This window comes from Microbacterium meiriae (assembly GCF_040702565.1).
Taxonomy (GTDB): domain Bacteria; phylum Actinomycetota; class Actinomycetes; order Actinomycetales; family Microbacteriaceae; genus Microbacterium; species Microbacterium meiriae.
In genome coordinates this window covers 505240-734924 of record NZ_JBFBLJ010000002.1, presented here as the reverse complement: position 1 = coordinate 734924, position 229685 = coordinate 505240, and the positions used below count along the sequence as shown (strand labels likewise).

The window sequence follows — 229685 nt, the reverse complement described above, 5'->3', positions numbered from 1 at the left end:
GCGGATGCGGTCTCCGAGGTGCGTCGCCGCTGCCGTGTCGTTCACGCGTGGTCCTCCCTGATGTCCATGATGCCGTCCGTCACGCGCTCGTCAGCACGTCGGCGATGACGACGCGCGGTCCGGCCTCCGGCAGTGCGGTCTCGACGCCGCGCTCGACGGTGTCGCTGTAGAGCAGCGTCGACGGCTCGGCGAAACCGTTCGCCAGCCGCAGTCGTCCGCCGACGAACTGGCTGCCGGTGACGCGGGCGTGATTGACGCCCGCGCCGATGTCGAGGTGGGCAACGCCCTTCGGCACCGTCGAGGTCACCCCGCTCACTCGCCAGGTGACGACGCCGGCGCCTGCGGCCCTGCTGAGCAGAGCCCCGTCCGCGCGCTCCGTGGACAGCTCGACCCCGTCCAGAGCGATGAGCTGATCCCGCACCGCTGTCGCGGTCAGGCGCACGTCGCGCACGGATCCGCCGCGGATCGTCACCTTCGATGCGCCGACCTCGAACGGGGCGCCGGCCGCCGGGCCGCTGAGACGACAGTCCACGAACTCGACCGGCCCAGACCCGCGCGCCTTGACCCCGTCGATCCCGGTGATCGTGCAGTCCACGAAGCGGACGGGAGCCGTGACCGGGGTCTGCACGAGCACCTGATCCTTGGGCAGCGCAAAGGTGGAGTCCTGGATGACGGTCGGCCGCGATGAGCGCTGCGACCGCTGTCCGATCGCCAGAAGTCCCGCGGTGCACCCTCGCACCTGCGCACCGTCGGCGTTGATGGTCATGGTCGCCTGCGGATCGAAGGTCGAGCGGCCGATCACGCGTACGTTCTCCAGCGTCAGATCGCTGATCTTCGTCCCGGCGACGAACCAGGAGCAGACGTGATCGCGCACCGTGATGCGCTTGGCGGCCGTGCCCCACTGCGCGCCGGAGTTGGCGATGTCCATCAGCCCCGAGTTGCCGATGAAGGTGAGGTCGTGCTCGTACTGGCCGTGCGTGGTGAAGGGATTGCCGCCCTGGTCGTCGCCGTCGCCATGACAGTTCTCGACGAGGCAGTAGGCGCTGGCGGTGAGGTCGTTCAGGTGCCGGGCGTTCGACGACGTGCAGTCGCTCACCCGGCCGTAGAGGCTGTAGATCTGCTGCGTCAGGTACCCCGCACCGCCGTAGAACACGGTCGGCGGGTTCTCGACCGAGCAGCGCTCCGTCGTGAAGTGCGTGTTCCAGCGCCGCATGATCACGGGCCACCAGGTGCGGCTCGCGTGCACGTCGGCGACGTCGCAGTGGATCGCGTAGTCGAACGCGATGGGGTGGGAGCCGGTGAGCTCGCGAGAGTCGGGGAAGGAGCCATCGGTGGGACCGTCGAAGGGACCGGCCCCGAGGAACCGCATGTTCGCGATCCGCACGCCCGCGACCGGTGCCATCTGCCGCCAGATGAGCTTCCGCCCCGTGTCGAGCGGCCAGCCGTTGAGGTAATCGATGCGGATGTGGGTGCCGTCGATCTGCTGCGTCACCTGCACGAACCGTTGCAGCTCGCGCTCATCCGCCCCTCCTCCGGCGACGGGGTCGCACTGCACCGCCCACCACGAGTCCACGGGGAACCGGGACGCGTCCGGCACGGCGACCGCGTCGGTCAACTCCGGCCAGGCCTCGGCCAGCGCGTGCTCGACCGTGACGTCCTTCGGCACTCCGGTGAAGAACATCACGGCGCCGAACGGGTTGTCGTGGGTGTTCTTCTCGATGCCGTCCGTCGTGATGACGTGTCCGCCGAAGTCGATCTCGACGTACGACCGGGTGAAGCGATGCCGGCGCCGGAACAGGAGGTCGGTGCTCGCCTCGATCCGGCGGATGCGGGGATCGTTCACCATCGCCGCGAGCGCATCGTCGGCCGGCTTCTCCGGTCCCGTGATGCCGAAGACCCGGAAGTCGACGGTGCCGTCGTGCTGCAGGACCCAGCGGGTGTCGTGCTTCCCCGCGATCACGGTGCCGCCGTTGACCTTGGTCTTCGCGTTCTCGCTGCCCACGTACACGAGCAGTCCGGCGTCGCCGGGCTTCCGGTACCCGGCGACGACCGCCACCTCGCCGTCGCGGGCGCGGAGACGGGCCAGGTCGGCGACGGACTCCGCTCGCGTGACGTCCTTGGCGCCGGCGGCGACCGGCGCGGCCTGCGCCGGTGCGGTGCTCGCGAGAACGCCCGCCGTGCCGAGCGCGACCGCGCCGAGCCCGGCCATGAGCGCGCGGCGGCCGGTCGACCGCACCGCCGCGCCGGCGCCCGCGGCGTCCGTCGAGGGCCCCGTCTCCTGATCCATGGTGGTCATCGTCGTCCTCCTCGTCCTGCGAGCGCGGCAGGGACCGCGCCCGTCTGCCCGCCCTGGGCCTGCCAGAGCGCCGCGGCCTCCGCGCGCCGTCGGCGCTCGAGGACCGGGTCGGCGATGGGGATCGCCGCCATGAGCCCGCGCGTGTACTCGTGCTGCGGGTTCGCGAAGAGCGCGTCGCGCGCCCCGATCTCGACGATGCGGCCCTGCTGCATCACGGCGACCGTCGAGGACATGTACCGGATCACCGCCAGGTCGTGGCTGATGAAGAGGTAGGTGAGGCCGAGCTCCGCCTGCAGCTCCCGCAGCAGATTGAGAACCTGCGCCTGGATCGACACGTCGAGCGCCGACACCGATTCGTCGAGCACGAGGAACTCCGGCTCGAGCACGAGCGACCGGGCGATGGACACGCGCTGGCACTGCCCGCCGGACATCGAGCGCGGCAGCCGGTGCGCGAACTCCTCGTCCAGACGCACGCGGTGCATGGTCTCGCGCACCTTCTCGGCGCGGGAGGCCCGGGTGCCGATGCCGTGGGCGCGCAGCGGCGCCTCGATGATCTGCGCGACGGTCTGCCGCCGGTTCAGGGCCGAGAACGGGTCCTGGAACACCATCTGCATGCGCTTGCGCAGCCGCCGCAGCTCCTCGCCGCGGAGGTCGTGCGGGCGCTGCCCGTCGAAGACGACCGTGCCTCCGTCGATGCCGCCGAGCGCGAGCACGGCCTTCGACACGGTCGACTTGCCGGAGCCCGACTCGCCGACGAGCCCGACCGTCTCGCCGCGCCGGATCTGGAACGACACGTCGTCGACCGCGGTCACCCGGCGCCCGGAGCCGAGCGTGAACACCTTCGAGACGCCCTGCACGTCCACCAGCACGTCGCCGGACTCCCGCGCCCGATCCACGGCGCTGATCGACCCGGCCTCGGCGAGCGGCTCCGTCCCGCGTTCGAGCACCTCCGCGGCGGTGCGGATGGGCTGCTGCACGTCCACCGTGAGGTCGACGACCGCGCCGAGCAGCGCCTGCGTGTACGGATGCTCCGGGGCCGTGTAGATGCGGTCGACCGGCCCCTCCTCGACCACGCGCCCGTGCCGCATCACGTGGATGCGCTCGCAGAACCCGGCGGCGACGCCGAGGTCGTGCGTGATGAGCACGACCGCGGTCCCGTGGTCCTCCGCGAGCCGGTCGAGGAGGTCGATGATCCGGGACTGGGTCGTCACGTCGAGGGCCGTGGTCGGCTCGTCCGCGATGAGCACGGCGGGCCGGGAGGACATGGCCATCGCGATCATGACGCGCTGCCGCATCCCGCCGGAGAACTCGTGCGGGTACTGGCCCAGACGCTCCTCGGGCAGCGACACCCCGACCTCGGTCAGCAGCTCGACGGCCCGCGCGCGGGCGGCCGCTGCCGAGACCCGGTCGTGCAGCCGGATCGCCTCCACGAGCTGGTGCCCGATCGTGCGGACCGGGTTCAGCGATGACATCGGGTCCTGGTAGACCATCGCGATCTCGCCTCCGCGCACGCGGGTCATCTCCCGCGGGCTCAGCGTGAGCAGTTCGCGGTCGCGCAGCCGGATGCTGCCGCCGAGGGTCGCCCCGTCGTTCAGCCGCATGATCGACAGCGCCGTGAGCGACTTGCCGGAGCCGGATTCGCCGACGAGGCCGATGCGCTCACCGGGCCGCACCGCGAACGTGATGCCCTGGACGGGCATGACGTCGCCGTAGGAGACGGTGAGATCCTGCACCTGCAGGACGGGCGTGAGGTCGGTCATCGGCCCCTCCCCTTCCGATCGCCGCCGAACTGGTCGGCGAGCACGTTGAGCAGCCAGATGGTGACGAAGATGAACAGGGCGGGGAACAGCACGTACCCGATGGACTGGTACATCTTCTGGTAGCCCTGCTGCACGAGCGTGCCCCAGGTGGCCTCGGGCGGCGCGATGCCGAGCCCGACGAAGCTCATCGACGCCTCCAGGAGGATCGCGTTGGCGGCGTTGATGGCCGCCTGCACGACGATCGGCCCCTTGGCGTTCGGCAGCACCTCGGCGAAGAGCAGACGGCGCCGGGTCGAGCCGAACGCCACAGCGGCCGTGAAGTAGTCCTCCTGCAGTTCGCTGAGCACCGACGACCGCACGAGCCGCGCGGTGGTCGGCGTGAGGAGCACCCCGATGATGACGGCGAGCTTGACGGGGTCGGCGCCGAACGCGGAGATGAAGACGAGCGCGAACAGGATCTGCGGGATCGCCATGACCGTGTCGGCGAGACGCATGAGGATCTCATCGACCCAGCCGCGTCCGAACGCCGCCGCCATACCCCAGGCGATCCCGAGGACCATGGCCACGAGCGTCGCGCCCCCGGCGATGAACACGGTGAGCTGGCCGCCGTAGAGCACGCGGCTGAAGAGGTCGCGGCCCAGCTCGTCGGTCCCGAAGAGGTGCGCGGCCGAGGGACCGGCGAACCGGTCGGACGACTGGGCCGCGGGGTCGTACGGGGCCAGGAGCGGGGCGAGCACGCAGGCGAGGACGATGATCGCCAGCAGCCCCAGCGGGATCCAGGAGGCGACGGCGAACCGCCGACGGGGGCGCGCGGAGCGCAGCGCGAGGGTGAGGGTGTCAGCCACGGCTGCTCCTTGCACGAAGACGCGGATCGAGCACCCCGTAGAGGAGGTCGACGATGAGCGTGGTGAGGATGAACATCGCGGAGATCAGCAGCACGACCGACTGCAGCACCGCGTAGTCCCGCTTGAAGACCGCGTCGATCGCGAGCGAGCCGAGTCCGGGGACGCCGAACACGTACTCCACGATCACCACGCCGCCCAGGGTGTAGCCGACGATCAGGCCGAGCATGGTGAGTCCGGGGATCAGGGCGTTGCGGAGCGCGTGGCCGAGCACGACGCCACTCGCCGACTGTCCCTTGCCCTTCGCGGTGCGGATGTAGGGGGCGTCCAGCACCTCGACCATCGAGGCCCGGAGGAAGCGCATGAGCAGCGGCGCCGCCGCGAAGGCGAGGGTGAGGCCGGGGAGGATCATGCGCACGAGGTTCTCGGCTGGGTCCTCCGCGAACGGCGTGTAGCCGCGGGCCGGCAGCACCTTGAGCTGCACGGCGAACACGACGATGAGCACGATGCCGATGAGGAACTGCGGAAGGGCCATGCCCGCGGTCGAGATCGCGGTGAGCACCCTGTCGACCAGGCCGAGCGGACGCAGTGAGGCGAACACGGCAGCCGGGGTGGCGATGAGCACGGCCAGCAGCACCCCGATGAGCGTGAGCTCCAGCGTCGCGGGCAGGCGCTGCGCGATGAGCTCCGTCACCGAGTACTGGTTGAAGTAGGACTGGCCGAAGTCGCCCGTGAAGACGCCGCCGATCCACCGCAGGTACTGCTCGATGACGGGGGCGTCGAGGCCGGCCTCCTCCCGGAGCCGGGCGATGGTCTCGGCATCCACGCCCGGCGTCGAGCCGAGGCGGGTGATGACGGGGTCGCCCGGCAGCAGCCGGAGCACGACGAAGACGAGGAGCGAGGTGGCGATCAGCATCGCGATGCTGATCGCCACCCGCCGGAGGACGGAGAGGACCACGTCAGCCCTTCAGCTGCGCGCCCTCGAGGTGCAGCTGTCCGCCGCCCTCGACCCACACACCGTCGACCGCCGTGCTGGCGGCGGTGACGACCGTCGACTGCAGCGGCACGATGAGCGGCACCTGCTCGTTGATGATGGTCTGCACCGTGCCCCACTTCTCGGCCCGCGCGGTCTCGTCCGGCTCGGCGACGGCGTCGGCGAACGCCGTCTGGAAGTCGGGGTCGACCCAGTTGCACTCGCACCGCCCCTCCAGGTAGAAGTTCAGCGAATAGGCCGGCTCGGGCGGGGTGGACTGGAAGTTCGGCACGATGTACCCGGGATAGCTCTTGCCCGCGGGGTAGAACGCGTCGACCCAGGTGCCGATGTCGTTGTTGTCGATCTTCAGCGTGATGCCGATCTCCTTCAGGCTCGCCTGCAGGATCTCGCCGCTCGTGTTCCACTCGGGGTACTGTCCGGCCACGCCCCACCAGGTGAGCGTGCTGCCCTCGGTCACCCCGGCCTCGGCGAACAGCTCCTTCGCCTTGTCCAGGTCGTAGGAGTAGTCGGTCAGCTCGCCCCCGAACCACGGGTTCACCTCGCCGAGCGCGTTGTTCGTCGGCGAGACCGTGCCCTGGCCGTAGTAGGCGGCGTCGAGGATGGCCTCGCGGTCGATCGCGTAGGCGAGGGCCTGCCGGGCGCGCACGTCGTCGAACGGCGGCGACGTCGTGTCGATCTCCCACGAGGGCCATTGGCTGGGGTTCTCGGGCTTCACCAGGGCGATGTCGCCGCCCTCCAGCCCCGCCACGTCACCCTGGGGCACCGACCACAGCACGTCGATGTCGCCGGAGCGGAGGCCGGTGACGGCGGCGGTGGACTCGGCGGCCTTCACGATCGTGATCTCGTCGAGCGCCGGCGCCTCGCCGAAGTACTCCGGGTTGGGGACGAGGGTGAGGCTGTCGTCCGGCGTGAAGGCGTCCACGACGTACGGACCGGTGCCGATGGGCTCCTTGTCGATCGTGTCGAGCGCGTCGACGTCGATCATCTTCACCCAGACGATGCCCGCGGGGAAGGTCGCGATGGGCTCGGACAGCGTCACCACGACGGTCTTCTCGTCCGGCGCGGCGACGTCGGTGACCATCGAGATCTTGTTCTTCTCCTGCGTCGCCGTCTCCGGGTCGAGGTAGTAGTCGAAGGCGGCCACGGCGTCGTCGGCGGTGAAGTCCTCACCGTTCGAGAACGTCACGCCGTCGCGGAGGGTGAACGTCCAGGTCTTCTGGTCATCGGAGGTCTCCCAGCTCTCGGCGAGATCGCCGACGACCTCGCCGGACTCGTCGGTCGTGGTGAGGCCGTTCCACAGCAGCGGGAACAGCACCTCCTCCCACGCGAACGTACGGATGGCGGGATTGAGCTGCGGGATGCCCTGCGCGGCGGCGACGGTGAGCGTGCCGCCCTCCTGCGCCTGGCCGTCGGGGGTGGATGAGGTGCTGCAACCAGCGGTGATGAGCGCGGCGGTCAGCAGCACTGCTGCTCCGCCGAGCCGAACACGACGACGCGACATGGGTGCCTCCAAGGTCGGGTGGTGCTTCGGGTAAGGGGGTTGCGCTATAGCATGTAGCAAAAGCGGAGAGGCGTCTAGAGCGAACCGGGCCGGCGGGGTCACGTTCTCGTCACGACCGCCGACCCGACCCGGTCATCGCCGGGCGGTGGACGCCTCGACGGCGAGGTCGGGCGCCGTCGTGAAGTCCGTGCGGCGGCTGAGCACGAAGGCGATCGTCGCCCCGAGCAGCGTGAGCCCCGAGATGAGGAGCAGGCCCCACACCGCCGACCCCGTGGTCTCGCTGATCCAGCCGATCGCGTAGGGTCCCGCGAAGCCGGCGAGGTTGCCGACCGAGTTGATGAAGGCGAGGCCGGCCGCGGCCGCCGTGCCGGTGAGCACCATGGGCGGCAGGCTCCAGAACAGCGGGGTGGTCGAGAAGAGCGCCGACATCCCGACGCACAGCGCCGCGAGCGCGAGCACCGGTGTGCCCTGCGCCGCGACCGCCGCGATGAGCGACAGGGCGGTGATGCTGAGCGTGATGCCGATCTGCAGCGGGATGTTGCCCTGCTTCCGGGCGGCGCGCTCCCACGGCAGCATCACGAGGGCGGCGCACAGGTTCGGCAGCGCCACGAGCCACCCGGTGGTCGAGTTCGAGAAGTCGCCCATGCTCTTCACGATGGTCGGCAGCCACATCCCCAGGCCGTAGGCACCGAACACGACACCAAAGAAGAGCACGATGAGCGTCCAGAGGCGCCCGTTGCGGAAGACCTCGCCGAGACGAAGACGTCCGTGCCGCTGCTCGGTCGCCTGGGTCTCGGCGGCGAGCATGTCGGTGATCCAGCGCTGCTCGGCGGGGTTCAACCAGCGCGCGTCCTGGGGGCGGTCGGGGAGCCAGAAGAACACGACGAACGCGAGCAGCACGGCCGGGACGCCCTGCAGCAGGAAGACGAGCTGCCAGCCCTCGAGCCCCCACAGCCCGTGCAGCTCCAGCATCCAGCCGGACAGCGGGGCGGCGACCGCGTTGGCGATCGGGTTCGAGAGCACGAAGACGGCGAGCACCTGCGTGCGGTACTGCCGCGGGAACCATAGCGTGAGGTAGAGCAGCACGCCGGGGAAGAACCCGGCCTCCGCGATGCCGAGGATGAAGCGCGCGATCGCGAACTGCGTCGCATCCTGCACGAAGGCGGTCAACGCGGCGACGATGCCCCACGAGATCATGATGCGCGCGATCCACTTGCGGGCGCCGAACTTCTCCAGCAGCAGGTTGCTCGGCACCTCGAACAGCAGGTAGCCGATGAAGAAGATGCCCGCCGCGAACCCGAAGGCAGCCTCAGTGATCTGGAGGGCGGCGGTCATCTCCAGCTTCGCGAAGCCCGCGTTGTTCCGGTCGATGTAGGCGACGAGGTAGAGCAGTCCGAGGAACGGACCCAGCCTCCAGATCGCCTTCTTCATGGCGGCGGCTCCCACCGCGTCCTCCGCGGCGCGCGCCTGCGCGAGCGTCTCTCTGCCGGACATGACAACTCCTTCGTCATCGGTTTCAGGTTTTGCTATAGCATCTAGCACCGCGCGGATCCTGTCCAGTCCCGGCCTCATGCCATAGCATCGACCGAGCGAAGGAGCCCCGCTCGACGAGCACCGGGCCGCGCGAGATCGAGAAGGGCCCCGGATGCGCAGCGTGTCGGATCAGAACATCGCCGAGCAGGTCACGGACGAGCTCCGGGCGGCGATCCACTCCGGAGAGCTCGCCCCGGGCGAGCGCCTCGTGGAGCGCAAGCTCGCCGACCGTCTCGGCGTCAGCCACATCCCCGTGCGCGAGGCCCTGACCCGGCTCGCCGAGGAGCGCCTCATCACCCGCGAACCCCGCCGCGGCGCCCGCGTCGCCCAGCTCAGCGCGCAGGACCTGGAGGAGATCTCGAGCCTGCGGATCGTGCTGGAGCAGTTCATGGCGATCCGGGTGCAGGAACGCTGGAACGACGAGTCGGCGGCCCGGCTGGAGGCCATCATCCAGGCGATGGCGGATGCGGCGCCGGGCGACGTCGCCGAGGTCCTGCGCCAGGACCGCCTCTTCCACGAGACCCTGGCCGACCTCGCCGAGCACCGGTTCCTCGACGAGCTCAGCGCCCAGCTCCGCGGCCGGATCGCCGGGTTCATCCAGGCGGCCAACTCCGCCCTCGACCCCGCCGAGCAGGAGGAGCACGTGCGCAGCCACCAGCAGATCGTCGACGCCATCGCGACCGGCGATCCGGAGCAGGCGCGCGCGGTGATCGCCGAGCACGTGACCAGGGCCGTGCGCCGCATCACTCCGTCGGCCGAGTGAGCGCCGCCGTGGCCGCGCGCACCATCGTCCTCACCGGAGCCTCGGACGGGATCGGCGCCGCCGCCGCCCGCCAGCTCGCCGGATCCCCGCACCGCCTGCTCCTCGTGGGCCGTTCACCCGACAAGATGCGGGCCGTGGCGGAGGAGGCCGGCGCGGAGTGGTTCACTGCCGACTTCGCGCGCCTCGACGACGTGCGCACCCTCGCCGCGCAGCTCGCGGACGCCGTGGGCGCGGCGGGCATCGACGTGCTGGCCAACAACGCCGGCGGCATCTTCGGCGACCGCACCCCCACCGTCGACGGGCACGAGAAGACCATGCAGGTGAACCACCTCGCCCCGTTCCTGCTGACGAACCTCCTGCTCCCGCAACTCCTCGCCGCGCGCGGCGCGGTCGTGAACACCTCCAGTGTCGCCCACCGCCTCTTCGGGCATCTCGACGTCGACGATCTCGACAACACCCGCCGATACTCCCCGAACAAGGCCTACGGCGACGCCAAGCTCGCCAACGTCCTGATGGCGAAGAGCCTGCACGAGAAGTTCCATGCGCAGGGGCTCAGCGCGGTGGCCTTCCACCCCGGCACCGTGGCGACGAACTTCGCCGCCGAGTCGTCGAGCATCCTGCGCCTCGTCTACCGCACCCCGCTGCGCCGCCTCGTCCTCATCGGCAGCGACCGCGGCGGCGCGACACTGCGCTGGTTCCTGGAGGGCACGCCCGGCGAGACCTGGATCTCCGGCCGGTACTACGACGAGCGGGTCCTCACCACCCGCGTGAACCCGCAGGTGAACGATCCCGCTCTCGCCGAGGCCCTCTGGCAGCGCAGCGCCGAGCTCGTGGGTGTGTCCGAGGCCTGAGGAGGTCAGTCCCGCTGAACCCGGACAGCCCCCGGCGCCGCCCGGGCACAACTCCGGAGAACCCCGGCGACACGCCGTAGGCGGGGCCGGGGAGGCGGCGGGTCGCGCCGCATCTCCGGAGTTATGCCCGGGGGATCAACTCACCCTGCCATGATGGTGCGCTTCCAGTCGGCCTGGACGACGGTGGGCGCCGGCGCGGCACTTGCCGCGACCACCACCCCCGTCGCGAGAACGACCGTGACCAACAGGCCCTTCATCGCGGCCCTCATCCGCCGAAGCATCCGGACAGCAGGACGCAACGCGACTGCTTGCCCCCGGAGCCATCGGCCGGAATCGGCTTCCAGACGGCCTGGACAGACTGGGGCGCCGGTCCGCCTGCTGCCGCCACCGTGGCACCCGTGGTGAGCACACCGGCGACAAGCAGCCCCACCGCTGCGCCGCCCGGGCACGACTTCGGAGACCCCCGGCGACACGCCGTAGGCGGGGCCGGGGAGGCGGCGGGTCGCGCCGCAGCTCCGAAGTCGTGCCCGGGGATCAGCCGACGACGAGGTTGGCGGTGTCGACGACCCGATCACCCTCGGCGGGGAACGCCGTGCCCGTGACACCGGCTTCGACGTTGCCGGTGTGCAGCAGTGTCGAGCCGGCCCCGAAGGCGTCGTCGCGGAGCTCCAGGGCGCCGCCCTCGAACCGGTTGCCGACCGCGCGGTACTGGGTCGCGCCGCTCGTCACGGCGACGTGCGTGGTCGCCCCCTCCGCCCGGAACGTGCTGTCGGAGAGCGTCAGATGAAGTTCGCCCGCGCCCGACCGCGACACCGTCGTCCCGCCCTTCGCCGACACCTCGGAACCCGCGATCTCGACGACCTGACGGTCCTTCGATGCTGCCGCGATGCGGGCGTTCCGGAGCGTGGAGCCCTCGACGCGCAGCTTGCCCGTCGCCGAGGCGATGGGGGCGGCATCGTTCGCCGCGGTGAGGGTCGAGCCGCGGAAGGTGACTGCACCCGGCCCGTTGATCTTCATGCCGCCGACGCGGTCGAGCACCGTGTCGACGAAGGTCACCGGCGTCTTCACCGTCGCATTGGTGAGCTCGCCGGGAGCGACGAACGTGAAGTGCGAGTCGGCGATCACGGTCGGGCGTGCGGAGTTGTCGGAGGCCTGGGTGATGACGAGCGTGTCCGACGCGGTGCAGCCCCGCAGCTGCGCGCCGTCCGCGTTGATCCACAGCATCCCGGAACCGGCGAGTGACGGCTTGCCGATCACCTGCACGTCCTCGAGCGTCAGGTCGGTGATGCGCACGCGCGCGACGAACCACGAGCACACGTGCTTGCGGACGGTGATGCGCTTGGCCGCCGATCCCCACGCGGCGCCGGAGTTCGCGAACGTCATGAGTCCGGAGTTGCCCGTGTAGGTGAGGTCGTGCTCGTACTGGCCGTGCGTGACGAAGGGTCCCTGGTCGTCGCCGTCGCCGTGGCAGTTCTCCACGAGGCAGTAGGCGCTGGCGGTGAAGTCGTTGAGGTGCCGGGCGTTGGCGGTGTGGCAGTTGGCGACGTACCCGTACAGGCAGTAGATCTGCTGCGTCAGGTAGCCGGCGCCACCCCACGTGACGGAGGTCGGGTTCTTCAGCGTGCAGCTCTCCGTGGTGAAGTAGGTGTTCCACCGGCGCTGGATCAGCGGCCAGAAGGTCGCCGTGCCGTCGATGTGGTCCACGTCGCAGCGCACCGCGTACTCGAAGGCCAGCGGGTGCGACCCGGTGTACTCGTCCGTCCCCTTGCCGAGGAACTTGAGGTTCGACACCGTCACGTCCTGCACCGGCTTCACATGCCGCCACGTCATCGTGCGGTCCTTGCCGAGCGGCCAGCCGTTCTTGTAGTTCACGCGGATGTGCCGACCGTCGACGATCTGGGTCACCTGCACCAGCCGCTGCAGCTCGCGCTCCCAGCGACCAGACAGCGCGTTGACCTCGGCGGCGTACCACTCCCCGACCGCGAAGAACGAGGAGTCGGCGACGGGGAAGATGTCGGCAAGGTCGGGCACGTCCTCCCCGAGCTTCGCCTCCTGCACTGCGTCGGTCACCTCGCCGCGGAAGAACATGACGGCCGCGAAGGGGTCGTCCTTCCCGGCGTTCTCGATACCCTCGGTCGTCATCAGGTGGTGCCCGAAGTCGAAGGCGATGTTCGACCGGGAGAACTTATGACGACGGACGAAGTTGAGGTCGGTGTGCGCCTCCACGCGCCGCACGCGGGCGTCGCCCACCATCGCGTCGAGCGCGTCGTCGGCGGGCGCGGAGGCGTCCATGATGCCGAACTTCCGGAAGTCGACCGTGCCGTCGTGCACGAGCACCCAGGCGCCGCCCTTCGGCCCCGCGAGCACCGTGCCGCCGTTGGCCGCGGGGGCGTCCTTCTTCACGAACCGGTAGAGCCCGTCGCCGCCGTCGCCAGGGGTCGCGTAGCCGCTCGTGCGCACGAGGTCGCCGTCCTTGGCCTTGCGCGTCGCGAGAGCGGTGGCGAGGCCTCCGTGGGCGACGTTCTTCGAGCCCGACGACTCCTGCGGCACGGCGGGCCCTGCGGCCTGAGCGGCGGCGGGAGCGCCGATCGCCGCGACCCCGCCGAGGGCGGCGGCGCCGAAACCGGCGAGCAGCATGCGTCGACTGCGCAGCGCCGCGGTCTCCGTGGTGGTGTCCAGCTGGGTCATGCTCATCCTCCTTGCGGCGTCCTCGCCGCGGTCAGGCGTCCGGCCCTCGGCCGGATCGCGGTCACCGATCAGTCCCCGATCCCCAGCGCTCTCCGAGCGGGTGCTCAGAAGTAGTCGCCCGCCGTGAAGTGGCGGATGCCGTCCACCCGGGCCTCGCGGCGCAGCGGCCGGATCATCCCGGTGCGGTCGTCCTGCCGCACGGCCGCCGGAGCGAACGCGCGGACGGCGCGTTCCTCCGCGGCGAGCGCGGGGACGGCCAGCTCGCAGGTGCGGACGCCCGCCGCGGCCCAGTCCTCGGCCACGGCGTCCAGCAGGGTGCGACGCACCGCGGCAGGATCGGCCACGGTGGGATCGGTCGCGCTCTCGTGCAGCAGCCCGACGCCGTCGCGCACCTCCGCCACCGCGTAGCCGACCGTCGTCTCCGCCTCGGCGAACCGGTACAGCGTCGCGCCCCGTAGCCGCACCTCCGCCATCGTCCAGTCGCGGTCGCCGCGCACCGGAGCGAGCACGACCGCACCGGTGCGGGAGCGCTCGTAGACCTCGCGCACCGGGCCGAGGACACCGAGTCCCACGGACTCGCGCCTGATCGAGATGGGCTCTGCGACCGTCGCCGACGCCGCCCACGGCCCGGCCATCGTGCGGGGCATCGAGATGGTCGCGAAGCCGCTCGACCGGTACACCTCGGGAGTGCCGGTGAACAGCAGAGCCCAGTCGGCGTCACCCGCCGCGTCCAGGGTGGCCGCCACGAGCCGGCGGGCCAGTCCCCGACCGCGAGCCCGCTCGGCGACCGCGACGCTGCCGATCGCGTGCACCTGCGCCACCCCGCCGTCCGACTCCCGCAGGCGCTTCGGCAGCCCGTAGATCGACCCGCACAGGCCGTCGTCGTCGTCGGCGACGATCGTGTGATCCAGCCGCTCGTCGTCCACCAGCCACTGGTCCGGCGCGAGGGGCGGCGTGAAGGCGGCCGCCCACAGTGCAGCGAGGGCGGACTGATCCTCCGCGCGCGCCGACCGCACGAGCACGGCGCTCATGCCATCGAGGAGAGCTGGTCGCGGTGGACGGCGTGTCCGAGGGGCTGCCCCGCGGCGAAGGCGTCGAGCTCGTCCGCCACGATCCGCCCCTGTCGCAGCCGCCCCTGCCTGGTCCCGGCCGCGCGGTGCGGGGTGAGCAGCACCCGCGGGGCCGAGCGGAAGGGACTCTCCACGGGCAACGGCTCCTCGTCGAACACGTCGATCGCGGCGCTCAACCGACCGCGCTGGAGTTCGGCGAGCAGGGCGGCCTCGTCGACCAGCCACGAGCGCGCCGTGTTCACCAGGCCCGCGCCATCCGGCATCAGGGCGAGTTCGCGCGCACCGATCAGGTGGTGCGTCTCCGGCAACGTCGGGGCGTGCACCGCGACGATCTGCGCGCGGCGAAGCGCGGCGTCGAGCCCCACGAGCTCCGCCCCGAGGGACGACGCCTCGGCCGCGTCGAGCGTGGGGTCGACGAGCAGCGGCTGCGCGCCGAGCGCCCGGATCAGCTCGAGGTACGCCCGCCCGGTCCGGGAGGCGCCGATGACCGCGATGGGCGCCCCGAGGATCTCTTGCTGCACCCCGACGGCCTCCGCGTCCCACCAGCCGTCGCCGACGCGCAGGGCGTCATGCATCTCCGGCACCCGGTGCAGCAGGGCGAGCGTGAACGTCAGCGACACCTCCGCCACCGACCGGGCCATCCCCGCCCCGGCCTGCGTCACCCGCACGCCACGGTCGAACAGCGCGTCGGTGGCGAAGGGCTTGATCGTGGCGCCGGTGTGCGCGATGAGCTCGAGCTTCGGGAGGGTGGCGAGCACGGTGTCGTCGAAAGGACCCACGCCCCAGCTCGTCACCACGACGCGCGCCTCGTCGAGCACTGCCTCCGCGAGGCGGTCCACCCGCACGAACGACCCCCCGAGCCGCGCCGCGATGGTCTCCAGGCGGGCCGCATCGTCCGTCGAGAAGAACTCCGCGAACAGCTCGGCGGAGACGACCGCGACCACGGTCGGTGCGCCCGTCCCCGCGGTCATCGCAGCCAGGCCTCGAGGTTCTCGGCGATGAACGCGTCGTCGTTGAGCTCCGGGTACGCCTGCCGGACACGGGCGATCTCCTCCGCCTGCCCCGGGGAGAGGCCCTCGGCCGGGTCGAGGCACCAGATGCCTTCGAGGAGGCCCTGCTGGCGGAGCATCTCGTGCACCCCGGCGATGACCCCGTGGAAGTCGTTGCCCGGATCGAAAACGGCCTGATTCACGTCCACCATGTCCGAGGCACGGCGTCCCACCTCCCGGTAGGCCTCCGCGTCTCCCGCGAGGGCTCGGTGCACACGCTCCAGCAGCGCGACGGCCGCATGCGTGCCGACGGCCCACTGGCCCAGCAGCCCGCCGACGAACCGGAGGGTGCGCCGCCCGGACGGGGAGTCGACATGGAACTCGGAGAGCAGGTCGGCGACGATCGCGTCGTCGTTGCCGGTGTACAGCGCGATCTCGTCGGCGCGTCCCGAGGCGGCCACGCCGCGCACGAGCTCCAGCGTGCGATAACGGTCGAAGGGCGCCGCCTTCACGGCGACGACGGACGGGATCGCGGCGAACTCCCGCCAGAACTCGCGGTCGAGCACGGGCCCGCCGATCGCGGTCTGCAGATAGAAGCCGACCAGCGGCAGCACCTCGCCGACGGCGCGGGCGCGGTCGAGCAGGGCACGCTCGTCCGCACCCGCGACGCGGGGACTCACCAGCACGGCGTCGTAGCCGAGGGAGCGGGCGAGCTCCGCCTCGGCGACCGCCTGCGCGGTGTCGCCCGCCACTCCGGCGATGCGCACGAGGGTCGCGTCGCCGCGGGCGTCCATCTCCTCCGCGGCCAGCGCGAGCACCGGCTCGAAGAGCGCGTGCTCCGGGTCGCGGATCTCGAACTGCGTCGTGTGCACGCCGACGGCGAGGCCGCCGGCCCCGGCGTCGAGGTAGTAGCGGGACAGCGCCCGCTGCCGCCGCTCGTCGAGCGTGCGCTCTGCGGTGAGGGCGAGCGGATGGGCCGGGATCACGGCGCCGCGGGCCAGGGTCGCAGCGGCCTCAGGGCGCAGCGACGGCACGGTCGCCGTGTGCGCAGCGGCGTCGGTCATCAGAACTTCCCGTCCCGGACGGCCCACTTGGTGGGCTTGGCGATCATCGGCAGCCCGTCGCGGATCCAGCCGGCCTGCATGCGGATGAGCTCCTCGGAGGAGACGGACGGGTAGCCGAACAGGGCCATGCAGCGCCGGGCGTCGCTGAGCAGCGCGGTCGGCATCGGCTCGTCGACGATCTCGACCTCCCGCTCGAACAGGGCGCCGAAACGGTGGGCGATCGAGGAGACGCTGAGCAGCTCCGGTCCCGTGAGGTTGATCACGAAGGGGTCGGTGGAGGCGTGCGCGAGGCTCCGCAGCACGACCTCGTTCGCGTAGCCCTGCCAGATCACGTTGACGTTGGCGGTGGCGACCGAGACCGGCTCCCCCGCGTGCACGGCGCTGCCGATGTCGGCGAGCACCCCGTAGCGGAGGTCGACGGCGTAGTTCAGGCGGATGATCGCGACCTTGGTGCCGCGCTCCTGCGCCCCGAACTCGAACACGCGCTCCCGTCCGAGGCAGGACTGCGCGTACTCGCCGATCGGCGCGGGCGTGGTCTCCTCGGCGGCGCCGCCGGAGGAGGCGGGGACGAACGGGTACACGTTCCCGGTGGAGAGCACCGAGATCGCGCTGTCGCGGTAGCGGCGGGCGATGCGGTCGGGCAGAGCCGCGTTGACCTCCCAGGCCCAGGAGGCGTTGGTCGCGGCGCCGAACTTCGCGCCCACCATGAACACCACGTTCGGGGCATCGGGGAGACCGGAGAGGTCGTCGTTCTCGATGAGGTCGAACGGCACGACGCGCACCCCCGCGGCCTCCAGGCGCTCGCGGATGGCGGCGTCGCCGAAGCGGGAGACCGCGTACACCGCGTCGTCGGTGCGGCCGGCGGCGTCCAGGCCGCGCCGGGCGAGCATCGCCAGGGTCGGGCCCATCTTGCCGCCGGCGCCGAGGATCACGAGGTCTCCGGAGCCCTGCGCGAGGTCGGCCACGAGCCCGTCGCTCGGGGTGGCGAGCGCCTCCTCGAGCTCGGCCTCGGAGGCGAATGCGTACTGCGTCATGGTGGTGCGGTTCCCTTCTTCTCAGCCCTTGATCCCGGTGCCGGTGACGCCCTCCTGCACGTACCGCTGAGCGATGAGGTACGCGAGGAAGATCGGCAGCAGCGCCACGACGGAGCCGGCGAGCATGGTGCTGAGCGGCACATCCTGCTGCTGCAGCGACGAGATGCCCACGGTGAGGGTGAACATCGAGTTGGACTTGGCGATGATGAGCGGCCAGAGGAAGTCGTTCCAGTGCCAGAGGAAGACGAAGATCCCGAGCGTCGCGAGGATCGGCTTGCACAGCGGCAGCACGATCCGCAGGAAGATGCGGAACTCGCCGGCGCCGTCGATGCGGGCGGCCTCGAACAGCTCGTCCGGCAGGCCCTGGATGAACTGGCGCATCAAGAACACGGCCTGCGCGTTCGCGAGCGTCGGCAGGATGAGTCCCCAGTACGTGTCGATGCCGCCGAGGTTCGCCATGAGGATGAACGTCGGGATCAGCGTCACGTGGAACGGCACCATGACCATCGCCAGGAACGACCAGAACATGACCTCCTTGCCACGGAAGCGCTTCTTGGCGAAGGCGTATCCGGCGAGCGCGGAGAGGAACAGCACCGCCACGACCGACACGAGCGAGTAGACGAGCGTGTTGAAGAGCCAGACGAGGATGTTCTGTCCGCCGAGCACCTGCTCGTACGCCTCGAAGGAGATGTCGTTCCAGGGGATCAGCGAGCCGGGCAGCTCGACGACCATGCCCGGCTTCAGGCTCAGCATGACCATCGCATAGAAGGGGAAGAAGCTGAGGATGCCGGCGAGACTCAGCCAGATCCAGCGGACGGCGATGCCCCAGCCGGTCGGCTCGAGCGCGCGGAACGAGCGGCGCTTGCGCGCGGCGGGACGCGTCGCGGGTGGCGTCGTCTGCGTCGGCGGCTGCAGGAGGGCGGTCATTTCTGCTTTCCGATCACGAGGCGCTGGATGAGGGCGACCACGAGGGTCATGATGAACAGGGCCACGCCCACCGCGGCCGCGTAGCCGTAGTCGAAGTAGCGGAAGCCCTGGTCGTAGAGCATGTAGACGAGCGAGTAGCTGGCGTTCGCCGGGCCGCCCTGGGTCATCACGTAGATGACGTCGAAGACCTGGAAGGCGGCCGTCGTCTCGATCACCGCGAGGAAGAAGAACGTCGGGCGCAGGTGCGGGAGGATGATCCACCGGAAGCGCTGCCAGGCGTTCGCGCCGTCGACCAGCGCCGCCTCCTCCAGCTCGCGCGGTACGTCCTGCAGGGCGGCGATGAGGATCATCATCCCGTAGCCGAACCGGGACCAGACGCCGACGACGACGATCGCGGGGATCACGAGCACCGTGCTGCCGAGCCAGGAGCCGCCGAGGCCGAGCGGGGTCATCAGGGCGGACCACGGACCGTTGGCGGAGAAGATCCAGACGAAGATCGAGCCGGCCAGCACGAGCGAGGTGATGACGGGGAGGAAGAAGATCGAGCGGAAGAACCGGGCCCCGCGGAAGGCCCGTCGCACGCCGAGGGCCATGATCGTCGACAGCACGAGCGCGATCGGCACCGCGAAGACCGTGTAGACGAGGGTGGTCCCCAGCGCCCGCCAGAACAGCGGGTCGGCGACGAGGCGCTGGAAGTGGTCGAGGCCGCGCCAGGCGATCTCGCCGGAGATGTCGTAGTCGAAGAAGCTCAGCGCCACACCCGCGATGCTCGGGCCGAAGCGGAAGGCGATGAACAGCAGGAAGGCGGGGAGCACGAACAGGAACGCGACGCGCGCTTCCCGTCGGGCGAGCACCCGGGCGACCCGTCCTGCGGGCTTCGGCGCCGTGGTGGCCGTCGTCATTGTCGATTCCTCACGTGGGGGGCGGAGAGAGGGGGCGTGCGGCGGGTACCCGCACGCCCCCGGGGTGTCACTTCTGCAGCAGCGGGGCTGCGGCGGCCGCGGCGTCCTTCAGGGCGTCGGCCGGGGACTTCTGGCCGAGCAGGGCGGCCTGGATCTCCGGCGAGAGCACGCCCATGAGCGCACGGGAGCTGGCGTCGAGCTCGCCCACCGTGGTGTCGGGGACGTACTTCTCGACCTCGCCGAGGAGCGGGTCGTCGGCGTACAGCGGCTCGGTCGTGCTGAGGGCCGAGAAGAACCCGGCGGCCTTGAGGTACGGCTCGACGACGTCGGCACCGGTCGCGAACTCGGCGAACGCGGCTGCAGCCTCGGGGGCCTTCGAGCCCTTGAGCACGGACAGCGAGCCGACGGTGCCGTAGGCGACGGACTCCTCATCGGTCAGCGGCGCGAGGACCTTGACGTTCTCCTCGCCCCAGAACGGCGCGACCTCGGTCACGGCGTTGTTCCAGGTGCAGGCGACCTTGCCCTGGGCGATGGCGGTCTGCTCCAGCGGGACGTTGGTCGTGAGCGCCTCCGGGTCGAGCGCGCCCTCCTCGGCCAGGTCGGTCAGGAAGGTGAGCGCCTCTTCGCCGGCCTTGCTGTCGAAGCCGACCTCGCCGTCCTCGGTGTAGACCTCCCCGCCGGCCTGCCAGAGCAGCGGGTAGTAGGTGAGGTTGAGGGTGTTCTCGGCCGACGCCGGGTAGTTGAGGGCGTACATGCCCTTGTCGACGAAGGCCGGGGCCATCTCGGCGATGTCGTCCCAGGTCTCCGGGTACTCGGTCACGCCGGCGGCCTCGAACGCGGCCGCGTTGCAGATGAGGGGCTGCGCGCTGGTGAGGATCGGGGCGCCGAGGATGTCGCCGCCGAGCGTGACCGACTCCTTGACGTTGGGGAGCAGGTCGCCCTGGCGCTCCTCGCTGAGCAGGTCGTTCAGCGGCGCGATCGACTTCTGGTACGCCGCGAGCTGGTCGGGGATGAGGTAGACGACGTCCGGTCCCTTGCCGGCGGCGATCGCGGTCTGCAGGGCCTCGTCGCGGTTCGCCCACGGGAAGATCTCGTACTTCACGTTGACGTTCTCGTTCTCCTTCTCGAACGCCTCGATGGTCGAGCCCCAGAAGTCCTTGTGCATCGCCTCGTCGGCGATGACGGGGTAGAGCCAGACCGTGATGTCCTGCTCGCCCTCTGCGGTGTTGCCTCCGCCGGCCGAACATCCGGCCAACAGGGTGGCGGCCGCGACTCCCGCGACGACGCCGGTGATCTTGCTGACGCGCATGGTGCTCCTTTGCGTAAACCGTGCTGAGTACGGTTCATTATGACATTGGCTTTGGATAATTCGTCAAGCACAAGTTCTCAGAGGCTTGTTTCGGCCGTGTTTCTCGGCCGTGAACAACAATCCCCGATCTGAGAATCGGGTGTGCTAATTTGATCGCACCAACGGCGGAGACGAAGGAGGGACCCGATGGGCGCGACCAGTCCGCTCTCGATCGTGGCGCGGTCCGCACTCCGGCTGCGGGACGCGGGGCCGGCGACCGTCAGCGACCTCTCCCGCTCGCTCGAGGTCTCTCGCACCTCGGTGGAGAACGCCGTGGCGGTGCTCTCCGACTCCGGACTCCTCGTCGACGCTCCCGCGCAGAACGGCGGCGGCGCGGGGCGCCCGGCCCGCCGCTACTCCTTCCACGCCACGGCCGGTGTGGTGGTGGGCGTGGACATCGGGGTTGCGAGCGTGCGGGTCGTCGTCGCGGATCTCGCGGGCGTGGTCATCGCCCAGCGGGCGTTCCCCGGCGTCGCGGAGCAGCCGGACGGCCCGGCCAAGCTCGCCGCGGTGATCGACGACGTCCGCGGCACTCTCGCCCCGCTCTCGCTGCCGCGGACCGGTCTGCGGGCGATCGGCGTCTCCCTGCCCGGCATCGTCGACGACGACGGACGGGTCACCACCTCGGTCGTCATCCCGGAGTGGTCCGGCATCGACATCGGCTCGCAGCTGCGTCAGGCGTTCGGCTGCCCCGTGGCCGTCGACAACGGCGTGCGACTCGCGGCCGTCGCGGAGCACCACCTCGGCGTCGCGCAGCTCGTCGACGACGTCATCTACCTGTCCGTCGGCAACCGCATCGCCATGGGCCTCATCCTCGGGGGCCGTCCCCGACGCGGCATCCACAACGCGGCGGGAGACATCGGCCGCCTGGCGTTCCGTGGCCTGAACACCGAGACCGGGCAGATCTCGTGGCGCACCGCCCCGACGGCCGCCGAGGTGTTCGCCCTGGCGCGCACCGGAGAGCAGGCCGCCCAGGAGGAGCTCGACGGCTTCATCGATGAACTCGCCCACGGGATCGCGACCCTGATCATGACGGTCGACCCCGCCATGGTCGTGATCGGCGGCGGACTCTCGGCCGCGCACGAACAGCTGCTCGACCCCCTGCGCGCCGCTCTGCCCGGCCACCTCGGACTGCCGTTCCAGGTGCCCGTCGCAGAGGCACGGCTGGGAGCGGAAGCCGCCGCCCACGGCGCCGTCGTGCACGCGTTCCAGCGGCATCCGGGCGACATCTACGGCATCGAGGACATGCCCGCCCCACCGATCACCCCCCTGCCGCACGACCCCGCGGCCGGCGACGACCCCGAGGAGAAGCAGTGAGCACGTTGAAGGTCGGACTCATCGGCGCGGGCGGGATCTCCCGCGTGCACGCCGACGCCTGGCGGGCGCTCGGCGTGCAGGGCTTCGTCACCTCGAAGGAGGGCGCCGAGGAGATCGCCGCCGAGTACGGCTTCGAGGTCGTGCCCGACGTCGACGCGCTCCTCGAGAAGGTCGACGTCGTCGACATCGTCACCCCCAGCAGCACCCACGCCGACTTCGCCCTGCGCGCGATCGCCCGCGGGCTCGACGTGATCTGCGAGAAGCCGCTCGCCGCGACCGCGGAGGCCGCCGCCGAGGTGACCGCCGCCGCAGCCGCCGCGGGAGTGCGGCTGTTCCCCGCGCACGTCGTCCGGTACATGGGGGAGTACGCCCGCATCAAGGCCGGCATCGACGCCGGGCCGATCGGCATCCCCGCCGTGCAGCGCTTCCGTCGCCTCGGCGCCGCGCCCCAGGCCCCGTGGTTCTTCTCGGAGCGCGCCGGGGGCGGCGTCATCCGCGACCTCATGATCCACGACATCGATCAGGCGCTGTGGTTCGCCGGCCCGGTCGACAGCGTCTACGCCGTGCAGAACCCGCCGACGGTCGACGACCGTGTGCCGGCCCCGGTCACGGCGCACGTCGTGCTCACTCACCGCAACGGGGTCATCAGCCACGTGCACGCGAGCTGGGTGCAGCCCGGCATGCCCTTCCGCACGAGCGTCGAGGTCGCCGGCTCCGAGGGGCGCCTGCGCTACGACAGCGCCGAGGACCACACGCTGCGCACCGACGCCGTGCTCGTCGAGGGTGCGACCGACTACCTGCCGCCGATGTCACCGGAGGAGAGCCCGTACTACGCGGAGATCGCCGACTTCGTGGCCGCCATCGCGGAGGGACGCGACGCCGCCGTCACCCCGGAGGACGGGATCCGGGCGGTCGCGGTCGCCGAGGCCGCCTACGCCTCGATCGCCTCCGGAGCCCCGGTCGCCCTCCCCGCTTCGTCCCCCGCCGTCGCCGTCGCCGAGGAGGCCACCCGATGACCGCTCCCCGCCCGCTGCGGATCGCCGTGCTGTCCTTCGCGCACACGCACGCCCTCAGCTACGTGCACGCGCTGCAGCAGATGCCCGACGTCGAGCTGATCGCCGCCGACCCCGACGGCGCCTCCGCCCCGGACGACGCTCCGCGCGGCGCCGCTCTGGCCGCGGAGCTCGGGGTCGCCTACGTCGAGACCTACGAGGACGCCTTCGCGTGGGGCCCCGACGCGGTCGTGGTGGCCGCCGAGAACTCCCGTCACCGCGCCCTCGTCGAGCAGGCCGCCGCGGCCGGCGTGCACGTGCTGTGCGAGAAGCCGCTCGCGACGACCGTCGAGGACGCGATCGCGATGCGCGACGCCTGCGACCGGGCGGGCGTGCTGCTCATGGTGGCGTACCCGGTGCGCTTCTCCCCCGCGGTGCGTGATGCGGTCGCCGAGCTGCGCAGCGGACGCCTCGGGGCGATCCTCGGCGTCACCGGCATCAACAACGGCAAGCTGCCGCAGGACCGGGCCTGGTTCACTGACCCCGAGCTCGCCGGCGGCGGTGCCCTGGTCGACCACGTCGTGCACTGCGCCGATCTCCTCGACGAGCTCCTGGGAGAGCGCGCGCAGACCGTCCGCGCGGTGTCGAACAGCATCCTGCACGGGGAGCGCGACCTCGCGGTCGAGACGGGGGGCCTCGTGACGATCCAGTATCCGAGCGGCGTGGTCGCCACGATCGACTGCTCGTGGAGCTGGCCGATGAGCTCGGCGACCTGGGGCGGCCTCACCCTCGAGGTCGTGGCAGAGCGCGGGACCGTGACCGTGAGCCCCTTCGCGAAGGGCGTGGCCGGGCACGATGCCCACGGAGAGACCTGGACCCCGGTCGGGGCCGACCTCGACGCCCTGCTGCTCGAGGAGTTCGTGCAGGCCGTCCGCGCGGGCCGTCAGCCCCAGCCCGACGCCGGTGTCGGCATCCGCACCGTCGAGATCGTGAAGGCCGCCCAGGAGTCCGCGTCCCGCGCCGGCACCCCCATCCCCCTCTAGCCCCGGGGCGTGCGCACGTGCGGGATCGAAAACGCCCCTCCCGCACGCGCCCCCGGCACGTTTCCCATCCCGCACCCACGGCGTCCCCCCGTGCGAGATCAAACCCGCGCCTTCCGCTCTGGTCCCCGGCCCGTTTCCCGTCCCGCACCTGACTCGGGACCCGCGGGTGCGCTTCTCGTCCCGCACGGAGACGGTGCGCGCATGGTCGAGTACCGCCTCTCCCGGACTGGGGTGCCGGCGGAGGGGCATGTATCCGGCACCGCGGGTGTTGCACCGGAGGCCGCAGCGACACGGAGGAGACATCATGCGCATCGACCTCGCCGGGAGAACCGCCCTCGTCACGGGTTCCACTCAGGGCATCGGACTCGCCATCGCCACGACCCTCGCCGACGCGGGAGCGCGGGTCGCGGTCAACGGCCGGAACCCCGAGACCGTGTCGTCGGTCATCGCCACGCTGCAGGAGGAGGATCCGGACCGGAACCTCGTCCCGGCCCCGGGCGACGTCACCACGGAGGACGGTGCCGCTGCGGTCCTCGCCGCCACCGGAGACGTGGACATCCTCGTCAACAACCTCGGCATCTTCGGAGCGACCCCCGCGCTCGACATCTCCGACGACGAGTGGCGGCGGTATTTCGAGGTGAACGTGCTCGCCGCCGTCCGGCTCATCCGCGCGACCCTGCCCGGTATGACCGAGCGCGGCTGGGGTCGGGTGCTCGACATCGCCAGCGACTCCGCGGTCGTGATCCCCGCCGAGATGATCCACTACGGGATGTCGAAGACCGCGCTGCTCGCGGTGTCCCGGGGTTTCGCGAAGGAGGCGGCCGGCACGGGCGTGACGGTGAACTCGGTGCTCGCGGGCCCGACCCACACCGGCGGCGTGGAGGACTTCGTGTACTCGCTCGTGGATCCGCAGCTGCCGTGGGAGGAGGCGCAGCGTGAGTTCATGCGCGTGCACCGCCCCCAGTCCCTGCTGCAGCGGCTCATCGAGCCGGAGGAGATCGCGAACATGGTCGCGTACCTCGCGTCCCCGCTCGCCTCGGCGACGACGGGCGCCGCGGTCCGCGTCGACGGCGGTTACATCGACGCCATCATCCCCTGATCCTTCGAATCGCGCACGTGGCGGCATCTCCGGTCGGAATGGGGCCATTCGGGCGATTCGAAACGGAGGGGTAAGCTGGACCCGGAGAAGCACGGAGAGGCGGTGATGGCGATGTCCGACGATAGTAACGACGCCGCCCTCGCTGCGTCGCGCTTCCCTGCATCTGCGCGTTGAGCTCCCGCTCCGCGTCCGTGCCTCTCGCCTCGCAGTCATCGGCGGCGTCTCCTGCCCCCTGACGAATCCGCACGCAGACCCTGGTCTGCGTGCACCCGCGAGAACGGAGCCGCATCATGGCGCTCATCGACAACGGCGTGTACGTCCACGGACGTCGCGTGGAGACCCCGAAGAACCTGGACGAGACCTACCGGATGCTGGATGCCGCCGGCGGGATCGCGTGGATCGGTCTGTATCGACCGAGTCCCGAGGAGGTCGCGTCCGTCGCTCGGGAGTTCGATCTGCATCCGCTCGCCGTCGAGGACGCGCTCTCGGGGCATCAGCGCTCGAAGGTGGAGCGCTACGGCGACACCCTCTTCGCCGTGCTGCGCCCCGCTCGGTACCGCGACAAGGAGGAGTCGATCGAGTTCGGGGAGCTGCACCTGTTCATCGGCCCCGACTTCGTGGTGACGATCCGCCACGCCGAGTCGCCGAACCTGGCCGCGGTCCGCCGCCGGATGGAGGCGAACCCGGAGCTGCTCGCGATGGGACCGGAGGCGGTGTTCTACGCGATCCTCGACGAGGTCGTGGACGAGTACGAGCCCGTCGTCGCCGGCCTCGAGAACGACATCGACGAGATCGAGGACCAGCTCTTCGGCGACAGCGACGACGACGCCCTCTCCCGCCGCATCTACGAGCTCTCCCGCGAGGTCATCAACTTCCAGCGCGCCGTGCACCCCCTGAGCGGCATGCTGGAGTGGCTGCGCCGCGGGTCGGAGAAGTACCGGATTGACGAGGAGCTGCAGCGCTCGCTCCGCGACGTGCTCGACCACACGATCCGCGTCAACGAGCGCGTGGACTCGTTCCGGGCGATCCTGGAGAACGCCCTCACGGTGCAGTCGGCCCTCGTCGCCCGGCGGCATTCGGAGGCGGGCTTGGCCCAGAACGACGAGATCAAGAAGATCTCCTCGTGGGCGGCCATCATCTTCGCACCCACGCTCGTCGGCACCGTCTACGGCATGAACTTCGACGTGATGCCCGAGCTGCACTGGGCGTTCGGCTATCCGATGGCGATCGGGGCGATGCTTGCCTTCGCCGTCGGCCTGTTCGGGGTGTTCAAGTACAAGAAGTGGTTGTGACGCGCAGGCTGTCACGCCGATTCAGGCCATCGCTTCCGAAAAGCGCCTGAACCGGCGTGACCGCCTGTCTCATCGAACAGCGATCACGGGGAACGCCGGGTCGTCGCCGGAGGTCGCGGGGATCTGCAGCTGGGCCTTCTGCGCCGAGTCCAGCGTGAGGGTCCACCGCAGCCCCCGAGCCGTCCGCTCGACCTCGCCCACCGGCGGCACGGGGACCTCGACATCCGCGAACGCCGTCAGATCGATGTCCACGACAGCCCGTCCTCCCACTGCCCCGGCGTTGGCGAGGTCCAGGACGATCAGCGTGTCCTGCGCGGCTCCCGGCTGCGGGGACAGCTCGACCGAGTAGCCGATCGCCGACTTCGTGTGCACCGAGAACCGGATCGGCGCGGTGGTGGCCGAGGTGTCGGTGCCCATGACCGTCCGGGCCACGACCTCGTAGGTCCCCTGCGTCAGCGGCGCGTCCACCGTCCAGGTGCCGTCGTCGCGCACGGTCACGAACCGCAGGAACGGCGTGAGCTCCCCGTCGCGCACGTGCACGCGGACGCGCGAGCCCGGGACGCCGGTACCCGAGATCGTCGTGGTGGTCGCCGCGACCGTGGTTCCGGCCTTCGGGGTGAGGATGGTCGGCGCAGCCGGAGAAGTGCGGATGACTATGGGCGCACGGGCCGCGCCGGCGGTCAGAGTGCTCACGCCCGCAGGGGCATCCGCCGGGATGGGGAACACGGTCGCGAACCGTCCCTGCCCGTCGGTCTGCACCGGCATGGTGGCCGTGCCCACGCGAAGCTCCACACGGCTCCGCGGCGGATACCCGCTGCCCGTCACCCGGAACGGCTGACCGGTGAGGGCGACACGGGAGTAGACGCCGACGGCGGGGACGGAGGCGCCGATGTCGGCGTCCATGAGGCCTGCGCCCATCCGGTCCGGCCCTTCGTCCGCGACCCCGTCGGCCGTTGCCGTGATACGGCGCGTGACCTCGTCCGGGGTGAGCGTCGGGTCGGCCGCGAGCAGCCGCGCGGCGAGCCCCGCGACGTGCGGGGAGGCCATGGAGGTGCCGGGGAACAGCGCGTAGATCGAGCCGTCGTCCTGACGGGTCACCGCAGACCAGACGACGCCGGGTGCGGTGACGGTGACCGTGCCCGCTCCGTAGTTGGAGAATCGGGCCATGACGACGGCGCCGCTGGTCTCGTCCTGGTCGGCGGCGGCGACCGAGATCACGTCGGGCAGCCCGGCCGGGGCCTTCAGGCACGACGAGTCGACCGGCCGCGGCTCGGGTGCACCGTCATTGGGGCTGACGACGTCGGTGGTCATGGTGGCGAGGTCCTGCGCCTCGTTGCCCACGGCGGCGACGCTGACGACGCCCTGCTCATGCGCGTACGCATACGTGCGCCGAAGGGCTTCGAGCGCGGCGGACTGCGTCTCGTCGCCGGCGCACCAGACGTACCAGGGGTCGACGTAGTAGCTGTGGTTCACGACCGGGATGTCGTGCCGGACCGCCCACATCGTGGCGCAGATGCTGGCCTCCGGGTAGATGTGCCCTGTCTGGTTGTCGACCTTGATGGCCGCGACGCGCGCGTCCGGGGCGATCCCCCGGATGCCGGCGCCGTCGGCAGCGCCCGCGATGCTGCCTGCCACGTGGGTTCCGTGGGCCCCGGAGAGTCCCGCTTCCGGAGCCCACGCCGCCGGTCGGGTGTCCGGGACGCCGTTGATGCCACAGCCGACCGAGAGAGCGGGGTCGATGCGGTCGGCGAGGTCGGGGTGCCCCGCATCGATGCCGTTGTCCGCGACCCCGACGACCACACCTGCGCCGCCCGGGGTCGTCGCGCCGACGGCGACCGTGTCCCACGCGGTGCCCTCGGCAGGCATCGCCTCGGGTTCCTCCGTGACGCCTGCCGCGGACTCGGCGGGGTCGGGGAGGCGGTCGGGCGTGGTCGACGTGCGGGTGGGACCGACGGACTGCACCCACGGGAGGTCGCGGAGCTGCGCGGCGAACCCGCCCTCGGGCGCCCGGACGACGGTGACCCCGATCTCCGGGTACGAGATCAGGAACGTCCCTCCCGCGTCGGCGATGGCCGCACGCAGCGTCTCCTCGCTCGGACCGCCGGGGGCGGTGTTCACGACCCAGTTCAGGGCGGGGGTGTCGGGGGCGACCTCCGCAGCCGCCGGGAGCGGGGATGACGGGATCGCGAGGGCGAGAACGGCACCGACGGCGAGCGCCACGCCGATGCCACGGGAGAGGGGACGGATCACAGCAGCCTGCCTTTCGAACGCGGCCCTGGGCCGTCGAGTCGGGATGGTCCAGTGAACAAGAGGCGCGAAGGGGTGTTCGATTACGCGCGACCCTGGGCCGAGGTCGCGGAAGAACCAGGGGCCACGGAAGGCAGGATGCGCGAGACTGGAAGCATGGCGCTCGAAATCCTCCTGTCCCGCATCGTCGAGAGCGGTCTGCTCGAAGACCCCGTCTCCGAGAACGGTCTCGTCTACGGACGGGCGAGCCTGGACGCCGCCGGCACCGTCGTGAACGTGAACGTGGATCCCGAGCTCGACGGCGACGAGAGCGCGGAGGACATGGATCCGGACGAGCTCGTGGCGGCCATCGCGCGCGTGCTCTCGATGAGCGAGAAGCGGTGGCGGGCGATCGTCGAGGAGGTCGCGCTCGACATCGAGGATGCGGTGGACGAGGAGCCGGTGGTCGAGCAGGTCGACCTGCGGGACGACCTCGAGGCCACGTCGGTCGTGGTGTTCGCGGACGCCGTGCTGCTCGCGTTCGTCGCCCCCCGGCAGTTCCCGGAGTCGCGCATCCTCGTGCAGCTCGATGAGGAGCTGGAGGTCGACGGCATCGAGGTGCGCGAGCCCGACGGCACCGAGGTCATCGACGTCGACACGCTCGACGAGCTGATGGACCTCATCAGCCGCGCCGACCGCGACTGACCCCGCCGACGCGCGGAAACAGGCGAACGCGCGAGCACAGGCCACCCCAGAGGAATGGGCCTGCACCCGCGCGTTCGCCTGAGTTCCGGCTAGCGCGCGCTGCCGTAGTAGGTGACGTTGGGGAAGGCGAAACCGTCGCCGTTCCCGTTCCAGACACCGGTGAAGGTGATCACGACCGTCTCACCCGAGGCGAGGGGTCCCTTCCAGTCGATGCTGTCGCCGCTCACGGTGACGGTGCCGCGGTTGGCCGTCACGCTCGACGGGTTCCAGCTGGAATCGTCGAGGATGCCCGCCAGCGTGTATGCGATCTCCGCGTTCGCCGAGTCGACGTTGCCGTTGTTGCCGAACTCCATCCGGTACGTCACGGCCTGGCCCGGCGTCGGGTCGGTCGGGTTCGAGTTGAACGTGTACTGGAAGAACTCGCGCTTGACGGTGTCGGTGTCGGTCGCGCAGACGTTCGCCGCGTTACCGGCGACCGCGCAGGCCTGGTTGGTCAGCGCCCCGGGAGGAGCCGACTGGTTGACCTTGGCGTTCACCTTCAGCGTGATCGACTGCCCTGCCTCGAGTGTGCCGAGGTTGGCGGTCACGGTGCGCCCGGAGGCGCTCATCGTCGCACCCGACGGGCCGCTGCCCGAGACGAAGTCGAGACCGGCCGGGAGCGGGTCGCTGACCACGACGTTCGTGGCCGCACCGTCGCCGGTGTTCCGCACGACGATGTCGTACGTCAGGTCCTGTCCGAGCTTCACATCACCCTGACCGTCGTCCTTGCTGATCGTCAGCACGGGCGTGGTCTTCTTGGTGATGGTGGTGTCGTCCCAGTCACAGGCCTGGTTCGTGGCGGTTCCCACGGCGCAGGCGTTGTTGCGCAGGTTCCCGATCGGCGTGGATGCCCCGACGGTCGCCTTCACGGTGATCGTCGAGGACGCGCCAGGAGCGAGCGATGGGATCGTGCCCTGGACGCGCTGCCCGGTGACCGACACCTGACCGGTCGTGCCAGCGGTGTACGAGGCGGTGATACCGGTGAGCCCGGCCGGCAGGTCGTCGCTGACGACGACGTTGCTCGCCGCAGCGGTGCCGGTGTTGCGCACCACGATGTCGTACGAGAGCTGGTCGCCGATCACGGCGCTGTCGCGGTGATCGTTCTTGTCCACCGTCAGCGCGGGCGCCGTCGGCTTGTCCACGTCGATGTCGATGCTGTGCAGGTCGCTCGGCACCTTCGTCCAGGTCGGCACGAGCCCGAGGAACGCGCCCTTCGAGCGCATGCTGAGCTGGAACTCCACCTTCGAGACCGTGCCGTTGACCTGCACCGTGCCGGTCTTGGCGGCGAAGGAGGTCGAGGTGATCGTGTTCGACGTCACGTCCAGGTTGCCGCTCACGGCGCTGAGGCTCACCCCGGAGGTCTTCAGCGTGTACTTCGCCGAGGACTGCACGACGCCGCCGATGGAGTACACGTCACCGCCGAGGTTGGCGAGGGTGATCTTCGGGTTCGTCACCTGCTGGCCGAAGTCGACCACGACGTTCCCGCGGACGCACTCGATGCCGTTCTTGCAGGGGTAGCCCTCGTTGAGGCCGATCACGTTGAGCCCGAGCTCCCCGCCGTCGCGCACGGTGGCGAGATTGACGACGTCACCGGAGCTCTTGATCTGCACCTTGTCGGTGGTGGTGATGCGGGCCGTCGCTCCGGCGGCCGACGCGGTGCGGGTGTCTCCCGATCCGCTCCAGCCGTTGACGTCGGCCGCCGAGGCGGCGGGGGCACCCGCGAGGGCGCCCGCCGCCAGAGCGGTGAGCACCCCCACGGTCAGCGCACCGCGAAGAAAGGATGTCTTCTTCACAGGTCTCTGTTCCTCCGTGTCTGTCCGGCGCCCGTCACCGGGTCGCCGAGGGACGACGACGCAGCGCGAACGCGCCGGCAGCTCCGACGGCGATCACACCGGCACCCGCGAGTCCGACGGCAGGATCGGCCACCGGCACCGGCGGACGCTCGGCGAAGGTGTGGCTGTAGTTGTAGGTGAAGCGGTGGTCGTCGGTGAAGACGCCACCGGTGTAGAGCACCTTGGCGCTGTTGGTGATCTGCGGACCCCAGTAGTCGGCGTCGACGGTGAACGTCGCCATCGGGGTGACGATGCTGGTGCCGCCGTCGTGCGTGACGTTGAACGTCCAGACGACGTTCCCACCGACGAGCTGACCGCCGCTGGTCGCCGACGCGAAGGTCGTGTGCGCCGGCACGGGCAGGATCACCTTGTAGACGCCGTCGATCTGCTCGTCGTTGACGAGCTGCACGATCGCGCCCTCCTTGATCTCCGACCCCGGCGTCACGCCCGTCGCGGCCGTCTGGGTGGCTCGACCCAGATAGCCGCGGGTCGAGGCCTGACCGTCGACGTCTTCCGTGCTGCGGACCGAGGAGATGCCGCCGCTCGATGCGCCGTCGGTGGAGTCGGGCTGGTCGGCGGCCATGGCCCCCTGCGCGCCGAGGAGCGAGCCCCCGACGATCAGCAGGCCGACACCGGCGCTGCACGCGGTCTTGAGGATGCTCTTCATGATGAGCCTCTTTCTTGATGTGGACACGACGAGCAGAGTGCTTCGCCGCGAATGAGACGGGGGGGACGGGGGTCGATTACGCCCGCGGACGGCGAGTATTCCGGCGCTGCGGGGCACGGACGCCGATGATCAGGAGCATGACGACGAGTCCGACGACGTACCCCAGGACGCCGACGAGGGAACCCACGAACACGTGGCTCACCTTGTAGCCCGGATCGAGACCCCAGGTCTGGGTGGCCCAGCCGATCAGGACGAGCCGCAGCATGTTGACGGCGAAGACGATGCCCCACATGGCTGCGAGCCCGCCGAACAGCCGGCTCCACCGCACGCGGGTGAAGGCGAGGATCACCGCGGCGACCACGGTGAGCGGGAGCCCGATCAGGAGTGCTGTGCACTCGACCGTGATCTGCAGAGCGATCAGGTCTCCGGTCGGGGTCCAGACGAGATAGTGCTCGCCGATCGCCGCGCGCTGGCCCTTGACGAACGGCGAGAGCAGCCACGTCGCGACGACCGCCTCGACGGCGCGGAAGGAGGTGTTGACCGCCAGGAGCGCTCCGCCCGCGGCGAGCATCAGCAGGGCCACGACCACCCGCGCGGCACGGTTCGGCGGCGACACCCGATCCAGTCGACGGGCGCGGAGGGCGGGCAGGGTTTCGGTGACGGTGGTCATCAGGCCTCCACGGCGACGGATCCGTTGACGACGACGTGGGCCTCCGCATTGCGGCGTGTCTTGGCCCATCCGTTCTTGCCCCGGACGATGCGCAGGAACGCCCGCGCGATGCAGATGTACATGTAATAGACGTAGAGCCACACCCCGAGCCCCCACCCCAGCGCCGTCAGCCAGCTCGCCTGGGGTTCGCAGCGGATCTTGTAGACGAACCCCCAGACGGCGAACGGGGCGACGGAGAAGGCGAACAGCAGCCCGAGGACGCCGAGGGTGTCGCCGAGCGCGACCTGGAAGAGCTCCGGCTGCTGCACCCAGTACCCGACCTGGGCGCCGAACAGGATGAGGAACGAGAGCCCTCCGAGCATCTGGAGGAAGGGCAGCACGAGGTAGTACACGGTCTCGATGACCCCGGCGTTGTCGACGTACGGCGACTTCACCACTTCGCGGATGTACTTGACGCACTGGATGTTCCCCTGCGCCCACCGGGTGCGCTGCGTGAGCAGACGGCGGATCGAGGGCAGCGCCTCCTGGTTCACGTGCGTGTCGTAGACGTGGCGGACCTGGTAGCCCGCCAGCACGACATGGACGCCCAGCTCGTAGTCCTCGAGCAGGGCGCCGTGCCACGGTTCGCCGAAGGTGTCGCCGATCGCATCGAGCACGGAGAGCCGGGTGAACTGGCCGTTGCCGCCCAGCCCCACGGTCCCGGTCTTCGCCCGGAGCGACTGCATCGCGGCGATGGTGGTGCGGAACTCGAGATCCTGCATCCGCAGCAGGAACCGCGCGAACGTGTTGGCGAACCGCCCGCCGTGCGGGTAGGGCTTCGGGTCGTCGCGGTTCTTCATCCAGACCGCGATCTGCGCCGCCCCCACGCTCTCGTCGCCGAAGATGTCGTCGGCGGCGCAGATCTCGAGGGCGTTGGGCTCCATCTCGCCGTCCGCGTCGATGACGACGACGACGATCCGATCGTGGTCGGCGTCTGCGGGGAGCCAAGCCAGGAGCTGATGATAGGCGGCGTTGAGTGCGTCGCCCTTGCCGGTCCGCGCCTCGGGGCGACGGCGCTGAACGAGATGCACATGCTCGTCGGCCTCGGCCCATCGGGTGACGATCGACGCCGTGGCGTCCTCGCTGTCGTCGTCGATCACCCAGACGTGGGCGCCGGGGAAGTCCCGCCGCGCCCGCGACACGGTCGTATCGATCACCGCCTCCTCGTCCCGGCACGGGATGAAGAAGTGCCATTCGAAGCTCGCCGGATCGCCCGGGGTGGTCTTCGGATAACGGAGATAGGGGATGAGGATGAACAGGACGTACGTGACGAACGCGACGCCGAGCAGGACCGTGAACGCGTTGAGCACCGGGAACATCAGGGTGTCCTCCCCGGCGCGGGGTCCTCTTCCGGCGCGACGGACCGACGGATCGGGCGGGGAGCCGGCGCCGACCGCCGCAGCAGGCGGGTGCGCAGGAGCAGCCCCGCCCCCACGGTCACCGCGATGCCCGCCGCCATGACCCAGGTGGTCATCGATTCCGGACCTGTGACGGCGAGGGCGCCGACCGTGGCGAGCGGGGTGGTCAGGGCGTTGCTGTACATCAGGACTCCTCAGTGCGGGTCGAGGCGACGGTGCTGCGGATGTGCGCCGCGATGCGCGCGGTGGCCTGCCCGTCGCCGAAGGGGGACGGCAGGGTGGCGAGTCGGGCGAGGGTCGGCTCCACCGCGCCGAGCAGGGCGGAGGCGGCCGGAGCGAGCTCCTGCGGGGTGACGAGCCGGGTGAAGGCGCCCAGCGCCTCAGGGCGCTCGGTCGAGTCCCGCACGACGAGGACGGGGCGGCCGATCACCGTCGCCTCCTCCTGGATGCCGCCGGAGTCGGAGACCAGCAGAGCGGCGTGGGCGGCGAGCGCCAGGAACCGCTCGTAGGGGAGCGGTTCCTCGGCGATCAGTGCGTCCAGGAGATGCGTGGCGTCCAGCGAGGTGAGCATCGCCCTGGTGCGTGGGTGCACGGGGAACACGACGGGCCACCCCGACGCCGCGATCGCGTTGAACGCGCGGAGGGTGGCCAGGAGGTTCTCCGGAGTGTCCACGTTCTCCTGACGGTGCAGGGTGGCGAGGACGAAGCCGGCAGGCGTCAATCCGAGCCGCGCGAGCTCGTCCGCATCGCCGGCCGCGCCCGCGCGCTGGGCGCGCACCGCCTCCACCACCGGATTGCCGGTGACGAGGATGCGCTCCTCGTCGATGCCCTCGGCAAGGAGGTTGGCACGGTTCGCCGCCGTCGCCGCGAACAGGTCGTCAGCGATGTGGTCGACCATCACCCGGTTGTGCTCCTCGGGCATCCGGCGATCGTGCGCCCGCAGTCCCGCCTCGACGTGCCCGAGGCGCACCCCTGCGGCATTCGCGGCGAGAGCGGCGGCGAACGTCGCGTTCGTGTCGCCCTGGACCACGACGTACCGCGGCTCGAAGCGGGTGATGGCCTCGGCGATCTGCTCGGCGGCGCGCCCGATCTGCGCCGCGCGCGGGAGACCGCCGACATGCAGCTGGAGATCGACGCGCTCGATCCCGCAGGACCGGAGGAACACCCGGGACATCCCCGGGTCGTAGTGCTGCCCGGTATGGACGACGAAGGCGGCATCTCCCAGTTCGCGGACGAGCGGAGCGAGCTTGATGATCTCGGGACGGGTCCCGAAGACGATCATGACGGAGCCTTTCGGCAGCGGAACGGACGAAGTGGACTGTGAGAAGTGCATTTCTGGGTACCTCGATCAGCCCCCGGAGGGAGGTCCCCCGTGGCTGACGCGATCAGTGGTTATCGGTGGGTCGCGCGACGCGCGGAGACGATGAGGAGCAGAGCTCCACCCGCCAGCAGCGCGATCGCGGGGAGGACGGAGAGCGGCGTGCCGCCCGTCTGCGCGAGCCCTGCAGCGGCAGGGGCACGGACGACGGTCGCCGCGCACGACCACTTCGCGTCGTCCGCGCAGGCGTGCGTCGCCGACAGCGGCGGCAGCGCGGGGAGGCCGGACAGGTCGTCCGGAACGGCGATCCCGGCCTGGACCGCCGCTGCCCGCAGGCCGGCGATCATCGACTCGTCATAGGCGACGGTGGCGCGGTTGACGACGGTGCCCTCGGCGTCTCGCGGCAGCTGCGCGCGGAGGGTCATCGTGGCCGACTCCGCGGGGCCGAGCTCCGGCACCACCCAGCCCACCCTGTCCTGCACGGCGACGCCCCCGGTCGAGGCGGCGATGAACCGCGCACCGTCGGGCAGGTCGTCGACGACGGGGATCTGCGTCGCGACACCGGGGCCGACGTTCGACACGGTGATCGTGTAGTCGAGGATGGACCCGGCCGGCGCGGCGGACTGCGCCACGGTCTTGTCGATCTCCAACGAGGCGAGCGGGGCCACCGCGGTCAGGGCGCATGCCTGCTGCGGGTCGTCAGGACACGGGGTGGTCACCGTCGGCGCGGGCGTCCCGTTCGGCGCAGCGGCGGAGTTCTGCACGGTGGCGCGGTTCACGAGCTGGGCCTCGTCGAGACCTCCCGGCGTCGTGCCGGTCACGTGCAGCACGACCTCGCCGCCGGCCGGGACCTCGGGGAGCGTCCAGTGGACGGCGCCGTCGGCGACCACGCCGCCCTGATCGGCCGAGACCGCGGTCAAGGCGGGCGGAAGGACATCGGTCACGGGGACATCGGTCGCCGGGGCCGTCCCGGCGTTGCCGACGACCAGGGTGTACGACAGCGCTTCGTCATGGCCGGCGACCTGCTTGTCGACGGTCTTCGCGAGGGACAACGCCGGCAGGGCGGCGACGACCGTGGAGGCGCAGGCGACACTCGCGTCGTCCGCACACGGCGTGGAGGACGTGGGCGCCGGCGTCTCGGCCGGGACACCGGCGGGGTTCTCCACCACGGCGCGGTTGACGAGGGTGGTGCCCGCGCCTGCGCGGTCGACGGTCCCGGAGACGTGCAGGGTGCTCGTGCCGCCGGCGGGAAGGGCGTCGATCGTCCAGGCGACCGCGCCGTCGGCGACCACGCCGCCTTGATCGGCCGTCGCATCGCGCAGCCCGGCGGGAAGCGTGTCGGTCACGGGCACCTGACGGGCCTCCGCCTCGCCGGTGTTCCGGACGGTGATGGTGTAGTCGAGGACGTCGCCCGGTGCGGCCGCGGCCTTGTCGACGACCTTGGCGATCGAGAGTCCGGCGACCTTCGGGTCCGGCGTGGCGGTGGCGGTCACCCCGAGGGCGTAGCCGTCCAGCGCTGCGGTCTGCGTGCCGCCGAGGGCGAAGCGGGCGACATCGAAGACGATCCGGGTGATCTTGGTGCCCGGGACGGTGAAGCTTCCGCAGCCCCCGGGGCGCGAGGCCGCGGTGCAGGAGATCCTCATGTCGCCGCGGGAGTAGCCGTCGCCTCCGTCCACGAAGGTGGCGCCGTCGGAGACGACCGCACGGGTCGCGCCGCCGTCGGCGGAGGCGAAGCGGATGCCGTCTGCGACCGAGATCCCGCCGAGTCCGGTACCGCCGGTCCCGGCGCCGAACTCGGCGATGTGGATCGCGGGATCGTCGACCGGGTGATCGAACGTGATCGTGAGCTGCCCCTCGCCGCAGCGCGCCGACGTCCCGCAGTTCGCGCTCGAGTGGACGTCGAGCGTCGCGAGGTCCTTCGCCGAGACACCGGCCGCGTACATGGCGTCCGTGCCGCTCCAGGAGCTCAGCGTCTTACCCTCGCCGCCGAAGATGCGGGAGCCGCCGGCGAGTGTGGCGGTGGCGATCGTGCCGTCCGGCAGCGTGAACCGGCCGGTGTTCGCGTCGACGATGGTCGCGGCTCCCGTCGCGGCGTCAGCGGGTGCCGCGGCAGCGACGGCGCCCAGGGCGAGCAGCAATCCGAGCACGAAGGCGCCCGATCGTTTCCTCATGGCGATGTGGTTCCAATCTCGATCTCTTCATCCGCTGGTATCCGGAGATGGCGGACTCCTACAGGACAGCGATCCGCGGGGGTGATTACGCGCGGTTCCGAAATCAATCCACGATGACCACCTCCGCGCTCGCCGCGCCGGAGATCCCGGCGATGTTGGACTGCGCGAAACTCAGGGTCACTGCGGTCCCGGCGGGCACCGGATAGGCGTCGACGCGGAAGCTCGCCTGCCATCGCTCGTTCGCCGCGCACGTCCCCGCCGCCAGGGTGGCGCCGTAGGCGGATACCGTGAGGTCGGCACCGACCTCGCACGCCACGGTCACGGACAGCAGCTCGGTGCGCGAGACCTGCCCTGGCACGTCGATGAGGACAGGAGCGCTCGGCACGCTCGCCTCGGGGACGGGTTCCGGCTCCGGCTCCGGCGGCGGCGCTGCCGGAGCGGACGGCTCCGGCGCGGCCGAGGGCGGAGGGCTCGCGACCGGCGTCGCCGCCGGGGCGGATGTCGCCTCCGGGGATGGGGCCGGGGTGGGTACGCTCCACGTCACGACCTCCGTGGCGGCGGGCGCCGCGACCACGGCGGTGCCCCCGACCACCGTGGCGGCGACGGTCGCCGCGAGGGTCGTCGCGGCGACCGCGGCCACGATACCGATGGTGGCCTTCGCCGCAGCGATACCCGCGACCGGAGCGGCGATCGCGGGCGGCAGCGGGGCGGCGCTGGCGGACAGTCCGGCAGATGTCAGCGACTGCCAGATCTGCGCACCGGCCCCCACCGTGATGCCGGCGGGGAAGAGGACGGACAGCATGCGCGAGCTGGCGTGACGCGCCTCCTCGGCCTTGGCGCGGCAGTCGGCGCACTCGTCGAGGTGGGCGTGCACACGGGCCGTGTCCCGGGGCGTGAGGCGCTGGCGGGCGTGCGCGCCCAGCTTCCCCATCGTCCACTGACACTCCCGGGAGGCCGGCGGGCGGGCCGCGACGTGCGCGGTGATCCAGGCCTGCCGGAGCCCCTCCCTGGCACGGAAGGCGAGGACCGCGGCCGCGCGCTCGCTGATGTCGAGGCGCTTGCCGATCTCGTGCATGGAGAGGTGCTCGACCTCGCCGAACCACAGCACATCCTGCCAGCGCTCCGGCAGGGCCAGGATGGCCTGCGAGACGAGCGAGGCGTCGAAATCGGCGTCGGCCGCGGCATCCGTGCTGTTCGGGTCCTCCACCGCCTCGATGTACTCGATGGGCACCTCGCGACGGGCGCGGCCCCAGCTGATGGCGAGATTGCGCATCGTGGCGAACAGGTACGGCTTGAACGCGGCCGTCGGCCCCTTCCCGGCCTGGATCGCCTGATAGATGCGGGTGAAGGACTCTGCGACGAGGTCGTCGGCATCGGCTGACCACCAGTAGCTGCGGGCCACGGCCGCCGCCGCGGGTGCGTAGCGCTCCCACAGCTCCGCATAGGCCTGCTCGTCACCCCCGCGGACCCGGTCCAGCAGGTCCGCGTCGCGTTCCCTCTCCTCGTCTCTGCGTTCGTCGCTCATGGTGTTCCCTTCCCCCGAGGGCCTGTGTCGGTGAGGTGACAGACCTCACCCGTGCGTTCTCGCGCCGACGCGGGGCACGGCCCGACGGATGTCGGCCGCACCCCGCCCGGCGCGTGCGATCAGCGGTTCCCGCGGCGTGCGCGTCGCGCGGCCGCCAGCGCACCTCCCATCCCCAGAAGCAGCACCCCGGCGAGCAGACCCGCTGTCGCGATCTCCCCGCCGGTCGTGGCCAGCGAGCCCCCGGCAGTGCCCGGCGGCGTCGCCGGCGTGCTCGGCGTGGCCGGCGTGCTCGGCGTCGCCGGCGTGCTCGGCGTGGCTGGAACGGGCGGCGGGGGCACGACGGCCACCGGGTTCTGCACGCTCACGGTGACGGTCTCGTCCCCCACCGTGAACCGCTCCGGGCTGATCACCGGCGTGCCCCAGGCGGTGCCGGCCACGGGCTCCGGCGCCCGCTCGCGGACCCTGACCTCCGCGCCGGCAGGCAGCGCCGGGCTCGTCACCGGCGATCCGGCCTCGAGATCGAGCACCCCCGAGCCCGCCGGGAAGCCCGGCCCCGCCGGGTACGTGTACTCCAGCACGTACCGGGTCCCGGCGGGGATCCGCTCGGTCGCGGCCGCCGGACCGCTGAGGGTCTTCAGCGCCGTGAAGCGCCCGACGCGCGTACCGTTCCCCGTCCCCGAGCCGCCGTGGCGGGTGACCTCCGACGTGACCGTCGACGATGTCTCGGTGCCGACCCGGATCTCGGCGGCGTTGCGGTAGGTGCCGGCCGCACCGTCGTCGGTCACCCGCGAGAGGTAGTGCACGTTGTAGAAGCCGCCCTCGACGGCGGTGAAGGTGACGGTGGTCCCGTCGGCGGAGACGGTGTAGTCGGCGGCAGCGACCTCGGTGACCGGCCCCGGGACGACGAGACCGCTGGGGAGGGTCTGCAGACCGGTGGCGACCCACAGCGACGGGTAGCGTTCCCCGGCGGCGGATTCGCGCAGGAGCTCCTGGTCGGAGCCGATGACGTCGGTGACGACGACTTCCTGACCCGCGGCCATGCCCTTCGCTCCCGCCCCGACGGCGACGTCCCACGCGATGGTGTCCGAGGTGTTCTGGTACTCCCCGCTCTTGAAGTCCGCGCGGCCTCGGAAGTCACAGTCGGTCGTGCAGATGAAGGGGTCCGGCTTCACATCGACGGAAGCGGTGACGTCACCGAAGTCGTAGGTGACCGTGGTGGTCTCGCTCACCTCGGTGGTCACCGTCGCCCAGAAGGAGAAGCCTCCGGAGAGACCGACGGGGTGCTCCTCGAGGTAAGCCCTGTCGATGTCGCAGACGAGCTGCGCGGCGGTCGTCACGCAGCGTCCCGCCTCAGCTCCCGCCGCGTCGAGCAACGGGAAGGTGTCCAGTAGCCCACGGAGGCCCTCGGGGAGCTCGACGACGAAACCGGCAGGTGCGACTGGGTTGTCCGGCAGGGACCAGGTGCCGGTCAGCTCGGCCTTCGTGCCGCTGGCGACGGCCGTCTCCGTGAAGGCCAGGGACTCGACCGTCGCGCCGGTCGTGTACGGCGGGGCCGCGGTCGCCGCGACGGGGACGAGCAGGGCTCCGACGAATCCGCCGACGATCATGGCGACGGCGGCGACGCGGCGGGCGATGCGGCTCCGTCCCGAGCGGGGTCGGACGGGTGGCGAATGGGTCAGCATGTGTTCCTCCGGTGACAGCCGCGCACACGCGACGTGGGCACGGTCGAAGATGAGACACGGCGGGGCCCGACGTACTACGCGCGTTCCGCAGGATTGCGGAACGCGACGATGCACGCCGCACGTGTCTCCACGCCGCGCGGCGTCGCACTCTCTCCGCCCGCGGCGATGCCGCGGAGCTCTCCCCCGGCCCGCAAGGTTCCCCTCCCTCGAACAGGCCGCCAACGACGGTACCCCTCATGCGGCGCATCGCAGGTGTTCGCAGCCGCGCGTATATCGGCGTTCCGGAATGGGCCGACGGAACGCCCCGAGACTCGGGGATGTGCGGCGGGCCGGGGGAGCAGCCCGCCGCACGAGGGACTCGATTTCTCCACGTCGTCGGGTTGGGGATTCGACGACGTCCTGGGCCACGGATCCCGTCCGCGCTCACATGCCCAGCCTCGCCCCTCGGCAAACAGGACGGGAACGGCCCCTGAGCATTACGCCGGATAAGCTCGGAAACGTGCCGATCGCCCCCTCCGCCTCCCCTGCCACCGCCGACGACGACCTCCGCCGCCTCGCCGACGCGCTCCGCGACCCGGCACCGCTGAACTGGGTCATCACCGGCGACTCGATCACCCACGGCCTGGTGCACACCCAGGGCGGGCGCAGCTACCAGGAGCACCTCCACGAGCTGATCAGGGGCGAGCTCGAGCGCGTCCGCGACATCGTGCTCAACACCGCGATCAGCGGCAACCGGATCGTCGACATCCTCGACGACTGGGAGCGTCGGGTCGCGGGCTGGCAGCCGGATGTCGTCACCCTCATGGTCGGCACCAACGACGCCTCGGACGGCGGGCCCCGACCGGTGATCTCGCCGGACGACTACGCCGCCTCCCTGCATGACTTCGTGAGCCGGGTGCGCGAAATCGGCGCCATCCCGGTGCTCCAGACGCCGCCCGCCATCGACGTCCGCAACGCGCCGGAGCGGGCGCGGATCGCCGACTTCGCCGAGGCCGTCCGTCGGGTCGCGTCCGCGGAGGACGTGATCCTCGTCGACCAGTACGCGCACTTCGCGGAGCTGGGCGGTGGCGGGATGCCGTGGGGCCTCATGAACGACCCCTTCCACCCCAGCGCCGCCGGACACGCCGCTCTCGCCCTGGAGCTCGCCCGCGTCCTCGGCATCGCGCCGGAGGGACCGCGCGCCCGCACAGCCGCCCTCCTGGAAGGCATGGTCGGCACGGCTCGCGTCTTCGGCTGAGAGGCGCGGATTCACCCGGCCAGGGTGACCGCTCTGGACGGCGGTGACGGCGCGACGCTAGGTTGAGCGCATTCACACTCGACAGTGAGGTGGGGGCATGTCGCACGTCGTCGCAACCGGGGCCGGCAAGGCCATGATGGAACGTCGGAACGATCCGATGTCGCCGTTGGCGCCGAACGCGCTGCTGCCCGCGGTCGGACGGAGGGTTCCGACCTGCACGTAGTTCTGCGGCGTGACGTTCTCGTCCCACGCGTAGAGGTTGATGGCGCCGTTCACCGTGCCGCTGGCGAAGTAGTAGACGCCCGTCACGGGGTGCACGGCGCCGCGCAGCACCGAGGAGTTCAGCGTGAACGTCGTCTGCGCCGTCGTGTCGGTGACGCGGTCGTGCTTGGCCAGCGTCTTGGTACCGGCGGCGTTGGTGACCGTGTAGGCGTACCGTCCGGTCGACGAGAGGCCGAGGGCGTTGTTGGAGTGGTTCGCGCCGAGGTTGATGGAGCTGAGCGTGCCGCCGTCGCCTGGCGCTCCGCCCTGCTCGTTCACGGCGAACTCGCGCACCTCGGTGGCGCTCTGCACGTACACCGCTCCCGGCGTGCAGAGGAACGGCTCTGCCGCGGCGGCAGGCGCGGCGGTCAGCGTCCCGCCGACGACGATCATCGACGACGCGACGAGCGCCGTGCTCACGGCACCGCCGATCAGCCTCTTCGTCCGGCCCCGCCAGCGGCTGCGCCGCTCCGGCGGAAGGCCATCGGACGTGCGGTCCTTGCGGGCAACACGGAATCCCATGACTGCTCTCCCCATTCATCGCGTTCCGGCACGCATCCGCGCACACGGAAGCCCCCGCCCCCTCAGGCGACCGCCGAGCACCCTTTCGGGCAGGGTGGACTCGGTCCGGGCCTCCGCCAGCCTGCCCGGCTGCCGCGGAGGCCCCCGACCGAACCGGGGGAATTCACCCCTCCTTTTCACCCCGGGACGGCACGCCGGAGGGCGCACCGGGATCCCGATGCGCCCTCCGGTGGTCGCGGGCCTACTCGCGAGAGCCGATCTCCTCGATCGGGCGGCGGCGCAGCGCGGCCCCTGTCGCGACCCGCAGCGCGACGAGGGCGAGCGCGCCCATGCCGCCGACGATCGCGAGGGAGCCGAGCACGGGCATCGCCGGGAGCGGCTGCCCGGAGATGCCGTAGCTCATCCCCATCAGCGGCGGGATCGCCACCAGCACGCCGAAGACCATCGCGAGGGCGGCGATCAGGATCGCCTCGGTGCGCATCGTGGCGCGCACCTGTCCCCGGGAGGCGCCGATGAGCTGCAGCAGGGCGAACTCCCGGGACCGCTCCCCCGTCGCCATGACGAGCGTGTTCACGACGGCGATCGCGATGTACCCGAGGATGACCAGCAGACCGATGAGGCTCACCCAGCCCTGCTGCGACACGGCCCCGGTCATGCTGGGCTTCTGACCCGAGCCGGGGGCCACCTGCAGACCGTCGGCGGCGAAGGCGTCGGCCGGCGCGTCACCGTCCACCGACACGAGGGCGAACGAGTCGAGCGCTGCGGAGGTGTGCGCGCGGACGTGGTCGACCGCCATGGTGAGATCGCCGAACCCGAGACCGCGCTCGTAGATGCCGACCACGGTCGCCTCCAGCGGCGCCCCGTCGCCGAGGACGCCCGTCACCGGGTCTCCGACGTCGAGGCCGAGCGTGTGCGCCGCATCGGCGCTCACCGCGATGGTCGCACCGCCGTCGAGGGCGGTGAGGGACCCCTCCTGCACCCGCAGGTCGAGCAGGCCGTCCGCGGTCGTCGGGTCCACGCCCTGGAGCACGTACTCCGTGCGCTCGATCTGACCTTCGATGTCGAGCGAGTCGAGCACCGCGGTGCTGACGACCACGCCGGTCGCTGCCGTCACCCCCGGCTCGTCGCGCAGCGCGCCGACGGCGTCGGGGGAGAGCCCGGCCGGAGCGGCCACACGCAGGTCGGCGGTGACCCCGGCCCGGGCCTGGGTCGCGGCCTCGTCCGCGACGATCGCCGGCCCGCCGATCTGCACGAGACCCAACCCGATGCCGAGGGCGATCGGGAGGATCGCGGCCGCCATCCGCCGACTGCCCGCGGTGGTGTGGGCGGCGGCGAGGAAGCCCGCGGCCGACGAACGACGCAGCACCGGCCCGACGAGGCGCACGCACAGGGCGACGAGCCACGGTCCCAGGAGCGCGAGCGCCACGATGAGCATGATCGCGGCACCGGCGGAGGCGCCGACCGCTGCGTCGCCGCGGAGCATCAGCGGGACGGTCGAGACCGAGACGCCGGCGGCGGCGAACACGATGCCGGTGATGATGCGGGGCAGGCCGATCGGGCCCTGGCCCGTCGAGGACTCGCGCAGCGCCTCGATCGGATCGAGGCGGGCGGGCCGCCGGGCCGCGATGCGCGCCGCTCCCCAGGCCGCTCCGAGCACCAGCACCAGTGCGCTCAGCGCCGGGAACGGGCTCAGCGCGAGGGCGAAGTCGCCGGGGATGACTCCTCCGGCCACGAACGCCGCCTGCAGTGCGGAGGACAGCAGGCACCCCGGGGCGATCCCGAGCAGCGCGGCGACGACGGCGACGGCGAGCGTCTCCCGCGCGATGAGGGCGTGCACCTGCGACGGGGTCGCCCCCACCGCGCGGAGCAGGGCATACTCGCGGCGACGCGCCTGGACCGACAGCGACAGCGTGCCGGCGACGATGAAGAGGGCGACGAGGATGCAGGTGCCGACGAACGCGCTGCCGATAGCGATGAGCAGGGTGCGCGCCGCCGCCGAGTCGAGGAACTCCACGTCTCCTCTGGCGTCTCCGGTCCGGGCGACCAGATCCGGGAACGCCTCGCGGATCGCGACCGCCGTGCGCTCGGGGTCCCCGTCGACGAACACGCCGAGCGCCTGCGGGGCCCCGTCGTGCGGGTCGAGGTCGCTGATGCGCTCGTCCGTCAGGAACACCGACACCGCGCGCTCCGGCAGGCTCTCCGCCGAGACCACACCGACGACCGTGTACGTCGCCGCGATGCCGCCGTGGGCGAGCGCAAGGGAGTCGCCCACGGCGTGCCCGGCTCCGGAGACCACCACGACCTCGTCGTCGGCGGCGGGCTCCCGCCCCTCCGCGAGCGTGAAGCCGGTGAGTGCCGTCGCGGACCAGGGGTGCGCCTCGACCACGGCAGGGGCCGTCCCGCCGGGCACCGACAGAGGCACGGTCACGTCGGCGACCACGGCCTCGACGCCCGGAAGCTCAGCGATCTCGCGCGCGGCGTCGGCGGGGACGGGAGCGCGCTCACGCAGCGGCACCGGCAGGTCCTCCGGCACGTCGACCTGCTGCACCGCCCCGACGACCACCTCGGCCGCCGTGTAGCGCTGCGGGGCGAGGCCGCCGCGGATGCCGGACTCGACGAGCACGCCGAGTCCGGTGACGAGCGCACTCGCGACGAAGATGGCGACGAAGACCCCGGCGAGACTGCGCCGATGATGACGGAGGTCGGCGCGGATGATCCGTCCGAGCCCGAGCGGCGCGGCCGACATCACCACTCCCCCAGCGTGCTCATGCGATCCGTGATCTGCTGCGGGGTGCCGCCGTCGAGATGTCCGGCGAACGCCCCGTCGGCGAGGAAGATCACCCGGTCGGCGTGGGACGCCACCACGGGATCGTGGGTGACGACGACCACGGTCTGATGCAGCTCCTTCGCGGTGTGCGCCAGGAGGTCGAGCACCTGCTTCCCGGTGCGGGAGTCCAGGGCCCCGGTGGGCTCGTCGCCGAACACGACGTGCGGGCGGGTGATGAGGGCTCTGGCGATCGCGACGCGCTGCTGCTGTCCGCCGGAGAGCTCTGCAGGGCGACGGTGGCGACGGTCGGTGAGCCCCACCGCGTCGAGCAGCGTCTCGAGCCGGCCGTGATCGAGGGGGCGGCGGCCGAGGCGCAGCGGGAGGGTGATGTTGTCCTCCACGCTCAGCGCCGGCAGCAGGTTGTAGGCCTGGAAGACGAAGCCCACATGGTCGCGGCGGAAGGCCGTGAGCTGCCGGGGCGTGAGCGCGGAGATCTCGGTGCCGCCCAGGTGCACCGTGCCACTGGTCGGGCGGTCGAGACCTGCGGCACTGTGCAGCAGTGTGCTCTTGCCGGAGCCGGACGGCCCCATGATCGCGGTGAACGAGCCCCGCGCGATGGCGAGGTCGATGCCTCGGAGTGCGGTCACCCGGGTGCTGCCGGAACCGTAGGTCTTGACGAGGCCGCTGAGGCGCAGGGCCTCGGCGGGGGCCGCTTCGACGAGCGGCGCAGAGGAGAGGGAGGTCATGCTTCGACGGTAGGAAAGCCGCGCGACGGCTCCCATCCCGCACGGTGCCGCATCGATGGTGGAGCTGGCTCTACCGCGGGCCGCGGGGCGCTCGGGCAGACTTGCAGGGTGAACGACGGATGGATGCGCCGCTGGCTGCGTGGATGGCTGCCCGATGCGCGGTTCCTCGCCGTCGAACTCGGGGCCTCCGTCGTGTCCCTCGCGCTGTTCTGCGTCATCCTCGTGCTGCTGCCGCTCATGCTCATCACGGGCGGGGTGCTGCTGCTCCCGCAGGTCGTGCAGGTGCTGCATGCCTGGAGCGACCGGGCGCGCCGCCGGATCGGACGCCGGCGCGGGGAGGACCTCCCCCCGCTCACGCGCACGCTGCCGGGCGGCGCGACGATCGACGAACGGCTCCGCTACGCCTTCTCCCGCGCCACCGCCCGAGACGCGCTGTGGCTCACGGTGCACGCCTTTCCGGTGATGTGGCTGTCGCTGCTGACGCTCGCGCTGCCCCTGTCCGCCGTCAACAGCCTCGCCGTCACCTGGTACTGGCAGTTCGCCCCCGCCGACGACCCGGTGGGCTCACCGTACCCGGTCACGTCGTGGGAGCTGGCGTGGACCATGCCGCTCGTCGCCCTCGCCTATGCGGTGGCCGCGCTGTTCCTCGTGCCGGTGGTCGCCCGGCTGGTGGCGTTCGTCTCGGCGAAGCTCCTCGCGACGCCGCAGAAGTCGCGCCTCGCCGCCCGCGTCGACGCGCTGACTCTCAGCCGCGCGGCCGCCCTCGACGCCCATGCCGCCGAGCTCCGTCGCATCGAGCGCGACCTGCACGACGGCGCCCAGAACCGCCTGGTGAACGTCGTGATGATGCTGGGGATCGCGGAGCGCGCCCAGGAGACGGGTGGCGACGTGCTCGAGCCGTTGCGGCGCGCGCAGGACGCGGCGACCGATGCCCTCGCCGGCCTCCGCCGCACGGTGCACGACATCTATCCGCCGATCCTCGACGAACTGGGTCTCGAGGGGGCGCTCGCCTCGCTCGCCGGGCGCAGCGTCGTCCCGTGCACGCTCGACGCCGCGGACGTCGGTCGGGTGCCGGCAGCGGTCGAGTCGGCCTCGTACTTCGTGGTCGCGGAGGCGCTGACCAACGTGAACAAGTACAGCGCCGCGACCCGCGCCACGGTGCGGGTCGAGCGAGAGGGCGAGCTGCTCCTCATCGCGGTGGAGGACGACGGGGTCGGCGGCGCGGTCGAGCGTCCGGGCGGGGGTCTCGCGGGGATCCGACGCCGGGTCGAGGCGTTCGAGGGCACGATGGACCTGTCGAGTCCCGCCGGGGGACCCACCATCCTGCGGACGGAGCTGCCATGCGGATCGTGATCGCGGAGGACGACACCCTGCTGCGGGAGGGCCTCGCGCTCCTGTTGCGCACTGAGGGCTTCGACGTGATCGGCGCCGTGCCGGACGCGGACGGGTTCCTCGCCCTGCTCGACGAGGCCGATGCGGCGGTGGTCGACGTGCGGATGCCGCCGACCTTCACCAGCGAGGGGCTCAAGGCCGCGGCCGAGGCGAGAGCCCGCCGCCCCGGCTTCCCGGTGCTCGTGCTCTCGGCGTACGTGGAGGACCGTTACGCGGGGGAGCTCCTCGCGGCGGGGGCGGACGGCCTCGGCTACCTGTTGAAGGAGCGCGTGGGCAAGGTCGCCGCGTTCGTCGACGCCCTGCGCCGGGTGGCCGCCGGGGGGACCGTGATGGACCCCGAGGTCATCTCGCAGCTCATGAGCCGGCGTCGCGCCGACGACCCCGTGCAGACCCTCACTCCGCGGGAGCGTGAGGTGCTCGGGCTGATGGCCGAGGGCCTCGACAACACCACCATCGCCGCACGCCTGTTCGTGACGGAGACCGCGGTGAGCAAGCACATCGGCAACATCTTCGCCAAGCTCGGGCTGGCCGCCAGTGACAGCGGCCACCGCCGCGTCCTCGCCGTCCTCGCCTATCTCCGCGGCTGACGCTTCCGCCCCCTCCCCTCTTTCGCTGAGACCCCGGGTTGTCGTCGACGCCCCGGGGTTCTCGCGTCTGCAGCCCGGGGTCTCGCCGCGTACCCGGGGTCTCGGCGAAGAGATTCAGTATTCGGTGTTGCTAAGTACCGGTACTCAGTGTTACTTTGTACCGGTACCCAGCAACACTGAGTACCGAACAGAAGACACAGGAACGAGAGGAGGGTACCGATGGGCAAGCAGATGACCGAGATGCTCAAGGGAACCCTGGAGGGCATCGTGCTGGCCCTCCTCGCCGAGCAGCCGGCCTACGGGTACGAGATCACGGCACGAATCCGAGACCACGGGTTCACCGACATCGCCGAGGGCACGATCTACGCACTCCTGGTGCGCATCGAGCAGAAGAACCTCGTCGACGTCGAGAAGGTGCCGAGCGAGAAGGGTCCACCCCGGAAGGTGTACACCCTGAACGCCCAGGGCCGACAGGAGCTCGAGGAGTTCTGGACCACCTGGAGCTTCCTCAAGACGCACATCGAACAGCTGGAAAAGCGCGACACCGAGAACAAGGAGAACTGAGCATGGCCGCGAAGTGGATCGAAGCGATCACCGGATCACTCGAAGAGAAGAAGCAGTACAAGCAGGCGCAGGCCCGCATCAACGCCCTCCCCGAACCGTACCGGGAGATGGCGAAGGCCCAGCAGCGCTACAACCTCTACTACGGGGGCCTCACCGACGGCGACACCATCGTGAAGATGTTCCTCGACATCGCCGACATGTGGGAGCGCGCCGCGATCGACGGCACCCCGGTCAGCGCGATCGTCGGCGACGACCCGGTCGAGTTCGCCGAGAACTACGCCGCGGCGTACGGCGGTCGCCAGTGGATCGACAAGGAGCGCGCACGCCTCATCAAGGCGTTCGACGACGCGAAGAAGAAGGAGGAGGAATCATGACGACGCCTGCGATCTCCGTCCGCGGCATCGAGAAGTCGTACAAGGACCTGCACGTGCTGCGCGGCGTCGACTTCGAGGCGGAGCGGGGATCGATCTTCGCCCTCCTCGGGTCGAACGGCGCGGGCAAGACCACGATGGTCCGGATCCTCTCCACGCTGCTGAAGGCGGATGCCGGCGCCGCGTCGGTGCAGGGCATCGACGTCGCGGCGGACCCGCTCGGCGTGCGGGAGAGGATCAGCCTCACCGGGCAGTTCGCCGCGGTCGACGAGATCCTCACCGGACGCGAGAACCTCGTGCTCGTCGCGAAGCTGCGGCACCTGCCCGACCCGGGTGCGGTGGCCGACCGGCTCCTCGCACGCTTCCGGCTCACCGAGGCCGGGGGCCGCAAGGTCGGCACGTACTCCGGCGGGATGCGACGCCGGCTCGACATCGCGATGAGCCTGGTCGGCGACCCCGAGGTCATCTACCTCGACGAGCCGACCACGGGCCTCGACCCCGAGTCGCGCATCGAGGTGTGGGACGTCGTGAAGGAACTCGCGAGCGGCGGCACGACCGTGCTGCTCACCACGCAGTACCTCGATGAGGCGGAGCAGCTCGCCGACCGCATCGCGATCCTGCACGAGGGCCGCATCATCGCGAACGACACCCTCGCCGGACTGAAGCGGCTCCTTCCGCCCGCGAAGGTCGAGTACGTCGAGAAGCAGCCCACCCTCGAGGAGATCTTCCTCACCCTCATCGGCCCTTCGACAGGCTCAGGGACCCACCCTTCGACGGGCTCAGGGACCCAGGTGAAGAAAGGAGATGCAGCATGACCACGCACTTCGCCGCCGACACGGCGACGCTCACCGGCCGCTCGATGCGGCACATCTTCCGCAGCCCCGACACGATCATCACCACCGCGGTCACCCCGATCGCCCTGATGCTCCTGTTCGTGTACGTCTTCGGCGGCGCGCTCCAGCAGAGCACCGGCGCCGAGAACTACGTGAACTACCTGCTGCCGGGCATCCTGCTCATCGCGATCGCGTCGGGCATCGCCTACACGGCGTTCCGGCTGTTCACCGATATGCAGAGCGGCATCTTCGAGCGGTTCCACTCCATGCCGATCGCCCGGTCGAGCGTCTTGTGGGCCCACGTGCTCACGTCCCTCACGGCGAACGCGATCACCCTCGCGATCATCTTCGGGGTCGGGTTCCTGATGGGCTTCCGCACCGGGGCGAGCGTCTGGGCCTGGCTCGGAGTGATCGGCATCCTGATGCTGTTCACCCTGGCGCTCACCTGGCTGGCGATCATCGCGGGCCTGAACGCCAAGACCGTCGACGGGGCCAGCGCCTTCTCGTATCCGCTGATCTTCCTCCCGTTCATCAGCTCGGCGTTCGTGCCGACCGACACCATGCCGGCTCCGGTGCAGTGGTTCGCGGAGAACCAGCCGGTGACCTCGATCGTCAACTCCATCCAGGCGTTGTTCGCGGGGGAGCCGGTCGGGTCCGACATCTGGGTCGCGCTCGCCTGGTGCGTCGGGATCCTCGTGGTCGCCTACGTCTTCGCGATCATCTCCTACCGGAAGAAGGTCAGCTGATCGACGTCCAGCGAGACGGAACGCTCCGACCGGGGACTCTCCCCGGCCGGGGCGTTTCGCCGCGCTCGGCGCGTGTTCTCCCGGCCGCGTTCCGTCGCGTCGGGTTGCGTAAGGTCGCAGATTCTCGCTGAGGTCGCAGCTTCGCCCGGAATCCGTGCGACCTCGTGCGGATCTGCGACCTCAGCGGAGGCCGACCGGACCGAGCACCACACGGCGACCCGTCCGGACCCAGATCGCGCCGTCGGCACGGTGCTCGGCGCGGGTCGTGAAGCGGTAGCGGTAGGACACGGCTCGCACCCACCGCGGCCGCTCGCCGTGGAAGGGGTCGACGCGCAGCATCCGCAGCGTCGGGGCATCAGCCTCCAGCAGCCGCACGAGGAACACGGAGAACCAGTCGTCCAGCGAGTGCCCGAGCGGCAGGAACCACATCAGCCAGTCCAGCCGCAGATGATACGGAGCGAACTGCCGCGGGATCCGCCGCACGTCCCCCGGCTTCCCCCGGAACTCGTACTCGCGCCAGTGCCGGCCCTCCTCGTCGTCCGACCCCTCCACGACGATCTCGATCCGCTCCCGCGTGACCGTGCCGAAGGCTCCGTAGGCGTTGGCGAGCTGCCAGCGGTTGAAGCTCGCGTTCATGAGCTGCCGTCGCGCGAAGAGGTTGCGCACCGCGGGCACGCTCAGCACGACGAAGAGCACCCCGACCGCCGAGGTCGCCACGACCCACCACAGCGGCATGCCCGACACCGTCCACGGCAGCGAGGTCTCCGGCGTCCGCTCCGGAGTCCCGATGCCGGGGAGGCCGATCGCGGAGAACCCGAGCACGATCGTCGCCCAGTTCAGCCACGCGAAGTTCCCGGTGAGCACGAGCCACAGCTGCGTCGCGATCACGATCCCCCCGGCGACGGCACCGACGATCTGCGGCACCGGACCAGGAAGCCAGAGGGACAGGATCGGCGCGAAGAGGAAGAACGGCACGACGAGCTGCGCGACGTGGTTGCCGACCACCTCGAGCTTGTGGAACCACCGCGGCAGCAGATGCGCCTGGCGGCTCAGCGGCCCGGGCATCGGCTGGGTCTCGTGGTGGAAGGTCATCGCGGTGAGGTCGCGCCACTCGCGTCCGCCGCGGATCTTGATCATCCCGGCGCCGAACTCCAGCCGGAACAGCAGCCACCAGAACAGCACGATCACCACAGTCGGCGGCGGCTGGTCGTTCGAGCCGAGGAAGGCCGCGAGGAACCCCGCCTCCAGCAGCAGCATCTCCCACCCGAACGAGTAGAACGTCTGCCCCACGCTCACCACCGACATGTAGCCGAACCACAGGGCGAGGAACGCGAGCATCGGCACCCACGGCGGTCCGAGCTGCGGCACCCCGACGACGAGCAGCGCGGCGACGACGATCCCCGCCCAGGACAGGGCCACCAGGCGCCGGTCCGTGTAGCGGACGCGGGTGAAGAGCGTGGGGTGCAGCAGCTTCCGGCGCTCGCGCTTCTGCGTCACCCAGTCGAGCAGCACGGGCGCGGGCAGGAGCCCGTGCTCGCCGAGGAGCGCGCGGAACTGGTTGAGCGTCGAGACGAACGCCACGAGGTACAGCGCCGCGATGCCCCGCTGCAGGACCTCGCGGGCGAACCCGAAGTCGACCGCCGCGAACCCGTCCACGGCCACAGGCTACGCCGCGACCCGCCGGCCGATGAGGGGGTTGCGCGTTCCGGAGATCAGTTCTGCATCGCGATCTGCTGGCCCTTCACGAGCGGATACGCCGCGAGCTCGGAGCCGTCGAGATCCTCCTTGTGCATGTCCACACCCGTGATCTGGCTGTTCTCGTAGGTCGTGTAGTAGTACACGCCGGTCGCGGTGTTGGCGCACGACGAGTAGATCGTGATCTCGTACTTGTCCTCATCGCCGACCTGCACGCACCCGCGCTGCTGGGCGACCGAGCCGAGGATCTGGAAGAACTGGCTGATCGACTCCGACTCCGACGTCCCGCACACCGAGTTCATGCGTGTGAACACCGCCTTCACGAACCGCGACGACGACGACAGGTCGCCCGGCAGGCCGATCCCGCCCATGCCCCGGCTGTAGAGGTCCATCGGGACGTCCGAGGCGAAGGTGTTCTCCGGCTGCCGCTTCGAGAGGTGCTGATAGTCGTTGAGCCGGAAGCTCTGGATGTCGAACGTGGGATTGTTCGTGAGCACGCCCCACGGGTTGTCATACACCTTGAGGCCGCCGCGCACGCTCTCGACCGTGATCGACGCGCTCTTGTCGGCGATGATCCAGTGCAGCGGCGACAGCGGGAACTCCGGGCTGAAGTTGATGTCCACGAGACTCACCGACCGCAGGGCCTCTTTCACCTCGGCCACGGTCTCGAACTGTCCGAGAACCCAGGGGATGAACTCGAACGGCGTGACCTCGGTGTCCCCCGACCCCGGTGCCGGATAGTGCGCGTTGTCCGGGAAGTTGAGCCCGGCCATGCCGAGCCCCTTCTCGTTGACGGCGTCGTAGTAGAGCGGGTAGCCGTCGGCGATCGTGGCGATCCCGATGATCGCGTGATGCGTCGGCAACGACGGCAGCCGGTGGAACGGGAACGGGAAGTTCCGCGGCGTGACGGTCACCGTCTCGTTGTAGGAGAACTCCAGATCGAGGTTCCTCCCGAAGTAGTGGTCGGCGGTCGTGAAGCTCAGTCCTGTGCACATCGGTCTCTTCCCCCCTCCGCGACCCGGGCGGGTCGGCGAGTGCGGGCCATGCTTCCACCTTCCGGGCATGAGCATAAGGGGGGCTCACCCACGACGAAGGAGGGCCTCCCGCTGCGGGAGACCCTCCTTCGAGACGTGCGACGGGTGTCAGATCTCGCTACCGGCTCCTCCCGACGACCGGACGATAGCTCCGATCCACAATGCGACGTTCACTCCCGCGACGATGCAGAGGATCAGCGGCACCCACCCCGCAGCACTCGCTCCATCGACGAAGACCAGCAGAGCGAGGAGGGCGACTTCTGAGAGCATGAGCCCCCACAGCGTTACGTGCACCACTCGTATACGGCGAAGGTCGGTCGACATCAAGGCGCCCGTGGACAAAACCATCAGCGCCGCTAACAACATATTGGTCATGGTTTTCTCCACCGCAGGAGACCCTTTCACGCTAATTGGGCACGCAGAAGTAGCCGGACCGCATCACCGGTGGGGGCGAAGGGCAGAACTCCAGTCACCCAGGTGTGCCCTACCCAAACACCACGGCTCTTGATGTTGCAGACATTAAGGAGTGCCGCACCGAAGCCAAGGAGCGCGCCTGCCAAGGATGTGACGTTAACCGCCACCCTGATGGTGATCGACGACCTGGACGAGCTTGCTGCCGGAGACTTCGTAGTGCGTCGCGATGCGCTGGCCTCTCGCATCCGTAGCCCACGGTGTGCCAATCCTTCCGATCATTGCGGTGAGTACCTCAGTGCCGTCGTCCACGGCAGTTCTGCTCAATGAAGCCGAGCCGTCCTCGTTGATCGCGATATCCACATCGTCGGGCAGCGCATACGACAAGCGTCCGGGCGCATCCGGGCCGGTGATGACCGTGCTAATGCGCAAACCACCCTCAAGTGCCTGAATCACCCCGGTCACCTCTGACCCCTCGCCCACCGCGCTCCCGTCCTGTGCAACGGACACCTCAGCGCCTTTGAACCTGCTCAGGCAGACCGATCGTGAGGCCCGTCAGCTCCCCTCCCCACATACCGGCCGGCGAGATTTCAATCGGGTCCGAGAAGGCGCGAGGCACGGATACGGTTGCGTCCTCCCCGGCTGAGACGAGCGCTCCGTTCAGAGGCTGCAACGGCACCTGCGTCACTTCATCTGCCTGCGGATGGATCTCCGCGGCGGACGAGACGACATCCACGGCTTCCTCCGTACCGTCGATTTCAAACGCGTTCGCTGCCACACCCCCGGAGGAAGCGAGCATGGCGACTATCACGACGCTCGCGATACCGACGCGCGGGAATCGGTTCTGTCGATTCATCAGATACCTCTTCTTGTATCGAGTTCAACATCCCGCCTGTACAGGACAGTACCCGGGCTGTCGTAGGCGCGCTGTCCCCCCTTCGGGGGACAGCGCGATCAGACCGGACGATCGGAATAGCTGAGCGCGACCATGACCGTGACCGCGAGCGAAAAGGGTCGCCCACGACGAAGGAGGGCCTCCCGCTGCGGGAGACCCTCCTTCGAGAGGTGCGACGGGTGTCAGCTGGTGACGGTCCAGTCGAACTGGTCGCCGTACTCCTCGAGCCACGCGTCGACCGCGTCGGCTTCCTTGCCCTCGCCGTACTCGTTGACCACGAGGTCTTCGAGCGCGCCGTACTGCTCGTCGTCCAGCTTGATCTTCTTGATCAGCTCGGCCGCCTCGGGGAACTCGTCCGCGAAGCCCGTGGTGCCCAGGAAGTGCAGGCCCTCGGCCTCGCCCATGGCACCCTTCGGGTCCTCGAGGTCCTTCACGGGGAAGGCGTCGTTGGCCCAGAACGGACGCCACAGCGTGACGACGATGTCCTCCTTCTTGTCGGTCGCGGTCTTCAGCTCGGTGAGCATCGCCGCGGTCGACGAGGTGACGAGCTCGTACTCGCCGTCGAGGCCGTACTCGGGCATCATCTTCTGGGTCTGGGCGGTCAGGCCCGCACCCGGCTCGATGCCGTAGATCTTGCCGTCGAAGTCGGCGCCCTTGCCCGCGAGGTCCTCGATCGAGGTGAGCTCGGAGTACTCCGGCACCGCGAGGGTCAGCTTGGCGTTCTCGTAGTAGGTGCCGAGGTCTTCGATGTCGTCGCCGTAGGTGTCCATGTAGGAGGCGTGGGTGAGTTCCGGCCACGCCGACGGGTACATGTCGACGTCGCCCTGCGCGAGTCCGGTGTAGAGCGGGCCGGCCTCGGTGAGCGTCTTCATCTCGACCGTGTAGCCGATCTTCTCGAGCTGGTCCTGCAGGAGGTAGGCGGTGCTGAGGCCGTCGGTCCAGGAGGGCAGGAACCCGAGGGTGATGGTGCCCTTGTCCTCGGCACCGTCGCCGCCGCCGCTCGTGCCGCCGGCGCCGTCGCCGCTGCATCCGGCGAGGGTGAGCGCTGCGGCTGCACCGAGGGCGGTGATGGTCAGGATCTTCTTCTTCATGTGACTCTCTCTCTTGCGTTCCGTATGTGATTCAGGAGGTGCGGACGAGGCCGCGGGACAGCTGTGCCGGGATCGAAACCGTGCCGGGAGCCGCGCCCCGGCGCCCGTTTTCCATCCCGCACCGGACGAAAGGGGGTGGGGGACGGAAACGGGGGCGCGGGACAGGGGCGCTCAGGCGCGGGCGAGCTCGGACTCGGTCGGGGCGGAGTCGGCGGGCGCGGAGGCAGCGGGCTCCGACGCCACGGGGGCGGAAGGCCGGGACGAACCGCGACGCTTCAGCATGCCGAGGAGCGAGGAGCGGTTCTCGCCGGGCGCGCCCAGAGCGGCGGTCACCCGGTCGAGGAACACGGCGATGAGCACGACGCCCAGTCCCGCCTCGACACCCTTGGGGATGTTGATCGTCGAGATCGCCTCGACGACCATCTTCCCGAGCCCGTCGGCTCCGGCCATACCGGCGATGACCGCCATCGACAGCGCGAGCATGATGACCTGGTTCACGCCGGCCATGATGGTCGGCATCGCGAGCGGCAGCTGGATCCCGCGGAGGATCTGACTCGGCGTCGCTCCGAAGGCGTGTCCTGCCTCGACGGTCTCGGCGTCGACACCGCGGATGCCCAGCTCGGTCAGGCGCACGCCGGGAGGCAGCGCGAAGATCACGGTGGCGACGAGTCCGGGCACCACACCGATGCCGAAGAACACGATCGCCGGGATCAGGTACACGAAGGCCGGCATGGTCTGCATGAAGTCGAGCACCGGCTTCAACGTCGCGCGCACCGTCGCGTTGCGCGCCGACCAGATGCCCAGTGGCACCGCGATCAGCACGGCCACGACGGCGGCGACGAGGACCAGCGCGAGCGTCTGCATCGCCGGGACCCAGAGGTCCATGGCGACGATGAGCCCGAACGACAGGATCGTGCCGATCGCGAGCTGCCACGACCGCACGACCCAGGCGATCAGCGCGGCGATCACGATGATGACCGCGAAGTGCGGGGTGAGGAGCAGGCGCGTGAGGCCGTCGACGAGGAAGCTCACCACGAACGAGACCGCGTCGAGCAGGCCGTCGAGGTTGGCGGTGATCCAGTCGACGCCGGCGGCGACCCAGTCGCCCACGGGGATGCGGAAACCGTCCATCAGCGCACCTCCTCCGTGTCGACCTGGGCCTCTGAGCCGAACCCACCCTGGGTCCCTGAGCTCGTCGAAGGGCCGGGCTCGGCCGTCCATCCGTCGTCGAGCACGGCGTCGATCTCGGCCTGGGGCATGGGGGTCAGCGGCAGCAGGATCTCCTCGGTCGCTCCGGGCCCTGGACCGAGCGCCGCGAGCAGGGTGACGCGCGGGATCACGCCCGCGAGGCGGCCGTCGGCATCCGTCACCGCGAGGGGCAGCGGCGACTCGACGGCGGGGACGAACAGGTTCATGAGGACGTCGTCCTCGCGGACGCTCTGCAGCACCGGCTTGATGATCGAGTCGAGGCGCGTGGCGCCCTGACGGACGAGCTTCACGGCGTCGCGGTCGGTGACGACGCCGACCAGCTGGCGATCCTTGCCGACCACGTAGGTCGCCGACATGTAGGCGTCCCGCATCTGGCGGAGCGCGGTGCGGGGACCGGCCGACTCGGCGACGACGGGGCGCGGACGCTCCATGACGTTCGCGGCGGTGAGCACGCGCGCGCGGTCGACGTCCTGCACGAACTGCTCGACGTAGTCGTTCGCCGGGTCCATGAGGATGTCCTCCGGCGTGCCGATCTGCACGATGCGCCCGTCGCGCATGACGGCGATGCGGTCGCCGAGGAACATGGCCTCGTTGAGGTCGTGCGTGATGAAGACGATGGTCTTCTGGAGCTTCTGCTGCAGCTCCAGAAGCTGCTCCTGCATCTCGCGGCGGATCAGCGGGTCGAGCGCGCTGAAGGCCTCGTCCATGAGCAGGATGTCGCTGTCGGCGGCCAGGGCGCGGGCGATACCGACGCGCTGCTGCATACCGCCGGACAGCTCGGAGGGCAGCTTGTCGCCCTGGCCTTCGAGCCCGACGAGGGCGAGGATCTCCTCGGCCTTGGCCTGGCGCTCGGCCTTGCCGACCCCCTTGAGCTCGAGCGGGTAGGCGACGTTCGCGGCGACCGTACGGTGCGGCAGCAGCGCGAAGTGCTGGAACACCATCGAGATGCGGTCGCGGCGGATCTCGCGCAGGCGCGCAGCCGGGATCCCCGTGATCGGGTCGCCCCCCACGGTGACGGTGCCGGCGGTGATGTCGTGCAGGCCGTTGAGCATGCGGATGATGGTCGACTTGCCCGATCCGGACAGGCCCATGATGACGAAGATCTCACCGCGGTTGACGGTGAAGCTGGCGTCGATGACCGCGGCGGTCCCCGCGTCGGCGACGGCCGTGCGGCTCTCCCCGGCCTTCAGTCGGCGGACGGCGGCGCTCGGATTCCTCCCGAACACCTTGTACAGATGGCGCGCTTCGAGTGCTGTTTCGGACACGTTTCCCCTGCGGCTCGGCCTTCGGGTGGCTGAGCCTGCTTCGGTTACGCCCGGGTGATCCTCACGAGGCCGTTCGACGTCTTCGCTGTGGCGGCACAGGCGGCGGATTTCGGATCCGCCGCAGAGGGGATCGACCGTACGCCCACGCCTCTTCGCCGCACAGCTCATCGAAGGAAGGACGTGACCGCGGACTGGTCTATGGGCCGTCAGGCCCGCAGACCAACGTAACGAAATGGCCGGTCAGCGGCAAATCCTGCTCCACGGACGTACCCGGGTTTCCGCCGCTGACCGGGGGATAGTACGAGCGTCTAGCAATCTCGGTGCGGCGTACTCACGGGCGCCGGACGGTGCGCGTCACGGTGAACTTCGGGGTGCGCCGGAGCTGGTCGGTGGGGCCGATCAGACGGCTCATCTCGGCCCGGTGGCCGAGGCTCGAGTTGTACACCGTGAACAGCTCCCCGTCCGGTCGGAGCAGACGCGCGGCGGCCTCGAACAGGCGGGTCGCGGCGCCGGTGTGCACGCTGGCGCCGAGGTGGAACGGCGGATTCAAGAGCACCGTGTCGAAGCTCCCCGCGGCGAGCGCCGAACCCGCGTCGTCGTGCGTGACCTCGACCCGGCCGGCCACGCCGTTCGCCGACGCGGTGGCACGGGCGGAGGCGACGGCGGCGGCCGAGCGGTCTGTGGCGACGACGCGGTCCCGCGGGTGGGCGAGCGCCCAGGACACGGCGAGCGCTCCGGTCCCGCAGCCGAGGTCGAGCACGCGGCGTCCGCCGTTCACAACTCCGGAAGAACGGCTGCTCTCGCCGCCGTTCCGCTCGTTCTCGGCGCGTGTCACCTCTGTTCTCCTGAGTTGTGAACCGTCGAGGTCGAGCACCTCGAGCAGGACCCGGGTGCCGATATCGAGGCGGGACCCGGCGAAGGCGCCGCCGTGGGCCACGAGGACGAGGTCGCCGTGCCGCGCGGTGACCGGGAACGGCGGCGACTCGGGCACCGGGAGCGGCTCGGAGGCGACGAGCAGCCGCGACTTCCGCTCGGCGCGCTGCGCCTGTACCCGGGCGAAGCTCCGCCCCAGTACCTCGTTCTGCGCCAGAGTCATGTGCTTCACCCGACCGCCGGCGACGAGCACCGCGTCAGGCGCAGCCCACCGGGCGACCGCATCCGCGATCTCCTCCAGTTCGGCGAGGGCCTTCGGGAGCTGCAGCAGCACCAGTTGCGCACCGGCGAGCAGGCTCTCGTCGAGTTCGTGCGGGGTGAACCCACCGATCCCGAGCTCCTCCGCATTGCGGGCGAGCGCGCGGCGTCCGGTCGCGAGATCCTGGTGCACACGGATCCCGCGCCGCCCGGCCGCCGTGAGAGCGAGCGTGATCGCGCCGTACTCGTCTCCGATCACGACCGTCCCGGACCCTGGCACGTCGAGGGCGAGCGCCCGTTCCACGAGCAGCAGATCGGTCGCATCGTGGGCCTGGAGGTTGTCCGCCTCGACGTCGGGCCAGCGACGCAGACGACTGTAGGGGAACTCCGGCACCAGCCCACTGTACGCGGCCGCCTCACCCTCTCCCCGTCCACAGCTTCGGAGCTGACGGCCGGCACGCCGCCCGGACCGCCCGTCAGGCGGCGTGTCGACCGAGATCTCCGAAGCTGTGCCTGCCCGCGAAGGAGAGGGTTGACACGGAACCGGGTCCCATGGTTACTTAGTCAAGTAAGTAACCCAGCAACCACGGAGGACTCGTGATCGAAGAAGGCAAGCCGCTCTTCCTCCAGATCGCCGAGCAGATCGAGGACTCCATCCTCGACGGCTCGCTGGCCGAGGAGGCGCAGGCCCCTTCGACGAACGAGCTCGCCGCGTTCTACCGCATCAACCCCGCCACCGCTGCGAAGGGAGTCGCCATGCTCACCGACAAGGGAGTGCTCCACAAGCGCCGAGGCATCGGCATGTTCGTCTCGGAAGGCGCCAGGGAACTGCTCCTCGGCGAGCGCCGCGCGGCCTTCGCCGACCGCTACATCGACCCGCTCCTCGCGGAGGCCCGCACGCTGGGTCTCGGCGCGGAAGACCTCGCGGACCTGCTCCGGCAGCGCGCCGCATCCGCCCCCACCCCAGAAGGGAAGAACCCCGCATGACCGCCGTCATCGAGGTGCAGAACCTCACCAAGCGCTACAAGGAGAAGAGGGCGCTCGACAACGTGTCGCTCTCGCTCGAGGGAGGCTCGATCTACGGGCTCCTCGGCCGCAACGGTGCCGGGAAGACGACACTCATGTCGATCCTCACGGCGCAGAACTTCGAGTCCTCCGGCACTGTGAAGGTGTTCGGCGAGCACCCGTACGAGAACGCCCACGTGCTCGGCCGGATCTGCTTCGTCCGGGAGAGCCAGAAGTACCCGGACGACGCGACCCCGCGGCACGCGTTCGCCGCCGCGCGCCTGTTCTTCCCGCACTGGGACCAGGACCTCGCGGACGAGCTCATCGCGGAGTTCCAGCTGCCGATGAAGCAGACCATCAAGAAGCTCTCCCGCGGGCAGCTCTCCGCGGTCGGCGTCATCATCGGCCTGGCCTCCCGCGCCGAGATCACGTTCTTCGACGAGCCCTACCTGGGGCTCGACGCCGTCGCCCGGCAGATCTTCTACGACCGGCTCGTGGAGGACTACGCGGAGCACCCGCGCACGATCATCCTCTCCTCGCACCTGATCGACGAGGTCGCGAACCTCATCGAGAAGGTCATCGTGATCGACAACGGCCAGATCCTCCTGAACGAGGACACCGATGCCGTCCGCGACCGCGCCGTGACCGTCGTCGGCGACGCCGCCAAGGTCGACGCCTGGACCGCCGGCCGCGAGGTGCTGCACCGGGATGAGCTCGGCCGCGTCGCCTCGGTCACCGTGCTCGGCACCCTCACCGCCGACGACCGCGCCGATGTGCGGGCCGCGGGTCTCGACCTCGCCCCCGTCTCGCTGCAGCAGCTCATCGTCCGCCTCACCCAGAAGGCCGAGAGCCGCGGCGCCACGAGAGCCGATGCCACCACGGAAGGAGTCCGCTGATGCGACGCACACTCAACGTCATCCGGCTGCAGCTCATCAACCGGCAGACCTTCGTCTGGGTCCCGCTGATCATCCTCGGCTCCGCCGTCGTGATCTCGGTCCTCATCTACGCGATGATCCCGGGCGATGCCCCCAAGTACGGCGGAGGCGGCCAGGCGCCGCTGTGGTACTTCTTCGCGATCGGCCTGTCGGCCATGACGCTGACCTTCCCGTTCTCGCAGGCCATGAGCGTCACCCGGCGCGAGTTCTTCATCGGGACGCTGCTGACCGCGATCCTCGGGAGCGCACTGCTCGGGGTGCTGTTCCTCCTGGGCGGTGCGATCGAGCTCGCCACCAACGGCTACGGCGTGAACGGCTGGGTGTTCCACCTGCCGTGGCTGTGGGAGGCCGGCCCGCTCGGCGCCTTCGTCGTCTACTTCACCCTCGCCCTGTTCTTCTTCGTGGTCGGGTTCACCGGCGCGACCATCTACAAGAGCTGGGGTCCGATGGTCCTCACCATCGTCGGCGTCGCCCTGGCGCTCCTCCTCGTGGGGGTCGTGTACCTGGTGACACGGCTCGAGCTGTGGGGCGACGTGTGGCTCGGCATCCTCGACCTCGGCGCCGTGGGCCTCGCGCTCTGGGGGCTCGTGGTCGTGGCCGTCCTCAGCGTCATCTCGTTCCTCGCGTTCCGTCGGGCCACGCCCTGACGTGAGGATCCGAATCCGCTGATGCCGCGACTGCGCACCCCGCGCGGTCGCGGCATCCGCGTCCTACCGCCTCTACCCAGCGGCCCGAGCCGGGGCAACCCGGTGGCCGCAGGCGGCCCTCGGCCCTATCCTCGCCAGAGAGGACCACCCGACCGCCGCGAGGAGAGGATGACGTGACGCCTGACCTTTCGCGCCTGCGCGTCCGCGAGCGCCGCTCGTACCTCGCCCGCACCATTCGCGAGGCGGTCCGCCCCGCCCGCCTGCTCCTCGTCGTCAAGACGGCGCTCGCCGTCGGGCTCGCGTGGACCATCGCGCCGCACATGCCGGGAGTCACCGACGAGTATCCGTACTACGCACCCCTCGGCGCGCTCGTGAGCATGTATCCGACGCTCATGGGGTCCATGCGGTCGAGCCTGCAGACCCTGTTCGGCCTGGCCACCGGTATCGGTCTGGCCGCGGTGATCGTGCTCACCGTCGGACCGACGTGGTGGACGATCCCCCTCGTCGTCGGCCTCGGCGTCCTCGTCTCCGGCACCGGCTGGTTCGGCGTCGGGAAGGAGTACGTCCCGATGGCGGCGCTGTTCGTGCTCATCATCGGCGGTCAGAACGCGGACGACTACTCCGTCGGCTACCTGGCCCAGATGGGGGTCGGAGTCGTGATCGGCCTGGTGGTGAACCTTCTCTTCGCACCCGCACCGCTCATCGGATCGGCGGAGGCGCGGGTGGAGCAGTTCCGACGACAGCTCGCGGGACACCTGCACGACATCGGCTCCGCGGTCTCCGAATCCTGGCCGCCGGAGACCGCGCAGTGGGCGGACGACGCCGCCGCGCTCGCCGAGACCACTGCCGACCTCCGTGCGGCCCTGGCCGAAGCCGACGAGAGCGTGCGCTACAACCCCCGAGCGCGCCGTCGGCACGCGGGAACCGCCCACATCCACGAGCAGCTCTCCACCCTGGACCGGATCGCGCACCTCATCCGCGACATCGCCGACGCGACGGCCGACACGATCTGGGAGCGCCCCGCCGGCATGCCCCTCGACCCCGCGCTGCCCGAGCCGTTGTCCGCGGCCTGCCACGCCGTCGCCGACGTCATCGCCGAGGACGACCCCGCCTCGAGCGCGGCGCACCGCCGTCGCGGCGAGGCGGCGCGGGCGATCCGGCTCCTGCTGGAGCGCGTCGACGACCGCACGTTCGACGTCCGCAGTTCGATGGGACCGGGCGTGCTGACGGCGATGCACCTCCGCCGCATCCTCATCCTCAGCGGCGAGCGCCCCGACGACGACGACGAGTGACTCAGATGGTGTCGTCGGCGACGACGATGTCCATCTGCCAGTAACGGCCGGTCGGGTCGGTGTCGTCGTGCGCGGCGTCGGCGGCGGAGAGCACGTCGTTGATGTTGTGCATCACGTCGTCGAACTCGGCCTCCGTGAGGCGGATGGTGCGCTGCACGAATGACGCGTGCACCTCGGCCGTGCGGCCGGAAACGTACTCCGGCGTCCAGGCCATCACCCGCCGCACGAGGTCCTGGTGGTCTTCGGCGAGCGCCGCCACGACGGCCCCGCCGAGCGCCTCGTCGGGCACGGGGTTCTCCGGACCGCCGACGTTGAGGGCCCCTTTGCGGCCCGTCCACACGCGGTCGCGGCGGTCTCTGGCCTGCTCCGGCGCCTCCTCGATGAGCCCCGCCTCGGCGAGCACTCGCAGGTGGAAGCTGGCGCTGTTGGCGGGCACATCGAGCTCGCCCGCGATGTCCGCCGCGCGCAGGAATCCCCGCCGGGCGATCAGGCGGAGGATCTGTCGGCGCAACGGGTGCGAGTAGGCCTTGAGCATGGCCGACGTCATGAAGGCGGCGTCCTCCCGGGAGGTCGTTTCCGCGTCGTCGGCCATTCCCCGATCCTAGTCACGCAATTCCGCACGAATAGTTGCGCAATTAGTCTTGCGCAACTATCGTCGAGCCATGACGATGACGCCCACCCCCCACCGCCTGTCGCGGAACACGCGTTACCTCACCTGGCTCATCAGCGACACGAGCAAAGGCCTGGCGTCTGCCCTGTTCGGATTCGCCGTGCCGCTGCTCGCGCTGATCATCACGAACGACCCCGCGCAGGCCGGCGTCATCGCAGGTGCGGGCATGGTGGCCCGCCTGCTGCTCACGCTGGTCGGCGGCATCCTGGCGGACCGGCACCGGCGCATCGTGCTCATGCTCGTCGGCTCGATCCTGGGGATCGTGATGGCCGGGGCTTTCACGCTCCTCGCCCTCGGCGGCTCCCTCACCTTCGCGACCCTCCTCGTGATCGACGTGCTGCTCGCCGCTCGCAGCGGCCTCTTCGACGTCGCCGGCGAGAGCGCATTGAAGGAGATCGTCCCGGATGACGCGATGGGGCGGGCGCAGGCCGCGAACCAGGGGCGCGACGCCGCCCTCCAGCTCGCAGGAGGGCCGCTGGGCGGGCTGTTGCTCGGCGTGGGCGGCTGGCTGGTCGGCGTCGTCATGACCGCCTGCCACCTCGTCGCGGCCGTGACCGCCGGGTTGCTCGGCCGTCAGACCAGGCGAGCGGGCATCGCCGACACCGGTGCCGAGGAGGACGCGGACCTCGACGCGCCCACCACCCGCCCGAACGCCTGGCGGGAGTTCCGGGAGGGATTCGGCTGGCTGCTGTCCCGCCCCGACCTCGGCGGCGTCATGCTCATCATGACGATCATCAACCTCGGCTTCAACGCCGCGATCACCACCGTCGTCTACGCCCTGCAGCAGGCGGGGCACTCCGAACTGCTCATCGGCACGGTCAGCGCGGCGATCGGCGCCGTGATGCTCATCGGCGCGGTCGTCGCCCCGTTCCTCGTGCCCCGGATCCCGGCGGGGGTGCTGATGATCGGCGGCCTCACGGTCGTCGCCCTCTGCGCCGTGGTGCTGTCGTTCGTGTCCGCGCCGTGGGCCGTCGCGGTCGTCCTCGGTGCCTCCGTGCTCCTCCTCCCCGCCCTGAACGCGGGGATGATGGGCTACTTCATGGTGGCCACGCCCTCCCGACTGCTGGGGCGCGCGAACAGCGCCATCGGCGTGCTTGCGATGGGAGCCATGCCGCTCGCCCCCCTCATCGCCGGCTTCGGCCTCGCGTGGGCGGGACGCCAGGGCACCATCCTGATCTGCGCAGCCCTCTGCGTGCTGGCCGCCGCCCTCGCGATCGGGAATCGCGCCCTCCGCAGCCTCCCCGTCGAGTCTCGGTGGGCCGCGCACGCCGCCCAGTACGAGGCGGACTGAGGCGGAGACAGTGCGCTAGGGCGCGACCGCCAGCACGGTGATCCCCGCCGCCGCGGAGGCTACGGCGAGCACCAGCGCGATCGCGATGAGGATGACGTGCACGCGGAGGAACGGGGTGGCCTTGCCGTTCTCGTCCCTGGCGCGCGGATCGTTCGCGACCCGCTTGTAGAACCGCGGCCAGACGAGCACGTTGAAGCCGGCATTGAGGAACAGCACGACGACGAGAGCGATCACCCCTCCACGCTATCGAGGGTGTCGTCGCCCCACGGATTCGGGCGTCGGAATTCTTGGACCGCGACATGTATCACCGAGCCCTTGCCGTGCTCCTGGTAGGTGTGATCACAATGGGCTTCATGATCGACGGTGCCCCCGGCGCCGCCTTCGATCCGGCATCCGACGACGGGCGCGCACGCTGGGAACGTGCCGCGGACCTGTTCGATGCGTGGCGCGATGGCGACGGCCGCTCGATGGACGACCTGGTGCGGCTGATGACGCCGGTGCTGTGGCACGTCGTGCGCGCCTACGGCCTCGAACGCACCCTCGCGGAAGACGTCGTGCAGACGACCTGGCTCCAGCTCGTGCGCGGCCACGGTGCCATCGCCGACCCGCGGGCCGTCTCCGCGTGGCTCACGACCACCGCCCGCCGCGAGGCCTGGAAGGTCGGCAAGGCGAACGGTCGCGTCGACACCGCGGAATCCGACGACCTGGACGCCCTCCTTCCGGAGCAGGCGTCCGCCGAGGAGCACGCCACGCTGGACGACGAGAACCGACGGCTCTGGGCCGCGGTCCGCCGCCTCGCCGAGCGCTGCCAGCGTCTCCTCCGGGTGATCGCCTTCGAGGACCGCCCTGACTACGCGCGCCTCGCCCGCGACCTGTCCATGCCGGTCGGCAGCATCGGGCCGACCCGCAGCCGCTGCCTCGCGAAGCTCCGCGACCTCCTCGACGCCCCGGCCCGTCGGACGGAGGGACGATCATGAGCGATGAGGACGACGCCCGGCTCTTCGCCCGCCTGCGCAGCCTCTGGGGAGAGGTCGATCCGGTCCCTGCCGGGCTGATCGACCGGATGGTCGCCGCGGTCGCGGCGGATGGCCTCAACCGCGAGTACGCGCTGCTCACCCTCGTGGAGGGCCAGCTCGGCACGGTCCGCGGCGAGACCGACGCCCTCACCCTCCAGTTCAGCGACGGCAGCACGAGCATCCTCCTCCACGTCACGACGACCGCGTCCGGACGACGAAGGATCGACGGCTGGGTGGACACCGCCGCTGCGGAGATCGTGTTGCTGCAGGGCGAGCGCGGGCGCCGCACGACCCCGGCGGAGACCGGCCGATTCGTGTTCGACGAGGTGCCGTCGGGGCTCAGCCGCGTGCGCCTGACCGCGACGGTCGGCGACGAGACCCGCACCCTGGAGACCCCGCAGTTCGAGTTGTGACCCCGCATCGCCGGCGCCGTCGCCGTCGATGCCCACGGAGAGGATGACCGATGGAGCAGCCCCAGGGATGGACCTGGCAGGACCGCGCGGAGGGATCGATCCGCCGCGGGACCGCCCTCGACCCCAGCACCGAACCGGTGGACGGGATCCGAGCGTTCCCCACCGCGTACCTGCCGGAGCGCCTGCTGATCACGCGTGCCCTCGACGAGCAGGAGGCGTACGACCGCGAGCTGCGCGCCCTGAGGGATGCCGCCGACTCCTTCGGCTGGCGGCTGGAGCTGGAGTCGCCGGAGCGGGAGATCGGGAACGGCGAGCTCGTGCCGGGTGTCGCGGGGTTCCTGCGGGCGCGCTTGACCACGCCGGATGAGCCGACCAGGGGCGAGTCCCCTGTGGCACCCGATGCCTGGCGGGTGCTGCAACGCGCGCGTCGTCTGTCGCGCTCGACGATGCCGCGGACCAGCCTCGAGCACGTGCTCTCGATCGATCCGGTCGGGCTCAACCCGTTCACCCGCACGAACCCGTTCACGCGGACGAACCCGTTCACCCGGACGAACCCCGTCCGCGGTGCGGCACCCGGCGGAGGCGGTAGCGACGACTACCTGGAGCCCGGACGCGGGGCGCGGCAGCCGGTCACCTGGCTCGGTCCCGCCCCGGCCCGCGCCGCCGCTCCGAAGCGCGGACGACGGCCGGTCGTGGCGATCCTCGACACCGGGTGCGGGGAGCACGCCTGGCTGCCGTCCGACATCGTCACCCGGCACGTGGAGCTCGACGGCGTCCCCGTGGGCTTCACGGACGACGCCGACCCGGAGCGCTACCCCGACCTCTACGGGCAGCTCGACGGCGAGATCGACGCGGTGGCCGGGCACGGCACCTTCATCGCGGGCCTCGTGCGTCAGGCCGCTCCGGACGCCGACATCCTGTCGATCCGTGTCGCCGGCGCGCTCGGGGTGGTGGACGAGAGCACGCTCCTCGAGACCGTGGCGCAGGTCGTGGAGCTGCTCCGGCGGCATCGGGAGGATCCGACGACGGGCTTCCCGATCGACGTGCTGAACCTCTCCCTCAGCTACTACCACGAGACCCCGACCGACGGGCTCTTCAGCACGACGCTGTACGAGCTGCTCGCGAAGGCCAGGGAACTCGGCTGCGTGGTCGTCTGCTCGGCCGGCAACGACGCGATCGACCGCCCCTCCTTCCCCGCGTCGCTGTGGCCGTGGCCCGGCGCCGACAACGGGCTGCGGTCCGACCACGGGGCTCCGCACGTCTCCGTCGGCGCCCTGAACCCATCGGCGCACTCCGTGGCCCTGTTCTCGAACGTCGGCCCGTGGGTGCAGGTGTACGCCCCGGGCGCCGCGGTGGTCAGCACCTCGCCGGCCTTCGTCGGCGGCGCGCAGGCCGCGACCCGCGCAGACGTCGACGGGCTGCCGCGCGAGACGCTCGACCCGGACGACTACCGAGGCGGCTTCGCGGTGTGGAGCGGCACCTCCTTCGCGGCTCCGTACATCGCCGGACGGGTCGCCGCCCAGCTCGGCGCCGTCCCCGCCCAGGGCGTGAAGCCCGCCGTCGCCGCGAAGGCCGTCGCCGCCGTCCTGACCTCGCTGCCGACGCCGCACGAGAGGTCCTGACGCCTCGCGCCCTTCCGCACGACCACCCCGGCACGGCATCCTGGACGGATGCCCCTGTCCGCGAGCGCGCTGCACCGACGCGGCGTCGAGGCGGCCAACGCCCGGCAGTTCACCCGTGCCCGGCGGGAGCTGGAGAAAGCCGCCGCCCGCACGGACGACGTCGACCTCCGCGCGCGGATCGACGGCACGACGGCGTATGTGCTCGCGCAGACCGGTGAGCCCGCGGCGGCGGAGGCGCTGTGCCGGGAGGCCCTGGCCAGGGACGGACTGCAGGCCGAGACGGTCGCCCTCCTCGGCGGGCAGCTCGGCGCCCTCCTCATGCACGGCGGACGGATGGAGGAGGCCGAGGCGAGCCTGACCGCCGCGATCGACGCCCTCACCGCTGCCGGTGCCGAGACGCCGGCCCTCGCGAACTGTCTGATGAACCGGTCGGTGGTGCGGATGCAACGCCATCAGCTGGACACCTGCATGGCCGACCTCCGACGTGCGATCGGGATCTACGAGGCGCACGACGAACGGGACTCCCTCGCCGAGGCCACGCACAACCTCGGCTATGCCGCGCTGCTCGGCGGTGACCTCGTGTCGGCGCTGCGCCTGATGGCCGCGTCCCGGCCGACGTTCGCGGCCACCAGCGCCCTGGCCACCGCCATCAGCGACCTCGACCGCGCCGAGGTGCTCCGCGACGCGGGCCTGACGACCGAGGCGGAGGCGCTGCTCGGCCGCGTGGCCGTGCAGTTCGGTGCGCAGCGGATGCGGCAGGCCCGTGGTGAGGCCGAATTCCACCTCGCCCGCTCGCTCGTCCGGCACGACCCTCGGGCGGCCGAGCGCGCCGCCCGCACCGCCGCCCGACGCTTCACCGCCCTCGGCAGCAGCGGCTGGGCGGCCAGAGCCGCCGCGGTGCAGCTGGAGGCGCGGCAGCGGATCCGGCCCGACCGCCCCCTCGATGCCGACGCGTGGGAACGCGTGGCGCAGGAGCTCGACCGGAGCGGCTTCCGCACCGAAGCCACGGCCCTGCGGCTGAGCGCCCGCCGCGACGGCACCGGCCGCCTCCCCCGCGTCCCCGCTTCGGCCCCGACGCCGCTGCGGCTCCGTGCGCAGGAGGTCCGCGCGGCCCGCGCCGCCGGACGCGGCCGTGACGGGGAGGCGCTGCGCGCCGCGGCCGCCGGGCTCGACCTGCTGTCGGCGTGGCAGCGGTCGTTCGGCGCCCTCGACCTGCAGGCCTCCGTCGCCATGCACGCCAGCGACCTCGTGTTCACCGGGCTCGCCGCCGCCGTCCGCCGCCGCGACCCTGCGACGCTCTTCGAGTGGTCCGAGCGCGCCCGGCACCTCAGCCAACAGGTCGCCCCCGTCCGCCCCCCGCACGACGACGCCCTCGCCGCCGACCTCGCAGAACTGCGGATGCTGCGCGCCGACCTCGCGGGGGCGGACTGGACGACCGACCCCACCGTCCGCGCGCTCCGCGACCGGGTGCGGGAGCGGCAGTGGTCCGCCACCGGCTCGGGAGCGACGAGGGAGCGCCGGACGCTCGCCGAGACCTCCGCGCTCCTGCCGTCCGATACGGCGGTGCTGGCCTACGTCTACACCGGCACCGGCCTGCACGGGGTGGTGGTGCGGCCGGCCGGCGCGACCGTCGTCGACCTGTCGTGGTCGCGGGTACGGACCGCTCTCGACGGCCTGCGCGCCGACCTCGACATGGCCGCGCTCACGCGGGGCGGCGCGATGGGGCCGGTGACCGCGCGCGCTCTGACGGCACGCCTCGCAGTCCTGGACGACGAGCTGCTCGGGCCGATGCGCCGGGCCGCCGCGGGCGCCGAGCGGTTCGTCGTCACCGTTCCCGGAATCCTCGGCGGGGTGCCGTGGGCCATGCTCCCCGGCATGCACGGCGTGCCGTTCACCCTCGCGACCTCGGTCTCGCGCTGGTTTCACGGCACGACGGCCGCCGCCTCGACCCCGAGCGTGGGCTTCGCGGCGGGACCACGGGTACCGCGGGCGGCGGAAGAGGTCCGGCGCGCGGCGGATTCATGGACGACGCGGGGGGCGACCCGCCTGCTGCAGGGCACCGAGGCGACCGTGACCGCCGCCACGGCACTGGCCGGTTCCGTCGATGTGCTCCACATCGCCGCGCACGGACGCCATGCGGTCGACAATCCTCTGTTCTCCGGCTTCGAGCTCGCCGACGGGGTGCTCTTCGGCTACGACGTCGACCTCATCCCCCGGGTGCCGCGGACCGTGATCCTCTCGGCGTGCGAGCTGGGGCGCTCCTCCGTGCGCTGGGGAGAGGAGGCCCTGGGCATGACGCGGGTCTGGCTGCACGCGGGCGCGGATTCGGTCATCGCGGCCCCGGTCACGGTGCCGGACGACGACGCCTGCGAGCTCCTCACCGCGGTCCACGACGGCCTCTCGACCGGTGCTTCTCCCGCCGACGCCCTGGCGAGCGCCGCGCTGACGACGGGGGTTTCCGCCCCATTCCAGTGTCACGGCAACGGATTCTGACTTTTTTGCCGGACCGAGGTATCAGAATCGCACCCACCCTCTCCTGTTCTTCGGAAGGTGTCGAGCGACAGGCCTCGAAGGGAGAGGCCCGAGGGAGGCGCCGTCGGTTCTGGGGAAACGCCGCTAGGGAGCGGGAAGACGAGACGGACACCATCTGCTCGGGAGCGTCACGGTATGCAGCCGCGACGCTCCCGCAGGGCCTCGGCGATCTGGGGACGCCGAGGCCCTCGGGGTGTCCGCGGGCGGCCGGAGCACCTCAGGCGAGGAGGACGCTGTACCCCGCGGCGCGCAGCGCATCGACCGCGGCGCCGTCGGCTCCTCGATCCGTGATGACGGTGGCGAAGAGCTCCGACCCGCCTACCGTGGAGAACGCCTCGACCCCGAGCTTGCTGCCGTCGGTCACGACGACGGCCCGCCGCGCCCGCTCCGCCATCATCCGGTTCACCGCCGCCTCGCGCTCGTCCTGCGTGGTCGCCCCGGCTGCCGCGTCCATCCCGTTCACGCCGATGAACGCGAGGTCCAGCCGCACCCCGCGGAGAAGCTGCTCGACGAACGGGCCCACGAGCTCGTACGTGCGCGAGTGGATGACACCGCCCGTGACGACCACCTTGATCTCCGGCCGGGTGGCGAGCTGAGCGGCGATGTTCACGGCGTTCGTGACCACCGTGATCCCGCCCTCCGCTGCCAGGTCCTCGCGGGCGGCGAGCGCGGCCGCGATGGCCGTGGTCGTCGTGCCGCCGGAGAGGCCGACCACCATACCGGGGGTGACGAGCGCCGCCGCGGTCTGTGCGATGCTCTCCTTCTCGTGCGTGCGGAGATGGCTCTTGTAGCGGAGGGGCAGTTCGTAGGCGACGGTCTGGGCAACGGCTCCGCCGTGCGTGCGGGTGAGCAGCCGCTGCTCGGCGAGGGAGTCGAGGTCGCGGCGGGTGGTGGCCGGAGAGGCTCCGAACCGCTCCACCAGCTCCTCCACCGTCACCTCCCCGTCCGCCGCGAGGAGGTCGAGGATCGCGTGCAGTCGGGCCGCGCGCTTCACCGGTCGTCGTTCCGCGTCGAGGTCGCAGCTGTGCCGGGAACCTCTGCGACCGGAGCGGGATTCTGCGACGGCAGCAGGGCGAACAGTCGCAGCATCCGGGCGGCCTCGTCCGCGAGGGCGGCGCGGGCGGGAGCGAGGTACTTGCGGGAGTCGACGAGACGCTCGTCGGCGGCGAGCACCTCGCGGACCGCGCGCGTGAAGAAGCCGTTGAGGTGGGTGGAGACGTTGACCTTCGTCATCCCGGCGCGCACGGCGTCGGCGATCACGGCGTCGGCAACCCCGGAGGAGCCGTGCAGCACCAGAGGCACGTCGGTCCCGTCGGAGGCAGCACCGCGGAGGGCCGCCCGCAGGCGGGCGATGAGGTCGAGGTCGAGGGAGGCGGTGCGGTCGGTCATGGCGTGCGACGACCCCACGGCCACGGCGAGCGCGTCCACCCCGGTCGCGGCGACGAACGCCCGCGCCTCGTCCGGATCGGTGCGCACGCCGGGGGCATGGGCGCCGTCTTTCCCGCCCACCTCGCCGAGCTCGCCCTCCACGTAGACCCCTGCCGCGCGCGCCCTGGCGGCGACCTCGGCGGTCACCGCCACGTTCTCGTCGTAGGGCAGCGCGCCGCCGTCGAACATGACCGAGCCGAAGCCGAGGGCCACCGCCTCGTCGACGAGCTCCGGTCGCTCCGCGTGGTCGAGGTGCACTGCCACCGGGGTCTCCGCGCGTCGTGCCGCGGCGAGCGTCGCGACGGCGATCGGCTCCAGACCGCCGTGATAGTCGGCGCAGTTCTGCGAGATCTGCAGGATCACGGGGAGCTGTGCGAGTGCGGAGGCCCGCACGAGGCCCTCCGCGGTCTCCAGGTGGATGACGTTGAAGGCACCGATGCCGGTGCCGGCGGTGGCAGCCGCGGAGACGAGCTCCCGGGCGGAGACGAGGGTCACGAAGGGTCCTTCCGGAAGGAGGCGGGGTCGGGGCGGGACACGCGGAGCTGCTCCTCGAGCGCGCGCCAGCGGGGAGAGATGTCGCCGGCGAGCGGCATGAGCACGGCGGCCGCCGACCACGCGGTCGCGCGACGGAGGATGACCTCGGGATCACGCTCGCCCTCCGCGGAGAGCACGGCGCAGGCCGCGACCGCGGCGTCTCCCGCACCGGTCGGGTTGCCGGAGAGCGGCTCGTCGAGTCGGGCGTGCAGGAGATCGGTCGCGGTCACCGCGAGCATGCCGTCGGCCCCGAGCGACAGGAGCACGAGCTCGGCGCCCCGGGCCAGCAGCGACCGGGCCCCCTCGACGGGGTCGTCGATGCCGGTGGCCTCGGCGAGCTCCGCGGCATTGGGCTTGAGCACGGTGGCTCCGGCGTCGGCGGCGCGCAGGAGGGCCGGGCCCGAGGTGTCCACGATCACCGGGACCCGGGCGTCGGCGCCCACCGCGACGAGCATCGGCACGAGCGATTCCGGCGCTCCCGGGGGGAGGCTCCCGGAGACGACGAGGACCCCGGCGCCGGGAAGCCGGTCGACGATCTCCGCGAGGAGCCCGCCCCACTCGGCATCGGTGGGGTTCACCCCTCGTTCGTTGACGATCGTGGTGTCGCCCGCGGCCTCGTCGACGAGGGCGATGCTGCGACGGGTGTCGGCCGCGACGGGCACGAGCACATGGGGCACGCCGCTGGCCGTGAGCTCCGCGGCGAACTCCGCGCCGACCGGACCGCCGGCCGTGGTCAGCGCGAGGACGGACGCCCCCTCGGCGTGCGCGACCCGAGCGACGTTGAGGCCCTTGCCGCCGGCGCGGGACGCCCCGGTGTCCGTGCGGTGTGTCCCGCCTGCGACGAGGCGATCGACCCGCCAGGTGAGGTCCAGAGCCGGGTTCGGGGTGACGGTGAGGATCATGCGAGCTCCCTGGCGCGGAGGGCGGCGCCGATCAGTCCCGCGTTGCCGGACAGCTCGGCGGGGACGAGCGCGGGCAGGCGGTGGAAGCTGAGACGCGCCGCGAGGCGGGTCCGCAGCTCGTCGAAGAGCGCGCCGCCCGCCCGCGACAGTCCGCCGCCGATCACCACGGCCTCGGGGGCGACCACGGCGGTCAGCTGCGCGAGCGACAGGGTGAGCGCGTCCAGCGCCGAGTCCCAGATGTCGGCGGCGACCCGGTCCCCGGCGGCCGCGCGGGCGATGACGTCCTTGGCACCGTCCGGGGTCGTCCCCGTGGCCTCCCGGTAGCGGCGCGCGATGGCGCCCGCTGAGGCCACGGCCTCCAGACAGCCACGGGCACCGCACGGGCACACCGGTCCGTCGGCGATCGGGGAGTGCCCGATCTCGCCGGCGTAGCCTCCGGCCGTGTAGGGGTGGCCGCCGACGAGCAGGGCCCCGGCGATGCCGGTGCCGATCACGAGGATCACCGCGTCGTCGTAGGCCCGCGCGCCGCCCAGCTCGTGCTCGGCCCAACTCGCGGCGCGCACGTCGTGGTCGAACGCGACGGGGAGGCCGAGTCGCTCGGCGGCGAGCGCGCGCAGCGGTGCGTCCCGCCAGCCCATGTTGCTCGCGAACACTCCGATCCCGGCGGCCGCGTCGACGATCCCCGGCACCACGAGCCCGGCGGCGCGCGGCGTCACGTCGGGATGCTCATCGCGGAGCTGCGCGGCGAGCACCTGCAGCCGGTCGAGCAGCGCGGGGGTGCGGTCGCCGTCGGCCGTGGGGGTGGGCGTGCGGCGGAGACCGAGCGCCCGCCCGTCCGCATCGAACAGCGCCGACTTGATGTCCGTCCCTCCGACGTCGAAGGCCAGGACGGGCGACCCGGCGCCGAGCGTGCGCACCGCGGCGAGCTTCTCGCCGGCCTCGTCCCTCGCGACGTCGGGGATCGCGTCCGCGGCGTCGTTCGGGGTCATCGCTCGGCTCCGGGGATCGCTGGCGTCATGCATCCAGGATGACGGATCGCGTGAGGTTGCGCGGCTGGTCGGGGTCGAGCCCGCGGGCCACGGCACGGTCGAGGGCTGTCCGGTGCAGGCGCACGAGATCGGCGAGCGGGTCGATCGCGCGGTGCTCGAAACGGGCGCCCGTGCCGCGCACCTCCGCGGCCAGTCCTTCCGGTGCCTCTCCGAACTGCCACGTCACCCGGCCCGGGGCGGCGATGGCGATCGGACCGTGACGGTAGTCCATCGACGGATACGCCTCGGTCCACGACTGCGACGACTCGCGCAGCTTCAGCGCGGCCTCGTGGGCCAGGCCGATCGTCCAGCCCCGCCCGAGGAACGTGTACTGCTCGGCATCGCGCAGCTCGATGTCGTCCCCGTCTTCGGCGAGCACGGCCGACGCGTCGGCGATGGCTCCGGAGAGGTCCTCACCCAGCGACGCCCGGAAGAGGGCGAGCGCGGTCGTGGCGAAGCGCGTCTGCACCACCGACTGCTCGTCGGCGAACGGCAGCAGCACGGCATCGTCGACGAGGGAGACGAGCGGGGAGTCGGGGTCACCGATCACGCCGATCGTGCGGGTGCGCCCCTTGATGCGGTCGACGAGCTCCAGCACCTCGGTGGTGGTGCCGGAGCGGGTGAGGGCGACGACGGCGTCGTAGCCGCGGTCGACGAAGGCCTCGGAGGCCGCGAACGCGTCGGTCTCGCCGTGGCCGGACGACTCGCGCAGCGCGGCGTAGGACTGCGCCATGAACCACGAGGTGCCGCAGCCGACGACCGCGACCCGTGCACCCCGGGCCGGCAGCAGAGCCTGCTCGGCGGTGAGTTCGGCGGCGGTGGCCCACATCTCCGGCTGGGAGCGGAGCTCTGCGCGCATGTGTGCGCCGGGCAGCGAAGCGGTCATGAAGAGGCCTTTCGGACGAGATGTTGCGTACTTGTGATTGTTTCGGGCGTTATCCGATCATAGTATTTCGTCCCAGGAGAGCAACATCTTGATTTGTTTGTTTGCCTGACAAATAATCAGGACGAGTTCCCCCGAGCCCCCGCTCGGACGATCACGACCGCGCAGGCGGCGCGATCATCACGCACCGTCGCGTGGAGTGTTCTGCGACTGTGCACCACCCCCCTCTCCGGAGAGCGGATCCCGCCCGCTGGAGCAGCACCCACAGTGAGGAATGCAATGCCCATGAACAAGTCACGGCGATACGGGGCCGCAGCGGTCGCGGCCGTCGCCACGCTGTCGCTCGCATCCTGCGGTTTCGGTGGATCGGGAGGAGACAGCGGCGGCGGCGACGACGCCAGTACGCTCGACCTGCTCGTCCCCAGCTACTCCGACGCCACGAAGGGTCTCTGGGAAGACGTCATCGACGGGTTCACCTCAGAGAACCCCGACATCAAGGTCAACCTCGAGGTGCAGTCGTGGGACAACCTCGAGAAGGTCATCTCCACGAAGGTCCAGGCCGGCGAGGCGCCCGACATCTACAACGGCGGCCCCTTCGCGGGCTTCGTCGAGGACGAGCTGCTCTACCCCGTCGAGGAGGTCGTGTCCGACGACGTCTACTCCGACTTCCAGGACTCCTTCCTCGCCAACGCCGAGGTCGACGGCACCGCCTACGCGCTGCCGATGATCGCCTCCGCGCGCGCCCTGTTCGTCAACAACGACCTCCTCTCCCAGGCGGGCGTCGAGGCGCCGACCGACTGGGATTCCCTGCTCGACGCGGCGACCAAGGTGTCCGGGCTCGGCGGTGGTGTCGCGGGCTACGGCATGCCGCTCGGTTCGGAGGAGGCACAGGCCGAGGCCGCCGTGTGGCTCTGGGGCGGCGGGGGATCCTTCGGCGACGCGTCGGAGATCACCATCGACACCCCGGAGAACCTGGTCGGCGCCGAGCAGATCAAGAAGATGATCGACGCCGGAGCGACCCAGGCCGACCCCGGCTCCACGCAGCGCTCCCCGCTGATGGACATCTTCATCCAGGGCAAGATCGGCATGCAGGTCGGCCTGCCGCCGACGGTCGGTCAGATCGCCGAGAACAACCCGGAGCTCGACTACTCCATCGTCCCGATCCCGACGAAGGACGGCTCGCCGTTCACCCTCGGCGTCATGGACCAGCTGATGGCGTTCGAGAACGACGGCGACAAGCAGGAGGCGATCACGAAGTTCCTCGACTACTTCTACTCGCCTGAGGTCTACGTGCCGTGGGTGCAGGCGGAGGGCTTCCTCCCCGTCACGAAGTCCGGCGCCGAGGAGCTGTCCGGCGAGGAGGCCCTCAAGCCGTTCCTCGACGTGCTGCCCGACGCGCAGTTCTACCCGTCGACCAACCCGAAGTGGTCGGCCGCGGACGGCGCCTTCAAGTCGCTGTTCGGACAGATCCAGGACCAGCCGGCGGCCGATGTGCTGAAGCAGATCCAGGACCAGGTGGACGCGGGCTGACCCGCGGAACGGAGAGGTTCGGGAATCCCCCATGAGCCAGACGACAGAATCCTCGAACCTCGCGGGGGCGGCCACCGGCCGCCCCCGCACCCCGGACGCCGGGACGGCCGGGCGCGGTCGCCCCGGCGGGCGGGACCTCCTCCAGGCGCTGCCCTGGATCGCCCCCGCACTGGTGCTCATCATCGGCGTGGTGCTGTTCCCCGCCGGCGTCATGTTCTTCAACTCCACGCGGGACATCTCGCTCTCGGGTCTGGACAAGGGCTCGGCCGGCTTCGACAACTTCGTGACCGTCTTCACGTTCCCGGAGTTCTGGCCGATCTTCGTCCGCACGATCGTCTGGGTCGTGTCGGTGGTGCTGTTCACGGTCGTCATCTCGCTCGGCCTCGCGCAGATCCTCAACAAGGCGTTCCCGGGTCGCCAGCTCGTGCGGATGGCGGTCATCGTGCCGTGGGCCGCGTCGGTGGTGATGACCACGATGGTCTTCTACTACAGCCTCGAACCGTACTTCGGGGTGTTCAACAAGTTCCTCTACGACATCGGGCTCTCCGACGACGCGGTGGGCTACGGCTGGACGAAGAACCCGACGACGGCGTTCGTCTGGTCCATCGTCATCGCGGTGTTCGTGTCGCTGCCCTTCACGACCTACACGATCCTCGCGGGGCTGCAGGCGGTCCCCGCCGACGCGATCGAGGCCGCGAAGATGGACGGCGCCGGCGCCGCCAGGACCTACTGGTCGATCGTCCTGCCGCAGCTGCGCAGCGCGCTCGCCGTGGCGATCCTCATCAACATCATCAACGTCTTCAACTCGCTGCCGATCCTCAAGGTGATGACCGGGTCGATCCCGGGCTACGGCGCCGACACGATCATGACCCTGATCTTCAAGTACATCGAGCTGCAGAAGAAGGTCGACGTCGCGAGCGCGCTGTCGGTCGTCGCCTTCCTCATCGTGATCGCGATCGTCGCGGCCTACGTCAAGATCGTCAAGCCCATGAAGGAGGTCTGATCATGACCGTGACCGAGACCGCCCTCGTGACCACCGCCGACTCCCGCGGACGACGCACCCCGCCGATCCCCGGCCGTCGGCGCCGCTACACCGCCGACCAGGTGACTCTGCCCCGGGTGATCCTGCGCACCGCCGCCGGATTCCTCGTGCTCGCGATCTTCGTGCTGCCGTACCTCATCATGTTCTTCGGATCGGTGAAGACGAAGGCGCAGATCCGCTCGGTCGACCCGACCTACCTCCCGGTGGAGTGGCACTGGGAGAACTACCTCACGATGTGGTCGACGCCCGAGACGCCGCTGCCGTACAACCTCGTCTCGACCATCGTCATCTCCGTGTTCGCGACCCTCCTCGTGCTGCTCGTGTCGCTCCCCGCGGCCTACTACACGGCCCGGTTCCGGTTCCCCGGGCGCATGGTGTTCCTGTTCCTCGTGATCGTGACGCAGATGCTGCAGCCGGCGGTGCTCACGTCGGGCCTGTTCCGTCAGTTCACCGTCCTCGGCCTCGGCGACACCTGGACCGCGATGATCTTCATCAACGCGGCCTTCAACCTCTCGTTCGCGGTGTGGATCATGCACTCCTTCTTCGCCGGCATCCCGAAGGAGGTCGACGAGGCCGCGCAGATCGACGGCGCCGGGCGCCTCACGGTCCTGTTCCGGATCAACCTCCCGCTCGTCTGGCCAGGCATCGTCACCGCGATCGTGTTCACGTTCGTGGCCTGCTGGAACGAGTTCGCCGCCTCGCTGGTGATCCTGTCGACGGACAAGAACCAGCCGCTGTCGGTCGCGCTCACGAAGTTCGTCGGTCAGTACGAGACGAGCTGGCAGTACGTGTTCGGCGTCTCGATCGTCGCGATCCTGCCCGTCATCATCCTGTTCATGCTCATCGAGAAGCGTCTCGTCGGCGGCCTCACCGCCGGCAGCGTGAAGTAACCCACCCGGCTTCCGGTCCACCCCCCGGGTTCCCGTCCGGCACACCTGCACGACCGCGGCGCGCGTGCAGGGGTTCCGGACGGATCCGGTCGTGCGAACGTACCCGGGTCGTGCAGCCGGAACATCCGCCGGCAGAGGTCAGGGGCGGGTTCAGGGGCGCGGGCCGCCGGCGCGGAGCTGCTCGGGGCTCCATCGCACGCCGAGGACCGCGGTGAGGGCGGCCTGCGCGGGACCGGCGGAAGGAGCGACGCGGGGATCGGCGTAGCGGATCGGCACGTCGGCGGTGCCGCGGGCGGGATAGCCGCTCTCGGCGCGGACACGTTCCAGGAACCGGGGGCCGAGCTCCGTCGCGGGACCGCCGATGACGACCTCGATGGGATCGAGCAGCGCCCCGATGAGCTTGATGGCACGGGCCAGGGCCCGCGCGCCGTCGTCGATCAGCGTCTGATCCGCACGGGAGACGAGGGTGCGGACGGCCGGCACGTCCAGCGCGTCCGAGAACTCCTCCCCCAGCATCGGTCCCATCGCGGCCGCCGACTCCAGACAGCCGCGGCGTCCGCAGCGGCACGGACGCGCGGCCTCGCCGAACACCACCTGCACATGCCCGATCTCCCCCGCACGGTCGCGGGGCCCCGGCGCGAGCTCCCCGTCGAGGGTGACCGCGGCGCCGATGCCTCCGCCGCTGTGGATGAACAGCCGGTAACCCGAGGGTGCGGCGTCCAGACCGGCCTCCGCGATGGCCTCGGCATCGACGTCGTTGACGAGGAGGACCGGGACGCCCGCGATGCTCTCGAAGCGCTCGGCCAGCGGCACCTCGTGCCACTCCAGCTGCACGCTCTCCAGCACCGTGCGCCCGTCGGTCGTTCCCGGGACCTGCACGCCGACCGCGAGCAGCCGCGCGCCGTAGGCGGCCACCACCTCGGCGACGGTCTCGTCCAGCACCCGGTCGCGGGTCTGCGTCGTGTAGGAGACGCTGCGGCGGGCGACCTCGGAGCCGTCGAGAGCGACGAGCGCCAGGTACGCACTGGTCGGCTGCACGACGAGCACGAGGATCAGATGATGCTCCGCGTCGATGCTGAGCGTGGTCGCGCGTTTGCCCCCCGTGCTCACCGCCTGCTCGCCCTCCGCGATGAGCCGGTGCTCGATGAGTTCCGCGACGAGGGACGACGCGGTCGCCGCTGTGAGGCCGGTCGCCCGCGCGATACCGGCGCGCGTCTGCGAACCGGACGCCTGGAAGACGAGTTGGAGCGCCCGCCGCAGGTTCGCTCGCCGAACCGCCGCCTGGGTGTCCAGCGCGTCGTCGTGGGTGAACATCTGCGAGTTCCTTCTCGGGGCCGAGGTCCGTCGATTGACAGCGCGCGTACCGCTCCGTACGCTCGGTCCGTTAGTTTATTCATTGAACTTAGTCAGCCCGAGCGTCGATCGGGAGGAGCATCATGCGCTACCCCCAGATCCTAGAGCGCGCCGCCGATCGGACACGAGACGCGCAGACGTCGTCGAACGGCCACGCTCGCGGCATCCGGGAACGCAACCGCGCCCTCGTCCTGCGCACGCTCATGGAGCAGTCGGCTCTCAGCCGCGCGGATCTCTCCCGGCTCACCGGTCTCGCCCGCCCCACCGTGTCGGACGTCGTGCGCGATCTGCTCGCCGACGGCGTGATCAGGGAGAGCGGGCCCAGTCAGGAGTCCCGGCCGGGAAAGCCCGCCGTGATGCTCGAGTTCGACCAGCGCGCCGTGCAGGTCATCGCGCTCGACCTCTCCGTGCCCGGTGAGGTCATCGGGGCGCTGGCCTCGCCCGACGGCCGCCTCTCGCACCGCCTCCACCGGCCGCGCACCCCGGACGCCGCGGAAGCCGTCGCCGGTCTCGTCGCGGAGCTGCGGAGCCTCGCCGACGGTCCCGCGCTCGGCATCGGCATCGGTGTGCCCACCGGCTCCTCCGCGCTGCTCGGTCTCGGACCGCGACTCGCGGAGATCCTCGACGCCCCCGTGCACCTCTTCGACGACGCCGATCTCGTGGCCGACGCCGAGCAGCGGTTCGGCTCCGTCGGCACCGACTTCCTCCTCGTCCGCCTCGGCACCCGCATCGGCACCGCGATCCGCGTCGTCGGCGACGACGGCGCCCCGGTCGAACGATCCATCGGTGCCCGCGAGCTCGCGCACGTCGGTGCCGGCGGCGACCCCGGCGAGGCCTGTCTGTGCGGCCGCGAGGGCTGCGTCCACGCGTGGGCCGCGGCTCCCGCCATCGCCCGGCGCCTGGACGCCTCGGGAGCGGACCGCCCGCAGGTGCTCGCCGCCGCGGGTGCGCGGCTCGGCACGTCGCTCTCGGTCATCGCCGCCGCCGTCGACCTGCCGACGATCGTGCTGAGCGGTCCCGACGAGATCGTCGGAGCCGCACTGGTCGACGCGACGGCCACCGCGGTCCGAGCCGCCTCGCACCCCTCTCTCGGGCCCACCGTGGTGCCGAGCGCGGTCGACGATGCCGTCCTGCTCGGCGCGGCGACCCGCGTGGTGGCCGCCGAGTTCAGCCCGCGCTGACGGACGCGCCCGTCATCCGTCCCCTCCCGCCCGGAAGGGATGGGAGACTCGATCCCGCGAGGCGGCCGTCCGTCGTCTCGATCCGTCCTGGGAGGGAACCCGCATGAAGGTACTCGTGATCGGCGCGACCGGCAGCATCGGCGGGGTGGTCGCCGCCACCCTCGACGTGCGGGGACACGAGGTCGTGCGGGCGTCCCGCTCCGGCGAGCAGAACGTGGACGTGACCGACCCCGCCTCCATCCGCAGCCTCTTCGAGCGGGTCGGCCCGGTCGACGCCGTCGTGGTCGCCGTGGGCTCCGTGCCCTTCAAGCCGCTCACCGATCTCGACCGCGACGACTATCTCGCCGCCTTCACCGGGAAGACCCTCGCGCAGCTCGACGTCGTGCGGGTCGCCCTCGACCACGTGACCGACGGCGGCTCCCTCACCCTCACCAGCGGCGTGCTCGCGCGGGAGCCGATCGCGACGGGAGCGGCGGCGGCGATGGCCAACGGCGCCCTGGAGTCGTTCGTGATCACGGCGGCGGCCGAGGCCCCGCGGGGGATCCGCATCAATGCGGTCTCCCCCGACGTGCTGGCGAACTCCCCCGGGTACTTCTCGGCCTTCCCCGGCCACCGCCCTGTCACCGACGACGAGGTCGGCCAAGCGTACGTGCGCGCGGTCGAGGGCATCGTCTCGGGGCGGGTGCTCCCCGTCTGATGGCGCTCTCCCTCACTCCCGTCCCCACCCTGACCACCGAGCGGCTGGACCTCGTGCCGCTCGGACCGGAGCATCTCGACGGCACCTGGGCGGCCCTGCAGGAGCCCGAGGTGCTGCGGCTGACCGGCACCCACGCGCGCTTCACCCGCGAGGGCGTCGAGACCTGGCTCCGGTCGCTCGCCGACCGGGACGACCGGGCGGATTGGGCGATCCTCCGTCGCGACGACGGCGCGCACATCGGCGAGGTGGTCCTCAGCGACCTGGACGAGGACAACGGCTCGGCCGGTTTCCGCATCGCCCTCGCCGGCCCGCGGTGGTTCGGCGCCGGATACGGGACGGAGGCCACGCGCGCGGTGCTCCGTCACGCCTTCGACGCGGTGGGGCTGCATCGTGTGGAGCTCGAGGTGTACGCGTTCAACCCGCGGGCACAGCGCGCCTACGAGAAGGCCGGGTTCGTCGTCGAAGGCCGGCGCCGGGAGGCGCTGCGCTGGGACGGCGAATGGGTCGACGCGATCGTCATGGGCATGCTCGCGGACGGGTGACTGCCGCCGAACGGCGGTGAGCGCAAGGGGGAGGCGGAGCACAGGTCCGTGTCGGAGGATGAGGGTATGACCGACGCGCCGCTGTCCTCCCGTCCCTGGCTCCGCTCCTATGCCGAGGGCGTGCCGGCCGACATCGAGGAGCCGACGCAGACGCTGCCGGAGATGCTGGCCGCCGGCATCCGGCAGTACGCGCGGCGGCCCGCCCTCGAGTTCTTCGGCGCCGTCACGAGCTACCGGGACCTCGGTGAGCAGATCGACCGCGCTGCGGAAGGACTCCGCCACCTCGGGGTCACGAAGGGCGACCGGGTGGCGCTGGTGCTGCCGAACTGCCCGCAGCATGTCGTCGCCTTCTACGCGGTCCTGCGTCTCGGCGCGATCGTCGTCGAGCACAACCCGCTCTACACGGCGCGAGAGCTGCGCCACCAGTTCGAGGACCACGGGGCCCGGGTCGCGATCGTGTGGGACAAGGTCGCCGACACCGTGGCGGGATTCCCGGACGATCTCCGGGTCGACCACATCGTGAGCGTCGACCTCACGGCGGCGATGCCCCTGTCGAAGCGCCTCCTGCTGCGACTCCCGGTCCCGAAGGCCCGGGCGTCCCGGGCGAAGCTGACCGGCACGCCGCGCGCGCGGCACCTGACGCCGTGGAAGAAGCTCGTGTCCCACCGGCGGCTTCCCCGACGGACGCCCGCGCCGTCGCTCGGCGACACCGCCGTCCTGCAGTACACGAGCGGCACGACAGGGATTCCCAAGGGGGCCATCCTCACCCATGCGAACCTGCGGGCCAACGCGATGCAGGGGCGGGCCTGGGTGCCCGGGCTCCGCGACGGCGAGGAGACCTTCTACGCCGTGCTTCCGCTCTTCCACGCGTACGGCCTCACCCTGTGTCTCACGTTCGCCCTGAGCATCGGGGCCAAGGTCGTGCTGTTCCCGACGTTCGACCTGGGCCTCGTGACCGACGCCGCCCGCACGAGCCCGCCGACCTTCCTCCCCGCCGTCCCGCCGATCTACGATCAGCTGGCGCGGGCGGCGGGACGCGGCACCGTCGACCTCTCGAGCGTCCGGTTCGCGATCTCCGGGGCCATGAGCCTCCCCGTCGAGACCGTGCGGCGCTGGGAGGAGGCGACCGGAGGGCTGCTCGTCGAAGGCTATGGGATGACCGAGGCCTCCCCCGTCGCGCTCGGCAACCCGATGGGTCCGACCCGGCGGCCCGGCACGGTGGGAGTGCCGTTCCCGAGCACCGAGATCCGCGTCGTCGATCCCGACGACCCCGACGTCGACGTGCCCACGGGCGAGCCCGGCGAGCTGCTGCTGCGCGGACCGCAGGTTTTCCAGGGCTACTGGGGTCGGCCGGGGGAGACGGCCGAGGCCCTGTTGCCGGACGGCTGGCTCCGTACCGGCGACATCGCGGAGGTCTCACCGGACGGATTCGTCACCATCGTCGACCGCCGGAAGGAGCTCATCATCACCGGCGGCTTCAACGTCGCGCCCAGCGAGGTGGAGAACGCGCTCGAAGCCCACCCGGACGTCGTGGCGGCGGCCGTCGTCGGGCTGCCCCGGTCGAGCGGCGGCGAAGAGGTCGCGGCGGCCGTGGTGCTCCGTGAGGGCGCCGCCGAGGACATGGAGGGGCTCCGCGACTTCTGCCGTACGCGGCTGACCGCCTACAAGGTGCCGCGGCGCATCACCGCCGTCGACGACCTCCCGCGGTCGCTCATCGGCAAGGTGCCGCGGCGCGAGGTGCGCGATCGGCTGCTCGCGGCGCGCGGGGCCTGACGAGCGGAGTCAGCGTCCCTCGGCGGCCTCGGTGTGGTGCCGGATGACCTCGGCGACGACGAAGTTGAACCACTTCTCCGCGAACTCCGGGTCGAGGTGGGCGTCTTCGGCGAGCGCCCGGAGCCGGGCGACCTGCTGCTCCTCGCGGTTCGGGTCGGACGGCGGCATCGCGTGCTCGGCCTTCAGGTGTCCCACCTGCTGTGTGGCGCGGAACCGCTCCGCGAGCAGGAAGATCAGGGCCGCGTCGATGTTGTCGATGCTCGCACGCAGCCGGAGCAGTTCGGCCTTCGGATCCTCAGCGGCAGTCATGCCCCTACTCTAGAGCCGCAGATCACCCTGCCCCCGACGAGGGGCACCGCTATCGTGTGCTCATGAGCAACGACCAGTCGCCGGCCTCCGCTCCGCAGGATGACCAGGGCAGCCGCGCCCCGGAATCCGCCCCCTCCTCCGTCGATGCCGCGCTCGTCGGCGCCGCGGTGGAGGCGCCGGGAAACACGCCGATGGCGCCCAGCCCGCCCCGGCCCGTGGTGATCGAGCCGACCACGCCGAGCCGCTCGTTCTGGACGCGGATCGATCGGCCGTTCGTCTTCGGGTTCCTCGTGACGCTCGGCGGCCTCGGGGCGCTCGTGATCGGCAGCGCGCTCTACAACCTCTCCACCGTGCTCATCTACATCGCGCTCGCGCTGTTCGCCGCGCTCGGCCTCGACCCGGCCGTCCGCTTCCTGGAACGCCGCGGGCTGTCCCGCGCGCTCTCCGTCGTGGTGACGATCCTCGCCCTCATCGTCGTCGTCGGCCTCGTCCTCTGGATGATCGTTCCCATCGTCGTCGAGCAGATCGCGGGCTTCGTGAAGTCGGTCCCCGGCATGATCCGGGACTTCACGAAGTCCGACATCTACGCCACCCTCAACGACCAGTTCGGCGACCAGTTCCAGGACCTCGTATCGGAGGTGGAGAAGTTCCTGTCGGACTTCGGCAACCTCGCGACGATCGGCGGAGGCGCGCTGCAGGTCGGTGCGTCCATCGCGAGCGGCATCTCGGGCGCGATCGTCGTGCTCGTACTGACCCTGTACTTCGTCGCGACGCTCCCGGCCATGCGCCAGGGGCTGCTGCGCCTCGTCCCGGCCCGCGACCGCGGCCGCGCGGACGACATCTCCCAGCAGATCACCGACTCCGTGGGTGGTTACGTGATGGGGATGGTGGTCCTCGCCTTCTGCAACGCGACCCTCGCCCTCATCCTCTACACGGTCCTCGGTCTGCCGTTCCCGCCGCTCATGGCCGCCATCGCCTTCTGCGTCACGCTCATCCCGCTGGTCGGCTCGGTGCTGTTCTGGATGATCGGCACCATCCTCGCGCTGTTCACGAACCCGATCGCCGCCCTGATCTTCGCCGCGATCTACCTCGTCTACATGCAGATCGAGGCGTATGTGCTCACGCCGCGGGTCATGAACAAGGCCGTCGCGGTGCCGGGCTCGCTCGTCGTCATCGGCGCTCTCGCCGGCGGCACGCTCCTCGGCCTGCTCGGCGCCCTGGTGGCCGTGCCCGTCACCGCCTCGATCCTCATCATCGTCAAGCAGGTGGTCGTGCCGAAGCAGGACTCTCGCACCTGACCCCGCCCCGTGCACAACTCCGGAGATTCGGGACGACACACCGTCAGCCGGGAGTACTCCGCGGCGTGTCGGGCGACATCTCCGGAGTTGTGCACGCGGGCGGGCGAGAACGACGAAGCGCCCGGACCCTGAGGGCCGGGCGCTTCGCGGGAAGACGACTCAGATGAGGTCGTTGTCCGTGAGCCACTGCTTCGCGATGTCCTCCGCCGACTTCTGGTCGACCGTGCTCTGCACGTTGAGGGCGACGAGCTCCTCGGCGGTCAGCTTGGCGCTGATGCCGTTGATGACGTCGGCGATCTCGTCGGCCACGTCGCTGGACGCGATCGGCACGACGTTGGAGGCCAGGATGATGTTCTCCGGGTCCTCCAGCGCCACGATGTCCTCGGTCTGGAATGCGGGGTCGGCGGAGTAGATGTCCGCCACCTGGATCTCTCCGGCGAGCAGCGACTCCAGCGTCGTGGGACCGGTGGCCGAGAACGCCAGGTCGACGCCGTAGACCTCCTTGGCCGCAGCCGGACCGTACGGGCGCTGCTCGAACTCGGGCGCCGCACCGATCGTGACCGGGGTGGTCACGTCCGCGAGGTCGGCGATCGAGGTGAGGTCGTTCTCCTCGGCGAAGCTCTTGAGCACCGTGTAGGTGTCCTGGTCGGACGCCTCGGCGTAGTCGAGCGCGGTGAGGCCGTCCGGGAGCGCGTCCTTCAGCGCGGCGTAGACGTCGTCCGGGCTCGTGGCGGTCGCATCCTTGTCCAGGTACTCGAGCAGGTTGCCCGTGTACTCCGGGAACAGGTCGATCGCCCCGGACTCGACGTCCGGCATATAGGCGTCGCGCTGGCCGATGCTGAACTGACGGTCGACGTCGAAGTCGGCGGCCTCGAGCGCCTGCGCGTAGATCTCGGCGATGATCTCGTTCGAGTAGTAGGCCTGCGAGCCGATGACGATGGTGTCGCTGCCCCCACCGTCGCCGGAGTCGTCGGTGGGCGCGTCCAGGGGGTTGCTGTTGGCGCAGCCGGAGAGGGCGAGGGCGGCGGCGAGCGCGACGCCGCCGGCAAGGGCGAGGCGGGACTTTCGTGCGGTGAACATGGACTTCCTCTTCTCTGGGGGACGATGCTGTGGGTCAGGCGGGTGCGGCCGCGGGGGCGGTCGCCCGAGCGCGGCGGCGTTGCGGACGGGTGCGCACACCGCGGGGCACCGCGGCGTGCTGGGCGAGCGCGAGCAGGAGGTCGACGAGGAGCGCGAGCACCGCGACGAGGATCGCGCCGCCGAGCACCTGGTCGAAACGGCGGAGCGGGATGCCCTGGATGATCGGCCAGCCGAGGCCGCCGAGGTTCACGTAGGCCGCGATCGTCACCGTGGCGATGACCTGCAGCAGCGCCGAACGGAGGCCGCCGACGAGCAGCGGCATGCCGAGCGGCACCTCGACCTTCCAGAACACCTGCCAGCCGGTCATCCCCATCGCCCGCGCCGCATCGATGGTTCGGCGATCGACTGCCTCCAGGCCCGTGTAGGCGCCGGCCAGCAGGGACGGGATCGCCAGGACGACGAAGGTGATGATCGCCGCCAGCGGCGTGCGCAGCACGCCCAGCAGAAGCACCAGGAGGACCATGAGTCCGAAGGACGGGATGGCGCGGGCCGCTCCGGAGACGGCGACCGCGGTCTCCCGCCCCTTCCCGGTGTGCCCGATGAGCCAGCCGAGCGGTACGGCGATCACCGCGGCGATCAGCACGGAGACCACCGTGTAGAAGACATGCTGGCCGAACAGGACGGGGAGGGAGTACGTCCCGACCCAGCGGTCGGGGGAGAACAGCCAGGCGAAGGCCTCGGTGAACACGTTCATGCGGCCGTCCTCAACGTGATCGTCCGACGCGCGGCGGCGGGGGTGGCCGCCGCCCGCGTCCACGGCATGAGGGCACGCCCGAGGAGCACGAGCAGGAGGTCGATGACCAGAGCGATGACGACGACGGCGACGATGCCGGTGAAGACCTCGGCGAGGATGCGGCGCTGGAGGCCGTTCGTGAACAGGTAGCCGAGGTTCGTGACGCCGACGAGGATGCCGACCGTCGCGAGCGAGATGGTGCTCACCGCCGCCACGCGGAGGCCCGCGAGGATGACCGGCCCGGCGAGCGGGAAGTCGACCGTCCAGAAGCGGCGGAACCCGCCGTAGCCCATCGCGACCGCGGACTGCCGGATCGCGGGGTCGACCGAGTCCAGGCCGTCGGACACCGCGCGCACGAGGATCGCGATCGCGTAGATGGTGAGACCGATGACGAGGTTGGCCGGGCTGCGCGCCGGGTAGCCCGCCACAGACGGCAGCAAGATCAGGAGGGCGAGGGACGGGATCGTGTACAGCAGTCCGGTCAGGACGATGACCGGACCCTTCACGAGTTGATATCGCCAGGCCACCCACCCCAGTGGGAGCGCCAGCACGAACCCGAGCACGATGGCGATCGCGCTCTGCTGCAGATGAACGCCAGTGAGCTCGAGGATCAGCCCGAGGTTGTCGCCGACCCAGTTCACGGGGCCGCCTTCATCGCATCTGCTCCGTCGACCACGCCCTCCGGCGCATCGACGATCGCTCCCTGCGTGCGGCCCTCGGAGTCGACGACCACGGTCCCGCGCGGGGTCTGCTTGAGGTGCAGCGCGCGACGGCCGCGGTCGGCTCCGATGAACGAGGAGACGAAGTCGTCGGCCGGGTTCTCGATGATCTCGCTCGGGCTGCCGACCTGCACGATCCGGGCGCCCTTGTCGAGGATGACGACCTGGTCGCCGAGGAGGAACGCCTCGTCGATGTCGTGCGTGACGAACACGACCGTCTTGTCGAGCTCGTGCTGCAGCCGCAGGGTCTCCTGCTGGAGGTCGGCGCGCACGATGGGGTCGACCGCTCCGAACGGCTCGTCCATGAGGAGGATGTTCGGATCGGCGGCGAGCCCGCGGGCCACCCCGACGCGCTGCTGCTGACCGCCTGACAACTGGCTCGGGTACCTCTCGGCGAGCGCCTGGTCGAGGCCGACGGTCGTGAGCAGCTCGCGAGCACGCTCATGCGCCTGTGTGCGCTTCACCCCGTTCAGCCGCAGCACGGTGGCCACGTTGTCGATGACGGTGAAGTGCGGCATGAGCCCGGAGTTCTGCATCACATAGCCGATGCGCCGGCGCAGGGCGACCGGGTCGCCCGAGAGCACGCTCTCCCCGTCGATCTCGACCTCCCCCGACGTCGGCTCGACCATGCGGTTGATCATCCGCAGCAGGGTGGTCTTCCCGCAGCCGGAGGATCCGACGAACACGGTGGTCTTGCGGGAGGGCAGCACGAGGCTGAAGTCGTCCACGGCGAGCGTCCCGTCGGGGAAGCGCTTCGTGACGTTGCGGAACTCGATCATGAGGGTGTCTCTCCGACGGTCGTTCGGACGTGCGGTCGTGCGTCGTGCGGGACTAGGCCGAGACCTCGACGCCAGGGGCGAAGGCGACGTAGCCGGAGAAGTCCTTGCCGACCCGGTCGAACGCCGACGGGTACGGATGCGGGTATGACCACGCGAGATCCTTGTGCAGCTCTCCGCCGACCTGGACGGAGTAGTACTGGCACTCGCCCTTCCACGGACACGTGTACGGAGTGGGGCTCTCGACGAGGGCGTCCGGCGCCACGGATGCCGGCGGGAAGTACCAGTTCCCCTCGATGCGGATGAGGTCGTCCTGGTCGGCCTCGGCGATGACGTTTCCTGCGAGTACAGCCTTCATGGTCCTGCCTCCTCGGATGTGGGTTCGAGCGTATAAGACGGGTGCGACATCCGGCACCGGGTTGCGCGCGGGGTCGTCAATCTGGGACATATTGCGCGTTCTGTTCGTCACGCGTCCGGAATCGGATTGCCCGGATCAGGCCGAGTCGCGGCCGTAGCCCTCCAGCAGCCGCAGCCAGATCTCGCTGATCGTGGGGTAGGAGGGCACCGCGTGCCAGAGTCGGGCGATCGGGACCTCCCCGACGATCGCGATGGTCGCGGCGTGGACGAGCTCGGCGACCTCCGGGCCGACGAAGGTCGCCCCGATCACGACGTCGCGGTCGGTGTCGACGACCAGGCGCGCCTGCCCGGCGAAGCCGTCCTCGTACAGGCTCGCGCCCGCCACCCAGCCGAGGTCGTAGTCGACGGCCCGGACGGCGGTGCCGGCCTCGCGGGCCGCCGCCTCGGTGAGTCCGACCGATCCGACCTCCGGGATCGAGAAGGTGACCTGGGGCACCGCGGCGTGATCGGCCGTGGCGGCGTGACGCCCCCAGGGGGCGTCGTCGACGGCGTCGCCCTTCGCGCGGGCGGCGATGACGTCGCCCGCCGCGCGCGCCTGGTACTTGCCCTGGTGGGTCAGCAGCACACGGCCGTTGACGTCGCCCACGGCGTAGAGCCAGTCGTGTCCGGGGACGCGGAGGGTGTCGTCGGTCTCGATCCAGCGGCCCGGTTCGAGTCCGACAACGTCGAGGCCGATGTCGGCGCTGCGCGGAGAGCGTCCGGTCGCCACGAGCACCTCGGCGGCGGTCACGGTCTCCCCGCCGTCGAGCGTGATCGTCACCCGGTCGCCGTCGCGGTGCACTGCGGTCGTGCCGGTGTCGGTGCGGACGTCGACGCCGAGCTCACGCAGGCCGTCGCCCACCCGCTCCCCGGCGAAGGGCTCCATCCCGCCCAGCAGCCCGCTGCGCGCGAGGAGCGTCACCGACGAGCCCAGCGCGGCGTACGCGGTGGCCATCTCGACCGCGACCACGCCGCCGCCGATCACGGCGAGGCTCTCGGGCAGCTCCTCGGCACTGGTCGCCTCGCGACTCGTCCACGGCGAAGCCTCTCGCAGACCCTCGATCGGCGGGATGACCGCGTCCGAGCCGGTGCTGATGGCGACCGCGTGACGGGCGCGCAGCACGCGGGTGCCGCCGTCCTGGTCGGTCACGGTCACCTCGCGCTCCCCGGTCAGCCGGCCGTGGCCTCGGGCGAGGTCGATGTGGGCGGACTCGAGCCACTTCACCTGTCCGTCGTCGGACCAGTTGCTCGTGAAGGAGTCGCGGCGCTCGAACACCGCCCGCACGTCGAGGGTGCCGGTGACGGCCTGCGCGGCGCCGGCGACGTGCTGCGCGGCACGGAGCGCCTGGGCCGAACGGAGCAGGGCCTTCGACGGCATGCAGGCCCAGTACGAGCACTCCCCGCCGACGAGCTCGCTCTCCACGATGATCGCACTGAGACCGCCCTGCACGGCACGGTCCGCCACGTTCTCCCCGACCGGACCACCGCCCAGCACGATGAGGTCGTATTCGTCGATCTTCTCGGCAGCAGTCATGCTCGCCCCTCTCGTGGCCGCATCGGTCCGTGGCCCAGTCTCGCTCATGAGGAACGTCGAGTCACGGGTGAGTTGTTCCCGTCGGCCGATATGCCCGTCTTCCCCGGGGGGTCCCCGTCCCGGATGCACGACGTTCCTTCCGACGACGTTCCGGGTGCACGACCCGAGTGCGGCTGCGCGACTCGGACGGGACCGATCCGCCGGCAGACGCGACCTGGTCGTGCATCCGGACCAGGAACCAGGGACTCGTCCCGGCGGGCTGCGGGACCGGACCCGGGTCGGCGAGCCGGGTCCGAGGTTCCGGATGCACGACGTGGGGACGGTCGCACAGGCCGGACGGGGCGATCCGCCGGCAGACGTGCCACGGTCGTGCATCTGGAACAGGACGGACGGAGTCGACGGAACGGACGGAGTCGACGGAACCGGACGGAGTCGACGGGACGGACGGAGTCGACGGTACCGGAAAGGACGGCCCGAGAGTCAGGCGACGACGGAGGGGACGCGGCGGGTGTCGGCGAAGGCCCGGGGATAGGCGCGACGGAGGGCCACGACGATGAGGGTGGCCGCGGTCACCTTGATGAGGTCGCCGGGAAGGAAGGCCAGGGTCGAGAGGGCCGTGAGGTCGAGCGGGACGCCGGTGACGAGGGCCTGCACGGGGATGCCGAAGGCGTAGACGACGAGGACGCCGCCGACGAACGCCGCGATCGCGGCGCGCCACCAGGTCGGGCGGCCGGTGCGCATCAGGAGTCCGATGACGACGACACCGGCGACCCACCCGAGCAGATATCCCGCCGTGGGGCCGACGAAGACCCCGAGTCCGCCACGCCCGCCCGCGAGCACCGGGAGACCGATCGCCGCGAGCACGAGGACGAGTGCGACCGACCACGGCGCGACACGCGGTCCGAGGACGAGACCCGCCAGCATGACGGCGAGCGTCTGTCCGGTGATGGGCACCCCGCCGGGCAGCGGGACGACGACCGTGCCGAGCACGATGATGAGCGCGGCGAAGACGGCGACGCGGCCGAGGGTCGCCGAGGTGTCGCGGGTCGTGGGGGTCATCGATCCATCCTTCCTGAACGGTGTTCACCTGAACACCGTTCATCAGCTAGAGGGCGGGCCACGCGGGGCGCAAATCACCCCGCGGCGGCCGGGTCGACACCCCTCGTCCGCGGAGCGAGGACGGCCGCTCCCGCCCCGACCACGGCGGCGAGGGCGAACACCCCGACGAAGGGATCCGCCCCTGCCGCAGCCCCGAGGGCGACGAAGAGCGAGCCCGTGACGGCGAGGGCGAGCGCACTGCCGAACGAGTCGGCCACGGTCATGGCGCCACTGTTGAACCCCTGTTCCGCGGGGGACGACATCGCCAGGACGAGAGCGCTCGTGCGCGGGCTCATCAACCCCATCCCGGCGCCGGCGACGATCCAGGCGAACGCGGCGAGCAGCGCGGGCGCCTGCATCACGGTGATCACCAGGACGAGCGCGATCCCGACGACCACGAGGATCGTCCCCACCCGCACGGCCGTCACGCTCGACAGGCGCTCGCCCATCCGCCCTTGGACGGTCGCCGCCGCCGACCAGGCGAGCGCACCCCCGGTCAGCGCGAGCCCGGCGAGGGTCGGCGACAGCAGGTATCGATCCGTGAGCAGGTACGGCAGGTAGATCTGCGCCCCGAAGAACGCCGCCGCCCCCAGACCGCGGACCAGGATCACCGACGGCAGCCCGCGACGGGCGACGAGGGTGCCCCGAGGAACGAGTGGGCGCACCGCCGCGACCGCGACCACCAGCGCCACCGCCGACAGGAATGGACCGGCGACCGGGACCTCTCCCACGAGGTCGAGGGCGAGCACCGCGACGGCGGCGAGCACCGACCATCCCAGCCGTCCGAGCGCCCAGGGCGTGTTCGCGTCCCCGCTGCGGGCGAGTCCCCGGAGAGCCGGGACGACCATCAGCAGTGCCAGCACGACGAGGACCACGACCCCGAGGAAGACCCAGTGCCAGCTCCACACCTCCGTGACCGCTCCTGCGATCGTCGGACCGATGAGGGAGGGGATGACCCACGCGGCGGCGAACCCCGCGAAGATCGCCGGGTGCAGCGACGTCGGATACACCCGGGCGACAACGACGTAGAGCGCCACCATGAGCCCGCCGTTGCCGAGCCCCTGGGCGAAGCGCCCGGCGACGAGCATCTCCATGCTCGACGCGAGCCCCGCGACGAGCAGCCCTACCGTGAACAGGACGACGGACGCATACAACGGCACCACGGGACCCCGCCGGTCCGACCAGTTTCCGGCCACGACCATGCCGATCACGCTCGTCGCGAGCGGCCCGGCGAAGGCGAGCGCGTACAGCCGCTCTCCGTCGAGGTCAGCGCTGACCGCGGGCATCACCGTGGTGACCGCCAGTGATTCGAAGGCGCCGAGGAACACGAGGGCGCACGCGCCGATCGTGATCCAGACGTACTCGCCACCGAGGATGCGGGGCGGGGTGGGCGTGGACGGCGCAGCGCGCCCGGTCTCGGTCGTCATGAGGACGACGCTAGAACCTCAAGAATGGTTGAGGTCAAGCCCGGGGTACGCGGAGCCCCGCACAGGCTCAGCGGAGCGGGAGGATGCTCGTCGGTGCGGGAGCCTGCGCCTCGTGCCGAACTCCGAGCGGGGCTCCCGTGCGGTCATCGAGGTCGAGCAGCGTCACGGTGTCGGAACGTTGCCCGGCGACGAGGAGCTTGCCCTGGTAGACGAGGTGATGCCGCGGCCAGTCGACACCGGAATCGGCGAGCGCGACCGGCTCCAGAGCCTCGCCGCTGCCACGCACCCGCAGCGCCGCGATGGTGTTGCTGCCGCGCAGAGCGGTGTAGAGGAACTGACCGTCCTTGGTGCGGGCGAGCTCGGCGGGGAAGTCCACGCCGACCTGTGCGATGGGGCTCGCCGGAGCCGAGGAGACGACGCTCCAGGTACCGTCGGCGGCCGCTACGAGCGTGAAGACCTCGCACGAGTACTCCGTCACGATGTGCAGGTGGCCACTCGGATGCACGACCATGTGCCGCGGGCCGGTGCCGCGCGGGAGCACGACCTCCTGATCGAGGGCGAGCCCACCACCCTGCAGGCGCCAGAACCGGACGAGATCGAACCCGAGATCGGTCGTCACCACGCGGCCGTCCGGGAGGAAGGCGGCGGCGTGCGCGTGGGATGCGCGGTCCGCGGCGCCGTACGGATCGACCGCGGCGATGCCATCGCCGGCGGGAGTGACGGGAGCCGCGTCCGGATCGCCGTCGCCGAACAGGGCGGCACGCAGGGCCGCGGCTGCATCCTCCTTCGCCGCGACAAGCTGGCCATCGGCGGCGAGCCCGAAGCGGACGACCCGCCCGTCGCCGTAACAGCTGGCGACGAGCGTCTGGCCGTTCGGCGACACCGCGAGATGGCAGACGCCGTCCCCCGTCGGCACCGGATCGCCCAGCGGGGACAGCGCCATCTCGCCCGTGCGCACGAACGCCTGCACCGCGGCAACGCCCTCCAGCGCCGCGTACACGACGTCGAGGGACGGATGCGCCGCCAACCACGACGGCGACGGCGTCTGCGTCACGGGTCCGCGGTAGGCGAGCGTCGTGGCCTCACGGCCCTCGTCACCGGCCAGCACGCCGATCCCCTCGGCGGAGCCTTCCATCGCCGGGCCGTAGCCCCCGAGCCAGAACCGTGTCATGCCGATCAGTCGAGCAGGTCGTGGCGCACGATCACCTGATCGCGCTCCGGGCCGACGCCGATCACCGAGATACGGGTGTTGCTCATCTCCTCCAGCGCGAGCACGTAGTCCTGCGCCGTCTGCGGAAGATCCTCGAAGGTGCGCGCGGTCGAGATGTCCTCGCTCCACCCGGGGAAGTACTCCAGGATCGGCTTCGCGTGGTGGAAGTCGGTCTGGTTCACCGGCACCTCGTCGAAGCGCTCCCCGTCGACGTCGTAGGCCACGCACACCGGGATCTTCTCGAGCCCGGTGAGGATGTCGAGCTTGGTCAGCACGAGGTCGGTGATGCCGTTGATGCGCGTGGCGTAGCGGGTGATGGGTGCGTCGTACCAGCCGACGCGGCGCGGGCGCCCGGTCGTGGTGCCGAACTCGAAGCCCTGCTTGCGCAGCCAGTCGCCCTGCTCGTCGAACAGCTCGGTCGGGAACGGGCCGGAGCCGACGCGGGTCGTGTAGGCCTTGACGATGCCGACGATGCGGTCGAGTGCGCCGGGGCCGACGCCGGACCCGGTCGAGGCGCCGCCGGCCGTGGCCGAGGACGACGTGACGAACGGGTAGGTGCCGTGGTCGATGTCGAGCATCGTGGCCTGGCCACCCTCGAACACGACGACCTCGCCGCGGCTCAGTGCCTGGTCGATGAGGTAGCCGGTGTCGGCGACCATCGGACGCAGACGCTCGGCGTAGGAGAGCAGGTCGTCGACGATCTCGTCGCAAGTGACGGCGCGGCGGTTGAAGACCTTCACCAGGAGGTGGTTCTTCTGGTCGAGGGCGCCCTCGACCTTCTGGCGCAGGATGTTCTCGTCGAAGAGGTCCTGAACGCGGATGCCGACGCGGTTGATCTTGTCGGCGTAGGCCGGGCCGATGCCGCGGCCCGTAGTGCCGATGTTGCGCTTGCCGAGGAAGCGCTCCGTGACCTTGTCGAGCGTGCGGTGGTACTGGGTGATGATGTGCGCATTGGCGCTGACCTTGAGCCGCGAGACGTCGATGCCGCGGGCGGACAGGGCCTCCAGCTCGGAGAAGAGCACCTCGAGGTCGATGACCACGCCGTTGCCGATGACCGGGTTCACGCCGGGCGACAGGATGCCGGAGGGCAGGAGGTGCAGGGCGTACTTCTCGTCGCCCACGACGACGGTGTGCCCGGCGTTGTTGCCGCCGTTGAACTTCACCACCCAGTCGGTGCGCTCACCGAGCAGATCGGTGGCCTTGCCCTTTCCTTCGTCGCCCCACTGCACGCCGACGATCACGATTCCTGGCATGGGTAACCCCCTGGATGATGCCTCTCGCCGGGATTCCACCGGCGGATGAGCTGGCCCGATCGGGCTCTCCCATCCTATCGGCAGGCCTCCGACAGCCCTCGGAAGCGCGATACGGGACGGAATACACACCGGCCCGGGGCCCTGGAGGCACGGTTTCGATCCCGCACCGGGCGGCGGCGCACATTCGTCGACGAAGGCTCACCGAGGACCGGCCCCCGTTCACGAGGAAGGGACTCGTAGCGATTCCGGCACGACCTTCGCCTGTGCGATCCCACGGGGACCGCCTGGTGTGGTGTGGACCGAGCCCACGAGATCGGGTGGCGGCCATGTGGTGCTGAGCCCCCGGCGTATCGCGTCTGCCCTTGCCGGTGTGGTGGACCATCGGTGCATGAGCCCCTCCGGGAACTCCTGGATCTCGCCACCTCGGAGACGAGGCCGGACCAGCGTGGAGTACTCCGCGTCGTACCAGGTGGCCCACTGAGGGTCCACCGGCAGCCCTCCCCACGCTCCGTCGAAACCGCGCGGACGCGCCGTCGCGAACCGAGTGTCGTTGAGCTCGGCGAAGGCGAAGAAGCTGCCGACGCGACGTGCCACATCCAGGAGGAACCCCGCGACTGCGCCTAACGCGTCCGACTCCACCAAGTGGTCGAGCTCGAAATCGATCGAGATCGTCTGATAGTCGCCACCGATCGGGGTCCACAGTCACCGGACCTTGACGAAGTAGTCCGATGACAGGAGCGCGATGGGCATCTCGCTCGCGCGAGCCGTCGATTTGCGGTGATTGTCAGGATCCGCCTGAACAGGAACGAACTCGGAGGGGACCCAGGCCCCCGGCTCCGTCCATGAAGCGCTGACGCTCGTCGCGGGCATGTTCGAGCGATAGAGCATGCCGCCGCTCAGCTCGCGATGCGCACCCGCGGTCAGATGCGGGCGGACGAGGTCGGCGTACTCCGTGGAGAACCAGCTCAGCCACGGAGGGCTCTGCGGCAGCCCCGGCCACTCACCCCATTGCGGCAGCGCCATCGTCGGTGAGAAGCGGGACTGCGTGACCTCGGCGTACGAGAAGAAGCTGCTCGAACGCTGTGCGAAATCGACGAAGAAGCTCTCGAAGGCGCTGACGAATCGAGGCTTGGAGAGCGCCGCCGCGTCGAAGAGTAGGTGTGCGGACTGGTGTTCAGCGACGAACTGATCGGACCACGAATCCATGAATCCCGAGATGAGGGGCTTTCGCCCCCGGAGGACCAGTCTGCTTTGGTGACTATCTTCGCGGTAGATGCGGTCGGCCCCTTCCACCCCGTCCTCGGCGAGCTTTCCTCGTAGTGGCTCGCTGACCCCGAACACGGTGGGCAGTGCGGCCGGAAGATGCTCCTTCGCTGACTCGAGATACATCTGAGCAAGCGAAGGGCTTTCCTCGTCGAAGCACCGGAACCACTCGACGTGCAGGAACTTCTCGCGGCTGGGTCCGGTCCTCCGTGACACGTATCGAGGGTCGGACGTCTCCTCCACGACGACCTGTGGATCGTGCACGACCCCTCCCACCGCCCCGGCAAGCTCATCCGCGAAACGCAGCGCGTGTCCGATATGCGGCTGCGCAGAACCTTCGACGACGACTCTGTACCGGAAGCGCACGTTGTCGGGGAGGCCGGTGGGAACACTGTCCATGTCTTCGCCGCCGACGTCGTGCGGCCCGTCGACGATGAAGCAGTACTCCCCTGAATCATGAGTGAAGGCCTGAACGAGCGCCTCGCCAGCGATCTCGCTCGCTGTGACTGAACCCGTCCCGGTCTGTACCTCGGACGGTGCGAGCCGGAGCCTTCCATACACTTCGATGTCGTACGACATGACTACCTCCGGGGGGTCCGTGGCCTTCGTGACGCCATCTCGACCATCATTGCCGAAGCTTGTCCGCCGGGGAAGCGCGATACGGGACGGAATACGCTCCTCCCCGAGTCGCCGGAGGCACGGTTTCGATCCCACACCCGGGGCGGAGGCACGGTTTCGATCCCGCTACAGTGGCGACGGAGGTGGCGATGACGCGGTGGTGGCCTTACATCCGACTCGCGGCGGCGGCGCTCGTGGTGGCGGCGATCGTCGCGCAGCTCGTGCGCACCCTGGAGATCGCCCTCACCGCAGACACCGCGTGGGGCGCGCATCTGCCCACCGTGTTCGCGAACTTCTTCAGCTTCTTCACGATCCTCTCCAACGTGCTTGCAGCGGTGGTGCTGGCCGTCGGCGGGGTCTGGGGGCTGACGCACCGCGACGCGAGAGTCGAACCGACGTGGCTGGCGACGCTGCTCGTGTGCGCGAGCACCTACATGATCGTCACGGGCGTCGTCTACAACACGCTGCTCCGCGGGATCGCGCTGCCGCAGGGGGCCACGGTCGCCTGGTCCAACGAGGTGCTGCACGTCGTCATCCCGCTCGTCCTGCTCGCCGACGTGCTGTTCGCGCCGCGTCGTCGTGCCCTCGGCTGGGGCACCGTGGGGATCGCCGCGATCTTCCCGATCGTGTGGGTCGTCTACACCCTGCTCCGCGCGAACCTCGTGACCGCACCCGCGACCGGGAACCCGTGGTGGGTACCCGTACCCCTTCCTCGATCCCTCGTTGAACGGCGGCTACGGCGGTGTCGCACTCTGGGTGCTCCTCATCGCCGCGATCATCCTCGCCACCGCGGCGCTCGTCGTGGGGATCGGGCGGCCTCGGGCCAGACCGTGACCCACCCCTTTCCGTGCGCCCCACCCCCTTGCGAACGTGCGAAAAGGGGTGGGACGGCCGGAACGGGGTGGGTCGGCGATCAGACGAGGAGCGCGTCGGCCTCGAGGTAGCGCTCGAGCGAGTCGTCGAGCTCGTCCAGCCACGGCGTGTGGTGCGCGGCGGCGAGCGTCCCGGTCATCACCGAGGGGTACACGCGGTCGCGGTAGCCCATGATGTCGGCCTTCTTGTCGTGCTTCCAGGCGAGGAAGATCTCCACGACGCGATCGAGGTCGAATGCCGGGTAGTCGGTGCACTCCAGCAGGTCGCGGATGTAGTCGGCCTGGAAGCGGATCTCCGTCGCCGCCGAGTCGATCTCCGCGAACCGCTTCCGCCACGCGGCGATGGACGCGGCACGCTCGGCCTGGTCGGGGAGGGCGATCCGGCCGAGGATGACGTCGCGCACGAACCAGGCCTGCGCGTCGAACATGTTGAACGTGAACCACTGGTCCTGCGCGCCGAGGTAGGCCAGGCGCGGGTTGCCCTGCCAGAGCACGCCCCGGTACAGCCCGTCGGGGTAGACGTTGTTCGGCGAGGACAGGGCGAGCTCCGCGGGCAGGAACGGGTACTTGTGCAGGTAGCCGGTGCAGAGGATGACCGCGTCGACCTCCTTCGAGGTGCCGTCGGCGAAGTGCACGGTGCGTCCCTCGAAGCGCTCGACGCACGGACGCTCCTCGAAGCCCTCCGGCCAGTCGTAGCCCATCGGCGCGGTCCGGTAGCTCGCGGTGACCGAACGGGCGCCCATCTTGAAGGCCTGGCTGCCGATGTCCTCCGCCGAGTAGCTCGACCCGATCACGAGCACGTCCCGCCCGGCGAGGGCTTCCGCGCCCCGGAAGTCGTGCGCGTGGGCGACGGATCCGGGGAAGGTCTCGATGCCGTCGAAATGCGGCACGTTCGGGAAGGAGAAGTGTCCGCTGGCCACGACGACACGGTCGAACTCCTCCGTGGTCGTGCGCCCGGTCGGCAGGTGCTCGCTGGTGAGACGGAACACCTCACGCTCCTCGTCGAACTCCACCCAGCGCACCGCCGTCTCGAAGCGGATGAGGTCGCGCACCTGGGTCTTCGCGAGACGCCCCGCGATGTAGTCCCACAGCACCGGACGCGGCGGGTACGACGAGATCGGCCGTCCGAAGTGCTCGTCGAAGGTGTAGTCGGCGAACTCCAGGGCCTCCTTCGGCCCGTTCGACCACAGGTTGCGGTACATGCTGGAGTGCACGGGCTCGCCGTACTCGTCCAGCCCGGTGCGCCAGGTGTAGTTCCATTGGCCGCCCCAGTCGGCCTGCTTCTCGAAGCAGACCAGTTCGGGGATCTCCGCCCCCGCACGGGCTGCGGACTCGAAGGCCCGCAGCTGCGCCATCCCCGAGGGGCCGGCGCCGATGATCGCTACTCGTTCACTGTTCGTCACGTATCGTCCTCAAACTCTTCCGTCATGTATCGGGCGCAGCCGTATCCGGGAGAGGAGGACAGTTCTTCCCCGGTGGGAGCGGAACGCTCGACCCGCCCGGACAGTGGCTGCTCTTCGACGTTAGCAGTGCCTCGCGGCGACGCTGGCGGGAATGCGACGACGACTGTCGCTTCCCCGCATCGCCGATGTCGGCGGCCGGTGCCAGGATCGGACGGTGCGACAGGACATCAGAGCGTCAGAGCGGCTCGACCCACAGGGCTCGCCGGCGCGATCGCGCGGCGCCCTCGTGCTGCTCGCAGCCGGCGTGACCGTCGTACTCTGGGCCTCGGCCTTCATCGGGATCCGTGGCGCGGGGCCGCACTACGACCCCGGGGCCTTGGCGCTGCTGCGCATGGCGGTGGGCACCCTCGTGCTGACGATCATCGCGCTGCGGCACGGCATCAGGCTCCCGGAGCGCCGCCACTGGCTGCTGATCGCCGTGTGGGGCGTCGGATGGTTCTGCATCTACAACCTGGCCCTCAACAGCGCCGAACGCACCCTCGACGCCGGGACCGCCGCGATGGTCGTGAACCTGGCGCCGCTCATGGTCGTCGTCTTCAGCGGTCTCTTCCTCCGGGAGGGATTCCCCCGACCCCTCGTGATCGGCGCTCCCATCGCCTTCCTCGGGGTGGTCCTCATCGGCATGAACTCCACCAGCAGCACCGGCCCCGACCTCACGGGCCTTTTGCTGGCCCTTCTCGCCGCGGTCATGTACGCGGGGTGCACCCTGCTGCAGAAACACCTGCTCACCTCGGGGGTCGACGCCACCACGCTGACCTGGCTCGGGGCGGCCGCCGGGACGATCGCCCTGCTTCCCTGGCTCGGCGCCCTGATCGCCGACGTGCAGACGGCGCCCCTCGACGCAACGCTATGGGTGGTCTACCTCGGTATCTTCCCCACCGCGATCGCCTTCACCAGCTGGGCGTACGTGCTGCAGCGCAGCACCGCGGGGAAGACCTCCGCGACGACGTACGTGGTCCCGGCCCTCGCGATCCTGCTGTCCTGGCTGATCCTCGGGGAGGTGCCCACCCCGCTCATGTTCGTGGGCGGCGCGCTGTGCCTGCTCGGCGTGCTCATCACGCGTCTGCGATGGCACCCGCGGACAGGGGAAGCGGTTCGACCTGGTCGAACTCGCTCCTCCGGGGAATAGCTCCGACCGCCCTGGAGAGCGCAGCGGCCACCGCCGTCCCCGCGAGGATGGCGAGAGGCACCCCGACCGCAAGGTAGTAACCGGCGTACTCCAGAAGCGCTCCGGCCAGCAGAGGCGCGGCACCGCCGGCGAGCGCTCCGAGCAAGGACGAAAGCGACAGCACGCGACCGCGGATCTGGTCGGGGATGATCAACGCGAGGTACGACCCCTGCACGGCGTTGAGAGGTATCAACGGCATCGAGGCGACGAAGCCGATGACCGCCACAGCGGGAACGCTCTGAGTAACGAGAAGAGCGGTGAACGCCAGAGTGATCATGCAGATCGATAGGCGCACGATCGCGCGCCCGCTGTATCGGCGGAGTATCCATCCCGCGACGGCTCCACCTGCGAGCACGCCTGCGCCCTGCATGGTCTGGATGGTTCCGATCTGCCACGCGGGGGTGCCTGTCTGTTGCTGGCTGAGCACGATGGTCATTCCACAGGCACCCAGGCAGAAGTTGACCAGCACGATCAGACCGATGAGGGTTCGCGGTTGACGCCACACCGCCAGCCAACGACGACCTGCGGCGAGCGATCGCACCCCCGCTTCGTCACCGAGGCCCTCGGGGCTGAGGTCCTTGCGTATCGCGAGGGCGGATCCGACTTCTCCGAGCCGAGCGACCGCCGAGACGATCAGCGGCAACGAAGGGTGCACACCGAAGAGCAGCCCCGATACCGGTGCCGCCGCAAGCCGGATGGCTGCGTCGCGAGACTGGTTGGCTGCGGATGCCTCGGCCAGGAATCGCTTCCCGACGATGCGCGGGAGCGCGACGTCCGTGACCGTGAAGAAGAGCCCCACGACGAGCCCCTCTCCTGCCGCGATCACGATGAGCGCAGCTGCCGTCAGCGTGCCCGTGACGTACATCGCCGACAGCCCTGCGTAGATTGCGAACGCGGACGCGCCCGACCAGATCATCAGCCTTCGGGCGTCGAACCTGTCGGCGAGAACGCCACCAGGAAGGGTCGACACCGCCCGCGCGACGGCCGAGACAGTGCCGATCAGCCCTGCGAGAAAGGCGTCGGATGTGACGTAGTAGCCGAGAAGAGTGAAGGCGAAGGCCCCGATGCTCAGGCCGACTTGGGTGAGCGTGTCACCGGCGAACCACGCCCGATAGTCGCGGACGCGCCAGAGACCCAGCCGAGGCGGATTCACAGCGGGTCGGCATCGAAGATGTAGTCGAACTGGGAGTCGCCCGATCCGCACGTCGGGCAGCCCGGGTGTCGATCCCAGTTCATGATGATGCGGAGCGCTCCTGAGATGTAGTTCACCTCGACCTGTCGGCCGAGACCCAAAGGGGCCGCGTATCCGGTGATCAGGCGCATCGCCTCGTCCACGCCGAAGGATGTGAGCCTCTGAATGTGCGGCGCAATCGCCGCGGTCGCCGCGTCTCTCGCCGGCGACATCAGTGCATGGAACTGCCGCAGGAAGCCATCCGTGTTGAGTTCGTCGAAGATGTGCAAGCAATCGAGGCAGCCGGACTCTCGCGGAACCACCGAGAAGAAGCGGCCGCTGGTGTGCTGAGTGAGCATGATGACGACGGGGATTCCGAGTCGCACCGCCGCGGCGTTCGCACGGCGTTGGGCAATGAACCGAGGCTCATCGATGGCGCAGATGATGACGTCGGCTCCCCGCGCGACCCGAACGATGTCGTCCACCGAGGCGACCTTCAGATCGAACACCTCGACATCGACGTCCGGAGCGAACGCTCGACAATACTCTGCGCTTACGTCGGTCTTCTTCCGCCCGATATCACTCGTCCGGAACAGAGTCTGCCGGTTGAGGTTGCTCTCATCTACGACGTCGTAGTCCAGGATGGTGAGCTTACGGAGGCCGCACGCCAGAAGCTGCGGGAGGCTTGCGCTTCCGCCCCCTCCGAGCCCGAGCAGAACGACATGAGACTCGCGGAGAACGTGCTGGGCACGATTCGCCGCTGCCTGCGTATTCTCGGCGGCGGCCGCAAAGAACGTCTGATTGGCCTCCAGCCGAACGGGCAGGCTGTCGTAAGAGCACGCGTCCTCGATGAGGCCGCTTGCGTCGAGATACTGGATCCCCTCGCGCACGTCGTCTTCAGACAGGTCGCCGAGGGCTTGGCACGCCTCTCGAAGGACGTCGCGGTACTCACGCCTGCCGTCGAGCAGCGGTAACAGGACGCGCAATTGGCCCTGCGGGTCGGTGAGCTCCTTCGTGATCCCCTGCTGCGCGCCGATGCGGACGACATCGTCAGCGAGCCAATAGATGGGTAGCGCTCTTTTGATCTGCGGTCGCATGAAGTTCCTTCCGGCCCCGTATCGCTCGACCGAGGAGGCCGAGCGATACGGGGTGGCGTGCGCGTTCTCAGAGAACACCCCAGCTGATGTCACGTTCCTTGGTTGCCCGAACTGTGAACGACATAGCTCCTCCTCTCGCATAGTCGGGTCGGTATCGAACGAGCCAAGTATCAGCGGGTAAAACGTTGCATGTCAATGGAGGCGTTGGAGCAGACTCATCCGGCCGCTTAGCGGCGACCTCCGCGCAGGTTGCGATTACGCTGGTCGGCGGAGGGGCGCGCCGTGCGGGCCCGCGTGTGACCGAGGGAGACGAAGACCGATGACCGACGCCGACGCGCCGACCCCGCCGACGATCTCCGCATCCCCGCCGCCCCCCGCGTCCGCCGCGCCAACCGCCGCCCCGGCACCCGCCGCTGCTTCCGCCGCTCCGACCGACGCCGAGATGGCGCGCGCCGGTTCCGTGCTGCAGACGATCTCCGACGCGTACTCCGCGAAGATGGTGGGCCAGGAGCGCCTGCGCACCAGCCTGCTCGTGGCGCTCATCGCCGGCGGTCACATCCTCCTCGAGAGCGTGCCCGGCCTCGCCAAGACCACTGCCGCCAGCACGCTCGCCGACACCGTGAAGGCGAAGTTCAAGCGCATCCAGTGCACGCCCGACCTCCTGCCGAGCGACATCACGGGCAACCAGATCTACGACGCCGCGACGGGCAGCTTCCGGACGGTGCTCGGCCCCGTGCACGCGAACTTCGTGCTGCTCGACGAGATCAACCGCTCCAGCGCCAAGACCCAGAGCGCCATGCTCGAGGCGATGCAGGAGCACCAGACCACCATCGGCGGCGAGATCCACCCGCTGCCGAAGCCGTTCCTCGTGATCGCGACGCAGAACCCCATCGAGCAGGAGGGCACGTACGAGCTGCCCGAGGCGCAGATGGACCGGTTCCTCCTCAAGGAGATCGTGGAGTACCCGAGCCCGGCGGAGGAGTTCGAGATCCTCAGCCGCATCGACTCGGGCGTGCTCGACCCCGACCGGCACGTGCACAGCGCCGTCACGCTGGACGACGTGCACCTGCTGCAGGACGTCGCGAGCCGCATCTACGTCGACCCCGCGATCCGCAACTACATCGTGTCGATCGCGTACGTGACCCGGAATCCCGCGCCGTACATCGGGGAGGAGCGTGCGCGCTTCATCAAGTACGGCGCGAGCCCGCGGGCGAGCATCGCGTTCCTCCAGGCCTCCCGCGCCCTCGCCCTCCTCAGCGGCCGGACCCACGTCCTTCCCGAGGACATCCGCGCCCTGCGCCACCTCGTGCTGCGCCACCGCGTACTGCTGACGTTCGAGGCCGACGCCGAGGGCATCCGCAGCGAGGAGATCATCGACCAGATCTTCGCCGCCGTGCCCACGCCCTGACCCCTCGACACGTTCAGGGACCCCGCGCCAGATGCCCAGCCTCATCACGCAGGTGAAGAGCAAGCTCTTCATCCACTCGAACCGCAAGTCGCTGCACGCGCTCGACGGCGCCTATGCGTCGCTGCTGCACGGGCGGAGCCTCGACTTCGAGGACCTGCGCAAGTACGAGTACGGCGACCAGGTGCGTGACATCGACTGGCGCGCGACCGCCCGCCTCGGCACGCCGTTGGTCAAGCGGTCACGGGCCACGCGCATGCACACCGTGATGTTCGTCGTCGACACGGGGCGCTCCATGACCGCTCTCGCCGCGGACGAGCGCTCGAAGAAGGACCTGGCGATCCTGGCGACCGGAGCGCTCGGCGTGCTGACGCTCCGGCACGGCGACGACTTCACCGTCGTCTACGGCGATTCCTCGCGCGTCCGTCGCCTGGCGCCGGGGCGCAGCGAAGGCGCCCTGGAACACGCGTTGCGGACGATCGACCGCGCGGTCGACGACGCGGCCGCCCCCAGCGATCGCGACGCCCTGCTCTCCTTCGTCACGCGGACGATCGCGCGGCGCATGATCGTCGTCGTCGTCACCGACGAGGCCCCGGTGACGACGGAGACCGAGCGGCTGCTGCGCCGACTGCGCGTGCAGCACGACGTGCTCTGGCTCACGCTGCGCGACGCCGAACCGGTGCTCGATCACCGGTCCGCGCGGCTGCGCGCCGACGTCGACAGCCTCTGGCAGGTTCCCGATTTCATCCAGGGCGACCGCACGATCGTGAACGAGCTCAGCGCGCAGCGGGCGGCGGATGCCGCCCGGCTCGCCGACCTGCTCACACGGATGGAGATCAGCCAGGCCGCGCTCGACGGTCAGGACCACGCCGTTCCGCAGCTGCTGCACCTGTTGAACCGGAGGTCCGATGCCCGGTTCTGACGAGTTCTACCCCCCGGCGCAGTATGGGTGGGGATGGATGCTGCTCGCTCTCGGCGTCCTGGCGCTGCTGATCGTGGGCGCCTGGCTGCTGTTCCGGCTCACCCGCCCCCGCACCGCCGCCTCCGGAGGGGCCGCGGATGCCGGGCAGCCGTCCACGCTCGATGTGCTGTCCGCTCTGCGCTCGGAGTACCTTGACCGCATAGACCGCGTCGAGCACGACTACCGGGACCGCCGACTCTCCGCACGGCAGGCGAACCTGGAGCTGAGCCGCGTCGTACGGACGTTCGTCAACGAGTACAGCGGTCTGGAGGCACCGGTGCTCGCCCTCGACGACCTCGTGTCCCGCGGCGTCCACCCGGCGCTCATCGACGCGATGGGTCGTCACTACTATCCGAGCATCTTCCGGCAGGGGCCCGCGATCGACCCGGTCGCCGGAGCCGAAGCCGCCAGGACGGTGGTGCGCGCATGGCACTAGCGAACGGCTGGATGCTGGTCCTCGCCGCGGCGGTCGTCGTCGCCGCGGTGGCGATCGGTCTCGCGGTCGGCCTGCGCCGCCACCGGGACCGGCGCGCCGCGGACACCGCTCGCGTGGCTAGGGCGGAGCGGCTGCGAGCGCTGCCGTCCTTCCGCCAGGCGCTGTCCCGTCGCGCCGTCGCCCTGACGGGTCTGCTCGCCCTCGGTGCGGGGGCCGCGCTGGTCGCCGGCGTCGTGGCCGCACGGCCGATGTCCGCCCAGACGGTGCAGCCCGTCGACACCAGCCGAGACATCATGCTGTGTCTGGACGTGTCGGGCTCGATGTCCGAGGTCGACGTCGAGGTGCTCTCCGTGTTCGACGAGCTGCTCGACGGCTTCGAGGGGGAGCGCATCGGCCTGACGATCTTCAACAGCTCGCCCGTGCAGATCTTCCCCCTCACCGACGACTACGACTTCATCCGCGAGCACCTCGCGAGCATGATGTCGAGCTTCGACTACGTGGACGAGATCCCGGAGCACTGGCTCGGCACCCTCAACGGCGACGGCGCCTCCCTCATCGGCGACGGGCTCGCGGCGTGCACCATGGGCTTCGACCACCCGGACGACGACCGGTCGCGGTCGGTGATCTTCGCGACGGACAACGAGATCAACGGCGCCTCGATCGTGGCGCTCGACGAGGCCGCGGCGTATGCGGCCTCCCAGGACGTGCGGGTGTTCGCGATCAACCCGGTCGAGGGCAAGGACGCCGACGTCAGCGCCGAGCTCGCGGCCGCCGCCGAGGCCACGGGAGGCGCCGCGTACGGACTCCGTGACACGACCACGGTCGGCGACATCATCGACGAGGTGCAGAAGCAGGAGGCCACGGCGCTGCGCGGCGAGGCGCAGGTGGTCTGGACGGACACCCCGAACCTGTGGATCGCCGTTCTCTCGGTCCTCGCGCTCGGCTTCGTCGTCCTGGTGTGGAGGGTGCGCCTGTGATCTTCCAGCCCGTCCTCCCCGTGTTCCTCATCCTGCTGCTGTGCGCCGGCGTCGCCGCGGTGGGCGTCTGGATGCTCGTCCGCGCCCCGCGGGTCGGCGGCGAGGTCGTGACCGATCGACGCGCTCTCGCCGTGCACCGGTCGCTGTGGGCCCTGCGGCTCGTGATGGTCCTCGCCTGCGCCGTGATGCTGCTGCGGCCGGGGCTCCCCGGAGGATCCACGCAGACGCTGGCGACCGACACCGACATCGTGCTGGTCGTCGACACCACCGCGAGCATCGTCGCCGAGGACTGGGACGACGGCTCTCCCCGACTCGATGGCGTCCGCGCGGACGTGCGGGCCCTCGTGGAGGAGTACCCCGGAGCCCGTTTCGCCCTGATCACCTCGGATGCGGCGGCCGAGCTGCGGATTCCGCTGACCACCGACACCACCGCCCTCCTCGGATCGCTGGACGTGCTGCGCCCCGAGGTCACGAGCCAGTCGCGCGGCAGCTCGATCGGCGTGGCCGCACCGCTGTTGAGCGAGACCCTCGCCGCCGCGGCGGAGTCGTCGCCGGACCGTTCGCGCATGGTCTTCTACTTCGGCGACGGCGAGCAGACAACGGGTTCCGCGCCGGAGTCCTTCGCCGACAGCGCGCGCTACACCGACGCCGGAGCCGTCTTCGGGTACGGGACGGCCGAGGGCGGTCCGATGCGCGTGACGACGGGCGGCCTCGATCAGAACGGTTCCGAGTACATCCAGTACCAGGGTGCCGATGCACTCTCCGTCATCGACGAGGGGAACCTCGAGACGATCGCCGGACAGCTCGGCGTCGAGTACGAGCACCGGGAGGCGGGCGTCGCCCCGTCGCTCCCCGCCGCACCGTCGAGTACCACCGCCTATTCCGACGCCGGCGAGGTGGGGAACGTGATCGAGCTGTACTGGGTCGCCGCACTGGTCATCCTCGCCGCGCTCGCGGTGGAGCTCACCCGCGCGACGATCCTGGTCGCCCGGCTCCGCGGCCTCCGCGTCCCTCGCGCCGGACGGTCGGTTCCACCCCACACCCCCTGACGGCGCCCGAGGCCCCGGGCTTCCCTGCAGATACGGCGTGTGTGCCGCGCCTTTCGATGGTATTGTGTTACCCGTCGCAGGCTCTTATGCCTTTCACGGGGGTTCGCCGAGGCGGACGACTGCGATACGAGCATCTCTGGGGGAAGCTCTCGCGGCCGGTCGTCCGGCGATGTCGTGCCGACGTGGGGTCGGCCATCAGAAGACTGGGGAACACACATGGGGAACAGTGCTGTCTGGAAGCGCGCGCGCACGGGCGTGGCCGGAGCGATCGCGGGGGTGATGGTCGCCGCGGGGCTGGTCGCCCTCGGTGGGGGTGCTGCCGTGGCCGCCGAAGCCCCGGGCGGCCTGCCTCCGCTGTTGCAGCGGGATCAGAACGTGGTCACGTCCGATCCGATCCCGACCGTGCAGATCGACGACGGGTATGTCTGGGCGCAGACGACGATCGGCTCGATCGTGTACGCGGTCGGCAAGTTCGACAACGCGCGCGAGCCGAAGGCCGCTCCGGGGACGGCGCTGACGGCGCGCTCCAACGTGCTCGCCTACAACATCGACACGGGCGCGCTCCTGCCGTTCGCGCCGAAGGTCAACGGCGTGATCAAGGCCGTCGCCGCCTCGCCCGACGGCACCCGGATCTACATCGGCGGCTCGTTCAACAAGGTCAACGGCAAGGACCGCTGGAACATCGCCGCGATCGACGCCAAGAGCGGCGAGCTCGTCCCCGGATTCGTGCCTTCCATCGGCGGATCCGGCGTCTACGCGCTGGCGACGTCGGGGACGACCGTCTACGCCGGCGGCCTCTTCACCCAGGCCAACGGCACGCCGCGGAAGAACCTGGCCGCGTTCGACACCACCAACGGTGCCCTCCGACCGTGGGCTCCGCAGACCGACCTCCAGGTCGATGCCATGGTCATGGACCCGGCCGGCGCGGACACGATCGTCGGCGGACGCTTCTCCCAGGTCAACGGCAACACCGAGATGCGCGGCAGCGCCTCCGTGGACAAGACCACCGGAGCGCTGAACACGGACTGGGAGCTGGCCAGGACCGTCAAGAACGGCGCCGGATCCGGGATCTACGCCGGCAAGGCCGGGACGTTCGGTCTCGCCACCGACGCGACGGGTGTCTACGGCACCGGCTGGGGCTTCGCCGACGCCGCGACCGGCAGCCTCGAAGGTACCTTCGCCGCCGAGGCCGGCACAGGCAAGGTGCGCTGGATCGCGGATTGCCTCGGCGACCACTACGGCGTGTACTCGACCGGCAAGGTCGTCTACACCACCAGCCACACGCATTCATGCGAAACTCTGGGACTCCACCCGGAGCAGGCTCCGCGCGTACACCGCTATTCCGAGGCATACACGGCGGATGCTCGCGGAACGCTGGCACCCGCGCCGACCGCGCCCGGTCGCAAGGACTGGGGCGGCACGCCCGCCCCGTCGCCGTACGCGTGGTCACCCGATTGGGCGGTCGGGACCACCACAGGACTCGGTCAGGCCGGGTTGTCGATCACCGGCACCGGCACCATGATCTCCATCGGCGGCGAGTTCCGCTCCGTCAACAACGGACGGTTCGAAGGACTCGTCCGCTTCTCGACCACCCCTCCAGAGGGCCCGAAGGACGGCCCCCGCCTCTCCGGCGACAAGTGGGTGCCGACCGCGACTTCGCTCACCCCCGGGCGCGTGAAGGTCACCATTCCCGCCAACTGGGACCGTGACGATCTCACGCTCACATACGAGTTGCGCCGCGCCGACTCGACCACCCCTTTGTTCACCACGAAGGTGGACTCCACGTGGTGGAACCTGCCCGCAGTCAGCTTCGAGGACACGACGGCTCCGGTCGGCGCACAGCAGCAGTACACCTTCACGGCCACGGACAGCGACGGCCACACGGTTTCGAGCAAGACGACGACCGCCACGGCGGCCGCGTCCACACCTGCGTACTCCAACGCCGTGCTCGCTGACGGCCCCCAGTTGTACTACCCGTTGGGAACCGTCGCGCAGGACGTGGCAGGTACGAACAGCCCACTCATCCGCTCAGGAGCGACGCCTCGGTCATCAGGCGTGCCGAAGGGCGTGGCCGGGGCGACAGCCCTCGACGGGACAGAGACCGGACGAGTCGACACGACCACGAAGGCCGCGGCGCCGTCATCGTTCTCGGCCGAGATGTGGTTCCAGACCTCGACGACCGCGGGCGGCGTGTTGTTCGACTTCGAGAGTTCGGCCGCTGGCTTCTTCTCGAAGAACTACGACCGAACCGTCTACATGTCAGACAACGGCCGCCTGAACTTCGGGGTATACAACGACGGCACCAAAGTGCTCACGACCGCGACGGCATACAACGACAACCGCTGGCATCATGTCGTCGCATCGGTGAGCCCCGAGGGAATGAAGCTCTTCATCGACGGAAAGCTCGACGGCCAGCTCCCTAACGTCACCACAGCGCAGGACTTCAACGGGTTCTGGAAGATTGGCGGTGGCAGGCTGAAGGGTTGGGCAAATGAGCCGACCAAGACTCTTGCCGCCCCTGCCAACCTTGCCGGCGATGCCCACCTCGTCGGCACTGTCGATGAGTTCGCGGTCTACCCGTATGGCCTGACCGCGGGACAGATCAAGACCCACTACAGCGTGGGGAATGGCTCCACAGCCCCCGTCGCCGCTTATACGGCCGCGGCAAGCGGCCTCACCGCGGCCTTCGACGCGAGCACCTCCGTGCCGCCGGGGACGACCACGATCTCGGACTATCGCTGGGACTTCGGGGACGGTACGACCGGTACGGGCAAGACGCCGTCGCATGCCTACGCGAAGCCCGGCACGTACGCGGTCAAGCTCACGGTCACCGACAGCCAGAATCTCGTGGGCTCGGTCACGAAATCGGTCGTCGTCCAGGGCGCCAACACGCCGCCCACGGCCTCGTTCACCCTCTCCGCCTCGGGGTTGACGGTGTCGGCGGACGCGTCGGCATCGACCGATGCCGACGGCAGCATCCGCAGCTACCGCTGGGACTGGGGTGACGGCACGACGGGTGAAGGCGCGACGGCGACGCACACGTACCCGACGGCCGGGACGCGGACGGTCACCCTCACGGTGACGGACGACGTCGGGGGCGCGGCGACCACCACCCGGGAGGCCGTGGTGGCGGAGCCCGCGCCGCTCGCGAGCGACGAGTTCGACCGGACCGCCGGCCCCGGCTGGGGCGAAGCCCTCGCCGGCGGCGCCTGGAAGATCGCCGGCGGGTCCGCGGCCGCGGCCAGCGTCGCCGACGGCTCCGGGCAGCTGAAGCTGGCCGCGGGAGACACCCGCCACGCGACGCTGAACGCTTCGTCGGTGCCGAACCCGGCGCTGGAGGCGACCTTCCGCATCGATCAGCCGTCAAGCACAGGAGGCTCCTACATCGGGGTCATCGCCCGCGACTCGTCCGCTGGTCGGTATCTCGTCCGCGCCTGGCTTCGCCCTGACGGCACGGTCTGGCTCGTGGCGCACCGCGACGGCACCGTCCTCGCGACCCGGGCACTGAACGGCGTCACGGTCACCCCTGGCACCACGTACACGCTGAAGGCGTCCGTGACCGGAACGGACAAGACGTCGCTCGTCGCGAAGCTCTGGGTCACAGACGCCGCGGAGCCCGCCGATTGGCAGCTGCGGGCGAGCGACCCCACCCCGCTGCCGGCGGGTGGTGTGGGCCTGAGCGGCAGCCGCTCCGCGAGCGCGACCGCGCCGCTCGGCGTGTTCTTCGACACGTTCCGCGTCAGGGCAGCGGAGTAATCGGACCGCACGCGACGGACGCCGACCTCGATCAGCCGGGGTCGGCGTCCGTCGCATCGCCGTATCCGTCGCGCCTGATCGTCGCGGATAGGATGTTCAGACGCCGACGACAGGGGAGGAGGTGGGTCGTGATGCCTGCGCAGGACGACCCCGCCGCAGCCCTCCTCCGCTCGAACCGCCGTCGCCGGCTCATCCGCCGGTGGGTCGCGATCGGGACGATCCCGCTCACCCTCGCCGCCCTCCTCTTCGTGGGCAAACTGCTGAGCATGTACGCGTTCGCCCACCAGGCCATCACCGCCTACGTCGTCGACGACTTCGCGGGTTCCGAAGCCTCGGCGCGTGGACAGGACGTCCTGAACTGGTTCGAGCCGTACAAAGCCCCCTACAACACCGGCACCGCACTGGCCGGTGCCGACGAGCTCCCCGCCTCCCGTGCGGAGCTGGAGCGCTCCCTCGACCTCGCGACCGGCCTGGAGGTCTGCCCGGTCCGGATCAACCTCGCTCTCGTCATCGAGCGGATGGGCGACGCCGCCAGGGCCGATGGCGATGGCGCCGGGGCGACCGCCCTCTACGGCGAGGCGCTGACCGTCACGGTCGAGACCCCGGAGGAGTGCCGCAGCGACGAGGCGCAGCAGCAGTCCCCCGACCCCGAGCGCGACATGTCGGACACCCTGGACAACACCGAGGACCGCCTCAAGCAGAAGCAACAGGAGCAGGAGCAGGAACAGCAGCCGCAGGAGCCGCAAGAGGATCAGGAGGAACCGCAGCCGTCCGAGGACAAGCTGCAGGACCTCCAGGACAAGCTCGAGCAGGGGACGCAGGAGCGCGACCAGCAACAGGGTGACGACCCCGGCGGCACCGGGACGGACAGGCCATGGTGAGTGACCACGAGCGGCAGCGCGCCCGCTACGTCGGCGGTACCGAGGGCGCCCCGCCCGTCCCGCCGCCCGGGGGCTACCGCGGTGCCCGGCGGCAGCAGCCGATCGACCTCACGCCACCGGTCGATCCACAGCTGCCCACGGAGGAGAAGAAGACCTCCACGACTGCGCTCGGCTGGATCGCTCTGGTCGCCGCGATCCTCTTCACGCTGATCCTGTTCGGCACGCTCGTGGTCGGCGGCACCGACCTGCTGTACGGAGTGACGATGATCACGCTGCAGCTCGTGGTGCTCGGAGTGATCGTGGCCGCGCTCTTCACCCCCGGCGGACGACGGCTCGGGGTCATCGCGCTCGTCCTCACCGTCCTGTTCAACGTCGCGACCGTGGGGGCACTCAGCGCTCTGCGCACCTCGGCATCCGGGAACTACGAAGGCGTGAAGACCGCGGAACAGCGGCACGCGGAGGCCTACCCCGGGATCAAGGGCACCTCCCCGCAGGAGGCGCTCACCCAGCAGTCCATGGAGGAGGTGCGCGCGGAGGCTGATTCCCTCTTCACCGACATCCGTGAACGGCTCACCGCGGACTTCGGGTTCACGTGGGTCCAGGTCGGCGACGAGGATATCCGGCCGGAGCGGAACGGCTACGGCGGCGAGTCGATGCTGTCGGAGTACACGTCGGCGGCCTGGGCGACCGAGCAGCCCGTGCAGGGCTACGCGCGCAAGCTCGACGTGATGGCGGCGATCGACGAGGTCGTGGCGTCCCACGGCCTGTGGAACCTGTACTCGTTCAACGATCCGACGAACTCCGGCATCGACCCGTCCATGATCGCCAAGCTCTACGGCAGCGATGACCCTCGCACGCAGACGACGTGGGAGTACTACACGGAGAACTACCCCGACCCGCTGCGCTTCTACGCGAACATCTACGACCTGTCGAACGATGCCGACGGCGGCTTCCGCAGCTCGCGGGAGGCGCAGAGCGCGCGCACCGGCGAACCGATCGAGGGGCTCCAGCTCGTCGTGATCGCCGGCAAGGTGCTGAGCGAGGACGACCGCGCGGAGTTCGAGGAGCGGCTGCAGGACTACCCCGGCTTCGAGTGACCGGCCCGGTGCGAGGATGACGGGATGAGGCAGGGAGCGGTCGGCACGGTGCGGCTCGTCGAGCACGGCGGGCGGCGGCTGGTCGAGAAGCGCCTCTCCGATCCGGCGCGGCACCTCAACGAAGTGCGGGCCCTTCGCGGGCTCGTCGGCTCCGGGCTCCCGGTGCCCGAGGTGGTCGAGGAGCGGCCTGGCGTGATCCTCATGACCGCCCTCCCCGGTGCCCGTCTCGACGACACCGACGCCGACGTCCGGATCGCGGATCTCCGGGCCTCGGCACCCCTGCTGCGCGCCCTGCACCGGCTCGAACCGCCGGACGACCTGCTTCCCGCGCCGGACGACGCGGCCATCATCGAGCGGTATCGCGCCGCCGAGGCGCCACGCCTCCCCCTGCTCATCCCACCCTCGTCCGAAAGCGTCTTCTGTCACGGCGACTGGACGGACGGCAACCTGCTCGCGCAGCACGGACGCATCTCCGGGATCGTGGACTGGGAGGCCGCACACCGCGGCGATCCGCTGCGGGAGCTGGCGCGAGCCGCGTGGGGAGCCGCACGGAAGGATCCGCGCTCGGAGCGGGCGCTCATCGACGGGTACGGTGCGGATCCCGCCCGCGTCCGTGCGTGGTACCCCGTGCACGCCGCCGAGTTGTGGCTGTGGTTCGCGGAAGCCGGCCCTCCGGAGTACCTCGCCGCGCTCACCGCGGACCTGGAGAGGTGGTCGGCCTGACACCTCACCCGGTGATTCCCGGTCCATCCCCTCGATGATCGGCAGCGGCGTGGCTACACTGGCCGCACAGGGGGAGGGAGTGTCCGCATGATCAACGAGCTCGATGAGCAGCAGTCCTACGAGTTGCTGGCGACCACCACGGTGGGCCGGATCGGATTCGTCGACGACGGCCTGGTGCAGATCCATCCGGTGAACTTCGTCGTCTCGGGGCACGAGCTGCTCCTGCGCACCTCACCGGACGGCCACCTGGCGGCGCTGTCCCGCGAGGCGGCCACGGTCTCCTTCGAGGTCGACTACCACGATCCGATCGGCGGCCTGGGGTGGAGTGTGCTGATGCACGGGGTCCTGTCGCCGGTTCCGGAGGATCAGGCGGCCGGGGCGGCGGCGCGGGTGCACCCGTGGGCCGGAGACGACCGTGATCTCCCGCTGTCGTTCCGCATCGAGCGCATCACCGGACGCAGCGTCCGCCGCGACCCCCGCACCAGCGGGGTCTGAACGCGCCCGCCGTCCCGTTCAGGAGGCGAAGGCGAGACCCGCGGCGAGCGCGAATCCGAGGACGGTCGCGAGCCCCGTGGACTCCTTCGCCTTCGACTGCGCCTCCGGGACCATCGAATCCACCAGCATGACGAGCAGGGCGCCCGCGGCGAAACCGCTCGCCCCGGAGCGGAAGACCTCGCCGGTCACGCTCGCCAGGGCGAATCCGGCGACGGTGGCCGCCGCGCACAGCACGGCGACCCCGGCCCACAGCAGCAGCACCCTGCTCCGTCGCATGCCGCCGTCGAGCAGGTCGGCGGCGGAGCCGATGGACTCCGGGAGGTTCGAGACGAGGATGGCGACGACGAGCGCGATGCTCACCGGCTCCCCTGAGGCGAGACCGATGCCGAGCACGAGCTGCTCCGGGATCCCGTCGAGGAGCGCCCCCACTGCGAGCTGGCCTCCCCCGGCCTCGCCCTTCTTCCTGGCGGCTCTGGCGTCGAGGATGCGGGCGGCGATGTAGTAGCTGAGGGCTCCGAGCGCGACGCCGGTGACGAGGGGGATCGGACCACCGCGGTCGAGCCCCTCCTCCCAGAGCTCGAAGGCGATGGAGGCCATCAGGGCTCCGGCGCCGAAGCCCAGCACGATGCCCAGCCACCGCGGCGGCCACGTGCGCAGCATCGCGAGCACCGCGCCGACGAACAGCGGAGCCGCCGCGACGGCTCCCCACAGAATCGCTCCACCCATGCGCCCATCTTCCCGCCGACCCACCCCTTTTCGCGCGAGCCACCCCTCTGCGTGCGTCCGAAAGGGGCCGGAACACACGAAAGGGGGTGGGTCGCGCGCCGATAGACTGGGAGCCATGTCCAAGGTCCTCCAGTCCCTGCCCGTCGGCGAGCGCGTCGGCATCGCCTTCTCCGGAGGACTCGACACCTCCGTCGCCGTCGCGTGGATGCGCGACAAGGGCGCCGTGCCGTTCACCTACACGGGCGACCTCGGCCAATACGACGAGGACGACATCGCCTCCATCCCCGGCCGCGCGCTGGAGTACGGCGCCGAGGCCTCTCGTCTCATCGACTGCAAGACGGCGCTCGTCGAAGAGGGCTTCGTCGCGCTCTCCTGCGGCGCCTTCCACATCCGCTCCGGCGGCAAGACCTACTTCAACACCACTCCCCTCGGCCGCGCGGTCACCGGCACGCTGCTCGTGCGTGCGATGCGCGAGGACGGCGTCGACATCTGGGGCGACGGCTCGACCTACAAGGGCAACGACATCGAGCGCTTCTACCGCTACGGCCTGCTCGCCAACCCCCGCCTGCGCATCTACAAGCCCTGGCTCGACGCGGACTTCGTCACCGAGCTCGGCGGTCGCCAGGAGATGAGCGAGTGGCTCCTCGCGCACGGCTTCCCGTACCGCGACTCGGCCGAGAAGGCGTACTCGACGGACGCCAACATCTGGGGCGCGACCCACGAGGCGAAGACGCTCGAGCACCTCGACGTCTCGCTGGAGACCGTCGACCCGATCATGGGCGTGAAGTTCTGGGACCCGTCCGTCGCCATCGAGGCGGAGGACGTCTCGGTGACGTTCGAGGGCGGCCGTCCGGTCGCGATCAACGGCGTCGAGTTCAGCGACCCGGTGGCCCTGGTGCAGGAGGCGAACGCGATCGGCGGTCGCCACGGCCTCGGCATGAGCGACCAGATCGAGAACCGCATCATCGAGGCGAAGTCCCGCGGCATCTACGAGGCCCCGGCCATGGCGCTGCTCTTCATCGCGTACGAGCGCCTCGTCAACGGCATCCTCAACGAGGACACCCTCGCGACCTACCACGAGCAGGGCCGGCGCCTCGGTCGCCTCATGTACGAGGGACGCTGGCTCGAGCCGCAGTCGCTCATGCTCCGCGAGTCCATCCAGCGCTGGGTCGGCTCGACGATCTCGGGCACCGTGACCATCCGCCTGCGCCGCGGCGACGACTGGACGATCCTCGACACGGTCTCCCCGAACCTGTCGTACGGGCCGGAGAAGCTGTCGATGGAGCGCGTCGGCGACGCCGCGTTCGGCCCGGTGGACCGGATCGGCCAGCTCACGATGCGCAACCTCGACATCGCCGACTCCCGCGCGCGCCTGGAGCAGTACGCGGGTCTCGGCCTCGTCGGCGGCGCGACCGGCGAGCTCGTCGGCCGTGTGACCGCCGGCGAGTCCGCCGAGATCACCGAGTCCGTGCACGGCTCGATCTCGGAGGCTGACGAGAACCTCGCCGACGCGGTCGACACGGCCTCCGAGCGCGCGGCCTTCGACTCCGGCACCGACTGAGCGCACGGGGCGCCGCGGGCGACCGTGCACCCGCCCCCGTGATCAGGACGCCGCGGCGAGCGGATGCGCCGGCGCCACGGCGCGGTCGACGATCCCCGGCAGCACGTCGTCGAACAGCGCGATGAGGGCGGTGCGCATCGCCGCCGCGTCGCGTCCCGGCAGCACGACGGCGATCCGTACGACCGCGGCGCGCACGTCCGACCAGTCGAAGACACTCCCCGCGCGACGGGCGACGCACGCGAGAAGCGTCCCCAGGCTCCCGACGAGCTCGGCCCGCTCCGCGTTGCCCTCGATCCACGCGAAGGCGACCGCGAGAGCGCGCAGGCCGTCGCCGAACGCGGAGCCGTCCCGCCACCGCACCGCCAGTGCCACGTCCTCGACGAGCTCGTCCAGGTAGTCGAGGTCGTCCGCGTGGAGCACTGCCATCGTGCGTCGGACGGAGCCGATCCAGACGTCGCCGAACAGGGCCACCACGTCGCGCGCGCGGTCGCCGTCGAAGGCGGTCACCCACCGGGTGCCGTCGCGGCGCACCGCGATGAGTCCGACAGCGGCGAGGCCGTCCAGGGCACGGAGGACATCCGCCGGCGCGGCACCGAGGGCGGCTGCGAGCCCCCGCTCGTCCACCCGCGTGCCCGGCGCGAGCGCCCCCGAGACGATCGCATCCGTCAGCCTGCCCTGCAGGCCGCCGTGCCGATCCCCTCCCGCCGATGTCCCGCTCACCGCGCGTGCATCATCCTTCTTCTCGATCATGGCGTCCCCCCGCCGTTGCATGGACCGATCCCGCCGGAGCCCCGGTCCGGACCGGTCTCTCCACTGAGAATGCGCCGAAGCGCGACGCGTAACATAACACGACCTTCCCCGGAGGAGCCTCGGCGCCCTGCCTCGCGGTCGGTACGCTGCGAGGTTGCTGAGTTATCTTGCACAGTGCTGTGCATGTTATTACCATGGAGGGATGACCACTCGCGCCCTCCGTCGCGACGCTGCAGAGAACCGCGCTGGCATCCTGTCCGCGGCTCGCAGCGCCCTTGCCTCCGACCCGCACGCCTCCCTCGACGCGATCGCCCGGACCGCCGGCCTGTCGCGCCGCACCCTCTACGGACACTTCGAGGACCGGGACACCCTGATCCGCGAACTCGTCTCCACCGGCGCCCAGCGCTTCAATGCCATCGCCGCCTCCATCGACGACCCCGACGCCCGCCTCGCCCTCGCCCGACTGGCCGCCCGGCTCTGGGAGGAGGCGGCGCACATCCAGGTCGCCGCCGCGCTCGCCCTCGACGAGGCGCACGTCGAGCACACCGCCGCTGCCCTCGCGCCGTTGCGCCGGAGCGTCGCCGCCCTCGTGCGGAGGGGACAGGAGGACGGCAGCTTCCGCACGGATCTCGCCGCCCCCACGCTCGCCCGACTGATCGAGGAGATGGCGCGCACGGTCGTCTCCCGCACCGACGCGCAGAGCAGTGGCGCCGGAGACGTCGCCGTCCGGGCCGTGCTCAGCATCGCGGGACTCTCCTGGCGCGAGGCGGACGAGCTGCTCTCCTCTCACCCGGACATCACCGCCGACGACCAGGAGGTCCGCGCATGAGGATCACACTGCACGATGTCAGCAAGGGTCGCGCCGGACAGGCCCTTCCCTCCATGAGCCTCGAGTTCCACTCGGGCGCGGTCCGCTACGCGCTCGCGGAGACCGAGCAGCGGCCGACCGTGCTCGGCCTCATCGCGAGCGGGCGGATGCGCCCGGACACGGGCCGCGTCACCATCGATGCGGCGGCGAGCCCGAAGGAACTGCGTCGCCGGGTCGCCCTCGTCGACGCCCCGGACGTCAGCGACCCGCATCCGGACATCACCCTCGCCGGGGTGGTCGGTGAGGAGTTGATGTTCGCCGGGCGCGGTGCGACCCCGCTCCACGCCCGACGCTGGCTCGGCCGGGTGGGATACCAGGAGCTCGCCTCCGTCCCCATCGGCTCGGTCGACCCGGCCGCCCGCGTGCGCATCCTGTGCGAGCTCGCCGTGCTCCGCGAGGGCGTCGAGGGCATCGTCCTCGTCGCCCCGGATCGCCACGGCGGCAGCCCGGACGGATGGTGGCGCATCGCGGCCGAGTTCGCGGACCGCGGGTACGCGATGCTCGTGATCGTCGGCGGTTCCGCCGCCGTCGCCCTCGAGCGCATGCACGAGTTCGACGCGATCAACGCGTCCGGTCCCGTCGAGCCGCTGGTCCTCGAGCGTCCCGACGACGGGGCCGTGACCGACGACGAGGCCGTGACCGACGACGACCCGCTGGCCGAAGACGAACCGCTGGCCGAAGACGAAGTACCGTCCGAAGACGAAGCCCCGTCCGACGAGGAAGGAGAAGCGCGATGAAGGTCCCCGCCATGATCGCCGCCGAACTCCGCCGCCTGACCGCGAGCCGGATGGGCATCCTCGCCCTCGTGGCCCTCATCTGCGTGCCGATCCTCTACGGCGGCCTCTACCTCTGGGCGAACCAGGATCCGTACGCGAAGTTCTCCGAGGTCCCCGTGGCCCTGGTGGTCGACGACGAGGGCGCTCCCGCCCCCACGACCGGCACCGAACCGGCGAGCGACGAGACGGTCAACTACGGGGAGGACGTGGCGGAGAACCTGATCGAGGGGAACGCGTTCGACTGGCAGCGCATGACCGAGGACGAAGCCGCCGACGCCCTGCGCCACGGCGCGGTCGACTTCACCGTGACGATCCCGGCCGACTTCTCCACCGCCCTCACCTCCGCGGCGGGCGACGACCCGCACCAGGCCAGGATCGAGCTGGAGACCAACGACGCGAACAACTACCTCGCGTCGTCGATGGGATCGCAGGCCGTCGAGAAGATCCGCAGCTCCGTCGCCGAGATGGTCGGCAGCGAGGCCGCGGAGCGACTGCTGACCGGCCTCAGCGACGTGCGCGACAACCTGGTCTCCGCGACCGACGGCGCCACGCAGCTCGTCGACGGCGCGCGCAGCGCCGCCTCCGGGAGTACGACGCTCGCCGACGGGACGGCGAAGCTCGCCGACGGCTCCGCGCAGCTCGCCTCCGGGGCCCGGACGCTCGCCGACGGCGCGCAGCAGGTGAGCGCGGGCAACCGCCAGCTCGCCGACGTCGCCGACCGGGCCGGAGCCGCGGTGCAGGAGGCGACGGACGCGCTGCCGCAGGTGCGCTCGGACATCGCCGACCTCCTGACGGAGCAGGGACTCGCGCCCGAGGAGATCGACGAGGTGCTCGCCCGCCTGGATCCGCTCGGAACCCGGATCGAGGAGGGCAACGCGCAGGTGCAGGACGCCGTCGGCAAGGTCGACCAGCTCGCCGCCGGTTCCGCCTCGCTGGCATCGGGGGCGAGCGAGCTCGCCGGCGGCGCCGGCACCCTCGCGACGGGCGCGGCCGCGGCGAACTCGGGCGCGGCCCAGCTCCGCGATGGCCTGAAGACACTGTCCTCCGGGACCGCGGAGCTGCGGGACGGGCTCGCCGACGGTGTGCAGGCGATCCCCGCCTCCACCCCCGACCTGCGCTCCCTGCAGGCCGACACGATCGCGGACCCGGTGAAGGTCTCCAGCGACAAGGTCGCCTCCGCGGAGGACTACGGCGCCGGCCTCGCCCCGTTCTTCGCCGCCCTCTCCGCGTGGATCGGCATCTACGCGCTGTTCCTCATCGTGAAGCCGATCTCCCGCCGGGCCGTCACGGCGCTGCACTCCCCGATCCGGATCACGCTCGCGGGCTGGCTGACGCCGGCGATGCTCGGTGCGGTGCAGATGCTCGGCCTGATGGGGATCCTGGCACTCACGCTCGGCTTCACGTTCGATCATCCGCTCGGCACGCTCGGGGTGATGATGTTCGCCTCGGCCACGTTCGCCGCGATCATCCTCGCCCTCAACGTCTGGCTCGGGTCCGTGGGGCAGTTCCTCGGCCTCGTGCTCATGGTGCTCCAGCTCGTCACAGCGGGCGGGACGTTCCCCTGGCAGACACTGCCCGCTCCCCTCGCCGCGCTGCACCACGTGCTGCCCCTCGGCTACGTCGTCGATGCCATGCGCCAGCTCATGTACGGCGGGGACTACGCGAGAGCCGGCTGGGACCTGGCTGTGCTGGGCGCCTGGCTCGTCGGGGCCCTGCTGCTGGCGATGATCGGTGTCACCCGCATGACGCACCGCCGCACGCTGCGCGATCTGCAGCCCAGCCTCATCGGCTGACCCTCCCGCTCGCCGCGGACCATCCCGCGGCGAGCGCGGGGCGGCTATGATGCGAGAGCGCGTACCCGTGAAACGCGCACTGGGGCTCGGTGGGACTGAGTCTCACCTGGCTACCCGAAAGAGTTCTCGACGATGATGACCGATTCGACGGCGTCCGCCGTTTCCCCGCGCCCCTCTCTCGGCGCTCGCATCGGACGCATCGCGTTCCTCGTGGTCGCCGCCCTCGTGGTGGTGGCCGTCGCGGGCGCGTTCTTCGTGACCTGGACGATCCAGCGCTCCTTCCCGCAGACCTCCGGCTCGACGACGCTCGAGGGGCTGAAAGCGGAGGTCACCGTGCAGCGCGACGCCAGCGGGGTGCCCACGATCACCGCCGACTCCTCGGACGACCTCTTCTTCGCCGAAGGCTTCGTGCACGCGCAGGACCGGTTCTTCGAGATGGACTTCCGCCGGCACGTCACCTCCGGCCGAGTCGCCGAGCTGTTCGGCGCCTCCCAGGCCGGCACCGACGCGTTCCTGCGCACGCTGGGCTGGCGCACGACCGCCGAGGCCGAGGTCGAGGCGATGGACGACGTCACCCGCGGCTACTACGAGGCCTACGCGGACGGCGTCAACGCCTACCTGTCTTCCCGCTCGGGTGCGGAGCTCTCCCTCGAGTACGCGGTCCTCGGACTGCAGAACCCCGACTACGAGCCGGAGCCGTGGCAACCCGCGGACTCGGTGGCGTGGCTGAAGGCGATGGCCTGGGATCTCCGCACCAACGTCGAGGACGAGACCGAGCGGGCACTCCTCGCGGGGCAGCTCGCCGAGGACCCGGAGGTCGATGTGGAGGCTCTGCTCGGCACGCTCTATCCGGACTACCCGTTCGACCGGAACCCCGTGATCGTGCCCACCATCTCCACGGTCCCGCCGCTGGAGACCGGCGCCGAGCCCGCCGCCTTCACCGTGCCCGAGGGCGACGGCGAGGCACAGCAGGCGCTCACGACCGTGGAGTGGGAGGAGACCTCGTCCGTCATCGAGGCGGCGAGCGTGCTCGTCGGCGACGTCGGCGAGGGGATCGGCTCCAACTCCTGGGTCGTCTCCGGCGACCTCACCGCATCCGGGATGCCGCTGCTGGCCAACGACCCGCACCTCGGCGCCTCGCTCCCGTCGGTCTGGTACCAGGTGCAGCTGAAGTGCTCGACGGTGGACGAGGACTGCCCGTTCGACGTCGGCGGGTTCTCCTTCTCGGGGCTTCCGGGCATCGTCATCGGACACAACCAGCGCGTGGCGTGGGGCTTCACGAACCTCACCACCGACGTCACCGACCTGTACGTCGAGCGCATCGAGGGCGACTCCTACTGGCGCGACGGCGAGCTCGTGCCGCTGGAGGAGAGCACGGAGACCATCGAGGTCGCCGGCGGGGACGACATCGAGCTCACCATCCGCTCCACCGTGCACGGACCGATCATCTCCGGCCTCACGGATGACTTCACCGGCATCGCGGACGACCCGACGCCAGGGCTCACCGCGGAGGGCGCCGTTCCGGCCGCTCCCGGCTCGGATGCCGCCGAGTACGCGGTGAGCCTGCGGTGGACGGCGCTCGACCCCGGCACCACCGCGACGGCGATCTTCGCGCTGTCGACCGCCCAGGACTTCGAGGACTTCCGCCGCGCGGCCTCCCTGTTCGACGTCCCGGCGCAGAACCTCATCTACGCCGACGTCGACGGCAACATCGGCTACCAGACCCCCGGCCGGCTCCCGATCCGCGGTGCCGGCGACGGCTGGATGCCGCAGCCCGGGTGGGACAGCAGCTACGACTGGACCGGGTACATCCCGTTCGAGGAGCTGCCGGTGTCGTACAACCCCAGCTCCGGATACATCGTCACGGCCAACAACGCCATCGTGACCGACGACTACGAGCACTTCCTCTCCCGAGACTGGGACCAGGGATACCGCGCCGCCCGCATCGCCCACCTCATCGAGCGCCGGGCCGCGGCCGGGCCCCTGACGGCCGACGACATGCGGGACATCCAGATGGACGGCGAGATGTGGATCGGCACGCAGCTCGTCGCCGCGATGAAGGACATCGAGGTCGAGGGAGCCGGTCCGCAGCAGGCCGTCGAGCTGCTCCGCGGCTGGGACGCGCAGAACAGCGCCTCGTCGGCGGGCGCCGCGTACGCGAACGTGCTCTGGTCGAACCTCGTGCAGAACATCTTCGCCGAGCGCGAGCAGCCGCTGCCGATCGACGGTCAGGGCCGGCTGTTCACCGTCGTCGGAGCGATGCTGGAGAAGCCGGCGGACCCGCTGTGGAGCAACCCCCAGCTCGATGTCGAGGGCCGGGACGAGATGCTCGCACTGTCGGCCGAGGAGGCGTACGACGAGCTGTCCGCGCTTCAGGGCACGGACGTCGCGCGGTGGAACTGGGGCGATCTGCATGCCCTCACCCTCACGAGCGACACGTTCGGCTCGTCAGGCATCGCCCCGATCGAGGCCCTCTTCAACCGTGGTCCGTATCCGGTCGGCGGCGGCACCTCCGTGGTCGATGCGACCGGGTGGCAGCTCGGCGTCTCGTACGCCACAACCACCGTGCCCTCCATGCGGATGGTCGTCGATCTCGCCGACTTCGACGACTCGACGTGGATCCACCTCACCGGAGCCTCAGGGCACGCCTTCCACGAGCACTACGTCGATCAGACCACGGACTGGTCGACGGGGGTGCAGCGGTCGTGGGCGTTCACACCGAAGGCCGTCAAGGCGGCAGCGGTCGACACCCTGACGCTCACGCCCGCCGGCTGAGAGGAGCGTGGAGGGTGCTCGGCTAGCGTGGACAGGTGCCCACCAGCTACCTCGCCCCGAAGGGGACGCCGGCCACCCTCCTGGAGTTCGAGCACGGAGGCGCGACCCTGATCGCCGAGACCTTCGGCGACGGACCGCCCACCTACCTCCTGCTGCACGGCATCGGCATGGGGCGCAGCGTCTACCTCGACCTCACCCAGCGGCTGCAGGGGCGGGTGATCGCGCTCGACCTCCCCGGCTTCGGTGAGGCGCCCGAGCCCACCCGCACGCTGACCATGCAGCGGCACGCCGACCTGGTGGCCGCCTACCTCCGGCACGTCGACGCGGACCCGGTGGTGGTGATCGGGCACTCGATGGGGAGTCAGATCGCCGCGGAGCTCGCCGCCCGGCATCCCACCCTCGTCGCCGGAGTCGTGCTGGCGGGTCCGACCGTCGACAAGGCCGCCCGGAACGTGGGCGCCCAGGCGCGATACCTGCTGCAGGACCTCGTGGGCGAACGACCGCTCGTCATCTGGCGCGGTGCCCGGGAGTACCTTCGCGGCGGCCCGCATCTGATCCGCAAGATGCGCGCGACCATCGTGCACAAGCCCGAGAAGGCCTTCGTGCGCATCCAGTGCCCGGTGCTGGTGCTGCGCGGGGAGGACGACCCGCTGGCGCCGATGAGTTGGTGCCAGGTCATCCTCGACGCGATCCCCGGCGCGGAGCTCGCCGTCATCCCCGACCACGGCCACGGCACCCTCATCAGCGACTCGGAGCCCGCCGCCCGCCTGATCGAGGCCTTCGCCGCCCGCACCTGACCCTTCGAATCGCTGCCCGCGCCCCTCGGGTCCGTCGACCGTTCATAACTCAGGAGATCGCGGCGCGTTGGGGCGGTTCGGCGGCCGAGGCAGGCTGCGGCTGCCCTTTCTCCTGAGTTGTGAACGGCGCGCGCCGACGAGCCGGGGCCCGAGCGCCTCGATAACCTCCCGCAGCGCCTCTCGCGTGCCTGCGGGGTCGGAGAAGATGTCAGCGGCGAGCGGCCGGATCGTGACATAGCCGAGACGAGCGGCCGCCATGTCCCGCGCACGATCCCGTTGCTGCTTCGCCCAACCCTCGTGAAAAGCGCGGCTGTCGCACTCGACGATCAGCCATCCATCGACGACGAAGTCGACTCGACCCACGCCGGGGATGTGGACCTGTGTCTCGAATGAGGCACCGAGCGACCGGAGGAGGAGCCGCACGAAGGTCTCCGGCCCCGACTCGGATGACGCGTCGGCCAGGGCGAGCACCGCGCCGAACCGCGGCGGCAGCCGAGCGAAGATCGCGCGCAGTTCGTCCATCGTGATGAGGCGCTGATGAAGGAGGCTGTCCAGGGTGGCCACCGACGCCCGAGGCGACTGGCATCGGACGGCATGCCGTACGGCCGCATCCAGGGACGTGACGTGCAGCGTACTCGCTGCACCGTCCTCTGCCCAGTGCACCCTGTGAGCCTCCGCGTCTCGACGCCCCAACCGCGAGCGATGGGGCTCGACCTGCACGTGCACACCGTGGGCCGCGAGCACGAACACCCCGAGCATCTGGAGAAGGGAGACGCAGGTGACGCGACCTCCGATCCGCACGGCCTCCGCGACGACAGGATCCACATCCGGGCGGGCGTATCGGTCCCGGCGCAGTCGCAGAAGCCGCCCGCTCCGCACCAGGGCGGTTAGCTCGCGCCCCCTCAGCCCCGCGGAGCGAAGATCCGCTCGACTGAACACCGTGGAGTCGAAGACCTCTGCTGCGCGCTGGGGTCCGGAGTGGGCGATCACATCCCGGAGGATGCCCGGCGCGACACGGCGGGACGGGGAATGAGACCGGATGTGGAGTGGCCGCTCCGGATCGCGAGGCGGTGGAGGAGAAGTGGGGGCCGCGCACGGCGTTCACAATTCAGGAGAATCCGTCCCCCATCCGACCTGAGCGCACGCGCGGCCCGATGACGCCGCGGATCTCCTGAGTTGTGAACCGACAACGGGCGGAACCGGCTACGTCGGCGGCGAGGCGGTCAGCCGGCGGCGGGAGGGGTCTGCTTCGACTCGGCGAGCTCGTCGACGACGAGACCCCGCTGCTCGATGGTGCCGTTGCGGTAGGCCTGGCGACCGACCATGTGCGCAGACAGGGGGGCGGTCGCGAACTGCATGAGTACCACGGGCGCCACGAGCACGAGACCGAACAGCACACCGCCGATCGACCGCTGCGACAGAGCGATCGCGACGCAGATCAGCAGCAGCCCGAGCACCTGGGGCTTCGTCGCGGCGTGCAGTCGCGTCGGCACATCGCGGAAGTGCAGGAGCCCCACGGAGGCGGAGAGGCAGAGGATCGCCCCGAGCAGGATGAGGACGAGCACCGCCACATCGACGACGGCATCCGGGATCATCAGACCGAACACGTTCATGGTGTCGTGTTGTCCCTTCTCGCGACGAACCGGGCGACCGCGATCGACCCGAACACGCCGACCGCCGCGATGATGAGGAGCACGGGGATATTGCGGGTGTGGCCGTTGATGGCCATCTCGGCGCCGAGCACGCACATGACCTCGGTCAGCAGCACGTCGGCAGCGACGGCGCGGTCGAGGATCGAGGGGCCGCGGACGATGCGGATGACGGCGAGGATCGCAGCCACGGCGAACACGGCGAGGATGATGAGGAGCAGGGTGTTCATCGGGCACCGCCGATCGTCGCGGGGTCGATGCGGCCGGCGCGCTCGTCGGCCTTGAGCGCGCGGTACTGGGTCGGGTTGCCGAGCGCCCGGACGATGCGCTTCTCCCAGCCGAGGACGCCCTGCCGCTGCTTCTCGACGTCCTCCTTGCTGCGCACGCCGATCACGTGCAGATAGAGAATCCCGCGGTCGCGGTCGGCCTCGACGACGAGGGAGCCCGGGATGAGCGACGACACGACGGCGACGTGGGTCATGACGAGGTCGTCGGCGTAGCGGAGGGGTACCGCGACGATGGCGGTACCCGGCTGGCGGCGGAAGTCGAACACCTGCGCCGTCACGGAGAGCGCGCCGCGGAGGATCGCGAACAGGAACTGCACGACGAACAGGGCCCCGTACCAGAGGTTGACGCGCCCCGAGAGCTCGACCGTGGGAAGGCGGAACACCCGCGTCACGAAGATCGCCACCACGAGTCCCGTGAGGAAGGACAGCACCGTGAACTGGGCCCACAGCAGCATCCACAGCACGATCAGCCAGGCGAGGAACGGCAGCTGCATGCCGATGTCCCGCCAGACGCGCTTGGTCTCGGGCCTCATCCCTCCACCTCGTCTTCCAGCTGTACGAGGTTGACCGGCTGCAACAGGCCCGCCCCGATACGGTCGCACAGAGCGTACAGCGGTCCGGCGAAGATCGTCAGGGCCAGTGTGACGGTGACCATGCCGGCGGTGGCCATGGTCATGATCCTCGGGATGTGCCGGCGCTCCTGCTGCTCATCAGCGGCGGGGGCTCCGGTGAGGTAGGAGATGCGGCCCTCGGTCTCGGTCGAGTCCTCCTCCTCGCGCCAGAAGGCGAGGTTCCAGGCGCGCATGAGCGCATACAGGGTGAGCAGCGAGGTGATGATGCCGCCGAAGATGAGCACGATCATCAGCGGCGTGCCCACGGAGGCCGCGGCCTCGAACAGGGCGAACTTGCCGATGAACCCGGAGAACGGCGGCAGACCGCCCAGGTTGATGGCGGGGATGAAGTACAGCAGCGCGATGACGGGGGCGATCTTCAGCAGGCCCTTGACCCTCAGGATCGACGTGCTGCCCGCCCGACGTTCGATGAGTCCCACCGCCAGGAACAGGGTGGTCTGCACGACGATGTGGTGGACGATGTAGTACACGGTCGCGCCGATGGCGGCCGGGGTCGCGATCGCCAGACCGAAGATCATGTAGCCGACGTGGCTGACGAGTGTGAACGACAGGATCCGCTTGAGCTCGGCCTGCGCGACGGCGCCGAGGACACCGACGACCATGGTCGCCAGCGCGATGATGAGCAGCAGGGTGTCGATGCTGTTCGAGGCGAACAGCTGCGTCTCGGTCCGGATCAGCGCGTACACGCCGACCTTGGTCAGCAGGCCGGCGAACACGGCGGTGACCGGCGCGGGGGCCGTCGGGTAGGAGTCGGGCAGCCAGAACGACACGGGGAAGATCGCGGCCTTGATCCCGAAGGCGACCACGAGCATGAGGTGCAGGACGAGCTGCGTGTCCTGTGGGAGTTCCGACATGCGCTCGGCGATCTGGGCCATGTTCACCGTGCCGAGGGCACCGTAGATCATCGCGATCGACGCGAGGAACAGGATCGACGACACGAGCGAGACGACGATGTAGACCGCCCCGGTGCGGATGCGGGACTCGGTGCCGCCCAGGGTGATGAGCACGTATGAGGCGACCAGGAGGATCTCGAACCCGACGTACAGGTTGAACAGGTCGCCGGCGATGAAGGCGTTGAAGATGCCGGCGGCGAGGATCAGGTACGAGGGGTTGAAGATCGAGATCGGGGTCTCGTCCGCCCCGTCCGCGACGCCCTGGCCGATGGAGAAGAGGAGGACCGCGAGCAGCACGATGCTGGAGACGAGCACCAGCAGGGCGGCGAGGCGGTCGACGTAGAGGACGATGCCGAAGGGCACCGGCCACCCGCCCACGGAGACCGCGAGGGGGGATCCCGCGTCGACGACGACGAGCAGCACGGCCGCGATGACGGACACGACCGCGAGCGTGGCGACGGTGACGAACACCTGCAGGCGCGCGTTGCGACCGAAGACGAGGGTGACCGCGGCACCGAGGAGCGGCAGGGCGACGAGGAGGGGGACGAGCGTGGTCATGGCCTGCCCTCCCCGTTTGTCGTGTCGTCGTCCCGGTCCGCGTCGGCCTCGTCCGCGCCGTCGGGTTCCGGCTCCGGCTCGGGCACGTACGGCGCGTCGTACGGCGCGTCATCGTGGATCGCCGGGTTGTCGCGCATGTGCAGGACGGTGATGGGCGCGGTCTGCACGCCCACGAAGTCGGTCGTGGCGTCGTCGTCGTCCGTCTCGGACTCGTCGTCCATGAGGTCTTCGTCTTCGTCGGTGCGCTCCCGCAGCGCGATGTCGGCCTCGTCGTCCTCGACCGTGTCCGCCTGACCGAGCTGCCAGGAGCGGTAGATGAGCGCCAGCAGGAAGGCCGAGACGGCGAACGTGATGACGATCGCGGTGAGCGTCAGCGCCTGGGGCAGCGGGTCGCTCAGGTCGCCCTCCGTGCCGAAGAACGGTGCGTTCCCCGGTACGCCCATGACGATGAGCAGGAGCAGGTTCGTGGCGTTCCCGAGCAGGAGGAAGCCGATGAGGACGCGGGTGAGGCTGCGCTCCAGCATCGCGTAGACGCCGCAGGCGAAGAGCACGGCCATGATCGCGATGAGGGCGAGCGAGACGTCCATCAGCCGTTCCCCCCGGTCCTCGAGGAGAAGTCGACGGCGGTGCTCTCACCGGGGCGGAGCGCCGCCTGCCGGTCGACCTCGGCGCCGAGGCTGCGGAGCACGTCGAGGACGAGTCCGATCACGACGAGGTAGACGCCGATGTCGAAGATGGTCGAGGTGACGAACTCCATGTGTCCGATACCGGGGATCTCCCACTCCCAGAAGGTGCTGGTGAGCGGCGCCATGCCGAAGAACAGCGGCACGACGGCGGTGCCCACGGCGAGGATGAGGCCCGCGCCGAGGAGTCTTCCGGCATCGGTCGGCGCGGCGGCACCCAGCTCCCAGCGGCCTCCCGCGATGTAGCGCATCACGAGGGCCATGCCCGCGACGAGCCCGCCCGCGAAGCCGCCGCCGGGGAGGTTGTGCCCGGCGAAGAGCAGGAAGATCGACACCACGATGATCGTGTGGAACAGGATCCGGACGATCACCTCGAGCAGGATCGACCGGTTCTCCGGCTTCATCTTCTGGCCGCCCACGAGCCAGGCGCGCGGTGCCGAGCGGTTCTCCGCGGTCTGGAAGCGCACGCCGTCCGTGGTCTCCACGAGCGGCCGGCTCCGTGCCGACTTCCGCACCGAGCGGGGCAAGGTCTTCGTGGCGGCGAGCAGGTCGGCGCGGTGGGTCACGAAAACGAGAGAGGCGACACCGGTCGCGGCGAGCACGAGCACGGACAGCTCGCCCATCGTGTCCCAACCGCGGAGGTCGACCAGCGCCACGTTCACGACGTTCTTGCCGTGGCCGATCTCGTACGCGATCTCCGGGAAGATCGCCGAGATGGGGTCGGCCACGCGGGACTGGGTCGCGACGACGGCGACGAACGCCATGGTCAGGCCGACGCCGATCCCGAGGAGGGCGCGCGGGATGCGGCTGACGGAGGCGTTGTGCTCGCCCATCCGCGCAGGAAGGCGGCGCAGCACCAGGGCGAAGGTCACCATGGTCACCGTCTCGACGAGGATCTGGGTGAGCGCGAGGTCCGGTGCTCCGCTGGTCGCGAAGAGGACGACCATGCCCAGGCCCGTGACGGAGGCGAGCACGACGCCGGTGTAGCGCTTGCGGGCCCGCACGGCCACGACGCCGGCGACGGCCATGATCGGGGCCACGGCGAGCTGAGCCGGCGTGTGCCAGAGCGAGAGCTGATAGCGGTCGATGTCGCTCGCCACGAGCGCGGTGACCTCGGCGGCGACGAAGACGACGAAAATCGTCCCCACGTAGACGGGCAGCGAACCCCGCTGGGTGAGCGTGGTGCTCAGCACCGAGAGCCGGTCGATGCCGCGCATCACCACGTAGTAGGCGTCGGCGGCCGTGAACGGCAGCAGTCGCGGACGACGGTCCCACCCGGTCCGGCGGGTGAGGAGGAAGAGGCCGATGCCGAGCAGGATCGACAGGATCGAGATGCCGAGAGCGGGCTCGAGGCCGTGCCAGAGCGCGAGGTGTCCCGGGCCCTCGACGGCCGCGCCCTCGTGGTCGAGTCCGGGGGTCGCGGTCAGCGCATAGGGCTGCAGGGCGACGTCGAGGGCCGGGGCGCCGATGCCCGCGGCGAGCGTCACCCCGGCGAGGATGATCGGTGCCGAGAGGAAGCCGACCGGCGGATCGGGCCAGACCGTGTCGGGCTGCCGCTGTCCGTCGGCGTCGCGCTTGGTCCAGAACGCGCCCCAGAGGAAGCGGACACCATATGCCGCGGTGAGCATGGATCCGAGCGCGACGCCGATCAGGGCGACCAGACCCCACACGGAGCCGCCCAGCGCATCATCCAGCAGCGCCGTGAGCGTCGACTCCTTCGCCACGAATCCGATGGTCGGAGCCACCCCGGCCATCGAGGCCACGGCGATGAACGCGGCCGTGGCCATGACCGGCGCCTGCCGGCCGACGCCGGAGAGTTCGGTCACGTCACGGGTGGAGAGCTGGCGGTCGATGACGCCGACGATGAGGAACAGCGCCGACTTGAACAGCGCGTGCCCGATCACCAGCGCGATGCCGGCGAGGGCGGCCGCCTGCGTGCCGTAGCCGACGACGACAGCGAAGAAACCGAGCTGGCTCACCGTGCCGAACGCGAGCACACGCTTGAGGTCGGTCTCCCGCAGCGCCTGGATGCCCCCGAGGAGCATCGTGAGGATGCCGAGTGTGAGCACGATCGGCCGCCACGTCGGGCTGAACGCGAAGATGGGTGCGAAGCGGGCGATGAGGTAGATGCCGGCCTTCACCATGGCCGCGGCGTGCAGGTAGGCGCTGACCGGCGTCGGGGCCGCCATGGCGCCCGGGAGCCAGAAGTGGAAGGGGAAGAGCGCCGATTTGCTGATGGCGCCGATCAGGAGCATGACGATCGCCGCATCGACGATCGGACCGGTCGGCGCGATCGCGAGGATCTCCCGGATGCTCGATGTCCCCGCGTCGACGACGAGGAGCACGACGCCGACGAACATGACGAGTCCGCCGAGCGTGGTCACCAGGAGCGCCTGGAGCGCGGCACGTCGGCTGGCGGCGCGGCGTCGGTAGTGGCCGATGAGGAGGTAGGAGAGGATGCTCGTGGCCTCCCAGAACATCACGAGCATCACGAGGTCGTCGGTGAGGACGAGACCGTACATCGCGCCGGCGAAGGCGAGGAGCACGCCCGCGAACTGCCCGATCCCGGCCGCCTCGTCGTGGAAGTACCAGCGGCAGTAGAGCAGCACGAGCGCGCCGACGCCGGTGACGATGAGCGTGAGCACCCACCCGAGGACGTCCATGTTCATGGACAGGTTCAGCCCGAGCTGCGGGATCCACGGCACCGAGACGAACGGGACCGGGCCGTCGAGCACCTGCGGCGTGAGCACGAGGGCGTGCACGAACGCGGCGGCCGGGACGAGGGCGGCGACGGCGAAAGCCTGAGCTCCCAACCAGCGCACCAGAACGGGCATCAAGAGCGACCCGAGAAGGAACACTGCGAGGAGCATCAGCATATACGCGGCTCCTCGGGGCTCGTCGGCCGTACGGCTCAGGCGGGCGGTGTCCGTCCAGTTTACCGGGCCGAGGCGCCTGTCGGCTCCGCGAGCTTCGAGATCGCGTGTCAGAGTGGTCGTATGCGGCGGGTCCGGGGGCGGGAGCTGGCGGGGTGGGCGGCCGCGCTGGGACTCGCGCTGATCGTCGTCGGATACCTGGCGTCGTCACCCCGGTCGACGCTGATGTTCGACGACGGGGACTCGCTGATCGTGGCTCTGGTCGCCCGATCGATCCTGGACGGCGGCGGGGGCGACTGGGCGATGTCCAGTGTGCTCTTCCTTCCTGAGATCGCGGTGTTCACGGCCCTCGACGCCGTGCTGCCCTTCGACGTGGACGGCGTGCTGGCGGCCAACGCGGTGGTGAACGTGCTCGCGCTCTACGGGGCGATACGCCTCGCCGCCGGTCGGCGCGTCGAGGGTCGGGCGCCGGTCGCCTGGTCGGTCGCGGCCCTCGCGACGTTCTGTCTCCTCATCCTCACCGAGTCGTCGACGTCGCGCGACGCGCTCGAGCTCGCGTCGCTGATGCTGACGACCACGTGCTACTCGGCCACGGTCGTGGGCGTGCTCCTCGCCGTGGCTCTGTGTCGGCGCGTCCTCGACGACACCTCCGGAGGCGTGACGCCGGCGATCGCCCTCGGTGCGGTCGCGGCGGTCGCGACCATGAGCAATCCGCTGTTCGCCGTATGGGCCACGGTGCCGCTCTCCCTGATCCTCGGCGCTGTCTCCCTCGCTGCGCCCCCGGTCCGGCGTCACGCGCCGGCCCTGATCGGGGCCCTGGTCGGGGGCAGCGCTCTGGGCTTCCTCGGTCGCATTCCGTTCTCGGCATGGATCGCGAACTCCGGCGCGGGCTACGTGCAGCCCTCGGAGTGGGCCCACGCCGTCGAGTACTATGCGGGACTCGCGATCGAGCGCCTGTCCACCCCCGGCGGCGTGCTGGCCGCGGCCGTCATCCTGACGCTGACGGTGCTCGCGGTCGTGCGGACGGCGCACGCGTCGGACAGCGGCATCCGCCTCGTGGCGATGGCAGCCTGGGTCCTCCCGCTCTTCGTGATCGTCGGCGGCATCGCGGCGGGAACCCACGCGGCCCGGTACCTGCAGCCGCTCGTGTTCGCCCCGATCCTCGTCCTCGTCGCACTCCCGCGCGTCCGGATGCCGCGAGCCGCGGTGACTCGCGTCGTCCCCACCGTCGTCGCCATCGCCCTCCTCGTCGGCAGCGCGGCGGCCGTGCCGCGCATCGTGCAGGCGGCGAGCGCGCCCGACCGCGATCTCGCCTGCGTGACCGACTGGGTGGACGCGTCGGGGCGCACCGGTGCGGGACAGTTCTGGACGATCCGACTGCCCAAGCTGCACGCGTCGGATCCCGCCCGGCTCGTGCAGGTCGACCACGAGCTGCACGGCTACGCCTGGCTCGTCGATCGTCGGGACTTCGCCGTGGGTGCGGTGTCGTTCCTCGTCGAGGACACGCAGACCGTGCCGTGGAACCTGCCGACCACCGCGGAGCCCACCGCCCTCGTCGAGTGCGGGCGGTACCGCATCCTCGACTACGCGCCGGCGACGCTTCCCCTCGGGCCCGCGCGTTCGTGACCGGTGCGCGCTGTCAGCGCGAGGGGGGCGGTGCGGTCGTCGTGCCGGCCCGGAACACGCAGTGCAGGTCCTGGGTCACGCCCGGCTCCCCGCGCAGCATCCGGGCCACCTGCTCCCCGGCGGCCCTGCCCTTCTCCACCGCGGGCTGCACGCTCGTGGTGAGGGTGAGATCGCCGAGGCCGTCGAGCGGGATCCCGTCGAAGCCGGCCACCGAGAGGTCTTCGGGGACACGGAGTCCGAGTTCCTCCGCGGCACGGATCACGCCGACGGCGAGCAGGTCGCTCTGCGCGAGCACGGCGGTCGGCCGGGTGGCGGGATCGGCCAGCAGCATCCGCCCGACGAGGATGCCCTCGTCGATGAGGCTTCCGGAGGCCGAGATCGCCGGGGCGTCGGGGAAGATCTCACGCATCCCGGCGAGACGGTCGACCGTCACGTCGACGGTCGCGTTCGCCAACCGCTCCGGCGTGATGAGGGTGCGCTCGCGCTCCGCGTCCAGCGAGAGGGTGACGAGCGCGACGTCCTGATGACCGAGGTCGCGCACGTGACGGGCGATGTCCGCGGAGGCGGCGACGTTGTCCAGCGTGATGCGCGGCACATCGAGCCCCGCATCGCCCTCGATGACGACGACCGGGAGACCGCGTCCGAGCACGATCTCCAGGGACGCGCGGGTGCGCCCGGAGCATCCGATGAGCACCGCGGCGTCGACGGGAGCGCTCGCGATGGCAGAGCCGTCCTCGCCCGGCTCGTCGCGCATGAGGAGGATCCCGGCGCTGAGGTCGGCCAGGCCGTCGGTGAGGCCGTCCATCATCGCGGTCGTGACCGGATCGAGGAACGCCGCGCGCAGATGTCCCTCCAGGACCACCGCCACGATGCCGCTGCGCCCGCGCCGGAGGGAGGCGGCGCGGGGATCGGGGCCGGTGTAGCCGAGGTCGGTCGCGGCGGCGAGCACCCGGTCCCGGGTGGCGGGTGCGACCTTGGCCTTGCCGCTGAAGACGACGGACGCGGTCGAGGTGGCGACCCCCGCCTCGCGAGCCACATCGGCGATCGTGGGCCGTCGCGGCGTCTCCCTGGTCATACTCCGAGGATAGCCCGGTTCCGTCACCGGAGGTCGAATCGATTCGATAGGCTGTCCGCCATGGACACCGCCCTCACCCGCTCGCAGTTCGTGCGCTGGCGCACCGCGATCTTCGCCATCTTCCTCGCCAGCGGCCTCTCGATCGCGACCTGGGCCTCCCGCGTGCCGGGGATCAAGGAGGCGCTCGACCTCGACAACGCGCAGGTCGGCCTCATCCTGCTCGGCATGGGCGTCGCGTCCATCCTCGGCATCTCCACCAGCCCTGCGGTGATGGCGCGGACCGGCGCGCGACGCGGCATGCTCCTGGCGATGCTCACGTTCGCGACCGGCATCGCGCTCGTCGGCCTCGGCGCCACCGTCTTCGGGTCGGTGCCTGTCGTGCTCATCGGCATGGTGCTCTTCGGTTTCGGCAACGGCTGCGTGGACGTGATGATGAACGTCGAGGCCACCGCCATCGAACAGCAGATGGGCCGCACCATCCTGCCGGTCTTCCACGCGTTCTTCAGCTTCGGCACCGTGCTCGGCGCCGGTATCGGCGCCCTCGCCGCGGCGCTCAAGGTCGACGTCGGCACGCACGCCGTCTCGATGGGCGTCCTCATCGCCGCGATCGCCGTCGTCTGCTTCTTCCAGGTGCCGGTGCGCGAGGCCGCGCTCGACCCCGAGGACCACGAGAAGCCCCCGTTCCGTCAGCGGATGCACACCGCCCTCGAGGCCTGGCGCGAACCCCGCACCTACCTGCTGGGAACCGTCATGCTCGGCATGTCCTTCGCGGAGGGCGGGGCCAACGACTGGATCGCCCTGGGCACCGAGCAGGGGCACGGGTTCGCGGAGGGCACGGGGGCCGTCGCCCTGGCGGTGTTCTCCGTCGGGATGACGGTGGTGCGCCTCTTCGGCGGACCGCTGGTCGACCGGTTCGGCCGGGTGCTGGTGCTGCGCATCCTGGCCGCGACGGCCGCCACCGGAATCCTGCTGTTCATCCTCGCGCCCACACTGCCGCTGGTCCTCGTCGGCGCAGCCCTGTGGGGCATCGGCGCGTCGCTCGGCTTCCCCCTCGGCATGTCGGCGGCGGCGGACGACCCGGCCAAGGCCGCCGCACGGGTGAGTGCGGCGGCGACGATCGGCTATGTGGCGTTCCTCGGCGGCCCTCCCGTGCTCGGCGTCATCAGCGAGCACATCGGGCTGCTCAACACGCTCTTCATCCTCGTCGCGCTCGTGGTGCTCTCCGGCCTGTTCTCCGGCGCCGCCCGGCCGCTCCGCACGGAGGAGAAGGCTCCACCGGTTCGGACCACCGAGCGCTGACCTCAGTCCTCGACACCGCGCACCAACGCGGCCGCGTGTGACCGGCTACGCGCCCCGAGCTTGGTGAGCACGTTCGACACGTGGGTCTTCACGGTCGGCACCGAGATCTTCAGGCGCGCGGCGAGCTGGGCGTTCGACCACCCCTGCAGAATCCCGTCGAGGACGTCCCGCTCCCGCGGCGTCAGTTCCGGGAGCACGAACGTCGTCATCGGCGGCGGCTCCGAGGCGGACGCCGCCACCGCGGCGAGCGCACGCCGGGTGACCCGCGGGTCCAGCGCCCCCTCTCCGGCAGCGACAGCACGCACGCCTGGACGAGGGTCGGCGCGTCGACGGTCTTCAGAAGGAAGCCGACGGCCCCGGCGCGGATCGCCGCGAGCACGAGCTCATCCTCGTCGAAGCTCGTCAGCACGAGGACATCTCCCAGTCCGCGCTCCACGATCTCGCGGGTGGCCGAGACCCCGTCACGTCCCGGCATGCGCAGGTCCATGAGGACCACGTCCGGCCGGAGCGCCGCCGCGTTGCGGACCGCGACCTCCCCGTCGGCCGCCTCGCCCACCACGGCGATGTCGTGCGTCTCCAGCATGATGCGCAGGCCCGCCCTGATCGCGCCGTGGTCGTCGGCGAGCAGCACGGTCGGCGCGGTCATGCCCGCACCTCCACCGGCAGTCGTGCCTCGACCAGCCAGCCGTCGGGCTCCGGTCCGGCCCGGAACGTCCCGCCCAGGGCGGTGATGCGCTCCCGCAGCATCTGCAGCCCCCACCCGTCGCCGCCCTGCCCGGCGGTCGCGGTCGGCGCCCCGCCTCGCGACCGCACCGCGACGCTGGCCGCCCCGTCGGCCGGGCCGATCGTGACCTCGACCACCGCGCCGTTGGCATGGCGGACGCAGTTTCCCAGCGCCTCGCGCACCACCCGCACCACCGCCTGCTCCCCGCCCCCGCCGAGCGCGCCCGGATCGTCGACGGCGAGCCGCACGTCCAGCCCCGAGCGCCGGGCCTCGGCGGCGAGGCGGTCGAGGTCGCCCCACCCCGGCGTCGGAGCGAGCGCGCCGTCGCCGCGGCGCAGCACCCCGATCATCGTGCGCAGGGCTCCGTGCGCGTCCAGCCCGGCATCCCGCACGTCCTGCAGCGCGGCACGGTCGTCCGACCGGTCCGGCGGAGCAGCGAGCGCCGCCTCGGCCCGGATGGCCATCGCCATCACGTGCCCCGCCACCACGTCGTGCAACTCCCTGGCCATGGTCTCCCGCTCGCGCTGCACCGCCTGCACCCGGTCTCTGGCGGCGGTCGCCGCGGCGTCTTCCGCCCGCTGACGGTGCAGCTCGGCCAGCTCATGCGCCTGCGACACCGCCACCGCCCACCAGTAGTCGGTGCCGAAGATCGCTCCGAACTGCACGCCGAACAGCAGCGCGACCGGTGGTTCTGCCCCCGAGAAGAGCAGGGCGGCGAGGAAGAGCGCGATGGTCGCCGTGCCCAGCAGCACCAGCAGCACGCGGCGCCCACGCGGGCCGGCGAGGAAGGCCGCCGTCCACAGCACGTCCAGCAGCACCACCAGCGTCCCGACGCCGCCGACGGTGACAAGGTCGGTGACGAAGAGCACGGTGACGAGGGCCAGCACGGTCCACGGGTGCCGACGCTTGCCGAGGGCCAGAGCGCAGGCGGGGATGGCGAGCACCAGCGCCCACCACGGCGAGACGTCCTCGGGCAGCAGCGAGAAGGGCCCCCAGATCCCGTGGAACCCGAGAGCAGCCATGATCGTCGCGAGGACGGCCATGCCGACGGGGTCCACCCACCATCGGTGCCGCCGGTACCAGGCGGCGGGCCCTCCGTCGGCCGGATCGTGCATGCCCTCATGCAACCACGGCCCGCACTCCGTCGCATCCGACCAAAGGATGAGGGGGTCTGAACGACCCCCGACTTTCGCCCGATCCGCGTTCGCCCAGAGGCCGGGATCGTAAAGGCATGGAACTCTTCGGTGGGCTGCCGCTGCCCCTCTCCCTCGCCGTGCTCGCGCTCATCGACGGTCTGAGCGTCGGGACACTGCTCATCCCGGTCTTCCTGCTGCTGCACCCCGGGCGTGTGCGCGCCGGGCGGATCCTCCTCTATCTCGCGACGATCGCCGTGTTCTATCTCGTGGTCGGACTCCTCTTCCTATGGGGGCTGGTGAACCTCGTCGACGTCGCCTCCGACTTCCTGAGCTCCCCGGCGGGAATGATCACCCGCCTCGTCGTCGGCGCCGCCCTCCTCGTCACGGCGTTCGTGATGCCGACGAAGCCCGCCGAAGCAGCGCCGGGCGGGGCGCCCACGGCCACCGTCGCGCCGCCGGATCCCGGCATGCCGGGCAGAGACCCCGTGTCGGCATCGGGCGCGCAGATGCAACCTCCCGCTCCGTCCGCCGCCACCGCGACGGCCGCGCCCCGGCCCGGACGGATCACCCGCTGGCGGGAACGACTGCTCGACCCGAAGACCCGCGGGTTCGCGGTCATGGCCGTCGCCATCGCCGCCGGCCTCGTGGAGGTCGCGACGATGCTGCCCTACATCGTGGCGATGACGATGCTGGCGGACGCCGGCGTCGACACCTCGCTGCGGATCCTGTCCCTGGCCGGATACTGTGCGCTCACGATCGCCCCGGCCGTCGTGCTCCTCGTGCTGCGACTGGTGGCGGCCCCGCTCGTGCAGCGGCCGCTGGAGCGCTTCGCCGCCTGGATGGAGCGGACGGGCGCGGAGAACACCGCCTGGATCATCGGCATCATCGGCTTCCTCATCGCCCGGTCGGCCGCCACCGAGCTCGGGCTCTTCGGCGCGATCTTCTGACCGCGACCACGGCGACGACGAAGTAGGCTCGTCGGGTGCGTCTCGTCATCGCCCGCTGCTCGGTCGACTACACCGGTCGGCTCAACGCCCATCTTCCGCTCGCCACCCGCCTGCTCGTGCACAAGGGTGACGGGAGTCTGCTCGTGCACTCCGACGGCGGCAGCTACAAGCCGCTGAACTGGATGAGCCCGCCGTGCGTGCTCGCGACCGAGGAACCGGGCGAGGAGGAGGCCGGCGCCGGCGTCGTCGAGGTGTGGCGCGTGACCCACAAGAAGACCGGCGATGCCCTCCGCGTGCAGATCTACGAGGTCATCCACGACTCCAGCCACGAGCTCGGGATCGACCCCGGGCTGCAGAAGGACGGCGTCGAGGCGGACCTGCAGCGCCTGCTCGCGGAGCAGGTGGACCGCGTCGCCGAGGGTGCCACCCTGGTGCGTCGCGAGTACCCCACGGCCATCGGCCCGGTCGACCTGCTGGTGCGCGACGCCGACGGCGTGGCGATCGCGGTCGAGGTCAAGCGCCGCGGCGACATCGACGGCGTCGAGCAGCTCACCCGCTACCTCGAGCTCCTGGGTCGCGACCCCCACCTCGCCCCGGTGCAGGGCGTGTTCGCCGCCCAGGAGATCAAGCCGCAGGCCCGCGTCCTCGCCGAGGATCGCGGCATCCGCTGCCTCGTGCTCGACTACGACGACATGAAGGGCATCGAGTCGGGCATCCCCCGCCTCTTCTGATCCTCAGCGCGTCGAGACCAGGCGCGGCTGCGGACCCTCGAGCCGCGCGATCGCAATCTTCACCTCGGTGAGCTCGTGCTCGATCCGGTCGAACTTCGCGTCCTGGATCGCGAACCTCGCGTCAATCGCGGCGAACCGCGTGTCCATCCGACCGATCATCCAGCCGAATCCGCTGATGATCGCGACGAGAGTCGTCGCGGCCGTCGCCAGCATCGTGATGACTTCCACCGACACGTACATGCCCCCATTCTCACCCGTGATCCCGCCGCTGTCACGACTATAGGTCGACGTGAAGGGTGTTCACGTGTTCGGTGGATAAACCCGTTTCGTGCACACCTGTGCAGGACGGGCGGGCACCCGTTCGCGGGACCCTAGGCTGGAGGCATGCCCTCTTCGCCTTACTCGTGTGTGCTGTGGGACGTCGACGGGACCATCGTCGACGCCTCGGTCGGGATCCTGCGTCGCCTGAACATCGCCCTGACACACTTCGGCCACCCGGCGCCGACGCGGGAAGAGCTCGTGCACTGGATCGGTCCTCCCATGTTCCAGTCCTTCCAGGACCAGGCGGGGATGACGCCGGAGCAGTCGGCCGAGGCCGTGGCGTTCTACCGCACCCTCGGCAAGGCCGACGGGTACACGACCGACGTGCAGACGTATCCGGGCGTCGCCGAGCTGATCCACGACCTGCACGCGGCGGGTGTCCCCCAGGCGACGGCGAGCTCGAAGCCCGAGAACCAGGTCGACGCCCTGGTCGATCACTTCGGACTCCGGCCGTCGTTCCTCACGACCGTGGGCGCCACGCCGGACGAGGCCACGCTCGCCTCCAAGACCGACATCGTCGCCGAGGCGCTGCGACGGCTGCGCGAACTCGGCGCCGACACCTCCCGCCCGGTCCTCGTCGGCGACCGGCATCATGACGTCGAGGGCGGTCTCGCCAACGGCGTGCCCGTGATCTTCGTGGGCTGGGGATTCAGCGACCCGCACGAGGGCGACGACGCGGCGTTCCGCGTCGCGACCGTCGACGAGCTGCGCGCACTCCTCCTGCCCTGACCGGCCCGAGGCCGCCAGGGAAGACGAAACTCCCCGCCGGGTCAGCGCCTGCGCGTGATTCCGACGGGGAGTTCCCGGTGTTGCTTCCGCCTCAGACGGGGCGGATGTTCTCTGCCTGCAGGCCCTTGGGGCCCTGCGCCACATCGAACTCGACCCGCTGGTTCTCTTCGAGAGAGCGGTAGCCGGATGACTGGATGGCGGAGTAGTGCGCGAAGACGTCAGCGCCTCCGTCGTCGGGGGAGATGAAGCCGAAGCCCTTCTCCGAGTTGAACCACTTGACCGTGCCCTGGGTGCTCATGTACTGCCTGTTCTGCTGATGTAGAAGCCGACGCAGGGGTGCACCGACATCGCTAACGCTAGTGGAGGGGACCCCCAGCGGAATAGTCGTTGCGAGAAGGTAATCCAAATGTTGCATGAGCGGACGCGCCCGGAAAATGGTGTGGGCCCTCACCGCGGGGGGAGCGATGAGGGCCGAAGACGACCGGAGGGTGCGTCAGAAACAGCCTAACCCCTCCACGCGCTTCTTGTCCCCCTTTTGGGGGACAAATCTGAAAAATCTTCGTGGCGACCGGCCGGAGAGCGGCCCTCTCGAGGAGTTCATTGGGGACTGAACTACTCGAGAGGGCCCAATCGCATGCACGGATCGTCCGGCCCGTGGGGAGGGCCTCCGCCTCCTGGGGAGAGGCGTAGACGATCGATCCCCTTGCATGCACTTTCACCCTAGGGGAGGACGCGATCTCCCGCCATGGACCTTGACAGACGCAGGGGTAGCCTGAATCGGTGACCATGCTGAACAAGGACATGACGCTCTGCATCTCGCTGTCGGCACGGCCGAGCAACAACGGCACGCGCTTCCACAACCATCTGTACGAAGCCCTCGGTCTGAACTGGATCTACAAGGCCTTCGCTCCGACCGATCTGAGGCAGGCGATCGAGGGGGTGCGCGGCCTCGGCATCCGCGGGTGCGCCATCTCGATGCCCTACAAAGAGGACGTCATCGCCCTCGTCGACCGCATGGACCCCTCAGCGCAGGCCATCGATTCCGTCAACACGATCGTGAACGATGACGGCGTGCTCACGGCCCACAACACCGACTACTCGGCGATCGCGCAGCTGATCGCGGAGAACGACCTCGACCCCGCGTCCTCGGTCCTCCTCCTCGGCTCGGGCGGCATGGCGAAGGCGACGGCGGCCGCGTTCCGCGATGCCGGCTTCACGGACGTGACCATCGTCGCCCGGAACGCATCCGCGGGCCGTGCCCTCGCCGAGCTGTACGGCTTCGCCTGGCGCGCGGAGGCCGGAGACACCACCGCCGACGTGATCGTGAACGTCACCCCGATCGGCATGGCCGGGGGTGCGGAGGCGGACGCACTCGCCTTCCCCGAGTCCACGGTGGACGCCGCTGGAGTCGTGTTCGACGTCGTCGCCCTGCCCGCCGAGACCCCGCTCATCGCCGCCGGTCGGGCCGCGGGCAAGACGGTGATCACGGGCGCCGAGGTCGCGACGCGACAGGCGCTCGAGCAGTTCGTCCTCTACACCGGGATCCGTCCGTCCGCAGAGCAGGTGCGCGCCGCCGAGGAGTTCATGCGGGCGGGAGCGTGAGGCGATGAGCCCGGGTCAGGACGCGCGACCCTCGGCCAGGTAGCCGAGGCGGTGCAGCGTCTCGGCGTTCCGCCAGCGGAGCATCGGCGTCGTCAGGAACCGGGGCACCATCGTCGCCGGGCCCTTCACCGGCTCCTCATCGATGCGCACCTGGCATCCGGTCGGAGTCGACCGCGCGCGGATCGTCACCTGCGCCTCGCCGACCGGCCAGCCGCGTGCCCGCATCACGGCGCGGTGCGGAGGGTGCCACTCGACCAGCTCCGTCGTGTCGTCGAGGAGCGCGGGCCACGTGCCGACCGAATGGTGCAGCTGGGCCCCGGCCGCCGGCCAGGAGTCGTCCACGTCACGCATGCGGGACGCGCCGACCACCCACGCGGGGTAGAGCCAGCCGTTCGCCAGCACGCGGAACACGTCATGAGTGGTGCACGTCAGGTCGCGGGTGTTGGTGGCCATGGTTCCTCCGTTCCCTGCCATCCTGGGTGCTTCGAGCGTCGGTCGGACAGGTGCTTGACATCGGCGGCACCGACAGCCCGGCTAGCACAATCGATCCGAAGTCGCCTCCCCCTTGGGCCCCCTCGCGGCCACGTGACAGGGTCGGATCATGCTTCAGCGACTGACTTCCCGACTGTCCGACGGCCTCGACGCGGTCCTGCAGGAGGACTCGCCGTCGCTGCTCACCCGGGGCTACGACTTCGGCGAGCGCATCTGGCGCCGAGCCCGCCCCGGCGCCCGCTCCGCCCCGATGCGCCTCCTCGGGCACCCCGCCGCCTTCGTCCGCGGAGCCGAGGGGGTGGAGCTGTTCTACGACGAGAGCCGCATCGCCCGCGCCGGCGCCATGCCGGGGGTCATCCGCGAACCGCTCTTCGGGCACGGCTCGGTGCACGCGCTCGACGGCGCGGCGCACCGCCACCGCAAAGCCACCTTCGTGGAGGCCGCGTACGAGGATGCCCAGGTCGAGCGGCTCACGCCCTTCCTCGAACGGGAGTGGGCGGCGGAGCTCGAGGACTGGCGCGCCGGCGGCACCCGGACCGCGTACGACGCCGCCGTCGGTGCGTTCGGTCGCGCCATGATGCGGTGGGCGGGATTGCCCGGCACGGCCGCGGCGCACACCCGATGGGCAGCCCGACTCGCGCAGATCGTCGACGGATTCGGTGCTCCCTACTCCCCCGCCTATGTCGAGGCCTTCGCGAACCGCATCTTCTCCGACCGCCATGCGCGACGCCTCATCGAAGCCGTCCGCGCCGGCGATCTGTCGGCCCCCGAGGGCACGGCACTCGCCCTGTGGGCCGCGCACCGCGACGAGACCGGGGCGCTCCTGCCCACCCAGGTCGCCGGCGTGGAGCTGCAGAACAGCATCCGCCCGATGATCGCCGCCGCGCGGTTCGTGGCTTTCGCCGCGAAGCAGTTGCACGATCACCCCGAATGGCGCACTCGGATCGCCGCCGAGACCTCCGAGCGCGGGGCCCTGGTGGGGGGGACCCTGGCGACGATGTTCGCGCAGGAGGTGCGGCGGACGGGGCTGTTCGTGCCGATGCTGCCTGGTCGCACCACCACCGAGGTCGAGATCGAGGGGGTGACCGTCCCGGAGGGTGGCCGGGTCGTGCTCGACATCCTCGGCACGAACACGGATGGGCGGTCGTGGTCCCACCCGGAGCGCTTCGCCCCCGAGCGCTTCACCGACGTGGACGACTACGAGGACCTCGTGACCTTCGTCCCGCAGGGCGGGGGCGACGTCGCCACCGGACACCGCTGCCCCGGGGAGAAGCTCGTCATCGCCGGCCTCTCCGCCGCCGTCGCGGTGCTGAGCGACCCGGAGCTGACGGTGCTCGACGAGGGACTCGACGTGAACCGTCGCCGCCTTCCCACCAGGCCCTCCTCGGGTGGGCGGGTGCGTGCCGCCGGTTCCGGGCGCGGCTGCCCGTTCCACTGAGTCCTGGGATCGCACGTCGTCCACGACCTGTCAACCGGGTGGCCATGCTGCCGCTCGCCCGAGAGCGTGGAGGGACGACGGACATCGAGACGTGGAGGACATGATGAAGGCACTCACCTGGCAGGGCAAGCGGAACGTGACGGTGGAGGAGGTCGCCGACCCGGTCATCCAGCAGCCGGCGGACGCCATCGTCCGGATCACCTCGTCGGCCATCTGCGGATCCGACCTGCACCTCTACGAACTGCTGGGCCCGTTCCTCGACCGCGGGGACATCCTCGGGCACGAGCCCATGGGCGTCGTGGTGGAGGTCGGCGCGAACGTCACGAAGCTGAAGCCCGGCGACCGCGTCGTGATCCCGTTCAACATCTCGTGCGGGGTGTGCTTCTTCTGCCTCCGCGGGCTGCAGTCCCAGTGCGAGACGACCCAGGTGCGCAAGTACGGCAGCGGCGCGGCACTCTTCGGCTACACCAAGCTCTACGGCCAGGTCCCCGGCGGGCAGGCCGAGTACCTCCGCGTGCCGCTGGCCGACTACAACCACATCCCGGTCGGGCCGGACCTGCCGGATGAGCGCTACCTCTTCCTCAGCGACATCCTGCCGACCGCATGGCAGGGCGTGGAGTACGCGCAGCTTCCCGAAGGCGGGACGCTCGCGGTGATGGGACTCGGCCCCGTCGGGCAGTTCGTCAGCCGGATCGCCCGGCACCGCGGCCACCGCGTCATCGCGGTCGAGCCGGTGGCGGAGCGGCGCGCGATGGCGGAGCGGCACGGCATCGAGACGCTCGACCTCACGGACACGGCCGTCGAGGAGATCCGCGATGCCACCGAGGGTCGTGGCGCCGACGCGGTCGTGGATGCGGTGGGCCTGGAGGCACACGGCAACAGCGGCGTGGAGTTCCTGCAGAAGGCGGTCGGACTGTTGCCCGATCCCGCGGCACGGCAGATGCTCGACAAGGCCGGGATCGATCGTCTCGCCGCCGTGTACGCCTCGATCGATGCCGTCCGTCGTGGGGGCACGGTCTCGCTGAGCGGTGTGTACGCGGGCGACGCCGACATCCTGCCCATGAAGACCCTGTTCGACAAGCAGATCAGCATGCGCATGGGACAGTGCAACGTGAAAAATTGGATCGACGACATCCTCCCGCTCGTGGAGGACCCGTCCGACCCGCTCGGCGTGATGGATCTGACGACGCACCACGCGGCCCTGGAAGACGCCCCGGACCTGTACCGGACGTTCCAGGAGAAGAAGGACGGCTGCATCAAGGTCGTGCTGCACCCCTCCGCCGCCTGACGGGGTCGTCGCGGGGCTCCAGAAGCAACCCGGGTTGACAGCGTCGCTGCCAGCAACCTAGGTTGACATCATGGAGTCCCTCGACATCGCCCGCGCCGCCGCGGACACGACCGATCCCCGTGCCGGGCTGCGCGCGGTGGCCTCGTTGCGGACGCTCGCCGACGCTCTCGAACTGCGCCAGGTGGAGGCCGGGCTCCGCGCCGGGATGAGCTGGCAGGCCGTCGCCGACGCCCTCGGGGTCACGCGGCAGGCCGTGCACAAGAAGCACAGTCGTCGCATCGATCCGATGATCCCGGTTCCGCGGCGGAACGCATGAGCCGGTTCACGCAGGCCGCTGCGACCATGCACACCCTCTCGCTCGCGGCGATGGAGGAGGCGTCACGCCTGGGTGTCCGCGATGCCGACATCGATCACCTGCTGCTCGCGCTCACGCTCGATGCCGACACCGGCGGACAGGTCCTGCGGCGTGCGGGCGTCGATCTCGACGCCACCCGGACGGCGGTCGAGGCGCAGCACGCCGGACAGCTCCAGGCCGTGGGCGTGGACGCCCCTTCGATCGGCCCCGGTCGCATCGTCTTCCACGAGACCGAGGGCTACGACTGGACGGACCGCGCCCTCGCGGTGCTCCGCGCCGCCACAGGGGGCGGCCGACAGGGCGACTCGGCCGCCGTGCTCCGCGCCCTTCTCGAGGAGCCCAGCGGCCTGATCACCGCCATCCTCGACCGGCTCGCCGTGACGGCGGACGACATCACGGTGCGACTGGATGAGGTCGAAGCCGCAGCCCGCCCGCTGCAGCGACGGCGGGAGATCTCCGGGATCTCCGGGTCACGCTCGATGTTCATCCCGGCGGCCATGACGGATGTCTGGACACTGCTCTCGACCGCCGACCGTCTCCCGGATTGGGATCAGAGCGTCGCCACCATCCTCCCGGGACCCGAGGACGGTCCCTGGGAGGCGTTCGCCCCCACGACGGCCCCCGACGGACGACCACTCCGGCGCAAGCCGGCATTCCATCGCCTCCGGGTGACCCGTTCGGCGCCGGAGGATCCCACACACGTGGCCTGGCGATTCGAGCATCCCGACGCCCCGAGCGCGAACCCGCGCCTCCTCACCCTCGCGCTCGAACCGGCGGCGGGCGGCACACAGCTCCGGGCGACGCTGACATGGGAGACCAGGCCACGCGGGCCGATCCGGCGAGCGCTACGGTCGCCCTTCGCGCCCCTCCTGCGCGGGCTCGTGTTCATCCACCTCGTGCAGGTCGAGAGCGGAATCAGTCGGGTCTTCCGCTGATCGGTCGCTCAGCCCTCTTCATGCCGCGGACCGACGCCGGGCTCCTTGCTGTGGGTCGACTCGTAGGCGGGCTCCGGTGGATTCTTCGACGCAGGGTCCACGCGGGCCGCGTTCCCCGCGCCGGCGTCGGCTCCGGCCCCGCCGGCCGGCACGTCCTGAAGAGCGTCCGGATCGTCGCCTCCGCGCTCGGCGAGGTGTGCCGCGATGCCTTCTCGCGAAGGCTCCTCATCGGACTCGACGACGTCCTCCTCCTCGGGTCGCAGAGGCTCCTCCGGCTGCAGCGGCTCATCCGGGTACATGAAGGCTTCCGGGTTCGACATGACGCGCTCCTCTCGTGACGGAGACTCCAGCGTGCGTCGGATCGGCGCTCAGGACAGGCCCGTTGACACAGCGGCGGCACCCCGGTAGCCCCTCGCCCGGGTACCGGCGGGTGCCACAATCGAGCGCCGCACCCGCCGGGCCGGAGTCCTCAGCTCTTCGCGCCCTTGCGAGGCTTGAGGAACTCGTCCGGGGCGTTCTTCGCGCGCTTCGCCGCCCGCTTCTCCTTGAGAGAGAGCTGCGGCGCCTTCTTTCCGGCGCGACCCGGTGTGGACTTTCCTGACATGGCGCTTCCCCTTTGTGACTGGCTGGCGTAACCCCCGACCATACCCGGAAGCACAGGGAAGTCAAATTTCCCGCTGAACGGGAGAAAAACGCCTGAGCGAATCGCTCTGCAACCCTGTACGGAACCGTGATCGTCTCTCACTTCTTTTGAATGACTCAAAATAACGTGGTACGGTCGGAGGACAGCAACCGGTCAGGCAGACCGCTCCGCACGCCACTCAGAGGGCCGCCTGCGGAGGCGCGCCGCCGCAGCCCGTGCGCCGGAGTCGGGGAGAGCACCCCCCGCGGTCCGACGTGCGCAGCGCGAGGGACACACGTCCCTCGGCGCGAGCCTGCCCATCCGCCCCGAGAGAGGAATCCCCATGCCAGAGACACGACCCACCGACCATCGCCGCACGGGGTTCACCTCGATGCCGCATTCCTTGGGTCGCGGCGGCCGCGAGGACATCGTCTGGGAGGCGCTCGAGCGGGTGGACGGGAAGCCCGCGCCCGCGATCGGCGTCATGCAGGCGGCGATGGGCACGGAGGCGCAGATCCGCCTGACCCAGGACGTGATCCGCGCCTACCTCGATGCGCAGGGCGTCCGCGACACCCGCGAGTGGGCGGCACGCCGAGGCGGTGTCGCATGAGGCGTCGACTCCGCTCCGACGTCCGGGAGCACTCCGACACCGTCCTCCGCCTGCAGCCGGCAGAGCTCCACGAGACCGCACCCTTCGCACCCGGCGACGACCGCTTCGTCGCCGAACTCGCCTCCCCCGGCCTCGGGGCGTGCTCATTCGTCCTCGGTCCGCAGGGCACACCTCCGCCCGCGTGGATCGTGCTCGATTATGCCGACGGGGAGCAGCGCCGGTGGCGGCGTGCGCGGCGGGCAGGCGATCGGCATTTCTTCACCCTCGCGGAGGACACCGCGAGCGCGGGATACATCACAACTGTTGCCTGAGGCAACTTTGAGGCGTACCCTGGACACATGACCACCGGCGAAGACGTCGCCGGCATCCACCTGGCCCTCGTCCGCGTGGTGTCGGAATGGAGTGAGAGCGATCTGCAACGCCAGGTCGCCGACGCCGTCGACGTCGCCCTCGATCCGTCCGCCATCCGCGCGCTCTACCTGCTCGGGATGAACGGCGGTGCGATGGGCTTCGGCGACCTGGCCGCGCACGCGACACTGTCGCGGCCGACCACGTCGAAGCTCGTCGCCCGCATGGCGACGCAGGGCGTCGTCGACCCCGTGCGCTCGGGACGCACGGTCGAGGTGCGGCTGACGGACGCGGGCCGGACGGCCTATGCGCGCCTGGTCGAGGCCGGCCATCGCATGGTCGGCGATGCGGTCGCAGGCTGGTCACCGGACGAGATCGACGGATTCCGCCGCCAGCTCGGCCGCTTCGTCACCGCACTGTCCGGCACGCCGCCGGTCGTGTCCATCAAGGAGGAAACCCCATGACCCGCACCTATGTCGTCACCGGATCCGCATCCGGCATCGGCGCCGCCACCGCCGAGCTGCTCCGCTCTCAGGGCCACACCGTCATCGGCGTCGACCTCGCCGGCGTCGAGGTCGACGGAGATCTGTCCACCCACGAGGGGCGTCTGGCCGCGGCGAGCGCCGTGGTCGAGGCGGCCGACGACGGGATCGACGCCGTCATCGCCTGCGCCGGCATCTCGGCTCCGATCTCGAAGACGATGTCCATCAACTTCTTCGGCGTGACCGAGTTCCTGACCGCGCTGCAGCCCACGCTGAGCCTGGCCGATGCGCCGCGCGCCGCCGTGGTGTCGTCGATGGCCTCGCTGCAGCCGGTGTCGCCCGAGCTCGTCGACGTGGCCCTCGCCGGCGACGAGGCGCGCGCGATCGAGATCGGCGACCGCCTGGCCGCGACGCCCGAGGCCGGGTTCCTCAACTACTCGTCCAGCAAGCGCGCCCTGTCGCGGTGGGTCCGTCGCGAGAGCATCACCCCGGCGTGGGCGGGAGCGGGCATCCCGCTGAACGCCGTCGCCCCCGGCACCGTCATCACGGCGATGACCGCGGGCCTGCTCGACTCGCCCGAAGGTCTGGCCATGGTGGACGCCGCCGTGCCGATGCCCCTGAACTACCACCAGCCGGCGTCCTCCATCGCCGAGCTCCTCGTCTGGCTCACCAGCCCGGTCAACACCCACATGGCGGGTCAGACGATCTACTGCGACGGCGGAGCCGACGCCGTCCTGCGCGGCGACGACATCTGGTCCTGGAACGACGCCCCCCAGAGCTGAGACCTGCACTGCTCAGCCGCTGTTCCGGGAGCGCGGGTATCCTGAGGGTGTCTCCGGCACCCGGAGCAGCGGACGAGGGAGCAGTACCCGCACACGACGACTGACTCATGAAGGAGTCCGTCATGATCCGGTCGTTCATCACCCGCACCGACCTGCTGCGTGTGGCCCTGGGCTGGGGCGCGGTCGTCGCCCTGCTCGCCCTGCACCCGTTGCTCGCGCCTCCCGTGCCGGGACCACTCCTGGTCGTCGCCCTCCTCGCGATCGTCGCCGTGATCCTCGTGTGCGCGTTCGGCGTCGTGAAGCAGGCCGAGGCCCTCGCCCACCGGCTGGGCGATCCCTACGGATCCCTGGTGCTGACCCTGTCGATCGTGCTCATCGAGGTGATCCTCATCTCGGCGGTCATGCTCGGGCCGGGCGAGCACGCCACCATCGCGCGCGACTCGGTCATGGCCGTCTCCATGATCATCCTCAACCTCGTCATCGGCCTGGCCCTCCTCCTCGGCGGACTCCGCCATCGGGGTATGGCGCACAACCGCACCGGCACATCCGCGTACCTGTCGATGCTCGTGGTCCTCGTCGCTCTGGCGTTCGGACTTCCGGGGCTCATCGGCCACGGCGGTGCGTACACGGTCGGCCAGGAGATCCCGATCATCGTGCTCACACTCGTCCTGTACGCGTTCTTCCTGTTCCGGCAGATGGGTGCGCAGGCCGATGACTTCACCGAGGTGGACGAGAGGCTGCGGCCAGCCCACACGGCGGCGAACGCGGCACCGCGGACCCCCATCCGCGCGGTGCTCGCGGCCCACCGCGTCGAGGTGCTGACCCGCCTCGTCCTCCTCGTCATCACCGTCGTCCCCATCGTGCTGCTCTCGCACGACATGGCGGCCCTGCTCGACGACGGTCTCGGCCGGCTCGGCGCTCCCGTCACCCTGGCGGGGCTGCTGATCGCCGGCATCGTGTTCCTCCCGGAGTCGATCACCTCGATCCGCGCGGCCCTGAACGGCGAGGCCCAGCGCGTGAACAACCTCTGCCACGGGGCGCTCGTGTCGACGGTCGGCCTGACCATTCCGGCGGTCCTCCTGATCGGCATGCTCACCGGGCAGCAGGTGGTGCTCGCCGAGTCGCCGGCCAACCTCCTCATGCTCGCCGTCACCCTGCTGCTGTCGGTGACGACGTTCGCGGCGAAGCGGGTCACCGCGATGCACGGGGCCGCGCACCTGGCGACCTTCGCCGTCTACGTGCTCATCCTCTTCAGCTGAGCCGCCTCAGCGGGTCAGCTCGGCGTGGACGGGCTTCGGGATGAAGAGGGACCTCTCCTCGCAGCCTCCCTTCGACCCGCTCGCGCGATACGTCCCCGCGCCGTAGCGGCGCCCGTCGACGGCGGTCGGTTCAGGACGCGGCGCCGGCCCCGCGCAGCGCGCAGCGAAGATCGCTCGGCGGCACGAAGTCCGCCGTGAGGGACCAGTCGGCTTCCTCCCCGGCGGGGACCTTCACCGTCGCCTGACCGGACCCGACGACCGTGGCCGCGTCGGTGGTGAAGAACACGGTCACGACGTACGTCGCATCCTCGTCCGTGGGATTGCCGACCACGCCTTCCGCCGTCCCGCCGTCGTCCTCGGTGGTGCAGGTCGTGATCTGAGTGCCGGCGCGCACCTCCGGAGCGTCCGGCACGTCCTCCGGTACGCTCGTCGCTCCGACGACCCCTTCTTCTTCACCGGGGATCTGCGGCGCTCCGTCCGCGGCGGTCGGGGTGGGGGTCGGCTCCTCCTCGGCCGCGGTGCAGGCGCTGAGCAGGAACACGGAGATCAGGAGCGGCGCCGTGAGACGGGCGATCCTGCGGTGGCGTGCGGACATCATGGGCTCCTCCTTCGACCCGACCGTCCGTGGCGGGTGATTCGCACCCGCCACGGACCACTTCTCGGTCAGCGCTGCTCCTGCTCTTCCTCTCGCCGGCGCACCCGGGTGAGGCCCAGACCCAGCCCGGCGAGGACCATCACTCCCCCGAGGAGCAGCCCTCCGGCCATGAGCGTGCCGCCCGTGACCGCGAGACCGGTCGGCGGGGTGGGGACCACTCGGGTGATCGTCTGCGAGGTCGGCGGATCGATCGGCCCGTCCGGCGTGTTCCCCGTCACCGTCGCGACGTTTCGCACCTCGCCGCGACGCACGTCCGCGGCGTCGATGGTGTGCGGGGGCACTGTGCATGTCATCTGCTCCCCGGAGGCGAGGCTCGTCGCCGGGCAGGTGACCGCACCGGCCGTCGGGTCCGACACGGCGATGTCGGAGACCGTCTGTGCCCCGGTGTTGGTGACGATGATCGTCCACTCCACGCGATCGCCGAGGTCGATGATCCGGTTGGCGTTGACGTCGACGGTCGTCGCCCGCTTCTCGATCGCGAGGGAGTTGGTCCCGTCGAACGGCACCTCCACGGTCGACGGCGGTGACACCGGCGGCGTGCCCGTGGGCGGTGTCGCCGTGGCCGTCGCGGTGTTCGTCAGCCGTCCGGAGTCCACGTCGGCCTGAGTGGTCGTGTACGTCGCCGTACAGGTCACCGTCTGCCCCGGGATGATGCGGGCCGCTTCATCCGGGCATGTGACCGCCGACAGCTCGCCCTCCCCGGAGAAGTCGGTGTCGTCGACGGCCACGTCCGCCAGCGTCACGTTGCCCGTGTTGGTCACGACGAAGGAGTACTCCAGAGTCTCCCCCACGGTGGTCATCACGGCCGGGGTCGCGGACTTCACGATGTTCAGGCCGGGGGCGGGAAGCGCCGGGACGCGCGTCTCCGACGGCGGCGACACGGGAGGCTGCAGATCCCCGGGCGGGACGCCGGTCGCCGTGGCGGAGTTCGTCACCTGACCGGCGTCGATGTCCGCCTGCGTCAGCACGTACGACGCGGTGCAGACGAGCTGCGCCCCGGGGGCCATCGATGCGGTGCCTGCCGGGCAGTCGATCGCCGACAGCGTCCCCGTCCCCGAGAACGCCCCCTCGTTCACCACGACATCCGTCAGCGTGACGTTGCCGCTGTTGGTCACGACGAACGAGTACGTGACCTCCTGGCCCACCACATAGGAGTCCGGAGCATTCGGGGTGGCCGACTTCACGACCGTGATCGCCGGGTTCCGGTCGCCGGGGACCTCGACCGTCGACGGCGGCGTGACCGGCGGCTCGCTGGTCGGCGGTCCCGTCGGGGGCTCCCCCGTCGCGACAGCCGTGTTCGTCAGTCGCCCGGCGTCCACATCGGCCTGGGTGACCACGTACGGCGCGGTGCAGGTCACCGTCGCTCCCGGGGCCAGCGATGCCGCCTCGGCAGGACACGTGACCACCGGCGCGGTTCCCGTCCCCGAGAACGACACCTCCTCGACACCGACGTCCGTCATCGTCAGATTGCCCGTGTTGGTGATGAGGAACGAGTACGTGATCGTCTGCCCTGCGGCCGAGATCTCGGTGAGGTCCGCCGTCTTGGCGACCGTGAGGGCCGGCGACCCGTCTGACGGCACCCTGACCGTCGACGGCGGCGACACCGGCGGCTCCCCGGACGGCGGCGTTCCCGTGCCCGTGGCCGTGTTGGTCACACCGCCCGCATCGATGTCGGCCTGCGTCACGACGTACGGTGCGGTGCACGTCACCTCCGCCCCCGGGGCGAGCGATTCTGCTCCCGCGGGGCAGGTCACCACCGGCGCGGTGCCGGTACCGGTGAACGAGACCTCGTCCACGCCCACCTCCGTGAGCGTGACGTTTCCGGTGTTGGTGACGAGGAACGAATAGGTGATCGTCTGCCCGGCGGCGGTGATCTCCGTCCGGTCGGCCGTCTTCGCCACGGTCAGCGCGGGTGCCGGGTCGCCGGGGACCAGCACGGTCGACGGCGGTGAGACCGGGGGTTCGCCCGTGGGCGGCGTACCGGTCACGGTCGCGGTGTTCGTCACCCCGCCGCCATCCAGGTCAGCCTGGGTGACCACGTAGGGCGCGGTGCAGGTGACCTGGGCTCCCGGCGCGAGCGATGCGGCTGCGGCGGGACACGTCACGATCGGAGCCGTGCCGGTTCCGGTGAAGGTCGTCTCGTCCACCGTCACGTCGGCGATCGTCATGTTCCCCGTGTTGGTCACGAGGAAGGAATACGTGATCGTCTGGCCCGCTGCGGTGATCGTGGTGCGGTCGGACGACTTCACCACCGACAGTCCCGGTGTCGGAGTCGACGGCACCTCGACCTCGGACGGCGGGGGCACCGGCGGCTCCCCCGACGGCGGCGTGCCCGTCACGGTCGCGGTGTTCGTCACCCCGCCCGCGTCGATGTCCGCCTGGGTGACGACGTACTCCGCCGTACAGGTCGCCTCGGCTCCCGGAGCGAGCGACGCCACCGCGGCCGGGCACTCGATGACGGGTGCCGTCCCTGTGCCGGTGAACGAGGCCTCCGTCACCTCGACATCCGTCAGCGTCACGTTGCCGGTGTTCACGACGAGGAAGGAATAGGTGATCGTCTGCCCGGCGGCCGTGATCTCCGTCCGGTCCGCCGTCTTCGAGACCGACAGGCCGGGCGACGGCTCCGACGGCACCTCGACCTCGGACGGCGGCGACACCGGCGGCTCCCCCGATGGCGGAGTACCCGTCACGGTCGCGGTGTTCGTCACCCCGCCCGCGTCGATGTCCCCCTGCGTGACGACGTACTCGGCGGTGCACGTGACCTGGGCCCCGGGTGCCATGGTGGCCGCACCCGCCGGACAGGTCACGACCGGAGCCGTCCCTGTGCCCGTGAAGGTGCCCTCGTCCACGGTCACGTCGCGCACCGTGACGTTACCGGTGTTGGTCACCAGGAAGGAATAGGTGATCGTCTGCCCCGCCGCCGTGATCTCGGTTCGATCCGCGGTCTTCGCCACGGTCAGCGCCGGCGCCGGGTCACCCGGGATCTCCACCGTCGACGGCGGCGACACCGGCGGCATGCCGGAAGGCGGCGTTCCGGTCGCCGTCGCCGTGTTCGACAGCTGCCCCGAGTCGACGTCGGTCTGCGTCAGCGTGTACGTGGCGGTGCAGGCGATCTGGGTTCCCGGCGCGAGCGCCGCGGCCCCCGCCGGACAGGTGATCGCCGACAGCTCGCCCGAGCCCGTGAAGGCCGTCTCATCCACCGTCACGTCGGTGAGGGTCACGTTGCCGGTGTTCGTGACGACGAAGGTGTAGGTGATCTCCGTTCCGACCGTGTAGCCGGCGGCGGTCGAAGGATCGGCCGACTTCACGACGGTGATCCCGTGTGTCTCGATCGACGGGACCTCGACCTCGGAGGGCGGCGACACCGGCGGCTCGAGGGTTCCGGGCGGGTCACCGGTCACAGTGGCGGTGTTCGTCACGCCGCCCGCGTCGATGTCGGCCTGTGTCACCTCATAGGTCGCAGTGCAGGTGACCTGGGCCCCGGGTTCGAGGGACGCGGCGGCTGCGGGGCAGGTGACGACGGGAGTCGCACCGGTCCCGGTGAACGACACCTCGTCGACGGTCACGTCCGCGATGGTCAGGTTGCCCGTGTTCGTCACGAGGAAGGAGTAGGTGATGACGTCCCCCGCGGCGGTGATCTCCGTTCGGTCGGCCGTCTTCGCGACGGTGAGGGCGGGCGCGCCGGGGACCGTGACGATCGCCGTGGAGGGTGCGGACACCGGCGGTTCGAGGTCGCGGGGCGGCGTGCCCGTCGCCGTGGCGGTGTTGGTCACCTGACCCGCGTCGACGTCCGCCTGCGTCGCCTCGTAGGACGCGGTGCAGGTGACCTGGGCGGCCGGAGCGAGTGTGGCGGCGGCGGCGGGGCAGGTGATGACAGGGGCCGTGCCCGTGCCGGAGAAGGCGGTCTCGGTCACGGTGATGTCGGTGAGGGTCACATTGCCGGTGTTCGTGACGAGGAAGGCGTAGTCGACGGTCGCCCCGGCGGCGGTGATCGACGTCGGGTCGGCGGTCTTGACGAGGCTGATCGTGGGCGTCTCGTCCGCAGGGACCACCACGGTCGAGGGCGGTGACACCGGCGGTTCGCCCGTGGGCGGCTCCCCGGTCACGGTCGCGGTGTTGGTCACCCCGCCCGCGTCGATGTCGGCCTGGGTCACCACGTAGGGAGCGGTGCACGTCACCTGCGCACCCGGAGCCAGCGATGCGGCGGCCGCGGGGCAGGTGATGACAGGAGCCGTACCCGTGCCGGTGAAGATGGTCTCCGTCACCCCGACGTCGGCGATCGGCACGTTTCCGGTGTTGGTGATGAGGAAGGAGTATGTGATGGTCTGACCCGCGGCGGTGATCTCCGTGCGGTCCGCCGACTTCGTCACCGTGAGCGCCGGGGCGGCGGTGACGGGGATCTCGACGGTGGACGGAGTGGACACCGGTGCCGTACCCGTGGGCGGGGTGCCCGTGGCGGTGGCCGTGTTCGTGAGCGCGGAGGTGTTGTAGTCCGCGGCGGTCACGGTGTAGCTCGCGGTGCAGGTGACCTCGGCTCCCGGGGCGAGGGATCCGGCGCCGGCGGGGCAGCTCACGTCCAGCGCCCCGGTGCCCGAGAATGCCTCCTCATCGATGCCCACGTCGGTCAGGGTCACGTTCCCGGTGTTGGTGACGAGGAAGGAGTAGTCGATCGTCTGTCCGGCGGCCGTGATCGCGGTCGTCTCGGAGCTCTTCTCCAGCGAGATCGCCGGAGCCGGGTCCACCGGCACGCGCACCGTCGACGGCGGAGACACCGGAGGCGTCAGCGACCCCGGCGGCACGCCGGTGGCGGTCGCGGTGTTGCTGACCGATCCCCCGTCCACGTCCGTCTGCGTCAGGGTGTACCTCGCGCTACAGGTCGTCTGCGCACCCGGGGCGAGGGGGGCGACCGGGCACTCGATCGTCGACAGGAAGCCGGAACCCGTGAACGCCGTCTCGTTCACCGCGATGTTCGAGACGGTCACGTTGCCCGTGTTGGTCACGATGAACGAGTAGTCGATCACCTGTCCGACCGTGAAGTCGTCCGGGCCGGACGGGGTGGCCGACTTCACGACCGTGAGCGCCGGGGTACGGGTCGTGGTGACCGTCGCGGTGCTCGGGTTGCTCTCCACGCCGGTGTTGGCCTCGGAGGTTCCGGTCGCGAGCGCGGTGTTCGTCACCGTGCCCGCGTCGATGTCCGCCTGCGTCAACGTGTACGCCGCCGTACAGGTGGTGTTCTGCCCCACGGCGAGCGTCGTCGCCGCACAGCTCACCGCCCCGAGCGTCCCCGTGCCGCTGAACGCGGACTCGCGGATGCCGAGACCCGAGACGGCGACGTTGCCGGTGTTGGACACCGCGAACGAGTACGTGACCGTGTCCCCCGCCGCGGAGGCGGTGGTCGGCGTGACCGTCTTCGTCAACGCCAGAGACGGCGCCGGAGCCGTGATCGCGAGGGCATAGTCCTCCACCTCGCCCGGGCCGCCGGTCCCCGTCGGGGTCGCCGTGGTCAGACCCGTCCCGCTCTGGATGCGGAACCGCGCGAACGTCTGCCCGCCCACCGTCTGGGAGGCGATGCCGGACCAGTTCAGCGTCACCGACGAGCCGTCCGCCGTCCCTGCGGGCACCGCCGCGGTGGCACCCTCGTTCGCATCGAACACGCCGTTGCGGTTGAAGTCGATCCAGCCGACCAAGGTCGCCGGCACCCCTGGCACCTTGTTCGAGGCCAGCACCGACACGGAATACGTGTTGGTCACGCTCGCCATGATCGGCCCGAACGACGCCACCCCCGTCTCGTCGTTGATGGTCTGGTTCGGGGCCGTACCGCCGACCACGTTGTCACCCGTGGCGTTCGCGCTGTACTGCATCGCACTCTCGGCATCCGCCGACCACCCCAGATATGTCGCCGCGTTCAGCTCCTGGGAGACCGAACCGTAGCTGGTCGGCGCATCGCCGAAGTCGTCGGGAATCGTCGTACACGAGGGGTTGAACCCGTCGATGCCCTCGCCACCGCTCTGCGCCCGATAACCGCGCACGACGATGTCGCTCGTTCCGGTCGTCCCGGCCGGCCCGCATCGCGGTGTGGGCGTGTCGAGGCCGCCGTTGGTGTTGAAGTTCTGGCGTGCGGTGAGCACGGTGGGGGTCGCCGCGAGGTTGACCCGCAGCTCGCCGGCCGCCGTGAAGGTCATCGGACGACACGTGATCTGCACCGAGGAGGGCCAGCGGGCGCCGTTGTCGCCGACGAAGGTCGTACCCGTGATCCGGTGCACGAAGGTGTTCGCCGGACACGTCGCCGTCTGCACATTCCCGCGACTCTGGTCATAGACCGGCCCGGTGATCCAGGTGGGGTTCACCGTCGCGGTGACGACGCCCGCGTTGCTCACGGTGATCGTGGAGCACTGCAGGCTGAAGCGCGTGAGGATCGAGTTGCCGGTCGCGCCGGGGGCCTCCGCCGTCCGGTTCTCCGTCTGCACCGCGGTGAGGACCGAGTTCGCCGGACACTCCGTGGGTGCCGTGAGGTCCTTGTCGGAGCCGACGATCGGACCTTCGTACGAGACGCCGAGGTACAGCTGCGCCGGGTCACCAGGGGCTGCCGTCGCGGGCAGCACGGGCGCGACGAGCGACCCGAGCACGAGGGCCAGCATCGTCGCCACCGCCCACGGTCGTCGCGGCGACAGCAGGCGTCGTCGCGTTCTCCGGTCCTTGTTCTTCTGTTCGCGTTCGGAATTCGTATGCAGAGAGAACTGCATGGACACTCCCCTGTTCCGTGCCCAGTTCACCCACCCCTCCGAACTGGGATACGGCTGAGAGTAGGGGGAGCGATCAGGGAACTCCAGGGTGACTTTCGTCCCTCCAGGATGAGGACGTGAGTCAGTTCTCCTGCTCGGCGGACAGGCCGAGCCGGTGGCGCAGAGCCGCGGCGCGCTCCTCGAGTTCCGCACGGATCTCGTGGGCGGCGAGCGAGCCGCCGGAGAGGAAACCCACCTCCAGTGCCTCTCGCCACCGGCGGTTCACCTCGGCCAGTTCACGGGTGAGGCGCTCCCTGTCCTCGTCCGAGAGCAGCTCCGGCGGGACGGCCTCCTCCACCTCGCCCTCCGGCACGACGTACCACCGGAAATCCTCGCGACCGCGCGCGTTGTTGAGTCGCCAGAGCACGGCGAGGGACACCAGGACCCCTGCTCCCCCTGTCGCGATCATCACCCAGGCGAACCCGGGCGCGTCGTCCCGTTCGAGCATGCCCAACCAGAGCAGCAGCCCACTGATGAGGCCCAGGACGCCGGGGAAGACGATGCGGACGAGGATGAGTCCGACGGTGTGCATCCAAGGGGTCATGCGTGAGACCGATCGATGGGCGTTCGCGGCGGAGAAGAAGAAAGAGCCGGTCAGACTCTGACCGACTCTTTCATGAATGTCTCGCTGTGCGCGAGGGGGGACTTGAACCCCCACGTCCATAAGGACACTGGCACCTGAAGCCAGCGCGTCTACCATTCCGCCACTCGCGCGAGCGTCTCGTTCCGAAGAACTCAACTTTCCGAGGATATCACGCGTTTTCGGCCTCGTTGCACACCCCCGGTGGGGCGTCGGCGGCGTTCCCCCAGGTCACCTGGCTACGATGTCCCTACCGGTCGGCATGCCAGAGGAGCCCAGTGGGACTACTTGACAGCTTTGAGAAGGGTCTCGAGCGCGCAGTGAACAGCGCGTTCGCGAAGACCTTCCGCAGCGGCATCCAGCCCGTGGAGATCGCTTCGGCGCTGCGACGCGAGGCGGATACCACTGCGGCCGTGGTGAGCCGTGACCGCATCATCGCGCCCAACAACTACGTCGTGCGTCTGAGCCCCGACGACGCGGAGCGCATGCGCGGGCTCGGCGGCGCGCTGACGGACGAGCTGCACGCCCTCCTCACGAAGCACGCGAAGTCGCAGGGCTACAGCTTCGCCGGCCCACTGTCCCTCACACTCGAGGCGGACGACAAGGTCGCCACCGGCACCGTGCGCGTCACCTCGGGCACCGTCGAAGGACGCGTGAGCTGGCAGGCCGTGGTCGACGTCGACGGACGCCGGCACACCCTCACCCGTGCCCGCACCGTGATCGGCCGCGGCTCCGACGCCGACATCACCATCGCCGATGCGGGATCGAGCCGTCGGCACGCCGAGATCCTCTGGGACGGCGAGCGCGCCATGCTCCGCGACATGGGATCCACCAACGGCACGAAGGTCGACGGGCAGAAGCTCCGCGAAGCCGCCCTCCCCTCCGACACCACGATCACGATCGGTCGCACCGACCTCGTGTTCCGCATCGTCCCCGTCGCCACCCCGTCGCGGTCGTCTCGCCCCGACGATGACGCGACCCGCGTGTTCGGAGCCCTCGGATGAGCGAACTGGTCCTGCTCCTGCTCCGCATCGGCTTCCTCGTGCTGATGTGGTTCTTCGTGTTCGGGGTCGTCTACTCCCTGCGCGCCGACCTGTTCGGAGTGCGTGCTCGCAAGCTCCCCGCCGAGGCCACCGCGGGAGCACCCGCTGCTGCCGCTCCGGCACCGACCGCTCCGCCCCGTCCCTCGTCGGCGCGACCCTCGACCGGCCCCGCGACCGTGGCGACGGCGAAGCGCCTCGTGATCACGTCCGGGCCGAAGGCCGGTCTCGAGCTCCCCCTCGGCTCCGACGCGATGACGATCGGCCGCTCCAGCGAATCCGCCCTCGTGATCCGCGACGACTACACGTCCAGCCATCACGCCCGACTCATACTCCGCGGTGACACCTGGGCGATCCAGGACCTCGACTCGACGAACGGCACGTTCGTGGCCGGCCAGCGGGTGACGGGCGGCCCGGTCTCCCTGAGCCTCGGCACCCCGGTCAAGGTCGGCGCGACGACGTTCGAGTTGAGGGCCTGACGCCGGCATGGTCTTCGAAGGCTCGAGCGCCGCGATCTCCCACACCGGGAAGGTCCGCTCCAACAACCAGGACTCCGGGTACTCCGGGGCGAACCTGTTCGTCGTCGCCGACGGCATGGGCGGGCACGCGGGCGGCGACGTCGCCTCCAGCATCGCGATCCAGCGCATGGAGCCGCTGGACCAGCCGTACTCCTCCACGGAGGATGCGCAGGCCGCCCTCCAGGCCGCCGCCACGACCGCCGCGGGCGACCTCATCCGCGCCGCCAAGGATCGTCCGGAGCTCGCCGGGCTCGGCACCACGCTCAGCGCCATCATCATGGTGGACGAGTATGCCGTCATTGGTCACATCGGCGACTCCCGCATCTACCTCTACCGCGACGACGCGCTGACGCAGATCACGGCCGACCACACCTTCGTGCAGCGCCTGGTCGACTCCGGCCGCATCACGCCGGAAGAGGCCAGGTACCACCCGCGGCGCTCCGTGCTCATGCGCGTGCTCAGCGACATGGACGCCGACCCCGAGCTGGACATGTTCGTCATGCACGCGCAGCCCGGCGACCGCTGGCTGCTGTGCTCCGACGGCCTCTCCGGTGTCGTGGACGAGGCCCGCATCCTCAAGGCCATGCAGCTCGGGCTCGCCCCCGGCCGCACGGCGGACAACCTCCTCAAGCAGGCCCTCGACGGCGGCGCCCCGGACAATGTCACGATCGTGATCGTCGACGTCGGCGGTCAGCACCCCGTCCACTCCGGCACCGCCACGATCGTCGGAGCGGCATCGAACCCGTCGGGTGTCTACGTGCCGCCGGTGCGGGCCCCGCGGAGCAACTGGCTGCACCCGGTGCGGCAGGCCGCGAATGAACCGAGCCACTTCGAGCCGGCACCCGAGTACCTCGAGGAGCTGATCGAGGAGGACCGCCGTCGCGCCAAGCGCCGCCGGCTGGGCTGGATCGCCGGCACCCTCGTCGTCCTCGCGATGCTGGGCTTCGCCGCGTTCGCCGCCTACAGCTGGACGCAGACGCGCTACTTCATCGGCGCCGATGAGGACAGTGTCGTGATCTTCCAAGGTGTGCAGCAGAACATCGGTCCGATCACGCTGTCGACGCCGGTGGAGGACACCGAGATCCTCCTCGCCGACCTGCCCCCGTATCAGCGGGCCTCGGTCGAGCGCACGATCAGCGCACGCTCGCTCTCCGACGCGATGGCCATCGTCGACCGTCTCCGCACGGGCGCCGAGGCGAACATCATCGAGCAGACCCCGCTGCCCACACCGCTCCCCTCCCCGAGCGCCACACCGTCGGGAGGTGCCGGGTGAGCACCGACGTCCAGGCCGACACCACGGTCATCAAGGCCCTGCGCCGCCTGCGCATGCCGCAGACGCAGCGCAACCGCGAGTTCTGGCTGCTTCTCTTCGCCTGTGCGATCAGCGGCGCCGCCCTCACCCTCGTCCAGCTCGGCGCCCTCGGCACCATCGACCCGATGATCCTGGCGATCGGCGGCGGCCTGGCAGCTCTGGCGTTCGCGCTGCACATCGTGCTCCGCTTCGTCGCCGCCGACGCCGACCCCTTCGTCGTCCCGATCGCGACGCTGCTCACCGGACTCGGCGTCGCGATGATCTATCGGATCGACATCGCCTTCGCGAACACCGGGTGGAACGCGTACTCCACCAAACAGCTCGCCTGGACCGCCATCTCGCTGGCCGGGGCGATCACGGTGGTCATCCTGCTGCGCAACTACCGGATCCTGTTCCGGTACACCTACATCTTCGGACTCGCCGGAATCCTCCTCCTGCTCCTGCCGTTCGTGCCCGGTCTGCGGATCCCCGACGCCAACGCACAGGTGTGGGTCTCGCTCGGCGGCATGTTCGCCTTCCAGCCCGGAGAGCTCGCCAAGATCTGTCTCGCGATCTTCTTCGCCGGCTACCTCGTGCGCACGCGGGAGAGCCTGACGTCGGTGGGCAAGCGGGTGCTCGGGATCACCTGGCCGCGGATGCGCGAGCTCGGTCCGGTGCTGGTCGTCTGGCTCGTCTCGCTCGGCATCATCGTCGTCCAGCGCGACCTCGGTACCGGAACGCTCATCTTCGGCATGTTCGTTGCCATGCTCTACGTCGCGACAGGCAAGACGAGCTGGGTGCTCATCGGTCTCGGCCTCGTGGTCGCCGGCGTCGCCGTCGCCTCCCAGATCCTCAGCTACGTGCAGGGCCGCTTCGTCAACTGGCTCTTCCTGTTCGACTCCTCGAAGGTCGACCCCGACGGCGCCGGATACCAGCCCATGCAGGGCTTGTTCGGGCTCGCCCGCGGCGGCCTCATCGGCACCGGCTGGGGGCAGGGCCGCCCGGAGATCACGCCGCTCGCGCACAGCGACTACATCATCACGAGCCTGGGCGAGGAGCTCGGCCTCATCGGGCTCTTCGCGATCCTCTGCCTCTACATGGTGTTCGTCAGCCGCGGCGTCCGCATCGGTCTCGCCGGTCAGGACGATTTCGGCAAGCTGCTCGCCACGGGCCTGTCGTTCACCATCGCGCTGCAGGTGTTCATCATGGTCGGCGGTGTCACCCGGGTCATCCCGCTGACCGGTCTGACCACCCCGTTCCTCGCCGCCGGTGGCTCGTCGCTCGTCGCGAACTGGCTCATCGTGGCACTCCTCCTCCGCATCTCCGACGGCGTCCGCCGTCAGCCCCGGGTGGTGATCGGCTGACATGACACGAGAACTCCGCAGACTCAGCATCGTCATGCTGTTCATGTTCATCGCGCTGTTCGCCGCGACGAGCTGGATCCAGGTCGTCGAGACCGACGGGCTGTCGCAGAACCCGCACAACAAGCGCACCCGGCTGGACAGCTACGAGATCCAGCGCGGCGCGATCATCGTCGACGGCACCGCGATCGCCAACTCGGTCCCCAGCGACGACACGTACCGGTTCCAGCGCGTCTACACCGACGCCGAGATGTGGGAGCCCGTCACCGGCTACTTCAACCCCGCGCTCGGCTCCAGCACCGGCATCGAGGAGGCGATGAACGCCGATCTCTCGGGCACGGGCTCGAACGCGTTCTTCGCGGAGATCGAGCGGATCCTCTCCGGTCAGCCCCAGCGCGGGTTCAGCGTCGAGCTGTCGTTGAACACGGCTGCGCAGCGCGCCGCCACCGAGGCACTGGACGGCCTGCAGGGCGCCGTCGTGGCGATGGACCCGAAGACCGGACGCATCCTCGCGCTGGCGTCCACCCCCGGCTTCGACACGAACAGCATGGCGACCCACGACGCGAACGCCGCCAACGCGACCTACGACCAGCTCGTGGCCGACCCCGGCAAACCACTGTCGAACCGGGCGATCGCCGGCGACCTCAATCCCCCGGGGTCGACCTTCAAGATCGTCGTGGCGGCGGCCGCCTACGCCAGCGGAGAGTGGACGCCGGAGTCGACCCTCCCCAACCCCGCCTCGTACACGCTGCCGGGCTCGAGCAGTCGCGTCTCCAACGCGTGGGGCGGCACCTGCGGCTCCGGCGCGACGGTCACGATCGCCGAGGCGATCCGTCTCAGCTGCAACATCCCCATGGCCGAGCTCGCGGTCGAGCTCGGCGATGACACGATCCGGGAGATGGCGGAGAAGTTCGGGTTCAACCGCAGCTTCGACATCCCGCTCACCTCGACGCCCTCGAGCTACCCCCAGGGGCTCGACGACGCGCAGACCGCCCTCACCGGATTCGGGCAGGGGCAGGTGACCGCGACGCCATTGCAGATCGCCATGGTCTCCGCGGGCATCGCCAACGACGGCGTCGTCATGAACCCGCAGATGGTCGACGCCGTGATCGGCAACGACCTCTCGGTGATCCGGTCGTTCGACAGCACCGAGTTCGGTCGCGCGATGGAGCCGGACGTCGCCGACGAGGTGACCTCCGCCATGGTCGCGAGCGTCTCAAACGGCGCGGCGCAGGGTGCAAGAATAGACGGGGTCGACGTGGCCGGTAAGACCGGAACGGCGGAGAACGGAAACAGGCCGCACACGCTGTGGTTCACGGGGTTCGCCCCCGCGGACGACCCCGCGGTCGCGGTAGCGGTCGTCGTCGAGAACGGCGGCGGACAGGGTCAATCAGGAAGCGGGGACACCATCGCCGCTCCGATTGCGAAGAAGGTCATAGAGGCGGTGCTGGGCAGATGAGGCCGACGCAGGGTGTGTCGTTCGGTGGTCGCTACGAGCTGCAGTCGCGGATTGCGATCGGCGGCATGGGCGAGGTGTGGGAGGCGACGGATCACGTCATCGGACGCACCGTCGCCATCAAGATCCTCAAGGACGAGTACATGGGGGACCCCGGGTTCCTCGAGCGGTTCCGCGCGGAAGCGCGTCATGCTGCGCTCGTCAACCACGAGGGCATCGCCAGCGTGTTCGATTACGGCGAGGAGAACGGCAGCGCCTACCTCGTCATGGAGCTCGTGCCGGGTGAGGCCCTGTCGACGATCCTGGAGCGGGACGGCGCACTGAGTGCCGACAAGACGCTCGACATCGTCGCGCAGACCGCTTCGGCCCTCCAGGCCGCGCACGCCGCGGGTCTCGTGCACCGCGACATCAAGCCCGGGAACCTCCTCATCACGCCCGACGGCCGTGTGAAGATCACCGACTTCGGCATCGCCCGGATCGCCGATCAGGTACCGCTCACCGCGACCGGTCAGGTCATGGGCACGGTGCAGTACCTGTCGCCGGAGCAGGCGTCGGGTCACCCTGCCTCCCCCGCGACCGACACGTACTCGCTCGGCATCGTCGCGTACGAGTGCCTCGCCGGCAAGCGCCCCTTCACGGGCGAGTCGCAGGTCGCGATCGCCATGGCGCAGATCAACGAGCAGCCGCCGCCGCTGCCGCCGACGGTCCCGATCCCCGTGCAGAACCTGGTCATGGCGATGATCGCCAAGAAGCCGGCGGATCGCCCCTCCTCCTCGGCCACGGTCGCTCGTGCGGCCCAGGCCCTGCGTCGCGGAGACCTGAACTCCGCGGCCATCGCCGTGCCCGCCATCGCGACGGGCGGCATCGCCGGCGACGACGACGCCACGCGCATGCTCACCGCGACCGGTGACGACGGCACGACACGCATCCTCCCCACCACCGCGCAGCTTCCCACCGACGAGGCCGCCGCGGAGGAGCAGGAGAAGAAAAAGAAGAAGAAGAGCGCCTGGACCTGGCCGCTCATCGCGCTGCTGGTCCTGCTGCTCATCGTCGTCGCCGGCACGCTGTGGGCGCTGTTCGGCAACCAGGGCAAGGATGCCGACCCCGACCCCACCGGGTCCGCGAGCCGCACCCCCACGCAGACACAGACGCAGACGCCCTCGCAGGAGCCCACGCCCGACGAGACCCGGGTCGACGTGACCGCACTCGGTCTCAACGGCATGGACTGCGGCACCGCGACCGCGACGCTCAAGGAGGCCGGGTTCTCCGACATCGCCTGCGGCGAGGGCGACCCCGCCCCGAGCGACGGCGACGTCGGCAAGGTCTACCGGGTGCAGCCGGAGGGGAACGTCGCCACGACGACCCCGATCGCGCTCACGGTCTACGCCGGCCGCACGCCGCTGCCGACGCCGACCGACCAGCCGACGATCACCGGCGACCCGGTCGCGGGCAGCACCGTGACGATCTCCTGGGGCACCGGTTTCACCTGCCCCAGCGGCACGACGCTGTCCGGCTACGTCGTCTCGCTGCAGAACGGCACCTTCGCCTCCGGCGGCCCGAACTTCCAGCCGACGCAGCGCAACGCTCAGGTGACCGTCGGCGACGCCGTGGGACAGCAGCTCATCGCGACGTATCAGGGCCTGTGCTCCGGTGGCGACCAGCGCACGTCGAACGCCTCTCCCCCGCTCTCCGTCACGATCGTGGCACCGGAGGACGGCGAGGGTGACGGCGGCGACGGCGCCCAAGGGTAGCCTGAGTATCCAGTCCAGCCGCAGTCGTTTCCAGGGGGGTCATCCGTGTCCACAGAGCCACAAGTCATCGCGGGCCGGTACCGCGTCGACGAGCTCATCGGACACGGCGGGATGGCGAAGGTGTACCGCGGGTACGACCTGACCCTCGGCCGCGAGATCGCGATCAAGATCCTCGATCCCGATCTCGCCCGCGACACCAGTTTCCGCACGCGGTTCCGCCTGGAGGCGCAGTCGGCGTCGCGCATGTCGCACCCGTCGATCGTCCGTGTGTACGACGCCGGTGATCCGTCGACGGTCGACAGTTCCTCGGACGAGCCGCCGTACATCGTGATGGAGCTGGTCAAGGGCACCCTGCTCAAGAAGATCATCGCCGACGGTCCGGTTCCCGTCGAGGACGCGGTGCGCTACGTCGACGGCATCCTCGAAGCGCTGGACTACTCGCATCGCGCGGGCGTCGTGCACCGCGACATCAAGCCCGGCAACGTCATGGTCACCGACAAGGGCCAGGTGAAGGTCATGGACTTCGGCATCGCGCGCGCGGTGTCCGACTCGTCCTCGACGGTGGCCGAGACCACTCAGATCATCGGCACCGCCGCGTACTTCTCCCCCGAGCAGGCCAAGGGCGAACCGGTCGACGCCCGTGCCGACCTCTACTCCACAGGGGTCGTGCTCTACGAACTGCTGACGGGACGACAGCCGTTCCGTGGCGAGTCGCCGGTCGCCGTGGCCTACCAGCACGTCAGCGAGACGCCGGTCCCGCCCTCCGAGGTCAACGAGGAGTCGCCCGCCGCCCTCGACCCGATCGTGCTGCGTGCCCTCGCCAAGGACCCGTACCAGCGGTATCCGGATGCCGCGCACTTCCGCGCCGCTCTGGATGCCGCGGTGACGGGCGCCGCACCCACCCGCAAGCAGATCGGCGCGCTGACCAGCGAGCTCTACGGCCCGAGCCCCCGCCAGGCGCAGGAGACGGCGCGGTCGCTGCGTCAGCTCAGCACCGACACCACGATGGCACGCACGCAGTCGGGACCGCCCGTCGCCTGGATCTGGGCGGGAGTCGCCCTGCTGGCGGTGCTCCTGGCCTCGGTGCTGTTCTGGGTCTGGACCATCAGCATGCGTCCCGCCGACGTGCCCAGCACCTCGCGAGTCGTCCCCGACCTGACGAACGTCGCCTCCGAGCGCGCACAGGACGATCTCGCTGAGCTGGATCTCTCCTCCAAGATCGTCATCGAGTCGAGCCCGTCGATCGCCGAGGGCAACGTGATCCGCACCGACCCCGAGGGCGGCGTCTCCGTGGAGCAGGGTTCGACCGTCACCCTCTACGTGTCCTCCGGCGAAGAGACAGTGGTCGTGCCGAAGCTCGAGGGGATGTCCCTCGATGCCGCGACGAAGGCGTTGAAGGCCGCCGGCCTCGAACTCGGCACCGTGACGCAGCGCAACGACAAGGGCCTCGCCGCCAACACCGTCATGACGGCGAGCGAGGAGGCGGATGCCGAGGTCGCTCCCGGCACCGTCGTGAACCTCGAGGTGGCCAGCGGGAAGGTCACTCTGAACAACGTCGTCGGCTGGTCCCTGGACTCGGCCACGCAGGCGCTCGAGGACCTGGGGCTCACCCCGGTGCCGACCGAGGCGCCGGAGTGCCCGGCGACGGATCCGGAGACCGTGCACTCGATGTCCGTCGCGCCGGGCGACGTCCCCGTCGGGTCGTCGGTCGAACTCCGCTACTGCACCGGATCCTGACGCGACACTCCGCGGCGGTTCAGCGTGCGAGCGGGTCGAGGCGGACGGAGCGGGTGACGGCCTCCTCGTCGCCGCACAGCCGGAGCCAGTTGGCGAGGAGCCGGTAGCCCCCTGGGGTGAGGACGCTCTCCGGGTGGAACTGCACCCCGTGCACCGGCAGTGTCCGGTGCGCGAGCGCCATGACGGTGCCGTCGGGGGCGGTCGCGGTCACGATGAGGTCGGCGGGAAGGTCACCCGCCGCGAGAGCGAGCGAGTGGTAGCGCCCGACGTCGAAGGGTGAGGGCAGACCCGCGAACAGCTCGGAGCCGTCATGCCGGACGGCCGAGACCATGCCGTGCATCACCTCGGGGGCGGAACCGACGGCCGAGCCGAATGCGGCCCCGATGACCTGGTGCCCGAGACATACTCCGAGGGTGGGCACTCCCCGCCGCATCGCGATGCGTGCCGCGTCGACCGAGACGCCGGCATCGGCGGGCGCCCCCGGCCCAGGAGAGAGCAGGAGGGCGTCATGCGCGCCGAGAAGCGCGTCGATCCCGGCCGGGTCGGTCGCGTCCGACTCCACCAGCGTGGTGTCGGCGCCGAGTTCCCGGAGGTAGCCCACGAGGGTGTGCACGAAGCTGTCGTGGTTGTCGACCACGAGCACCCTGGTCATTCGACGTCGACTTCGCCCGGCGCGATGAGCGGGCTGACCCACGGGAACACGTACCAGAACAACGCGTAGAGCACCGCGGCGATCACCACGAGCAGGATGAGGACGCGCAGCCACCACGGGCCGGGCAGCAGGCGCCAGAGTGCGGCGTACATGGGTCTTCTCTCTCCTGGTGGCGGGTCAGACGGACGGCGCGGCCGGCGGGGGCGGTGGGTCGGTGAGGGCGGACGGAGGCCCCTCGGCCCGAGGCTGGAAGCTCTCGAACACCCCGTAGGCGACGATGCGCTCGGCGAGCGAGTACAGCGGCGAGCACGCCGTCAGTGTGATGTACTGCTCGCCGGTCTGCTGCTCCGGCATCTGCGGCACGTCGGCGAGCACGTCGGTCTGCGTCGGCTTCACATACTCCAGGGTGCGGAACCGGTAGGTGTACCAGCCGTCGGGCGTCTCCACCACGATCGCGTCGCCCACGTGCAGCTTGTCGAGCTGGTTGAACGGCTTCCCCCAGGTCGTCCGGTGGCCGGCGAGCGAGAAGTTCCCCACCTCTCCGGGCATCTTCGACTGCGTGTAGACGCCGATGCCCTTCTGGTCGAGGGTGCGCGCGCGACTCGTGCCCCCGTAGATGCCGAAGTTGTAGTCGGCCCCGAATCGGGGGATGTGCATCTGACCGAACCACTCCCCGTCGGCCGGCGCCGTGGGGACGGGCGCCTCGTACACGGTCTCGCCGTCGTCCGTCTCGACCAGCGGCGGCAGTTCCGGTGCCTCCCCCGCGGCGAGCTGCTGCGAGATCGCGGCACCTTCCTCGTTCTTCTGGGCCGCGATGATGATGTCGCCGATCCACATCTGCCAGGCGACGAAGAGGAGGACGACGACGCCCGCGGTCAGGTGCAGTTCGCCGAGCACGCTCGCGAACGTGGCTCGCGACCGTGGTCGCTGCCGCCGTTCGCGCCGCCCCCCAGGCGCGACAGATGCAGTCATGGGCGTGATCATATCCGTCCGACCTGTGCAGCAGGAGCTGGGGCATCGCCGATCCGCGCCCTGACGGCTCGTCGGCGCCGAGGTCTCCCGGGTACAATGACGGCATGGCACGTGACCGCAAGACCGAAGAACCCGCCGTCGAGCGCGCCGAAGGCGACGCCGCTCCCAACGCCGTCTGGTTCAAGCCGGTGATGATCGGCTTCATGCTCCTCGGCCTCGCGTGGATCCTCGTCTTCTACATCTCGGGCATGCAGTTCCCCATCCCCGGGCTCGACAACTGGAATCTGGCCATCGGCCTGGGCATCGCCCTCATCGGATTCCTCATGACGACACGCTGGCGCTGACCGCGCAGACGACAGAAAACCCCTCGCCTCTTCGGCGGGGGGTTTTCGTCTGTGGAACGAAGCGGAAGTTATCCACAGGTTATCCCCACACTGGGGAGAATTACACCGATGTTATTCACAGGGGTTAACAACCCTGTTAACAACTCGGGATCAGGCCAAAAGGATCAGCGGCGGTACCACGGCGACCACGACGATCAACAGCACCACGAGGGCTGCGAGCGACACGAACTGCCAGGTCCGCTGGTCGCGGCGCTTCGTGCGGACGTAGATCAGCGCCACGAGAGCGCCCGTGATCGCGCCGCCGAGGTGCGCCTGCCAGGAGATGCCGCCCGCGAAGAATCCGAAGGCGAAGTTGATGCCGAGGATGACGAGGATGCCGGTGACGTTCGCCCCGATGTGCCGTCCGATGATCAGGAGCGACGCCAGGAGTCCGAAGATCGCCCCCGAGGCGCCGACCGTCCACGTCTCCGGCGCGAGAACGGCCACCATGACCGAACCGCCGAGACCGCTGATGAGATACAGCGCGAGGTAGCGGACGCGACCGAGCATCGGTTCGAGATTCTGTCCGAGCATCCACAGGGCGAGCATGTTCAGGGCGAGATGCACGAAGCTGCCGTGCACGAAAAGCACCGTCAGCAACCGCCACGGCTCGAACGGCAGGAGGGAGAGGTTCGGGTACAGGAACGGCGCGTAGAAGCCGAGGGCCTGGATGATCGGGGCGTTGAGCCCGGGGATGAGCTGCACGAGGCCGATGAACGACGTCACCGCGAGCAGCGCGTAGGTGACCACGGGCTTGCCGCTGCGCACGGCACCCATGGTGGCGGCCCCACCGCCACGCCACCGACGCGCGGCCTTCTTCTGCGCAGGGGTGCGGTTCTTGCGCTCCGCGTTCATGCACTCCGGGCAGATGACGCCGACCGGGGCAGGCGTCTGGCACTCCGGGCAGATCGTCCGAAGGCACCGCTGGCAGAGCACGAAGCTCTGCCGATCCGGATGCCGGTAGCAGAAGTTCTCACGGTTGTTCGTGAACTCGGGCGTCGTCATCCGGATCGGCCGTCGCTGTCGTCAGGCGGCGACGATGTCGATCGACTGCAGCACGACCGGCTCGATCGGGCGATCGCCCGCCGCGGTCGGAACGGCGGAGATCGCGTCGACGACCTTGCGCGAGGCGTCGTCGGCGACCTCGCCGAAGATCGTGTGCTTGCCCTGCAGCCACGGCGTCGGGTCGGTCGTGATGAAGAACTGCGAGCCGTTCGTGCCCTCGACCTTGCCGGTGATGGCGTTGCGGCGAAGACCCGCGTTGGCCATCGCGAGGATGTAGGGCTCGTTGAAGTTGAGCTCGTTGTTGATCTCGTCGTCGAAGTTGTACCCCGGACCGCCGACGCCCTGACCGAGCGGGTCGCCGCCCTGGATCATGAAGTTCGGGATGATGCGGTGGAAGACGACGTCCTTGTAGAGGGGGCCCTCGCCCGGCTTGCCGGTGGCGGGGTGCGTCCACTCCTGGGACCCGTCGGCGAGGCCGACGAAGTTCTTGACCGTCTTCGGGGCGTGGTCGCCGAAGAGGTTGATGACGATGTCACCGTGGTTGGTGTGCAGAGTTGCGACGTGGGAAGCGTGAACCATGCGTTCATTCTCGCAGAGCTTCCGGTGAGCGGGCCGGGTGCGTACAGGCCCGGCGCCGATGATGCAAGGGGCGGGCGATTCCCTCGCCGCATCCAGCCTCTCGTGGCAAGATGGGGAACCCGTACTCCAATGGACAGGAGAGCATCGTGAGCCTCAGCCGCAAGCGGAAGAAGCAGCTTCGTCGTCTTCAGAAGGACGCGAACCAGCTGTGGGAAGACCAGCAGGTGCTCGTCGGCCACGCTGCCGACGTCGCTCGTGAGGCAGGTCGCCAGCTCGGCAACTTCAATCGCGAGCAGATCGTCCCGGTCGTCCAGGACACCTACAACCGCCGCGTCGCCCCGGTCGTCGACCGTTCGGTGAAGGCCGGCAAGCACGTCGTGGACGACAAGGTCGTCCCAATCGTCGGCGGTGTCGTGGGTACGGCACTGACCGCCTGGGACGTCGCGAACGCCAAGCGTCACGGCGTCGAGTACAAGGCGCGCAAGGCCGTCTCGCAGAAGAAGGGTCCTGGCCTCGGATCCGTCATCGCCATCGTCCTGGGTGCCGCAGCCGCGGTCGGCGTGCTCTACGCCGCCTGGCAGGCGCTGCGGGCCGACGATGAGCTGTGGGTGGCCGACGACCCGCTGTCGGCTCCCGACGCGTGACCACTCCCGACCCGCACGCGCGGGTGCGGGATGCTGCGGCCGCCCGTGGACTCGACATCGAGATCCGCGAGCGGCCGCAGGCGCGTAGACTCGTCGAGGCCGCCGAGATCCTCGGCATCCCGCCGTCGGGCATCGTGAAGACCCTCGTGGTGAAACGCTCGGACGACACGTATCTGTTCGCTCTCGTCCCCGGCGGACGATCCATCTCCTGGCCCAAGCTGCGCGCCCTCGTGGGCGTCAACAAGCTGCGCCTCCCGGAGCCCGAGCTGGCCCTCGCGGCGACCGGCTACGAGCGCGGGACCATCGTGCCGATCGGCAGCACCACCGACTGGCCGGTCTACGCCGACGCATCGATCGTCGGTCAGCGGGTGGCGATGGGCGCAGGCACGCACGGCTACAGCCTCTTCGTCGACGCCGACGACCTCATCGCCGCGTACGACGCCACCGTCGCCGACATCTCGGTTCCCGACGAACGCTGACGGTCGACTCCTAGAGGATGCCGGCCATCCGCAACGCGATGTCGACCAGGCGAACGCGCTGCAAACCCGCGACCGCGGGGAGCGGGAACCATTCCGCGCGATCGGTGGAGCCCTCCGTCTCCCAACGGAGCTTCCCGCCGGATACCTCCGCCCGGTAGACGATGCGCAAGGTGTGCAGCGGATCCGACGACTTCTGCACGCGCCGCCCGGCGGGGATGACACGGGAATGGATACCGAGCAGCGACCCGACCCTCACCGTGTAGCCCGTCTCCTCGCGGATCTCCCGGCGCACGGCATCCTCGGGCGCCTCGCCCGGCTCCAGCCCGCCGCCGGGAAGGGTCCAGGCCACCCGCCGGCCCTCGGTCCATCGCGCCAGGAGGAGGCGCCCACCCTCATCGGTGACGACCCCGTATGCGGCGACGCGCAGGTCCATGGAGACACCCTATCCGGGTATCGTGCCATCGCCCGCCGCGTGACGGGACCGGCGGATCGATCACGAATCGAGAAGCACGGGAGCGGTCGGCGTCCCTACGCTGGGACCATCATCGAGGCCGCACGAGAGGACCATCATGGCCGACACCGAGAAGAACTTCACCCCCGAGGAGCGCGAGGCCATGCAGGCCGCCGCGAAGGAGGCGCGCACCCGACGCTCCCGAGCCAAGAAGTCGCCCGAGGAACTGCGCGCCGCCGGCGAGGCCGATCTCAAGGAAGCCGTCGCGAAGCTCACCGACGAGGACAGGCAGCTCGCCGAGAAGCTGCACGCGCTGGTGTCCGAGGTGGCGCCGGAGCTCGTGCCCCGCACGTACTACGGCATGCCGGCGTGGGGCCGAGACGGCAAGGTGCTGTGCTTCTTCCAGCCGGCGAGCAAGTTCAAGGTCCGCTACGGAACCTTCGGCTTCGAGCCGATCTCCCACCTCGACGACGGCACCGTCTGGCCGACCGCGTACGCGGTGACCGCGCTCACGGAGAAGGATCTCGAGTTCCTCGCCGCGCGCATCCGCCAGGCGATCAGCTGATTCGCGGTGAAGGCCTGACGCAGCGGTGTCGCTCGCGTTAGCGTGGTGGCTGTGAGCACCCTCCCCTTCTCCGCCGCCGTCTACGCCCGCCGCCTGGAGCGCGCGCAGGACCTCGCGCATGCTGCCGGTTTCGACGCGATCGTCGTCGGCCCCGGCCCCGACCTCCAGTACCTCCTCGGCGTCGAGGGCGACACCATCGAGCGGCTGACCGCGCTGGTCCTTCCTCCCCGCGGCGCGGTTACGGTGGTCGTCCCACGCATGGAGCTCGCCAAGGTGCGCAGCACGGCCATCGGCGAGCTGGGACTGACCGTCGCCGACTGGGTGGACGGCGAGGACCCGTACGCCCTCGTGGCCGCGGCGACGGGCTCGGTCTCGCGCGTCGGCGTCTCGGATGCGCTTCCCGCGCTGCACGTCGTGCCGATCGGGGAGCGGCTGCAGGCGCGGCTCGAACTCGCCACGCCCGTCCTCCGGGAGGGCCGGATGATCAAGGATGACGAGGAGATCGCCGAGCTGCGTCGCGCCGGCGCGGCGATCGATGCCGTGCACCGCCGCGTACCCGCCTGGTTGCGCGCGGGGCGCACCGAGCGAGAGGTCGCCGCCGACATCGCCGCCGCGATCGTCGAGGAAGGCCATCGGACGGTCGAGTTCGTCATCGTCGGCTCTGGGCCCAACGGCGCGGATCCGCACCACGAGGTCTCCGACCGGGTCATCGAGGAGGGCGACGTGGTGGTCGTCGACATCGGCGGCGCCGTGCCGAGCGGCTACAACTCGGACAGCACGAGGACCTATGTCGTCGGAACGCCTGATCCGGCTGCTGTGGACCGCATCGCCACCCTCGTCCGCGCGCAGCAGGCGGCGGTGGATGCGGTGCGCCCTGGAGCCACGGCGGCGGAGGTCGACGCGGCCGCCCGTTCGGTGCTCGCGGAGGCCGGGCTCGGGGAGGCGTTCCTGCACCGCACCGGTCACGGCATCGGCGTCTCGGTGCACGAGGAGCCCTACATCGCCCCCGGCAACGACCTCGTGCTCCGAGAGGGCATGGCCTTCAGCATCGAGCCCGGCATCTACTTCCCGGGAGAGTGGGGCGCCCGCATCGAGGACATCGTGGTCGTGACGGCGGACGGGGTCGAACGCCTGAACACGGCACCGCACGGACTCACGGCAACCGACGGGTGAGGTGAGGCGGGGGGAGAGGATGGTGGAGCCTAGGAGATTCGAACTCCTGACATCCTGCTTGCAAAGCAGGCGCTCTACCAACTGAGCTAAGGCCCCGTGAGGGAATTCTTGAATTGAAAGGGTGGGGCTACCAGGACTTGAACCTGGGACCTCTTCATTATCAGTGAAGCGCTCTAACCGCCTGAGCTATAGCCCCGTCAACCTCCAGAACTTTACCGGAGTTTCGGCGAAAATCCGAATCGAGGGCGGGGACCCCGCGCTGGAGCCCCACCCTCGCCCGGTTCATCGTCCGGGGTCGACGTTCACACTGCCGGCCGACACGGACACGTCGATCGTGCGACGGGCGCTGGGCGACTCGTCGACACGGGCATCGAACGACCCCGCATTGACGTCCTGACTGATCCGGTACTCCACATCCGGAAGGGTCAGGTTCAGGGATCCGGCGCTCACGTCGATGGTGGTCGTCGTCGGCGCGTCGCCGGTCAGCTCCACCGTCAGATCACCCGCGGCGATGCCGAGATCCGCCTGGTCGACGCCGTCGAGGAGGACGTCCGCCCGCCCCGCGTTCATCTGCACATCGACGGTCGAGGCCGCTCCGGAGACATCGAGGGATCCGGCGTTGATCTGCACCTCGAGGGTGCCGAACTCGCCGGAGACGTCGAGAGCGCCGGCATCGAGCGTGAGGCTCGCGTCGAGGTCCGAGCTGCTGAGCTCCTTCGGAAGGGTGAGCACGGCGCGCTCGTCGTCACCGAACCAGTTGCCGAACCACCAGCCGAAGGCGGGCCGAGGGCTCCGGACGACGAGCTCGTCCGCTTCGCGCTCGAACGTCCACGAACCTCGACCGTTGGTCACGGAGAGCTCCGCCGCGTCCACATCTCCGAAGTCGATGCGGACCATGCTCGCATCGGCGTCGAGATCGATCGCGGTGACGCCGTCGACGTCCACCGTCTGCACCGAATCCGGTCGGCTGGAGGATAGAAGGGTGCCGGTCGCCGCGACGGCCGCCGTGCCTCCGGCTCCGAGCAGGGCGATCCCACCGACCACGGCGGTGACGATCATGACGGCGGTCGCTCCGGATGAACGCCGCGGTCCGGGCGCGCTCGGCGACGGCGTGGGGGAAGCCACGGACGGCGGCGGCGGGGGAGTGATCGGGGTGTGTCCGCCCTGTGCTCCGGTGTTCTCGGTGGTCATCGTGAGACTCCTGTCTGGCCGTTCGACGGCGCCGTGCCGCCCGTGTTCTCGAGGTGGGCCAGCGCGGCGAGCACGCGGCGGTTGCCCGCCTCGTCCTGTTCGAAGCCCAGCTTCTGGAAGATGGAGGTGATGTGCTTCTCGACGCTCGCTCCCGAGAGGAAGAGGAGGGCAGCGATCGCCTGATTCGACTTGCCCTCGGCGAGCAGCGCCAGCACGGTGCGCTCCCGCTCGGTGAGCCGCATCATGCGATCGTCGCGGTTCCGGCGGGTCAGGAGCTGGGCCACGACCTCCGGGTCCAGCACGGTGGCGCCGTCGGCTATCCGCTGCACCGAATCGATGAACTCGGCGACATCCGCCACCCGGTCCTTCAGGAGGTAGCCGAGCGGACCGCCCTGCGCGGCGATGAGATCGGACGCGTAGCGCTCCTCCACATACTGGGACAGCACGAGGATGGCGAGCGACGGATGCACCGCCCGCAGATCGAGCGCCGCGCGGATGCCCTCGTCCGTGAAGGTCGGCGGCAGCCGCACATCGAGGATGCAGAGGTCCGGCGTCGTCGACGTCACGGCCTCGCGGAGACCGATCGTGTCGGTGAGGGCCGCGACCACCTCGTGGCCGGCGTCCTCGAGCAGACGCACGAGCCCCTCGCGCAGGAGGACGGAATCCTCGCAGATCAGGATGCGCATGGCACGTTCACCTCCAGGCTGGTCGGACCGCCCTGGGGGCTGTCGAGTCGAAACGTTCCGCCCGCCGCGAGGATCCGGTTCGCGATGCCGTCGAGGCCCCCGCCCGGGATGACCTGGGCGCCGCCCATGCCGTTGTCCTCGACCCGCGCCCAGAGGACGTTCCCCTCACGGAGCCGGACGGTGACCCGCGCTTCGCTCGCTCGGGAGTGCTTCGCCGCGTTGGTCAGCGATTCGGCGATGGAGAAGTACACCGCCGCCTCCGCATCACGTCCGGGCCGGCTTGCCCCGGCGCCGCCACCCGGGGTCCTTGCCCCACCACCCGGGGTCCCTGACTGAGTCCCTGACCCACCACCCTGGGTCCCTGAGCTTGTCGAAGGGTCCATCCGCACATCCAACTGCACGGGGATGGGGGAGCGGCTGGCGAGCGCGGACAACGCGGCGTCGAGTCCGCGGTCGTCGAGCACGGAGGCGTGGATCCCGCGGGCGAGCTGCCGCAGTTCGGTGATGGCGGCCTTCGTCGACGTGTGGGCCTCGGAGATGAGCTCTTTCGCGGCGTCGGGGTCGGTGTCGATCTTCTGCTGAGCGAGCCCGAGCGTCATCCCGACGGAGACGAGCCGCGGCTGGACGCCGTCGTGCAGATCGCGCTCGATCCGCGTCCGTTCCACATCGGCCGCACGGACGGCGCCCTCACGCTGGGCGGTGGATGCGCGGACACGCTCGGTGAGCTCGACCTCACGAGCCCGGGCGACGATCGCCAGCGCGAGTGTCCGGGCCAGGAGCGCGAGGCCGATGATCCCGGCGGCGGAGGCGAGTGCGCCGAGGACGCCGATCACGGGCGCCCAGGACACCGGGATCTGCCCGCCACCGAAGGGGCCGACGATGGTCTCGGCCGAGGTCAGCGGTGCGAAGGCGATGATCATCGACCAGAGGAGTGCCCAGAACAGTCGGAGCACCACGAAGCCGAGGACCGCGGTGATGGCGAAGTTCGCCACCGCACGCCACATCCGCCCATCGATCGCCTGCCTCCCGAGCGCGCGGAGCCAGCCGCCGAAGCCGGGACGGTCCCGCGGCTGGAGCCGCAGCGGGGCGTTCGGCACCCGGTACAGGGCGGCGACGCGGGCGATCTCGAACCAGCCGACGCCGAAGAGCACATATACGAGGCCCACGAGCACCACGATGCCGACGCCGAAGACGAAGAGGAGGCCGAGTCCGGTGCCGAGGAGCCCGCCGAGCATGCCGAAGATGGCGCCCCCGATCACCCCGACACCGGCGAGATGCAGGATCGTGAGCGGGATGCGCAACGGCGGCTTCACCGCCGGCGCGGTGCCCGCGGTCGCAGTCTGTGTGGTCATGCTTCCACGGTAGGGCCGCCGCCGGACCTCGCCCACCGAGTCAACCGGACACTCCCGTTCGGGTTTTCCCTACCCCCACCCGCCGAGACCCCGCCCTATCGCCGAAACCCCGGCCTGCATTGCTGCGCAGGCCGGGGTTTCGGCGGAAAGACGGGGTTTCGGGTCAGTTCGACATGAAGCCGACGAGCAACCCGCCCGTGACCTTCACGGCCAGGTTGTAGATGCCCGCGACGACGGCGCCGAGCACCGTGAACACGATGAGGTTGAGGATCGCGACAACCGCCGCGAACGCCATGACCTGCGGCAGCCCCACGAGCTCGGACAGCGGGATCGCGCCGTCGGTGAAGCTCCGCACGAACTCGTCGGCCGTGGACATGATGCCGGTCGCCTGCAGCACGAGGAAGATCAGGAAGAACGACACCATCGTGACGACGGCCAGAGCGACCGCTCCCAGGAACGAGAGCTTCACCGCGGACCAGAAGTCGACGTAGACGAGCCGCAGCCGGACCTGCTTGCCACCGGTCTTGCGTGTCGACTTCTTCGCCAGCTTGTCAGCCACTGTGCTCATGCGTCTGTATCCTCGGGTGTCTCAGTCGTCTGGGGGGCCTCGGCGTCGGCATCCGGCTCGGTCTCCTCTTCGGTGAGACCACGTTCGCCGTTCCGGGCGATGGCGAGGATGCGGTCGGCCTCCGTCGTGCGGGCGAACACCACTCCCATGGTGTCGCGACCCTTGGCGGGGACCTCGGCCACGGCAGAGCGTACCACCTTGCCGCTGGACAGAACCACCAAGACCTCGTCGTCCTCGGACACGATCAGACCACCCGCGAGAGTGCCCCGATCGTCGTTCAACTTGGCGACCTTGATGCCGTATCCGCCACGCCCCTGGACGCGGTATTCCTCGACGGCGGTGCGCTTCGCATAGCCCCCGTCGGTGACCACGAAGACGTACTTCCCGGGTGCGGCGACGGAGGCGGACAGCAGGCTGTCACCCTCACGGAACTTCATGCCCTTCACCCCGGCGGTGGCACGGCCCATGGGGCGCAACGCCTCGTCGGTCGCCTGGAATCGCACCGACATGCCCCGGCGGCTGATGAGCAGGATGTCGTCCTCGGCGTTGACGAGGAGGGCGCTGACCAGCTCGTCCTCGTCGTTCAGACGGATCGCGATCACGCCGCCCTGGCGGTTCGTGTCGTAGTTGTCCAGACGGGTCTTCTTGACCAGGCCCTCGCGCGTGGCGAGGACGAGGTAGTCCGCCACCGCGTAGTCGCGGATGTCGAGGACCTGCGCGATGCTCTCGTCCGGCTGCAGCGCGAGGAGGTTCGCGACATGGGTGCCCTTCGCGTCGCGCCCTGCTTCCGGCACCTCGTACGTCTTCGCGCGGTAGACCCGGCCCTTGTCGGTGAAGAACAGCAGCCAGTGATGCGTCGTCGTGACGAAGAAGTGCTCGACGATGTCGTCCGCGCGCAGCTGGGCGCCCTTGACACCCTTGCCGCCGCGGTGCTGCGAGCGGTAGTTGTCGCTGCGCGTGCGCTTGATGTAGCCCTCGCGCGTGACGGTGACGACCATCTCCTCCTCGGCGATGAGGTCTTCCATCGACACGTCGCCGTCGAAGCCGTGCAGGATGTGCGTCCGCCGCTCGTCGCCGAACCGCTCGACGATGCCCGTCAACTCCTCGCGGATGATCGAGCGCTGGCGGCCCTCGTCGGCCAGGATCGCCTTGTAGTCGGTGATCTGAGCCTCGAGCTCGTTGGCCTGATCGATGATCTTCTGACGCTCGAGAGCGGCGAGTCGACGCAGCTGCATCTGCAGGATCGCGTCGGCCTGGATCTCGTCGATGTCGAGGAGCTTCTGCAGTCCCTCGTTCGCATCCGCGGTGGTCTGCGAACGACGGATCAGGGCGATGACCTCGTCGAGCGCGTCGAGCGCCTTCAGGTAGCCGCGCAGGATGTGCATGCGCTTCTCGGCTTCGCGGAGGCGGAACTCCGTGCGCCGGACGATCACATCGATCTGGTGAGCGATCCAGTGCGAGATGAAGCCGTCGATCGCGAGCGTCCGGGGGACACCGTCGACGATCGCGAGCATGTTCGCGCCGAAGTTCTCTTGCAGCTGCGTGTGCTTGTACAGGTTGTTCAGCACGACCTTCGCGACCGCATCGCGCTTGAGCACCACGACCAGGCGCTGACCGGTGCGGTCCGACGACTCGTCACGGATGTCGGCGATGCCGGTGATCTTGCCGTCACGGGCGAGGTCGCCGATCTTCACCGCCACGTTGTCGGGGTTGACCTGGTAGGGCAGCTCGGTGATGACGAGGCAGGTGCGACCCTGGATCTCCTCCACGTTGACGACTGCGCGCATCGTGATCGAGCCGCGACCCGTGCGGTACGCCTCGTGGATGCCCTTGGTGCCGAGGATCTGCGCGCCGGTCGGGAAGTCCGGGCCCGGAATGCGCTGGATCAGACCCTCGAGCAGTTCCTCGCGCGAGACCCCGGGGTTGTCGAGAGCCCAGAGCGCCGCGTCGGACACCTCGCGCAGATTGTGCGGCGGGATGTTGGTCGCCATCCCGACCGCGATGCCGACCGAGCCGTTGACGAGCAGGTTCGGGAAGCGGGCGGGCAGGACCGTGGGCTCCTGCGTCTGACCGTCGTAGTTGTCGGTGAAGTCGACGGTGTCTTCCTCGATGTCGCGCACCATCTCGAGCGCGAGCTGAGCCATCTTCGTCTCGGTGTATCGCGGGGCTGCGGCACCCATGTTGCCCGGGGAGCCGAAGTTCCCCTGGCCGAGGGCAAGCGGGTACCGGAGCGACCAGGGCTGCACCAGACGGACGAGGGCGTCGTAGATCGCCGAGTCGCCGTGCGGGTGATACTGACCCATGACCTCGCCGACGACGCGGGCGCACTTGGAGAACGACTTGTCGGGGCGGAACCCACCGTCGTACATGCCGTAGATGACACGGCGGTGCACCGGCTTGAGGCCATCGCGGACGTCGGGGAGGGCGCGGCCGACGATGACCGCCATGGCGTAGTCGAGATAGCTGCGCTGCATCTCCGACTGCAGATCGACCTGGTCGATCTTGCCGTGCTCGTGACCCTCGGTGATGTCGGGGCGTTCTTCGTCAGTCATGTGTCTTTCCTGGTGGGCTGAGCTGGTCGGAGCAGCGGGTCCCGTTCGACGGACTCAGGGACCCCGCGGTGATCAGATGTCGAGGAACCGGACGTCCTTGGCGTTGCGCTGGATGAAGCTCCGACGCGATTCCACGTCCTCGCCCATCAGCACGCTGAAGATCTCGTCCGCGGCGGCGGCGTCCTCGATGGTCACCTGACGAAGCGTCCGGGTGGTGTGGTCCATCGTGGTCTCCCACAGTTCCTTGGCGTTCATCTCGCCGAGACCCTTGTAGCGCTGGATGCCCGCGTCCTTGGGGATGCGCTTCCCGTTCTCCAGGCCGTAGGCCAGCAGCGCATCGCGCTCGGCGTCGCTGAACACGTACTCGTGTGCCGCGTTCGACCACTTGAGGCGGTAGAGCGGCGGCATCGCGAGGTACACGAAGCCGGCCTCGATGAGTCCGCGCATGTAACGGAACAGCAGGGTGAGCAGCAGGGTGGTGATGTGCTGACCGTCGACGTCGGCATCGGCCATCAGCACGATCTTGTGATACCGGGCCTTCTCGATGTCGAACTCCTCGCCGATGCCCGTGCCGAAGGCCTGGATCATCGCCTGGACTTCCTTGTTGCCGAGCGCCTTGTCGAGACGCGCGCGCTCGACGTTGAGGATCTTGCCGCGCAGCGCCAGGATCGCCTGCGTGTGCGGGTCCCGACCCTGCACCGCCGAACCGCCGGCCGAGTCGCCCTCCACGAGGAAGATCTCGCTGATCGACGGGTCCTTGCTCGTGCAGTCCTTGAGCTTGTCGGGCATCGCCGCGGACTCGAACACGCTCTTGCGACGCGCGGTCTCGCGTGCCTTGCGCGCGGCGAGGCGTGCCGTCGCCGCGTCGATGGCCTTGCGGATGACGTTCTTCGCCTGGTTCGGGTTGCGCTCGAACCAGTCGCCGAGCTGATCGCCGACGACCTTCTGCACGAAGGCCTTCGCCTCGGTGTTGCCGAGCTTCGTCTTGGTCTGACCCTCGAACTGGGGCTCGCCGAGCTTGATCGAGATGACGGCGGTCAGCCCCTCGCGCACGTCGTCTCCGGAGAGGTTGTCGTCCTTCTCCTTGAGGAGGTTGTTCGCACGGGCATAGCGGTTGACGAGCGTGGTGAGCGCCGCCCGGAAGCCCTCCTCGTGCGTGCCACCCTCGTGCGTGTTGATGGTGTTGGCGTAGGTGAACACGTTCTCCGTGTACGACGTCGTCCACTGCATCGCGACCTCGAGCGAGATCTTGCGCGCCGTGTCCTCGGACTCGAAGGCGATGATCTCCTCGTTGACGACCTCGGCGTGGCGCACCTTGTTCAGGTACTCGACGTAGTCGACGAGACCGCGCTCGTAGAAGAAGACGTCGCCCGGCTGCTTCGTGACGGCCTGGCCGTCTTCCTCGGTCTCGTACGCCGACTCCGGCCGCTCGTCGGACAGCTCGATGCGCAGTCCCTTGTTGAGGAACGCCATCTGCTGGAACCGGGTGCGGAGCGTGTCGTAGTCGAACTCGACGGTCTCCTGGAAGATCTCCGCGTCCGGCCAGAACGTGATGCTGGTCCCGGTCTCCTCGGTGGCCTCGCCCTTCTCGAGCTTCTGCTGCGGGACGCCGCCGTCGGCGAAGCTGTGCCGCCAGACGAAGCCCTTCTGCTTGACCTCCACGTCGAAGCGGGTCGACAGGGCGTTCACCACCGAGGATCCGACGCCGTGCAGACCGCCGGAGACGGCGTAGGCGCCGCCACCGAACTTGCCGCCCGCGTGCAGGATCGTGAGCACGACCTCGACGGTCGACTTCGAGGGGTCCGACGAGTGCGGGTCGACGGGGATACCGCGACCGTTGTCGACCACGCGCACGCCGCCGTCGGCGAGGAGGGTGACGAAGATCGTGTCGGCATACCCGGCCAGCGCTTCGTCCACCGAGTTGTCGACGATCTCGTAGACGAGGTGGTGCAGTCCGCGGGGACCGGTCGAGCCGATGTACATGCCGGGTCGCTTGCGGACCGCTTCGAGTCCTTCGAGGATCTGGATCGAGTCGGCGCCGTACTCACCGGGCTGCTGCTTCTTCGGTGCGGGTGCCGCCGATCCTCCGGCCTGTGAGCCCGACGAAGCGTCGTTGTTCGGTTCCGTCTCGTCAGCAGGGGATTCAGGCGTCATCAGAGGGCATTCTCCAGATCGATATCTCGAACTCCCATTCTAGCCGGGTTTCGAGTCGAAATGCCGCTCAACGGCCGCGTGTGGCCCTCTGAGCGTTTCGGACCCCTTGCATGGTGCCCTACCCGTAGGTATCGCGCGGGCCCCGCCCTGGAACGGCTCTGGGACCCCATTTCCACGAGGGGACGTCCGGTCCGATGAAGCGGAGGTTCTCCACTCCCGCCTCCGGGTACCGTCGTCCGATCTCCGTGAGGATCGTCGCGCGCATGAACTGGAGGTTCTTCGCCCACGCGGTGGAATCGCACTTGACGGTGAGCAGTCCGCGCTCGAGAGACACCGGCTCCGAGTGCTTCGCGGTGTCCGCCCCCGCGAGGTCAGCCCACTGGCGGACGAGGTCCTCCCGGGCGAGCGTCGTCTCCCAGCCGGATTCGCGGCTGAGCGTGTTGAGGACGGCGCCGAGGCTTCCCGGATCGCGGCCGGGCGTGAACGGCGCGTTGTCGTCGTCGACGGAGATCCGCCTTTTGCGCTTCCAGTTCTTGGCGCTCGGCTTGAGTCCCCGCAGTCGCAGGTAGGTGGCGACGGTCTCGGGAGCCTCCGCCGAGGCCGCGCTGTCGGTGACCACGTCAGTCATTCGGCGCACCGCCCTCTCCCTGCAGCCGGTCCCGCTCATCGGTGATGGTCCCCGCCGTGATGCGGACGACGTGAGCATGGAGCACGTCGGGGATATCCTCCTCCACCGCGGCCGTGACCACCACCTGCTCGTAGCCCGCGGTGAGCGCGGCGAGCCGCTGCCGCCGATCGGCGTCCAGCTCCGCGAAGACGTCGTCGAGGATCAGTACCGGGTCGCCGGCCGGGGACTCGCTGCGGAGCAGCTCGGCGGACGCTAGTCGCAGGGCGAGTGCGACCGACCAGGACTCGCCGTGGGAGGCGTACCCCTTCACCGGCAGGTCCCGGACCCGCAGCACCAGGTCGTCCCGATGGGGTCCGGTGAGGGTGAGGCCGCGGTCGAGTTCGTTCGAGCGTTTCGCCGCGAGAGAGGCGCGGAACATCTCGGCGATGCGACGGGCGTCCCCGCGCACGTCGTCGACGGGAGCGGCACCGTCCGCGTCATCGCGGTCGTCGTCATCCTCGGGATCGCTGCCGGCGACCGACAGCGCCCAGTCGAGCCGGGGACGGTGGTCCGCGCCGGCGATCGCCGCGTATGCATCGGCGACGGGCTGCTGCAGATCGGACGCCAGCCGCTGCCGTGCCGTGATGATCTCGGATCCGAGGGAGACGAGCTTGTCGTCCCAGACGTCGAGGGTGCTCAGCGCTTCACCGCGGATGCCCCGTGCCCGCGCCGACTTGAGCAGGGCGTTGCGCTGCTTGAGCACGCGGTCGTAGTCACCCAGCACGGCGGCGAGTCGCGGGGTGCGCTGGATGAGGAGCTGGTCGGCGAACCGGCGGCGGGCCGAGGGGTCGCCCCGCACGATCTGGAGATCCTCCGGCGCGAACAGCACGACATGTGCGTAGCGGGGGAGCTCGTTCGTCTTCGACGGGGAGCCGTTGATCCGCGCCTTGTTCGACCCCTGGCGATTGAGCTGCACCTCGACGAGCACGCGTCGCTCACCGTGCGCGAGCCGGGCCCGGATGACGGCGAACTCCTGCCCGTCCCGCACCATCGGCGCGTCCGAGGACACCCGATGCGATCCCAGCGTCGCGAGGAACACCACCGCCTCCGCGAGGTTCGTCTTGCCTTGGCCGTTCCGCCCGACGAGGACGTTCGGCCCGCGGTGCAAGGCGAGTTCCGCGGTCGCGTAATTGCGGAAATCGACCAGGCTGAGATGCTCCACAATCACGGAGCCAGCCTACCTTCCGGGTCGGACACTCCCTCGGGGCCGGGGGTGCTCAGCGCAGGAGGAGGTTGGGCTGGAGGAGGTACTTGAACGAGTCCAGACCGGCCTGGTCGACCGACGTCTGACTGGTGATGAGGACCGGGCTCAGCTTGTTGGCGTTGTCGCTGGAGGTGAAGGTCACCCGCACGAACTCGCTCTTGACCGCACCGAGGGCTTCGATGAGGTACTGCGGGTTGAGACCCAGCGTCACCTCGTCGCCGCCGGAGAGGATCGCGTCGACCGACTCGGACGCGCGGGCGTGCTCGCTGCCCGATGCATCCATCGTGACGCTGTCGGTCGAGAACGTGAAACGCAGTGGCGCCGCGCGGTCGAGCACGAGGGAGACACGGCGGACGGCCTCGATGAGATCGGCCGTGTTGACGACGGCGTAGTGGTCGGTCTGCTCGGGGAAGAGGCGGCGGACCGGGGGGAAGTTGCCCTTGATGAGCAGCGACGTCACGGTCTTGTTGCCGGCGGTGAAGGCGATGATCTCGCGATCCCCGGCACCCGAGAAGGCGATCTGGATCGTGCCGGCGTGTCCGAACGTCTTGCCGACCTCGACGAGGGTGCGGGCGGGAACGAGTGCGGTGGCCTCGACGGCCTCGCCGTCCCAGGGCACGTCGCGGAGCGAGACCCGGTAGCGGTCGGTGGCGACGAGGCTGAGCGTCTGTCCGGTGACCTCGAGCTGGACACCCGTCAGCACGGGAGTCACGTCGTCACGGGACGCGGCGAAGCCGACCTGCGCGATCGCCGTGCCGAAATCGTCGGCCGGGACGACGCCGGAGGATCCGGACACCTCGGGAATGGACGGGTATTCCTCGACCGGCATGGCCGCGAGGGTGAAGCGAGCCGAGCCACAGGTCACGGCGATTCCGCCGTCATCCTCGACGGCGATCTCGATGGGAGCGTTCGGGAGGCGGCTCGCGATGTCGGAGAGCAGCCGCCCGTGGACGAGGATCGTGCCCGGTGTCTCGACCGTCGCCTCGATGGTCGTCCGTGCGGATGCTTCGTAGTCGAAGGCCGAGAGGGTGAGTCCGGAGCCGTCCGCCTCGATCAGGACACCGGCGAGGATCGGCTGTGGATTGCGCTGGGGCAGCAGCTTGACGACGAAGGACACAGCCTCGCTGAAGACATCGCGGTTGACCTGAAACCTCACGGGTGCTCCCTTGTCGTCGAACATGACGGGTCGTCGTCGGGTCCTGCCACTGCAGGGAATCCCATGCTAGCCCCACAGTCCTGCGGTTCCCTACGCCGGAGGACTTGTCATGCCGCCGCCGGTTCTCCCCACCGTCTGGTGATCGGATCGCACCCTGAATGACTTAACTCCTTAACGGTGTTAACACCTGTGGATACTGTGGATAAGTCGGTGGAAAGCAGGCGCGAGTAGGGAACTACACTCGTGTCACTTGTGGAGACCCTGAGGAATCCGCGGGTGGACAGGGGTCGGTCGTCGTTTCGCCGTCCCGGGGTTATCCACAGGTTTCCCCGATCGCCCCACATTCGAGACGGCGCGTTCCACGTTCATCCACAAGTTATCCACATGTGCATAGACGCATCTATCCGGCGGGTGCATGTCGCCGAAACGCCGAGAGGGACGCCGTCCGGTGTCGGATGCGGCGTCCCTCTCGTGGGTGCAGGTCGTCAGCGACGACCGAGCTGCGTGGTGATCTCGGTCACCTGGTTGTAGATCGAGCGACGCTCCTTCATGAGTTCGCTGATCTTCTTGTAGGCGTACATGACCGTCGTGTGGTCCCGGTTGCCGAAGAGCTGACCGATCTTGGGGAGGGAGAGGCTGGTGCGCTCACGGCAGAGGTACATGGCGATCTGCCGTGCGGTGGCGATCTGCTGCGAACGGCTGGAGCCATAGAGGTCGTCGACGGTGAGCTTGAAGTACTGCGCGGTCGCGGTGATGATGTCGGTCGGCGAGATGATGTTGTCCTCGGCCGTGTCGATGATGTCCCGCAGCACGGTCTGAGCCAGGGAGATGTCGAGGGCAGAGCGGTTCAGGCTCGCGAACGCGGAGACGCGGATGAGTGCACCCTCCAGCTCGCGGATGTTCGAGGACACGACCGTGGCGATGTACTCGAGCACCTCGTCCGGGATGTGGAGGGCCTCGCTCTGCGCCTTCTTCCGCAGGATGGCGATACGGGTCTCGAGGTCGGGCGCCTGCACGTCGGTGATGAGGCCCCACTCGAACCGGCTGCGCATGCGGTCCTCGAAGCCGGTCAGGTGCTTCGGTGCGACATCGCTGGTGATGACGACCTGCTTGTTGTGGTCGTGCAGCGTGTTGAACGTGTGGAAGAACGCCTCCTGCGTCTCCGCCCGTCCTTGGAGGAACTGGATGTCGTCGATGAGGAGGATGTCCACGTCGCGGTACCGCGCTTGGAACGCGGCGCCGCGGTTGTTGGCGATGGAGTTGATGAAGTCGTTCGTGAACTCCTCGCTCGATACGTACCGCACCTTCACCCCGGCGTAGAGGGACTGCGCGTAGTCACCGATGGCGTGGAGGAGGTGTGTCTTGCCCAGTCCGGAGTCGCCGTAGATGAAGAGCGGGTTGTAGGCCTTGGCCGGAGCCTCGGCCACGGCCACGGCGGCCGCGTGGGCGAACCGGTTGGACTGGCCGATCACGAAGTTGTCGAAGGTGTACTTCGGGTTGAGGCGGGACTCGTGGCGCAGCGCCGTCGGCTGCTCCATCGGCGACTCGGCGCGCACCGGCTCCTGGCGACCGAAGTCGGCGACCGCGATGGGGGCCGTGGGCTGGTCCGCGAGTTCGTGGTTCACGACCACCCGGTAGGACGTGACCTCTTCGCCGACGTGAGCGAGGGCCTCCATGATGGGCAGGCGGAGGCGCTTGTTGATCTGGGCGGCGGTGAGGTCGTTCGGCACCTCGAGGTACAGGGTCGCCGACATCACCCCGGCCGGCACCGCGAGGCTCAGGAAGCCCTGGAGCTGCGGCGTGACCCGATCGTCGGCTTCCAGCAGCTCCTGCACCGTGGTCCAGATCGGGACTTCGGGCTGGGCTGGTGAGGACATGGTGCTCCGGACGACGGATCGGGTCGGGGTCGACGTGCCGTTCCCCTGTGGATAACTTCGGATGCCACGGTAGTCACACCGGCTCGGAACGGCAACCTGCCCTTGAAAACACGCGGGCGTGTTGGATGTGGCGGATGCGCTCGGCTTGTGGATAATGGCTGTGCGGTACGCATGGGATGACAAGCGGTACAGGTCGCAGATTTGCCCTGTCCGCCGCCAAGACGTACCCTTAGTCGGTTGACTTATGCCTGTTTGGCAGTTCCCTATGTCTCCGGTCGAAGTGAATCCGGTGACAGCATTCCCGGAGTGATCTCATGAGCAAGCGCACCTTCCAGCCCAACAACCGTCGTCGCGCCAAGAAGCACGGCTTCCGTGCCCGCATGCGTACCCGCGCCGGCCGTGCCATCCTCTCGGCACGCCGCGCGAAGGGCCGTACCGAGCTCTCCGCGTAATCAGCTGTGCTCGCCCGCCCGTTCCGTTTGACCCGCGGGAGCGACTACCGACTGGTCGTTCGACGCGGATCGCGTTGTGGCGGGGCCCGCGTCCTCACCTCCATGCTGGCGACGGGCGAGAGCAGGGCCGCGCGGTTCGGCTTCATCATCAGCAAGCAGGTGGGCACGGCCGTGGTGCGCAACACCGTCCGTCGGCGACTCAAAGCCGTCTGTGCGGAGGCGCTCCCGCGTGTTCCTCAGGGCACGGATGTCGTCATCCGTGCCCTTCCTGCGTCCGCGACCGCCTCCTACGCGGAGCTTCGCAGCGATGTGCATCGTTGCCTGGCGCGGCTCGCACCGGCCGAGGCCGCCTCATGACCGCGTTGCCGGCCTCGTCGGTGGGGACGGGGGAGATGCACGGGCGCGACGTGCTTCGCAGCATCCCGCTCCTGCCGCGCAACGCCGTGCTCGCCTTCCTGGCGGGGTACCGCAAGGTGGTCTCGCCGATGTACGGGGACGTGTGTGCGTACTACCCCTCCTGTTCCGCCTACGCTGTAGGTGCGGTGCAGCAGCACGGCGCCGTGCGGGGGGCTCTGCTCTCGGCGTGGCGCATCCTCCGCTGCAATCCCTGGTCTCGCGGAGGCGTCGACGACGTCACACCGCACCGACACTTCCGCTACGACCTGACCGCACACGGTTTCGTCGTCCCCTCCCGAAAGGACTGATCGGTGGGTCTTGACCTTCTGTTCGCCAGTGCCACCCCCAGCCCGGAGCCGGCATCCGGCGGATTCGACCTGCTCGGCACGATCCTGTGGCCGCTGAAGTGGGTCGTCGAGCTCATCCTCGTCGCCTGGCACTGGCTTCTCACGGCGGTCGGCCTTCCTGCCGCCTCGGGCATCACCTGGGTCCTCTCGATCGTCGGCCTCGTGATCGTGGTCCGTGCAGCGCTCATCCCGCTGTTCGTGAAGCAGATCAAGAGCCAGCGCAAGATGATGGAAATCGCTCCTGAACTGCGGAAAGTTCAGGAGAAGTACCGCGGCAAGAAGGATCAGCTCTCTCGTGAGGCGATGAGCCGCGAGACGATGGCGCTGTACAAGAAGCACGGCACGACGCCGATGTCGAGCTGTCTGCCGTTGCTCGTGCAGATGCCGATCTTCTTCTCGCTCTACAGCGTGCTGAGCGACGTCAGCAAGCACGCCCGCGACAACGTCGGTGGCGTCGGCCTGCTGAGCCCGGAGCTCACGAAGGAGTTCTACGACGCGAAGCTCTTCGGCGTCGCTTCGCTGCACGAGACGCTGGGCAACGCCATCGATGCCCAGAACGTCACTGCGATCATCATCCTCGTCACCCTGGTCGTCCTGATGATCGCGTCGCAGTTCTTCACCCAGCTGCAGATCATCTCGAAGAACCTCTCGCCGGAGGCCAAGACCGGCCAGGCGTACCAGATGCAGAAGATCATGCTCTACGTGCTGCCGCTGGGCTTCATCTTCTCCGGTGTCTTCTTCCCGCTCGGTGTCGTCGTGTACTGGTTCATCTCGAACCTTTGGACCATGGGCCAGCAGTTCCTCGTCATCCGTGAGATGCCCACCCCGGGCTCGGAGGCGGCGAAGGCGCGCGAAGAGCGTCTGGCGCGTAAGGGCAAGGCCATCGATTCCTCGGGCAAGGTCGTGCCGATGTCGGTGTACGAGGCAGAGCAGCAGCGTCTGCTGGAGCAGGCCGAGAAGGCGAAGGCTGAGGCACCGAAGCGACAGCAGCCGGTCGGCAAGAAGCGCGCGAAGAAGAAGGGGAACCCGTCATGAGTGAGGTCGTGACCGGGAGCACCGAGCCCACTGTGGCGCAGCTCGAGAACGAAGGCGATGTCGCCGCGGATTACCTCGAGGAGCTGCTCGACATCGCCGACATCGACGGCGACCTGAACCTCGATGTCCGGCAGGGGCGTGCCTACGTCTCGGTCGAGGCCGAGGGTGACGGCCTCGCGCTGCTCTCCGCTCCGGACACGGTGCAGGCGCTGCAGGAGCTCACGCGTCTCGCCGTGCAGAACAAGACTGGCTCGTTCTCGCGTCTCATCCTCGACATCGGAGGATCCCGCGACACGCGCCGCCGGCAGCTCGTGACCCTGGTCGAGGCGGCGGCCGCCAAGCTCGATGAGGGCTCGTCGCAGGCGTCGCTGCCGGCGATGTCGAGCTACGAGCGCAAGCTGGTCCACGACATCGCTGCCGAGCGAGGGCTCGTCTCCGAGTCGTACGGCGAGGGCGCGGACCGTCACACGGTCCTGCGTCGTCACTGACGTACCGAAGGCGAGTACGGGCGGGTGTCTGAGACGAACGATTCCGGCGAGAAGACCGTCGAGCAGGAGCCGGCTGTCGCTGCCGATCTTTTCGGAGACCGCCTGGAGATCGCTCGGCGGTTCACGGACTCCCTCGCCCGTGAGGGGGAGGAGCGGGGTCTGATCGGGCCGCTCGAACTGCCCCGCCTGTGGACCCGTCACATCCTGAACAGCGCGATCGCCGCACCGCTCTTCCATGGTTCCGTGGCGGACATCGGGTCTGGGGCCGGACTGCCCGGTCTGGTGCTCGCCATCGCCCGCCCCGATGTGTCGTGGACACTGGTTGAGCCGATGGAGCGTCGGATCAACTGGTTGACGGAGCAGGTGAACGATCTCGAGCTCTCGAACGTCACCATCCTCCGGGCGCGTGCGGAGGACGTCCGTGCGAAGGGTGCCTTCGACGTCGTCACGGCTCGCGCGGTGAGCGCGCTGCGTACCTTGATTCCACTGACGGCTCCGCTGGTGCGCGATGGTGGTGAACTCACCCTCTTGAAGGGCATGAACGCCGCGAACGAGATCGAGGCGGCGCGGAAGCAGATCGCGAAGTTCACACTCTCCGACGTTCGCGTCGAGGTTCTGGGCGAGGGACTGCTTCCCGAGACGACCCGGGTCGTCCGTGCCCACGTGCGCTGAGGACCTTGTCGTTTCACGTGAAACACTGCCGTCAGAGTGTCCTTCTTTAGCGGGCACTACCCCTTGATCGACTGATCCGAAGAGGTTGTGCCCGCTCACGGATGGGGTCCGCCCGGACAGGCCATGTTTCACGTGAAACAACAACGAGTCTCGGGGCAGTGCGGTAGGACGCTACTCTCGGCTCCGAAGGCGCTGAGTCGGGAATCGCGTTCACTGGGTGCTTCGGCGACGCCGGTGTCCAGGTTTCTCCAGTTACGGTGAACCTGAATCGGCGACCGACCTCTGTCTGACACGGTTGTCGGGAGCGCTGGGTTCGGCGGCGTGAAGGTTCATCCATCGCGGGAGCATCTTCACCGAGGCGGTCAGAGGCGAGTATCACGTCTCCGGAGGCCGGCCTCGGAGGAGGGAATCGGTAGGCGCCGCCACGCAACTCCTTGGCATCGAAGCTGTGGACGGGCGTACTCATCAACGTCTCCGAGTCTTTTCGGAAAGCGCGTGGGGAGACCGGTGGGGCACCCACCGATCGAGCCAAGGAGCGTGGGGCGCTGCCCCCGGGGCGGTCCGTAGGTCAGAAGTGATGGTCTCCGGCGACGTCATCGGACGCACTGCTCGTTGAGTGCCCTTCTGCTCGACACTGATACCTGCCCGTGCTGGTGGGTCAGCGGGCGGGGTGTGCTGTCTTTACGGTGCGGCGTGGTGGGCTGCGGATCGCAGAACCTCCCGTGGGTTAGACGCAGGAGGTGGGATCGTGGTCGGCGTGGTCACATTAGACACACAACTGTTTCACGTGAAACGTCGCGCGATTCGCTTCGACGAGTTATCGCACGCGCGTACGTCGTTCGCTGACCATCTCCGACCGTTTGCCATGGCGCATTCGGTAGTGGAGGAGGTATCCCTCAGTCGCAGCGATCTTGAATGACTGTTTCACGTGAAACAGTCGGTTTCTCGGTGTGGCTCCCACGTGCCCGAGTGCCGTCTCCCGCTGAGGGGCACCGATCTTCAGCGCGTGCGCAGAGTGCAGTGACGGTGAGCGCGGCACGGGGCGAACGTGTCATGTCTCTCTGCATCGTGTGCGTACCTATGCTCATCGGTCGTCGGGGGGAGCCCTCGTCAGAGCCGACTGGGTCGTGCCGCTGGCTCCTGCAGGTCGCTGCGGCAGTGGAGGTCCCCCGCGGGGGTGTCGACAGGCAAGAAGGTCATCCGCTCGGTGAAGCTACCGCAGGGGGTGCCTCGGCCTCGTTTCCTCTGCCGTCTGAGACGGACATGGTGCCACCAGTCCTGTCAGTGACGTTCGGGGTATGCCTCGAAGCCTAGACTGGAGCCGGCGGGCGGCATTCTCGTGGGAAAGTGTGATGGTGTCGCCGGGTTCTGCGGCGGGGAGGCGGCGCGATACTTTGTCCCGTGCCTGGTCAATGACGACTCGGGGCAACCAGGCCGGGCCCTGGCATTCGATGGTGTGTCGACGTCTAAAGGCACCCGGTGAGTGGCCTTCTTCGGAGGAGTGGCCTCTGAACCTTTCTGCGGCGCTATCGGATCCCTCGTGCCTGGTCTCGAGTGTCGTCGGGGGAGACGGGGTGTAACCGGTGCAGGCCTGGTATTGGATGGGGTGTGTCCATGTGTGGAGGGGGCCGGTGAGTGCCTTGACGCGGGACTGGGCTTTGGAGCTTTTGACCGCTGCGGCAGAGGCGCTCATGCCTCGCTCGTGTTTCGTCCGGGGAATGACCCCGGACAACCGGACTGGCCTTGATGCTCAACGGTGTCCCTCGATGAGTGGGAGGGGCCCGGTGATCGGCCTTCCCGCGGAGGAGTGGGCAACGGTGTGACCGGGCGCCGCTGTGGCAGACGTGCCGCAATGCCTCCTCTCTATAGCGGTCCGCGGTGGACCTGCTGCGGCGAGCTCTGATCCTCGCTATGGACGGTGTGGACAGGAAGGGGAGTGGGCGTTTGCGCGAGAGTCGGGTGTGAACGTGCCAGGCCGCCACCGCGGGGCTACCGCTCGCGTGACGCAGATGGCTCTTGAGCGACGGTCGTTCCACACACTTCGGGCACGCATGCCGAGTGGTGTGCGTGGACGGGCGACGCCACGTCGTTCGATGGGCATCGCCGTGAAGGGAAATCCCTCCGCGCCAGAACTGCTCCCAGGCGTGCTCCGTCGTCGTGGGGCGACCCGAGCAGCGGCTGGGAACACGTGCTGCTGTGCGTGCCCGAGATGGTGAACGGATGTGAACAGGCTAGGAGGGGTTGTGTTTCACGTGAAACAGACCGCGATCGGGCGGCGGATTCACGGGAGACGAGCCGTCGCAAGGGGCGAAGGAACGGGTCAGATTGAGTATCGATGTACCCATGCGGCGCGACCCCTCGTCCACCTGCCGGCTCGGACGCGGAGGCAGCCGCGTGATGCTCCGCGAGTTCTGCGGGCAGGCAGGTCATGGAGGGGCCAGAACGACGCGACGCACCTGTCGCGAGGTCTCATGGAGCACAGGGCATGGGCACCCGGATCGGTGCTGCGCGACGCTGGCGTGCTCCCGGCCGAGGGTGCATGCATGAAGGATCCGGGCGCTCTGCAGCGGGACGCCCGGCGGAGCGATGGACTCTCGGGCGTATGCAGGGGCAACCCAGAAGGACGCGGTCGCGAATTCGCCTGACCGCGGCAGGCACCCCGCGTGGGAAGCTGCGACAAGGTACCCGAGTGAGGTGGGGAGGCGGAGGTTTGCGAGCGCGGGACTGGGCCTCGAGAAATGTGGCGTCGAACCGGACGACGCGGAGAAGCTACGCCGGACCGCCAGGCGCTCTCATCGAGGAGGGGCACGAGGTCGGCTCGCGAGCACGCTTCGGTGGAGCGGTAGGGACCCCAGTCGCGTGATTCAGACATCCGTCTCAGCAGGGGACCCCGGTGTCAGCGCTGGGGGCGTCCCTTCGCCTTTCGTCGATGGAGTTGCGCGAAGCCACCGGTGACGAAAGCCGCGTTCAGCGGGCCGTGCTGAAGCCGTCGTTTCACGTGAAACGAACCTCACCGGAGCTGACTGTCCGCGTGTATGCGGAAGTGCGCGGACGGGAAGCATCTCTGCCGCCCGGTCGTGCCTGTGATCCGACGTCGGTCGCTGCGATTAGAGTGGAACGCGGCCCCGAAAGGAGTGGATGTTTCACGTGAAACAGTCCGAGAAGGCATCGTCGAACGAATCGTTCGGGATGGACACCCCCCTCGCGCGAGAAATCGCGGATCTCTCCGTTCGTCGCCGCGCGCTCGAAGCAGTCACCGTGGAGTTCGGGGGAGACACGCGAATCCTGACGGTGTCGAACCAGAAGGGTGGCGTGGGTAAGACCACGAGCGCCGTCAACATCGCTTCGGCATTGGCTGGTCTGGGTGCGAAGGTGCTCGTCATCGACCTGGACCCTCAGGGGAACGCCTCCACGGCGCTCGGGGTGCCACACAATGCCGACACACCGAGCGTCTATGACGTCCTCATCGACGAGTTCCCGCTCGCGGAGATCGTGCAGCCCAGTCCGGAGAGCCCCAATCTCTTCTGTGCGCCGAGCACCATCCACCTCGCGGGTGCCGAGATCGAACTCGTCGCACAGGTCGCCCGGGAGCACCGACTTCGCCGCGCTCTGGAGGACTACCTCGTCGACAACCCTGTCGACTTCGTCATCATCGATTGCCCCCCATCGCTCGGACTCCTCACGATCAACGCGTTCACCGCGGCGAACGAGGTCTTCATCCCGATCCAGTGCGAGTACTACGCCCTGGAAGGCCTGAGCCAGCTGCTCGGCAGCATTCAGATGATCCAGAAGCACCTCAATCCGAGCCTCCATCTCTCGACGATCCTCCTGACGATGTTCGACGGGCGGACGCGTCTGGCGCAGCAGGTTGCGGAGGAAGTGCGCTCGCACTTCCCGTCACAGGTGTTGGACACCGTGATTCCGCGGTCCGTACGCGTATCGGAAGCCCCCAGTTTCGGCCAGACGGTCATCGCCTACGACGGTCAGTCCGCCGGAGCGATCGCCTACCGTGAGGCCGCCGTCGAGATCGCGTCGCGACAGACGCAGAGCAAGGAGAAATAATGGCGAAGCGCACTGGACTCGGCCGCGGCATCGGCGCCCTCATCCCGACGGCGGACCAGGCCGAACGTCCTGTCGACGTGTTCTTCCCGGGCGCGAAGATCGCTCCGGCACCCGAGGCTCCCTCCGCGAACACCGACGCGGCACCCGAGGCTGAGCTCGAGGCGGTGCCCGGGATCCACCTGATCCAGGTCGACCCGCAGGCGATCGTCCCCAACCCCCGCCAGCCGCGCACGCACTTCAACCCGGAGGACCTCGCGGAGCTCGTGCACAGCGTCCGCGAGTTCGGCGTGCTGCAGCCGGTGGTGGTCCGGAAGAACAGCGACGGCGAGTACGAACTCATCATGGGGGAGCGGCGCACGCGGGCTGCCCGCGAGGCCGGACTCGAGTCGATCCCGGCCATCGTCCGGGATACCGCCGATGAGGACCTGCTGCGGGACGCGCTCCTGGAGAACCTCCACCGCTCGGAGCTGAACCCGTTGGAAGAGGCATCGGCCTACCAGCAGCTCCTCGACGATTTCGGCATCACGCAGGAGGAGCTCGCCACGCGCATCGGTCGTTCCCGGCCGCAGATCAGCAACACCATCCGCCTGCTCAAGCTTCCTGTCCCCGTGCAGCAGCGGGTGGCCGCCGGTGTCCTGACCGCGGGACACGCGCGCGCGATCCTGAGCGTGGACTCGCCGGAGGCCATGCAGCGCCTGGCGGACAAGGTCGTCAACGAGGACCTCTCCGTCCGTGCCACGGAAGAGGCGGCCAAGTCGCAGCCCTCCGCGGGGAAGACTCCCAAGCCCACGCCCGGGGCACGGCGGGCGTACCTGGATGAGGTCGCCGGCAAGCTGGGGGACCGGCTCAACACCCGCGTCCGGATCGCACTGGGAGCTCGGAAAGGCCAGGTCACGATCGATTTCGCATCGATCCAGGACCTGAACCGTATTCTCGAGGAGCTCGGCGAAGAAGGGTACGGCTCCGCGCGCTGACCCCGCCCCTGGTCGGGGGTGACATAGACTCGCGTCATCTTGTCGATGCGAGGGGGATGTCATGTCCAGACCAGCTGATCCAGCGAGTATCAAGCGTCGCGTGATCGCCGTCAGTATTGCGGCGGCGCTGGGCGGATTCCTCTTCGGATTCGACACCGCGGTGATCAACGGTGCTGTCGACGCCCTGGCGGGAGATGTCTCAGGGTTCGACCTCGGCACGGGTCTCAAGGGCTTCGCTGTCTCCTCCGCCCTGATCGGCTGTGCGGTCGGCGCCTGGTTCGCCGGCCCGGTGTCGAACAAGTTCGGACGCATCCCGGTGATGGTTGTCGCCGCGGCGATGTTCTTCGTCTCGGCGATCGGCTCCGGACTCGCGTTCAGCGTCGTCGACCTCATCGTCTGGCGTGTGATCGGCGGACTCGGCGTCGGCGCGGCTTCGGTGATCGCCCCCGCCTACATTGCGGAGGTGTCTCCCGCTGCGATCCGCGGTCGTCTGGGCTCGTTGCAGCAGCTCGCCATCGTCCTCGGCATCTTCGCCGCCCTGCTGTCGGACGCCCTGCTCGCCGGCATCGCGGGGGAGGCCGACCAGCCGCTCTGGGGCCTGACCGCCTGGCGATGGATGTTCATGGTCGCGGCCATCCCCGCGCTCGTCTACGGGTTGATGTCGCTCCGGCTGCCGGAATCCCCGCGCTACCTGGTGCGCAAGGGCGAAGTGAAGCGTGCCGCGGAAGTGCTCCAGACCGTGACCGGGACGATCGATACCGAGGCGAAGATCAAGGAGATCACGGGCACGATCGACACGGAGCGCTCCGAGTCGCTGCGAGACCTGCGAGGCAGCCGTCTCGGCCTCAAGCCGATCGTGTGGGTCGGCATCCTGCTGTCGGTGTTCCAGCAGTTCGTCGGCATCAACGTGATCTTCTACTACTCCACGACACTGTGGCAGTCGGTCGGGTTCGACGAGTCCAGCGCTCTCCTGACCTCCGTCATCACCTCTGTGACCAACATCGTCGTCACGATCGTCGCGATCCTGCTCGTCGACCGGATCGGACGCCGGATCATGCTGCTCGTCGGCTCCGTCGGCATGACGGTGACCCTGGGACTCATGGCGCTCGCCTTCTCGTTCGGCACGCTGGACGCCTCGGGAACCGCGACGCTTCCCGACCCCTGGGCGACCGTCGCCCTCGTCTGCGCCAACGGCTTCGTGGTGTTCTTCGGTGCGAGCTGGGGACCGCTCGTGTGGGTCCTCCTGGGCGAGATCTTCCCGAACTCGATCCGTGCCGGTGCCCTGGCCGTGGCCGCCGCGGCGCAGTGGGTGGCGAACTTCTTCATCTCGACGACGTTCCCGGCGTTCGCCGAGATCGGCCTCACCTTCGCGTACGGCTTCTACGCGTTCTTCGCGTTGCTGTCGTTCTTCTTCGTGTTCTTCAAGGTGCCGGAGACCAAGGGCCGCGAGCTCGAGGACATGAGCGAGGATGCGAAGGTGGAGCGCCGACCCCGTCGCGCACGCGCGTAGGCTGGAGGGATGACCGAGTCCGTCCCCCGTCGCGCCAGCCTGGAAGTGCTGCGCGCCGAGGCCTCGGACGAACTCGCCGTCCTCGTCCAGGAGCGCCTGCTCGGCGGTGAGGACCCCTGGGAGTTCATGGAGGAGCTGCCCAGTGTCGACGAACTCGTCGTCTACCTGCTGCGCGCCGACAACATCGCCGCCAACGACGGGGTACGTCCCAACGCCGCGCGGCATTACCGCGTGCTGCGCCAGATCGCCCTGGAGTACCCGGAGCTCACGCCGGCCGTCTGGGGACTCCTGGACGAGAAGCAGCGCCATCGTCGCTGGGACCCTCGCATCGCCGACGCCTCCTGACGACCGATGCTCCTCGTTCCCTACGACCCGTCGTGGCCGCAGCGATTCGAGGAGTTCGCGGCATCGATCCTCGCTGCCGGGGCGGACGGCTGGTTCGTCGAGCACATCGGTTCGACGGCCATTCCCGGGATGAGCGCGAAACCGGTCATCGACCTCGCGGTGCGGGTGCAGACAGGAGAAGAGTTCGCCGCGTACCGGTCCGCGTTGGAGGCGGTGGGATGGCGCACCGGCAGCGGAATCCGCACTCATCCGGTGATGATCATGGAGGCGGCCGGGGAGCGCCTCGCCATCGCACACTTCTTCACGGCAACCGAATGGGATGACGTGCCACAGCGCCTTCTGCGGGACTGGTTGTGCGCGCACCCGGACGATGCGGAGCGATACGAACGTGTCAAGCACGACGCAGCGCGGGAGGCGGAGGAGCGGAACTCCTCCTACAACGCAGCGAAGACCGCTGTCATCCAGGAGATCGTCGACAGGGCGCGGGCAGCACGCGGGCTCGAGCCGGTGGACGTGTACGACAAGCGCTGATCACCCTGGGCTGGCCGAGCATGCGAGAAGGGCCGCGCCCGGAGGCGCGGCCCTTCTCGTGGTCGTGGGGATCAGCCGAGGAAAGCGGCGAGATCCTGCTCGAGAGCGAACTTCGGCTTGGCGCCGATGATCGTCGTCTTGACCTCTCCGCCCTGGAAGACCTTCATCGCCGGGATCGACGTGATCTGGTACTTCATGGCCAGCTCCGGGTTCTCGTCCACGTTGAGCTTGAGGATGGTGATCTTGTCGGGGTTGTCGGACTGGATTTCGTCCAGCACCGGCGCGACCATACGACACGGACCGCACCACTCGGCCCAGAAGTCCACCAGCACGGGACCATCGGCCTGCAGCACGTCCTGCTCCCAGGTCGCCTGGCTCGTTGCCTTTGCACTCATCAGAGTTCTCCTTGTTCGAGGTTCGCCTGTTGCAACAACGGGCGGGGGGAAAGTGTTCCCGGCCCTGGTCAGGCCGTGATGACCTCGGCGGCCTCGGCTGCGGGGACCTCGACGGACGCGTCCTCGAGGTCGGCGAGGAAGTGCTCGGCGTCGAGAGCCGCGATCGTGCCCGTCCCGGCGGCGGTGATGGCCTGGCGGTAGGTGGGGTCGATCACGTCACCGGCGGCGAAGACACCGGGGACCGACGTCCGCGAGGAGCGTCCGTCGACCCAGATCGTCCCCTCGGGCGTGAGCTCGAGCTTCTCGTGGACGAGGTGCGTGCGCGGGTCGTTGCCGATCGCGATGAACAGGCCGTCGAGAGGGAGGTCGCGCAGCGACCCGTCCTCCGTGGAACGCAGCTGCACGCCGGAGACGGCGGTGTCGCCCAGGATCTCGACGACCTCGCTGTTCCACACGAACTCGATCTTCTCGTTCGCGAAGGCGCGCTCCTGCATGATCTTCGAGGCGCGGAGGGAGTCCTTGCGGTGGATGACGTACACCTTGTCCGCGAAACGCGTGAGGAAGGTGGCCTCCTCCATCGCCGAGTCGCCGCCGCCGACGACCGCGATGGTCTTCTGACGGAAGAAGAAGCCGTCGCAGGTGGCGCACCAGGAGACGCCGAAACCGGAGAGACGCTCCTCGCCCGCGATCCCGAGCTTGCGGTAGGCCGAACCGGTGGCGTAGATGATCGTCTTGGCCTCGTGGGTGGCACCCGAACCGAGGGTGACCTTCTTGACGGGACCGGCGACATCGAGCTCCGTGACGTCGTCGTAGAGCACCTCGGTGCCGAACTTCTCGGCCTGCTCCTGGAACTTCGCCATGAGCTCAGGGCCCTGGATGCCCTCCGGGAAGCCGGGGTAGTTCTCCACCTCGGTCGTGTTCATGAGCTCGCCGCCGACCTCGACGGAGCTCGCGATGAGGAGCGGCTCCAGGTTCGCGCGCGCAGCGTAGATGGCAGCCGTGAATCCGGCGGGGCCGGAGCCGATGATGATGACCTGACGCATGTGATCTCCGTTAGAAAAGCGGTGCCGTCGAAAGACGTCCGACTGCTTCAACCCATGGTAACCGCGGGGCATTCCCACGTCAGCGGCCGGGCAGGAAGCGGCGGACGAGCCCGCCGGCGGCCTTCAGCTCCGGGGCGCGGAAGACCGCGAGGATCGCGACGTAGACGATCACGACGACGAGGCCGATGACGGCGGTCGCCAGGGCGCCGGGGATGACTCCGGACGTGGCCCATCCGGTCGTCCCCCCGATCAGGAGGAACGTTCCCCATCCGGCGAGCCCCGCCGGGATCGCGGCGACCGCGAACAGCGCGAGAGCACGCAGCCAGGACAGGATTCCGATGCCGCCGATCTTGCGATGCAGCAGCCAGGTGGCGACGATCGTCTGCAGCGTGCTGGCGATGGACTGCCCCAGAGCCACGGCGGCGGCCAGCTGCGTGAGGTCGATGACCTCCGCCGACAGCAGGGCGACGGCTCCCAGCGCGGTCACGACGATCAGCGCGCACTGGAAGATCGTGAACCAGAAGGGCGTGCGCGTGTCGTCGTACGCGTAGAACGTGCGCTGCACGATGAACAGGATCGTGAGCGGGATCAGGCTGACCAGGTAGCAGAGGAGGACGACGGCCGCCCCCTCGGCGTCGGAAGGACTCTCGGTGAAGACACGGGAGGCGGGGATCGCCGCGGCGGCCACCGCGGCGACGGCGGCGACGATGAAGAACAGCAGCGTGCGGATGCTGCGCGAGATGTCTCCGCGGACCTCGTCGTGCCGCCCGGCGGCGGCGTGCTCGCTGATCTGCGTGAAGTACGGGGTCCCGATCGACAGCACGATGACCGAGTAGGGGAGCATGAAGATGAGCCAGGCGTTCGTGGTCACGGCGAGCGAGGCGCCCGACTCCGAGGCGTTGCTGACGATGTTGCCCTGCAGCACGCCGGCGGACAGTGAGGCGAACGCCATCAGGAAGGTCCATCCCGCGAGCTTTCCCACGTTGCCGAGGCCGACGCCCCGCCACTGGAAATCGGGGCGGAGCGAGAGGCCCGTCCGACGCCAGAAAAGCAGCAGGACGAGCGCCTGCACGGCGATGCCGAGGGTCGCCGTGCCGCCGAGCAGGGCGATCATCTCCGGCGTCCAGTCAGCGGAGTCGCGGGACACCGGCGAGAACGCCCATCCCAGGATCAGGAATCCGATGATCGAGACGATGTTGTTGACGACCGGCGCCCAGGTGAACGGACCGAAGATGCGCCGCGCGTTCAGAGCCTCACCCAACAGCGCGTACAGACCGTAAAAGAGGATCTGCGGGAGACACCAGTACGCGAGCGCGGTCGCGAGCGCCTGGGTCGTCGAGGAGAGCCCGCCTGCCACGATCTGCACGAGCCAGGGCGCTGCGATCGTGGCGAGAGCCGTGACGGCGACGAGCACGACCGTCCCGAGGGTGAAGAGCTTCGAGATGAACGCGTTGCCCCCGTCGGCGTCGGCGGTGGCCTTGACGATCTGCGGCACGATCACCGCGGTGAGGATGCCGACGGAGATGAGGGAGAAGACGCTGTTCGGGAGCGTGTTCGCCGCGGCGAAGGCATCGGCCGGGCCCGACTTGAACGAGCCGATCACCGCCACGAGGACGATGCTGCGCAGCAGCCCGGTCACGCGGGAGACCAGGGTGCCCGCGCCGATGATGGCGCTGGCGCGCCCGAGACTAGTCACGCGACTCCTTCGTGGGAGGGGCATCCGGGCCGTCGGGGCGCTCCTGCACCGCGGCTTCCGCTTCCTTCTCCTCGATCAGTTCCTCGACGGCGGCCTCCACGGCCTGCTCCTCGATGGCCTCCCGACGCTTCCGGCGCACCGTGCGCACCACCCCGAGGGCGATGAGGAGCACGGCAAGGCCGCCGAAGACGATGAGACCGATGGTCTCCCATTCCGCGCGCACCGCGACCCGGATGGTCTGCTCCGACTGGATCGGCACTCCGGTCGGGCTGGTGAGGCTGAGGCGCAGGTCGAGCTCGCCGCTGCCGACCCGGGCCGACACCGGCACCTTCGCCCTCGTGGTCGAGCTCGCCTGTACGGCGACGTCGATCACGGGTGTCACTTCGAGGCGCGGATCGGTGGGGGACGCGTACAACCGCACCGTCACCGGCCACGGGAGGTCGTTGCGCACGGCGATGGGGAGGTCGGCGTTGGCCGTGAGGAGCTGGATGGTGCTGGAGTCGGGGATGCTGACGGCGCCGAGCGTCTCGGTGGTGCGCGCGCGATGGGCCGCGACCTTCTCGGTGAAGGCTTCCGCGGAGGAACCGACCGCGATGGTGCGCAGGATCCGGATCCGCTCCGGGCTCAGCAGCACGAGCGGGTCACTGAGGACGGTCGCGAAAGCGGTGAGGGAGCGCTCATCGGCGAGGAGGTTCGTGAGGTCGGACGCCCGGGTCGCCGCGGCTGTCTCCGGCAGTGTCACCGCGACGGCAGGTGCCGCCCGCACCGCCGAGAGCTCGAAGCCGATCGAGTCCGCGGTGGAGATCGCGTCACGAAGGGCCTCTGCGGGACGACTCTCGTCGCGCTCCAGGCCGATGAGGAGCGGAGCGCCAGGCGCCCGGGCACCGGCGAGGAAGAGCCGGGCTGCCGCCTCTGCCAGCAGCCCCTGGCGGGGAGCCGAGGCGGATTCGGTCGCCGCTGCGGAGAGGGCCGCCGACGTGGCCGCGTCGGTGACGAGCAGGTCCTGTCCGCCCGCCGTCGCATGAGCCGCGCTCTGACCGCCGACCGTCTCGGACGACACGACCGTCGTGGCGGTGCCCCCCAGGTAGCCGGTGAACGACGCGAGGTCAGCCTGCGTGAGGTCGCTCTCCGGCCAGACGATTCCCGGGACCGCGCCGTCGATCTCCGTGAGCTCGTCGTCGGTGGGAAGCGCGGGCCCGTCGGTCGGCGTCGCCGAGGGGTCGGCGGTGGCGGCGGGGGTGTTCGTCGGTGTCACGGCGCGCTGCTGCGGGAAGGCCGCGGGATCGAGCAGCGAGGTCAGCGGCAGCGGCGCCAGCGCCTCGGGCAGAGCGGCCTGCGCCTGCACCGTGAGGTCGGCATCGCCGAACTGCAGGGCGAAGCGGGCGTTGGGGAGTTCGTCGAGCCTCTGCAGCCAGTCGCTCGCCGTGGAGGGAGCCGCGGTGCCCAGTGCGCGGATCGAGGTGAGGATGGCGGGATCGACCGCGAGCACAGCCGTCGTCCCGGCGACGCCGTCGAGCTGCGCGGTGAGGTCGCCGTCCGGGGCGGTCAGCTCCGTGAGCTCGTCAGCGCTCAGGAGGGCACCGCCGGCCGGGGTGGCGGTGATGGGCACGAGGACGCCGACCGGACTGGTCGGGCTGGAGCTGACCACGAGGACGCTCGTCGTGCTGGTGTCCCAGGTGGTGGTGCGCTCCCCCTCGGCGTCCTCCGTACCGGCATCGCTCAGGGAGGCCCGCAGCGGGTACACCCCCGGTTTCAACGGCTTCAGCGTCTCCTGCGGCACGAACACGGTGGTGGTGGCGGATCCGCCCGCCTCCGCCGGCTTGGTGGCCTCTTCGCCGAGGGAGAGGAAGGAACCGGCGGCCTGTCCCTCGTCCAGCCATTCGGTCACGGCATCGTCGTCGGTCAGTGGCGTGCTCCCGAGCTCGATCTCGACGCGACCCGCGGAGAGCTCCGCCTCGGTCTCGTTCTCGATCGTGACCACGGCCGACGTCGACGTGCCCGGCGCGACGGTGCCGCGCAGACCCGCCGTGACGTGCAGTTCGACACGGTGGTCGTCGTCCGCGGCGGGCTGGTCGGCCGCCATCGCGGGACCGGCGACACCCACCGCACAGACGCCGGCGGCGACCACGAACGCCGCGAGCCGGCGCGCACGCGCGCGGAGGCCCGTCGGGGGAGTGATCGCGGTCATGAAGGTCTTCCTCGAACGCCGGGGAGAGGCGGATCGTGAGTACTGACCCTGCGATTCTAGGAGGCCGGACGGAGGAGAACCCTGAAGACGCGTAGAGTGACGGCCGTGTCCGACACCCCCGCCCCCCGCCCCGACCCGCTCCGCAGCGCTGCGTTCGCCGCGGATCTCGATGCCGCCGATCTCCGATCCGAGCCGCTGCGACGTCTCTGGGGCGAGGAGGCGGATGATGCACTCGCCCGTGGTCTGCGCGAGCCCATCCTTCGGGCGATCGCCGAGGATGAGGGGGTCCTCGCGACCCTCGGACGCCTCCTGGTGCTCGGTCTTCCCCAGCCGCGCGCAGCCGTGGAGCGCGCACTGCCGACGCTCGGCGTGGACGGGCTGGAGGCTCTGGGGCTGGCGACGACCGACGCCGACACCGTGACGCCGAGCGCGCTGCTGCACCCGCAGTCGTTCGTCGACGAGGACGGAGTCGGGGAATGGTGGATCGCCAGCGACCTGGACGAGGTCGCCCTCGACGGCCCGCTGCCCGCCGACCACGTCCTCGGTGTGGGCGGAGCCTCCCGCACGCTCGCTGAGACGGTCGTCCCGCTCGCGGTGGATCGTGCCCTCGACCTCGGCACGGGCTGCGGCATCCAGGCGCTCCTCGTGGCACGACGCGCCGGCCGGGTCGTGGCCACCGACGTCTCTCGCCGCGCCCTCGCCTACGCCGCGCTGAACGCACAACTGAACGGGGTCACGAACATCGAGTTCCGTCACGGGAGCATGTTCGAGCCGGTCGCCGGGGAGGCGTTCGACCTCATCGTCTCGAACCCGCCGTTCGTGATCACCCCGCGCACGGCGGGGGTGCCCGCCTACGAGTATCGCGACGGCGGTCTGGTCGGCGACGCACTGGTCGAGCAGTTCGTGCGCACGGCACCGGCGCACCTCACCCCGGGCGGCATCGCGCAGCTGCTGGGCAACTGGGAGTCGCGGACGGGCATCACCGGCCTCGCGCGGCTGGACGCGTGGGTGCCCGCCGACCTCGACCTGTGGGTCGTGGAGCGGGAGGAGCTGTCCCCTCTCGCCTATGCCGAGCTGTGGATCAGGGACGGCGGGATCACACCGCGCGATGCCGCCTTCACTCCGCTGCTGACCGCGTGGCTCGACGACTTCGCGGCGCGCGGCGTGACCGCGATCGGCTTCGGCTATGTGCTGCTCCGCCGCGGGCGGGGGGAGCCGCTGCGGCGATCGGAGCGGGTGACGCAGCCCGTGGCGAACGTGGGCGCGGCGCTCGGCCTCGGGCTCGCGGCCCACGATGCGCTCGCCGCAGGGCTGCCCGACACCCTCGTCGTGGCTCCGGACGTCACCGAGGCGCGCCACCTTCTCCCCGGTAACGACGACCCGAGCGTGATCGAGCTGCGTCAGGGCGGCGGGTTCGCGCGCACCGTCGCGGTGGACCCCGCGCTTGCCGGCTTCGTCGGCGCGTGCGACGGCGAGCTCCAGGTGCTGCAGATCGCCCCCGCCCTCGCGGACCTCTTCGAGGTGCCGTTCGCGCAGCTGTGGGCGGAGCTCGAGCCGCGCATCCGCGGGCTCGTCCTCGACGGCTTCCTGCTCCCGGGGGAATAGTCCCGGCTTCCATGCGTTCGAATACACCATGAAGGCTTTCGGATTCCTCTCGTTCGGTCACTACGCCGACGTGCCCGGCTCGGCCACCCGCACGGCGGGCGACATGCTGAAGCAGACCATCGAGATCGCGGAGGGCGCCGACGAGCTCGGCGTCAACGGCGCCTACGTCCGCGTGCACCACTGGGCACGCCAGGCGGCGTCCCCGATGCCGCTGCTGACGGCCATGGCCGCGCGCACCGAGCGCATCGAGGTCGGCACCGGCGTGATCGACATGCGGTACGAGAACCCGTTCCAGTTCGCCGAGGAGGCGGCCGCACTCGACCTCATCGCCGACGGCCGTATCGCGCTCGGCGTGAGCCGCGGGTCACCCGAGACGGCGCTGCGCGGCTACGAGACCTTCGGCTTCCGCGACGAGGAGGACCCGGAGCGCGGCAGCGTGCTCGCACGGGAGAAGTTCGAGATCTTCCTCCGCGCCATCGACGGCGAGCGACTCGCTCCCGGCGACCCCCGGATGGTGGGTGCGGGACAGTACCTCGCGATCGAGCCGCAGTCCTCCACGCTGCGCGACCACATCTGGTGGGGCTCGGGTTCGCGCGCGACGGCCGAGGAGACCGGCCGCAAGGGACTCAACATGATGAGCTCGACGCTCGTGACGGAGGCCACCGGTCAGCCCTTCCACGAGCTGCAGCGCGAGCAGATCGAGCTCTTCCGCTCCGCCTACCGTGAGGCCGGCCACACCGGGACGCCTCGCGTGTCGGTCAGCCGCAGCGTGTTCCCGCTCGTGTCGGACATGGACCGCGCCTACTTCGGGCTGCGCAGCGAGGAGAACGGCGACCAGATCGGCATCATCGACGGGTTCCGCTCCACGTTCGGCAAGACCTACGCCGCGGAGCCCGATGTGCTCATCGAGCAGCTCCGGCAGGACGAGGCCGTCATGGCCGCGGACACCCTCATGCTGACGATCCCGAACCAGCTCGGGCCGGAGTACAACCTCCACGTGCTCGAGGCGTTCGCGGAGCACGTGGCGCCGGCCCTCGGGTGGAAGCCCAACACGGAGGGTCCGGTCCAGGGCGACCCCGTGGTCTGATCCGGCATGGCGGTCCGACCGATAGTGTCGGAGGCATGTCCGCAGGCAGTTCCCCGCTCACCATCCGGCCGTGCCGGGGGGAAGAGGAGTACGCGGAACTCGTCGAGATCTGGCGCAGCGCCGTTCGCGCCACCCATGACTTCCTGGAGGAGACCGACTTCGCCCGGATCGAATCGCACCTCGCGTCCGATTACTTCCCCGCGGTGACCCTCACCGTCGCCGAGCAGGACGGGGTTCCGGTCGGGTTCGCCGGCGTCCACGACGACGGGCTGGAGATGCTGTTCGTCTCCGATGCCGTTCGCGGACGCGGTGTGGGCTCTGCCCTGCTCGCCGAGGTCGTCGTCCACCAGGGCGTGGCCAGGGTCGATGTGAACGAGGACAACCCGGGCGCGCGCGGGTTCTACCGCAGCCGAGGCTTCGTGGAGGTGGGCCGGAGCGCGCTCGACGGTGACGGTCGTCCCTATCCGATCATCCACATGGCGCTTTCGGACGACCCCAAGGCCTGATCCGCGGGAGTCCGGTACGGCGGTCCGCTCTTGACAGCGGCCGCGGAACGCCCGACGCTGGGGACGGCGCGCCGACCGGTGCCCGTCCCCACCGCTTCGGAGGCACCATGACCCGCGTGCGCGTCGACCTCAACATCACTCTCGACGGCTTCGCCACGACGACCGATCAGACCCCGGAGAACCCGTTCGGCGAGGACTGGGGACGACTCACCGCCGCCTACACCGCGACCCGCACCTTCCAGGAGCGCGTCTTCCACGACACCGGCGGCGCCGGCACGACCGGGGTGGACGAGAAGTACGCGGCACAGTACTTCCAGGGCATCGGTGCCGAGATCATGGGCGCCGGGATGTTCGGCCTCCACGCGAACCCGGACGACCCGGAGTGGCGCGGCTGGTGGGGCGAGGAGCCGCCGTTCGAGGTTCCGGTGTTCGTCCTCACCCACACCCCGCGCCCGCCGATCGAGTTCGCGAACGGCACGAGCTTCCGCTTCCTCACCGCGACCCCCGAGGAGGCGCTGCGGGAGGCGGTGGCGGTGGCCGGAGGGAGTGACGTCCGTGTCGGCGGCGGGGCGACCACGGTCCGGGAGTTCCTGCGCGCGGGGCTCGTCGACGACCTGCACGTGGGCATCACCCCGATCCTCACCGGCAGCGGGATCCGACTGTGGGACGACCTGCGCGGCCTCGAGGCCGGCTATCGCGTGACCTCCGAGGTCGCGGAGTCCGGCGTGACCCACATCACGTTCTCCCGCGAGGGCTGAGGCCCCGGCACGCGGTCGCAGATTCGCACCGAGGTCGCACGGATTGCCGGGAGAACCTGCGACCTCGTGCGGAAGTGCGGCTGCGCCCAGGAGAGTCGCGGCATCGGTCTGGAAGGATCGGGGCGTGCATTCCGCGCTCGCTCCCTCCGAAACCGTCCCGTTCTGGGGGCGCCGCTCCGTGGTGCTCTCGGTGTTCCTCATCCCGCTGGCTCTGGCGCTCCTGCTGTTCACCGTCGAGTCCGGCCCCGTCTTCCTCCTGTGTCTCGTGGCCGTCCTCCCCGCGGCGGCGGTGACGATGTTCGCCGCGCGCTGGATCGCTCCGCGGGTCTCGCGCTCCTGGACGTCCTCCCTGCTGGCGCCGGCCTGGGGCGCCGGTGCTGCTGTGCTCATCGCCACCGGGCTCGGCGCGTGGTCTTCCGAGCAGGCGCTGTACGTCGACGATCAGGGCATCCTGCGCGAGGCGATCCCCTCGACGTGGGTGCTGGCGCCCATCGTGGAGGAGCTCGGGAAGGGTCTCGGGGTGCTGCTCATCCTCGTGCTCGCCCGGCGCGTCGGGCGCCGCGGCGTACTCTTCGGCGCGATGGCCGGGGCGCTGGTCGGCGTGGGCTTCGCGGCGGTGGAGGACGCCTCCGCCATCGCGGCTGACATCGCGGCGAACGATGTCGGCTACGGCGTGGTGACGTGGATCGTCCGCACGCTCACCTTCCCCACGCATGCCGCTCTCACCGTCTGGACCGGGGCGGCGCTCGGCCTCGCGCTGGACGCCCGTCGCGCCTGGTCCCGCCCGCTCGTCGCGCTCGCCGGACTCACGGTGGCCATCGGAGCCCACGCCGCGATCAACTACGGGAACCTCGCCGGCGCCACCGATCAGGCCTCGTTCTTCACAGCCTTGGGCACGGCACTTGGTTGGATCGCGGTGTCGACGGTCCTCGCCGTGACCCTCCGTCTCGTGCTGACCCGCCGGGGAGCCTGAGCCCTCGGAAGCACGTGCGCCGGGCGGCTCAGGCGGCGGGGATCCAGAGGACGGCGCCGTCGCGCCAGCCGAGGCCGGCCGGGCCCTCAGGGAGTGGGTCCTCGTGCCGGGGACGGACCACACGGAGGCGGCGCCCGGCGAGCTCGACGATGTAGACGACGTCGGCACCGCGGTAGACGTGCGCGATGACCTCGACCGGGACGGGGGCACCCGGCCCCGCCGCGGGCGACAGATGCAGATCCTCCTGCCGGAGCACGACCTCGCCCGAGCCGTCCGACCCGGCGCCCGTGAGCGGGACCTGCACGGCGGTGCCGTCGAGGGTCGCTACCGCGCCGGAGCGCGTGGCGGGAAGGAGGTTCGCGGCACCGATGAAGTCGGCGGCGAACGGGGTGAGCGGGGCGCTGTACAGGGCCGCCGGAGCGCCCTCCTGTTCGATGACCCCGCTGTTCATGAGGACGATGCGATCGGAGAGGCTCATCGCCTCCTCCTGGTCGTGCGTGACGAACACCGTTGTGAGACCGAGCGTGCGGTGCAGTTCCTTGAGCTCCACCTGCATGTCCTCACGCAGACGCGCATCGAGGTTCGACAGCGGTTCGTCGAGGAGGAGCACGCGCGGTTCGAACGCGATCGCGCGGGCCAGAGCGACCCGCTGCTGCTGTCCGCCGGACAGCTGGGCGGGCATGCGATCAGCGAGGTGGCCCATCTGCACACGCTCCAGCGCCCGGACGGCGAGCTCCTTCTGCTCCGTCTTCGACTTCTCACCGGACATCCGCAGCCCGAAGCGCACGTTCTCGGCGACGCTCATGTGCGGGAAGAGCGCGTAGCTCTGGAACATCATGCCGAGGTGACGCTTCTCGGGTGGCAGCTTCGTGACGTCCTGCCCCGCGATCTCGATCGTGCCGCTCGTGGGCGACTCGAGGCCGGCGATGCAGCGGAGCAGCGTCGTCTTCCCGCAGCCCGAAGGACCGAGGAGCGAGACGAACTCGCCGGACCGCATCGAGACGTCGATGCCCTTGAGCACCTTCGTCCCCTTGAAGTCCTTGGTGAGAGCAGTGATGGTGAGCGTTGTCATCAGACGAACAACCTTCCCAGGCCGATGATGCGTTCGAGGACGATCATGAGGACGACGGTGAGCAGGACCATGAGGGTCGAGACGGCCGCCACGGTGGGGGACGTGCTGAACTCCAGCTGGCCGTAGATGGCGATGGGCAGGGTCTCCAGCTGCGGGGTGCGCAGGAAGAGGGCTATGACCGCATCGTCGAACGAGATGTTGAAAGCGAAGAACGCTCCGGCCGCGATGCCGGGACGCGCGATGGGCAGCACCACGAGGCGGTAGCGGTTCCAGGTGCCGGCGCCGAGGGTGCGCGCCGCCTCCTCGGTGAAGTGGTCGGCACGGGTCATCACGCCGGTCACGGTGCGCATGACGTAGGGGATCGCGATGACCACATGGATCGCGATGAGCACGCCCACGTTGGGGGAGTCGATCGTGAGGGAAGCGATGGAGAGGGCGCCGATCGCGAGGATGATCGTGGGGATCGTCAGCGGCGACATCAGCAGCGCCTGGATCGCCGCCCCTCCCGGAACGCGGAACCGCGTCAGCGCCAGGGCGGCCGCGGTGCCGATGGAGGCGGCGAGGATCGCGACCGTCACCCCCACCACGAGGCTCAGGCGGAACGGTTCCAGGTATGTGTCGGAGGTGAGGGCCTCCACGTACCAGTCGAGCGTGAAGCCCTGTCCGGGGAACGTGAGGAACCGGTTTTCTCCCACCGAGGCGCCGGCGACGACGAACAACGGGACGAGCATGTACAGCGTCACGATGACGCCGAGGAGGATCGCGAGGATACGGCCGAGGAGCGGGACGGAACGGACCATAGTCACACCTTCTGCTTCCCGAGCCGGGACGTGGCCGCGAGCACGAGCATCACGCCCGCGAACAGCAGCACGGCCTGCGCCGCCGCGAACGCCCAGTCGAGGTTGGTGGTCGCGTCGACGTAGATCGTCTGCGCGAACACGGGGATCTGCGAACCGCCGATGAAGCGGGGGGTGATGAAGGAGCTCACCGAGAGCACGAACACCAGGGTGGCGCCGGCGACGATGCCGGGCACCGAGAGCGGCAGCACGACGTGCCGCAGCGTGCGCCAGAATCCGGCGCCGAGCGTGCGGGAGGCCTCCTCCAGCTGCGGCGTGATCCCGGAGATGACGCCGAGGATGCTGAGCACAGCGAACGGCAGGAGGACCTGCACCATCGCGATCACGACGCCCGTCTCGGTGCCGAGGAATCCCTGCGTACCGCCGATGAGGAGTTCCGCCCCGGGGATCTGCATCATCAGGCCGGACGGCCCCATGAGCACCACCCAGCCGAAGGTGCGGACGACGACGCTCGTCATCAGCGGCAGGAGCACGACGATGAGGAGGAAGGAGCGCACCTTCGAGCCGGCGCGCGCCATGATGTACGACAGCGGGATGGCGATGACGAGGGTGATCACCGTCTGGATCACCCCCAGGCGGAGCGATCGCAGCGCCGCCTGGAGGTGATACTCGCTCGCGAACAAGCGGGTGAAGTTGTCGAGCGTGAACCCGCCTGCCGGCGATTGCACGCTCATGAGCAGCATGCCGGCCACCGGGGTGACGAAGGCGAGCGCGAGCAGCACGATCGCCGGCAGGAGCAGGAGCCAGGGCTCCCTACGGGTTCGGACGCTCATTTGGTGATCAGCGCATTCCACTCATCGGTCCACGCCTGACGCGACGCGGCGATGTCGCCCGGGGCGTAGACGACCACGTCGTCGAGCTCGTCGCCGGTGAGCACGGCCTCGGCCGCCTGATCCGACAGCTCGGTCGCGGTGTTGACGGGGGAGTAGCGCATGTTCTCCGCGAAGACGGCCTGCGCTTCGGGGCGCAGCTCGTAGTCGATGAAGAGCGTCGCCAGCTCGGCGTTGTCCCGGCCCTCGACGACGTTCGCCGTGATGAGCGACGCGGTCGCACCCTCCTCCGGGACGATGAACTCGACGGGAAGACCCGCGTCCTGCAGGGTGCCCGCGTAGTCCATCGCGTACGGCGCCAGCCACGTGCCGCGCTGGGCGAAGGCGGTCTGCAGGTCCGGCGAGGTCGGGACGACGATCGCGTCGCCCGAGGAAGCCAGCGCCCCGAGGTCGGCGATGGCTGCGGACGGGTCCTCGATGCCACCCCCGAGTGCGTCGGCCACGCGGAGCATCGACAGCACCCCGTAGGTGTTCGAGAAGTCCGTCAGGGCGATGTGACCGGCGTAGGCGTCGTCGAAGAGGTCTTCCCAGGACGTCGGTGCCGGGGCGTCGGCCTCGGTGTTGTAGACGAGCCCGATGGGCGCGAGCTGGATGACCGGACCCTCGCCGCGCTCGAGGCCCGCGGTGGCGATGTCGATGAGGTCTCCCGACGCGGACAGGTCGTCAGCGGCGATCGGGGCGATGAGGCCCTGCTCCGCGGCGGTGAACTCCTGTCCGCCGGAGAAGTGCACGACATCGATCTGCGGGCTCGCCTTCTGGGCGGTGACCTGGGCGAGGGCATCGGCGCTGTACAGGGTGATCAGCTCGACCTTCGCTCCGGTCTCCTCCTCGAACGGGTCGACGACGGCCTCGATGAACGCCTTCTCCCAGTCTCCGCCGAACGACGTGACGACCAGGGTCTCGCCGGCGAACTCCTTGTCACCACCGGACGAGGACTCGCCGTCGCCAGACGCGCAGCCGGCGAGGACGAGGGCACCGGTGGCGACGAGCGCGCCGGCGGTGAGGATTCTGCGGGTGTTCATGCACTGCTCCTTCGGGATGGGTCCAGCACGGGGGGTGGACGCCTAGACCAGGCGTCCGATGGTGAGCTGCTTCGCTCCGTCGATGCGGATCGCGGCGCTCTCCTGAGCGAACTCCGCGAGTCCTTCGGTGATGCCGGCCCAGATGTTGACGGGTGTCCATCCGAGGGGGCCGAGAGTACGGGCACCACGATCGTAGAAGACTCCGATCTCGTACCACTCGAACGGCAGTCCGCCCATCTGCATGGGGCGCTGCCAGTACCACTGCAGGTCACCCGGTGCGGGCACGACCTGCTGGTTCTCCGCGGGCACGGCTTCGGGGTCGAAGTTCTGGGCCTCCTCGGGAAGGCCGACCATGACCTCGGGTCCGGCGTACATGGCGTGCATCGCCTGCATGGTGACCGGCTTCTCCAGCGCACCCCACATGGCCTCGCACGTGCGAGGGGCGAGGTCCTCGAATAGGGTGGCGACGGCGCGGACGCCGTTCTCGTACTCGAGGAAGACCTGCTTGGTCATCGTGTTCCTTTCTGGCCAGCGGACGGTTCCGCTGCGCGTTCACGGGCGGCCGCCACGAACGCCGCGAACAGCGGGCGCTCCTCGGCGGCCTCTTCGGGGGCTGTCATCTTCTCGGGGTGCCACTGCACCGCCCAGAAGGCCCAGTCGTCGTCCGCCTCGACGGCCTCGACGATGCCGTCGGGAGCCCAGGCGACGGGGCGCAGCCCGGGGGCCGGGGTGTCGACGGACTGGTGATGGATGGTGTTGACGGTCCTCGTCGTCGTCCCGTAGAGCGCGGTGAGCCTGCTGTCCTCCGCGAACGCGACGGCGTGCCGGGCGGAGAGCTGCTCGTCTGCTCCTCGCACCGGGTGATGGTCGGCCGTGGCGGGGATGTCGACGATGAGGGAGCCGCCGAACGCGACGGTGCAGACCTGGAGCCCGCGGCAGATCGCCAGCACCGGCAGGCCGCGTTCCCGGGCGCCGAGGGCGAGCGCGATCTCGTAGCCGTCGCGGGCCGAGTCGTACGACTTCCCGTCCTGGGGCTCGGCGCCGTAGTGCGAGGGGTGCAGATCCTCCCCGCCGGAGAGCACCAGTCCGTCGAGCCGATCGAGGACCTCGTCGACACCGGCGGTCGGCGGCAGCAGCACGACGGCGCCGCCGGCGGCCTCGATCGGCGTGGCGTATTCGGTGCCGAGGCTGTGCGCGGGGCGGCCCGTGCCGAGGTCGGTGTCGATGGCGCGGCGCCAGGTGGTGATGCCGATGAGCGGGCGGGTCACGACAGCTCGATCCACGTGGTCTTCAGGTCGGTGAACTTCTCCATCGCGTGCAGACTCTTGTCGCGTCCGAAGCCGGAGCCCTTGACCCCGCCGAAGGGGATGGTCATGTCGCCCTCCTCGAAGCAGTTGACCCAGACGACACCCGCCCGCAGCCGCCGGGAGAGGGTGTGCACGGCGTTGAGGTCGGTGCTCCACAGCGCGGCGGCGAGGCCGTACTCGGTGCCGTTGGCGATGGCGAGGGCGTCGTCGACGTCGTCGTACGCGATGACCGACAGCACGGGGCCGAAGACCTCGCGCTGCGCCACCTCGTGCGCGGGGGTCACGCCGAGCACGACCGGGGCGAAGTAGCTGCCGCCGTCGACGGCGGAGAACCGCTCGGCGCTCCCGGCCGCGAGCTCGGCGCCCTCGGCCTCCGCGCGCTCGACGAACCCGGCGATCCCGGCGAGCTGCTTCTCGCTGACGATCGCCCCCATCGACGTGGACACGTCGAACGGGTCTGCGGGAAGGCTCGTGCGGGCGACCTCGGCGGCGATCTCCAGGGCGCTGTCGTACTGCGCGCGGGGGACGAGCAGCCGGGACGAGGCCGTGCACATCTGCCCCTGGTTGTAGAAGCAGCCGTCGGCCGAGGCTCGGACCGCGCGCTCCAGATCGGCGTCGGGCAGCACGAGGCTCGCCGTCTTGCCGCCGAGCTCCGGCCACACGCGCTTGCCGTTCGACGCGGCGGCGTAGCCGAGGAACCGGCGGCCGATCTCGGGCGAGCCCGTGAACGTGACGACGTCGACGTCGGGGTGCTCGCCGAGTGCGCGGCCGGCGACGTGGCCGGCGCCGGGGGTGACGTTCAGCACGCCGGCCGGGATGCCGGCCTCGTGGGCGAGCTCGGCCAGACGCAGGGCCGAGAAGGTGGTGTGCTCGGCGGGCTTGAGGACGACGCTGTTGCCGACGGCGAGAGCGGGGGCGAGCTTCCAGGCCGTCATCGTGAGCGGGAAGTTCCACGGCACGACCGCGGCGACGACGCCGGCCGGTTCGCGGGTGACGAGCGCGAGGCTGTTCGGGGCGGTGACGGGGAGCTCGTCGAGCACCTTGTCTGCGGCCTCGCCGTACCACCGGAAGCAGTTCACGACCGCGCGGAGTTCGGTCTGCAGCGCCTCGCGCACGGGCTTGCCCATCTCGAGGGAGATGGTGAGGGCGAGTTCTTCGGCGTTGTCGTGGATCTTCTGCGCGAAGGCGATCAGCAGCTGGCCGCGTTCGCGGGGGGCGATGCGCGACCAGACGCCCGCGTCGAACGCGGCACGGGCGGAGCGGACCGCGCGGTCGATGTCGGCGGCGGAGGCGGCCGCGATCGGGGGCAGAGCCCGGCCGTCCCGGGGGCTGATCGGTGCGAGGGGCTCGGCGGTCCCGTCCTCCCAGGAGCCGTCGATGAACATGCGGGTGTGCAGCGACAGTGCCGCCGCGCGGTCCGCCCAGTCGTCTCCAGTTGCCGTGAACACGATCGTCCTCTCCAGGGGTGAAGGCCCTGGAAGGGATACTCGCTCTATTTCGCCATCGCGTCAAGGCAATGCGAACGATCTCGCCATTTCTTTACACGTCCGTAACAGAATCGGCCTACAAGCGGATGGCTCCCGTCGGCATGTCCTGCGCCAGCGCCGCCGGCGCCTCGTCCACGATCAGCGAGCCGCGCAGCACCGGTGTGATGACGACGAGGGACTCCACGACCTCCAGCCCGTCGTGGCCGGCGACCGCGGGACCGGTGAGGAAGTCGTAGAACTCGTCCGCGTCGCGCACGAGCACGTTCATGAGGAGCTGCGACGTGCCTGTCGTCGCGACGATGAACTTCACCTCCGGGGCAGCGGCGAGGGCGGATCCCACCTTCTCCAGCCGATCCATCGGCACCCGCAGCCACACGAGGGCCTCCAGCCCGAGGCCGAAGAGGCTCGGCACGATCTCCGTGCGCGGGTGCATGAGCCCGCGGCGGTTGAGCGATTCCATCCGTCGGCGCGTCGTGGTGACATTCAGTCCGAGCGCGCGGGCGAGCTGTGCCACGGGCATCCGTCCGTCCTTCAGCAGGAGTCGGATCAGCGCTTCCTCGTCCTCACTCAGGGCGTCCGCCGGGTCGACCTCGGATCCGGACGACTCGTCCAGCATCCGCACCTGTTCGTCGGACAGCACCCCCACCCGCCAATCGTGCCCGGAGCGGAAGAACTTCAGCACCGTGGTGACGTTGATCGACGCGATGCCCTCCACTTCGGGGAAGTCCGTGAACAGTAGTTCGCGGATCGATGCGTCGTCGTGGGGGAGGAGCATGCCGGCGATGTCGCTGCTGCCCTCGAGGACCGACACGGACGAGGCGTCGGCGCGACGGGCGAGGGTGCGGGCGACGTGCCAGAGCGCATGCGGTTCGGTCGTGATCCGGAACAGGACGGCCCGCGCATGGAGTACGCGGGCGGGGTCGACGTAGGTCGAGACGCGCACAAGACCGCGGTCCAGCAGACGCTGTCCGCGGCGGGCGACCGTACGCTCCGGGAGGTCGACAACGCGGGCGATCTCCCCCCAGGAGGCGCGGCCGTTCACCTGCAGGGCCGCTGCGACGATCCGATCGGTCTCATCGGCCAGGGCATCGTTCGCGGGCACGGGTTCTCCTTCGCGGGTCGGGCACGTGAAGGTTATCCCAGACCCGGAGCGGGTCAGATGTCGGAGTAGTCGTTGGCGCCGCTCTGGATGCCGGTCACCACGTCCTCGGTGAGGACCAGGAGGACGTACTCCACGCCGACCTGTCCCGGGTGGACCAGCGATCGGGTGCCGGACACCTCGCGCATTCCGATCTTCAGGTAGTCCGCGATGCCGTCGCCGTCCTCATCCCACTCGTCCTCCGCGCCCGCCGACAGGGCCTCGGCGCGGCTGGCGCCGAGTCCGACCCCTTCCGGGGTCGTGAACGAGACGGACGGGGCATCCGCCGTCACCGAGACGACGATCCTCGAGTCATCGTCGGTCGCGCGCAGGCCGTCCCAGACATACGCGGTGTACTCGCCGCCGTAGGGACCCTCTAGCGGCTCCTCCTCCGGCGCGACGCTCATCGCGTCGGCCAGCGCATCGATGACGAGCTCCCTCTCGTCGAACGGAACGAGGGGACCGCCGTTGACGGCGATCCCGTCCACCGAGATCACCACGGTCTGATCCGCGGGCTCCGGTGCGACGGACGTCTCCGGCGTCGAGGACGCTCCGGCCGGTACCGTCGGGGCCGGATCGACGGGGGAGTTCTCCTGGGCGCAGGCGGTCAGGGCCATGGCGAGGAGAAGGACGGTGCCCGCGGTGGCGGCGCTGCGGAGGGACCGGTGCATGGTGCGAGCTTAGAGGCCGGGAGTGGGGGGAGACGGCACGGGCGCCGCCGGGAGTGCCGGCGGCGCCCGTGGAGGGAGGAGGGGGTTACTCGGCGTCCGTCGTCTCGATCATTGCGTGCGCACGGCGGCGACGCAGGGCGAACAGGCCGAGGCCGGCGGCGAGCAGCACGACGGCCCCGATGACGAACGGCGTGCTGTCGGCACCGGTCGTCGCGAGGTCGCCGTCGGTCGCGCCACCCGAGTCGCTCTCACCGGGGACGATCGCTCCGCCACCGGCCGCCGCGGTCACGGTCAGGGAGGCCGTCACCTCTGAGCCGTCGGGGAGGATCACGGCGAGGGTGTGCGCACCCGCCGGGGTGCCCGCCGGGATGGTGACGGTGCGCGCGAACGTGCCGTCCGCCGCGACCGTGACCGTACCGAGCGAGACCGGGTCGGACCGCAGCTCGAGCGCGAGCTCGGCGCCCTCCGCGAAGCCGCTGCCCGACACGGCGAGCGTGCCGCCGGCGGTGACCGAGGGCGCGCCCAGCTCGACGGTCGCGGGCTTCTCGGGCTCCGGCTCCTCCGTGACCGGTGGGGTGACGCCGGCCTCGGTCACCCACTTCTCGCCCGCGTCGGACTTGGTCACGGTGAACGTGTCGTAGACCGCGCCGACGGGGAGGTCGGTCGTGGCGTCCGGCTGCTTCTCGGCGAGGTACGACCGGTAGACGAGCTGGTTCTTCGAGACATCGATCACCTGGTAGGTCGTCACGCCCTGACCGCGCAGCACCTGGGTCGCGCCGTTGTTGGTCCAGACGTTCTTCTCCGGGGTCTCCAGGTCGTAGTGCTTGGCGCCGGAGTTCGACACGACGTACACCGGCCCCGTGGTCAGACCGGGAGTGTCCGTGGCGTCCGTGTTCACGAAACCGCGGGCATACGTGTGGTCGTGGCCCATGAGCACGAGGTCGATGTCGTTGCGCTGGAAGACGGGCAGCCACTCGGCACGGAGCACCGGCTCGTCACGACCGGCCGACGCCGAGAACACCGGCTGGTGGAACGTGACGACGTTCCACTTCGACGGGCTGTTCTGCAGCAGCAGGTCGAGCCACGCCGCCTGGAAGCGGGTCCACAGCGTGCCGATCTGCGACGACGGGCATTCCGCGCCCGTGCAGGACGGGAGCCCGGCCGGCGTGAGGAAGGTCGTGTCGCGCGTCGCGTTCAGGGTGATGAAACGGACGCCCTGGTAGTCGGTGTAGTACGCGGTCTCTGCGGCGAACGAGCTCCAGTGGTCGAAGAACGCACGATACTGCTGTGCGACCTCGGAGTCGCCCTTCGCGAGGTTCGCGAGGTCCCCGATCGAGCTCGTGGACGGGTTGTTGTGCGGGTACTCGAACGCGGCCTTCCAGGCGGTGAGGAGCTTGTCCCCCGAGTACTCGTGGTTGCCGGGGGCGGCCATGACGTTGGTGCGCACGGCGGAATCCTCCATGCCCTTGAACCAGTTCAGCCACTCGTTCTCGTTGCTGGACGTGTTGATGAGGTCTCCGGCGTGCACGGAGCCGATCGATCGCGGGGCGTGAGCCTCTGCCTGCTTCACGACGCTCGGCCAGGTGGTGTCGAGACCGATCTGGGCGTCGCCGTAGTAGATGAACTGGAAGTCGCTCGCCTTCGGGTCCGCGGTGCGGAACTCGTGCCAGTCGCTCCAGCTGCCGGGGAGGCCGACACGGTAACGGTACGCGGTGGCCGGGGTGAGGTCGGTGACCGTGGCCGAGAAGTGCTTGTTCGGGTTGCCGTTCACCACTCCGGCGTCGTAGGCGTCGACCGTCCTGGTGGCGCCACCTGCTGCGGGGCCGATCTCGACCTGACCTGCCGTGTGTGACGCGTCGCCGGCGAGCCAGGAGAACGACTGCGACACCTCCGGCTTCTCGGTCGGGGTGAGGATGACGCGGGTCGGCGGGGCGACGACGGGAGTGCCGGGGTCGGAGGCCTTCACGAGGGTCAGCGACGACATGTCGAAGTAGATGTCGGAGCTCGACGCGCGGTCCTGGAACAGCGACACGGCGATGGTGTTCGTGCCGTCGCGGAGCAGGTCGCCCTCGGCGCTGAACGTGCTGGTCAGGGGGTCGCCGTTGGAGTCTCCGGCGTACTCGACGTTGGTGGTGTCGGTGATGCGGCCGTCGACGTAGCGGGCGACCTCCTCGCCGTTGATCCACACGATGATCGCGTCGTCGAAGGTGACGGTGCTCTGCAGGGCGGCGACCTGCTCGGCGACGCCGGCCTCCAGCTCGAAGGTCGTGCGGAAGAAGTACGTCGGCACCGTCGGTGCCTTCACCCCGTCGAGGTAGTGGTTGAGGAGTGTCTTCGGGGTCTGCGGTCCCACCGGCGCGAGGGCGCCGTTCTTGGCACCGAAGCTGCCCGGTGCGGTCTTCCAGGCGCTGTCGTCGTACGCGGGCAGGGTCCAGTCGCGCAGCGCGGCCGGGGCGGGCGACGGGTCGGAGCCGTCGTCGAGGTAGTGCCAGGGGGTGTCGCCGGTGAGGAGCGATCCGGTCGGCACCTCGGGATCGGGCGCGGCGAGGGCCGCGGGGGCGACGACGGCGCCGCCGAGCACGGCGAGCAGCGCGACGGACGTCAGTCCGCGACGCCGCCACCGCACCGCAGGGGTGGGGGAGGTCATGTCTGTCCTTCGTGGGTGGGTGTCCGTGCTCAGCCGCACGGGGCGCTCCCAGCCCAGCGGAGCCGGATGACCGGGGTCTGACATCAAGACGACGGGGAGGTGAACGCGGGCGCGTCAGGGGGCGGCCGGTACGCTGGAACCCATGCTCAACATGGCCGACGGCCTCGCCCGTCTCGGCGCGCTCGCCGAGAATCCCGTCGTCCGTACCCTCGCGGAGGCCTTCGACGCCGCCGGTTTCGAGCTCGCCGTCGTGGGCGGTCCGGTGCGCGATGCGCTGCTCGGGCGGCAGACGCACGACCTCGACTTCACGACGAGTGCGTCGCCGGATCAGATCCTCGCGATCGTGAAGCCGGTGGCCTCCGCGCACTGGGACATCGGTCGCGCCTTCGGGACCATCGGCGCCCGGGTGCGCGGCGAGCAGGTCGAGATCACGACCTATCGGGCGGACAGCTACGACGGCGTGACGCGCAAGCCGACGGTGGAGTTCGGCGACTCGATCGATGGCGACCTCGTCCGCCGCGACTTCACGGTCAACGCGATGGCCCTCCAGGTGCCCGCGGTGAAGCTCGTCGATCCGACCGGCGGGGTCGAGGACCTCGTGGCGGGGGTACTGCGGACGCCGACGGATCCTCGGGTGTCGTTCGGCGACGACCCGCTCCGGATGCTGCGGGCCGCCCGGTTCAGCGCGCAGCTCGGCTTCACGGTGGAGGAGGATACAGAGCGGGCGATCACCGAGCTCCGCGAGACGCTGAAGATCGTGAGCCCCGAGCGCGTGCAGTCCGAACTCGTGCGCCTCATGCAGACCGACGACCCCGTCCGCGGCATCCGGGTGCTGGTGGAGACCGGACTCATCGACGAGTTCCTCCCCGAGGTGAGCGCTCTCAAGCTCGAGGTCGACGAGCACCACCACCACAAGGACGTCTACGAGCACTCCCTCACGGTGCTCAGCCAGGCCATCGCGCTCGAGCATGCCCGGAACCCCGGGGCGGCGCCGGACGTGCCGCTGCGGATCGCAGCTCTGCTCCACGACATCGGCAAACCCCGCACGCGCAAGCTCGAGCCGGGCGGTGCGGTGACGTTCCACCACCACGACGTGGTCGGCGCGCGCATGGCCCGCAAGCGGCTGCAGGCGCTGCGCTTCGACTCGGCGACCACGGATGCCGTCGCGACCCTGATCGAGCTGCATCTTCGGTTCTTCGGCTATGCGGAGGGGGCGTGGACGGATGCCGCCGTGCGCCGCTACGTCCGCGATGCCGGCGATCTGCTGGAGCGCCTGCACATCCTCACCCGCGCCGACGTCACCACGCGGAACAAGCGCAAGGCCGCCCGGCTCGCCGCCGCCTACGACGACATCGAGTCACGGATCGCGGCGCTCCGGGAGCAGGAGGAGCTCGACGCGATCCGTCCGGAGCTCGACGGCAACCGCATCCAGGAGGTCCTCGGCATCAAGCCGGGCCGGGAGGTCGGCGAGGCGTACCGGTTCCTCCTCGATCTGCGCCTCGACGAGGGTGTGCTGGGCGAGGCCGTCGCGGAGCAGCGTCTCCGGGAGTGGTGGGCGTCGCGCGGTTGACTCCTGCCGGCCCACCCCCTTCCGTGCGTCCCGGCCCCTTACGGCCGCACGCAGGGGGCCGGGAGGACCGGAGAGGGGTGGGTCGACCTCAGTTGACGATGGCGGCGGCGTCCGGGGGGAGTCTCAGGGACGTGGAGGAGCGCGTCAGGGCCGCGGTGGCGAGGAGGATCTCGGACGTGGCGGGGACACTGAACGTCGCGGGGGTGGGGGAGAGGTTCACGAGCACCGACACTCCTCCTCGGTCGATGCGGTAGACACGGTGCTCGGGGCGGCCGTCCGTCTCCCGGACCTCGACCGTCGTGTGCGCGGAGTCCGGGTCGGTGAGCTCCGGTCGCGCTCGCCGCAGTCGTGCCAGGTCGCGGTACAGCGTCAGGAGCCGGGAGTGCTCCGGGGCCTCGGCCTCCGCCCAGTCGAGGTGCGAGCGGTGGAAGGTCTCGGGGTCCTGCGGGTCGGGCACCGCATCCGGATCCCATCCCATGCGGGCGAACTCCGCCGTGCGGCCCTCGGCGACCGCGCGGCCGAGCTCGGGTTCGGGGTGGGAGGTGAAGAACTGCCACGGGGTCGTCGCCCCCCACTCCTCGCCCATGAAGAGCATCGGGGTACCCGGCGCCGTCAGGGTGAGCACGGCGGCCACCGCGAGCCGGTCGGGGGAGAGCGTGGCAGAGAGCCGATCTCCGGCGGCGCGGTTGCCGATCTGATCGTGGTCCTGCGCGAAGGTCACCAGCCGCCAGCTCGGCACCTCGGCCGGGATCGAGGCGCCGTGCGGACGGTCGCGGAAGGACGAGAAGGAGCCGTCGTGGAAGAAGCCGCCCTCCGTCACCTTGGCCACCGCCTCGTCTGCGGCGAAGTCGGCGTAGTACCCGGCGGTCTCTCCGGTGAGCGCGACGTGCACGGCGTGGTGCCAGTCGTCCGACCACTGCGCCGTGAGCCCGTAGCCCCCGGCTTCCCGCGGCAGGATGAGCGTCGGATCGTTGAGGTCTGACTCCGCGATGAGGCTCAGTGGCCGGTTCTGCTGCGCGGAGAGGGCGTCCACGCGTTCGGCGAGCTCCCGCAGCAGGTGCACCGGCCGCCGGTCGTGGAGGGCGTGCACGGCATCGAGCCGGAGTCCGTCGACGTGGAAGTCGCGCAGCCACATCAGGGCGTTGTCGAGGATGTACTCCCGCACGGCGTCCTCGTCGAGGTTCACCGAGTCGCCCCAGGTGGTGCTCTCGCCCTCGCGCAGGTACGGACCGAAAAGCGGGAGGTAGTTGCCGCTCGGGCCGAGGTGGTTGTAGACGACGTCCTGCACGACCGCGAGCCCGTGCGCGTGGGCGGCGTCGACGAAGCGCTGATAGGCCGCGGGGCCGCCGTACTCCTCCTGCACCGCGTACCAGAGCACGCCGTCGTATCCCCAGTTCCAGCGGCCGTTGAAGCCGTTCACGGGCAGCAGCTCGACATGCGTGACGCCGAGGTCGACGAGATGCGCCAGGCGACCGCTCGCCGCGTCGAGAGTGCCCTCCGGCGTGAACGTGCCCAGGTGCAGCTCGTAGATCAGTCCCCCCGCGAGCTGCCGTCCGGTCCACGAGGCGTCGGTCCACGCGAAGGCGGCGGGGTCGAAGGCCGCCGAGGCCCCGTGCACGCCGTCCGGCTGCCGTCGCGACCGCGGATCGGGGCGCAGGTCATCACTGTCGTCGAGGAGGAAGCCGTAGCGCTCACCGTCCGCGAGGACGACGTCGGCGGCCCAGTGCCCCTCTGCCCCCGCCGTGAGTGCGCGCTCCTCCACGGTGGTGCCCGCGTCGTCGAGGCGTCGTACCCGCACACGGGTCGCCCGCGGCGCCCACACCGAGATCATCGAGCCAGCTCGATCAGCGCGACCGGGTAGGTGTCGAGGAGTTCCGCCAGTCGCACGGGCCCGGGCGGGATCCGCCGGCCGGTGAGGAGGTCGGTCCCCGGCAGCTCGGGGCGCATCATGACCGTGTCGCCCCAGCCCCCGCGGCGCGCCAGCGCGACCGGCAGCCGTGTGGCCACGGCGGTCGCGCCGCCGCGGTGCACGGCGATCGCGTGGTCTGCGGCCTCACCTTCGACGACGGCCGGCCGGTAGAAGCGGAACAGCTCCGGATTGTCCCGCCGCAGTCGCAGTGCCCGCGAGGTCACCAGCAGCTTCGCGGCGCCGGAGTCGTCGATCGGGGGGACCACACCGCGGGCGTGGTCCGCGTCGAGATCCCGCAGCATCCGGGCGCGCAGAGCGAAGTCGACGGGTCGACGGTTGTCGGGGTCGACGAGCGAGAGGTCCCACAGCTCGGTGCCCTGATAGACGTCGGGCACGCCGGGGCCGGTGAGCTGCAGCAGCTTGGCGGAGAGGGAGTTGGAGCGCCCCGCATCGACGATCTCGGCCACGAAACGGTCGAGGATCGGCGCGGCATCGCCCTCGACGGACCGGGCGATCGCGGCCAGGCCCTCTTCGAACTCCGCATCCGGATGCTGCCAGGTCGTCCGCTCCGCGGCCTCACGCGCGGCCTTGGTGGCGTAGGCGAGCAGCCGGTCGGAGGGCAGCGGCCAGGCGCCGACCGCGGCCTGCCAGATCAGCGCGTCGAGCGGGCCGTGCCCGGTGGTCGCCACGTCGCGCAGCTCGGCCAGCACCTCGGCCCAGCGCTCCGGGATCTCCGAGAGCACCGACAGGCGCGCGCGCACGTCCTCCGAGCGCTTCGTGTCGTGCGTGGAGAGCGTCGTCATCGAGTGCGGCCACGCCGCCAACCGCGCCCGCTGCGCGTCGTGGAACTCCTCGACCGACAGCGCGGGGAGGGACGGGTCGGCGCCGACCTCGGTCAGTGTTCCGAGGCGGGTGAACCGGTAGAACGCGGTGTCCTCCACACCCTTCGCCATCACGGCGCCGCTCACCTGCGGGAATCGCTGCGCGACCTCGAGGCGCGGATCGTTCAGCAGCGGCTCCAGCGCCGTGAACGCGGTCGCGAGGTCGGGACGTCGCCGCCGTGCCTCCGCGAAGGCGGCGCGCAGGTGCTCGCGGCCCTCCGGGAGATAGGAGCGATACACGGGGAAGCAGGCGAGGAGCTCGGCCAGCGCATCGTCGGCGTGCACGATCCCGTGGGGGAGCGTACGCACCAGTCGGCGCACCTCGGCGGCCAGAAGAGTGTCCGCGATCATCCGCTTCGTGTCGTGGATGAGGTCGTGCCAGGGGAGCGGGTCCGGGAGACCGGTCTCCGCGCGGAGCCTGGCATCCAGCCGGTCCAGCGCCGCGACGCCCTCCGCGTCGACGAACAGGCGGTCGAGCTCGGCCAGCGCGTCGTATCCGGTGGTGCCGTCGGTCCGCCACCAGGCCGGCAGGGCCTCGCCCGGCTCCAGGATCTTCTCGACGAGCGTATACGCGCGTCCGGTCGCGTCGGCGAGCTGCTCCAGGTACGCGCCGGGGTCGACGAGGCCGTCCGGGTGATCCACCCGCAGACCGTCCGCGAGACCCTCCCGGATCCAGCGCAGGATCTCCCGGTGCGACTCGGCGAACACCTCGGGCCGTTCGACCCGGATGCCGGCGAGTTCGGAGACGGCGAAGAACCGGCGGTAGGTGAGGTCGGTGTTCTGGTCCTGCCAGAACCGCAGCTCGTAGTTCTGGGCGCCCAGGAGCGCCGGGAGATCGTCCGCCAGTGCCGCGGTGCCGGGGGCGAGGGGCAGCTCATGCTCGAAGTAGCGCAGAACGCCGTCCGGCGCGTCGGCGGCCGGCGTGGTGTCGACCACGAGCTCGCCGTTCGCGACGACCTCGTCCGGGCTCGCGCCCAGCAGGGGCAGCAGGAGACGCCCGCCGCCCGCTGCCCAGTCGATGTCGAACGCCGCCGCATGACGGGTCTTCCGACCCAGCCGCAGCACCTCCCACCACCACGGGTTCTGCCGCGGCACGGCCACCCCCACGTGGTTGGGCACGATGTCGACGAGGACGCCGAGGCCTGCCGCCCGTGCGGCCGCCGCGAAGCGGACGAGCCCCTCCGCGCCGCCGCGGTCGGGATCGATGCGGCCGTGGTCCACGACGTCGTAGCCGTGGTTCGAGCCGCGGGTCGCCGCCAGCAACGGTGACAGGTACGCCCACGAGGCGCCGAGCTCGGCGACGTATCCGGTCACCCCCGCGGCCGCGTCCAGGGGGAAGTCCTCGCTGATCTGCAGGCGATACGTCGAGACCGGTCTGTCGGTCATGACGCAGCCTGCTCGCTCTGCGCGCGGAGCGAGGCATCGACGGAGTCATCCGTGTCGACGGGCTCGCCGTCGAGTTCCTGCAGCACGAGCATGGCCTTGCCCTCGAGCGGCACGCTGTCCCGCGCCCGGAGCTTCCGGTCACCGAGTTCGCCGGCGGTGTCCACGGAGACGAGCCATTCCGCGCCGTGCCGGTCGTCCGGCAGGGCGAGGTCGACGGGCTCGTCGCCGCTGTTGAAGTAGACGAGGAAGTTCACGTCCTCCACGGGACGTCCGCGGCGGTCGTTCTCGCGGATGCCGCGGCCGTTCAGGAACATGCCCACGGAGCGTCCGAAGCCCGAGTCCCAGTCCTCCGGCGTCATGCGGGCACCGTCCGGGCGCAGCCACACGACGTCGGGGATGCGCTCGCCGTCCTCGTCCTCGTCTGCGACCGGGCGTCCGTCGAAGAAGCGGCTGCGGCGGAAGGTCGGGTGCTCGTGCCGGAGCCGCGCGACCGCCGCCGTGAACTCCACGAGCGGCAGGTCGGCGGCCTCCCAGTCGATCCACGTGAGCTCGTTGTCCTGCGCGTAGCCGTTGTTGTTGCCGTGCTGCGTGCGGCCGAGTTCGTCGCCGTGGGAGATCATCGGCACGCCCTGCGAGAGCAGCAGGGTCGCCAGGAAGTTCCGCTGCTGACGCGCGCGCCGCCGGTTGATGTCGATGTCGTCGGTCGGTCCCTCCGCGCCCATGTTGTCGGAGCGGTTGTGGGATTCGCCGTCGTTGTTGTCCTCGCCGTTGTCCTCGTTGTGCTTCTCGTTGTACGACACGAGGTCCCGCAGCGTGAAGCCGTCGTGGGCGGTGACGAAGTTGATGGAGGCGACCGGGCGCCGGCCGGAGTGCTCGTACAGGTCGGCGGAGCCGGTGAGGCGGGAGGCGAACTCGCCGAGCGCCTGGGGCTCGCCGCGCCAGAAGTCGCGCACGGTGTCGCGGTACTTGCCGTTCCACTCCGTCCACTGCGGCGGGAAGTTCCCGACCTGATAGCCGCCGGGGCCGATATCCCACGGCTCGGCGATGAGCTTCACCTGCGAGACGATCGGATCCTGCTGCACGAGCTCGAAGAAGGCCGCGAGGCGGTCGACGTCGTAGAACTCGCGGGCGAGGGTCGCCGCGAGGTCGAAGCGGAAACCGTCGACGTGCATCTCGGTCACCCAGTAGCGCAGCGAGTCCATGAGCAACTGGAGCGCGTGCGGGTTGCCCGCGTTCAGGCTGTTGCCCGTGCCCGTGTAGTCCGTGTAGTACCGCTTATCCTCTTCGAGCCGGTAGTACGCCTCGTTGTCGATCCCGCGCATGGAGAGCGTCGGCCCGAGGTGGTTGCCCTCAGCGGTGTGGTTGTAGACGACGTCGAGGATGACTTCGATGCCGGCCTCGTGGAGCGCGCGCACCATGGCGCGGAACTCCTGCACCTGCTGGCCGTCCTGGCCGCCGGCGGCATAGGCGTTGTGCGGGGCGAAGAATCCGAGGGTGTTGTAGCCCCAGTAGTTCGACAGGCCCTTGTCCTGCAGCACCGAGTCATTGACGAATTGGTGCACCGGCATCAGCTCCAGGGCCGTGACGCCGAGGCGCTGGAGATGCTCGATGACCGCCGGATGCGCGATGCCGGCGTAGGTGCCGCGCAGCTCCTCCGGGACCTCGGGGTGCCGCTGGGTGAGCCCCTTGACGTGGGCCTCGTAGATGACCGTCTCCGCGTACGGGGTCTTCAGCGGACGGTCGCCGCCCCACTCGAAGAACGGGCTGACGACCACGCCCTTCGCCATCGCGGTCGCGGAGTCGTCGTCGTTGCGGGAGTCGGGGTCGCCGAAGTCGTAGCCGAAGAGGGACTGGCCCCAGTCGATCTCACCGGCGACGGCCTTCGCGTAGGGGTCGAGGAGCAGCTTGTTCGGGTTGAAGCGCTGTCCCTGCGCGGGATCGTACGGACCGTGCACACGGTAGCCATAGCGTTGCCCCGGCTGCACCGTGGGCAGGTAGCCGTGCCAGACGAACGCGTCGACCTCGGTGAGCGGCACTCGTGTCTCCGTGCCGTCCGCGTCGAAGAGGCAGAGTTCCACGCGCTCCGCGCCCTCGCTGAAGAGCGCGAAGTTGGTGCC

206 protein-coding genes, 3 tRNA genes and 1 pseudogene (2 of these 210 only partly in view) are annotated in these 229685 nt (G+C 70.1%); 94 read left to right on the top strand and 116 right to left on the bottom strand.

Annotated elements, in window-relative coordinates; genetic code table 11:
- The 7 genes from AB0310_RS10935 to AB0310_RS10905 form a co-directional block, all read right to left on the bottom strand.
- On the bottom strand, positions 1-45 hold the 5' portion of the coding sequence (locus AB0310_RS10935; RefSeq protein ID WP_366237238.1) for a hypothetical protein. Its footprint begins 1344 nt before the window's first position; only the first 45 of its 1389 coding nucleotides appear in the window; it begins with the start codon at positions 43-45; its stop codon lies off the left edge, out of view.
- Between the two features lie 34 nt (positions 46-79).
- A complete protein-coding gene (locus tag AB0310_RS10930; RefSeq protein WP_366237236.1) occupies positions 80-2296 on the bottom strand; it encodes a hydrogenase maturation protease in 2217 nt (738 codons plus the stop codon).
- Positions 2293-4056, bottom strand: a complete 1764-nt coding sequence (locus AB0310_RS10925) for a dipeptide ABC transporter ATP-binding protein (protein WP_366237235.1) — start codon at positions 4054-4056, stop codon at positions 2293-2295. The genes AB0310_RS10930 and AB0310_RS10925 overlap by 4 nt, the downstream gene beginning before the upstream one ends.
- Positions 4053-4901, bottom strand: a complete 849-nt coding sequence (locus AB0310_RS10920; RefSeq protein WP_197971862.1) for an ABC transporter permease — start codon at positions 4899-4901, stop codon at positions 4053-4055. The genes AB0310_RS10925 and AB0310_RS10920 overlap by 4 nt, the downstream gene beginning before the upstream one ends.
- Positions 4894-5856, bottom strand: coding sequence for an ABC transporter permease (locus AB0310_RS10915; protein WP_292794602.1), 963 nt, complete (start codon positions 5854-5856; stop codon positions 4894-4896). Before AB0310_RS10915 ends, AB0310_RS10920 begins: the two co-directional genes overlap by 8 nt.
- Position 5857: 1 nt before the next feature.
- A complete protein-coding gene (locus tag AB0310_RS10910; protein WP_366237234.1) occupies positions 5858-7393 on the bottom strand; it encodes an ABC transporter substrate-binding protein in 1536 nt (511 codons plus the stop codon).
- 132 nt (positions 7394-7525) lie between these two features.
- Positions 7526-8887 carry an MFS transporter gene (locus AB0310_RS10905; protein WP_366237233.1) on the bottom strand — a complete coding sequence of 454 codons (1362 nt, stop codon included), beginning with the start codon at positions 8885-8887 and terminating at the stop codon, positions 7526-7528.
- Positions 8888-9038: 151 nt separating this feature from the next.
- On the opposite strand from AB0310_RS10905, the gene AB0310_RS10900 reads away from it, so the two are divergent.
- Both AB0310_RS10900 and AB0310_RS10895 read left to right on the top strand, forming a co-directional pair.
- On the top strand, positions 9039-9689 hold the full coding sequence (locus AB0310_RS10900) for a GntR family transcriptional regulator (protein WP_280565755.1): 651 nt from the start codon (positions 9039-9041) through the stop codon (positions 9687-9689).
- Complete coding sequence (locus AB0310_RS10895) at positions 9686-10540, top strand: SDR family NAD(P)-dependent oxidoreductase (RefSeq protein ID WP_366237232.1); 855 nt, start codon at positions 9686-9688, stop codon at positions 10538-10540. Before AB0310_RS10900 ends, AB0310_RS10895 begins: the two co-directional genes overlap by 4 nt.
- Positions 10541-11074: 534 nt before the next feature.
- Here AB0310_RS10895 and AB0310_RS10890 read toward each other — a convergent pair.
- From AB0310_RS10890 to AB0310_RS10855, 8 genes are all read right to left on the bottom strand, one after another.
- A complete protein-coding gene (locus tag AB0310_RS10890; RefSeq protein WP_366237231.1) occupies positions 11075-13228 on the bottom strand; it encodes a putative phage tail protein in 2154 nt (717 codons plus the stop codon).
- Between the two features lie 104 nt (positions 13229-13332).
- Positions 13333-14259, bottom strand: coding sequence for a GNAT family N-acetyltransferase (locus tag AB0310_RS10885; RefSeq protein ID WP_366237230.1), 927 nt, complete (start codon positions 14257-14259; stop codon positions 13333-13335).
- The gene (locus AB0310_RS10880) at positions 14256-15269 is read right to left on the bottom strand and encodes a hydroxyacid dehydrogenase (protein ID WP_366237229.1); all 1014 of its coding nucleotides are present in this window, start codon (positions 15267-15269) and stop codon (positions 14256-14258) included. The genes AB0310_RS10885 and AB0310_RS10880 overlap by 4 nt, the downstream gene beginning before the upstream one ends.
- Positions 15266-16351: a dihydrodipicolinate synthase family protein gene (locus AB0310_RS10875; protein WP_187662932.1), complete on the bottom strand. Its 1086-nt coding sequence runs from the start codon at positions 16349-16351 to the stop codon at positions 15266-15268. Before AB0310_RS10875 ends, AB0310_RS10880 begins: the two co-directional genes overlap by 4 nt.
- Entirely contained in the window at positions 16351-17385 is a 1035-nt protein-coding gene (locus tag AB0310_RS10870) for an NAD-dependent epimerase/dehydratase family protein (protein WP_363445164.1), read from the bottom strand. The genes AB0310_RS10875 and AB0310_RS10870 overlap by 1 nt, the downstream gene beginning before the upstream one ends.
- A 21-nt stretch (positions 17386-17406) precedes the next feature.
- Entirely contained in the window at positions 17407-18312 is a 906-nt protein-coding gene (locus tag AB0310_RS10865; RefSeq protein ID WP_366237228.1) for a carbohydrate ABC transporter permease, read from the bottom strand.
- On the bottom strand, positions 18309-19214 hold the full coding sequence (locus tag AB0310_RS10860; protein WP_187662929.1) for a carbohydrate ABC transporter permease: 906 nt from the start codon (positions 19212-19214) through the stop codon (positions 18309-18311). The genes AB0310_RS10865 and AB0310_RS10860 overlap by 4 nt, the downstream gene beginning before the upstream one ends.
- Before the next feature lie 67 nt (positions 19215-19281).
- On the bottom strand, positions 19282-20523 hold the full coding sequence (locus AB0310_RS10855; protein WP_366237227.1) for an ABC transporter substrate-binding protein: 1242 nt from the start codon (positions 20521-20523) through the stop codon (positions 19282-19284).
- 186 nt (positions 20524-20709) lie between these two features.
- Here AB0310_RS10855 and AB0310_RS10850 point away from each other — a divergent pair, with 186 nt between their 5' ends.
- From AB0310_RS10850 to corA, 5 genes are all read left to right on the top strand, one after another.
- Positions 20710-21879 (top strand): ROK family transcriptional regulator, encoded by a 1170-nt coding sequence (locus tag AB0310_RS10850; RefSeq protein WP_363445169.1) that lies wholly within the window; start codon positions 20710-20712, stop codon positions 21877-21879.
- Positions 21876-22895: a Gfo/Idh/MocA family protein gene (locus AB0310_RS10845; protein WP_366237226.1), complete on the top strand. Its 1020-nt coding sequence runs from the start codon at positions 21876-21878 to the stop codon at positions 22893-22895. The genes AB0310_RS10850 and AB0310_RS10845 overlap by 4 nt, the downstream gene beginning before the upstream one ends.
- On the top strand, positions 22892-23914 hold the full coding sequence (locus tag AB0310_RS10840; RefSeq protein WP_187662925.1) for a Gfo/Idh/MocA family protein: 1023 nt from the start codon (positions 22892-22894) through the stop codon (positions 23912-23914). Before AB0310_RS10845 ends, AB0310_RS10840 begins: the two co-directional genes overlap by 4 nt.
- A gap of 304 nt (positions 23915-24218) precedes the next feature.
- Complete coding sequence (locus AB0310_RS10835; RefSeq protein WP_366237225.1) at positions 24219-25013, top strand: SDR family NAD(P)-dependent oxidoreductase; 795 nt, start codon at positions 24219-24221, stop codon at positions 25011-25013.
- A gap of 290 nt (positions 25014-25303) precedes the next feature.
- The gene (gene corA / locus AB0310_RS10830; RefSeq protein ID WP_187662923.1) at positions 25304-26305 is read left to right on the top strand and encodes a magnesium/cobalt transporter CorA; all 1002 of its coding nucleotides are present in this window, start codon (positions 25304-25306) and stop codon (positions 26303-26305) included.
- Positions 26306-26374: 69 nt separating this feature from the next.
- On the opposite strand, the gene AB0310_RS10825 is transcribed toward corA, so the two are convergent.
- Positions 26375-28555, bottom strand: a complete 2181-nt coding sequence (locus tag AB0310_RS10825) for a S8 family peptidase (RefSeq protein WP_366237224.1) — start codon at positions 28553-28555, stop codon at positions 26375-26377.
- 153 nt (positions 28556-28708) lie between these two features.
- On the opposite strand from AB0310_RS10825, the gene AB0310_RS10820 reads away from it, so the two are divergent.
- The gene (locus AB0310_RS10820; protein ID WP_259951761.1) at positions 28709-29236 is read left to right on the top strand and encodes a cytochrome C5; all 528 of its coding nucleotides are present in this window, start codon (positions 28709-28711) and stop codon (positions 29234-29236) included.
- Between the two features lie 89 nt (positions 29237-29325).
- Here the strand turns inward: AB0310_RS10820 and AB0310_RS10815 are convergent, their stop codons facing one another.
- The 9 genes from AB0310_RS10815 to AB0310_RS10775 form a co-directional block, all read right to left on the bottom strand.
- Positions 29326-31068 (bottom strand): DUF7927 domain-containing protein, encoded by a 1743-nt coding sequence (locus tag AB0310_RS10815; RefSeq protein ID WP_366237223.1) that lies wholly within the window; start codon positions 31066-31068, stop codon positions 29326-29328.
- A 34-nt stretch (positions 31069-31102) separates the two neighbouring features.
- Positions 31103-31774: a hypothetical protein gene (locus tag AB0310_RS10810; protein WP_187662919.1), complete on the bottom strand. Its 672-nt coding sequence runs from the start codon at positions 31772-31774 to the stop codon at positions 31103-31105.
- A 76-nt stretch (positions 31775-31850) separates the two neighbouring features.
- Positions 31851-32444 carry an exosortase/archaeosortase family protein gene (locus AB0310_RS10805; RefSeq protein WP_366237222.1) on the bottom strand — a complete coding sequence of 198 codons (594 nt, stop codon included), beginning with the start codon at positions 32442-32444 and terminating at the stop codon, positions 31851-31853.
- Complete coding sequence (locus AB0310_RS10800; RefSeq protein ID WP_280565778.1) at positions 32444-33802, bottom strand: XrtP-associated glycosyltransferase; 1359 nt, start codon at positions 33800-33802, stop codon at positions 32444-32446. Before AB0310_RS10800 ends, AB0310_RS10805 begins: the two co-directional genes overlap by 1 nt.
- Positions 33802-34026, bottom strand: a complete 225-nt coding sequence (locus tag AB0310_RS10795) for an LPXTG cell wall anchor domain-containing protein (protein ID WP_187662916.1) — start codon at positions 34024-34026, stop codon at positions 33802-33804. Before AB0310_RS10795 ends, AB0310_RS10800 begins: the two co-directional genes overlap by 1 nt.
- A complete protein-coding gene (gene wecB, locus AB0310_RS10790) occupies positions 34026-35123 on the bottom strand; it encodes a non-hydrolyzing UDP-N-acetylglucosamine 2-epimerase (RefSeq protein ID WP_232089148.1) in 1098 nt (365 codons plus the stop codon). Before wecB ends, AB0310_RS10795 begins: the two co-directional genes overlap by 1 nt.
- A gap of 110 nt (positions 35124-35233) precedes the next feature.
- Positions 35234-37330: a DUF11 domain-containing protein gene (locus AB0310_RS10785; protein ID WP_366237221.1), complete on the bottom strand. Its 2097-nt coding sequence runs from the start codon at positions 37328-37330 to the stop codon at positions 35234-35236.
- A 103-nt stretch (positions 37331-37433) separates the two neighbouring features.
- Complete coding sequence (locus AB0310_RS10780) at positions 37434-38855, bottom strand: sigma-70 family RNA polymerase sigma factor (protein WP_366237220.1); 1422 nt, start codon at positions 38853-38855, stop codon at positions 37434-37436.
- Between the two features lie 119 nt (positions 38856-38974).
- A complete protein-coding gene (locus AB0310_RS10775) occupies positions 38975-40537 on the bottom strand; it encodes a DUF5979 domain-containing protein (RefSeq protein WP_366237219.1) in 1563 nt (520 codons plus the stop codon).
- A 499-nt stretch (positions 40538-41036) separates the two neighbouring features.
- Between AB0310_RS10775 and AB0310_RS10770 the strand changes: the two genes are divergently transcribed.
- On the top strand, positions 41037-41774 hold the full coding sequence (locus AB0310_RS10770) for an SGNH/GDSL hydrolase family protein (RefSeq protein ID WP_187662911.1): 738 nt from the start codon (positions 41037-41039) through the stop codon (positions 41772-41774).
- Between the two features lie 72 nt (positions 41775-41846).
- Here AB0310_RS10770 and AB0310_RS10765 read toward each other — a convergent pair whose 3' ends face one another.
- The 3 genes from AB0310_RS10765 to AB0310_RS10755 all read right to left on the bottom strand — a co-directional run bounded on the left by AB0310_RS10765 (position 41847) and on the right by AB0310_RS10755 (position 46070).
- Positions 41847-42557, bottom strand: a complete 711-nt coding sequence (locus AB0310_RS10765) for a hypothetical protein (protein WP_366237218.1) — start codon at positions 42555-42557, stop codon at positions 41847-41849.
- 241 nt (positions 42558-42798) lie between these two features.
- Entirely contained in the window at positions 42799-45303 is a 2505-nt protein-coding gene (locus tag AB0310_RS10760; RefSeq protein ID WP_366237217.1) for an FtsX-like permease family protein, read from the bottom strand.
- Positions 45303-46070: an ABC transporter ATP-binding protein gene (locus AB0310_RS10755; RefSeq protein WP_187662901.1), complete on the bottom strand. Its 768-nt coding sequence runs from the start codon at positions 46068-46070 to the stop codon at positions 45303-45305. The genes AB0310_RS10760 and AB0310_RS10755 overlap by 1 nt, the downstream gene beginning before the upstream one ends.
- Positions 46071-46178: 108 nt before the next feature.
- Between AB0310_RS10755 and AB0310_RS10750 the strand changes: the two genes are divergently transcribed.
- The 6 genes from AB0310_RS10750 (at position 46179) to AB0310_RS10725 (ending at position 50563) form a co-directional block, all read left to right on the top strand.
- A complete protein-coding gene (locus tag AB0310_RS10750; protein ID WP_366237216.1) occupies positions 46179-47423 on the top strand; it encodes a sensor histidine kinase in 1245 nt (414 codons plus the stop codon).
- Positions 47411-48049: a LuxR C-terminal-related transcriptional regulator gene (locus tag AB0310_RS10745; RefSeq protein ID WP_366237215.1), complete on the top strand. Its 639-nt coding sequence runs from the start codon at positions 47411-47413 to the stop codon at positions 48047-48049. Before AB0310_RS10750 ends, AB0310_RS10745 begins: the two co-directional genes overlap by 13 nt.
- A gap of 219 nt (positions 48050-48268) precedes the next feature.
- Complete coding sequence (locus AB0310_RS10740; protein ID WP_187662898.1) at positions 48269-48613, top strand: PadR family transcriptional regulator; 345 nt, start codon at positions 48269-48271, stop codon at positions 48611-48613.
- 2 nt (positions 48614-48615) lie between these two features.
- Positions 48616-48987 (top strand): DUF1048 domain-containing protein, encoded by a 372-nt coding sequence (locus AB0310_RS10735; protein ID WP_187662897.1) that lies wholly within the window; start codon positions 48616-48618, stop codon positions 48985-48987.
- Positions 48984-49799 carry an ABC transporter ATP-binding protein gene (locus tag AB0310_RS10730; RefSeq protein ID WP_366237214.1) on the top strand — a complete coding sequence of 272 codons (816 nt, stop codon included), beginning with the start codon at positions 48984-48986 and terminating at the stop codon, positions 49797-49799. Before AB0310_RS10735 ends, AB0310_RS10730 begins: the two co-directional genes overlap by 4 nt.
- Entirely contained in the window at positions 49796-50563 is a 768-nt protein-coding gene (locus tag AB0310_RS10725; RefSeq protein WP_101847789.1) for an ABC transporter permease, read from the top strand. The genes AB0310_RS10730 and AB0310_RS10725 overlap by 4 nt, the downstream gene beginning before the upstream one ends.
- Positions 50564-50743: 180 nt before the next feature.
- Here the strand turns inward: AB0310_RS10725 and AB0310_RS10720 are convergent, their stop codons facing one another.
- The 9 genes from AB0310_RS10720 to AB0310_RS10680 all read right to left on the bottom strand — a co-directional run bounded on the left by AB0310_RS10720 (position 50744) and on the right by AB0310_RS10680 (position 59688).
- Complete coding sequence (locus tag AB0310_RS10720; protein WP_366237213.1) at positions 50744-52219, bottom strand: lipase maturation factor family protein; 1476 nt, start codon at positions 52217-52219, stop codon at positions 50744-50746.
- Between the two features lie 56 nt (positions 52220-52275).
- Positions 52276-53253 (bottom strand): choloylglycine hydrolase, encoded by a 978-nt coding sequence (gene bsh, locus AB0310_RS10715; RefSeq protein ID WP_187662893.1) that lies wholly within the window; start codon positions 53251-53253, stop codon positions 52276-52278.
- A 147-nt stretch (positions 53254-53400) separates the two neighbouring features.
- On the bottom strand, positions 53401-53679 hold the full coding sequence (locus AB0310_RS10710; protein WP_366237212.1) for a hypothetical protein: 279 nt from the start codon (positions 53677-53679) through the stop codon (positions 53401-53403).
- Between the two features lie 183 nt (positions 53680-53862).
- A complete protein-coding gene (locus tag AB0310_RS10705) occupies positions 53863-54168 on the bottom strand; it encodes a hypothetical protein (protein ID WP_366237211.1) in 306 nt (101 codons plus the stop codon).
- Positions 54169-54214: 46 nt separating this feature from the next.
- Positions 54215-54559, bottom strand: a complete 345-nt coding sequence (locus AB0310_RS10700) for a hypothetical protein (protein WP_366237210.1) — start codon at positions 54557-54559, stop codon at positions 54215-54217.
- A gap of 221 nt (positions 54560-54780) precedes the next feature.
- Positions 54781-55689 carry a glycine betaine ABC transporter substrate-binding protein gene (locus AB0310_RS10695; protein ID WP_268777534.1) on the bottom strand — a complete coding sequence of 303 codons (909 nt, stop codon included), beginning with the start codon at positions 55687-55689 and terminating at the stop codon, positions 54781-54783.
- A 171-nt stretch (positions 55690-55860) separates the two neighbouring features.
- Complete coding sequence (locus AB0310_RS10690; RefSeq protein ID WP_259951736.1) at positions 55861-56820, bottom strand: ABC transporter permease; 960 nt, start codon at positions 56818-56820, stop codon at positions 55861-55863.
- Entirely contained in the window at positions 56820-58163 is a 1344-nt protein-coding gene (locus AB0310_RS10685) for a quaternary amine ABC transporter ATP-binding protein (protein ID WP_366237209.1), read from the bottom strand. The genes AB0310_RS10690 and AB0310_RS10685 overlap by 1 nt, the downstream gene beginning before the upstream one ends.
- A 331-nt stretch (positions 58164-58494) precedes the next feature.
- Positions 58495-59688 carry a class I SAM-dependent methyltransferase gene (locus AB0310_RS10680; protein ID WP_366237208.1) on the bottom strand — a complete coding sequence of 398 codons (1194 nt, stop codon included), beginning with the start codon at positions 59686-59688 and terminating at the stop codon, positions 58495-58497.
- Between the two features lie 203 nt (positions 59689-59891).
- Between AB0310_RS10680 and AB0310_RS10675 the strand changes: the two genes are divergently transcribed.
- The 4 genes from AB0310_RS10675 to AB0310_RS10660 all read left to right on the top strand — a co-directional run bounded on the left by AB0310_RS10675 (position 59892) and on the right by AB0310_RS10660 (position 63173).
- A complete protein-coding gene (locus AB0310_RS10675) occupies positions 59892-60281 on the top strand; it encodes a GntR family transcriptional regulator (protein ID WP_025104181.1) in 390 nt (129 codons plus the stop codon).
- Complete coding sequence (locus AB0310_RS10670; protein ID WP_187662888.1) at positions 60278-61195, top strand: ABC transporter ATP-binding protein; 918 nt, start codon at positions 60278-60280, stop codon at positions 61193-61195. Before AB0310_RS10675 ends, AB0310_RS10670 begins: the two co-directional genes overlap by 4 nt.
- The gene (locus AB0310_RS10665; protein WP_187662887.1) at positions 61195-61881 is read left to right on the top strand and encodes a hypothetical protein; all 687 of its coding nucleotides are present in this window, start codon (positions 61195-61197) and stop codon (positions 61879-61881) included. Before AB0310_RS10670 ends, AB0310_RS10665 begins: the two co-directional genes overlap by 1 nt.
- A gap of 173 nt (positions 61882-62054) precedes the next feature.
- The gene (locus AB0310_RS10660) at positions 62055-63173 is read left to right on the top strand and encodes an FUSC family protein (RefSeq protein WP_268777538.1); all 1119 of its coding nucleotides are present in this window, start codon (positions 62055-62057) and stop codon (positions 63171-63173) included.
- A 1-nt stretch (position 63174) separates the two neighbouring features.
- Here the strand turns inward: AB0310_RS10660 and AB0310_RS10655 are convergent, their stop codons facing one another.
- Positions 63175-63765: an ArsR/SmtB family transcription factor gene (locus AB0310_RS10655; protein WP_187662885.1), complete on the bottom strand. Its 591-nt coding sequence runs from the start codon at positions 63763-63765 to the stop codon at positions 63175-63177.
- A 70-nt stretch (positions 63766-63835) separates the two neighbouring features.
- Between AB0310_RS10655 and AB0310_RS10650 the strand changes: the two genes are divergently transcribed.
- Positions 63836-65134: an MFS transporter gene (locus tag AB0310_RS10650; protein WP_366237207.1), complete on the top strand. Its 1299-nt coding sequence runs from the start codon at positions 63836-63838 to the stop codon at positions 65132-65134.
- 15 nt (positions 65135-65149) lie between these two features.
- Here the strand turns inward: AB0310_RS10650 and AB0310_RS10645 are convergent, their stop codons facing one another.
- Positions 65150-65368, bottom strand: coding sequence for an SCO4848 family membrane protein (locus AB0310_RS10645; protein WP_259951727.1), 219 nt, complete (start codon positions 65366-65368; stop codon positions 65150-65152).
- 119 nt (positions 65369-65487) lie between these two features.
- Here AB0310_RS10645 and AB0310_RS10640 point away from each other — a divergent pair, with 119 nt between their 5' ends.
- The 4 genes from AB0310_RS10640 to AB0310_RS10625 are packed head-to-tail and all read left to right on the top strand — an operon-like array spanning position 65488 to position 70678.
- Positions 65488-66111: an RNA polymerase sigma factor gene (locus tag AB0310_RS10640; protein ID WP_232089144.1), complete on the top strand. Its 624-nt coding sequence runs from the start codon at positions 65488-65490 to the stop codon at positions 66109-66111.
- On the top strand, positions 66108-66563 hold the full coding sequence (locus tag AB0310_RS10635) for a hypothetical protein (RefSeq protein WP_259951726.1): 456 nt from the start codon (positions 66108-66110) through the stop codon (positions 66561-66563). The genes AB0310_RS10640 and AB0310_RS10635 overlap by 4 nt, the downstream gene beginning before the upstream one ends.
- 50 nt (positions 66564-66613) lie before the next feature.
- Positions 66614-68185, top strand: coding sequence for a S8 family peptidase (locus tag AB0310_RS10630; RefSeq protein WP_259951725.1), 1572 nt, complete (start codon positions 66614-66616; stop codon positions 68183-68185).
- 48 nt (positions 68186-68233) lie between these two features.
- Positions 68234-70678, top strand: coding sequence for a CHAT domain-containing protein (locus AB0310_RS10625; protein WP_366237206.1), 2445 nt, complete (start codon positions 68234-68236; stop codon positions 70676-70678).
- A 256-nt stretch (positions 70679-70934) separates the two neighbouring features.
- Here the strand turns inward: AB0310_RS10625 and AB0310_RS10620 are convergent, their stop codons facing one another.
- From AB0310_RS10620 to AB0310_RS10600, 5 genes are read right to left on the bottom strand one after another with little or no spacing between them, the layout of a single operon-like run.
- A complete protein-coding gene (locus AB0310_RS10620; RefSeq protein ID WP_366237205.1) occupies positions 70935-71711 on the bottom strand; it encodes a DeoR/GlpR family DNA-binding transcription regulator in 777 nt (258 codons plus the stop codon).
- A complete protein-coding gene (locus tag AB0310_RS10615; RefSeq protein ID WP_366237204.1) occupies positions 71708-72640 on the bottom strand; it encodes a class II fructose-bisphosphate aldolase in 933 nt (310 codons plus the stop codon). Before AB0310_RS10615 ends, AB0310_RS10620 begins: the two co-directional genes overlap by 4 nt.
- The gene (locus AB0310_RS10610) at positions 72637-73581 is read right to left on the bottom strand and encodes a 1-phosphofructokinase family hexose kinase (protein WP_268777545.1); all 945 of its coding nucleotides are present in this window, start codon (positions 73579-73581) and stop codon (positions 72637-72639) included. The genes AB0310_RS10615 and AB0310_RS10610 overlap by 4 nt, the downstream gene beginning before the upstream one ends.
- Entirely contained in the window at positions 73578-74570 is a 993-nt protein-coding gene (locus tag AB0310_RS10605) for an ROK family protein (protein ID WP_187662876.1), read from the bottom strand. The genes AB0310_RS10610 and AB0310_RS10605 overlap by 4 nt, the downstream gene beginning before the upstream one ends.
- A 25-nt stretch (positions 74571-74595) precedes the next feature.
- The gene (locus tag AB0310_RS10600) at positions 74596-75495 is read right to left on the bottom strand and encodes an SIS domain-containing protein (protein WP_366237203.1); all 900 of its coding nucleotides are present in this window, start codon (positions 75493-75495) and stop codon (positions 74596-74598) included.
- Positions 75496-75771: 276 nt separating this feature from the next.
- On the opposite strand from AB0310_RS10600, the gene AB0310_RS10595 reads away from it, so the two are divergent.
- From AB0310_RS10595 to AB0310_RS10585, 3 genes are read left to right on the top strand one after another with little or no spacing between them, the layout of a single operon-like run.
- Complete coding sequence (locus AB0310_RS10595) at positions 75772-77022, top strand: extracellular solute-binding protein (RefSeq protein ID WP_366237202.1); 1251 nt, start codon at positions 75772-75774, stop codon at positions 77020-77022.
- A 31-nt stretch (positions 77023-77053) separates the two neighbouring features.
- Entirely contained in the window at positions 77054-78025 is a 972-nt protein-coding gene (locus tag AB0310_RS10590) for a carbohydrate ABC transporter permease (protein ID WP_366237201.1), read from the top strand.
- A gap of 2 nt (positions 78026-78027) precedes the next feature.
- The gene (locus tag AB0310_RS10585) at positions 78028-78954 is read left to right on the top strand and encodes a carbohydrate ABC transporter permease (RefSeq protein ID WP_025104200.1); all 927 of its coding nucleotides are present in this window, start codon (positions 78028-78030) and stop codon (positions 78952-78954) included.
- A 150-nt stretch (positions 78955-79104) separates the two neighbouring features.
- On the opposite strand, the gene AB0310_RS10580 is transcribed toward AB0310_RS10585, so the two are convergent.
- Complete coding sequence (locus AB0310_RS10580) at positions 79105-80268, bottom strand: ROK family protein (RefSeq protein ID WP_366237200.1); 1164 nt, start codon at positions 80266-80268, stop codon at positions 79105-79107.
- A gap of 122 nt (positions 80269-80390) precedes the next feature.
- Between AB0310_RS10580 and AB0310_RS10575 the strand changes: the two genes are divergently transcribed.
- The 4 genes from AB0310_RS10575 (at position 80391) to AB0310_RS10560 (ending at position 84500) form a co-directional block, all read left to right on the top strand.
- On the top strand, positions 80391-81488 hold the full coding sequence (locus tag AB0310_RS10575; RefSeq protein ID WP_366237199.1) for an ROK family transcriptional regulator: 1098 nt from the start codon (positions 80391-80393) through the stop codon (positions 81486-81488).
- A 103-nt stretch (positions 81489-81591) separates the two neighbouring features.
- The gene (locus tag AB0310_RS10570; protein ID WP_366237198.1) at positions 81592-82185 is read left to right on the top strand and encodes a short chain dehydrogenase; all 594 of its coding nucleotides are present in this window, start codon (positions 81592-81594) and stop codon (positions 82183-82185) included.
- Positions 82185-82727 (top strand): GNAT family N-acetyltransferase, encoded by a 543-nt coding sequence (locus AB0310_RS10565; RefSeq protein ID WP_366237197.1) that lies wholly within the window; start codon positions 82185-82187, stop codon positions 82725-82727. The genes AB0310_RS10570 and AB0310_RS10565 overlap by 1 nt, the downstream gene beginning before the upstream one ends.
- A 66-nt stretch (positions 82728-82793) precedes the next feature.
- Positions 82794-84500 carry a long-chain-fatty-acid--CoA ligase gene (locus AB0310_RS10560; protein WP_366237196.1) on the top strand — a complete coding sequence of 569 codons (1707 nt, stop codon included), beginning with the start codon at positions 82794-82796 and terminating at the stop codon, positions 84498-84500.
- A 9-nt stretch (positions 84501-84509) separates the two neighbouring features.
- On the opposite strand, the gene AB0310_RS10555 is transcribed toward AB0310_RS10560, so the two are convergent.
- Entirely contained in the window at positions 84510-84809 is a 300-nt protein-coding gene (locus AB0310_RS10555) for a chorismate mutase (RefSeq protein WP_025104206.1), read from the bottom strand.
- A 62-nt stretch (positions 84810-84871) separates the two neighbouring features.
- Between AB0310_RS10555 and AB0310_RS10550 the strand changes: the two genes are divergently transcribed.
- Positions 84872-86107: an AI-2E family transporter gene (locus AB0310_RS10550; protein ID WP_366237195.1), complete on the top strand. Its 1236-nt coding sequence runs from the start codon at positions 84872-84874 to the stop codon at positions 86105-86107.
- Positions 86108-86266: 159 nt separating this feature from the next.
- Here the strand turns inward: AB0310_RS10550 and AB0310_RS10545 are convergent, their stop codons facing one another.
- From AB0310_RS10545 to AB0310_RS10495, 11 genes are all read right to left on the bottom strand, one after another.
- Entirely contained in the window at positions 86267-87187 is a 921-nt protein-coding gene (locus AB0310_RS10545; protein WP_268777556.1) for an ABC transporter substrate-binding protein, read from the bottom strand.
- A 34-nt stretch (positions 87188-87221) separates the two neighbouring features.
- Positions 87222-87941, bottom strand: a complete 720-nt coding sequence (locus AB0310_RS10540) for an ABC transporter permease (protein ID WP_259954092.1) — start codon at positions 87939-87941, stop codon at positions 87222-87224.
- The gene (locus tag AB0310_RS10535; RefSeq protein ID WP_259954094.1) at positions 87938-88621 is read right to left on the bottom strand and encodes an ABC transporter permease; all 684 of its coding nucleotides are present in this window, start codon (positions 88619-88621) and stop codon (positions 87938-87940) included. The genes AB0310_RS10540 and AB0310_RS10535 overlap by 4 nt, the downstream gene beginning before the upstream one ends.
- A complete protein-coding gene (locus tag AB0310_RS10530) occupies positions 88618-89478 on the bottom strand; it encodes an ABC transporter ATP-binding protein (protein ID WP_259954095.1) in 861 nt (286 codons plus the stop codon). Before AB0310_RS10530 ends, AB0310_RS10535 begins: the two co-directional genes overlap by 4 nt.
- Before the next feature lie 52 nt (positions 89479-89530).
- Positions 89531-89833, bottom strand: a complete 303-nt coding sequence (locus AB0310_RS10525) for a DUF427 domain-containing protein (protein ID WP_187662864.1) — start codon at positions 89831-89833, stop codon at positions 89531-89533.
- 135 nt (positions 89834-89968) lie between these two features.
- Entirely contained in the window at positions 89969-91405 is a 1437-nt protein-coding gene (locus AB0310_RS10520; protein ID WP_366237194.1) for a dihydrolipoyl dehydrogenase family protein, read from the bottom strand.
- 480 nt (positions 91406-91885) lie between these two features.
- Positions 91886-92464: a biotin transporter BioY gene (locus tag AB0310_RS10515; protein WP_268777557.1), complete on the bottom strand. Its 579-nt coding sequence runs from the start codon at positions 92462-92464 to the stop codon at positions 91886-91888.
- A 74-nt stretch (positions 92465-92538) separates the two neighbouring features.
- Complete coding sequence (locus AB0310_RS10510; protein ID WP_366237193.1) at positions 92539-93930, bottom strand: MFS transporter; 1392 nt, start codon at positions 93928-93930, stop codon at positions 92539-92541.
- Positions 93931-93997: 67 nt separating this feature from the next.
- Positions 93998-95101 carry a lactonase family protein gene (locus AB0310_RS10505; protein WP_366237192.1) on the bottom strand — a complete coding sequence of 368 codons (1104 nt, stop codon included), beginning with the start codon at positions 95099-95101 and terminating at the stop codon, positions 93998-94000.
- A gap of 5 nt (positions 95102-95106) precedes the next feature.
- On the bottom strand, positions 95107-96393 hold the full coding sequence (locus AB0310_RS10500; RefSeq protein ID WP_060922320.1) for an adenylosuccinate synthase: 1287 nt from the start codon (positions 96391-96393) through the stop codon (positions 95107-95109).
- 702 nt (positions 96394-97095) lie between these two features.
- Positions 97096-98055, bottom strand: a complete 960-nt coding sequence (locus tag AB0310_RS10495) for a hypothetical protein (RefSeq protein WP_280565878.1) — start codon at positions 98053-98055, stop codon at positions 97096-97098.
- Between the two features lie 368 nt (positions 98056-98423).
- Between AB0310_RS10495 and AB0310_RS10490 the strand changes: the two genes are divergently transcribed.
- Entirely contained in the window at positions 98424-99218 is a 795-nt protein-coding gene (locus AB0310_RS10490) for a Pr6Pr family membrane protein (protein ID WP_366237191.1), read from the top strand.
- On the opposite strand, the gene AB0310_RS10485 is transcribed toward AB0310_RS10490, so the two are convergent.
- Positions 99188-100549 (bottom strand): trimethylamine monooxygenase, encoded by a 1362-nt coding sequence (locus AB0310_RS10485; RefSeq protein ID WP_268777563.1) that lies wholly within the window; start codon positions 100547-100549, stop codon positions 99188-99190. The genes AB0310_RS10490 and AB0310_RS10485 overlap by 31 nt on opposite strands.
- A gap of 214 nt (positions 100550-100763) precedes the next feature.
- Here AB0310_RS10485 and AB0310_RS10480 point away from each other — a divergent pair, with 214 nt between their 5' ends.
- The gene (locus tag AB0310_RS10480; RefSeq protein WP_366237190.1) at positions 100764-101738 is read left to right on the top strand and encodes a DMT family transporter; all 975 of its coding nucleotides are present in this window, start codon (positions 100764-100766) and stop codon (positions 101736-101738) included.
- Here the strand turns inward: AB0310_RS10480 and AB0310_RS10475 are convergent.
- Both AB0310_RS10475 and AB0310_RS10470 read right to left on the bottom strand, forming a co-directional pair.
- Positions 101665-102930, bottom strand: coding sequence for an MFS transporter (locus AB0310_RS10475; protein ID WP_366237189.1), 1266 nt, complete (start codon positions 102928-102930; stop codon positions 101665-101667). The two genes, AB0310_RS10480 and AB0310_RS10475, sit on opposite strands and share 74 nt — an antisense overlap.
- Positions 102927-104045: a HesA/MoeB/ThiF family protein gene (locus AB0310_RS10470; RefSeq protein WP_366237188.1), complete on the bottom strand. Its 1119-nt coding sequence runs from the start codon at positions 104043-104045 to the stop codon at positions 102927-102929. Before AB0310_RS10470 ends, AB0310_RS10475 begins: the two co-directional genes overlap by 4 nt.
- Positions 104046-104364: 319 nt before the next feature.
- Here AB0310_RS10470 and AB0310_RS10465 point away from each other — a divergent pair, with 319 nt between their 5' ends.
- The 10 genes from AB0310_RS10465 to AB0310_RS10420 all read left to right on the top strand — a co-directional run bounded on the left by AB0310_RS10465 (position 104365) and on the right by AB0310_RS10420 (position 115825).
- Positions 104365-105453: an AAA family ATPase gene (locus AB0310_RS10465; RefSeq protein WP_366237187.1), complete on the top strand. Its 1089-nt coding sequence runs from the start codon at positions 104365-104367 to the stop codon at positions 105451-105453.
- Positions 105454-105484: 31 nt separating this feature from the next.
- Positions 105485-106372: a DUF58 domain-containing protein gene (locus AB0310_RS10460; RefSeq protein WP_366237186.1), complete on the top strand. Its 888-nt coding sequence runs from the start codon at positions 105485-105487 to the stop codon at positions 106370-106372.
- The gene (locus AB0310_RS10455; protein ID WP_366237185.1) at positions 106359-106847 is read left to right on the top strand and encodes a hypothetical protein; all 489 of its coding nucleotides are present in this window, start codon (positions 106359-106361) and stop codon (positions 106845-106847) included. The genes AB0310_RS10460 and AB0310_RS10455 overlap by 14 nt, the downstream gene beginning before the upstream one ends.
- On the top strand, positions 106838-107824 hold the full coding sequence (locus tag AB0310_RS10450) for a VWA domain-containing protein (RefSeq protein WP_366237184.1): 987 nt from the start codon (positions 106838-106840) through the stop codon (positions 107822-107824). Before AB0310_RS10455 ends, AB0310_RS10450 begins: the two co-directional genes overlap by 10 nt.
- Positions 107821-108873, top strand: coding sequence for a vWA domain-containing protein (locus AB0310_RS10445; RefSeq protein WP_366237183.1), 1053 nt, complete (start codon positions 107821-107823; stop codon positions 108871-108873). The genes AB0310_RS10450 and AB0310_RS10445 overlap by 4 nt, the downstream gene beginning before the upstream one ends.
- A 216-nt stretch (positions 108874-109089) precedes the next feature.
- On the top strand, positions 109090-112629 hold the full coding sequence (locus AB0310_RS10440) for a PKD domain-containing protein (RefSeq protein ID WP_366237182.1): 3540 nt from the start codon (positions 109090-109092) through the stop codon (positions 112627-112629).
- 131 nt (positions 112630-112760) lie between these two features.
- The gene (locus AB0310_RS10435; protein ID WP_366237446.1) at positions 112761-113510 is read left to right on the top strand and encodes a hypothetical protein; all 750 of its coding nucleotides are present in this window, start codon (positions 112761-112763) and stop codon (positions 113508-113510) included.
- Positions 113504-114607 (top strand): DUF4064 domain-containing protein, encoded by a 1104-nt coding sequence (locus AB0310_RS10430; RefSeq protein ID WP_366237181.1) that lies wholly within the window; start codon positions 113504-113506, stop codon positions 114605-114607. Before AB0310_RS10435 ends, AB0310_RS10430 begins: the two co-directional genes overlap by 7 nt.
- 24 nt (positions 114608-114631) lie before the next feature.
- Entirely contained in the window at positions 114632-115330 is a 699-nt protein-coding gene (locus AB0310_RS10425; protein WP_366237180.1) for a phosphotransferase family protein, read from the top strand.
- An 87-nt stretch (positions 115331-115417) separates the two neighbouring features.
- A complete protein-coding gene (locus AB0310_RS10420; RefSeq protein ID WP_187662849.1) occupies positions 115418-115825 on the top strand; it encodes a pyridoxamine 5'-phosphate oxidase family protein in 408 nt (135 codons plus the stop codon).
- 18 nt (positions 115826-115843) lie between these two features.
- Here the strand turns inward: AB0310_RS10420 and AB0310_RS10415 are convergent, their stop codons facing one another.
- Positions 115844-116551: a ZIP family metal transporter gene (locus AB0310_RS10415; protein WP_259954122.1), complete on the bottom strand. Its 708-nt coding sequence runs from the start codon at positions 116549-116551 to the stop codon at positions 115844-115846.
- Positions 116552-116666: 115 nt separating this feature from the next.
- Here AB0310_RS10415 and argG point away from each other — a divergent pair, with 115 nt between their 5' ends.
- Positions 116667-118112: an argininosuccinate synthase gene (gene argG, locus AB0310_RS10410; RefSeq protein WP_366237179.1), complete on the top strand. Its 1446-nt coding sequence runs from the start codon at positions 116667-116669 to the stop codon at positions 118110-118112.
- 42 nt (positions 118113-118154) lie between these two features.
- Here the strand turns inward: argG and AB0310_RS10405 are convergent, their stop codons facing one another.
- The gene (locus AB0310_RS10405; RefSeq protein ID WP_280565857.1) at positions 118155-118862 is read right to left on the bottom strand and encodes a GntR family transcriptional regulator; all 708 of its coding nucleotides are present in this window, start codon (positions 118860-118862) and stop codon (positions 118155-118157) included.
- A 202-nt stretch (positions 118863-119064) separates the two neighbouring features.
- Here AB0310_RS10405 and AB0310_RS10400 point away from each other — a divergent pair, with 202 nt between their 5' ends.
- From AB0310_RS10400 to AB0310_RS10380, 5 genes are all read left to right on the top strand, one after another.
- Positions 119065-119691 (top strand): TetR/AcrR family transcriptional regulator, encoded by a 627-nt coding sequence (locus tag AB0310_RS10400; protein WP_187662845.1) that lies wholly within the window; start codon positions 119065-119067, stop codon positions 119689-119691.
- Positions 119688-120467: a hypothetical protein gene (locus AB0310_RS10395; RefSeq protein ID WP_187662844.1), complete on the top strand. Its 780-nt coding sequence runs from the start codon at positions 119688-119690 to the stop codon at positions 120465-120467. The genes AB0310_RS10400 and AB0310_RS10395 overlap by 4 nt, the downstream gene beginning before the upstream one ends.
- Positions 120464-122299, top strand: a complete 1836-nt coding sequence (locus AB0310_RS10390; RefSeq protein ID WP_187662843.1) for a YhgE/Pip family protein — start codon at positions 120464-120466, stop codon at positions 122297-122299. Before AB0310_RS10395 ends, AB0310_RS10390 begins: the two co-directional genes overlap by 4 nt.
- Before the next feature lie 135 nt (positions 122300-122434).
- The gene (locus AB0310_RS10385) at positions 122435-125074 is read left to right on the top strand and encodes a penicillin acylase family protein (RefSeq protein WP_522727340.1); all 2640 of its coding nucleotides are present in this window, start codon (positions 122435-122437) and stop codon (positions 125072-125074) included.
- Positions 125075-125109: 35 nt separating this feature from the next.
- The gene (locus AB0310_RS10380; RefSeq protein WP_268777578.1) at positions 125110-125871 is read left to right on the top strand and encodes an alpha/beta fold hydrolase; all 762 of its coding nucleotides are present in this window, start codon (positions 125110-125112) and stop codon (positions 125869-125871) included.
- A 42-nt stretch (positions 125872-125913) separates the two neighbouring features.
- Here the strand turns inward: AB0310_RS10380 and AB0310_RS10375 are convergent, their stop codons facing one another.
- The 7 genes from AB0310_RS10375 to AB0310_RS10345 all read right to left on the bottom strand — a co-directional run bounded on the left by AB0310_RS10375 (position 125914) and on the right by AB0310_RS10345 (position 133449).
- A complete protein-coding gene (locus AB0310_RS10375) occupies positions 125914-126435 on the bottom strand; it encodes an endonuclease domain-containing protein (protein ID WP_259954132.1) in 522 nt (173 codons plus the stop codon).
- Between the two features lie 659 nt (positions 126436-127094).
- Positions 127095-127484: a monovalent cation/H(+) antiporter subunit G gene (mnhG, locus tag AB0310_RS10370; RefSeq protein ID WP_071328007.1), complete on the bottom strand. Its 390-nt coding sequence runs from the start codon at positions 127482-127484 to the stop codon at positions 127095-127097.
- Entirely contained in the window at positions 127481-127750 is a 270-nt protein-coding gene (locus AB0310_RS10365; RefSeq protein ID WP_187662839.1) for an MrpF/PhaF family protein, read from the bottom strand. Before AB0310_RS10365 ends, mnhG begins: the two co-directional genes overlap by 4 nt.
- On the bottom strand, positions 127747-128340 hold the full coding sequence (locus AB0310_RS10360; protein WP_259954135.1) for a Na+/H+ antiporter subunit E: 594 nt from the start codon (positions 128338-128340) through the stop codon (positions 127747-127749). Before AB0310_RS10360 ends, AB0310_RS10365 begins: the two co-directional genes overlap by 4 nt.
- Positions 128337-129890 (bottom strand): Na+/H+ antiporter subunit D, encoded by a 1554-nt coding sequence (locus AB0310_RS10355; RefSeq protein WP_366237177.1) that lies wholly within the window; start codon positions 129888-129890, stop codon positions 128337-128339. The genes AB0310_RS10360 and AB0310_RS10355 overlap by 4 nt, the downstream gene beginning before the upstream one ends.
- On the bottom strand, positions 129887-130477 hold the full coding sequence (locus AB0310_RS10350) for a Na(+)/H(+) antiporter subunit C (RefSeq protein ID WP_366237176.1): 591 nt from the start codon (positions 130475-130477) through the stop codon (positions 129887-129889). Before AB0310_RS10350 ends, AB0310_RS10355 begins: the two co-directional genes overlap by 4 nt.
- Positions 130477-133449 (bottom strand): Na+/H+ antiporter subunit A, encoded by a 2973-nt coding sequence (locus AB0310_RS10345; protein WP_187662836.1) that lies wholly within the window; start codon positions 133447-133449, stop codon positions 130477-130479. The genes AB0310_RS10350 and AB0310_RS10345 overlap by 1 nt, the downstream gene beginning before the upstream one ends.
- Positions 133450-133569: 120 nt before the next feature.
- On the opposite strand from AB0310_RS10345, the gene AB0310_RS10340 reads away from it, so the two are divergent.
- Positions 133570-135072, top strand: a complete 1503-nt coding sequence (locus AB0310_RS10340) for a hypothetical protein (protein WP_366237175.1) — start codon at positions 133570-133572, stop codon at positions 135070-135072.
- 13 nt (positions 135073-135085) lie between these two features.
- Here the strand turns inward: AB0310_RS10340 and AB0310_RS10335 are convergent, their stop codons facing one another.
- Positions 135086-136147, bottom strand: coding sequence for a LacI family DNA-binding transcriptional regulator (locus AB0310_RS10335; RefSeq protein WP_268777583.1), 1062 nt, complete (start codon positions 136145-136147; stop codon positions 135086-135088).
- A gap of 60 nt (positions 136148-136207) precedes the next feature.
- Between AB0310_RS10335 and AB0310_RS10330 the strand changes: the two genes are divergently transcribed.
- Positions 136208-137446, top strand: a complete 1239-nt coding sequence (locus AB0310_RS10330; RefSeq protein ID WP_366237174.1) for an MFS transporter — start codon at positions 136208-136210, stop codon at positions 137444-137446.
- 2 nt (positions 137447-137448) lie between these two features.
- Here AB0310_RS10330 and AB0310_RS10325 read toward each other — a convergent pair.
- Positions 137449-138092: pseudogene (locus tag AB0310_RS10325) on the bottom strand (response regulator).
- A complete protein-coding gene (locus AB0310_RS10320; RefSeq protein WP_366237173.1) occupies positions 138089-139285 on the bottom strand; it encodes a sensor histidine kinase in 1197 nt (398 codons plus the stop codon). The pseudogene AB0310_RS10325 and the gene AB0310_RS10320 overlap by 4 nt, the downstream one beginning before the upstream one ends.
- Positions 139286-139401: 116 nt before the next feature.
- Between AB0310_RS10320 and AB0310_RS10315 the strand changes: the two genes are divergently transcribed.
- Both AB0310_RS10315 and nucS read left to right on the top strand, forming a co-directional pair.
- Positions 139402-140253 carry a GAP family protein gene (locus AB0310_RS10315; protein ID WP_366237172.1) on the top strand — a complete coding sequence of 284 codons (852 nt, stop codon included), beginning with the start codon at positions 139402-139404 and terminating at the stop codon, positions 140251-140253.
- A gap of 35 nt (positions 140254-140288) precedes the next feature.
- Positions 140289-140984, top strand: coding sequence for an endonuclease NucS (gene nucS / locus AB0310_RS10310; protein ID WP_060923428.1), 696 nt, complete (start codon positions 140289-140291; stop codon positions 140982-140984).
- A 3-nt stretch (positions 140985-140987) separates the two neighbouring features.
- Here the strand turns inward: nucS and AB0310_RS10305 are convergent, their stop codons facing one another.
- Positions 140988-141224: a hypothetical protein gene (locus AB0310_RS10305; protein WP_062637647.1), complete on the bottom strand. Its 237-nt coding sequence runs from the start codon at positions 141222-141224 to the stop codon at positions 140988-140990.
- A gap of 144 nt (positions 141225-141368) precedes the next feature.
- Here AB0310_RS10305 and AB0310_RS10300 point away from each other — a divergent pair, with 144 nt between their 5' ends.
- Positions 141369-142034: an HAD hydrolase-like protein gene (locus AB0310_RS10300; RefSeq protein ID WP_187662826.1), complete on the top strand. Its 666-nt coding sequence runs from the start codon at positions 141369-141371 to the stop codon at positions 142032-142034.
- 91 nt (positions 142035-142125) lie between these two features.
- On the opposite strand, the gene AB0310_RS10295 is transcribed toward AB0310_RS10300, so the two are convergent.
- Complete coding sequence (locus AB0310_RS10295; protein ID WP_017203899.1) at positions 142126-142332, bottom strand: cold-shock protein; 207 nt, start codon at positions 142330-142332, stop codon at positions 142126-142128.
- Between the two features lie 482 nt (positions 142333-142814).
- Between AB0310_RS10295 and AB0310_RS10290 the strand changes: the two genes are divergently transcribed.
- Positions 142815-143636, top strand: coding sequence for a shikimate 5-dehydrogenase (locus AB0310_RS10290; RefSeq protein WP_187662825.1), 822 nt, complete (start codon positions 142815-142817; stop codon positions 143634-143636).
- Positions 143637-143651: 15 nt separating this feature from the next.
- Here AB0310_RS10290 and AB0310_RS10285 read toward each other — a convergent pair whose 3' ends face one another.
- The gene (locus AB0310_RS10285) at positions 143652-144089 is read right to left on the bottom strand and encodes an SRPBCC family protein (protein ID WP_187662824.1); all 438 of its coding nucleotides are present in this window, start codon (positions 144087-144089) and stop codon (positions 143652-143654) included.
- A gap of 148 nt (positions 144090-144237) precedes the next feature.
- Here AB0310_RS10285 and AB0310_RS10280 point away from each other — a divergent pair, with 148 nt between their 5' ends.
- From AB0310_RS10280 to AB0310_RS10265, 4 genes are all read left to right on the top strand, one after another.
- Positions 144238-145566 (top strand): cytochrome P450, encoded by a 1329-nt coding sequence (locus tag AB0310_RS10280; protein WP_280568229.1) that lies wholly within the window; start codon positions 144238-144240, stop codon positions 145564-145566.
- Positions 145567-145669: 103 nt separating this feature from the next.
- Positions 145670-146854, top strand: coding sequence for a zinc-dependent alcohol dehydrogenase (locus AB0310_RS10275; protein ID WP_268777599.1), 1185 nt, complete (start codon positions 145670-145672; stop codon positions 146852-146854).
- Between the two features lie 70 nt (positions 146855-146924).
- Entirely contained in the window at positions 146925-147170 is a 246-nt protein-coding gene (locus AB0310_RS10270; protein WP_366237171.1) for a hypothetical protein, read from the top strand.
- The gene (locus tag AB0310_RS10265; RefSeq protein WP_366237170.1) at positions 147167-148144 is read left to right on the top strand and encodes an SRPBCC family protein; all 978 of its coding nucleotides are present in this window, start codon (positions 147167-147169) and stop codon (positions 148142-148144) included. Before AB0310_RS10270 ends, AB0310_RS10265 begins: the two co-directional genes overlap by 4 nt.
- Positions 148145-148152: 8 nt before the next feature.
- Here the strand turns inward: AB0310_RS10265 and AB0310_RS10260 are convergent, their stop codons facing one another.
- Complete coding sequence (locus AB0310_RS10260) at positions 148153-148464, bottom strand: hypothetical protein (protein ID WP_187662820.1); 312 nt, start codon at positions 148462-148464, stop codon at positions 148153-148155.
- A 149-nt stretch (positions 148465-148613) separates the two neighbouring features.
- The gene (locus AB0310_RS10255) at positions 148614-148748 is read right to left on the bottom strand and encodes a hypothetical protein (RefSeq protein WP_255218720.1); all 135 of its coding nucleotides are present in this window, start codon (positions 148746-148748) and stop codon (positions 148614-148616) included.
- A gap of 361 nt (positions 148749-149109) precedes the next feature.
- Here AB0310_RS10255 and AB0310_RS10250 point away from each other — a divergent pair, with 361 nt between their 5' ends.
- From AB0310_RS10250 to AB0310_RS10230, 5 genes are all read left to right on the top strand, one after another.
- Positions 149110-149376, top strand: coding sequence for a hypothetical protein (locus AB0310_RS10250; RefSeq protein ID WP_187662819.1), 267 nt, complete (start codon positions 149110-149112; stop codon positions 149374-149376).
- Positions 149373-149687, top strand: a complete 315-nt coding sequence (locus AB0310_RS10245) for a hypothetical protein (protein ID WP_366237169.1) — start codon at positions 149373-149375, stop codon at positions 149685-149687. Before AB0310_RS10250 ends, AB0310_RS10245 begins: the two co-directional genes overlap by 4 nt.
- Positions 149688-149714: 27 nt before the next feature.
- Positions 149715-150188, top strand: coding sequence for a MarR family winged helix-turn-helix transcriptional regulator (locus AB0310_RS10240; RefSeq protein ID WP_366237168.1), 474 nt, complete (start codon positions 149715-149717; stop codon positions 150186-150188).
- The gene (locus AB0310_RS10235) at positions 150185-150988 is read left to right on the top strand and encodes an SDR family oxidoreductase (protein WP_366237167.1); all 804 of its coding nucleotides are present in this window, start codon (positions 150185-150187) and stop codon (positions 150986-150988) included. Before AB0310_RS10240 ends, AB0310_RS10235 begins: the two co-directional genes overlap by 4 nt.
- Positions 150989-151110: 122 nt before the next feature.
- Positions 151111-152247 carry a calcium:cation antiporter gene (locus AB0310_RS10230; protein WP_366237166.1) on the top strand — a complete coding sequence of 379 codons (1137 nt, stop codon included), beginning with the start codon at positions 151111-151113 and terminating at the stop codon, positions 152245-152247.
- A gap of 130 nt (positions 152248-152377) precedes the next feature.
- Here AB0310_RS10230 and AB0310_RS10225 read toward each other — a convergent pair whose 3' ends face one another.
- The 4 genes from AB0310_RS10225 to AB0310_RS10210 all read right to left on the bottom strand — a co-directional run bounded on the left by AB0310_RS10225 (position 152378) and on the right by AB0310_RS10210 (position 160398).
- Positions 152378-152845 (bottom strand): hypothetical protein, encoded by a 468-nt coding sequence (locus AB0310_RS10225; RefSeq protein ID WP_366237165.1) that lies wholly within the window; start codon positions 152843-152845, stop codon positions 152378-152380.
- Between the two features lie 65 nt (positions 152846-152910).
- Entirely contained in the window at positions 152911-159645 is a 6735-nt protein-coding gene (locus AB0310_RS10220) for a CLIPPER-2 domain-containing protein (protein WP_366237164.1), read from the bottom strand.
- A 121-nt stretch (positions 159646-159766) separates the two neighbouring features.
- On the bottom strand, positions 159767-160228 hold the full coding sequence (locus AB0310_RS10215; RefSeq protein ID WP_366237163.1) for a hypothetical protein: 462 nt from the start codon (positions 160226-160228) through the stop codon (positions 159767-159769).
- 87 nt (positions 160229-160315) lie between these two features.
- Positions 160316-160398: transfer RNA gene (locus AB0310_RS10210), tRNA-Leu, on the bottom strand.
- A 144-nt stretch (positions 160399-160542) separates the two neighbouring features.
- Between AB0310_RS10210 and AB0310_RS10205 the strand changes: the two genes are divergently transcribed.
- Genes AB0310_RS10205 through pknB form a run of 7 tightly spaced genes read left to right on the top strand, consistent with a single transcriptional unit; the run spans position 160543 to position 169418 of the window.
- On the top strand, positions 160543-161268 hold the full coding sequence (locus AB0310_RS10205) for an FHA domain-containing protein (RefSeq protein ID WP_025102897.1): 726 nt from the start codon (positions 160543-160545) through the stop codon (positions 161266-161268).
- Positions 161265-161783, top strand: coding sequence for an FHA domain-containing protein FhaB/FipA (locus AB0310_RS10200; protein WP_187662806.1), 519 nt, complete (start codon positions 161265-161267; stop codon positions 161781-161783). The genes AB0310_RS10205 and AB0310_RS10200 overlap by 4 nt, the downstream gene beginning before the upstream one ends.
- 7 nt (positions 161784-161790) lie before the next feature.
- Complete coding sequence (locus AB0310_RS10195) at positions 161791-163095, top strand: PP2C family protein-serine/threonine phosphatase (protein ID WP_060922719.1); 1305 nt, start codon at positions 161791-161793, stop codon at positions 163093-163095.
- Entirely contained in the window at positions 163092-164477 is a 1386-nt protein-coding gene (locus AB0310_RS10190) for an FtsW/RodA/SpoVE family cell cycle protein (protein WP_187662805.1), read from the top strand. The genes AB0310_RS10195 and AB0310_RS10190 overlap by 4 nt, the downstream gene beginning before the upstream one ends.
- A gap of 1 nt (position 164478) precedes the next feature.
- Positions 164479-165933, top strand: a complete 1455-nt coding sequence (locus AB0310_RS10185) for a peptidoglycan D,D-transpeptidase FtsI family protein (protein ID WP_366237162.1) — start codon at positions 164479-164481, stop codon at positions 165931-165933.
- A complete protein-coding gene (locus AB0310_RS10180) occupies positions 165930-167681 on the top strand; it encodes a serine/threonine-protein kinase (RefSeq protein WP_232089135.1) in 1752 nt (583 codons plus the stop codon). Before AB0310_RS10185 ends, AB0310_RS10180 begins: the two co-directional genes overlap by 4 nt.
- A 45-nt stretch (positions 167682-167726) precedes the next feature.
- Complete coding sequence (pknB, locus tag AB0310_RS10175; RefSeq protein ID WP_187662803.1) at positions 167727-169418, top strand: Stk1 family PASTA domain-containing Ser/Thr kinase; 1692 nt, start codon at positions 167727-167729, stop codon at positions 169416-169418.
- A gap of 19 nt (positions 169419-169437) precedes the next feature.
- Here pknB and AB0310_RS10170 read toward each other — a convergent pair whose 3' ends face one another.
- From AB0310_RS10170 to AB0310_RS10160, 3 genes are read right to left on the bottom strand one after another with little or no spacing between them, the layout of a single operon-like run.
- Positions 169438-170070, bottom strand: coding sequence for an anthranilate synthase component II (locus tag AB0310_RS10170; protein WP_366237161.1), 633 nt, complete (start codon positions 170068-170070; stop codon positions 169438-169440).
- On the bottom strand, positions 170067-170222 hold the full coding sequence (locus AB0310_RS10165) for a DUF4175 domain-containing protein (RefSeq protein WP_136051341.1): 156 nt from the start codon (positions 170220-170222) through the stop codon (positions 170067-170069). Before AB0310_RS10165 ends, AB0310_RS10170 begins: the two co-directional genes overlap by 4 nt.
- Before the next feature lie 25 nt (positions 170223-170247).
- Positions 170248-171042: a class E sortase gene (locus AB0310_RS10160; protein WP_366237160.1), complete on the bottom strand. Its 795-nt coding sequence runs from the start codon at positions 171040-171042 to the stop codon at positions 170248-170250.
- 104 nt (positions 171043-171146) lie between these two features.
- On the opposite strand from AB0310_RS10160, the gene AB0310_RS10155 reads away from it, so the two are divergent.
- Positions 171147-171386 (top strand): cell division protein CrgA, encoded by a 240-nt coding sequence (locus AB0310_RS10155; protein ID WP_025102888.1) that lies wholly within the window; start codon positions 171147-171149, stop codon positions 171384-171386.
- Positions 171387-171536: 150 nt separating this feature from the next.
- On the opposite strand, the gene AB0310_RS10150 is transcribed toward AB0310_RS10155, so the two are convergent.
- Positions 171537-172430 carry a rhomboid family intramembrane serine protease gene (locus tag AB0310_RS10150; protein ID WP_366237159.1) on the bottom strand — a complete coding sequence of 298 codons (894 nt, stop codon included), beginning with the start codon at positions 172428-172430 and terminating at the stop codon, positions 171537-171539.
- A gap of 21 nt (positions 172431-172451) precedes the next feature.
- Entirely contained in the window at positions 172452-173009 is a 558-nt protein-coding gene (locus tag AB0310_RS10145) for a peptidylprolyl isomerase (RefSeq protein WP_187662799.1), read from the bottom strand.
- A gap of 146 nt (positions 173010-173155) precedes the next feature.
- Between AB0310_RS10145 and AB0310_RS10140 the strand changes: the two genes are divergently transcribed.
- The gene (locus tag AB0310_RS10140) at positions 173156-173653 is read left to right on the top strand and encodes a hypothetical protein (RefSeq protein WP_025102885.1); all 498 of its coding nucleotides are present in this window, start codon (positions 173156-173158) and stop codon (positions 173651-173653) included.
- Positions 173650-174132 (top strand): aminoacyl-tRNA deacylase, encoded by a 483-nt coding sequence (locus AB0310_RS10135; protein WP_366237158.1) that lies wholly within the window; start codon positions 173650-173652, stop codon positions 174130-174132. Before AB0310_RS10140 ends, AB0310_RS10135 begins: the two co-directional genes overlap by 4 nt.
- A gap of 10 nt (positions 174133-174142) precedes the next feature.
- On the opposite strand, the gene AB0310_RS10130 is transcribed toward AB0310_RS10135, so the two are convergent.
- Complete coding sequence (locus AB0310_RS10130) at positions 174143-174565, bottom strand: NUDIX hydrolase (RefSeq protein ID WP_187662798.1); 423 nt, start codon at positions 174563-174565, stop codon at positions 174143-174145.
- Positions 174566-174701: 136 nt separating this feature from the next.
- Between AB0310_RS10130 and AB0310_RS10125 the strand changes: the two genes are divergently transcribed.
- Together AB0310_RS10125 and AB0310_RS10120 are read left to right on the top strand one after the other, a co-directional pair.
- Positions 174702-175148 (top strand): hypothetical protein, encoded by a 447-nt coding sequence (locus AB0310_RS10125; RefSeq protein WP_268777831.1) that lies wholly within the window; start codon positions 174702-174704, stop codon positions 175146-175148.
- 51 nt (positions 175149-175199) lie between these two features.
- Positions 175200-176321: a M24 family metallopeptidase gene (locus tag AB0310_RS10120; RefSeq protein WP_268777832.1), complete on the top strand. Its 1122-nt coding sequence runs from the start codon at positions 175200-175202 to the stop codon at positions 176319-176321.
- A gap of 20 nt (positions 176322-176341) precedes the next feature.
- Here AB0310_RS10120 and AB0310_RS10115 read toward each other — a convergent pair.
- The 12 genes from AB0310_RS10115 to dnaA all read right to left on the bottom strand — a co-directional run bounded on the left by AB0310_RS10115 (position 176342) and on the right by dnaA (position 189728).
- Positions 176342-176417: transfer RNA gene (locus AB0310_RS10115), tRNA-Ala, on the bottom strand.
- Between the two features lie 26 nt (positions 176418-176443).
- A tRNA-Ile gene (locus tag AB0310_RS10110) sits at positions 176444-176517 on the bottom strand.
- An 86-nt stretch (positions 176518-176603) separates the two neighbouring features.
- Positions 176604-177512, bottom strand: coding sequence for a DUF4097 family beta strand repeat-containing protein (locus AB0310_RS10105; protein WP_366237157.1), 909 nt, complete (start codon positions 177510-177512; stop codon positions 176604-176606).
- Complete coding sequence (locus tag AB0310_RS10100; RefSeq protein WP_366237156.1) at positions 177509-178198, bottom strand: LuxR C-terminal-related transcriptional regulator; 690 nt, start codon at positions 178196-178198, stop codon at positions 177509-177511. Before AB0310_RS10100 ends, AB0310_RS10105 begins: the two co-directional genes overlap by 4 nt.
- Complete coding sequence (locus tag AB0310_RS10095) at positions 178186-179550, bottom strand: sensor histidine kinase (protein WP_366237155.1); 1365 nt, start codon at positions 179548-179550, stop codon at positions 178186-178188. The genes AB0310_RS10100 and AB0310_RS10095 overlap by 13 nt, the downstream gene beginning before the upstream one ends.
- Before the next feature lie 163 nt (positions 179551-179713).
- A complete protein-coding gene (locus AB0310_RS10090) occupies positions 179714-180118 on the bottom strand; it encodes a DUF3566 domain-containing protein (RefSeq protein WP_025102877.1) in 405 nt (134 codons plus the stop codon).
- Positions 180115-182670, bottom strand: a complete 2556-nt coding sequence (gene gyrA, locus AB0310_RS10085) for a DNA gyrase subunit A (RefSeq protein ID WP_187662792.1) — start codon at positions 182668-182670, stop codon at positions 180115-180117. The genes AB0310_RS10090 and gyrA overlap by 4 nt, the downstream gene beginning before the upstream one ends.
- 72 nt (positions 182671-182742) lie before the next feature.
- Positions 182743-184824: a DNA topoisomerase (ATP-hydrolyzing) subunit B gene (gyrB, locus tag AB0310_RS10080; protein WP_187662791.1), complete on the bottom strand. Its 2082-nt coding sequence runs from the start codon at positions 184822-184824 to the stop codon at positions 182743-182745.
- A 118-nt stretch (positions 184825-184942) separates the two neighbouring features.
- A complete protein-coding gene (locus AB0310_RS10075; protein ID WP_366237154.1) occupies positions 184943-185452 on the bottom strand; it encodes a DciA family protein in 510 nt (169 codons plus the stop codon).
- Complete coding sequence (recF, locus tag AB0310_RS10070) at positions 185445-186659, bottom strand: DNA replication/repair protein RecF (protein ID WP_280567582.1); 1215 nt, start codon at positions 186657-186659, stop codon at positions 185445-185447. The genes AB0310_RS10075 and recF overlap by 8 nt, the downstream gene beginning before the upstream one ends.
- A gap of 49 nt (positions 186660-186708) precedes the next feature.
- On the bottom strand, positions 186709-187851 hold the full coding sequence (dnaN, locus tag AB0310_RS10065; protein WP_259954814.1) for a DNA polymerase III subunit beta: 1143 nt from the start codon (positions 187849-187851) through the stop codon (positions 186709-186711).
- Positions 187852-188336: 485 nt separating this feature from the next.
- Entirely contained in the window at positions 188337-189728 is a 1392-nt protein-coding gene (gene dnaA, locus AB0310_RS10060; RefSeq protein WP_187662787.1) for a chromosomal replication initiator protein DnaA, read from the bottom strand.
- Between the two features lie 314 nt (positions 189729-190042).
- Here dnaA and rpmH point away from each other — a divergent pair, with 314 nt between their 5' ends.
- The 11 genes from rpmH (at position 190043) to AB0310_RS10005 (ending at position 200540) form a co-directional block, all read left to right on the top strand.
- Positions 190043-190180 (top strand): 50S ribosomal protein L34, encoded by a 138-nt coding sequence (rpmH, locus tag AB0310_RS10055; RefSeq protein ID WP_022879826.1) that lies wholly within the window; start codon positions 190043-190045, stop codon positions 190178-190180.
- Between the two features lie 6 nt (positions 190181-190186).
- Positions 190187-190537 (top strand): ribonuclease P protein component, encoded by a 351-nt coding sequence (gene rnpA, locus AB0310_RS10050; protein WP_187662786.1) that lies wholly within the window; start codon positions 190187-190189, stop codon positions 190535-190537.
- The gene (yidD, locus tag AB0310_RS10045) at positions 190534-190884 is read left to right on the top strand and encodes a membrane protein insertion efficiency factor YidD (protein WP_062637723.1); all 351 of its coding nucleotides are present in this window, start codon (positions 190534-190536) and stop codon (positions 190882-190884) included. Before rnpA ends, yidD begins: the two co-directional genes overlap by 4 nt.
- 3 nt (positions 190885-190887) lie before the next feature.
- Positions 190888-191958 (top strand): membrane protein insertase YidC, encoded by a 1071-nt coding sequence (gene yidC, locus AB0310_RS10040; protein ID WP_366237153.1) that lies wholly within the window; start codon positions 190888-190890, stop codon positions 191956-191958.
- On the top strand, positions 191955-192446 hold the full coding sequence (locus tag AB0310_RS10035; RefSeq protein ID WP_187662783.1) for a Jag family protein: 492 nt from the start codon (positions 191955-191957) through the stop codon (positions 192444-192446). The genes yidC and AB0310_RS10035 overlap by 4 nt, the downstream gene beginning before the upstream one ends.
- A 24-nt stretch (positions 192447-192470) precedes the next feature.
- A complete protein-coding gene (rsmG, locus tag AB0310_RS10030; protein WP_280567620.1) occupies positions 192471-193118 on the top strand; it encodes a 16S rRNA (guanine(527)-N(7))-methyltransferase RsmG in 648 nt (215 codons plus the stop codon).
- A 3189-nt stretch (positions 193119-196307) separates the two neighbouring features.
- Positions 196308-197180 carry a ParA family protein gene (locus AB0310_RS10025; protein ID WP_315636775.1) on the top strand — a complete coding sequence of 291 codons (873 nt, stop codon included), beginning with the start codon at positions 196308-196310 and terminating at the stop codon, positions 197178-197180.
- Positions 197180-198154 carry a ParB/RepB/Spo0J family partition protein gene (locus AB0310_RS10020; protein WP_363446041.1) on the top strand — a complete coding sequence of 325 codons (975 nt, stop codon included), beginning with the start codon at positions 197180-197182 and terminating at the stop codon, positions 198152-198154. The genes AB0310_RS10025 and AB0310_RS10020 overlap by 1 nt, the downstream gene beginning before the upstream one ends.
- Positions 198155-198215: 61 nt before the next feature.
- Positions 198216-199664 carry a sugar porter family MFS transporter gene (locus tag AB0310_RS10015; protein ID WP_187662780.1) on the top strand — a complete coding sequence of 483 codons (1449 nt, stop codon included), beginning with the start codon at positions 198216-198218 and terminating at the stop codon, positions 199662-199664.
- 9 nt (positions 199665-199673) lie between these two features.
- Complete coding sequence (locus tag AB0310_RS10010; RefSeq protein ID WP_025102860.1) at positions 199674-200009, top strand: hypothetical protein; 336 nt, start codon at positions 199674-199676, stop codon at positions 200007-200009.
- Between the two features lie 6 nt (positions 200010-200015).
- Positions 200016-200540 (top strand): GrpB family protein, encoded by a 525-nt coding sequence (locus AB0310_RS10005; protein WP_366237152.1) that lies wholly within the window; start codon positions 200016-200018, stop codon positions 200538-200540.
- Between the two features lie 71 nt (positions 200541-200611).
- On the opposite strand, the gene trxA is transcribed toward AB0310_RS10005, so the two are convergent.
- The 4 genes from trxA to AB0310_RS09985 form a co-directional block, all read right to left on the bottom strand.
- On the bottom strand, positions 200612-200935 hold the full coding sequence (trxA, locus tag AB0310_RS10000; RefSeq protein ID WP_025102859.1) for a thioredoxin: 324 nt from the start codon (positions 200933-200935) through the stop codon (positions 200612-200614).
- 68 nt (positions 200936-201003) lie between these two features.
- Entirely contained in the window at positions 201004-201978 is a 975-nt protein-coding gene (gene trxB / locus AB0310_RS09995) for a thioredoxin-disulfide reductase (protein WP_187662777.1), read from the bottom strand.
- A 79-nt stretch (positions 201979-202057) separates the two neighbouring features.
- The gene (gene murJ / locus AB0310_RS09990; protein WP_366237151.1) at positions 202058-203674 is read right to left on the bottom strand and encodes a murein biosynthesis integral membrane protein MurJ; all 1617 of its coding nucleotides are present in this window, start codon (positions 203672-203674) and stop codon (positions 202058-202060) included.
- Entirely contained in the window at positions 203667-205862 is a 2196-nt protein-coding gene (locus AB0310_RS09985; RefSeq protein WP_366237150.1) for a DUF6049 family protein, read from the bottom strand. Before AB0310_RS09985 ends, murJ begins: the two co-directional genes overlap by 8 nt.
- A 96-nt stretch (positions 205863-205958) precedes the next feature.
- On the opposite strand from AB0310_RS09985, the gene AB0310_RS09980 reads away from it, so the two are divergent.
- The 5 genes from AB0310_RS09980 to AB0310_RS09960 all read left to right on the top strand — a co-directional run bounded on the left by AB0310_RS09980 (position 205959) and on the right by AB0310_RS09960 (position 210791).
- Complete coding sequence (locus AB0310_RS09980) at positions 205959-207467, top strand: class I SAM-dependent methyltransferase (protein WP_522727337.1); 1509 nt, start codon at positions 205959-205961, stop codon at positions 207465-207467.
- Positions 207468-207495: 28 nt separating this feature from the next.
- Complete coding sequence (locus AB0310_RS09975; RefSeq protein ID WP_187662773.1) at positions 207496-208554, top strand: LLM class flavin-dependent oxidoreductase; 1059 nt, start codon at positions 207496-207498, stop codon at positions 208552-208554.
- A gap of 35 nt (positions 208555-208589) precedes the next feature.
- Positions 208590-209060 (top strand): GNAT family N-acetyltransferase, encoded by a 471-nt coding sequence (locus tag AB0310_RS09970; protein WP_187662772.1) that lies wholly within the window; start codon positions 208590-208592, stop codon positions 209058-209060.
- 107 nt (positions 209061-209167) lie between these two features.
- Positions 209168-209818, top strand: coding sequence for a dihydrofolate reductase family protein (locus AB0310_RS09965; RefSeq protein ID WP_366237148.1), 651 nt, complete (start codon positions 209168-209170; stop codon positions 209816-209818).
- 124 nt (positions 209819-209942) lie between these two features.
- Positions 209943-210791, top strand: coding sequence for a PrsW family glutamic-type intramembrane protease (locus AB0310_RS09960; RefSeq protein ID WP_366237147.1), 849 nt, complete (start codon positions 209943-209945; stop codon positions 210789-210791).
- Positions 210792-210819: 28 nt separating this feature from the next.
- Here AB0310_RS09960 and AB0310_RS09955 read toward each other — a convergent pair whose 3' ends face one another.
- The 10 genes from AB0310_RS09955 to AB0310_RS09910 all read right to left on the bottom strand — a co-directional run bounded on the left by AB0310_RS09955 (position 210820) and on the right by AB0310_RS09910 (position 221822).
- Positions 210820-211863, bottom strand: a complete 1044-nt coding sequence (locus tag AB0310_RS09955; protein ID WP_366237146.1) for an ABC transporter ATP-binding protein — start codon at positions 211861-211863, stop codon at positions 210820-210822.
- A complete protein-coding gene (locus tag AB0310_RS09950; RefSeq protein WP_366237145.1) occupies positions 211863-212663 on the bottom strand; it encodes an ABC transporter permease in 801 nt (266 codons plus the stop codon). Before AB0310_RS09950 ends, AB0310_RS09955 begins: the two co-directional genes overlap by 1 nt.
- Before the next feature lie 2 nt (positions 212664-212665).
- Entirely contained in the window at positions 212666-213493 is an 828-nt protein-coding gene (locus AB0310_RS09945; protein WP_366237144.1) for an ABC transporter permease, read from the bottom strand.
- On the bottom strand, positions 213490-214572 hold the full coding sequence (locus AB0310_RS09940) for an ABC transporter substrate-binding protein (protein ID WP_268777851.1): 1083 nt from the start codon (positions 214570-214572) through the stop codon (positions 213490-213492). The genes AB0310_RS09945 and AB0310_RS09940 overlap by 4 nt, the downstream gene beginning before the upstream one ends.
- 42 nt (positions 214573-214614) lie before the next feature.
- Positions 214615-215085 carry a DUF3830 family protein gene (locus AB0310_RS09935; RefSeq protein ID WP_268777852.1) on the bottom strand — a complete coding sequence of 157 codons (471 nt, stop codon included), beginning with the start codon at positions 215083-215085 and terminating at the stop codon, positions 214615-214617.
- Positions 215082-215840 carry a gamma-glutamyl-gamma-aminobutyrate hydrolase family protein gene (locus AB0310_RS09930; protein ID WP_366237143.1) on the bottom strand — a complete coding sequence of 253 codons (759 nt, stop codon included), beginning with the start codon at positions 215838-215840 and terminating at the stop codon, positions 215082-215084. Before AB0310_RS09930 ends, AB0310_RS09935 begins: the two co-directional genes overlap by 4 nt.
- On the bottom strand, positions 215837-217327 hold the full coding sequence (locus AB0310_RS09925) for an aldehyde dehydrogenase family protein (protein ID WP_280567657.1): 1491 nt from the start codon (positions 217325-217327) through the stop codon (positions 215837-215839). Before AB0310_RS09925 ends, AB0310_RS09930 begins: the two co-directional genes overlap by 4 nt.
- 115 nt (positions 217328-217442) lie before the next feature.
- Positions 217443-218468, bottom strand: a complete 1026-nt coding sequence (locus tag AB0310_RS09920) for an Lrp/AsnC family transcriptional regulator (RefSeq protein ID WP_025102843.1) — start codon at positions 218466-218468, stop codon at positions 217443-217445.
- A gap of 53 nt (positions 218469-218521) precedes the next feature.
- Positions 218522-219175: a hypothetical protein gene (locus AB0310_RS09915; protein ID WP_268777856.1), complete on the bottom strand. Its 654-nt coding sequence runs from the start codon at positions 219173-219175 to the stop codon at positions 218522-218524.
- Between the two features lie 85 nt (positions 219176-219260).
- The gene (locus AB0310_RS09910) at positions 219261-221822 is read right to left on the bottom strand and encodes a fibronectin type III domain-containing protein (protein WP_366237142.1); all 2562 of its coding nucleotides are present in this window, start codon (positions 221820-221822) and stop codon (positions 219261-219263) included.
- A 142-nt stretch (positions 221823-221964) separates the two neighbouring features.
- Between AB0310_RS09910 and AB0310_RS09905 the strand changes: the two genes are divergently transcribed.
- Positions 221965-223392 carry a CCA tRNA nucleotidyltransferase gene (locus tag AB0310_RS09905; RefSeq protein ID WP_268777858.1) on the top strand — a complete coding sequence of 476 codons (1428 nt, stop codon included), beginning with the start codon at positions 221965-221967 and terminating at the stop codon, positions 223390-223392.
- Positions 223393-223480: 88 nt separating this feature from the next.
- On the opposite strand, the gene treZ is transcribed toward AB0310_RS09905, so the two are convergent.
- The 3 genes in view from treZ to glgX are tightly spaced (each overlapping or abutting the next) and all read right to left on the bottom strand, a layout consistent with a single transcriptional unit that may run on beyond the window.
- Positions 223481-225223 (bottom strand): malto-oligosyltrehalose trehalohydrolase, encoded by a 1743-nt coding sequence (gene treZ / locus AB0310_RS09900; RefSeq protein WP_366237141.1) that lies wholly within the window; start codon positions 225221-225223, stop codon positions 223481-223483.
- The gene (treY, locus tag AB0310_RS09895) at positions 225220-227568 is read right to left on the bottom strand and encodes a malto-oligosyltrehalose synthase (RefSeq protein WP_366237140.1); all 2349 of its coding nucleotides are present in this window, start codon (positions 227566-227568) and stop codon (positions 225220-225222) included. Before treY ends, treZ begins: the two co-directional genes overlap by 4 nt.
- A protein-coding gene (gene glgX / locus AB0310_RS09890; protein ID WP_259953756.1) for a glycogen debranching protein GlgX crosses the window boundary here: on the bottom strand, positions 227565-229685 show its 3' portion. The gene runs 60 nt beyond the window's last position; only the last 2121 of its 2181 coding nucleotides appear in the window; its start codon lies off the right edge, out of view; the stop codon is at positions 227565-227567. The genes treY and glgX overlap by 4 nt, the downstream gene beginning before the upstream one ends.

Bases quoted from the DNA above. Each gene is read 5' to 3' on its own strand.
- AB0310_RS10420 (WP_187662849.1), top strand. From the start codon at position 115,418: ATGATCAACGAGCTCGATGAGCAGCAGTCCTACGAGTTGCTGGCGACC.
- AB0310_RS10395 (WP_187662844.1), top strand. From the start codon at position 119,688: ATGAGGATCACACTGCACGATGTCAGCAAGGGTCGCGCCGGACAGGCC.
- AB0310_RS10490 (WP_366237191.1), top strand. From the start codon at position 98,424: ATGACGCGGTGGTGGCCTTACATCCGACTCGCGGCGGCGGCGCTCGTG.
- AB0310_RS10880 (WP_366237229.1), bottom strand. From the start codon at position 15,269: ATGACCGCGGGGACGGGCGCACCGACCGTGGTCGCGGTCGTCTCCGCC.
- AB0310_RS10430 (WP_366237181.1), top strand. From the start codon at position 113,504: ATGGTGAGTGACCACGAGCGGCAGCGCGCCCGCTACGTCGGCGGTACC.
- AB0310_RS10090 (WP_025102877.1), bottom strand. From the start codon at position 180,118: ATGAGCACAGTGGCTGACAAGCTGGCGAAGAAGTCGACACGCAAGACC.
- AB0310_RS10275 (WP_268777599.1), top strand. From the start codon at position 145,670: ATGAAGGCACTCACCTGGCAGGGCAAGCGGAACGTGACGGTGGAGGAG.
- AB0310_RS10595 (WP_366237202.1), top strand. From the start codon at position 75,772: ATGCCCATGAACAAGTCACGGCGATACGGGGCCGCAGCGGTCGCGGCC.
- AB0310_RS10365 (WP_187662839.1), bottom strand. From the start codon at position 127,750: ATGAACACCCTGCTCCTCATCATCCTCGCCGTGTTCGCCGTGGCTGCG.
- AB0310_RS10145 (WP_187662799.1), bottom strand. From the start codon at position 173,009: ATGGTTCACGCTTCCCACGTCGCAACTCTGCACACCAACCACGGTGAC.
- AB0310_RS10700 (WP_366237210.1), bottom strand. From the start codon at position 54,559: ATGAATCGACAGAACCGATTCCCGCGCGTCGGTATCGCGAGCGTCGTG.
- AB0310_RS10305 (WP_062637647.1), bottom strand. From the start codon at position 141,224: ATGTACGTGTCGGTGGAAGTCATCACGATGCTGGCGACGGCCGCGACG.
- AB0310_RS10385 (WP_522727340.1), top strand. From the start codon at position 122,435: ATGACCGATTCGACGGCGTCCGCCGTTTCCCCGCGCCCCTCTCTCGGC.
- AB0310_RS10225 (WP_366237165.1), bottom strand. From the start codon at position 152,845: ATGATGTCCGCACGCCACCGCAGGATCGCCCGTCTCACGGCGCCGCTC.
- AB0310_RS10015 (WP_187662780.1), top strand. From the start codon at position 198,216: ATGTCCAGACCAGCTGATCCAGCGAGTATCAAGCGTCGCGTGATCGCC.
- AB0310_RS10580 (WP_366237200.1), bottom strand. From the start codon at position 80,268: ATGTTCACCCACGACGACGCGCTGGACACCCAGGCGGCGGTTCGGCGA.
- AB0310_RS10130 (WP_187662798.1), bottom strand. From the start codon at position 174,565: ATGGACCTGCGCGTCGCCGCATACGGGGTCGTCACCGATGAGGGTGGG.
- AB0310_RS10355 (WP_366237177.1), bottom strand. From the start codon at position 129,890: ATGACCACGCTCGTCCCCCTCCTCGTCGCCCTGCCGCTCCTCGGTGCC.
- AB0310_RS10160 (WP_366237160.1), bottom strand. From the start codon at position 171,042: ATGACTGCATCTGTCGCGCCTGGGGGGCGGCGCGAACGGCGGCAGCGA.
- trxA (WP_025102859.1), bottom strand. From the start codon at position 200,935: ATGAGTGCAAAGGCAACGAGCCAGGCGACCTGGGAGCAGGACGTGCTG.
- AB0310_RS10735 (WP_187662897.1), top strand. From the start codon at position 48,616: ATGGCCGCGAAGTGGATCGAAGCGATCACCGGATCACTCGAAGAGAAG.
- argG (WP_366237179.1), top strand. From the start codon at position 116,667: ATGTCCAAGGTCCTCCAGTCCCTGCCCGTCGGCGAGCGCGTCGGCATC.
- AB0310_RS10870 (WP_363445164.1), bottom strand. From the start codon at position 17,385: ATGACGCAGTACGCATTCGCCTCCGAGGCCGAGCTCGAGGAGGCGCTC.
- wecB (WP_232089148.1), bottom strand. From the start codon at position 35,123: ATGATCGTCTTCGGGACCCGTCCCGAGATCATCAAGCTCGCTCCGCTC.
- AB0310_RS10610 (WP_268777545.1), bottom strand. From the start codon at position 73,581: ATGATCCTCACCGTCACCCCGAACCCGGCTCTGGACCTCACCTGGCGG.
- AB0310_RS10450 (WP_366237184.1), top strand. From the start codon at position 106,838: ATGGCACTAGCGAACGGCTGGATGCTGGTCCTCGCCGCGGCGGTCGTC.
- gyrA (WP_187662792.1), bottom strand. From the start codon at position 182,670: ATGACTGACGAAGAACGCCCCGACATCACCGAGGGTCACGAGCACGGC.
- AB0310_RS10105 (WP_366237157.1), bottom strand. From the start codon at position 177,512: ATGACCACCGAGAACACCGGAGCACAGGGCGGACACACCCCGATCACT.
- AB0310_RS09985 (WP_366237150.1), bottom strand. From the start codon at position 205,862: ATGACCGCGATCACTCCCCCGACGGGCCTCCGCGCGCGTGCGCGCCGG.
- AB0310_RS10500 (WP_060922320.1), bottom strand. From the start codon at position 96,393: ATGCCAGGAATCGTGATCGTCGGCGTGCAGTGGGGCGACGAAGGAAAG.
- AB0310_RS10540 (WP_259954092.1), bottom strand. From the start codon at position 87,941: ATGAACGTGTTCACCGAGGCCTTCGCCTGGCTGTTCTCCCCCGACCGC.
- AB0310_RS10545 (WP_268777556.1), bottom strand. From the start codon at position 87,187: ATGTTCACCGCACGAAAGTCCCGCCTCGCCCTTGCCGGCGGCGTCGCG.
- AB0310_RS10425 (WP_366237180.1), top strand. From the start codon at position 114,632: ATGAGGCAGGGAGCGGTCGGCACGGTGCGGCTCGTCGAGCACGGCGGG.
- AB0310_RS09965 (WP_366237148.1), top strand. From the start codon at position 209,168: ATGACCCGCGTGCGCGTCGACCTCAACATCACTCTCGACGGCTTCGCC.
- AB0310_RS10400 (WP_187662845.1), top strand. From the start codon at position 119,065: ATGACCACTCGCGCCCTCCGTCGCGACGCTGCAGAGAACCGCGCTGGC.
- AB0310_RS10930 (WP_366237236.1), bottom strand. From the start codon at position 2,296: ATGACCACCATGGATCAGGAGACGGGGCCCTCGACGGACGCCGCGGGC.
- AB0310_RS09905 (WP_268777858.1), top strand. From the start codon at position 221,965: ATGCTCAACATGGCCGACGGCCTCGCCCGTCTCGGCGCGCTCGCCGAG.
- AB0310_RS10200 (WP_187662806.1), top strand. From the start codon at position 161,265: ATGAGCGAACTGGTCCTGCTCCTGCTCCGCATCGGCTTCCTCGTGCTG.
- AB0310_RS09945 (WP_366237144.1), bottom strand. From the start codon at position 213,493: ATGAGCGTCCGAACCCGTAGGGAGCCCTGGCTCCTGCTCCTGCCGGCG.
- AB0310_RS10890 (WP_366237231.1), bottom strand. From the start codon at position 13,228: ATGACCCAGCTGGACACCACCACGGAGACCGCGGCGCTGCGCAGTCGA.
- AB0310_RS10515 (WP_268777557.1), bottom strand. From the start codon at position 92,464: ATGACCCCCACGACCCGCGACACCTCGGCGACCCTCGGCCGCGTCGCC.
- dnaA (WP_187662787.1), bottom strand. From the start codon at position 189,728: ATGTCCTCACCAGCCCAGCCCGAAGTCCCGATCTGGACCACGGTGCAG.
- corA (WP_187662923.1), top strand. From the start codon at position 25,304: ATGGCGCTCATCGACAACGGCGTGTACGTCCACGGACGTCGCGTGGAG.
- AB0310_RS10150 (WP_366237159.1), bottom strand. From the start codon at position 172,430: ATGACGACGCCCGAGTTCACGAACAACCGTGAGAACTTCTGCTACCGG.
- AB0310_RS10220 (WP_366237164.1), bottom strand. From the start codon at position 159,645: ATGCAGTTCTCTCTGCATACGAATTCCGAACGCGAACAGAAGAACAAG.
- AB0310_RS10855 (WP_366237227.1), bottom strand. From the start codon at position 20,523: ATGCGCGTCAGCAAGATCACCGGCGTCGTCGCGGGAGTCGCGGCCGCC.
- AB0310_RS10650 (WP_366237207.1), top strand. From the start codon at position 63,836: ATGACGATGACGCCCACCCCCCACCGCCTGTCGCGGAACACGCGTTAC.
- AB0310_RS10820 (WP_259951761.1), top strand. From the start codon at position 28,709: ATGGCGCTCGAAATCCTCCTGTCCCGCATCGTCGAGAGCGGTCTGCTC.
- AB0310_RS10320 (WP_366237173.1), bottom strand. From the start codon at position 139,285: ATGCACGATCCGGCCGACGGAGGGCCCGCCGCCTGGTACCGGCGGCAC.
- AB0310_RS10345 (WP_187662836.1), bottom strand. From the start codon at position 133,449: ATGCTGATGCTCCTCGCAGTGTTCCTTCTCGGGTCGCTCTTGATGCCC.
- AB0310_RS10850 (WP_363445169.1), top strand. From the start codon at position 20,710: ATGGGCGCGACCAGTCCGCTCTCGATCGTGGCGCGGTCCGCACTCCGG.
- AB0310_RS10495 (WP_280565878.1), bottom strand. From the start codon at position 98,055: ATGGACAGTGTTCCCACCGGCCTCCCCGACAACGTGCGCTTCCGGTAC.
- AB0310_RS10625 (WP_366237206.1), top strand. From the start codon at position 68,234: ATGCCCCTGTCCGCGAGCGCGCTGCACCGACGCGGCGTCGAGGCGGCC.
- AB0310_RS10530 (WP_259954095.1), bottom strand. From the start codon at position 89,478: ATGATCGAGTTCCGCAACGTCACGAAGCGCTTCCCCGACGGGACGCTC.
- AB0310_RS10230 (WP_366237166.1), top strand. From the start codon at position 151,111: ATGATCCGGTCGTTCATCACCCGCACCGACCTGCTGCGTGTGGCCCTG.
- AB0310_RS09970 (WP_187662772.1), top strand. From the start codon at position 208,590: ATGTCCGCAGGCAGTTCCCCGCTCACCATCCGGCCGTGCCGGGGGGAA.
- AB0310_RS10440 (WP_366237182.1), top strand. From the start codon at position 109,090: ATGGGGAACAGTGCTGTCTGGAAGCGCGCGCGCACGGGCGTGGCCGGA.
- AB0310_RS10470 (WP_366237188.1), bottom strand. From the start codon at position 104,045: ATGCGACCGCAGATCAAAAGAGCGCTACCCATCTATTGGCTCGCTGAC.
- AB0310_RS10520 (WP_366237194.1), bottom strand. From the start codon at position 91,405: ATGACTGCTGCCGAGAAGATCGACGAATACGACCTCATCGTGCTGGGC.
- trxB (WP_187662777.1), bottom strand. From the start codon at position 201,978: ATGCGTCAGGTCATCATCATCGGCTCCGGCCCCGCCGGATTCACGGCT.
- AB0310_RS10245 (WP_366237169.1), top strand. From the start codon at position 149,373: ATGAGGCGTCGACTCCGCTCCGACGTCCGGGAGCACTCCGACACCGTC.
- AB0310_RS10775 (WP_366237219.1), bottom strand. From the start codon at position 40,537: ATGCTGACCCATTCGCCACCCGTCCGACCCCGCTCGGGACGGAGCCGC.
- AB0310_RS10125 (WP_268777831.1), top strand. From the start codon at position 174,702: ATGGCCGACACCGAGAAGAACTTCACCCCCGAGGAGCGCGAGGCCATG.
- AB0310_RS10655 (WP_187662885.1), bottom strand. From the start codon at position 63,765: ATGGCCGACGACGCGGAAACGACCTCCCGGGAGGACGCCGCCTTCATG.
- AB0310_RS09940 (WP_268777851.1), bottom strand. From the start codon at position 214,572: ATGAACACCCGCAGAATCCTCACCGCCGGCGCGCTCGTCGCCACCGGT.
- AB0310_RS10765 (WP_366237218.1), bottom strand. From the start codon at position 42,557: ATGGGATTCCGTGTTGCCCGCAAGGACCGCACGTCCGATGGCCTTCCG.
- AB0310_RS10875 (WP_187662932.1), bottom strand. From the start codon at position 16,351: ATGACCGACGCCGCTGCGCACACGGCGACCGTGCCGTCGCTGCGCCCT.
- AB0310_RS09955 (WP_366237146.1), bottom strand. From the start codon at position 211,863: ATGACAACGCTCACCATCACTGCTCTCACCAAGGACTTCAAGGGGACG.
- AB0310_RS10910 (WP_366237234.1), bottom strand. From the start codon at position 7,393: ATGTCGCGTCGTCGTGTTCGGCTCGGCGGAGCAGCAGTGCTGCTGACC.
- AB0310_RS10785 (WP_366237221.1), bottom strand. From the start codon at position 37,330: ATGAGGAAACGATCGGGCGCCTTCGTGCTCGGATTGCTGCTCGCCCTG.
- AB0310_RS10100 (WP_366237156.1), bottom strand. From the start codon at position 178,198: ATGCGCATCCTGATCTGCGAGGATTCCGTCCTCCTGCGCGAGGGGCTC.
- AB0310_RS10185 (WP_366237162.1), top strand. From the start codon at position 164,479: ATGACACGAGAACTCCGCAGACTCAGCATCGTCATGCTGTTCATGTTC.
- AB0310_RS10740 (WP_187662898.1), top strand. From the start codon at position 48,269: ATGGGCAAGCAGATGACCGAGATGCTCAAGGGAACCCTGGAGGGCATC.
- AB0310_RS10905 (WP_366237233.1), bottom strand. From the start codon at position 8,887: ATGTCCGGCAGAGAGACGCTCGCGCAGGCGCGCGCCGCGGAGGACGCG.
- AB0310_RS10155 (WP_025102888.1), top strand. From the start codon at position 171,147: ATGGCACGTGACCGCAAGACCGAAGAACCCGCCGTCGAGCGCGCCGAA.
- AB0310_RS10755 (WP_187662901.1), bottom strand. From the start codon at position 46,070: ATGACCTCCCTCTCCTCTGCGCCGCTCGTCGAAGCGGCCCCCGCCGAG.
- AB0310_RS10405 (WP_280565857.1), bottom strand. From the start codon at position 118,862: ATGATCGAGAAGAAGGATGATGCACGCGCGGTGAGCGGGACATCGGCG.
- AB0310_RS10795 (WP_187662916.1), bottom strand. From the start codon at position 34,026: ATGTACAGCAACGCCCTGACCACCCCGCTCGCCACGGTCGGCGCCCTC.
- AB0310_RS09975 (WP_187662773.1), top strand. From the start codon at position 207,496: ATGAAGGCTTTCGGATTCCTCTCGTTCGGTCACTACGCCGACGTGCCC.
- bsh (WP_187662893.1), bottom strand. From the start codon at position 53,253: ATGTGCACAGGACTGAGCTTCACGACCGCCGACCACTACTTCGGGAGG.
- AB0310_RS10670 (WP_187662888.1), top strand. From the start codon at position 60,278: ATGACCGCCGTCATCGAGGTGCAGAACCTCACCAAGCGCTACAAGGAG.
- AB0310_RS10285 (WP_187662824.1), bottom strand. From the start codon at position 144,089: ATGGCCACCAACACCCGCGACCTGACGTGCACCACTCATGACGTGTTC.
- AB0310_RS10525 (WP_187662864.1), bottom strand. From the start codon at position 89,833: ATGAAGGCTGTACTCGCAGGAAACGTCATCGCCGAGGCCGACCAGGAC.
- AB0310_RS10465 (WP_366237187.1), top strand. From the start codon at position 104,365: ATGACCGACGCCGACGCGCCGACCCCGCCGACGATCTCCGCATCCCCG.
- AB0310_RS10585 (WP_025104200.1), top strand. From the start codon at position 78,028: ATGACCGTGACCGAGACCGCCCTCGTGACCACCGCCGACTCCCGCGGA.
- AB0310_RS10665 (WP_187662887.1), top strand. From the start codon at position 61,195: ATGCGACGCACACTCAACGTCATCCGGCTGCAGCTCATCAACCGGCAG.
- AB0310_RS10840 (WP_187662925.1), top strand. From the start codon at position 22,892: ATGACCGCTCCCCGCCCGCTGCGGATCGCCGTGCTGTCCTTCGCGCAC.
- AB0310_RS10510 (WP_366237193.1), bottom strand. From the start codon at position 93,930: ATGACGACCGAGACCGGGCGCGCTGCGCCGTCCACGCCCACCCCGCCC.
- AB0310_RS10590 (WP_366237201.1), top strand. From the start codon at position 77,054: ATGAGCCAGACGACAGAATCCTCGAACCTCGCGGGGGCGGCCACCGGC.
- gyrB (WP_187662791.1), bottom strand. From the start codon at position 184,824: ATGACGCCTGAATCCCCTGCTGACGAGACGGAACCGAACAACGACGCT.
- AB0310_RS10460 (WP_366237186.1), top strand. From the start codon at position 105,485: ATGCCCAGCCTCATCACGCAGGTGAAGAGCAAGCTCTTCATCCACTCG.
- AB0310_RS10725 (WP_101847789.1), top strand. From the start codon at position 49,796: ATGACCACGCACTTCGCCGCCGACACGGCGACGCTCACCGGCCGCTCG.
- AB0310_RS10235 (WP_366237167.1), top strand. From the start codon at position 150,185: ATGACCCGCACCTATGTCGTCACCGGATCCGCATCCGGCATCGGCGCC.
- treY (WP_366237140.1), bottom strand. From the start codon at position 227,568: ATGACCGACAGACCGGTCTCGACGTATCGCCTGCAGATCAGCGAGGAC.
- AB0310_RS10560 (WP_366237196.1), top strand. From the start codon at position 82,794: ATGACCGACGCGCCGCTGTCCTCCCGTCCCTGGCTCCGCTCCTATGCC.
- AB0310_RS10455 (WP_366237185.1), top strand. From the start codon at position 106,359: ATGCCCGGTTCTGACGAGTTCTACCCCCCGGCGCAGTATGGGTGGGGA.
- AB0310_RS10250 (WP_187662819.1), top strand. From the start codon at position 149,110: ATGCCAGAGACACGACCCACCGACCATCGCCGCACGGGGTTCACCTCG.
- AB0310_RS10350 (WP_366237176.1), bottom strand. From the start codon at position 130,477: ATGGACGTCTCGCTCGCCCTCATCGCGATCATGGCCGTGCTCTTCGCC.
- AB0310_RS10860 (WP_187662929.1), bottom strand. From the start codon at position 19,214: ATGACGACGGCCACCACGGCGCCGAAGCCCGCAGGACGGGTCGCCCGG.
- AB0310_RS10780 (WP_366237220.1), bottom strand. From the start codon at position 38,855: ATGAGCGACGAACGCAGAGACGAGGAGAGGGAACGCGACGCGGACCTG.
- AB0310_RS10800 (WP_280565778.1), bottom strand. From the start codon at position 33,802: ATGTTCCCGGTGCTCAACGCGTTCACGGTCCTGCTCGGCGTCGCGTTC.
- AB0310_RS10180 (WP_232089135.1), top strand. From the start codon at position 165,930: ATGAGGCCGACGCAGGGTGTGTCGTTCGGTGGTCGCTACGAGCTGCAG.
- AB0310_RS10340 (WP_366237175.1), top strand. From the start codon at position 133,570: ATGCGGCGGGTCCGGGGGCGGGAGCTGGCGGGGTGGGCGGCCGCGCTG.
- AB0310_RS10600 (WP_366237203.1), bottom strand. From the start codon at position 75,495: ATGACCGCTTCGCTGCCCGGCGCACACATGCGCGCAGAGCTCCGCTCC.
- AB0310_RS10215 (WP_366237163.1), bottom strand. From the start codon at position 160,228: ATGACCCCTTGGATGCACACCGTCGGACTCATCCTCGTCCGCATCGTC.
- AB0310_RS10555 (WP_025104206.1), bottom strand. From the start codon at position 84,809: ATGACTGCCGCTGAGGATCCGAAGGCCGAACTGCTCCGGCTGCGTGCG.
- AB0310_RS10630 (WP_259951725.1), top strand. From the start codon at position 66,614: ATGGAGCAGCCCCAGGGATGGACCTGGCAGGACCGCGCGGAGGGATCG.
- AB0310_RS10925 (WP_366237235.1), bottom strand. From the start codon at position 4,056: ATGACCGACCTCACGCCCGTCCTGCAGGTGCAGGATCTCACCGTCTCC.
- AB0310_RS10835 (WP_366237225.1), top strand. From the start codon at position 24,219: ATGCGCATCGACCTCGCCGGGAGAACCGCCCTCGTCACGGGTTCCACT.
- AB0310_RS10240 (WP_366237168.1), top strand. From the start codon at position 149,715: ATGACCACCGGCGAAGACGTCGCCGGCATCCACCTGGCCCTCGTCCGC.
- AB0310_RS10165 (WP_136051341.1), bottom strand. From the start codon at position 170,222: ATGTACGCCGCACTCTGGCGCCTGCTGCCCGGCCCGTGGTGGCTGCGC.
- AB0310_RS09935 (WP_268777852.1), bottom strand. From the start codon at position 215,085: ATGACCAAGCAGGTCTTCCTCGAGTACGAGAACGGCGTCCGCGCCGTC.
- AB0310_RS10640 (WP_232089144.1), top strand. From the start codon at position 65,488: ATGATCGACGGTGCCCCCGGCGCCGCCTTCGATCCGGCATCCGACGAC.
- AB0310_RS10635 (WP_259951726.1), top strand. From the start codon at position 66,108: ATGAGCGATGAGGACGACGCCCGGCTCTTCGCCCGCCTGCGCAGCCTC.
- AB0310_RS10025 (WP_315636775.1), top strand. From the start codon at position 196,308: ATGGACACCCCCCTCGCGCGAGAAATCGCGGATCTCTCCGTTCGTCGC.
- AB0310_RS10900 (WP_280565755.1), top strand. From the start codon at position 9,039: ATGCGCAGCGTGTCGGATCAGAACATCGCCGAGCAGGTCACGGACGAG.
- AB0310_RS10885 (WP_366237230.1), bottom strand. From the start codon at position 14,259: ATGAGCGCCGTGCTCGTGCGGTCGGCGCGCGCGGAGGATCAGTCCGCC.
- AB0310_RS10010 (WP_025102860.1), top strand. From the start codon at position 199,674: ATGACCGAGTCCGTCCCCCGTCGCGCCAGCCTGGAAGTGCTGCGCGCC.
- AB0310_RS10195 (WP_060922719.1), top strand. From the start codon at position 161,791: ATGGTCTTCGAAGGCTCGAGCGCCGCGATCTCCCACACCGGGAAGGTC.
- AB0310_RS10280 (WP_280568229.1), top strand. From the start codon at position 144,238: ATGCTTCAGCGACTGACTTCCCGACTGTCCGACGGCCTCGACGCGGTC.
- AB0310_RS10745 (WP_366237215.1), top strand. From the start codon at position 47,411: ATGCGGATCGTGATCGCGGAGGACGACACCCTGCTGCGGGAGGGCCTC.
- AB0310_RS10255 (WP_255218720.1), bottom strand. From the start codon at position 148,748: ATGTCAGGAAAGTCCACACCGGGTCGCGCCGGAAAGAAGGCGCCGCAG.
- AB0310_RS10265 (WP_366237170.1), top strand. From the start codon at position 147,167: ATGAGCCGGTTCACGCAGGCCGCTGCGACCATGCACACCCTCTCGCTC.
- AB0310_RS10170 (WP_366237161.1), bottom strand. From the start codon at position 170,070: ATGACCAGGGTGCTCGTGGTCGACAACCACGACAGCTTCGTGCACACC.
- AB0310_RS10005 (WP_366237152.1), top strand. From the start codon at position 200,016: ATGCTCCTCGTTCCCTACGACCCGTCGTGGCCGCAGCGATTCGAGGAG.
- AB0310_RS10730 (WP_366237214.1), top strand. From the start codon at position 48,984: ATGACGACGCCTGCGATCTCCGTCCGCGGCATCGAGAAGTCGTACAAG.
- AB0310_RS09915 (WP_268777856.1), bottom strand. From the start codon at position 219,175: ATGCACCGGTCCCTCCGCAGCGCCGCCACCGCGGGCACCGTCCTTCTC.
- mnhG (WP_071328007.1), bottom strand. From the start codon at position 127,484: ATGAACGTGTTCGGTCTGATGATCCCGGATGCCGTCGTCGATGTGGCG.
- AB0310_RS10075 (WP_366237154.1), bottom strand. From the start codon at position 185,452: ATGACTGACGTGGTCACCGACAGCGCGGCCTCGGCGGAGGCTCCCGAG.
- AB0310_RS10360 (WP_259954135.1), bottom strand. From the start codon at position 128,340: ATGAGGCCCGAGACCAAGCGCGTCTGGCGGGACATCGGCATGCAGCTG.
- AB0310_RS10035 (WP_187662783.1), top strand. From the start codon at position 191,955: ATGAGTGAGGTCGTGACCGGGAGCACCGAGCCCACTGTGGCGCAGCTC.
- AB0310_RS10315 (WP_366237172.1), top strand. From the start codon at position 139,402: ATGGAACTCTTCGGTGGGCTGCCGCTGCCCCTCTCCCTCGCCGTGCTC.
- treZ (WP_366237141.1), bottom strand. From the start codon at position 225,223: ATGATCTCGGTGTGGGCGCCGCGGGCGACCCGTGTGCGGGTACGACGC.
- AB0310_RS10805 (WP_366237222.1), bottom strand. From the start codon at position 32,444: ATGACCACCGTCACCGAAACCCTGCCCGCCCTCCGCGCCCGTCGACTG.
- AB0310_RS10550 (WP_366237195.1), top strand. From the start codon at position 84,872: ATGAGCAACGACCAGTCGCCGGCCTCCGCTCCGCAGGATGACCAGGGC.
- AB0310_RS10270 (WP_366237171.1), top strand. From the start codon at position 146,925: ATGGAGTCCCTCGACATCGCCCGCGCCGCCGCGGACACGACCGATCCC.
- AB0310_RS10390 (WP_187662843.1), top strand. From the start codon at position 120,464: ATGAAGGTCCCCGCCATGATCGCCGCCGAACTCCGCCGCCTGACCGCG.
- AB0310_RS10435 (WP_366237446.1), top strand. From the start codon at position 112,761: ATGCCTGCGCAGGACGACCCCGCCGCAGCCCTCCTCCGCTCGAACCGC.
- AB0310_RS10760 (WP_366237217.1), bottom strand. From the start codon at position 45,303: ATGTCGGCCGCGCCGCTCGGGCTCGGACGGATCATCCGCGCCGACCTC.
- AB0310_RS10695 (WP_268777534.1), bottom strand. From the start codon at position 55,689: ATGAAGAAGAAGATCCTGACCATCACCGCCCTCGGTGCAGCCGCAGCG.
- AB0310_RS10095 (WP_366237155.1), bottom strand. From the start codon at position 179,550: ATGACCACACAGACTGCGACCGCGGGCACCGCGCCGGCGGTGAAGCCG.
- AB0310_RS10565 (WP_366237197.1), top strand. From the start codon at position 82,185: ATGGCGCTCTCCCTCACTCCCGTCCCCACCCTGACCACCGAGCGGCTG.
- AB0310_RS10020 (WP_363446041.1), top strand. From the start codon at position 197,180: ATGGCGAAGCGCACTGGACTCGGCCGCGGCATCGGCGCCCTCATCCCG.
- AB0310_RS10260 (WP_187662820.1), bottom strand. From the start codon at position 148,464: ATGTCGAACCCGGAAGCCTTCATGTACCCGGATGAGCCGCTGCAGCCG.
- AB0310_RS10570 (WP_366237198.1), top strand. From the start codon at position 81,592: ATGAAGGTACTCGTGATCGGCGCGACCGGCAGCATCGGCGGGGTGGTC.
- AB0310_RS10300 (WP_187662826.1), top strand. From the start codon at position 141,369: ATGCCCTCTTCGCCTTACTCGTGTGTGCTGTGGGACGTCGACGGGACC.
- AB0310_RS10865 (WP_366237228.1), bottom strand. From the start codon at position 18,312: ATGACCGCCCTCCTGCAGCCGCCGACGCAGACGACGCCACCCGCGACG.
- AB0310_RS10330 (WP_366237174.1), top strand. From the start codon at position 136,208: ATGGACACCGCCCTCACCCGCTCGCAGTTCGTGCGCTGGCGCACCGCG.
- AB0310_RS10295 (WP_017203899.1), bottom strand. From the start codon at position 142,332: ATGAGCACCCAGGGCACGGTCAAGTGGTTCAACTCGGAGAAGGGCTTC.
- AB0310_RS10575 (WP_366237199.1), top strand. From the start codon at position 80,391: ATGCGCTACCCCCAGATCCTAGAGCGCGCCGCCGATCGGACACGAGAC.
- yidD (WP_062637723.1), top strand. From the start codon at position 190,534: ATGACCGCGTTGCCGGCCTCGTCGGTGGGGACGGGGGAGATGCACGGG.
- AB0310_RS10690 (WP_259951736.1), bottom strand. From the start codon at position 56,820: ATGGACGGTTTCCGCATCCCCGTGGGCGACTGGGTCGCCGCCGGCGTC.
- AB0310_RS10505 (WP_366237192.1), bottom strand. From the start codon at position 95,101: ATGACACGGTTCTGGCTCGGGGGCTACGGCCCGGCGATGGAAGGCTCC.
- AB0310_RS10810 (WP_187662919.1), bottom strand. From the start codon at position 31,774: ATGAAGAGCATCCTCAAGACCGCGTGCAGCGCCGGTGTCGGCCTGCTG.
- AB0310_RS09910 (WP_366237142.1), bottom strand. From the start codon at position 221,822: ATGACCTCCCCCACCCCTGCGGTGCGGTGGCGGCGTCGCGGACTGACG.
- AB0310_RS09950 (WP_366237145.1), bottom strand. From the start codon at position 212,663: ATGGTCCGTTCCGTCCCGCTCCTCGGCCGTATCCTCGCGATCCTCCTC.
- AB0310_RS10605 (WP_187662876.1), bottom strand. From the start codon at position 74,570: ATGACCCCGAACGACGCCGCGGACGCGATCCCCGACGTCGCGAGGGAC.
- AB0310_RS10335 (WP_268777583.1), bottom strand. From the start codon at position 136,147: ATGACCAGGGAGACGCCGCGACGGCCCACGATCGCCGATGTGGCTCGC.
- rpmH (WP_022879826.1), top strand. From the start codon at position 190,043: ATGAGCAAGCGCACCTTCCAGCCCAACAACCGTCGTCGCGCCAAGAAG.
- AB0310_RS10415 (WP_259954122.1), bottom strand. From the start codon at position 116,551: ATGGGTGGAGCGATTCTGTGGGGAGCCGTCGCGGCGGCTCCGCTGTTC.